We start from the raw sequence: 226,795 nt of genomic DNA, 5'->3' as shown, positions 1-226,795 counted from the left end.
CGACCGCCTCCGGGTCGAGCCCGAGGGAGGAACCGGCGAGGGCGCCGGAGCCGTACGGGGAGACCGCCGTCCGGGTGTCCCACTGCCGCAGCCGCTCGGCGTCCCGGGAGAGGGACTGGACGTGGGCCAGGACGTGGTGCGCGAACAGCACGGGCTGGGCGTGCTGGAGGTGCGTACGGCCGGGCATGGCGACGTCCGCGTGGGCCTCGGCGAGGCCGACCAGGGCGTCCTGGAGCTCGGCGACGAGGCCGCCGATGATCCGGGCGTGGTCGCGCAGGTACATCTTGAAGAGGGTGGCGACCTGGTCGTTGCGGGACCGGCCGGCGCGCAGCTTGCCGCCGAGGTCCGGGCCGAGGCGCTCCAGGAGGCCCCGCTCCAGGGCGGTGTGGACGTCCTCGTCGGCGATGGTGCCGACGAAGGAGCCGTCGGCGACGTCCGCCTCCAGCAGGTCGAGCCCGGCGAGCATCCGGGTCAGCTCGTCCTCGGTGAGCAGTCCGGCCTTGTGCAGCACGCGCGCGTGGGCGCGGGAGCCGGCGATGTCGTACGGCGCGAGGCGCCAGTCGAAGTGGACCGACGCGGACAGCTTCGCCAGCGCCTCGGCGGGACCGTCCGCGAACCGTCCACCCCAGAGCCGGACGTCACCGTTGTTGCTGCTCACAGCTACTGCTCCTCCACCTTGCGACCACGTCTCATGCATGAGTATGCAGTCCACCGCATGATTCGTCAATCTGCCCCACCGGCCGGTCGGACCACCGGTCGAGACGCGCCACCCGGCCGCACGGCGAGGGTGGAGAATCCGGATCATGGGAAAAACGTATGAACATATAGACGGGCGGCTCCGTGCCTTCATCGAGGCGCAGCCGGTCTTCTTCACCGCCACCGCGCCGCTCGACGGCGACGGTCACGTCAACCTCTCCCCCAAGGGTCGCCGCGGAACGCTCGTGGTGCTCGACGAGCTGACGCTCGCCTATGTCGACTTCGGCGGCAGCAGCGCGGAGACGGTCGCGCATCTGCGGGAGCCGGGCAACGGACGCATCACCCTCATGTGGACGGCCTTCTCCGGCCCGCCGACCGTGGTGCGGGTGCACGGGACCGGGGAGGCCGTGCTCCGGGACGATCCCCGCTGGCCCGAGCTCTTCGCACGGTTCCCGGCCGAGGCCGTCGAGGGGCAGGGCAGCGCGCGGGCGATCGTCGTGGTACGGGCGCGGCGGGTCAGCGACGCCTGCGGGTTCGCCGTCCCGCTGATGGAGTACCGGGAGGACCGGTCGATGCACGCCGAGTACTTCAACCGGAAGACGGACGAGGAGTTCAACGCGTACTGCGAGCGCAAGGACCACATCGGGACCAGCCTCGACGGCCTGCCCGCACTGCCGCTCCCCCTGCCGCCGCAGCCCGCCGGATAGGCCCGACGCGGGGCGGCCCGACGCGGACACCCGGCGCGGACACCCGGCGCCGAGGCCACGTCAGCAGGGCTCCGCGGCCCGGGAGACCTCCCGCTGTCAGACCCCGGTGCGAGCATGGTGTTCTGCTGTGAGGGGGGATGGGAATGGCAGGACACCGCACCGCTCTGTTGATCGCCGTGGCGAGCACACCGGACGCCGGACACCGCTTCGACGCCCTGGAGGAGGCCGCCGCCGCCGACCAACGGGAGCTCGGGGCCGCCCTGCGCGCCTCGGGGTACGACGTGGTGACCCTGTGGAACGCGACGCGCGCCGACATCGGCACCCGGATCCACGAGGTGTCCCGTGACGTTCCGCCGGACGGCACTCTTCTCATCCATTTCTCCGGGCACGGCGTCCGGATCGGCGACGCCGACTACCTGGTCCCCCACGACGCGCGGGCCCCGCACGACGACACCTGGCTCCGGCCCTATGTCGACACGCTCCTCCCCGCCGACATCAGCCCCTCCCTGGCCGCGTGCGCCGCGGGAACGGTCCTCTGGCTGATCGACGCCTGCCGAGGCGGTCCCGACACGTCGGGGCCGCTCTTCGGCAGCAGCATCCTCAAGGGGCAGCCCTCCGGCCGGTTCGTCCTGATGACCTCGTGCGCCGCGGGTCAGCGCGCCGGCTGCACCCCCGAGGGCAGCTTCTTCACCCTGGCGCTCGCCGAGGCGCTCGGCCCGCTGACCCCGGCCCGGACGGTGGAGGAGGTCTACGAGGCGACGAAGCGGCAGACCCTGCGCGGGGCCCACCGGCACCTCAGGGAACGCCAGGAGCCCCAGGTGCGCTACGGCTCCGAGCTGGAGGCCGAGGCCCGGACCGCGGTGGTCTGCGAGGGCCGCCCGCTCCTGGAGGCCTGGCGGGAGGCCGCCCGCGACACCGAGGTGTGGCAGCGGGTCGGCGCCGGCGACCCTGACCGGACCGGCAGGCTCCGGGAGCAGCTGGTCACCCTCGCCGAGTCCTGTGCGGCGGTGGTCCACCAGGCCTGGGAACGGATGCCCGACCCATGGGCCGACGACTCCTTCCCCGTACGTCTCCTCCTCCACCGACTGCCCGGTCTCCTGCCCGCCTCGGTGGAACTGTCCGAGGTCGAGGCCGCCGCGCTCGTCGCCGCGCCCTTCCTCCACGAGGCCGCCTGGGCGCGCCGGCTCAGCCAGGCGCACGACGTCTTCCCCCACCGGACGCACCATCCGGACGACGGTGACGGGCGGCGACGGCACTACGAGCAGGTCACCGAGCACCATCCCCCTCTCATGAGGAAGCTGTCCGCCTCCCGGCGGTCGGGGACGCCGCAGGACACCGACGACATCGTGCTCTGGCTGGTGCACCGGTGGATCGCGGAGCTCTTCGAGACCGACGAGGTGGCCGTCCCCGCCACCGAGGCCGGGCCGCTGGCCGCCGCGCTCCTGGGCGACGCCCCGGGCAACGGCCGGGTGGACGCCCTCGCGCGGGCCCTGTGCACGGTCGCTGCGGGCATCACCCTGGGCGCGCCCGAGGGCCCTGCGGCGGACAAGCCGGCCAGGATTCCGCTGCCGGGCGGCCACCAGACGCTCCGGGTGCGGGAGCTCGCGGCCCTGTCGCGGCTCGCCGCCGTCCTGTCCGTGGACGTGCGCACGCTGCCCGAGGTGATCGCCGAACACCTGGCCGTCTCGGACCCCGTGACCCCGGCGGACCTCGTCGACACCGCCCGCACGGCGGCCTGGGACCGGGACGCCCGCGGGCTGCACCTGGACCTCGCCTGTACGCACCCGGCGACGCACGCGGCGCTCACCGGCACGGTCGAGCAGGCCGACGAACTGGCCCGCGCGCTGCGGGAGTCCGCCCAGCACCTCCCCCAGGACCGGGCCGCGCTCCTCGACGGGGTGCCCGAGCGGGTGACGGACCGCTCGCTGCGGCCCGCGGCGAACGGCCGGGAGGCGGCCTACGACGTGCCCCTGCTGCGGTTCAGCCTGGCCCAGACCGAGGTCCGCGACCTCCTCATGGGGGAACGGCTCTACGACAACGAACCGGGCCTCGCCCTGCGCGAGCTGTACCAGAACGCCATGGACGCCTGCCGCTACCGGGCCATGCGCCGTCGGTACCTGAGCAGCCGGAACTGCGAGCCGGCGGCCTGGGAGGGCCGTATCTCCGTGGAGGCGGGCGAGGACGAGCGCGGCCCGTACGTGGAATGCCGTGACAACGGCGTGGGCATGGACGTGGAGCAGCTCACCCACACGTTCACCCGGGCCGGCCGCCGCTTCGGGCAGACACGCTCCTTCCGCCGCGAGCAGGCGGCCTGGCTGCGGCACGACCGGACCCTGCGCCTCTACCCCAACAGCCGTTTCGGCATCGGGGTCTTCAGCTACTTCATGCTGGCCGACGAGATGTCGATCGTCACCCGCGCGGTCACCCCGGAAGGCGGCCTGGCCCACCGGGCCCTGCGGGTCGACATCTCCAGCAGCGGCAGCCTCTTCCGCATCCAGGAGACCGGTCCCGCGGATTCCGGGCTGCCGGAGGGCGGTACGCGGGTGCGCCTGTACCTCCGGAACACGGCCCGGGCGACGACCCTGTCGTGCGTGGCGACCCTGCGGGGTCTCGTCCTCGTCAGCGAGTTCGACCTGCGTGTGCGCGACGCCTCGGGGTACAGCCACCACTGGCACCCGGGACGCCTCCAGCTCGACCCCGAGCCCGGCAGGACCGTCGAGGCCGTGCCCGGCGTGTTGTGGTGGGTGCCCGGCAAGGGCGCGGTGCTCTGCGACGGGATCGCCACCGACCAGCAGCCGTTCGGCTACGTGCTCAACCTGACCGGGAAGCACGCCGGGAAACTGAGCGTCAACCGCAAGCAGCTCACGTCCTACGACCGGCGCTGGGCCCGCTCCATGCACCGCGAAGGAGCGGAGGCACTCGCGGGCTGGCCGGAACTGACCTTCGACTGGCTCTGGTCGCTGGAAGCGCAGGAGCCGTCGGCGGCACGCCAGATCTGGGAGGTCTGGCAGGGCCGGAACCTGTGGGCTCGGCGGGAGGCCTGGACGTCCGATTCCTCCCTGGACGCCCTGGGCTGGTTCCGCTGGGACGCCCAGGTCCTGAAGAGGGCACCTGTCCACTACCGGGACAGGGACCGCTGGGCCTACACCCGCCCGTGGCGCGCCGTGGCCCTAGAACAGCCGTACCTCTGCCGGGACGAGGCGGTCCCGGCGTCGCTCACGGGCTATCCGGTGCCGGAACCCGGCTGGGCGGATGTCGTGGCGACGGTGACTCCTGACTGGCGCACCGCCGTCCAGGCCGCGTGCTCGCGCGGTGTCACGGTGGCGACGGTCCTGCGCGCCGCCCGGGCGATGCGGGTGGCCCACGCCCGGCTCGCCCCGCCCCCCGTCCTGGGCGGCGGGGATCTCGACTGGATCCCCAGCTGGGACGACTGGAAGATCGTCATCGGCCTGATGGGGAAGGACACCTCGCGCCAGTGGGGGAATCCGGCCAGGGACTCCTACCGGCACGCGCCCGAGGACTTCGGCGGTCTCGTGCGTGCCTCGGCCGAGCTGTGCCGGCCCCTCGGCGAGCTGAGGGACCGGTGCTCCCGGTACGCCCCGTTCCTCGACCGTCCGCTGCCGGTCGTTCCGCCGCACCACCGGGACCATGTGTGCGGCGAGAGCGATCTCCAGGCGCTGTACGTCGAGGAGGAGGGAACCTGGCGCCGCGCGCGATGGCCCTGGGACGTGGAACGCGCCGCACGGCGGCTCGGTACGGACCCGCTCGCGCTGCGGGCCCGGATGGCGGACTTCGCGTGGTTGGGTTGGACGGTTCCCTCCGCCCAGGAGGTCGCACGGTGGTGCGAGGTGCCCCACGACATCGCCGCCCTCCTGGAGGGTTACGTCAGGGAGGACGACGACGGCGTCCCCGAGCTCACCTGGGCCGCCACGATCGAGCACGCCGAGCGCTGCGACAGCACGCTGCGCGCTGCCGAGAAGGAACTGGCCCGCTGGGCAGCCCACCTGGGATGGCGACATCACCGCCGGTACCGCGGAAAGGCCTGGAAGGGGATCCACCTGGAGTCGGAGGCCTCTCGCGTGCTCGCCTTCGCCCGGAGTGCGGGCGTCCGCCCCGAACTCGGCCTGACTCTGAGGGACCTGGCGCTCCTGACCCCGAACGCCGTCGACCGGAAGGAGCTCGCGCACCTCGTCGAGGACCTGGCGACGGCGGGCTTCGAGGTGCCCCCGGCCGGTGATCTGCTGAGGGCCTGGGACGGCTTCTCGCTCACGGAACGGTGCCTCTTCTCGGGCCAGGACCCCTCCTGGGGAAACGAGTACCCGGTCCTCCCCACCGAGGAGGTCCTCTTCTCCGCGGGCATCGTGCTGAAGTCGCCGCTGGGCAGTACGTGGAAGAAGGCCCGCAGGGAGGCGAAGAAGGTGGGTCTGACCGTCCCGCCGCTCCCCGCCGGGCTCGAGGGGCTGCGGCCCGACTGGGAAGCCGGCCTGGCCCTGGTCGGCCATGGTGACGACGGGGACGAGTTCGACGGCGAGTGGTTCGAGCCGCCGCACTGGATCCCGCTGACCGGTGTCCGGCTCGCACGCTACGCGCGGTCCCTGGGGCTCGGACTCCGCGAGGCCTACCTCCGTCTCGCACCACTGCGCGCGCTCGGTGCGCTGGTCCCGGCGCTGACCGAGGCGCAGGTGGCCGCCCTCTCGACGGGCGTACCGACGGACGCGGACGTCGCCGCACTCGACCCGGAGCACCATGTCTCCCCCGAGGGGGAGCCGCTCGGCCCGCTCGACCTCGTGAGCGTCGCCGCCCGCCTCGGCGAGGACATCGGCACCGCGTGGCGGCGTCTCGGGCCCTGTCTCGCGCTGGGCGCGCCGTCGTGGGGGTCCCCGCCGCCCCGCCTGTCGGAGGTGTCCGGCGTGGTGCCCCTCTGGCAGGACCTGATCGTCCTGTCCGAGCGCGGCGACGGCATGCTGCCCGGCCTGCGCGGCCGGGTCGACGCGGAGCGGATCGCCTTCGCGGCGCGCGCCGCGGGCGAGAGCGAGGCGTGGACGGCGGAGCGCCTCCGGCTCTGGGCACCGCTCTTCACCCTCGAACCGGACGCGCCGGACGCACCGGACGCACCGGACGCACCGGACGCACCGGACGCACACAGCGATGCGACCGCATCGAGCACGCCGAACCTCCTGGAAGGAGTCGACGCAGGTGACTGAACTCCCCGCGGCCCCGCACGACGCCGAACTGCCGTACGCGGAGATCTCCCTCGGGGAGCTGCCGCTCGTCTTCACCCAGCGGGTGGCGCCCGACGGCCGCACCGTCTCGGTCGCCGGCGTCTGCCCGCGCTGCGCCGGGGGGACGGTGTCGGAGTACGCGTACGGGATGCCGGGGGCCGGCACGAAGGCGCCCTGGCCGTTCCGTTCCCGGGGGTCCGAGGGCGTCCCGGACGTGGTCGGCAGCGAGGTCCTGTTCTGCGAGTGCGGGCATCCCCATCCGTCGATGCCGCCGGACGCGGTGTTCGTCGGGTGCGGTGCCGACTGGCGGGTGCGGACCGCGCTCACGCACCCGGCCGACCCGGCACAGCGGGCAGGAGACGCGGCGTCATGACGGCACGTTCCGACCGGCGTTGGGCGGAGCTCGCCCGCGACCTGGAGTTCAGTCAGCTGCCCGAGCTGCGGCGCCAGGCCGAGGGCTGGCGTACGGGACTGGCCGGGCTGACCGCGCTCCTCGGCGTCCTCACCGTCGTGAAGGGGCAGGACCAGTTGTCCGGCCTCCCGGACGCCACCGCCCGGTGGGCGGCGGCCCTGGTGCTCTCGGCCTTCGTCGTCCTGGTCTGCGGGGCGCTCCTCGCCGTCAGGGCGTCCCACGGCCGTCCGGAACGGGAGATCGTCCTCGGCGGCCAAGCCCTGCGGCGCTGGACCTCCGAGGAGGTACGGCGGGTGAGACACCGGCTCCGCTGGGCGGCCGTCTGCGGTGTGGCGGGTCCGGCACTGGCCGTCGCCGCGACCTGTGTCGTCTGGTCGGCGACACCGGCGCCCGCCCCGTACACGGTCCGGCTCAGCACCCCGTACGAAGAGCTGTGCGGGGAGCTGGTGGGCGCCGACCCGCACGGCACGGCGATACGGACAGGGCGGGGTGCGGCGAAGACCCTGCGCGTGGTGCCGCACACGGCCCTGGTGTCCCTGGCTCCGGTCAGCGGCTGCTGACCCGGCCGACGCCGGGGAGCGCGGTGCCCGGTCCCGGGCGGCCGCTCCCCGGTGGGCCTCAGCGGTCCTTCTGGGCCAGGCGGAGCAGGTGGTCCGCCAGGGCCTGGCCGCCCGAGGGGTCGCGGCTGATGAGGAGCAGGGTGTCGTCGCCCGCGATCGTGCCGAGGATCGCGTGGAGTTCGGCCTGGTCGATGGCCGACGCCAGGAACTGGGCGGCGCCCGGCGGGGTCCGCAGGACCACCAGGTTGGCGGAGGCCTCGGCGGAGATCAGCAGTTCGCCGGAGAGGCGCCGCATGCGCTCCTCCTTGGCGGACTCGCCCAGCGGTGCCTGCGGGGTGCGGAAGCCGCCCTCGCTGGGCACCGCGTAGATCAGCTCGCCGCCGGTGTTGCGGATCTTCACCGCGCCCAGCTCGTCGAGGTCGCGGGAGAGCGTCGCCTGGGTGACGCTCAGCCCGTCGTCCGCGAGGAGCTTGGCGAGCTGGCTCTGCGAGCGCACCGGCTGCCGGTTGAGGATGTCGACGATCCTGCGGTGGCGGGCGGTGCGGGTCTGCGGAACGGACGGCCCTCCGTGCTCATTTTCCTGCGCGTCGGTCATCGTCGTCTCATTCTCCGGTTCGTCCTTGCCCGTTCGCCACGTCGAGGACTCCGGGCAGGACCCGGAGGAAGGCGTCCGCCTCGGCATCGGTGAGGACCAGCGGAGGCATGATCCGTACGACGTCGGGGGCGGGCGCGTTCACCAGGAGGCCGGCGTCCTGAGCCGCCTGCTGCACCTGCGGTGCGAGGGACTCCGTGAGCACGATACCCAGCAGCAGGCCCGCACCACGGACGTGGGAGACCAACGGGTGGCCCAGACCCTCGATTCCCTGGCGCAGCCGCTCCCCGACCGCCTTCACGTGGTCGAGGGCCGCGTCGGCGCCGAGGGTGTCCAGAACGGCGAGGCCGGCGGCGCAGGCGATGGGGTTCCCGCCGAAGGTGGTGCCGTGGTGGCCGGGCCCGAAGAGGTCCGCGGCCGGGCCGAAGGCGACGGTCGCGCCGAGCGGGAGGCCGCCGCCGAGGCCCTTGGCGAGGGTGACGACATCGGGCTCGACGCCCTCGTGGGCCTGGTGCTCGAACCAGTGGCCGCAGCGGCCGATGCCCGTCTGCACCTCGTCGAGGACGAGCAGGGTGCCGGTGGCGCGGGTGATCTCCCGGGCGGCCTTGAGGTAGCCGGGCGGCGGGACCACGACGCCGTTCTCGCCCTGGATGGGCTCGATGACGACGAAGGCGGTGTCCTCGGTGACCGCGGCCCGCAGCGCGTCGACGTCCCCGTAGGGGACGTGGGTGACGTCGCCGGGCAGCGGCAGAAACGGTGTCTGCTTGCCGGGCTGGCCGGTGAGCGCCAGGGAGCCCATGGTCCGGCCGTGGAAGCCGCCCTGGGTGGCGACCATGTGGGAGCGGCCGGTGAGCCGGCCGATCTTGAACGCGGCCTCGTTGGCCTCGGCGCCCGAGTTGCAGAAGAAGACCTTGCCGGGGCGGCCGAAGAGGCCGAGGAGCTTCTCGGCGAGGGCGACGGGCGGCTCGGCGACGAAGAGGTTGGAGACGTGGCCGAGGCTCTGGACCTGCCGGGTGACGGCCTCGACGATCGCCGGGTGGGCGTGGCCGAGGGCGTTCACCGCGATGCCGCCGACGAAGTCGAGGTACTCGTTGCCGTCGGCGTCCCAGACCCTGGCGCCCTCGCCGCGGACGAGGGGCAGTTGGGGGGTGCCGTAGTTGTTCATGAGGGAGCCCTGCCACCGCTGGGTCAGCCGCTCGTTCCCGGTGCCGCTCATCAGTCCCCCTGTCCGTCCGGCACGACCATCGTGCCGATGCCCTCGTCGGTGAAGATCTCCAGCAGGATGGAGTGCGGGACCCGGCCGTCGATGACGCGGGCCGTGGTGACCCCGTTCCGTACGGCGTGCAGGCAGCCCTCCATCTTGGGGACCATGCCGCTGGAGAGCTCGGGCAGCAGCTTCTCCAGCTGGCTCGCGGTGAGCCGGCTGATGACCTCGTCGCTGTTCGGCCAGTCCTCGTACAGGCCCTCGACGTCGGTCAGGACCATCAGGGTCTCGGCGCCCAGCGCCGCAGCGAGTGCCGCAGCCGCCGTATCAGCATTGACGTTGTAGACATGTCCGTCGTCCTGGGAGCGGGCGATGGAGGAGATGACCGGGATGCGGCCGTCCTCCAGGAGCGCCTGGATGGCACCGGTGTCGATGGCGGTGATCTCACCGACCCGGCCGATGTCGATCTGTTCGCCGCCGATCACCGGCCGGTGCCGGGTGGCGGTGATGGTGTGGGCGTCCTCGCCGGTGAGGCCGACGGCGAGCGGGCCGTGCTGGTTGAGCAGCCCGACGAGCTCGCGCTGCACCTGGCCGGCGAGGACCATCCGTACGACGTCCATGGCGTCCTCGGTGGTGACCCGCAGGCCGGCCTTGAACTCGCTGACGATGCCGTGCCGGTCGAGGGCGGCGCTGATCTGGGGGCCGCCGCCGTGCACGACGACGGGCTTGAGTCCGGCCTGCCGCAGGAAGACGACGTCCTGGGCGAAGGCGGCCTTGAGGTCCTCGTCGATCATGGCGTTGCCGCCGAACTTGATGACGACCGTCTTGCCGTTGTGCCGGGTCAGCCAGGGCAGCGCCTCGATGAGGATCTGGGCCTTGGGGAGCGCGGTGTGCTTCCGGGTCGTGCTCTCGGGGTTCTGGGGCGTCAGGGGATCGCTCATGACGAGTACGCGCTGTTCTCGTGGACGTAGTCGGCGGTGAGGTCGTTCGCCCAGATGACGGCGGACTCGGTGCCGGCGGCGAGGTCGGCGGTGATGGTGACCTCCCGGAAGCGCATGTCGACGAGGTCGCGGTCCTCACCGACGGAGCCGTTCCTGCAGACCCAGACGCCGTTGATGGCGACGTTGAGCGCGTCGGGCTCGAAGGCGGCCCGGGTGGTGCCGATGGCGGAGAGGACCCGGCCCCAGTTGGGGTCCTCGCCGTGGATGGCGCACTTGAGGAGGTTGTTGCGGGCGATGGAGCGGCCCACCTCGACGGCGTCGTCCTCGGTGGCCGCGTTGACCACCTCGATGCGGATGTCCTTGCTGGCGCCCTCGGCGTCGCCGATGAGCTGGCGGGCGAGGTCGTCGCAGACCTCCCGTACGGCCTCGGTGAAGGCGTCCTGGTCCGGGGTGATGCCGGAGGCGCCGGAGGCGAGGAGGAGGACGGTGTCGTTGGTGGACATGCAGCCGTCGGAGTCGACCCGGTCGAAGGTCACGCGGGTGGCGCCCCTCAGGGCGCTGTCGAGGCCCTTGGCGTCGACGTCGGCGTCGGTGGTGAGGACGACGAGCATGGTGGCGAGGCCGGGGGCGAGCATGCCCGCGCCCTTGGCCATGCCGCCGACGGTCCAGGAGCCGTCCGGGCCGTCCTTCGTGACCACGGAGGTCTTGTGGACGGTGTCGGTGGTCTTGATGGCGATGGCCGCCTTCTCGCCGCCGTGCTCGGAGAGTTCGTCCGCTGCCTTCTCGACGCCGGGGAGGAGCTTGTCCATGGGGAGCAGGACGCCGATGAGGCCGGTGGAGGCCACGGCGACCTCGCCGGCGCCGACGTCCGCGCCCCGGGCGCTGAGGATCTCGGCGACCTTCTCGGCGGTGGCGTGGGTGTCCTGGAAGCCCTGGGGGCCGGTGCAGGCGTTGGCGCCGCCGGAGTTGAGCACGACGGCGGTCAGCTCGCCGTCGGCGAGGACCTGCTGGGACCAGACGACGGGGGCGGCCTTGACGCGGTTGGAGGTGAAGACTCCCGCGGCGGCGCGGCGGGGCCCGGTGTTGACCACGAGGGCCAGGTCCGGGTTGCCGTTCGACTTGATCCCGGCGGCGATGCCCGCCGCCGTGAATCCCTTCGCTGCGGTGACACTCACGGCGCCACTCCAATCGTGGAAAGTCCGGTGCTCTCGGGGAGGCCGAGGGCGATGTTCATGCTCTGCACCGCGCCGCCGGCAGTGCCCTTGGTGAGGTTGTCGATGGCGCTGATCGCGATGATCCGGTTCGCCCCCGCGTCATACGTGACCTGCACCTGAACGGCGTTGGAACCGTAGACGGACGCCGTCGCCGGCCACTGTCCCTCGGGCAGCAGGTGGACGAAGGGCTCGTCCGCGAAGGCCTTCTCGTACGCGGCCCGTACGGCCTCGGCGGTGACGCCCGGCTTCGCGGCGGCGGTGCAGGTGGCGAGGATGCCGCGGGGCATCGGCGCCAGGGTCGGCGTGAAGGAGACGGTGACCCGCTCCCCTGCCGGACCGCTGAGGTTCTGGATCATCTCGGGGGTGTGCCGGTGGCCGCCGCCGACGCCGTAGGGCGACATGCTGCCCATGACCTCGCTGCCGAGCAGGTGCGGCTTGGCGGCCTTGCCCGCGCCGGAGGTGCCGGAGGCGGCGACGATCACGGCCTCGGGTTCGGCGAGCCCGTCGGCGTACGCGGGGAAGAGGGCGAGCGAGACGGCGGTGGGGTAGCAGCCGGGCACCGCGACGCGCTTGGACCCTTCGAGGGCGGCACGGGCACCGGGAAGTTCGGGGAGGCCGTAGGGCCAGGTGCCGGCGTGCGGGGAGCCGTAGTACGTCTCCCAGTCGGCCGGCTCCTTGAGCCGGAAGTCGGCGCCCATGTCGATGACGAGGACGTCCGGTCCGAGCTGCTCGGCGACGGCGGCGGACTGGCCGTGCGGCAGGGCGAGGAAGACCACGTCATGCGGACGGCCCTGCCCGGCGAGCTCGTCGGCGGTGGTGGGCACGAGGACGCGGTCGGCGAGCGGCAGCAGGTGGGGCTGGATCCCCCCGAGCCGCTGCCCGGCGTTGGAGTGGCCGGTCAGGGCACCGATCTCCACGTGGGGGTGAGCGAGAAGGAGACGCAGGAGCTCTCCGCCCGCGTATCCGCTCGCACCCGCCACTGCTACTCGTACCGTCATCGAAACCCTCCTCATGGATGGCATGACTATACGCAAGCACGCACTTTTATGCAACGACGGGCGGGGGCGTCGCGGGCGGCCGGCACGCCCGGCCCCCGTTCACCGCTCCCCCGGCTTCACGGTCTCAGCCCTTGACCGACTCCGCGATCCGCAGCGCGGCCCCGGCGGGCGTGAGGTGCGTGGTGTCGACGACCTCGGCCTCGCGGTGCAGCCAGGTGCGGGCGGCCTCGGCGTAGGGCTCGACGTAGTGGAGACGGAACGGGGAGTCGGGGCCGATGACGGTGTCGCCCGCGATGCGCCGGAGCAGGGTCTCCCGGTCGGCGTGGAGCACGAAGTGCCGTACCGGAACGGCATGGCGGGCGAGGCCCTCGTTGATCTCGCGCCAGTACTCCTCGACCAGGACCGTCATGGGCATCACCAGAGTGCCGCCGGTGTAGTCGAGCACGCGGCGGGCGGTCTCGACGACGAGCGGCCGCCACGGCGGCCAGTGCTGGAAGTTGTCCGTCGCGGGCAGTCCCGGCGTGATGTCCATGAGCGTCTCGCCGACCTTCTCGGCGTCGAACACCCGCGAGTCCGGGATGAACTCCCGCACGAGCGCGCTGGTCGTCGTCTTGCCCACACCGTGGGTGCCGTTGAGCCATACGATCATGGGCTCGACGTTAGCGCCGGCGCCCGGGGCGCGGGGCCGAACGCCCGAGCCGGGGGCGCTCGACGGGCGCGAGCCACGTATGTCACGGAGCATGGGAACCGCGAGAGGCACCGGCGGACCGGCGGCGGACGCGGCGACCCCGTCGTCACTCACGGCCGCCTCGGACCGGCAGCGGACGCGGCGATTCCGTCGTCACTCACCGCCGCCTCCGTCACCCCCTTTGCATGACCATGCGAGATGATGCATACTCTTCCTATGTCCAAGGTCCTCACCTCCCTGCCCGCCGGCGAGCGCGTCGGCATCGCCTTCTCCGGCGGCCTCGACACCTCCGTCGCCGTCGCATGGATGCGCGACAAGGGCGCCATCCCGTGCACCTACACCGCCGACATCGGCCAGTACGACGAGCCCGACATCGCCTCGGTGCCCGGCCGCGCCAAGACCTACGGCGCCGAGATCGCGCGCCTGGTCGACTGCCGCGCGGCGCTGGTCGAGGAGGGTCTTGCCGCACTCACCTGCGGGGCGTTCCACATCCGCTCCGGCGGCCGCGCCTACTTCAACACCACGCCCCTCGGCCGCGCCGTCACCGGCACGCTGCTGGTCCGGGCCATGCTCGAGGACAACGTCCAGATCTGGGGCGACGGCTCGACGTTCAAGGGCAACGACATCGAGCGGTTCTACCGCTACGGTCTCCTCGCCAACCCCCACCTGCGCATCTACAAGCCCTGGCTGGACACGGACTTCGTGACCGAGCTGGGCGGGCGCAAGGAGATGTCGGAGTGGCTCGTCGCCCACGACCTCCCGTACCGCGACAGCACCGAGAAGGCGTACTCCACCGACGCCAACATCTGGGGCGCCACCCACGAGGCGAAGACCCTGGAGCACCTCGACACGGGTGTGGAGACCGTCGAGCCGATCATGGGCGTCCGCTTCTGGGACCCGTCGGTCGAGATCGCCACCGAGGACGTCACCATCGGCTTCGACCAGGGCCGCCCGGTGTCCATCAACGGCAAGGAGTTCTCCTCCCCCGTCGACCTCGTCATGGAGGCCAACGCCATCGGCGGCCGCCACGGCATGGGCATGTCGGACCAGATCGAGAACCGGATCATCGAGGCCAAGAGCCGCGGCATCTACGAGGCCCCCGGCATGGCCCTGCTGCACGCGGCCTACGAGCGGCTCGTCAACGCGATCCACAACGAGGACACCCTCGCCCAGTACCACAACGAGGGACGGCGCCTCGGCCGGCTGATGTACGAGGGCCGGTGGCTGGACCCGCAGGCGCTCATGGTCCGCGAGTCCCTGCAGCGCTGGGTCGGCGCGGCCGTCACCGGCGAGGTGACGCTGCGGCTGCGGCGCGGCGAGGACTACTCGATCCTCGACACCACGGGCCCGGCGTTCAGCTACCACCCGGACAAGCTGTCCATGGAGCGCACCGAGGACTCGGCCTTCGGCCCGTCCGACCGGATCGGCCAGCTCACCATGCGCAACCTCGACATCGCCGACTCGCGCGCCAAGCTGGAGCAGTACGCGGGCCTCGGCCTGATCGGCAGCTCCAACCCGGCCATCGGCGCCGCCCAGGCCGCCGCGACCGGTCTCATCGGCACCATGACCGAGCTGCCCGAGGGCGGCGCGGAGGCCATCGCCTCCCGCGGCGAGGTCTCCGGCGACGACGAGATGCTGGACCGTGCCGCGATGGAGTTCGGCACCGACTGACCCACCCCCGTCGAGCACCCCGCTCGACCACCCCCGGAAGCCGGTTCGACGCCCCCCTCGTCGAGCCGGCTTCCGTGCGTCGAAACGCGGGCGCGCGGGAAGCCGGGGGCCCTGCATAATGCGCAGGCGCTCCGCTGGACGAGCGCGCGTGATCGGCACGGAACGGGGCGAGGCCGGGGGGCCTGCCCAGGGGGAGACAGCGGGATGACGGGTACGGCAGGGGTGGCGGGGGCTGCGGAGGTCGCCGGGGCTGGGGAGATCAGCGGGACTGGGGAGACCGGCGGGGTTGCGGGGCAGGCGACGGGGCGGATCTGTCCCGACTGCGGCGCGCGGGTGACGGACGGCGGGCGGTACGTCACCTGGTGCACCGCGTGCGACTGGAACGTGGACCCCGAGACGCGGGACGAGGAGACGCCGGGACGGGTCGAGCGGCTGCGGCGGCGCCTGGCCCGGCGCGACGGGGAACGGCTGCTCGCGGAACTCATGGAGGGCACGGGGGGCGGGGAGCGTAGCGGGGTCGTCGAGCATGCCGGGGCCGCGGAAGGCACGGGGGCCGCGGACCGCGCGGGGTCCGTGGACCGCGCCGGGTCCGCGGAGCGTACGGAGCCCTCCGGCCGCCCGGCGCGGCGCGGTGTCGCCGGTCGGATGGCCCTCGGGCTCGCGGTGCTCGTCCACGGCGTCACCCTCGCCCTGCTCCTCGGCGGACTGTGGCTGGTCGTCGCCTGCTGGGGCCGGGGTTTCCTGCCCGCGCTCGGAGGCGTCGCGATCGCTCTCGCCGTCCTGCTGCGCCCCCGGTTCCGCAGCCTCAGGAAGGCCGCGGAGGACGGGCTCGTCCTGCGTAGGCCGGACGCGCCCCGGCTGTTCGCCCTGCTCGACGAGATCGCGGAGAGCGTCGGTACGACGGGGGTCGTCGCGGTGGTGGTCGACGCCGACGCCAACGCGTCGGTCAGCACGTACGGCGTGCGGCAGCGACGCGTGCTCCGCCTCGGTCTGGGCCTGTGGGAGATCCTGTCCCCGCAGGAACGCGTCGCGCTCCTCGGCCACGAGTTCGGCCACTACGCCCAGGGCGACACCCGCCGCACCCTCCTCGTCGGCAACGCGTTCCGCTCCCTCGACACCTGGCGCTACACCCTCGCCCCCACCCCGGCCGAGAACCTGATGGACACCTTCGTCAACCTCGTGACCGCTCCCCCGAGGCTGCTCGTCGACGGCCTCCTCGTCGTACTGGAACACCTGACGCTGCGCGACGCGCAGCGCGCCGAGTACCTCGCCGACTCGGCCGCCGCCCGCGCGGCGGGCACCGAGGCGGCGGCCGGTCTGATGGACCGGCTCCTCATCTCCGACGGGGTCGCCGGCGAACTCCGCCGGGAGTCCGTGGCGGCGCGGACCCGGCTCGGCGGTGCGCGCCGCGAGGACCCGGCCGAGGGGCTGTGGGAGCGGCTCGCGGCCCACGCGGCGGCAGTGCCCGAGCGCGAGTACGACCGGCTGCGCCGGGTCGCGGAGCGGCGCGGGCACCAGGTGGACGCCACGCACCCGCCGACCCACCTCCGCCACCGCAGGCTGACGCGGGGCGAGCAGGTCGCCGCCCGTATCGTTCTCGCCCCGGCGAGGACCGCGGAGGTCGAGGCGGAGCTCGACGGGGCACGCCGGAGCATCGCCAGGGAGCTCGTACGGGGCTGAGCCGTCGCGGCCGTCGCTCCTCTGTCACATCGCCGGGTGCCCCCACGTCAACACGGTGACGGATCCGACGAGGAGTGGGGCGCCATGCACGACGACACCTTTCTGACCGCGCTGACGGGACGCTTCGACGCCCACGAGGAACACCTGCGGAGCGTGGCCCTGCGGATGACGGGCTCGACGGACGAGGCCGAGCGGGCGCTCGCGGCGGCGCGGGCGGGCCTCGGCCGGGAGGAGGGGGCGGCGGGGGTACGGGCCTGGCTGACGGCTCTCGTGGGGCGGGAGTGCGTACGGCGGATCCAGGGGCGCGGGGACGGCGCGGCGGGAACCCGTGGGACGGAGGATCCCACCCCTGCCGTGCCTCCGCGCAGCACCACCGCCGCTCCGGGACCGACCGGCCACCCCCCGCTCGGCGCCCGCGCCGCACCGGACGGGAGCGGGTCTCCCCTCGATTCCGTCTGGCTCGCGCTGTTCGTCGTACTGGAGTCACTCAAGGCCGAGGAACGGCTCGCCTACGTCCTGCACGACGTCTTCGGTCTGCCCCCGTACGAGACGGCCCGTGTCACCGGTGGATCACCGGACGAGGCGGCACACCTGGCCCGGCGGGTGCGGGCCAGGATCCGGGGCGGTGGGGCGGGAGGTGCGGAGGGGGACCCAGGGCGGCAGCGGGGCGTGGTGGACCGGTTCCTGGCGGCCGCACGCGCGCGTGATGCCCGTGTGCTGGCCGCCGTCCTGGACCCGGACGTCGTCGCGTACTCCGAGCGGAGCCCGGTGCACGGCGCGCCGTCGGTCTCCGAGGGTGCGGCGGCGTTCGCGCGGTTCGCGGACGTGTCCCGGCCCGCGCTGGTCGACGGCTCCCTGGGAGCGGTCGCGTTCGTCGACGGGCGGCCGGTGTCCGCGGTGGCTTTCACGCTCCGCGGGGACCGCATCGTGACCCTGACCATCACCACCGGGGAGAACCGGGTTCGGGCCCTGGACCTGGCCTTTCCCGAATGCTGACCCGTTCGGCCGAGGGGTTCGCCCCGATCCTCGTTTCAGGGTCGACTCCGTGGAAGGGGAGGGTGATCCCGGAGGGCGTGGCCTGCCGTCGGCGCCTAACTTTGAGGCATGATCATCGATGCGCAGACCCGGGTACGGGTCGCCCGCCCTTCGCGGGACCTGGCCGCCGCCGAGCGGTTCTATGTCGACGGGCTCGGACTTGAGGTGCAGTGGCGGAGCACCGCCGCGGAGCCGGGCAAGCACGACCTGCTCATGGTCGGTCCGCCGGACGGGAGTTGGCACTTCGAGCTGACCCGCGATCCCGGGCGTCCGCTGGAGCCCGCCCCGACCGTGGACGATCTGTTCGTCGTCTATCTGGGGGCTCCCGTCGAGGAGGAGCAGGTGCGGCGGCTGGTCGAGGCCGGCGGGACGCGGGTGGCCGCGCACAATCCGTACTGGGACGAGTGGGGCGTCACCGTCGCCGACCCCGACGGGTACCGACTCGTCCTGTGCTCCCGCACCTGGGGCATATGAGGGCGGGGCGCGGCGGGAGGTCCCGGCCGCGCCCCGCTCCCGCGGAACAGGACTACGCGTTCGCGGTCCGCACGGCGCGCAGGACGACGAACTTCGCGTCGCTGGCGACCAGTTCGCTGTTGCCGAAGATCCGGCGCAGGGTGACGTGGTAGCCGAGGTGCCGGTTGCCGATGACCCACAGTTCGCCGCCGGGCCGCAGTGCGCGCCGTGCGTCGCTGAACATGCGGCGGGCCGTGCGGTCGGTGGTGGCCTGGTGGGTGTGGAACGGCGGGTTGTTGAGCACGAGGTCCACCGAGCCCTCGGGCAGGTCGGCGAGTCCGTCACCGACGAGGAACCGGGCCTTGCGTCCCTCGCCCACGTGGGTGCGGAAGTTCTCCTCGGCGGAGGCGACCGCCTGGTAGGACTCGTCGGTGAAGATCAGCTCCGCGTCGGGCTCGTGGAGGGCGATGGCGAGGCCGACCACGCCGTTGCCGCAGCCCAGGTCCGCGACGCGGGCCCGGCCGAGGTGGCCGGGGAGGTTCGCGAGGAGGAAACGGGTGCCGATGTCGAGGCGGTCGGCGCAGAAGACGCCGGCCTGGTTGGTCACCGTCAGTCCGGGGAGACCGGGCGCGGGGGTGTCCGCCGGAAGGTCGTACCGGTGCGGCCAGGGGTTGGGGCGCGGCGTGAGGGCGAGGTCGGGCGTGGTGTGGATCAGCCGGGCCTTCTTCACCGCGAGGGAGGTGCGGGTGGGGCCGAGGATCCGCTCGAAGAGCCGGAGGGTGGAGGTGTGGATCTCCTTGACCATGCCGGTGCCGATGATCACGGTGTCCTCGTGCACGGCCGGTGCGAGCCGGTGCAGCTGGTCCTCCAGGAGAGCGAGGCTCTTGGGGACGCGGACGAGGAGGACGTCGATCCGCGGGGGCGGCGGGTCCTGGGTGGTGAGCAGCCGGACGGCGTCCGGGGCGGCTCCGGCGCGCGCGAGGTTGGTCCGCGTGGCCTGTACTCCGAGGTAGGAGTCGGAGATCTGGACGAGTTCGCCGGGGCCGGCGGCCTGGAGTGCGGTGACGAGGGCTCCCCAGCGGTCGCCGAGGACGGCGACGGTGCCGGACAGGTCGGTACCGGCCTCGGCCAGGTGGCTGAGGAGGTACTCGTCGGACGCGTCCCAGGCGCGCAGCTGGTCGCGCGGGTCCTCGGGGTGGCGGGTGAGCGCGAAGGCGCCCCATGACGTGGTCAAACGGTTCATCGTGCCCTCAGGCTAGCCGGTCGCGGCCGTCCGCTCTTCCTGTACGTGCCCGCCGGGGCGCGCGGAGGGCGGGCGGAGGGGCCGGCCGAGGGCGGGCGGGGCCCGGCGTTCCGGGGTCCGGCGCGGGGAGGCCGGGTGCGGAAAGAGGCAGAAGGAGGCGGAAGGAGGACGTGCGGGCCGTGGGTCAGTGGAGGGCCGCGTCGAGCTGGAGGTGCCAGAGACCGGGGCGGCCGGTGAGGGTGACGGTGGAGAGGGGGCGGACGTCGACGTTCCAGTACGTGGCGGGCGGCGCCTTCAGGGCGTACACGAGGGCGGCTCGTACGACGGAGGGTTCGGCGACGGCGACGATGGAGCCGTCCTCGGCGGGGCGGGTGTCGAGCCAGTTCCCTATCCGGGTGATGAAGGCGAGGAGGGGTTCGCCGCCGTGCGGGGCGGTGCGGGGGTCGGTGAGCCAGGCGTCGACGGCGGCCGGTTCGAGGGCGGCGACCTCGGCGAGGGTCAGGCCCCGCCAGCGGCCCATGTCGCAGTCGCGCAGCGCGGGCTGGGCGAGGGGCGCGTAGCCGAGGGCGGTGCCGGTGGCGCGGCTGCGCGGGGTCGGGGAGCAGTAGCGCAGTTCGGCCGCGCCAAGCGGGATGAGGGCGGGCGCGGCGAGCTGTACGTCGTACCAGCCGGCCTCGTCCAGTGGCCGGTCGTCGTCGAAGCGTTCGGCGAGCAGGGAGGAGCTGCGTGCCGCCGTGACGAGCGTCACCCGAAGACTCATGGCCGCGATCGTGAGGCCGGAGGCGCCGCAGGTCAAGGGGTCATTCCCCGGGGCCTGCGGGGCAGCCGCTCACTGCTGCCCGAGAGCCATCCACTTGTCCGGGTTCTGGAGTGGCGTGAAACCGACCTTCTCGTACACACCGTGCGCGTCGGCGGTGGCGAGCATGATGCGGCGCAGTCCGTAGGAGGTCAGGTGATCGCGGACGACGGTGACGAGGGCGGTGCCGACGCCGGTGCCGCGGGCCGGACGGTCGACGTAGACGTCGCAGAGCCAGGCGAAGGTGGCGTAGTCGGTGACGACCCGCGCGTAGGCGGCCATCTCTCCGGTCCCGCGGTGGTACGCGCCGAAGTTGAGCGAGCCCTCGATCGCCCGGTCCTGCTTCTCCCGAGGTCGGCCGACGGCCCAGTAGGCGTCGGTGGAGAGCCAGTGGTGGACGCGGGCGGCGTCGATCCGTTCGGGGTCGGCTGAGATCTCGTACGCGCCGTGCATGACGGGGGTGCCCGCGGCCGTGCTGTCGTTCATGACCGAAGGGTTGCAGGGGTGAGGGGACTTGTCAGGTGAATTTGCCGGGGCGGTGGACCGGCCGGGAGGGGGTGGGGCCTGGGGAGGCGGGGTCCGCCGGCCGGCCCCGGTGTTCAGGCGGTGAGCTCGTCGAGGGCCGTCCGCAGGCGGCGCACCCCTTCCGCGATCTCGGTGGGGCCCGCGACACCCGCGAAACTCAGCCGGATGTGGCCGGCGGGGGGCTCGGCGCAGAAGTAGGGGCGGCCGGGTGCGGCGGCGACCCCGGTCCGCAGGGCGGCGGCGAGCAGCGCGGCCTCGGGCACGGTGTCGGGGAGCCGGAGCCAGAGGTGGTAGCCGCCGTAGGGCACGTGGGGCAGGGCGAGCTCGGGCAGCCGGCGGGCTACCGCGCCGGTCAGGACGTCACGGCGGCTCTTGAGTTCCTGGCAGACGGCGCGCAGATGACGGTGCCAGGCGGGCGAGCCGACGAGTTCGAGCGCGGCCTCCTGGAGCGGCCGGGGCACGAAGAAGCTGTCGACGACCTGGATGGCGCGGAGCCGCTCCAGGACCGGGCCCCGGGCGGCCAGGGCGCCGACCCGGAGGTTGGGTGAGGTGATCTTCGTCAGCGAGCAGACGTGGACGACGACGCCGTCGGGGTCGTCGGCGGCGAGCGGCGCGGGGAGCGGCGGCGCGTCCTCGTGGACGAGGCGGCGGGCGAAGTCGTCCTCGACGACGAAGGCGCCGGCGGCGCGGGCGATGCGGACGACCTCGCGGCGCCGTTCCGGGGCGAGGACGGCCCCGGTCGGGTTCTGGAAGAGCGGCTGGCAGACGAAGACCCGGGCGCCGGTGGCGCGGAACGCGGCTTCGAGGAGTTCGGGGCGGACCCCGTCGGCGTCGGCGGGGACGGGGACGGGCCGGAGCCCGGCGGCGCGGGCGACGGCGAGCATGCCCGGGTAGGTGGGCGACTCCACGAGGACGGGGGTGCCGGGCGGCGCGAGGGCGCGCAGGGCGGTGGTGATGGCGGACTGGCCGCCCGCGGTGATCAGGATCTCGGCGGCCGTGACGCCGCCGCCGATCTCGCGGGCGAACCATTCGCGCAGTTCGGGCAGGCCGTCGGTCGGCGGCCTCCCCCAGGCGCCGGGGCGCCGCCCGGCGCGGGCGAGGGCGGCGGCGAGGGCCCGCTCCGGCTGGAGGGAGGGGTGGAGGTAGCCGCCGTTGAACTCGACCACGCCGGGCGGCGGCGCGGCGAGGGTGACGAGGACGCCGGAGGCGTCGACGGCCCGGGGCACGAGTTCGGTGGCGGTGTCGGCGCTGAGCGCGAGCTCCTGCCAGGAGGTGTCCCCGGTGGCGGGTGCGGAGGTCCGGGGCTCGGCCCGGAAGGCACCGGCGCCGGGGCGGGTGACGACGAGCCCCTCGGCGGCGAGCTGGGCGAGGGCGCGGGTAACGGTCACCGGAGAGACCCGATAGCGCTCGACGAGCGTCCGGCTGGACGGCAGCTTTCCACCAGGTGAGTAGCGGTTCAACTCCCCCCGCAGGGACTGCGCCAGCTCCGCGACACTGCTACGCTCATTCATGAGAACAAAGAATAGCGCTACTGCCACCTCGACGATAGCGGTCACCGCCACCGCCGAAAGCGCCACCACCGCCCCGCGCACGACCGGCGCCGCCGCCCCGAGCGCCGTCGACCCGCTGCGCCGCGGCACCCTGCTCGCCGTTCTCGGCGTGGTCTCCTTCTCGCTCACCTTCCCGTCGACCGTCTGGGGCCTGGAGAGCTTCGGCCCCTGGTCCCTGGTGACGGTTCGTTCCACGCTCGCCGCCCTCATCGCGGGCGCCTTCCTCCTCGTCGGCCGGGTGCCGCTGCCGGAGCGGCGCCACTGGGCGGGCCTCGCGGTGGTCGCCGGCGGTGTCGTCATCGGCTTCCCGCTCCTGACGACGCTGGCCCTGCAGACGTCCACCACCTCGCACGCCGCCGTCGTCGTCGGCCTGCTGCCGCTCACCACGGCCACCCTCGCCGCGCTGCGGACCGGCCGCCGCCCGTCCCGCACCTTCTGGGGCGCCGCCGTCGCCGGCGCGGTCGTGGTCATCGCCTTCACGCTCCAGCAGAGCGGCGGCGCCGTGTCGCAGGGCGACCTGTACCTGTTCGGCGCGCTGCTCGTGTGCGCCGCCGGCTACACCGAGGGCGGCCGTCTCGCCCGGCTCATGCCCGGCTGGCAGGTCATCGGCTGGGCCCTGATCCTCTGCCTGCCCCTGATGGTGGCCGGCTCGGCCGTGGCCCTCACCGTGGAACCGGTGCACCTGAACGCCCACGGCGTCATCGGCCTGATCTGGGTGGCCGCCGGCTCCACCTTCTTCGGCCTGTACGTCTGGTACCGGGGCATGGCGTCGATCGGCATCCCGAAGGCGAGCCAGCTCCAGCTGGCGCAGCCGCTCCTCACCCTGTTCTGGTCGGTCTTCCTGCTCGGCGAGACGCTGCCGCTCGCCGCCCCGCTCGCGGCGGTGGCCGTGCTGGTCTGCATCGCCGTCACGCAGCGGGCGAAGAGCTGACGCGACGAATCGGGGTGACCCGGGTCACAATGGCAGACGTAGACTCCGAGTAGGACAAGCCCGGTCGCGAGGAGGTCACCCCGATGCAGGCGAACGTGGGCGACAAACTGCTGGTGCACGGCCGGACCGTCGGTCACCACGACCGTACGGCCGAGGTCCTTCAGGTACTGGGGGAGAACGGCATGCCCCCGTACCGCGTGAAGTTCGACGACGACGGCCACGAGGCCCTGATGTCGCCGGGCCCCGACACCGTCGTACGCCACCATCCGGAGACGGGAATCGGCTGAGCCGACGGGCCCCGCCCCGAGGCGGCCGACGCGAAGGCCCCGGCGCCGGCGGAAGCCGACGCCGAAGCCGGGACGCCCGACGCCCCGCTACCCCCGACCTCCCCATCCCGGCGGACGGAAACCCTCCGGACGGAACCCGTCCGGACGGAACCTCGGCGCGCGGACCCTGGTCGGGTAGTGGTCCGCCACGACGGTGCTCATCGCCCCGATCGGGTCCACCGCGACCTCCTTCGCCGCGAAGAAGCAGTGGCCCGCCACCGAGGGGTGCTCGGCCGCGAGGTCCAGGTGCCGTGACAGTTCCTTCGGGTCCTGCCAGGCCGCGGGCTGCGCGGGGTCGCCGGCCTTGTAGAGCGCCTCGCCGATGTAGAGGCCGACGCCGGTGCCCCGTACGACCGCGTCCCACCAGGGAAGCAGCTTCGCGTAGTCGGCGGCGGGCAGGCCGATGTTCCAGTACAGCTGCGGCACGACGTAGTCCAGCCAGCCCTCCCGGATCCACGTCCGGGTGTCGGCGTACAGGTCGTCGTAGGTCTGCACGCCCGCGCGGGTGTCCGAGCCCTCCGGGTCGGTGGCGATGTTCCGCCAGACCCCGAAGGGGCTCACCCCGAAGGCCACGTGGCGTTTGATCTCCTTGATCCGCGCGGCCATGCCGGAGACCAGCAGGTCCGTGTTGTTCCGCCGCCAGGACGCCTTGTCGGGGAAGTCGCCGCCGTACCGCGCGAACGCCTCGTCGTCGGCGAAGAGCTGCCCGGCCACCGGGTACGGGTAGAAGTAGTCGTCCCAGTGCACGGCGTCGATGTCGTAGCGCCGCAGCGCGTCGAGCATCGCGTCCTGGACGAACGCCCGGACCTCGGGGAGCCCCGGGTTGTAGTAGAGCTTGCCGCCGTAGGGCAGCACCCACTCGGGGTGCAGCCGGGCCGGGTGGTCGGCGACGAGCCGGGTCGGATCCGTGTGGTTCGCCACCCGGTACGGGTTGAACCAGGCGTGCAGTTCGAGGCCGCGCGCGTGCGCCTCCTCGACCGCCGTGCCCAGCGGGTCCCAGCCGGGATCGCGGCCCTGCGTCCCGGTGAGGCACTGCGCCCACGGCTCGTACGGCGAGGGCCAGAGCGCGTCGGCGGTCGGCCGGACCTGGAGGACGACGGCGTTCAGCCGGCGCTCGACGGCGGTGTCCAGGTGGGCGAGGAGCTCGGCGCGCTGCGCCTCGGCGGTCAGACCCGCGCGGGAGGGCCAGTCACGGTTGGCGACCGTGGCGATCCACACACCCCGGAACTGCCGCCGCCGAGGCACTCCGCCACCGCCCGGACCGCGCCGCTCGGCCGGTACGGGCGGGACCGGCCCTTCCGGTCCGGACGCGGCGGAAGCCGCCGCGACCCCGAACCCCGCCGCCACCCCCGCTCCCGCGCCCGTCACGGCCATCGCCGCTCCCGCGGCACCCGTCACGAATCCTCTTCTGCCGAAAGGCCGCACTTGTACCCCTCCTGTGTCGGATACGTCACACGCACCCGGACAGCATGCCCGCCCCGGACGATCGATCATCGGTTAATGAGCGGTAACGTCGTGGGGTCGAGGCGGACACACCGGAATCACACGGGCCCCCGCCGCCAGAGAAGAGCGAAAGGCACGAGGTGACGGACTCCATGGCCGACATTGAGCGCGTCGGAGTGGTGGGCTGCGGCCAGATGGGCGCGGGCATCGCAGAGGTGTGTGCCCGGAGCGGCCTTGAGGTGAAGGTCGCCGAGACCACCGGCGAGGCGCTGGAGATCGGCCGCACACGGCTCTACAACTCGCTGGCCAAGGCCGCCGAACGCGGCAAGATCAGCGAGGAGGAGCGGGACGCGACGCTCGCGCGCCTCAGCTTCACCACCGACCTCGGCGAGTTCGCCGACCGTGACCTCGTCATCGAGGCGGTCGTGGAGAACGAGCAGGTCAAGACCGAGATCTTCCAGGTGCTCGACCAGGTGATGACCCGCCCGGACGCCATCCTGGCCTCGAACACCTCCTCCATCCCGCTGGTGAAGCTGGCCGTGGCGACCTCCCGCCCCGACATGGTCATCGGCATCCACTTCTTCAACCCGGCCCCGGTGCAGAAGCTCGTCGAGCTGATCCCGGCCCTCACCACCTCCGAGGGCACGATCAGCCGGGCGCAGGCCTTCGCCGAGAAGACGCTCGGGAAGCACGCCATCCGCGCGCAGGACCGTTCCGGTTTCGTGGTCAACGCGCTGCTGGTGCCGTACCTGCTCTCCGCGATCCGGATGTTCGAGTCGGGCATCGCCAGCCGCGACGACATCGACAACGGCATGGAGTTCGGCTGCGCCCACCCGATGGGCCCGCTGAAGCTCTCGGACCTGATCGGTCTGGACACGATCGCGTCGATCGCCGACTCGATGTACGCCGAGTTCAAGGAGCCGCTGTACGCCGCTCCCCCGCTGCTCCAGCGCATGGTGGACGCGGGCCGGCTCGGCCGGAAGTCGGGCTCGGGCTTCTACCCGTACCCCTGATCCCTCCCCCCGGCGCACTCCGCGCCCGTCCGGACGGCCCGTACACCCGCACAGGTACGGGCCGTCCGGCGTCTGCGGGACCCGGCCGGTCGGCCGGGCCGGCCGGTCAGCCGAGCCGCAGATGGTGGAGCATCAGCAGTCCGGCGGCCATGTTGGCGGCCGGGATCTCGCCCCGGGCGATCATGTCCGGGACCTGTTTGAGCGGGACCCAGGCCCGCCGCGAGGACTCGAAGTCGTCCTGCGGCGGTCCGGTGTACGTGGCCTCCTCGGACCAGTACAGGTGGTGCCGGGCGTCGGTGAGGCCGTTGGACGGTTCGACGGTGAGGAGATGGCGCAGCGGCCCCGGCCGCCAGCCGGTCTCCTCCTCCATCTCGCGGGCGGCCGCCTTCTCGACGTCCTCCCCGTCCTCGACGACACCGGCGGCCAGTTCCCAGCCCCAGCTGTCGGTGATGAAGCGGTGGCGCCAGAGCATCAGGACTTCGTCGGCTTCGTTGACCGCCGTGGCGACGGCGACCGGACGGAGCCGGATCAGATAGTGGTCGAGGTGGCGGCCGTCCGGGAGTTCGACGTCCGCGAGGTTCACTTGGAACCAGCGATTCTCATACACAGAGCGTTCGCTCAGTTTCGTCCACTGCACGTTCTTGCCACCTTCCGACTGGTCGGTGCTTGTTTGGTGGCAATATCGCAGCAGTTCGAGGCTCACAGGGGAACGCGCAACGTCCCGTCGATGAGAGCCGCCGCGTCCCGGGCCTCACCCCCGCCACTCGCGAGCAGCCGCGCCCGGACCTGCCGCAGCCGGTCCCGCAGCCGCCGCGACTCCATCCCCCGCGCCCGCTCCGTCATCTCGACCGCCGTGCGCGCCGCCGCGTCCGACTCCCCCTGGCTCAGCTGGATCTGGCACAGCATCGCGAGCCGGTGCACCCGGCCCCGGTCGTGCGAGGGGGTCCCCACCGCCGTCGACGCGTGCTCGTGGGCGGCCGAGAGATCACCCAGACCGAGGAGCGCCTCGGCGACCTGGACGTTGACGAACCCCGGCTGGACATAACCGGTCTCGGCCGGCTCCTCCCCCGGGCTGATCCGCTCCGCCGCCGTCTCGGCCCGCCGGATGCAGGCCAGCGCGGCGACGCCGTCGCCCAGATGCGCGTACGCCTTCGCCTGCATCGCCGTCAGATCGGCGGCGAGCGCCGGGGTGATCTGCCGCCCCGCCGCCCGGAGCGCCGCCTCCGCGAACGCCACCGCCTGCCGGTACTCCCCCATGAACAGCGACTGGTTGACCAGCAGCGCGATCACATAGGCGCCGAGCCCCCGGTCCCCGCTCGCCTTCGCGAGCCGCAGCGCCTGGTGGAAGTAGCGCTGGGCGAGGCCGTGGGCGTCCGCGTCGTAGGCGCAGATGCCCGCCACCGCCACGAGAGCACCGGTGGCACGGTGCAGCCTGCGGCCGAGCGCGTCGCTGTACGAGCCCCGCAGCAGCGGCGCGGTCTCGGAGGTGAGGAAGCCGACGATCCTGGCCCGCGTCGCGATGCCCCCGGCCTTGCGGTACATCTGCTCGTAGTGGGACCGGGCAGCGCTCAGCACGGCGATGTCGGTCTCCGAGACCGAGGTCCGCCCGACCCGGGAGACGTCCATGTCCTCCGGCGGGTTCTCCCACTCCCACACCGGCATCACCGCCGGGGTGCCGGTCACGGCGGGCGCTCCCACTATGTGCGGCCGCTGCTGCTCGTCGGAACGCCACAGCGCGGCCGCCCGCTCCACGAAACCGGAAAGCGGCGAGCCGACCGCCGGCAGCGGTCCGCCCGGCCCCCCGAAGCCGATGTCGTCCAGGGTCACCTGCCGGTGCAGCCGGGCGGCCAGCACCTCGCAGATCAGGTCGGGCACCTGGCCGCGCGGCCGCTGGCCCTTCAGCCAGCGCGCCACGGCGGTGTGTTCGTAACGCAGGGCAAGGCCCCTGGACCGGCCGACCCGGTTCACATGGGCGGCGAGTCCGGCGTTCGAGACGCCCGCTTCGTCGAGCAGGGCGTCGAGCAAGGTGTTGGGCTGCATGGCCGCTCCGGTCGCTCGGTGAACTCAGCGTAGCGGTGGCCGAATTCGTACGGGCCGAACCCGTACGAACCACACCCCTCGACCCGACACCGCTTCCGGCGGTTTCGCACGGGGTGTGAACCAAGTACTCGTTCTTCCGGTCCGCGTACTCTGCCGCGCTCGTCCCCGTACCGGTTGACTGTGCATCTCGCCGCAAGGCGACGACCGGGCCGCCGGCTCCCCCTCGTACAGTGCGGCCGCCCGGTCCGCGTCGCCCGCCCCGCTGATCTGCCCGACACTCCGTGGCGGGGCGGGCGGCGCCGGCCCCGGCCCCCTCCGCTCAGCAGTGGGAGGAGGGGGCGGGCCGGGGGCGGCGCAGCCCGGGTTCGGCGGGCTGCGCCGGAACCCGGACGCGGTCGTTCCGTACGACGAGCAGGGCGACGTCGTCGCCGAGCCGGCCGCCCGTGTGCCGCAGCAGGGCGGTGTGGACGCGGCGGACGAGGGCGGCGGGCGCCTCGCCGGGCGTCCCGGCCAGCGCGGTGTCGAGCGCGAAGAACCGGCCACGCTGGTCACGGGCCTCCTCCGCGCCGTCGGTGTGGAGGACGAGCGTCTCGCCGGGCAGCAGCCGGGCGCCGGTGTACGGGGTGAGCACGGCGGGCAGCGGCAGGACTCCGAGCGGGGGCAAGGGCTCGCCGACCGGAAGCCGTTCCGCCGTCCGCCCGACGCGGTACGGGCCGGGGTGACCGCAGTTGAGGACCGACAGGCGCCCGTCGGGCCCGACCTCCAGGAGCAGCAGCGTCACGAACTCCTCCGCCACGGGATGCTCCGGCGCCGTCCCGGACCGTGCCGGGTGCTCCTCTCCCGCACGCTCGCGGAGGTGCCGCTCCAGGGCCCGTTCCAGCCGGCGCAGCACTCCGCCGAGCTCGGGTTCGTCGTGCGCGGCCTCGCGGAAGCTCCCGAGCACGGCGACCACCGCGCCGAGTGCGGCGAGCCCGTGCCCCCGTACGTCCCCGATGACCATCCGCACCCCGTAGGGGGTGGCGACCGCCTCGTACAGGTCACCGCCGACGGAGGCGCCCCGGGAGGCGGACAACTGCCCGGCGGCCAGCGCGAGTCCGTCGATCCGGGCGGGCGGCGGACGCAGCAGGACCCGTTGCGTGGCGACCGCGACGGCCCGCACCCGGGCCAGCTCGCGGACGAGCCCCCACCGGAGTCCCAGGACCAGACCGATGCCGACGGTGAGGAAGACGACGCTGGTGGCGATCCGCATGGGCAGCCCCGGCTGCCGGGCCAGCGGACAGCCGAACTTCCATGCCACGGCCACCGCACCCCATGTGGCGGGAAGAACGAGCGGGGCCAGCCGGCGGAGCCGGGAGCCATCGGAGACCAACGACCTCGTACGGATCATGCACGGCCCTTCCCGAGCCCCGCCAGCGCCCGAAGGCCCTGCGGCCCACAGGTGTCCGCCCCTGCGGCCGCGTCGATTCTGCCGACCGCGCACCCCACCACGGAACACCCCCCGACGATCTCACCCGAAGGAGTGACCGCCCCCACCCCGCCGCCCTCCGCCAGGGCTCCGCCACGCGAACGGGCGTACCGGTCCCGTCCGTACGTTTGTCGACGGCAGGGTCCGGGAACGACGGAGGGCCGCCCCGGGGATTCCCGGGGCGGCCCTCCTTCCTGTCGTGCTCGCCGGTCAGGCGCCGCGCAGGGTGGCGCCCGTGCGTTCGGTCGCCAGGGCGACGGCCGCGTCTCGGGCCGCGCTGGCCTCGTCGACCGTGAGGGTGCGGTCCGGGGCGCGGAACTTCAGGGCGTACGCCAGGGACTTGGTGCCCTCGTCGAGCTGGTCGCCGGTGTAGACGTCGAACAGCCGGACGGACTCCAGGAGTTCGCCCGCGCCCTCGCGGAGGGCGGCCTCGACCTCGGCGGCCGGGACCTCGCCCGCGACGACCAGGGCGACGTCCTGGGTGGCCACCGGGAAGGAGGAGATACGGGGGGCCTTGAGCGGGCCCTCGTTCGCCTTCTCCAGGAGGTCCAGGTCGATCTCCATCGCGCAGGTGCGGGCCGGCAGACCGAAGGCCTTGACCACGCGCGGGTGGAGCTCGCCGGCGTGGCCGACGAGGACCTTCTCGCCGTCCACCTCGACGTGGAACGCGGCGCAGCGGCCCGGGTGCCACGGGGCGTGCAGGTCGGCGCTGATGATCAGCTCGACCCCGGCCTCGGCGGCCACGGTCCGGCCGGCCTCGATCGCGTCCGCCCAGTCGGACGGGCGGCCCTTGCCCCACCAGCCGGCCTGCTCGCGCGCACCGGCGAGGACGACGGCGGCGCGGCGCGGCTGCGCGGGCAGCGCGGCGTTGACCTCGGCGATCTCCTCGTCGGTCGGACGCCGGTCGACGCCGAGACGGACGGCGACGCCGGGCGCGCCCTCGGGCCGGAAGACCAGACCCGTCTCGAAGAGCGCCAGGTCGTGGCTGCCGCGGCTGTCGTTGCGGCGGAGCGCGCCGAGCAGGCCCGGGAGCAGCGTCGTACGGAGCGCGGGCTCCTCGTCCGAGAGCGGGTTGACCAGCTTCACGAGGCGGCGACGGGCGTCGTCCGCGTCGAGGCCGAGGTTGTCGAGGGCCTGCTCGCCGATGAACGGGTAGTTCAGGGCCTCGACGTATCCGGCGCCGGCCAGGGCGCGGCCCACCCGGCGGTGGTTGCGCTGGCGCTCGGTGAGCCCGCGGCCGGCCGGGGGCTTCGGCAGGGTGGAGGGCAGGTTCTCGTAGCCCTCCAGCCGGATGACCTCTTCGGCGAGGTCGTTGGGCTCGTTGAGGTCGGGGCGCCACGAGGGCACGGTGACGACGAGCTCGTCCTGGCCGTAGACGTCGCAGCCGACCTCCTGGAGGCGGCGGACGACGGTCTCGCGGCCGTAGTCGACGCCCGCGACCTTGTCCGGGTGGTTCGCCGGCAGGGTGATCGTGCGCGGCGCGGACGGGGCGCTGATCTCGGTGACGCCGGCCTCGGCCGTACCGCCCGCGAGCAGGACGAGCAGGTCGACGGTGCGCTGCGCGGCGGCGGCCCCGGCCTGCGGGTCGACGCCGCGCTCGAAGCGCTTGGACGCCTCCGAGGACAGCTTGTGGCGGCGGGCGGTGCGGGCGATCGAGATCGGGTCGAAGTGCGCGGCCTCGATGACGACCTCGGAGGTGCCGGTGATGTAGCCGGTCTCCGGGTCGGTCTCGGGGTCGGCGATCTCGGTGTTGGCGCCGCCCATGACGCCCGCGATGCCGATCGGGCCGCGGTTGTCGGTGATGACCAGGTCCGCGGCGTCCAGGACGCGCACGGTGCCGTCGAGCGTGGTGATCTTCTCGCCGGCCTCGGCGCGGCGGACCCCGATGGGGCCGTCGAGCCGGTTGCGGTCGTAGGCGTGCAGCGGCTGGCCGAGCTCCAGCATCACGTAGTTGGTGACGTCCACGGCCAGCGAGATCGGGCGCATGCCGGCCTTCTGGAGGCGGCGCTGCAGCCAGATCGGGGAGCGGGCCTCGGGCGCCAGGCCGACGACGGTGCGCGCGGTGAAGCGGTCGCAGCCGATCGGGTCGGTGACCTGGACCGGGTAGCCGTACGAGTTGGGCGCGGGCACGTCGAGGAGCGCCGGGTCGCGCAGCGGCAGCCCGTAGGCGGTGGCCGTCTCACGGGCGACGCCGCGCATCGAGAGGCAGTAGCCCCGGTCCGGGGTGACGGCGATGTCGAGGACCTCGTCGAACAGCTCCAGGAGGACCGTGGCGTCGGTGCCGACCTCGTGCTCCGGCGGCAGCACGATGATGCCGTGCGTGCCGTCGTCGCCCATGCCGAGCTCGTCGCCGGAGCAGATCATGCCCCGGGAGACGCGGCCGTACGTCTTGCGCTCGGCGATCCGGAAGTCACCGGGGAGCACGGCGCCGGGCAGCGCCACGACGACCTTGTCGCCGACGGCGAAGTTCCGGGCGCCGCAGATGATCTCCTGGGGCTCGCCGGTGCCGTTGGCCTGCCCGACGTCGACGGTGCAGAAGCGGATGGGCTTCTTGAAGTCCGTCAGCTCCTCGATGGTGAGGACCTTGCCGACCGCCAGCGGGCCGGTGAGGCCTGCGCCGAGCTTCTCGACGGTCTCGACCTCGAGGCCCGCGGAGACGAGTTTGGCCTGGACGTCGCGGCCGGTCTCCGTCGCCGGCAGGTCGACGTACTCCCGCAGCCAAGAAAGCGGGACCCGCATCAGATCTCCATCCCGAACGGCCGGGTGAACCGGACGTCACCCTCGACCATGTCTCGCATGTCGTCGACGTTGTGGCGGAACATCAGCATCCGTTCGATGCCGAACCCGAAGGCGAATCCGCTGTACTTCTCGGGGTCCACACCGCAGGCGACGAGCACCTTCGGGTTGACCATGCCGCAGCCGCCCAGCTCGATCCAGCCCTCGCTGCCGCAGGTGCGGCAGGGGCGGTCCGGGTTGCCGACGGACTCGCCGCGGCAGACGTAGCAGAGCATGTCCATCTCTGCCGACGGCTCGGTGAACGGGAAGAAGTTCGGGCGGAGCCGGGTCTTCATGTCCGGGCCGAAGAGCGCCTGGACCATGTGGTCCAGGGTGCCCTTGAGGTCGGCCATCGTCAGGCCCTCGTCGACGGCGAGCAGCTCGATCTGGTGGAAGACCGGGGTGTGCGTGGCGTCGAGCTCGTCGGTGCGGTAGACGCGGCCGGGGCACACGACGTAGACCGGGGGCTCCCGGTCGATGAGCGTGCGGGCCTGGACCGGCGACGTGTGGGTGCGCAGCACGACGCCGGACTCGTCGCCCGTGGTGCCTTCCGGCCCCTCGACGAAGAAGGTGTCCTGCATCTGGCGCGCCGGGTGGTCCGGGACGAAGTTGAGGGCGTCGAAGTTGAACCACTCCGCCTCGACCTCGGGGCCCTCGGCGACCTCGTACCCCATGGAGACGAAGACGTCGGAGACGCGCTCCATGAGCGTGGTCAGCGGGTGCCGGGCACCGGCCGGGACGCGGTCGTACGGCAGGGTGACGTCGACGGCCTCCTCGACCAGGACGCGCGCGTCGCGCTCGGCCTCCAGCTCGGTCTGCCGGGCGGCGAGCGCCTTGGAGACGGCACCGCGGGCCTGGCCCACGATCTTGCCGGCGGCGGCCTTGGCCTGCGGGGGCAGGGCGCCGATCTCCCGGTTGGCGAGCGCCAGCGGCGAGGTGCCACCGGTGTGCGCGGTCTTCGCCTGCGCGAGCGCGTCGAGGTCGCCCGCGGCGGCGAAGGCGGCGAGCGCCTCGTCCCGCATGCGCTCGATCTCTTCCGGTTTCAGTGCCTCGACCTCAACCGGGTCGTACGACTTATTGGGTGCGGACATCTCTTCCCGTGCTTCCGTTGGCTTGGCTGGGCGCGGCCCCGCTCGACGTCAAGGGCGCAAACGTGCCAAAGGACGAGTCTAACGGGGCGCGGGGACGCGAATGAGCCCGTGGGCGGGCCGGCGGCTCCTGATCTCGTACGGTCTCGCCTGCTGAGACGTCAGAGGAGGTGGGCCGGGGTGCCGACGGGCAGGATAAATCGGAACTCGGCCCCGCCTCGGGGGCCCCTGCCGACGGTGATGGTGCCGCCGTGGGCCTCGACGACGCCCTTGACGATGTAGAGGCCGAGTCCGGTGCCGCCGCGTTTGCTGCCCCGCCAGAAGCGGGTGAAGACGCGGTTCATCGACTCCTCGGGGATGCCGGGGCCTTCGTCGCTCACGGTGACCTCCGTCCCCTCTTCTCCGTCGTCGCACGTCGTGGCGGGTGCCACCTCGATGGTGACGGTTCCGTCGCCGTGGCGCACCGCGTTTTCCAGGAGGTTGCCGAGGATCTGGTCGATCTTGTCGGGATCGGCCCAGAGCGGGGGCAGTCCCGGCCTGATGCGGACGAAGAAGCGGTCGGGTGACTGGCCTGCCGTGGTGTGCACCTGGACGTGCCGGCCGACGGCGGCGGCGATGTCCACGGGCTGGCGGCGGACTTCGAGCCGTCCCGAGTCGATCCGGGAGATGTCGAGGAGTTCCGCGATGAGGCGCTTGATGCGGCCCGCGTCGGCGTCGACGGTCTCCAGCATCAGCCGCTTCTGCTCGTCGTTGAACCGCTCCCACTTGCCGAGGAGGGTGGCGGTGAAGCCCTTGACGGAGGTGAGCGGGGAGCGCAGTTCGTGGGCGACGGTGGCGATGAGTTCGGCGTGGCTGCGTTCGGTGCGGCGGCGGGCCTCGGTGCCGCGCAGGCAGACCACGACCCGGCGGACGGGTCCCGTGGGGTGTTCGCGGAGGTACGTGGCGGAGACGAGGACCTCGCGCCCGCCGGGCAGCAGCAGATTGCGCTCGGGCTGGCCGCGCCGGGTGGCGAGTCCCCCGTAGGGGTCGGTCAGGGCCCACCAGCGGCGTCCCTTGAGGTCTTCGAGGGGCAGTGCCTCGTCGAGGGGGAGGCCGAGGACCCGGTCGCCGGGGACGGCGGTGATGCGTCGGGCGGCGGCGTTGAAGCAGACGACGCGGCCGGTCTCGTCGGCGACGACGAGTCCGTCGGGGAGGTCGTCGGGGTGGACCCCGGCGAGTCCGGTGGTCTCGGCCGCGCCCGGCGGCGCCTGGGTGCCGGGCGGTTCGGGGGCGTCGCCGGACGGTTCACGGGTGCCCTGCGGTTCCGGTGTGCCCGGCGGTGCTTCGGCGCCCGGCGGGCCTGGGACGCCCGGTGGTTCCGGCGCGCCCGGCTGTTCCGGGGCGTGCGGCGCGGCGCTCCGTGCCTGTGCGGGACTGTCCGTGCCGACCGTCATCCCCGTACCCCACCCCTCCGTGTAGCGCAGTGGGCCCCCGAGTGCGTCACTCTACTGGGCGGGGGCGGCGGAATGGACCCCTCAGGCGGAGGTTCGGGGACGCTGGGCGCGGGCGGAGGCGTACAGGCAGACCGCGGCGGCGGTGGCGAGGTTGAGGCTCTCGGCCTTGCCGTGGATGGGGACGCGGACGACGGCGTCGGCGAGGGCGCGGGTCTCCTCGGGCAGCCCCCAGGCCTCGTTGCCGAAGATCCAGGCGGTGGGCCCGCCCATGGCGCCGGCGTCCAGCTCGGCGTCGAGGTCGTCCTCGCCCGCCCCGTCGGCGGCGAGGACGCGCACGCCCGCGCCCTTCAGTCCGGCGACGGCCTGCTCGACGGGGACGCCCACGGCCACCGGAAGGTGGAAGAGGGAGCCGACGGAGGCGCGCACGGACTTGGGGTTGTAGAGGTCGACGGAGGCGTCGGTGAGGACGACGGCGTCGGCGCCGGCCGCGTCGGCGCAGCGCAGCACCGTGCCGGCGTTCCCGGGGTCGCGTACGTGGGCGAGGACGGCGACCAGCTTGGGCCGGGCGGCGATGATGTCCTCGAACGGCGAGTCGAGGAACCGGCAGACGCCGACGAGCCCCTGCGGGGTGACGGTCTGCGAGACCTCGGCGAGGACGGTGTCCGCGGCGTAGTGGACGCGGGCTCCGGCGGCGCGGGCGGCGTCGACGATGGCGCCGTACCGCTCGGCGGCCTCGACGGTGGTGAAGAGCTCGACGAGGGTGGGCTCACCGGTGGAGCCGCGGTGCTCGACGGCCTCGCGGACGGCCTGTGGGCCCTCGGCGATGAAGAGGCGGTCCTTGCCCCGGAAGTTGCGCTTGGCGAGCCGCCGGGCGGCGACGACGCGCGGGGAACGCGGGGAGATCAGCTCGGGGGTGACCATGAGGTGCGGCGGTTCTCTCTTCGGGGCCGGGTGGCTTCGGGGTCCGGGGACGTCGCGGCCGTACGGGGCCGGGAACGTCGGGGTCCGGTGCGTGCGTCAGGGGGCGGACGCACCCGGACCCGCAGACGCGAGCGCGCCTGCGGGTCCGGGCAGAGGTACTGCGGCCTGGAAGATCAGGCGGCGACCTTCGGGGCGTTGACGTCGGCCGGGAGGGCCTTCTGCGCGACCTCGACCAGCGCGGCGAACGCGTTGATGTCGTTGACGGCCAGCTCGGCGAGGATCTTGCGGTCCACCTCGATGTTGGCGGCCTTCAGACCCTGGATGAGGCGGTTGTACGTCATGCCGTTCTGGCGGGCAGCGGCGTTGATGCGCTGGATCCACAGCTGACGGAAGTCGCCCTTGCGCTTCTTGCGGTCGTTGTAGTTGTAGACCAGCGAGTGGGTGACCTGCTCCTTGGCCTTGCGGTACAGGCGCGAACGCTGACCGCGGTAGCCGGAGGCCGCCTCGAGGATCGCCCGGCGCTTCTTGTGGGCGTTGACTGCCCGCTTGACGCGTGCCACTTGTTAACTCCTTGTAGCGGGGTCGTGGTTGGACTCACACGACCCGAAAAACGAATGGGTCCCGGACCTGGCCGGAAGCCCTCGTCGCCGAGGGCGGGTGATCAGATCAGATGCCCAGCATCTTCTTGATCTTGGCCGCGTCGCCCGGGGCCATCTCCGCGTTGCCGGTGAGGCGACGGGTCAGCTTGGACGACTTGTGCTCGAGCAGGTGGCGCTTGCCGGCGCGCTCGCGCAGGATCTTGCCGGAGCCGGTGACCTTGAAGCGCTTCTTGGCACCGGAGTGCGTCTTGTTCTTCGGCATCGCGCCGTATCTCCTCGTCAGTGGCGCTCCCCCCGGTGCGGGCACCGGACGTCCGGGAGCGTCAATTCTTCGTGTGGTGGTTCGGGGCGGGGCCCGGGGCTGCCTGGATGGCAGCCCGCAGGGTCACGCCTCGGGGGTCTCGGCCGGAGCCTCGACGGCCTCGGCCTCGACGACCTCGGTCGCCTCGACCTCGGTCTCGGCGGCCGGAGCCTCGGACGTCTCGTCGGAGGAGACGCCCTGACGCTCGGCCTTGCGCGCGGCCTGGGCCTCACGCGCCTCGGCCATGGCCTCGGTCTTCTTCTTGTGCGGGCCGAGAACCATGATCATGTTCCGGCCGTCCTGCTTCGGGTTGGACTCGATGAAGCCAAGCTCCTCGACGTCCGACGCCAGCCGCTGCAGCAGCCGGAATCCAAGCTCGGGGCGGGACTGCTCACGACCACGGAACATGATCGTGATCTTGACCTTGTCACCCTGCTTGAGGAACCGGACGACGTGACCCTTCTTGGTGTCGTAGTCGTGCGGGTCGATCTTCGGCCGGAGCTTCATCTCCTTGATGACCGTGTGCGCCTGGTTCTTGCGCGCCTCACGGGCCTTCATGGCCGACTCGTACTTGAACTTCCCGTAGTCCATGAGCTTGCACACGGGCGGACGGGCGTTCGCCGCGACCTCGACCAGGTCGAGGTCGTACTCCTGTGCGAGCTCCAGGGCCTTGGCAAGCGGAACAATCCCGACCTGCTCGCCGCTGGGTCCGACAAGTCGCACCTCGGGAACGCGAATCCTGTCGTTGATGCGGGGCTCGGCGCTGATGGATCCTCCTCGGTAGCACCACGCGACCGCCTGGCGGACGGACGCGCAACGTCTGTTTTCTGAGACCAACCGAGCCGGAGCATGAAAAAAGCCCCGGACGGGACACAGGCGGGGCTCCAAAGAAATACCGGAACACCACCACGGTCTACCGCGGGGCGCACATCGGGCGGCTCCAATCGTCCGTACGGAACGATGGGCGCCACCTGACCGGTGACCCGCCACCCGCGAGGGTGGTCAGGTGGGAGTACGGAGCCTCCACTTGTGGGCCGGGCACACACGTGTCCGGCCGGTCATTACACAAGGTTAGCAGGACCCGGCGGTCGGCGCTAACCGAGGACCGGCATATCGTATGAGGCATGAGCGAGACGCCCCAGAACGAGTCCCCGGACTCCCCCGACTCCGACTCCGCCGAGTCCCCCGATTTCGACGCCATGACCCGCGACATCGCGGAGGTCCCCGCCGTCGAGGTGATCGTGACCGTCGCCGTCAACCTGATGAGCGCCGCCGCGGTGAAGCTCGGGCTCACCGAGGAGGGCGACAAGTACAAGGACCTCGACGAGGCCCGCAAGCTGGTGCACGCCCTCGCGGGTCTGCTGGACGCCGGCGCGACGGAGGTCTCCTCCTTCCACGCCGCTCCCCTGCGGGACGGCCTGAAGTCCCTCCAGCTCGCCTTCCGCGAGGCCTCCCTGGTCCCGGACGAGCCGGGCCAGGGGCCGGGCGAGAAGTACACCGGACCGGTGTACGGCTAGAGGTTTCCTACCGCTTCACGTAGAAGGGCTCGCCCGGAGGGGTGGCCGAGGCCGGCAGCAGTGCCAGGTCGAGGCCCCGCACCAGGCGGGCCCTCAGTGTTTCGTCGGCCGCCAGGGCGCGGGCGACGCGCTGGGCGGCCTCCGCCGGGGAGGTGTCCCCGTCGAGGACCAGGGCGAGCGTTCCGTCGGCGGCGCCCGGACCCAGGTGGGCGCTGAGCACGGCGGGCTCGGCGGCTACGGCGGCCCGTACCGCTTCCCGTACGGCGGGGTCGTCGAGCGGGTCGGCGCTGGAGCGGCCCTCGGCGAGGGCGAGCAGCGCCGGTCCCGCCAGCTGGTACGGCACCGGGCCCGCGAGGTCCAGGACGAGCGTGTCCGCCTTCTCGTGCGCGAGGGCCTGGAGCGCCTGCGGCAGCGGTACGGCCACCGGCCGGGCCGCCGGGTCCCACAGGGCGAGCGAGGCGATCGAGGTGAAGGCGGGCAGGGCGCGCCGGTCGCCGGCCGTGAGGGTGGGGACCGCCATGTCGCTGGTCTTCTCGCGGCGCAGGCCGTTCTCGTCGGTCTCGACCTCGCCGAGGACGGCGACCACGGGGACGAGCAGCCGGGCGTCGCGCAGGGCTTCCAGGACGGGGCCGTGGGCGGTTCTGTCCTCCGCCCAGGCCGCGAGGGCCGCGGCGAGCCGCGGGTCGGCGGTGCCGTCGTCGTCGGAGAAACCGGGGTCCGGAATGTTCTTGAGCGCCACGCACCGAGCCTAACGGTCCCCCTGGAAGGTCCGGGCCGCCGGGTCCTCGGGAGGTCCGGTGGGGCCGCTTCGGTGGCCGGGAGGTGTGGTGGGGCCGCTTCGGTGGTCAGGAGGTCCGGTGGGCGCGGCGCAGGACGACGGCGGTCAGGAGCAGCAGGGCGCCGAGGCCGCCCGCGAGGGGGGCGAGCAGGCCGATGGGGCGGCTCTCCTCGGCGGGGGGCAGCGGTCCGGGGCCGAAGTACCGCCCCCGATAGCCGGAACTCGTGGCCTTGGGGTCGCCGCCCTTGATCTTCCCGCCGGCGGCGATCGCGGCGGCCGGGTCGATCGTCCCGTACCCCTTCGAGTCGCTGCGGCCCCCCTTCGGCCGGCTGCGGACGGTGTCGATGAGCAGCCGCTTGACCTGCGCCGGGGTGAGGTCGGGGTGCGCGGCGCGGACGAGGGCGACGGATCCGGAGACGAAGGCGGCGGCGGCGCTGGTGCCCCAGCCCTCGTAGTAGCGGCGGTCGGGGTCCGCGATGGCGATGTCGACGCCGGGGGCGCTGACGGTGGCGTACCAGCGGCGGGTGGAGAAGGAGGCGTGGGTGCCGTAGCGGTCGACGGCGGCGACGGCGATGACACCGGGGTAGGCGGCCGGGTAGGAGACGTGGTCGCCCTTCTCGCCGCCGTTGCCCGCGGAGGCGACGACCGAGACGCCCTTCCGCAGGGCGTACTGGACGGCCGCGTCCTCGCCCGCGTCGGGGTGGGCGGACTCGGAGTCGTCGCCGAGGGAGAGGTTGATGACGTCGGCGCCGTGGTCGGCGGCCCAGCGGATGCCCTCGGCGAGGGCCGTGCCGCGGGCCTTGCGGGCCTTGTCGCGGGCCTTGTCGGTGCTCTCCAGGATCACCCGCACGGGGAGGATCCGGGCGTCGGGGGCGATACCGAGGACACCGTCCTCGCCGCCGGGACCGTGGCCGTGACCGGCGATGATGCCGGCCATCGCGGTGCCGTGCCGGGCCCAGGAACGGTCGCCCCGGGAGGCACCGAAGCCGATGAGGTCGCGGCCGGGCAGCACCGAGCCCTCCAGGTCCGGGTGCTCGGTGTCGACCCCGGTGTCGAGGACGGCGACGGTGATGCCCTCGCCCTTGGTGGTGCGCCAGGCCTCCGTGGTGTGGAGGGCTTCGAGTCCCCACTGCCGGTCCCGGATGGCGTCGGCGTACGCGGGCGCGGTGACGGCGGGCAGGACGGAGAAGGCGGCGGCGAGCAGGACGGCGGCGGGGACGCGGAGGCGGGTGGTCCGGGTCACCTGGCGTTCTCCCGCTCGGTCATCGCGGCGACGGTCGCGCGCAGCTGCTGTTCGAGCCGGAGGGTGATGCCCTTGGCCTCGTGGCCGAGGCCGGACTGCGCGACCGCGTCGGTACGGCCCTTGGCCATGGCCGCCTCGGCGGGCTGCGGGCGGTCGACGGGCCGGCCGTCGGCGAAGCCGGAGACGGCGGTGACGACGACGGGGAGGTCGGCGGGGGCGGCCAGCCACCAGCTGGCGCGCTGCGGGGCGCCGAAGCGGGCCGCGACGGTGCCGGGCCCCGCGAGAGCCGGCGGGACGTCCGCGCCGAGGCGGGTGGTGAGACCGGGGCCGAGGGTGCGCTGGGCGGCGGCGTCGGCGCGGGTGAAGACCAGGCCGACGGTGATCACGCTGCTGGCGGTGGCGTCGGTGTACGTCGCGCGCAGGACGCGCTCGCAGCCGAGCGGCCGGAGGGTGGCGAGCAGGCCCTTGGCGAGGACGGCGGGCGAGCAGGCGGCGTCCGGGGCGACGACGATCCGGGTCCAGGTGCGTCCCGCTCCGCCGGGGCCGCCGGCGGAGCCGACGAGGGTGCGGGGGAAGAGGTTGTCGACGGGGGCGTTGTGCCACAGCTCCTTGGCCTCCGCGTACCCCGGGGGTTCGGCGGGCGCTCCGGGCTCGGCGGCGGCCAGCCACGTACCGGCGAGGGCGCCCCCGATGAGTCCGACGCCGAGCACGGCGCAGACGGCGACGGCGACGAGCCGCCCGACGCTCCGCTCCCGCACGGGCCGGAGCCGCGTGGTGGTCTCGACGGGGGCCTCGGGGGGCAGCGGGAAGGGGGTGCGGGCGGCGTGCGGGTGCGGGCCGGGGGCGGCATGAGCGCCGTGGATGTGGGCGGCGGTGGGCCGGGGGTGGCCGTACGGGGCGGCGGGGGGCCGGGAGGGACGGACGGGGGCCGGGAGCGGGGCGGTGGGGGCGCGGCCGGAACCGGCGGGCGTCGGATCGGATGCGCCCGGTGCCGGGGCGGTGGCCCGGGTGGCGCCCGTCGCGGGACCGCTCGGTCGTACGGGACCGGTGGCGGGCGGCAACGGGGCGGCGGCGGGGTGGGGGGCGGTGCCGGGGCTCGTGGCGGGCCGGGGTGGCACGGAGCGCGGCGGGGCGGGCGTCGCCGTACCCCCGGAAGCCGAGGCCGAGCGAGGCGGAAGGAACGGCGCGGCGCCGACCGGCGCGGACACCGGACGGGGCGGCACGGCGCCCGCGGGGTCGGACGCCCGACCGGGACGCGCAGCGCCCGCCGACGCGGGCATCGCCGGACCGCCGGAAGCCGACCCCGGCGTCGCCGGACCCTCGGAAGCCGACCCCGGCACCGTCGACCTCCCGGAAGCGGGCCCGGGTCTCGGCGTCGTCCCCGGTGCCGGTGCCGGTTCCGTCGGGCGGATCGCGCGGAGTCTCGTCGTCGTCTCCGCCTCCGTCGGTTCGGGGGCGGGCAGCAGGGCGTCCGTGATGCGGGAGGGCGTGGAGGGGTGCTCGCCGGTCATCCCCGTCCCCCGCTCGTGTCGACAATGCCCGTCACTCTACGGGCTGTTCCCCCCGGCTCGGGAACCCAGGGGCTACCCACTCGTAAACCTGTCTGGCAAGCTCGGGCCATGACTCCCCGTGCCGCCGACCGGGCCCGTTACGACCGGGCCACCGCTCACCTCGACGCGCCCGTGGCGATCGTCGACCTGGAGGCCTTCGACGCCAACGCGGCGGACCTCGTACGCCGGGCCGGCGGCAAGCCGGTCCGGGTGGCGAGCAAGTCCGTGCGGTGCCGGGCGCTCCTGGAGCGGGTGCTCGCGCGGGAGGGCTTCGCCGGCATCATGTCGTTCACGCTCGACGAGTCGCTGTGGCTTGCCCGGGCCGGTTTCGAGGACGTCCTGCTCGCGTATCCGTCGGCGGACCGCTCCGGTTTCGGGGAGCTGGCGCACGATCCGAAGCTGGCCGCCGCGGTGACCGTGATGGTCGACGACGTGGCGCAGCTGGACCTGATCGACGCCTCCCGCGCGGGCGGGACGGAGGAGGTCCGGGTCTGTCTGGAGCTGGACACCGCGCTGAGTCTGCTGGGCGGCCGGGTACGGATCGGTGCCCGGCGCTCCCCTCTGCGCGAGCCCGCGGAGCTGGCCGAGCTGGCCCGTTCGGTGGTGCGGCGTCCGGGGTTCCGGCTGGTCGGGATCATGGCGTACGAGGGGCATGTCGCGGGTGTCGGGGACTCCGTCGCCGGCCGGCCGCTGCGGTCGCGGGCGATCCGGCTGATGCAGGCGGCGGCCCGCCGGGAGCTGGCGGAGCGCAGGGCGGCCGTGGTGCGGGCGGTGCGGGCGGTGGCGCCGGAACTGGAGTTCGTGAACGGCGGCGGCACCGGAAGCGTGCAGCACACCGCCGCCGAGGACGCGGTGACGGAGATCGCGGCGGGTTCGGGGCTGTTCGTGCCGCGGCTCTTCGACAACTACACCTCCTTCTCCGGCCGGCCCGCCGCGCTCTTCGCGCAGCCCGTCGTCCGTCGTCCGGGCGTCGGGGTGGTGACCGTCCTGGGCGGTGGCTACCCGGCGTCCGGGGTGGCGGGGCCGGACCGGCTCCCCGTGCCGTATCTGCCGGAGGGTCTGCGGTACGACCCGCAGGAGGGTCCCGGCGAGGTGCAGACCCCGCTGCTCGGCTCGCCCGCCGACGACCTGCGGATCGGCGACAAGGTGTGGTTCCGGCACGCGAAGGCCGGCGAGCTGTGCGAGCGCTTCGAGAACCTGCGCCTGATCGAGGGCGACCGCGTGACGGCGACCGTGCCCACGTACCGCGGCGAGGGCATGACCTTCCTCTAGGGCCTGTCGTCACACTCCCGTCTGCCCCACGGGCGACGACGGGAGTGTGACGACAGGCCCTAGGGATCGGCCGGTACGCCGGACGGCCGGGCGTCCGAGGACGCCCGGCCGTCGGGTGGGGGGCCTGCGGGTGGACCTAGAGCGGTGTCACGTACGCGCCCGCGATGCCGCCGTCCACCAGGAAGTCGCTGGCGTTGACGAAGGACGAGTCGTCGCTCGCGAGGAAGGCGACGGCGGCGGCGATCTCCTCGGGCTCGGCGAAGCGGCCGACGGGGATGTGGACGAGGCGGCGCGCGGCCCGCTCGGGGTCCTTGGCGAACAGCTCCTGGAGGAGCGGGGTGTTGACCGGCCCGGGGCAGAGGGCGTTGACGCGGATGCCCTCGCGGGCGAACTGGACGCCCAGCTCGCGGGACATGGCGAGCACGCCGCCCTTGGAGGCGGTGTAGGAGATCTGGCTCGTGGCGGCGCCCATGACGGCGACGAACGAGGCGGTGTTGATGATGGAGCCCTTGCCCTGGCGGCGCATGTAGGGCAGGGCCGCCTTGCAGCAGAGGTAGACCGAGGTCAGGTTGACGTCCTGGACGCGCTTCCAGGCCTCCAGGCCGGTCTCCAGGATGGAGTCGTCCTCGGGGGGCGAGATGCCGGCGTTGTTGAAGGCGATGTCGACGGAGCCGTAGGTGTCGAAGGCGGTCCTGAACAGCGCCTCGACCTGCTCGGGGTCGGTGACGTCGACCTGGACGAAGGTGCCGCCGACTTCCTCGGCGGCGGCCTTGCCGGCCTTCTCGTCGATGTCGCCGCAGACGACGTTCGCGCCCTCGGAGGCGAGCCTGCGGGCGGTGGCGAGACCGATGCCGCTGCCGGCTCCGGTGATGACGGCGGTACGGCCGACAAGACGGCGGCAGATGTTCTCTTCGGTCGTGGTCATGGGTGCTCAGGCCTCCGTGCTGATGAAGACGTTCTTGGTTTCGGTGAAGGCGGTCAGGGCGTCGGGGCCGAGTTCGCGGCCGAGGCCGGACTGCCGGTAGCCGCCGAACGGGGTCCAGTAGCGGACGCTGGAGTGGGAGTTGACGGAGAGGTTGCCGGCCCGGACGGCGCGGGAGGCGCGCAGGGCGCGGCCGACGTCGCGGGTCCAGATGGAGCCGGACAGGCCGTACTCGGTGGCGTTGGCGAGGCGGATCGCGTCGGCCTCGTCGTCGAAGGGGAGGACGACGGCGACGGGGCCGAAGATCTCCTCGACGGCGCAGGGCGCGTCCTCGGGCACGTCGGTGAGGACGGTCGGCGGGAACCAGAAGCCGGGGCCCTCGGGGGCCTTGCCGCGGATGCCGGTGAGGTCCTCGGTCACGTAGGAGCGGACGCGGTCGAGCTGGGCGCGGGAGATGAGGGGGCCCATCTGGGTGCGCTCGTCGAGCGGGTCGCCGACGACGATCTCCTCGATCGCGGGCGTGAGGAGCTCCAGGAAGCGGTCGTACGCGCTCCGCTGCACGAGGATGCGGGTGCGGGCGCAGCAGTCCTGGCCGCTGTTGTCGAGGAAGGACATGGGCGCCGCGGCGGCGGCCGCCTCGATGTCCGCGTCGGCGAAGACGATGTTGGGGCTCTTGCCGCCGAGTTCCAGGGTGAGTCGCTTCACCTGGTCGGCACACTTGGCCATGATCGATTTGCCGACCCTGGTGGAGCCGGTGAAGACGATCTTCGCGATGCCGGGGTGCTCGACGAGGGCGTTGCCCGCGACCGGTCCCGTGCCCGGGAGGACCTGGAAGAGGCCTTCGGGAAGGCCGGCCTCCAGGGCGAGTTCGGCGAGCCGGAGCGCGGTGAGCGGGGTGGTCTCGGCGGGCTTGAGGAGGACGGCGTTGCCGGCGGCGAGGGCGGGTGCGGTGGCCCAGGCGGCGATCGGCATGGGGAAGTTCCAGGGGGCGATGACGCCGACGACCCCGAGCGGTTCGAGGATCGTGATGTCGAGGCCGCCGGCGACCGGGATCTGGCGGCCGTTGAGGCGCTCCACTCCCCCGGCGGCGAAGTCGAGCAGGTCGCGGACGTTGCCGGCCTCCCAGCGGGCGTTGCCGAGGGTGTGGCCGGCCTCGGTGACCTCCAGGCGGGCGAGTTCCTCGACGTGGTCGTCGACGACGGCGGCGAAGCGGCGGAGCAGCCGGGCCCGGTCGGCGGGCGCGGCGGCGGCCCAGCCGCGCTGGGCGGCGGCGGCCCGGGCGACGGCGGCGTCGACGTCGGCGGGGGTGGCGGCGGGGACGGTGGCGACGAGTTCCTCGGTCGCCGGGTTCAGTACCTGGAGCAACTCTCTTCTCTCTTCTGTCACAGGCGTTCGAAGGAGCGGCGCAGTTCCCAGTCGGTCACGGCGGCGTCGAAGGCGTCGAGTTCGACGCGGGCCATGTTGCGGTAGTGGGCGACGACCTCGTCACCGAAGGCGGCCTTGGCGATCTCGCTGGTCTCCCAGAGTTCGGCGGCCTCGCGCAGGGTGGTGGGGACGTGCGCGTACTCGGCGGTGTAGGCGTTCCCGGTGCAGGGCGGGGGGAGTTCGAGGCGCTGCTCGATGCCGTGCAGGCCGGCGGCGACCAGGCCGGCCACGGCGAGGTACGGGTTGACGTCGCCGCCGGGGAGGCGGTTCTCGAAGCGGGTGGAGCGGCCGTGGCCGACGACCCGGAGCGAGCAGGTGCGGTTGTCGTGGCCCCAGGCGACGGCGGTGGGCGCGAAGGAGCCGGGCTGGAACCGCTTGTAGGAGTTGATGTTGGGGGCGTAGAGGAGGGAGAAGTCGCGGAGGGCGGCGAGCTGTCCGGCGAGGAAGTGCCGCATGGTCGCGGACATCCCGTGCTCGTCGTCGCCGGCCATCACGTTCTCCCCGGCGGCGTTCTGGAGGGAGAGGTGGATGTGGCAGGAGTTGCCCTCGCGCTCGTTGTACTTCGCCATGAAGGTGAGCGAGTGGCCCTCCTGGGCGGCGATCTCCTTGGCGCCCGTCTTGTAGACGGCGTGCTGGTCGCAGGTGACGAGGGCCTCGTCGTACTTGAAGGCGATCTCGTGCTGGCCGGGGTTGCACTCGCCCTTGGCGGACTCGACGGTGAGTCCGGCGCCGGTCATCTCGTTGCGGATGCGGCGCAGGAGGGGTTCGATGCGTCCGGTACCGAGGACGGAGTAGTCGATGTTGTACTGGTTGGCGGGGGTGAGGCCGCGGTAGTTCGCGTCCCAGGCCTGCTCGTAGCTGTCCTTGAAGACGATGAACTCGAGTTCGGTGCCGACGTGGGCGGTGAGGCCGTGTTCCGCGAGGCGCTCCAGCTGGCGGCGGAGGATCTGCCGGGGCGCGGCGACGACGGGGGTGCCGTCGGCCCAGGCGAGGTCCGCGGTCACCATGGCGGTGGCCTCGTTCCAGGGGAGGCGGCGGAGGGTGGTGAGGTCGGCGTGCATGGCGAAGTCGCCGTAGCCGCGGTCCCAGGAGGACATGGCGTAGCCGTCGACGGTGTTCATCTCGGTGTCGACGGCCAGCAGGTAGTTGCAGCCCTCGGTGCCGTGGCCGAGTACCTCGTCCAGGAAGAACGGGGCGGCGAACCGCTTGCCCTGGAGCCGTCCCTGCATGTCGGGGAAGGCCAGGACGACGGTGTCGATCTCGCCGCTCGCGACGAGGGCGCGTAGCTCCTCGACGGCGAGCGTGGGTTTGCGGTCTGCCACGGGATTGCTCCTCCTTCGGCCTGCCGGAAGCCATAAGGTATTGCGGAAGACCTTTGCTTGGGAAGGTCCTCGGGAAGGGGAAACGAGAACGTGGCCAGTACGAGTGAATCGGCGGACCGGCTGACGCCCGTGCTGCGGCCGGTGCGGGCGGGCAACGGCTTCGAGGAGGCCCTGGAGCAGATCCTCCAGGTCGTACGGCTCGGACTGGTGCCCGGCGGGGAGCGACTGCCCGCCGAACGGGAGCTGGCCGACCGGATGGGGATCAGCCGGGTCACCCTGCGCGAGGCGCTGAAGGTCCTCCAGGAGCAGGGGCTCGTGGAGAGCCGGCGCGGCCGGTACGGCGGCACGTTCGTGCTGCCCCGCGTCCAGACGGCCGACGAGGCCGAGCTGCGCCGCCGGATCGCCTCGGTCGACATGGAGGACACCCTGCGCTTCCGTGAGGTCCTGGAGGTGGGCGCGGCGGGACTCTGCGCGGCCCACGGTCTCGACGGGGCGGGCGCCGAGCGGCTGCGGGCCGCCGTGGCGGCGACCCATGACGCCCCGCTGGCCGATTACCGCCGCCAGGACACCCTGCTCCACCTCACGCTCGCCGAGCTCTCCGGCTCGCCGACGCTGACCGCGCAGTACGCGGCCGTACGGGCGACCGTGAACGACCTGCTCGACTGCATCCCCCTCCTCGTACGCAATCTGGAGCACTCCCAGCACCAGCACACCGCCCTGGTCGACGCGGTGCTCGACGGGGACGCGGACGCGGCGCGCGAGGTGATGCGGGAGCACTGCTCGGGCACGGCGGCGCTGCTGCGGGGCTTCCTGACCTGAGGAACGCGCGCGGACCGGGATGCGGGCGCACGCGCGCGTGGAGCCGGGTTCCGGGCGTACGCGCGCGTGGAGCCGGATTCGGGCGCGTAACCCGAAAGTAACGCACGGGGGTTGCGCTCCCCCGTCGGCCACCGCAAAGGTATGGGACCAATCCATTGGGTCCACTGCGGGGAGCTGACGCTGCCATGACGCTGGAAGACACCACGCCGCCGAAGGACGACTACCTGGAGCGCCGGGCGCTGCGCCGCGGGAGCGCCGGATGGCTGCTGCTCACCGGGCTCGGCGTCGCCTACGTCGTCTCCGGGGACTTCTCCGGCTGGAACATCGGCCTGTCGAAGGGCGGCTTCGGCGGGCTCGCCGTCGCCACCGTCCTGATGGGCGCGATGTACGCCTGTCTGGTCTTCGCGCTCGCCGAACTCTCCGCCATCCTGCCCACCGCGGGCGGTGGATACGGCTTCGCCCGCCGGGCGCTCGGCACCTGGGGCGGGTTCCTCACCGGGACCGCGATCCTCATCGAGTACATCCTCGCCCCGGCCGCGATCTCGATCTTCATCGGCGACTACGTCGAGTCCCTGGGCCTCTTCGGGCTGGAGTCCGGCTGGCCCGTCTACCTGGTCTGCTTCGCGCTGTTCATCGGGATCCACCTCTGGGGCGTGGGAGAGGCCCTGCGCTTCAGTCTCGTCGTGACGGCCGTCGCGGTCGCGGCGCTCGTCGTCTTCGCGCTCGGCGCGCTCACCGACTTCCATGTGGACGGCCTGAACGACATCCCGGTCGACGGGGACGCCTTCGGGTCGAACTCCTGGCTGCCGTTCGGCCTGCTCGGCATCTGGGCGGCCTTCCCCTTCGGCATGTGGTTCTTCCTGGGCGTCGAGGGCGTGCCGCTCGCCGCCGAGGAGGCGAAGGACCCGGTCAGGTCGATGCCGAGGGCGCTCGCGATCTCCATGGGCGTCCTGGTGCTGCTCGCCGTGACGACCTTCTTCGCCGCGACCGGGGCGCGCGGCGCGGCCGCCGTCCAGGAGGCGGGCAACCCGCTCGTCGTGGCACTCCAGGGCGACGGGGAGCCGACCGCGCTCAGCCGCTTCGTGAACTACGCAGGCCTCGCCGGTCTGGTGGCCTCCTTCTTCTCCCTCATCTACGCGGGCTCGCGCCAGCTCTTCGCCCTCTCCCGGGCGGGCTACCTGCCGCGTTTCCTCTCCCTCACCAGCCGCCGGAAGTCGCCGTACCTGGGGCTCCTCATCCCGGGCGCGATCGGCTTCGCGCTGGCCGCCGGGACCGGCGACGGCGCCCGGATGCTCAACATCGCCGTGTTCGGCGCCACGATCTCGTACGCCCTGATGGCGCTCTCGCACATCGTGCTGCGGCGCCGCGAGCCGGGACTGCACCGGCCGTACCGCACCCCCGGCGGGGTCGTGACCTCCTCGGTGGCCTTCGTACTCGCCCTGTCGGCCCTGGTCGCGACGTTCCTGGTGGACCGGACGGCCGCGTTCATGGCGCTCGGGGTGTACGCCGTCGCGCTCGCCTACTTCGCGTTCTACAGTCGGCACCATCTGGTGGCCAGGGCGCCCGAGGAGGAGTTCGCGGCGCTCGCCGCGGCCGAGGCCGAACTCGCGCGCGACTGATCCCCCGACGCTCCGCACCCCTGGAGGAACTCCCGTGACCAAGCCGCTCATCGGCGTGACCACCTACCTGGACCAGGCCCGTTGGGGGGTGTGGGAGATGCGGGCCGCGCTGCTGCCCGCCCCGTATCCGCGGCTCGTGCAGGAGAGCGGGGGGATCGCGGTGATGCTGCCGCCGGACGGTCCGGAGGCCGCGGCGGCGACGGTGGCCCGGCTCGACGGGCTGGTCGTCGCGGGCGGGGCGGACGTCGAGCCCGTACGGTACGGGGCCGAGCCCGACCCCCGTACCGGCCCGCCTGCCAGGGAGCGGGACTCCTGGGAGCTGGCCCTGATCGAGGCGGCCCTCGCCTCGGGGACCCCGCTGCTCGGCATCTGCCGGGGGATGCAGCTCCTGAACGTGGCCCTGGGCGGGACGCTGGTCCAGCACCTGGAGGGGCACGTGGAGGCGGTCGGGGTGATCGGCCGGCACGCGGTGAAGCCGGTGCCGGGCACCCGGTACGCCTCCCTGGTCCCGGAACTCGCCGAGGTCCCGACCTATCACCACCAGGCGGTGGACCGGCTGGGCGCGGGACTCGCGCCCTCGGCGCACGCGGAGGACGGCACGGTGGAGGCGGTGGAACTGGCGGCCCCGGCCTGGGTCCTCGGCGTCCAGTGGCATCCCGAGATGGGCGAGGACCTGCGGGTGATGCGGGGCCTGGTCGAGGCGGCGGCGACCTCGTCGGTGACGTCGGGCGCGGTGGGGCGCGCCTGACGGCTGGTGCGTACGCGCGCGTGCGTACGCGGCTTCCGCCCGCTCAGACGGCCGCGCGGGCGGCGAGCACCGTGCGCTCGTCGCGCATCAGGAGGGCGTAGAGGACGGCGGAGACGCCCATGCCGACCGGGAGGGAGAGGTCGATGCCGCCGAGGGCGGCGGCGACCGGGCCGGTGTAGACGGTGTTGACGCAGAGCGCGGCGGAGGTGACGCCGACGACCAGGGCGGTCGCGCCGGCCAGGTTGACGCCGGCGGTGTACCAGAACGGGCCTCCGGGCGTCTCGTCCGAGAGCGCGACGCCGTCGTAACGGCAGCGCCGCAGCAGGACGTCGGTGGCGTAGATCGCCATCAGGGGGCCGATCAGGACGGTGATCACCTGCAGCGCGTTGCTCACGGTGTCCAGGAAGTTGGAGACCAGCAGCCCGTACAGGGTGAGGGCGATGGCGACGGCCCCGTCGAGGAGGACGCTGACGGAGCGTCGGACGCGCAGGCCGACGGCCTGGAGCGCGAGTCCGGCGCTGTACGCGGTCAGGGCGTTGATGGCGATCGTGCCGAGGACCAGCGCGAGCAGGAAGACCGGGACGAACCAGCCGGGCAGGATCTCCTGGAGCGCGGTCTGCGGGTCGGTCATGTCCACGGCGGTGGCCGCGAAGGCACCCAGCGAGCCGACGACGATGCTGGGCACGAAGGCGCCGAGCGCGGTCCAGCCGATGACCGCCTTCTTCGAGGCCGTGCGCGGCAGGTAGCGGGAGAAGTCCGCGCTCGTCGTGTACGAGAGCGGACCCGAGGCGATCATCGTGGTGCCCGCGAGCAGCAGGGCCCACAGGTCGACGCCGCTGACCCGCGCGGCGGGGGCGTACGAGAAGTCGGCGTGCCGCAGGACGGCGAACGCGACGACGGTGAACGCCCCGGCCAGGACCAGGGTGATCGGCAGGTAGAGCTTGATGATCAGGCCGTGCCCGTAGACGCTGATGACCAGTGTGAGGGCGGCGATGATCACGATGACCGCGACCTTCACCGGGGTGGTGGCGGTCATGCCCGCCCTCTCGACCAGCGCGAAGGCGGCGGTCGCCGCCGCGGCCAGGTTGAGGGCGAAGTAGCAGACGGAGACGAGCCAGCCGCCGACCGCGTTGTTCACGCGGTTGCCGATGACGCCGTAGACGGCCCGGGTGATCACCTCGCTGGGCGCGCCGGCCGCCGGCCCCGAGGTGGCGAGGAGCCCCGTGAGCAGCCAGAAGAGGTTGCCGACGACGGTCACCGCGAGGGCCTGCCAGAGGGTCAGGCCCATCAGGACGAGGGCGCCGCCGATGACGAGGCTGAGGTAGTTGACGTTCGCCGCGGCCCAGACCGAGAAGAGCTCACGGGGGTGTCCGTGGCGCTCGGAATCGGGGATGTGGTCGATGCCGTGGGCCTCGATGCGGCCGGGCCGGTCGGAGGCCGGCGGGTCGACCGCCGCTCCCTGGGAGCGTGGGAGCGGATCGGGGATCGTGGAAGCCATGCGGCCCTCCGGATGCGTGTGGTGCCCACCTGGTTGCTTATTGGTCGCACACTCAATAGCATCGCCGGTATGCCGTCAAGCGTCCAGCGCAAGAGAATTCGGAAAACCCCCGAAGCCCGGCGGGCCGAGATCGTGGAGACCGCCGCACGCGTCGCCCTCACCGAGGGGCTCGAGTGCGTCACCCTGCGGCGGATCGCCGACGAGCTCTCCGTCCGGCCCGGTCTGATCAGCCACTACTTCCCCTCGGCGGAGGATCTGGTGGGCGAGGCGTTCAGCGTCGCCGCCACCGGCGAGCTCGACTCCCTGCTCCCCGCCGACCGGCCGCACGGGACGCCCACGCAGTACCTCGCACGCTACTTCGCCCTCTCCGCCGGCGAGGCGTACGACGACATCAGCCGGCTCTGGATCAACGCCCGGCACCTCAGCCGGTACCGGCCCGTCCTGCGCGACCGGGTGGCCGAGCAGGAGCTCGCCTCCGACGACCGCCTGGAGCAGCTGATCCGCGAGGGCGTCGAGCGCGGCGAGTTCCGCACGGACGACCCGCGCGCCACGGCCATCCAGATCCTGGTGGTCCTCGACGGCCTCGGCGCCCACGCCAACACCGACCGGAGCAACCGCCCCGAGGCGGTGACACGGCTGCCGCTCACCACCGCGGAACGCGAACTCGGGCTGGCGCACGGGGCGCTGACGGGCGTGGCGCCGGCGTGAGCGGCGTGAGCGGCGTGAGCGGCGTGAGCGGCGTGAGCGGCGTGAGCGGCGTGAGCGGCGTGAGCGGCGTGAGCGGCGTGACAGCACCACCGGTCCAACGGGCCCAACCGCCCCGACCGGCCTGACACCGCCGCCGCCGGCCGGCGCCTCCCGCTCGGCATGACACCGACGGCCGAGCCCGCCCCTCCCCCGGTCCCCTGACCCTTCCCTCTTCGTCGAGGCCCGACGGCCTCTCTCCCCGTCCTCCCCCTGGAGCCACCGTGCGCACCCGACTCGTCCTGCTCTCCGCCCGTCTGCTCGACCCCGGCACGGGGACGTTCCTGCCGGAGACGGCCCTCGCCGTCTCCGACGACGGCCGGATCGCCGCCCTGGGTGACGACCGTGAGATCCGCGCGCTCGCCGGGCCCGCCACCACGGTCGTCGACCTCAAGGGCGCCGTGGTCACCCCCGGTCTGGTCGACGGACACCTCCACCCGGTGTCCGGCGCCGAACTGACCCACGGGCTCGACCTGTCGTACTGCGCCGACCTCGACGACGTACGGGAGGCCCTCGACCGGGAGGTGCGGACCCTCGGCCGGGGCGACTGGCTCTTCGCCTGGGGTCTGGACCCGAACGTCTTCGGCGGCCGGCCCGTCGGCATCGCCCCCTTCGACACCGTCCTCGACGGCGTCCCGGCCTTCCTGCTGCTCTTCGACGCCCACTCGGCGCTCGCCAGCCGCCGGGCGCTCGAACTCGCCGGGGTCGACGGCCCCCGCACCTTCGACCAGGCCTCCGCCGAGGTCGTCTGCGACGCCGACGGGCGCCCGACGGGACTCCTCCAGGAGGACGCCGCCTGCGAGCTGGTCGAGCGGGTCGCCCCCCGCCCCACCGCCGAGGAGAGCCGGGAGCGCCTGGCGGCGGCGCTGCGGTCCATGGCCGCGTCCGGTCTCACCGGCGGTCACGCCATGGACGCCAACGGCGAGAGCCTCGCGCTGTACGGCGAGCTCGACGCGGCCGGCGAGCTGGCGCTGCGGCTCCGGGTGGCGCCCTGGTGCCAGCCCGGCACGGACGCGGAGGGCGTACGGGACCTGATCGCGCAGCAGGGCACGGGCGGGGCGCTGTGGCGGGTCGCGGGCGTCAAGCTCTTCATGGACGGGACCATCGACAACGGCACCGCGTGGCTGGAGCGCCCCGACTGCCACGGCGAGTCCACGCACGCGTTCTGGCCGGACCCGGCGGCGTACACCCACATCATCGGGGAGCTGCACCGGGCGGGGGTCGCGACCGCGACGCACGCCATCGGGGACGCGGCCGTCCGGCACGTGCTCGACTCCGTCGAGAAGGCCGGGGCCACCGGCGGCAGCGAGGTCCGGCACCGGGTCGAGCACATCGAGACCGTGCCGGGCGACACCCTGCGCCGCTTCGCCGAGCTGGGCGTCCTCGCGTCCATGCAGCCCACCCACTGCTGCGACTTCACCCGCGCCGACCACAGCGACAACTGGTCGCGCCGGCTCGGCGAGGAGCGCGCCGGGCGGGCGTGGCGCTGCCGCGACCTGGCGGACTCGGGGGCGACCGTGGTCCTCGGTTCGGACTGGCCGATCGCGCCGTTCCCGCCGCTCGGCGTGATGGCCGGGGCCCGGCACCGGCGCCCGAGCCGGGACCTCGGCCGGGCGCCGCACGGCCCCGAGCAGGCGCTGACGGCGCTGGAGGCGCTGCGGGGCATGACGACGGCACCGGCGTACGCGGCGGGCGAGGAGCACGAGGCGGGGCGGATCGCCCCGGGGTTCCGCGCGGACCTCGCGGTCTTCGCGGGCGACCCGCTCACCACGGCGGCGACGGACCTGCCGGACCTCCCGGTCCTGCTCACGGTCCTGGACGGCCGGATCACCCACCGGGCGACGGGCGTCTGAACCTCCGGAGCGGCGGCCCCCCGCCGCTCCGTGACGCCCGACCGCCGCTCCGGTGTCGGTGCGGGCCCGCCGAGCGGCCCCTCAGCCCCTCACCCAGCCGGCCGTGCGCGGGTCAGGGAGAGGAGGTCGCGGGCCGGGCCCGTGGGACGGTGGCCGGTCGGCCAGACGGCCCGCAGGTCGCGGCGGAGCAGTACCCCTTCCACCGGGATGGCGACCAGCCGCCGCGAGGCCAGTTCCTCGGCGATGGCCAGTTCGCTGAGGACCGCCGGTCCGGCCCCGCTGACGGCGGCGGCCTTCACCGCCGTGGTGGAGGCGAGTTCGAGGAGCGGCTGCGCGAGACCGCCGTGGGCGGACAGCGCCGCGTCCAGGACCTGCCGGGTGCCCGAGCCGCGTTCCCGCAGGACCAGCGGGGTCGCGGCCAGCTCCGCCGGGTCCACCGGGCCCCGGCGACGGGCCCAGGGGTGCGAGGGGGCGGCGACGACCGCGAGCCGGTCGTGGGCGACGACCACGCCGTCGAGGCCCTCGGGCACGGCGAGGCCCTCCACGAAGCCGATGTCCGCCTCGTTCCCGAGGAGCCGTTCCGCGACCACCGCGGAGTTGCCCGCCTGGAGCGACACGGCCGTGTCGGGGCGCTCGGCGCGCAGCGCGATCAGCCACCCCGGCAACAGGTACTCGGCGATCGTCATGGACGCGGCCACCCGCAGCCGGGAGTCCCGCCGCCCGCGCAGGGCCTGGGCGCCCGCGTCGAAGGCCTCCGCGGCCTCGACGATCCGGCGCGCCCAGTCCGTGACGAGCGCGCCCGCGTCGGTCAGCCGTGAACCCCGGGGCGAACGGTCGACGAGGGCCACACCGAGCTGTCGTTCCATCGAGCGGATGCGGCTGCTGGCGGCGGGCTGGGTGATGCCGACCTCGCGGGCGGCGGCGCCGAGGCTGCCGTGCCGGGCCACGGCGAGGAGCAGTTCGAGGGCGCCGAGGTCGGGAACCCGGTGGTGGAGCTGCGCCCTGACCTCGCCGCCGTACGCCTCACCGGCCCGCGAGCCCCGGACGACCTGGGCGCCGGACCCGCCGCGACGCGGCTCGGCGGCCCCCTGGGCACCCTCGGCCGGTGCACCGCCGCCGAAGGCCCCAACGGTCGGCGCCCCGCCGCCGGGGGCCCCGCCGCCGTCCGCCGCGTCTCCGTGCTTCCCGTTGCCCCGCGTCTCCCAGCTCCTGCTCATAAAGCCAGCTTATGGCGTCATAGCCGCAAGATCCCTGGTGGGGGCCGTGGAAGAGGACGACGGTGGAGTCATGGCAAGCCCCGCACTTCCCCGTCCCGCCCTCCCCGCCCGAGCCCACCGGCCCCGGCCGGTCGCCTCACCCACCCGTTCCGTCCGTCACCTCGGGCCGAACTGGTACGCCTCCGTGATGGGCACGGCCATCGTGGCCAACGCCGGCGCCGGCCTCCCCTCCGCCGGTCCCGCTCTCCGTACCGCCTGCGCCGCCGTCTGGACGCTCTCCCTCGCGATGCTGCTCGCCCTGCTCGCCGCCCGTGCCACGCACTGGATCCGCCACCGCGACCAGGCCCGCGCCCACCTCCTCGACCCCGGGATGGCGCCGTTCTACGGCTGTCTGTCGATGGCGCTGCTCGCCGTCGGCGGCGGCGCGATGATCGTCGGCCGCGACTGGATCGGGCTGCCCGCGGCCGTGGCGCTCGACACCGTCCTGTTCACCGTCGGCACGGTGGTCGGCCTCGCCGCCGCGGTGGTCGTCCCGTACCTGATGGTGGTGCACCACCGGATCGAGGGCGCCTCCCCGGTGTGGCTGCTGCCGGTCGTCGCGCCCATGGTCTCCGCCGCCCTCGGCCCCCTGCTCGTGCCCCATCTGCCGGCCGGGCAGGCCCAGCAGACCCTGCTCATCGCCTGCTGGGCGATGTTCGGCGTCAGCCTGCTCGCGACCCTGGTCATGCTGCCCCTGGTGTTCGGACGGCTGGTGACCGCCGGTCCGCTGCCGCTCGCGCTCACCCCCACGCTCTTCCTGGTCCTCGGCCCGCTCGGCCAGTCGACGACCGCCGCGAACAAGTTCGCCGACGTGGCCCCGGGCGTGCTGCCCGCCCCGTACGCGCACGGCTTCGCCTCCTTCGCCGTCCTCTACGGCGTGCCCGTCATGGGCTTCGCGCTGCTGTGGCTGGCGCTCGCCGGGGCGATGGTGCTGCGGGCCCGCCGCCAGGGCATGGGCTTCGCGATGACCTTCTGGGCGTTCACCTTCCCCATCGGCACCTGTGTGACCGGCGCCGAGGGGCTCGCCCAGCACACCGGACTCGCCGTCTTCAGCTGGCTCGCGGTCTTCCTGTACGCCCTGCTCCTCACGGCCTGGCTGGTGGCCGGGGTCCACACGGTGCGCGGTCTCGTCAGCGGTGCGCTGCTCGCAGGGCCCGCGCCAGCGCCCGCGGAGCCTCGGCGAGCGACGGCCCGTACCACGTGAGCAGTCGCCCGTCGACGAGCGCGGCGGCGGTCCCGGGGAACGCCTCGGGGCCGTCCTCGCGCGTGAAGCGGTAGGGCTCGTCCGGCAGGACGACGAGGTCGGGCGCGGCGGCGCGCAGCTCGTCGAGCGGGAGGCTCGGATAGCGCTCGGGGTGATCGGCGTAGAGGTTCCGGACACCAAGCCGGGCCAGCAGGTCACCGGCGAAGGTGTCGCGGCCCAGCACCATCCAGGGGCGGCGCCAGATCGGCACGACGGCGGTGTACGGCCCCTCCGGGACGACCGCCGACCACGCCTCCTCGGCCTCGTCGAGCCAGCGCGGCCCGGCGGGCGCGCCGCACGCCACGAGGACCCGCCGCAGTTCCCTCAGCCCCTGGTCGAGGGTACGGATCCCGGTGACGAGGACCTCGGTCCCGGCGGCCCGCAGCGCGGCGAGGTCCGGGGCGCGGTTCTCCTCCTCGTTGGCGAGGACGAGGTCGGGACGGAGGGCGAGGACCGCGGGGACGTCGGGGTTCTTGGTGCCGCCGATCCGGACGACGTCGAGGCCTGCGGGCCGGACGCACCAGTCGGTGGCGCCGACGAGGACGCCGGGCGCGGTGACGGCGACGGCCTCCGTCAGCGAGGGCACGAGGGAGACGACACGGAGCGGGACGCCCCGCCCGGCCCTCATTCCTCCTCGGCCTCGACGTGCTCGGCGACGGCGACGACGAGCAGCCGGGTCCCCGGTTCGGTGGCGCGCCAGCGGTGGCGCACCCCGCCGGAGAGATAGAGGGTGTCGCCGCGGTCCAGCCGGTAGGCGCGGCCCTCGGCCTCGACCTCGGCGGCGCCGTCGGCCACGTAGAGCAGTTCGTCGTTCCGGTGCTGGAACTCGCGCCCGGCGTCCTGTTCGCCGGTGAACTCCAGGGCGTGCAGCTGGTGGCGGCCGCGGACGACCGCCCGTACGCCCGCGGGCAGCCCCGGGGAGCGCTCGGCGGCCCGTACGACGTCGACGGTGCGGGCGGCCTCGGCGGCGGCGAGGAGTTCGCCGGAGGTGGTCTCCAGCGCCTCGGCGACGAGTTCGAGGGAGCGGCTGCTGGGCCGGGCCCGGTCGTTCTCGACCTGACTGAGGAACGGCACCGAGAGTCCGCTGCGCGAGGAGACGACGGCCAGCGTGAGCTGGAGCGCTCTGCGCCGCCTCTTGACGGCCGCGCCCACGCGGGGTGATTCCTTCTCGTCCATGTCGGCTCCCTCCCTCGTGCCTCGTGCGTACCCGTACCGGGCGGTTACCTGAACCTTACGCAGCTTTGGGGCGGGGTTTCGCGTCGTGACGAAAAGGGGTGGTCGCCGAACACGTTCGGCGACCACCCCTTTTCGGACAGGAGTCGGCTGTCCTCCCCCGGTGCTACTGCGGCGCGAGCTTCTCCGCGAGGCCCGGGTTGGCGTCCAGCCAGGTGCGGACGGCCTCCTGCTCCTTGCCCTTGCCGGTCTTCTGGATGACGGCTTCGAGGTCCGTGAGCTGCTTCTCGGTCAGCTCGAAGTTCTTCAGCCAGGCGCCGACCTCGGGGTTCTCGGCGGCGAACCCCTTACGGGCGAGGGTGTGGACGCCGTCGCCCTTGCCCCAGGAACCCTTGGGGTCGGCGAGCTTCTTGAGGTCGTGGGCGGAGTAGGCCCAGTGCGGGGACCACAGGGTGACGACGACCGGTTCCTTGCGCTCGTAGGCGCGCTTCAGCTCGGCGAGCATGCCGGGCGTGGAACCGTCGACGACCTCGTACTCGCCCTCCAGGCCGTACTCCTTGAGGACCTTGTCCTTCAGGATGCCCATCATTCCGGCGCTCGGCTCGATGCCGATGATCCGGCCCTTGAACTGGCCCGACTTGCCCTTGAGGTCGGCGAGGGAGTCGACGCCCTTCACGTACGAGGGGACGGAGAGCTCCAGGGAGGTGGGGCCGTACCAGGAGCCGAGGTCCTCCAGCTTGTTCTGGTACTTCTTCCAGTACTGCTCGTGCGTGACGGGCAGCCAGGCGTCGGTCTGGAAGTCGAGCTGACCGCCGGCCAGGCCCGTGTAGAGCGCGCCGGCCTCCAGCTGCTTGGTGTCGACCTCGTAGCCCCGGCGTTCCAGGAGTTCCTTCCAGAGGTACGTGGACGCGATGCCCTCGTCCCAGGGGATGTAGCCGATGCTGATCTTCTTGCCGTGGCCGCTGTTCTTGCCGGCGGCGGCGGTGGACGTCGCGCCGCCGGAGCCGAGGAAGCCCATGCCGCCGGCCACCAGGGCGAGCACGACGACGCCGACGAGGGCGGCGACGGGCTGCGGGCGGTGGGCCCAGATCTTCGCCCCGGGACGCTTCGCGCCGAGCGCGGCGCGCGCCTTGGCGGCGGCGCGGCGGCCCAGCGGGGAGACCTGGCGGCCGAGGGCGCCGGTCATCCGGTCCAGGTACATGGCGAGGACGACGATGGAGACGCCGGCCTCGAAGCCGAGGCCGATGTCGACGTTGCCGATGGCGCGGTAGACGGCGCCGCCGAGGCCTCCGCCGCCGACCATGCCGGCGATGACGACCATCGAGAGGCCCAGCATGATGACCTGGTTGATGCCGGCCATGATCGTCGGCAGGGCGAGCGGCAGCTGCACGCGGAACAGCGTGTTGCGCGGGGTGGTGCCGAAGGCCTCGGCGGCCTCGACGAGTTCGCCGTCGACCTGCCGGATGCCCAGCTCGGTCATCCGCACGCCCGGGGGCAGCGCGAAGACGATGGTGGCGATGATGCCGGGGACCACGCCGACGCCGAAGAAGATGATGCCGGGGATCAGGTAGACCATCGCCGGCATGGTCTGCATGAAGTCGAGGACCGGCCGCAGCACGGCGCTGACGGTCTTCGAGCGGGCCGCCCAGATGCCGAGCGGTACGGCGATCACCAGGGTCACCAGGGTGGCGACGAGCACGAGCGACAGCGTCGCCATGGCCTCGTCCCACAGCTGGACCGAGTCGACGAGCGCGAACCCGGCGAAGGCGAGGACGCCCGCGGCGAGGCCGCGCAGCCACCAGGCGACGACGGCGAGGATGCCGGCGAAGAGCAGCGGCTGCGGCGCGGACAGGACGGCGTCGATGCCGTCGTAGAGACCGGTGACACCGGTGCTGACGGCGTCGAACAGCCAGGAGAACTGGGCCTGGAGCCAGTCGACGGAACTGTCGACCCAGTCACCGAGAGGGAGCCTAGGCACCGGCGGTCACCTCCTTGGTCAGGGACTTCGCGGCAGGCGTGGCGCCGATACCGCCCATGACGGCGAGGAGACGTTCGGTCGGTACGACTCCGAGGACGGTGCCCTCCGCGTCCTCGACGGTCACCGGGTGCGGGGCCAGGGCGGCCACGGCGCACAGGTCGGCGACGAGGGTGTCCGGCCCGACGGCGCGGCAGGCGCAGCCGTCGGGGCAGTCGGCCGGGGTGACGTCCTCGGCCATGACGGCGGAGGCGGTGAGCACCCGGGAACGGTCGACGTCCTGGATGAAGGAGGCCACGTAGTCGTCGGCGGGGCGGACGAGGATGTCCTCGGCGGTGCCGAGCTGCACGATCCGTCCGTCGCGCATGACGGCGATCCGGTCGCCGAGGCGCATGGCCTCGTTGAGGTCGTGGGTGATGAAGACGATGGTCTTCTTCAGCCGCTGCTGGAGCACGAGGAGCTGGTCCTGCATGTCGCGGCGGATGAGCGGGTCGAGCGCGCTGAAGGACTCGTCCATGAGGAGCAGGTCGGCGTCGGTGGCGAGGGCGCGGGCCAGCCCGACCCGCTGCTGCATGCCGCCGGACAGCTCGTCGGGCCAGGACTTCTCCCAGCCGGCGAGGCCGCACAGCTCCAGGGCCTCGGCGGCCCGGGTCTCGCGCTCGGCGCGCGGGACGCCCTGCACCTCCAGGCCGTAGCCGGCGTTCTCGAGAACGTTTCGGTGCGGGAAGAGCGCGAAGTGCTGGAAGACCATGCTGATCTTGGTGGAACGGACCGTGCGCAGGTCGCGGGGGGACAGCGCGGTGAGGTCACGTCCGTCGAAGAGCACCCGGCCCGCGGTGGGTTCGAGCAGGCCGTTGAGCATGCGCAGAAGGGTGGACTTGCCGGACCCGGAGAGCCCCATCACGACGAAGATCTGACCGGGCTCGACGGTGAAGCCGGCGTCCACGACGGCTGCTGTCGTCCCCTCGGCGCGCAGCTCCTCGCGGTCGGCACCGTCGACGAGCCTGCGGACGGCTTCGTCGGGTCGTCTGCCGAACACCTTGAACAGATGGTCGGCCTGGAGCCTGGACACATAAACCTCACGGGTAGCAACGAGAATGGCCCCACCACCCCCGCGTGGCTGGGCCGTGGAGCGGGCGGGATCGGCCCGCGGGCCCGTCGCGTACGGGGATTCCTTGGTTGAAATCCGTACCGGGTTCCGCTCCGGGCTCACGCCTGCCCGCCTTCACAGGGTGCAAACGCAAAGGTGACGGGGGTCACGTGGGGGTGTCGGGGGCGGATGTCGGGGGCGGGGTGGGACGGCCGGGGCGGCGGGCGGCGGGAGTGCCGGGGACGGGGGGCGGCGGGGGCCTGCCGTACGGAGGGGGCCTGCCGTACGGAGGGGGCCGTCGTACGGAGGGGCTGTCGTACGGAGGGGCTGTCGTACGGAGGGGCTGTCGGTGGGGTGCGGCATGATCGGGGTGTGACGCGACGCCTGATGCTCCTCGACACCGCCAGCCTCTACTTCCGCGCCTACTTCGGCGTGCCGGACTCCGTCAGGGCCCCCGACGGCACCCCGGTGAACGCCGTGCGCGGACTGCTCGACTTCATCACCCGGCTCGTCCAGGACCACCGCCCCGACGACCTGGTGGCCTGCTGGGACGACGACTGGCGGCCGCAGTGGCGGGTGGACCTGATCCCCTCGTACAAGGCGCACCGGGTCGCCGTCGAGACGGAGACGGGCCCGGACGAGGAGGAGATCCCGGACACCCTGTCCCCGCAGGTGCCGGTGATCGAGGAGGTCCTCGCGGCGCTCGGCATCGCACGGATCGGCGCGGCGGGGTACGAGGCGGACGACGTGATCGGCACGCTGACGGGCCGCGCCGAGGGTCCCGTCGACATCGTCACCGGCGACCGGGACCTCTTCCAGCTGGTGGACGACGCGCGGGGCGTGCGCGTGCTGTACCCGCGCAAGGGCGTCGGCGACTGCGACCTGGTGGACGCGGAGCTGATCCGTACGAAGTACGGGGTGCGCCCCGACCAGTACGCGGACTTCGCGGCCCTGCGCGGGGACGCCAGCGACGGCCTGCCCGGCGTGAAGGGCATCGGCGAGAAGACGGCGGCGCAGCTGATCACGGAGTACGGGGACCTGGCGGGTGTGCGGGCCGCCGCCGAGGACCGTACGTCGAAGCTGACGCCGGCCAAGCGGCGCGGGATCGTGGAGGCGGCCGCGTACCTGGACGTCGCACCGACCGTGGTCCGGGTCGCCGGGGACGCACCTCTGCCGGAGTTCGACCCGGCGCTGCCGACGGCTCCGCGCGACCCGGCGGCGCTGGAGGCGCTGGTGAAGCGCTGGGGTCTCGGCGGGGCGGTGGGCCGGCTGCTACCGGTGCTCGACCGCTGACGGGAACGACGGCGGGGCAGCGGGGCGCGGGGGCGGGCCGAGAGGGGCCGGTGACCGGAGGGATCACACGGGTTCCCCCTGGGCGGTACAGGCCGAAGATGCTAGCTTAGGCATACCTAACTACATCGATCCAGGAGAGCCCCTCGTGGCAGAGCAGCCCCGCAAGGCACCGAAGGCCACCGAAGCACGTGTGGTGCGCACCGAGCGGATCACCCCGCACATGGTGCGGGTGGTGCTGGGCGGCCCCGGACTCGACGGCTTCGAGGTCGGCGCGTACACCGACCACTACGTGAAGCTGCTGTTCGCCCCCGAGGGCGTCGCCTACCCGGAGCCGTTCGACATGGAACGGATCCGGGCGGAGTTCCCCCGGGAGCAGTGGCCGACGACGCGGACGTACACGGTACGGGCCTGGGACCCGGTCCACCGGGAGCTGACCATCGACTTCGTCGTCCACGGCGACGAGGGCCTCGCGGGGCCGTGGGCCGCGCGGGCCACGGAGGGCGAGACGGTGCGCTTCCTCGGCCCCGGCGGCGGCTACGCGCCGGACCCGGCGGCGGACTGGCACCTTCTCGCGGGCGACGAGAGCGCCCTTCCGGCCATCGCGGTCGCCCTGGAGGCGCTGCCCGCCGGGGCGCGGGTGCACGCGTTCCTGGAGATCGCGGACGCCACCGAGGAGCAGAAGTTCGCGACGGCGGACGGCATCCGCGTCACCTGGCTGCACCGGGGCGACCGGCCCGGGGGCGAGGCCCTCGTCGAGGCCGTGCGGAACCTGGACTTCCCGGTCGGCGACGTCCACGCGTTCGTCCACGGCGAGGCGGGCTCCGTGAAGGAACTCCGCCGCCACCTGCGCCTGGACCGCGAGATCCCGCGCGAGCGCCTCTCGATCTCGGGCTACTGGCGCGTCGGCAAGTCGGACGAGGCCTGGCGCGCGATCAAGCGCGAGTGGAACGACCAGGTGGAACGCGAACAGGAGAGCTGAGCGCCGAGGGAGAGGGCGACGTCCGCCCAGGCGACGTAACGCGAGGGCGGGCCACAACCGGGTAGCCGGGGGCCTCCCTCCCCCTCCCCCCCACCACCCCTCCCTCCCCGACCCCATCCCTCCGCCCCGCCCTCCCCTCCCCCGCCCTACGTCGCCTGCCCGAACGCCCGGTCCGAGGCGTCCGTCTGGGCCATGCGGCGCAGGGCCGAGAAGATCGCGTCGCCGATGACCGTGCCGACGACGACGCTCTCCACCAGTTCCTCGCGCGCCACGTGGTGCGCCACATAGTCCAGGTCCGCGCGCGCCACCCGCTCCGCGGCGCCCGCGTAGGCGTCCAGCACCTCGTCGAACCCGCCGTGACCGACCTCCTCCAGCGCGGCGAGGGCCGTCGCCAGCGCTTCCGAGGCAGGGCCGGCGGGGTGCACACGCCAGCCGCGTGCGCCGATCAGGTCCGCGACCTTCTTCCGCGCCTCCTCCATGCCGGCTCCCGGCTCCCGCTCGTAGCGCGGCACCATCCGGCTGGCCGCCTCACCGAGCAGCTTGTGCACCGATCTCTCGGGGTCGTCGACCGCGACGATCACCTCACGAATGCCCGCGACCGACAGGCCGCCCACATCGAGGAGCGCCCGGATCAGACGGAGGCGCTGAGCGTGCGCCTCCCCGTACGAGGCCTGGTTCGGACTCGTCAGCTCTCCGGGCGGCAGCAGGCCTTCCCGTACGTAGAACTTGATCGTCGGCACCGACACCCCGGTCCTGCGACTCAACTCTCCGATGCGCACCGTGCGTTCACCTTCCTGGTCGTGCTCCGGCCTTGCCGACCGACACCCCCATCATAGATAGTGGCGCTATCAGATAGCAGGAAGTGCCGCTATCCATACTTTCCCACGGGGGGATCCGTATGCCTTCAACCGGCTCACTCACACGGCTGCACCGGCCACTGGTCTGGTTCGCCGCCTCGATGGTCGTCCTGGCCGTCGTCTCCGCCGTCGGCATCGCCGTCGACGACCGCGTCCTGGTCGGCGTCCCGATCTGGACGAAGCCCTTCAAGTTCTCGGTCTCGTTCGTCGCCTACTCGCTCTCGCTCGCCTGGATGCTCTCCCTGCTCCCCCGGGGCCGACGGGTCGGCTGGTGGGCCGGGACGGTGGTCGTCGTCACAAGCGCGGGCGAGATGGTGCTCATCACCCTCCAGGTGATCCGGGGCACTCAGAGTCACTTCAACCACGCCACCCCCTTCGACAACGCCGTCTTCCAGCTCATGGGCGGCACCGTCGCCGTGCTGTGGCTGGGCGCCCTGGTCATCGCCGTTCTCCTCCTCCGGGCCCGGATCCTCGACCGCGCCATGGCCTGGTCCGTCCGCCTCTCCTCGCTGATCGCCCTGGCGGGCGCGGCCGTGGGCTTCCTGATGGTCCAACCGACCCCGGAACAGCTCGCGGACCCCGACTCCCCGATCCAGGGCGCCCACGCCGTCGGCGTCCCGGACGGCGGCCCGTCGATGCCGCTGACCGGCTGGGCCAGCACCGGCGGCGACCTCCGGGTGGCGCACTTCTTCGGCATGCACGCGCTCCAGCTGCTGCCGCTCCTGCTGATCGTCCTGGGGCTGCTCGCCCCGCGCTTCGCCCGTCTCGCCGACGAGCGCGTACGGCTCCGCCTCACGCTCACGGCCTCGGGGGCGTACGCGGCGACCTTCGTCCTGCTGACCTGGCAGGCGCTGCGCGGCCAGGCGCTGTTCTCACCGGACGGCGCGACGCTGGCCGGCGCGGCCGCGATCGTGCTGCTCGGCGGCGCGTCCGCCGCGCTCTCCCTCGGTACCGGCGCCCCTGCCGCCGCCCGCGCCGAGGAGGTCAGGGCGTGACCGGCTTCCTCTTCGAACTGGCCTTCCTCCTCGCGGCGCCGGTCTGGCTCCTGATGATCCTCGCCCCGTCCTGGCGGATCACCGAGCGCGTGGCGGCCTCCCCCTTCACCGTCCTGCCGCTCCTGGTCCTCTGGGCGGTCCTCGCCGCTCCCGTCCTGCCCGAGCTGTGGACGGCGGTCAGCAGCCCGGACATCGACACCTTCCGCGACCTGACGGCCCTCGCCAACGGAGCCGGTGCGATCTGGGCCCAGGTCATCGCCTGGGACCTGCTGCTCGGCCAGTGGATGTACCGAGAGGCCCGCCGCCTGTCCGTACCGCCCCTCCTGATGGCCCCACTGCTCCTCCTGACGATCCTCCTCTCCCCCGTCGGCCTGCCACTGTTCCTGGTCGTCCGCGCGGTGTGGGCGACCCGGAAAACCCGACAGCACCCACTCGAACCCGCCCTACGCTGACCGCATGCTCCCCCACCGAACCGACCGCGCCCAGGGCACCGTCCTCGGCTCAGCCACGGGCGACGCCTTGGGCGCCACCCTTGCGTGCGGTCAGCTGGAACAGTCGGGCCGTGTGCATGTAGGGCGGGCGGGCCGTGGTGGCCAGCTCCAGGCGTTCGAGGCGGGCGTAGTAGTCCGGGTCGTACTTGCGGGCGTCGTCGGTGATGTAGTCGCAGAAGCCGCGGATGCCGTAGTGCGCCACGTCGCGGCAGCCGAGTTCCTGGAGCGCCCCGGTCACCTCCTCCGCCGTGTGCAGGACCAGTTCGGTGTCGAACATCGTGTTCCGGAGCCGGTCGTCGTCCAGTGCGGCCAGCGCCGCGTCCGGGTCCATCTCCCGTACGGCGATGTTCAGAGGCGCTGAATGCCGGTTGAGAGCCATCACGGAGAACAGTCCTCCCGACTTCAGCGGTGCGAGCGCCGTGGCGAGCGTTCCCCGCATGTCGTCCACGTAGGCGAGGAGGTTGTGGCACAGCACCACGTCGAACTCGCCGGTGGCGATGCCGGACGGCAGCGCGGTCACGTCGGCCCGGACGCACGTCACCCGCTCCGAGAGGCCGGCCGCGGCGGCGCGCGTCTCGGCGGCGGCGAGCATGGCCGGGGCGTAGTCGACGACGGTGACGTGGTGCCCCCGCGCGGCGAGGCGAAGGGCGTCACCGCCGTCTCCACCCGCCAGGTCGAGCACCCGCAACTCCTCGGCTGCCGGGCCGTCCAGATGACGCATCAGATTCATCTCGGCGACCGCGTAGCGGATCCGCCCCCAGGGCGCCTCCTGCCATTCCCGCCAAGCGGTCATCGCGGTGTCGAACGTCTCGGAAGTTTCAGCCATGCCCGGACGATATCCGCCGCGCCACCGCGCCAACTGCCCTCCTGAAGGAACCTCAGACCCGTGCCCTGACCGTCGCCAGCACCTCGCGGTCCGGCTGCAGGGTGAGGCTCGGGACCGGGAGGACTTCGTCCGGGGTCAGGTCCAGGTGGTAGCGGCGGGACAGGACCGCGAGGACCAGGACGGCTTCGACCAGGGCGAAGCGGGTGCCCAGGCAGACGCGGGGGCCGCCGCCGAAGGGGAACCAGGCGTACTCGGGTATCTCCTCGGCCGGACTGTCGTCCGTCTCCAGCCAGCGCTCGGGGCGGAACGCCTCGGCGTCGCCGTACCAGCGGGGGTCCCGCTGGGTCGCCCACTGGCTGGACCAGACACGGGTGCCCACGGGTACCGGCATGCCGCCCAGGGTGGCGCCCTCCTTGGCCAGGCCGGTGATCAGCCAGATCGTGGGGTAGAGGCGGAGGGTCTCCTTGATGACCGCTTGGGTGTACGCCAGGGAGGCGTAGTCGTCGTAGCCGGGCTCGTGGTCGGCGAGGACCCGGTCGAGTTCCTCGGCGAGGGCGTCCCGGACCCGGGGGTTGCGGGAGAGCAGGTACCAGGCCCAGACGAGCGTGGAGCTGGTGGTCTCGTGGCCGCCGATGTAGAGCGTGACCGTCTCGTCGCGGATCTCCTGGTCGGACAGGGACACGCCGCTCTCGTCCCGCGCGGCCAGCAGCCGGCTGAGCAGGTCGGGGCGTTCGGTCTCTCCGTCGCGGTGCTGGGACACCACACGGGACACCTCGGCGTCGATGACGGCGGTCGCCCGCTTGATGCGCGCACGGCCGGGCGTCGGGACCCAGTCGGGGAGCACCGCCCCGAGGCCGCTGAACTCGGCCCCGATCTCCTTCTGCGCGACGTCCATCGCCTGCCCGATGGCTTCGGCGTCGGCGGCGGTGTCGACGCCGAAGATGGTGCGGACGGCGACGAGCTGGGTGAGGGCGGCCATCTCCTTCTTGACGTCGACCTGTTGCCCGTCGGTCCACCGGTCGGCGAGGGCGACGGCGCACTCGGTCATCGTCGCCGCGTACGACCGGACCTGCTTCGGGCGGACCGAGGGCTGCACCAGGGACCGCTTGCGCCGCCAGTCGGCGCCCTTGGAGACGATGACGCCGTTGCCGAGGAGCGTACGGAAGGCGATGCCCAGGTCGGGCTGGTCGAAGGTGCGCTCGACCTCGGTGAGCAGCTCGCCGACGTTGTCCGGGTGGGCGATGAAGAGGCAGGGCTTGCTGCCGAAACGCCAGCGGACGAAGTCGCCGCGTCCCCGGAGCTGTTCGAAGAAGGCGAGCGGGTTCTTGCCGAACTCCGGCAGGTTCCCCAACAGGGGTACCCCTCGCGGTCCTTCGACGACGTCCGGTGTCGGCTGCGCCGTCTCGCCGCGTGCCCCGGCGTCCGGACCGGCTTGCGTGGTCATCTGCGTCCCCTCCCCAACTGGCCTTCCCCGTGTGCGAGTCCATGCAAGCGGAAGGCTCCGCCCGTGCGCCACCCCTGTGGACAACGCCCTGTGGACAAACTCCGCGAGGGAGGCGGGAGGAGGGCCGGACGCCGAGTGCCCGTGGCGTGATCGCCACGGGCACTCGACCGGAAGGAACCCCTACGGGAGACGAACCGTCAGCCCACCGAGCTGTACGCCACGACACCCCGCAGCAGCGAGTCCACCGCCTTGCGGGCGTTCTTGGCCACGGTGCTGTTCTCCCTGGGCGCCGCCGCCGCGACCTGTCCGAGGACGTCGATGACCTGCTTGCACCAGCGGACGAAGTCGCCGGCCGGCATCTCGGCCTCGCGCAGCACCTCGTCGAGGCTCTTGTCGGAGGCCCACTGGTAGGCGGCCCAGGCGAAGCCGAGGTCGGGCTCGCGCTGGCCGACCCCTTCCGCCTGGTTGATCTTGAACTCCTCTTCGAGGGCGTCGAGCCGGCCCCAGATCCGCACCATCTCCCCCAGCGCCGCCTTGGCGTTCCCGGTCGGCAGCTTCGGTGCGACGGCGTCGTCGGACTGACGCGCCTCGAACACCAACGCGGAGACACAGGCGGCGAGTTCGGGCGGGGTGAGCCCCTCCCAGACGCCGTCACGAAGGCACTCGCTGGCCAGCAGGTCGAGCTCGCCGTAGAGCCGGGCGAGCCGCTTGCCGTTCTCGGTGACCTCGTTCCCGCGGAGGTAGTCGAGTTCCGTGAGGAGCGCGACGATCCGGTCGAAGGTGCGGGCGATGGTGTTGGTACGGCCCTCGATGCGCCGCTCCAGCTGCTCGGTGTCGCGCTGGAGCCGGTGGAACCGCTCGGCCCAGCGCGCGTGGTCCTCTCGCTCGTCGCAGCCATGGCAGGGGTGGGCCCTGATCTCGGTGCGCAGCCGGGCGATCTCACGGTCGTCGGCGGCGGCGGAGCGCTGCTTCTGGTGACGCTCGGGGTTGATGTGCCCGGCCTTGCTCCGCAGGGCGGAGGCCAGGTCGCGACGGGACTGCGGGGAGCGGGGGTTGAAGGACTTGGGGATCCTCATCCGCTCCAGTGCCTCGACCGGCACCGGGAAGTCGATCGAGGCGAGCCGCTTGACCTGCCGCTCGGCGGTGAGGACGAGCGGGCGCGGCCCGTCGTGGTGCTCGAAGCCCCGGTGGCCGTTGGTGCGGCCGGCCGGGATGCCGGGGTCGAGGACGAGCGCGAGGCCGGCGAACTTGCCGGTGGGGACGTGGATGACGTCGCCCGGCTTGAGCTTCTCCAGCGAACTGGCCGCCTGGGCGCGGCGCTGGGCTGCGCCCTGCCGGGCCAGTTCGGTCTCGCGGTCCTTGAGGTCTCGGCGGAGCCGCGCGTACTCCTCGAAGTCACCGAGGTGGCAGGTCATGCCCTCTCGGTAGCCTTCGAGTCCCTCTTCGTTCCGCTGCACCTGCCGGGAGATGCCGACGACGGAGCGGTCGGCCTGGAACTGGGCGAAGGAGGTTTCGAGAAGCTCGCGGGAGCGGTGCCGGCCGAAGCCCTCGACGAGGTTGACCGCCATGTTGTACGAGGGCTTGAAGCTGGAGCGCAGGGGGTACGTGCGCGTGCCGGCGAGTCCGGCGAGGTGCTCCGGGTCGAGTCCGCGCTGCCAGAGGACGACGGCGTGGCCCTCGACGTCGATGCCCCGGCGTCCTGCGCGACCGGTGAGCTGGGTGTACTCGCCGGGGGTGATGTCGGCGTGCTGCTCGCCGTTCCACTTGACGAGCTTCTCCAGGATGACGGTCCGCGCGGGCATGTTGATGCCCAGGGCGAGCGTCTCGGTGGCGAAGACGGCCTTCACCAGGCCGCGGACGAAGAGCTCCTCGACGACCTCCTTGAAGGTCGGGAGCATGCCGGCGTGGTGGGCCGCGATGCCCCGCTCCAGGGCTTCGAGCCACTCGTAGTAGCCGAGGACGTGCAGGTCCTCGCTGGGAATGGCGGCCGTGCGGGCCTCGACGATCTCGCGGACGCGCTGGCGTCCCTCGTCGTCGTTGAGGCGGAGCCCGGCGTAGAGGCACTGCTGTACGGCGGCCTCGCAGCCCGCCCGGCTGAAGATGAAGGTGATGGCGGGCAGGAGTCCCTCGGCGTCGAGGCGCTCGATGACCTCGGGGCGGCCGGGCGTCCAGATGCGGGAGCGCTGACGGCGCTCGCGCTCGCGGTCGGCCTCGCGGACCATCTTGCCGCGCCGCCGCTCGCGCGGGTTGTACGTGCGCGTGTTCTCGGTGCGGGCGAGCCGGAGGAGGTCGGGGTTGAGCTCGCGCCGGGAGGCGCCGCGGCCGCCGTGGTCGGTCTCCTCCTCGAAGAGGTCGTACATCCGGCGTCCGGCGAGGACGTGCTGCCAGAGCGGGACGGGCCGGCTCTCGGAGACGATGACCTCGGTGTCGCCGCGGACGGTGTCGAGCCAGTCGCCGAACTCCTCGGCGTTGGAGACGGTGGCGGAGAGCGACACGAGGGTGACGGACTCGGGGAGGTGGATGATCACTTCCTCCCAGACGGCGCCGCGGAAGCGGTCCGAGAGGTAGTGGACCTCGTCCATCACGACGTATCCGAGGCCGGAGAGGGCCTGCGACCCCGCGTACAGCATGTTGCGGAGGACTTCGGTGGTCATCACGACGATCGGGGCGTCGCCGTTGACGCTGTTGTCACCGGTGAGCAGGCCGACCTTGTCGTTGCCGTAGCGCCTGACGAGGTCGGCGTACTTCTGGTTCGACAGCGCCTTGATGGGGGTCGTGTAGAAGCACTTGCGGCCCTGGGTGAGGGCGAGGTGGACGGCGAACTCGCCGACGATGGTCTTGCCGGAGCCCGTGGGCGCGGCGACGAGTACGCCCTTGCCCGCTTCAAGAGCCTGGCACGCCTCGATCTGGAAGGGGTCCAGACCGAACTCGTACATCTCGCGGAAAGGGGCCAGCGCGGTGGCCTGCTCGGCGTTGCGGGCGAGGGCGGCCGCGTACGCCTCGGCGGGTGTGAGGTCCTCTGTCATCTTGTCATCGAGCCTACCCGCCGCCTCTGACAGTGACGCGATCTTTATCGAGGGGATGTGGCGGGGCCCCGGGCGGGGCGCTACGGGGCCAGCACGCGGAGGGCGCCGGACACGCAGGTCACCGTGAGGGGAAGCGGTCCGAGCGGCTCGCCGTCGGCGTAGCCCGTGGTGCCGGGGGCGTCGAGGATGAGGGAGCGGACCCGGTACGTGGTGACCTTGGGGTGGTCGAGGTGGGTGCCCTTGTAGACGCGGGGGAAGACCTTGATCAGGGTCCTGCGGTCGCAGTCGCCGACGACGGTGACGTCGAGGAGCCCGTCGTCGGTGCGGGCGTCGGCGCAGATCCGCATGCCGCCGCCGTAGGAGGTGCCGTTGCCGACGGCGACGAGGGTGGCGTCGGTCTCGACGACGCGCCCGCCGTCGAGGGTGAGGCGGTACGGGACGGGACGGAAGCCGGCCAGCTCGGCGAGGATCGCGAGGTCGTACTTGAAGCGGCCGGCCGGGATGCGCATGCGGTTGCCCCGGTCGTTGACGCGCGAGTCGAAGCCGGAGGCGAGAACGGTCCCGTACCAACGACCGGCGCCGACTCCGGTGCCGCTCCCGGCGGCATGCGCAGGGCCGTCCCCCGCCGCCCCGCCACCGGAGGCGCCCGGGGCACCCGCCCCGCCCTCGATCCGCCCGAGGTCGACGCTCCGTCCGCCCGTGGTCTTCAGGACCTCGGCGGCGACCCGCCCCGCCGCCGCGGGGTCGCCGACGGGCAGTCCCAGGGTGCGGGCGAAGTCGTTGCCGGTGCCCGCCGCGATGATCCCGAGCGGGGTGCGCGTACCGGCGACGGCCTGGAGCGCGAGGGAGATCATGCCGTCGCCGCCGACGGCGACGAGGGCGCCGGTGCCCGCGGCGACGGCCTCGCGGGCACGTCGCAGGGCGTCGGCGGCGTCGTGCCCGAGGACGGTGCGGACGGAGAATCCGGCGTCCCTGAGGGCCGCCGCGGCGGGCTGTGCGGCATGGGCACCGCGGCCACGGCCCGCGGTGGGGTTCACGAAGAGGGTGATGTCGCTGGTCATTGGGGGTCCCCCCGGACGGAGTCTGGGGGGACCCTACAAGATCAGGTGATGTCGTCGTAACCGTTCAGCCGCTGCGCGGTGGCTCCGCCGTGCTCCCCGGTGGCCTGCTCGGGCAGCGCCCGGGATACGCCGACCGGTTCGACGCTGCCGACGGCCTCGGGGGTGAGGTCGAGCGAGGAGGCCTCGTCGTCGTCGAGTTCGGCGTCGGGGTTGTTGCGCTTGCGCCGGCGGTCGTTCAGGAGCGAGAAGGCGACGGCCCCGAAGTAGAGGATCGTGATCGGTCCGGCGAGGGCGATCATGCCGACGGGGTCGGTGGTGGGGGTGATGACGGCGCCGAAGACGAAGACGCCCATGATCACGCCGCGCCACCAGCCGGCCATCCGGCGGCCGGTGAGGACACCGGTCAGGTTGAGCATCACCAGCACGAGCGGCAGCTCGAAGGCGAGACCGAAGACCAGCACCATGCGCAGGGTGAAGTCGAGGACGTCACCGAGCGAGAGGATGTTCGCGGAACCCTCGGGCGTGAGGCTGATGAGGACCTTCACGCTGATGGGAAGGATGAGGTACGCGAGGTAGGCGCCTGCGGAGAACAGCGGCACGGCCGCGCCCACGAAGGCGTACGTGTACTTCTTCTCCTTCTTGTGCAGTCCCGGTGCGACGAAGGCCCACAGCTGGTAGAGCCAGACCGGGCTCGCGACGACGAGGCCCGCCGTCAGCGACAGCTGGATCGTCGTGCTGAAGGGGGCCATCAAGGTGTTGAAGGAGACGATCGCGCAGTTGCCGCCGTTGCTGACGACGTCCGGTGCGCAGGTGGGCACCGATTTCGTCAGGAACTGCATGAGCTCCTCGCTGTACACGAGGGCCACGATCGTCACCGCTGCGACGGCGAGGAGACCCTTCGCCAGTCGGTTGCGGAGTTCACGCAGGTGCTCCACGAGGGGCATCCGGCCCTCGGGGTCCTTCTCCTGCTTGCGGGCAGACTTGGGCAACCCACGTCCTCATCTCGTGCGGCAGCCGCCGCGGGGTGCGGCGGCCGCGGCGGACCGGGTCAGCGCTTGGTGGTGTCCGAGGGCTCGGCCACGGGACGCGAGCTGGTCACGTCGCCGGGGGAGGCCTGGATGGTGCGCGGGGCAGCCTGCTCCTGGGCGGCGGCACCCGTACCGGCACCGGCCTGCGGCGGGTCGGCCGGGGCGCTCTGCTGGTCGTCCGACTTCATCGCCTTGGCCTCGCTCTTGAGGATGCGGGCCGACTTGCCGAGCGAGCGGGCCATGTCCGGGAGCTTCTTGGCACCGAACAGCAGGATGACGACGACGAGGATGAGAATGATCTCGGTGGGGCCGAGCCTACCCATAGCTGTTTACCTTCTTCACCGAGGCGACATGGAGTTGCGTTGCCCGGCCGGTCGGACATGCGTCCGGCCACCGCGCTGTCTGCGATCGTAACCCGCAGGAGTAAACGCAGGGCAATGCCTGTGCATACTCCCGATTGCCGCCCGCGAGCGCGGCCCGGGGCGGCTCACCGCAGCGTACGGCACGGGTTCAGCGCAGGGACTCACCGGTTCGGGCCAGACTCACCGCGGCCGTTTCGAGCTCTTCCACGGCCTGGTTGATCCGCCCTGTGGTGTGGGCCACTTGTCGGCCGAGGCGCTGGACCTCCAGGAAGACCTTGACGGCGAGGACGCCGAGGACGGCGGTGCCGAGGAAGCCGAGGGCGATGGCGAGCATGGGCCAGAGCATGTGCCGAGCCTAGACGTTGGGAAGAGCGGACCGGGCGGCGGGACGCGGGGGTCAGACGGTGGTGTGCAGGCGCAGGGTGCGGACGCCGCCGCCGGTGAGGAGTTCGACGATGCGTTCACCGGCGGGCTTGCGGACGGAGCTGCCGCACTCGGGGCAGGTGAACGAGTAGAAGGTGGTGCGGCGGCTCGCCCCGATGGCGAGCCGGAGCGCGCCCGCCGAGAGCTCGAAGCGGGCGCGGCAGTCCGGGCACCCGGCCTTGAAGAGGACCGGGGCCACCGTCGCCGTGAGGCCGGACATCACGGACACGCCCCTCACTCGCCCTCGTACGCGGCGAGCGCGGCGGCCGCCGCCGTCCTGGCGTTGTCCGCGAGCTCCTGCGGGGCGACGATCCGCCCGTCGCTGCCGAGCCGGAGCGCGAGCCGGCGCAGCGAGGCCGGGTCGGGGGTGCGCAGGGTGATCCGCAGTCCGCCGTCGGCCAGCTCGTCGGCCCGGTCGTGCGGGTAGTACTCGGCGACCCAGCGTCCGCCGGGGCCGACCTCCACGACGACCTCGGGGTCGTCGGCGGAGGGCTGGACGAGTCCTTCGGACAGGTCCCGCAGTTCCAGCTCCGGCGGCGCGGCCTGCTCGTCGAGGATGCGGATCTCGGCCACCCGGTCGAGCCGGAAGGTGCGGCGCGCCTCGGAGAGCCGGCACCACGCCTCCATGTACGTGTGGCCGACGGCGAACAGCCTGATCGGGTCGACCTCGCGCTCGGTGAGTTCGTCGCGCGCGGGCGAGTAGTACCGCACCCACAGGCGCCGGCGCTCCGAGATCGCCCGGTCGACCTCGGCGAAGACCCCGCCCTCGGACTCGAAGGTGACCGAGAGCCGGGCGCTGGCCCCGGCGGCCTCGCCGGCCGCGGTCTCCAGCTTCGCGGTCGCGCGCAGCAGCGCCTCCCGGTCGCTCTCACGGAGCCCCGGCAGGGTGGCGACGGCGCGGGCGGCGACCAGGAGCGCGGTCGCCTCGTCCGCGGCGAGCCGCAGCGGCGCGGCGACGTCGTCCGGGTTGTGCCACCAGATCCGGTCGCCGTCGGTGTCGATGTCGAGGAGGTCGCCGCCGCGGAAGCTGGTGCCGCACATGGGCAGCACGTCCAGGTCGGAGATCAGCTCGTCCTCGGTGATCCCGAAGGCGCGCGCGACGTCGGCGACGTGGGCGCCGGGGCGCTCGCGGAGATAGGTGACGAGCGAGAGCATCCGCCTCGTCTGGTCGATCGCGTTGGCAGCCATGCGGTACGTCTCCCCCTCAGCCCTTGGCCACGGCGCGCAGCCGGTCCACCACATCGGCCCGCAGATCGGCGGGTTCCAGTACGACGACATCGGGGCCGAACTCGACCAGCCAGGCGTCGAGCCCGTGCCCGTACGGGATCTCCAGTTCGTCCCAGCCGTCGGCGCCCTCGCGCACGGACTGGGCGCGGGCCCGCAGCGGGTAGCCGCAGCCGGTGCGCAGCCGGATCCGGGCCGAGCGGGTCGCGGTCTCCCCCGCCCAGCTCTCCACGGTCTCGCGGACGGTGACGACGTCGGGCACGGGCGCGGTGAAGGCGCCGGCCCGGGAGCGGACCTTGCCGGTGATGCGGGAGAGGCGGAAGACGCGCTCGGCGCGGCGCTCGCGGTCCCAGCCGGCCAGGTACCAGTGGCCGCGCCAGCATTCGAGGGTCCAGGGTTCGACCTGGCGGCTCTCGGGGCGGGCGGCGTTGGCCTTGCGGTAGTCGAAGATTACGGGCCGGCGGTCGCGGCAGGCCAGCATGAGCGGTTCGAAGGCGGCCTCGTGGACCGGGATGCGGGGTTCGAGGGCGCTGGGCTGGGTGTCGTACGAGTCCTCCGCCTCCGGCATCCCGGCGGCGCGGAGCTTCTGGAGCGCGCCGCTGGCGGCTCCGGCGAGGCGGGCCTGCTGCCAGACCTTGGCCGCGAGGCCGAGGGCGGCGGCCTCCTCGGCGTCGAGAGTGATGGCGGGCAGCCGGTTGGAGTCGCGGCGGGCGAGGTAGCCGGTCTCGCCCTCCAGGTTCTCGACGGTCTCGATGACGAGGCCGAGCTCGCGGAGGTCGTCCTTGTCGCGCTCGAACATGCGGTTGAAGGCGTCGTCCCCGCCGGCTTCGAGGTAGGCCTCGATGGAGCCGCGGAGCTCACGCTTGCTGAGGGGGCGGCGCGTGCCGAGCAGGCACAGCGCGAGATTCATCAGCCGCTCGGACTTGGCAATCGCCATCGAAGCCCTGCACCTCTTCCGCCCGATCCGGTTCTCGACGTCCGACCGTACCGCCCCGGGGTGTCGGCGCCAAAGCCGAGGACCCCCGCCGTGGAGGGCGGGGGTCCTCGGGTGCCCGATCCGGGCGGGCTCGGGTCCGCCCGGGCGCGGGGTCAGCGCTTCTTCACGGCCACGAGGTCGCAGACGAAGATCAGCGTCTCGCCCGGGGCGATGGCGCTGCCGGCGCCGCGGTCGCCGTAGCCGAGGTGGGCGGGGATGATCAGCTGGCGGCGGCCGCCGACCTTCATGCCCTGGACGCCCTGGTCCCAGCCCTGGATGACCTGACCGGCGCCGAGGTTGAAGTCGAGCGCGGTCCCGCGGTTCCAGGAGGCGTCGAACTCCTCACCGGTGGAGAACGCCACACCCACGTAGTGGACCTTGACGAAGTCACCGGCGGCGGCGACCTCGCCGTCGCCCTCCCAGATGTCCTTGATCTCCAGGCCCTTCGGCGGCTCGCCGCCCGGGAAGTCGATCTCGGGCTTCTCGATGCTCACTGAACTGCTCCTCATACTGATGCTGTGCGCGATGACGATCCGCGCAATCGGGACAGTCTTACATCTTCGTCAGGATGTCCACGGCGAAGACCAGCGTGGAACCCTTCGGGATGCCCTGCTGCTCCTTGTCGCCGAACGCCTCGGACGGCGGGGCGACGATCAGGACGCGGCTGCCGACCTTCTTGCCGACGAGACCGTCCTTGAGGCCCTTCAGCGTGAGCTGCGGCAGCGGGAAGTTCGCGGGCTTGCCCGTGGTGTACGTCGAGTCGAAGACCTTGCCGTCCTTCCACAGGGCGGCGACGTAGTTCACGACGACCGTGTCGGTGGCCTTGACGGCCTCGCCCTTGGCCTCGAGCACGTAGTTCGAGACGAGCTTGGTCGGCGGGGCGACCTTGGGCACCGTCAGCGTGGGGGCCTTGCCGTCGGTGTTCGTGCCGACCTTCGGGAGGTCCTTGTTGTCCTGGGCGACCGGGGTGCCGGTGGCGGACTTCGGGATCGTGACGGACTTCAGGATGTCCACGACGAAGACGAGGGTGGCGTTCGGCTTGATGTCGCCCTGACCCTGCGCGCCGTACCCGAGCGCCGGCGGGATGCCGACCTCGATGCGGCTGCCGACCTTCTGTCCTTCGAGGGCCTGCTCCCAGCCCTTGATGACCTGGCCCTCGCCCAGCGTCACGCTGAAGGGCTGGCCGCGGTCGAAGCTGTTGTCGAAGGGGGTGGTGGAGTCCCAGGCCTGGCCCAGGTAGTTCACCGAGAGCGCGTCGCCCTTCTTCGTCACCGCGCCCTTGCCCTCGCTGATGACGTTGACCTTGAGTTCCTTGGGCGGGTCGCCCACGCCCTTGGCGAGGGTCGGCTTCTCCCCGAACTTCTCACCCGCGGTGATGGCGGGCAGTCCGTTCTTCATCGAGGCGGAATCGGAGCCCTTGTCGTCGCTGCCGCACGCCGCTGTCGACAGCAGCAGCAGCGGGACGACGAGAAGGCCGGCAAGTCGGCGCACGTGTTCCTCAGATCTCAGACGGCACAGTAGTTGTGCCGACACTCTAGGGGACCCTCCTGTCACGTCGAGGGCCCCGCACGCCAAACGTGCGGGGCCCTCGGGCCGGTACGACCTGCTTACATTCCGGCGATCAGCTTTTCGACCCGGTCGTCGACGGAGCGGAACGGGTCCTTGCACAACACCGTGCGCTGCGCCTGGTCGTTCAGCTTCAGGTGGACCCAGTCGACGGTGAAGTCCCGGCGCTGCTCCTGGGCGCGGCGGATGAAGTCGCCGCGGAGCCTGGCCCGAGTGGTCTGCGGGGGCACCGACTTGCCCTCGAAGATCTTCAGGTCGTTGCAGATCCGGGCCGCCTGCCCGTTCTTCTGCAGCAGGTAGTACAGCCCACGACGGCGGTGGATGTCGTGGTAGGCGAGGTCTATCTGCGCGACCCTCGGGTTGGACATGGTCATGTTGTGCTTGGCCCGGTAGCGCTCGATGAGCCGGTGCTTCATGACCCAGTCGATCTCGGTCTCGATGCGGTCCAGCCGCTCGCTCTCGATCGCGTCGAGCGTACGGCCCCACAGCTCCAGGACCTGGGCCACGGTGCCGTTCCGGATGCCGCGGCGGTCGACGAAGTCGACGGCCTTCTCGTAGTACTCGCGCTGGACTTCGAGGGCCGAGGCCTCCCGGCCGCTGGCGAGCCTGACCTTGCGCTGCCCGGTGATGTCGTGGCTGACCTCGCGGATGGCCCGGATCGGGTTCTCCAGTGTCAGGTCGCGCATCACGGTGCCGGCCTCGATCATGCGCAGCACCAGGTCGGTGGCGCCGACCTTGAGCAGCATGGTCGTCTCGGACATGTTCGAGTCGCCGACGATGACATGGAGCCGGCGGTAGCGCTCGGCGTCCGCGTGCGGCTCGTCCCGGGTGTTGATGATGGGACGCGAGCGGGTGGTGGCGGAGCTGACGCCCTCCCAGATGTGCTCGGCACGCTGGGAGACGCAGAACACCGCGCCCCGGGGGGTCTGGAGGACCTTTCCCGCGCCGCAGATGAGCTGCCGGGTGACGAGGAAGGGAATCAGGATGTCCGCGAGCCGGGAGAACTCCCCGTGGCGGGCGACGAGATAGTTCTCGTGGCAGCCGTAGGAGTTTCCGGCCGAGTCGGTGTTGTTCTTGAAGAGGTAGACGTCGCCCGCGATTCCCTCCTCGTGCAGGCGGCGTTCGGCGTCGACGAGCAGGCCCTCGAGAATGCGCTCGCCGGCCTTGTCGTGGGTGACCAGTTCGGTCACGTTGTCGCATTCCGGTGTGGCGTATTCCGGATGCGATCCCACGTCCAGGTACAGGCGGGCGCCGTTCCGCAGGAAGACATTGCTGCTGCGGCCCCATGACACGACACGGCGGAAGAGGTAGCGCGCCACTTCGTCAGGAGACAGTCGGCGCTGTCCCCTGAACGTGCACGTGACGCCGTACTCGTTCTCCAGCCCGAAAATGCGGCGGTCCATGTCTGAACATTACGCCTGAGGGCGTGCGCTGAAACCGGGTTGGGCGTTCCCGTTTCGATCATTTTCCGATCAGTGCGTGTTCTTTTCCCCGTGTACGGCGGCGGGGGCGGCCGTACCCACGGCGTGTCGCGCGTCGGCCCCAGGCGTGTCGGAAGCGGTGGGAGCGCCCAGGACACGGCCGGTCGAGACGAGGACGAGGAGGGCGACCAGACCGCCCGCGCCGGCGACGGCGAACCCGGTCGCCGTTCCGGCCAGTTCGACGGCGGGCCCCGCGACGGCGGAGCCGAGGGCCGAGCCGACGCCGAAGGTGGTGACCAGCCAGGAGAAGGCCTCGGTGACGGTGCCGCGCGGCGCGTGCCGGTCGACGACGATGAAGGCGCAGGCGAGGACGGGGGCCAGGAAGACGCCGGAGAGCACCGAGAGGGCCGTCATGGCGACGGGGCCGGGGGTGAGCACCAGCGGCAGGTAGCAGACCGCCAGGAGCAGGACGAGGACACGGAGCCGCCGCTCGGGCGCGCCGGCCCACGGGCGGGCCCCGTAGACGACCCCGCCGAGGAGCGCGCCGAGGCCGAGGGCGGCCATCAGCCAGCCGTAGACGGAGGGGGTGCCCCGGTCGTCGGCGTAGGCGACGGCGGCGACGGTGATGGAGCCGAGGGCCAGGCCGACGAAGAAGAACGAGCCGAGCAGGGCGAGGAGCCCCGGGGAGCGCAGGGCGCCCAGCCAGTGGGCCTCGCGGGGCGCGGAGCGCCAGGTGCGGGAGGGCTCCGAGAGGACGACGGAGAGGGCGCCGAGGACGCCGAGGAGGTTGATGACGAGGAGGGCTGCGGCGGGTGACCACAGGGAGACGAGGAGGGTCAGCAGCAGCGGTCCCGCGGTGAACATGACCTCCTGCGCGACCGCGTCCAGGGCGTACGCCCGGTGGACCCGGTCCTCGCGGCCCAGGACGCTCGGCCACAGGGCGCGCAGCCCGCCCTCCAGGGGCGGCGTGAAGAGCCCCGCGAGGACGACGGCGGCGTAGGCGAGGGGGAGGGTGCCGATGCCGGTCAGCGCGAGCAGGGCCATGCCGAGGGCGGAGAGCACCGCGGCGGGCAGCTGGACCCGGGGCTGGCCCTTGAGGTCGACGGCGCGGCCGAGCAGGGGCTGGCCGAGGGCGGTGGCGACGCCGTAGGCGGCGATGAGGCCGCCGGCGAGGGTGTAGCTGCCGCCCTGGTCGCGGACGAAGAGGGTGATGGCGATGGGGCCGACGCCGTTGGGCAGACGCCCGAGGAGGGTTCCGGCGAGCAGCCGGGCCGCGTGGGGCGCCCGTAGGATGTCGCGATAGCCGCCGTGTGCCGGGGCCTCGGTGGCCATGTGGACTCCCCTCGCCCCGGACGCCGCCGAGGTTTTACGTATAACTTCAGGCGTCATACGTACCATGTCGGCTGTACGCGGGTCCACCCCGCGACCGGTCCCGGGGCCTCCCCCGGGACCGTCACCGTCCGACGCGGAGGCTTCAGTGCAGACCCCGGAGCCGCTCGGCGGCAACCGCCCCACCAGCCGGGACGTCGCACGCACGGCCGGCGTCTCGCAGGCCACCGTCTCCCTCGTGCTCGGGGACAAATGGCGCGGGCGGGTCTCCGAGCGCACCGCGGGGACCGTCCGCGAGGCCGCCAGGGAGCTGGGCTACCGGCCCAACCTCGCCGCTCGCAATCTGCGCCTCGGCCGCACCCGCACGGCCATGCTGGTCGTCCCGGCCCTCACCAACGAGTTCTTCGCCCACGTCTACACCGGCGCCGCCGCCGCGGCCGCCCGGCAGGGCTTCGGCGTCGTCCTCTACCCCTCCCCCGACGGCCTCGGCCCCGCGCGGGACCCCTTCGCCTCCGCGCAGGCCGCGCTCGACGGCGTGATCGCCTCCTCGATGGCGGCCGACGCGCTGGAGGCCTTCCGGGGCAGCGACCTCCCGCTCGTCATGCTCGACAGCGACCCGGCCGCCCCCGGCGCCGCCGCGCACGTGAACCTCGACGTCGCCGACGGGATGCGGCGGGTGACCGGCCACCTGCTCGGCCTCGGCCACCGCCGCTTCCTGCACCTGGCGTCCGCCGCGCCGTCCTGGACCTTCGAGGTGCGGGCCGCCGTCCTGGCCGACGCCCTGCGCGGGACGGAGGTGCGCACCGTACGGTCGCCGCTGAACGTCGCGGACGCCTGGGAGGCCGCGGCCCTCGCCCTCGCCGCCCCCGGGCCCCGGCCCACGGCGGTGGTCTGCGACGACGACATCCTCGCGGTCGGCGTCGTCAAGGCCGCCCGCCGGCTGGGGCTGCGGGTCCCCGAGGACCTCTCGGTCACCGGTTTCGACGACATGGCCCTGGCCACGGTGGTCGAGCCGGAGCTCACCACGGTCCGGCTGCCCGCCGAGGAGTTCGGCCGACGCGGCATGGAGGCGCTGCTCGCCGTCCTCGCGGGCGAACCGGCGCAGTCGGACGCCCTCCCCGTCACCCTCGTCACCCGGGGCTCCACGGGGCCCGCACCGGCACTCTGAGCCCCGCGGGGGGGGCTGGGGGACGCACGGAGGGGCCCGGACGCACACGGAGGCATCCCGACACGCACCGGCGGCGCACGGTACGCCGGAAGGGGCCGGGTCACGACGGACCCGGCCCCCTCCTTGCGGTGCCTCGCGGCTCCGGGAAGCGCTCGCGCTCCCCGGGAGCGGTGCTACTCCTCGGGAGCCTCGTCGGAGGGCTCGTCCGTCTTCGTCACCGCCGCGTTGTCCGCCTCCAGGAGGCGGGACAGCTGACGGCCGACGATCCGCTTGAACTTGCGCTGCTGCGGGCGCGTACGGTCCAGGACCGCCACCTCCAGGCGCTCCGCGGGGATCTCCCGCTCGGTGCCGTTGGTGTCCCGCGAGAGCGCCTGGACGGCCAGCTTCAGGGCCTCGGCGAGGGACATGCCGTCCCGGTGCCGCTGGTCCAGATAGGTGCTGATCTGCTCGGCGTTCCCGCCGACCGCGACCGAGCCGTGCTCGTCGACGATCGACCCGTCGTGCGGCAGCCGGTAGATCTGGTCGCCGGACGGCTCGGTGCCGACCTCGGCGACGACCAGCTCCACCTCGTACGGCTTCTCCCCCGCGCTGGAGAAGATGGTGCCGAGGGTCTGGGCGTAGACGTTGGCCAGGCCGCGCGCGGTGACGTCGTCCCGGTCGTAGGTGTAGCCCCGCAGATCGGCGTAGCGCACGCCACCGATGCGGAGGTTCTCGTACTCGTTGTACTTGCCGGCGGCCGCGAAGCCGATCCGGTCGTAGATCTCGCTGAACTTGTGCAGTGCGCGCGAGGGGTTCTCACCGACGAAGACGATGCCGTCGGTGTACTGGAGGACGACGAGGCTGCGGCCTCGGGCGATGCCCTTGCGGGCGTACTCCGCCCGGTCGGCCATGGCCTGCTGGGGTGAGACGTAGAACGGAGTGGACACCGGCGGTCCGTCCCTTTCTTCTGGGCTGCTGTCGGGCGACGAGTGGTCAGAGCAGGGCGGCGCGCGGCCCGTCGGGCTCCTCGAGTCGCCGCTCGGTGACCGACCGGGCCAGCGCGGAGGACTCGTCCTCCGTGAGCCTGCGGTAGCCCTCGTCCGTGATGACCGTGACGATCGGGAAGATCCGGCGCGCCATGTCCGGACCGCCGGTCGCCGAGTCGTCGTCCGCCGCGTCGTAGAGCGCCTGCACGACCAGCGTGGTGGCCTGCTGCTCGGTCAGGTCGGCGCGGTAGAGCTTCTTCATCGAGCCGCGCGCGAAGATCGAGCCGGAGCCGGTGGCGGCGTACCCGTGCTCCTCGGAGCGGCCGCCGGTCACGTCGTAGGAGAAGATCCGGCCCTTCTCCTTGCCCTCGTCCCAGCCCGCGAAGAGCGGCACGACGGCGAGCCCCTGCATGGCCATGCCCAGGTTGCCCCGGATCATGGTGGAGAGGCGGTTCGCCTTGCCCTCCAGGGAGAGCGTGACGCCCTCCACCTTCTCGAAGTGCTCCAGCTCCAGCTGGAACAGCTTGACCATCTCCACGGCGAGACCGGCGGTGCCGGCGATGCCGACGGCGGAGAACTCGTCCGCCGGGAACACCTTCTCGATGTCCCGCTGCGCGATCATGTTCCCCATGGTGGCCCGCCGGTCACCGGCGAGCACGACCCCGCCGGCGAAGGTGGCTGCGACGATCGTCGTCCCGTGCGGGGCCTCGACGATCCCCTCCGGCAGCTTCCGACCGCCCGGCAACAGCTCCGGCGAGTGGTCCGCCAGAAAGTCGAGGAACGACGACGAGCCCGGCGTCAGGAAGGCAGCTGGTAGACGCCCGGTGCTACGAGTGTTGGCTTCCACGCGTTTCCCTCCAGGTATGAGATGGCCCGACGAAGAGTGTCGGGATCGTCTCCCAACTTGCCGATGGCCGAATTGCAGTTGAAGCACAGTACGCCTCGGACCCTACCCGTCTCGTGGCAGTGATCCACATGTACGGCAGGGGCGGCGAGGCAGATGCAACAGACCCCCATCTGCGACGCGATCATCTCGTCACGCTCGCTCTCGGTGATGCCGTACGAGCGCTTGAGATGGCCGGCACGGCCCTGCGCCCTGCGGCACACCTTGCAGCGGGTAGAGAGGCCGTCCGAGGCGGTGGAGTTGCGGTGCCATTCACTATGCGGCTTCACCTCGCCACACTGCCGGCAGAGCTTCCACCCCTCCGGCACGTCCACCTTCTCCCGCACGACCTTGCCACTGGCCGCCTGTCGCCTTCGATAATGCTCGGCGCTGTACGCGGCTACGCACTCCCGGCACCGGGGCTGCAGTCCGTCCCTGCGATTCCTGTCCTTCGCGAAGGACGCGGATCCCAGATCCCGATCGCAGCCCCGGCAGCGCCTGAGCTGCTCCGGCACTCCCCCGCCCACAATTACCCTTCGATTCCGAGGTCAGAAGCCTCTACTGACCACCTTTTTGCACGAAGGAGCGCACGAAGTCCTCGGCATTCTCCTCGAGCACGTCGTCGATCTCGTCGAGGACGGAGTCCACGTCCTCGCTCAGCTTCTCCTGGCGTTCCTGGAGGTCGGAGCTCGCCTCCGTGGTGGTCTCCTCGACCTCCTCAGTGGAACGCGTCGCCTTCTGCTGTCCGCCGCCGGTTTCCTTGGTCGCCATATCCCTCACCCCGCTCGAATCGGCCCGCTCGGTCGAGTCCTTCAAGATCAGACCCTATAGGGCGGGTCCGACATCGGCCCCGCAGTTTCCACAACGTCCGGGCACTGCTTCCATGATTCCCAGTGCCGGGGCATTTCAGGCCCGGAACGGGCCCCCGATCAGCCGCCCGAAAGGACGCGCACCAGTTCCTCGGCGGTCCGGCAGCGGTCCAGCAGGGACTTCACGTGCGCCTTGGTGCCGCGCAGCGGCTCCAGGGTGGGCACCCGCTGGAGCGAGTCCCGGCCGGGCAGGTCGAAGATCACCGAGTCCCAGGAGGCCGCCGCGACGTCGTCGGCGTACTGCTCCAGGCACCGGCCCCGGAAATAGGCCCTGGTGTCCTCGGGAGGCGCCGTCTCCGCCCGCTGCACCTCGGTCTCGTCCAGGAGTCGCTTCATGCGCCTGCGGGCCGCCAGACGGTTGTAGAGGCCCTTCTCGGGGCGTACGTCCGCGTACTGGAGGTCGACCAGGTGCAGCCGGGCGGCGTCCCAGTCCAGGCCGTCCCGGCGCCGGTAGCCCTCCATGAGCTCCCGCTTGGCGATCCAGTCCAGCTCGCCGGAGAGGCTCATCGGGTCGTTCTCGAGCCGGTTGAGTGTGTCCTCCCAGCGGAACAGGACGTCCATGGTCTGTTCGTCGGCGTCCGAGCCGTACCGCTCCTCGACGTACTTCCTGGCCAGCTCGAAGTACTCCATCTGGAGCTGCACCGCGGTGAGCGTCCGGCCGCTGCGGAGCGTGACGAGGTACTGGAGGGTCGGGTCGTGCGAGACCTGGTGGAGGGTGCGCACGGGCTGGTCGACGGCGAGGTCCACGGTGATGAACCCGTCCTCGATCATCGACAGGACCAGCGCGGTGGTGCCCAGCTTCAGATAGGTCGAGATCTCCGACAGGTTCGCGTCGCCGATGATCACATGCAGCCGGCGGTACCGCTCGGCGTCGGCGTGCGGTTCGTCCCGGGTGTTGATGATGGGCCGTTTGAGGGTGGTCTCCAGCCCCACCTCGACCTCGAAGTAGTCCGCCCGCTGGCTGATCTGGAAGCCGTCCTCCCGGCCGTCCTGGCCGATGCCGACCCGTCCCGCGCCGGTCACGACCTGGCGGGAGACGAAGAAGGGGGTCAGGTGGCGCACGATGTCCGAGAAGGGGGTCTCCCGCTTCATCAGGTAGTTCTCGTGCGTGCCGTAGGAGGCGCCCTTGTTGTCGGTGTTGTTCTTGTAGAGGTGGATCGGCTGGGCGCCGGGGAGCTGGGCGGCCCGCCGGGCGGCCTCCGCCATGATCCGCTCGCCGGCCTTGTCCCAGAGCACGGCGTCGCGCGGGTTGGTGACCTCGGGCGAGCTGTACTCGGGGTGGGCGTGGTCCACGTAGAGGCGGGCGCCGTTGGTGAGGATCACGTTGGCCAGGCCGATGTCCTCGTCGGTGAGCTGACTGGAGTCGGCGACTTCGCGGGCGAGGTCGAAGCCGCGGGCGTCCCGCAGCGGGTTCTCCTCCTCGAAGTCCCAGCGGGCGCGGCGCGCCCGGTGCATCGCCGCCGCGTACGCGTTGACGATCTGGGACGAGGTGAGCATGGCATTGGCGTTCGGGTGTCCCGGGACGGAGATCCCGTACTCCGTCTCGATGCCCATTACTCGCCGTACGGTCATGCGGCCCTCCTTGCCCGGCGGCGCTCACAGTGCGCGACTCGGCGGTACCGAAGAGCCTAGAACGGCTCCGCGCTGGTGGGGAGATCACTCGCGGTATTTCCCTGTGCCGGTGGGAAATGCCGGATGGAATGCGTCGGCTGCGGATGCCCGGTTTCCGGACATCCGCAGCCGGTGGGCGTTTCTACAGGTACTGGCCGGTATTGGCCACCGTGTCGATGGAGCGTCCGGTGTCCGCGCCCTGCTTTCCGGTGACGAGCGTACGGATGAACACGATCCGCTCGCCCTTCTTTCCGGAGATACGGGCCCAGTCGTCGGGGTTGGTGGTGTTGGGCAGGTCCTCGTTCTCCTTGAACTCGTCCACGCACGCCTGGAGGAGGTGGGAGACCCGGATGCCCTTCTGGTTGTGGTCGAGGAAGGCCTTGATGGCCATCTTCTTGGCCCGGTCGACGATGTTCTGGATCATCGCGCCGGAGTTGAAGTCCTTGAAGTACAGGACTTCCTTGTCGCCGTTGGCGTACGTGACTTCGAGGAAGCGGTTCTCCTCGGATTCCGCGTACATCTGCTCGACGACCGACTGGATCATTCCGTGGGCGGCGGCGGCCTTGGAGCCGGCGTGCTCGGAGATGTCGTCCGTGTGGAGCGGCAGGGTGGCCGTGAGGTACTTCGCGAAGATGTCCTTCGCGGCCTCCGCGTCCGGACGCTCGATCTTGATCTTGACGTCGAGCCGGCCGGGCCGCAGGATCGCGGGGTCGATCATGTCCTCGCGGTTGGAGGCGCCGATGACGATGACGTTCTCCAGGCCCTCCACACCGTCGATCTCGGCGAGCAGCTGCGGGACGATGGTGTTCTCCACGTCCGAGCTGACACCGGAGCCGCGGGTGCGGAAGAGGGATTCCATCTCGTCGAAGAAGACGATGACGGGGGTGCCCTCGCTCGCCTTCTCCCGGGCACGCTGGAAGACGAGGCGGATGTGCCGCTCGGTCTCACCGACGTACTTGTTGAGGAGCTCGGGGCCCTTGATGTTGAGGAAGTAGGACTTCCCCGCGGGCTGTCCGGTCACCTCGGCGACCTTCTTGGCCAGGGAATTGGCCACGGCCTTCGCGATCAGCGTCTTGCCGCAGCCCGGGGGCCCGTAGAGCAGGATGCCCTTGGGCGGCCGCAGTTCGTGTTCCTTGAAGAGGTCCGGGTAGAGGTACGGGAGCTCGACCGCGTCGCGGATCAGTTCGATCTGGTTGCCCAGGCCGCCGATCTTCTCGTAGTCGACGTCCGGGACCTCTTCGAGGACGAGTTCTTCGACCTCGCTCTTGGGAACGACCTCGTAGACGTAGCCGGACCGGGAGTCGAGCAGCAGGGCGTCGCCGGGGCGGATGGTCACGTCCAGCAGAGGCTCGGCGAGCCTCACCACCCGCTCCTCGTCGGTGTGCCCGACCACCAGGGCCCGCTCGCCGTCCTCGAGGATCTCCTTGAGGGTGACGATGTCCCCGGCGCGCTCGAACTCCATGGCCTCGACCACGTTGAGCGCTTCGTTGAGCATGACTTCCTGGCCGCGCTTGAGCTCTTCGAGCTCGATGCTCGGGCTGACGTTCACCCGGAGCTTGCGGCCCCCGGTGAAGATGTCGCAGGTGCCGTCCTCATTGGCCTGCAGGAAGACACCGAAGCCGGCCGGCGGCTGCGCGAGCCGGTCGACCTCCTCCTTGAGGGCCACGATCTGGTCGCGGGCCTCACGGAGCGTGTTCGCCAGACGTTCGTTCTGCGCGGACACGCCGGCCAGGTTTGTCTGCAGCTCGACGATCCGCTCTTCGAGAATCCTCGTGTGACGCGGAGAGTCGGCGAGCTTGCGGCGCAGGACGGCGATTTCCTGCTCGAGATAGGCAACCTGACCGGCGGGGTCTTCAGACCCTCGCCCCGGCCGGATGCCGCGGTTGATGTCGTCGTCGTGGGCTGCCACGGTCCTCACCTCCTCCAAGGGGAGCTGGACGCTTCCTGACCCTACCTGCGTGGGTGGTGATTGAAACCCCTAGATCAAAAAGACTCCGAGGTGTGTCCGATCTTCACCCTTGCGCTTCCCCTCTCGCCAGGGGAATACCCACCCTTCACCAGTTGAAAGCGGGCGGTTGTATCGTCGTCGTGGGTCAACACCCGTCAGAGGGGGCCCGACTTACCCGCGAGAAGCGGAACGGGTCGCGGAATGCGTCACTCACCGGACGCGGAACAGATGCAGAACGAGATGCAGGAACGGCAGGAGATATGACCGTGCAGCACGAGGCTCCGTCCACGGGCGTCGAGGAGGCCCTTGAGGTCTGGATCGACCAGGACCTGTGCACCGGGGACGGGATCTGCGCGCAGTACGCTCCCGAGGTCTTCGAGCTGGACATCGACGGGCTCGCATACGTGAAGAGCGCCGACGACGAGCTCCTCCAGGACACGGGGGCGACCACCCCGGTGCCGCTGACGCTGCTCCAGGACGTGGTGGACTCCGCGAAGGAGTGCCCCGGCGACTGCATCCATGTGCGCCGGGTCCAGGACAAGGTCGAGGTGTACGGCCCCGACGCCGAGTGACGGGTCAGGCGCTCCGGGCGTCGGCCTGGCCGGCGCGGACGAAGGCGCCGCCCTGCCAACGCCAGCTGACCTGCTCCTTCTCGTCGGGGCAGCAGCTGGGTACGTCGAGGGACGAGTAGCCGAGCAGGGTGGCGTGGACGGCTCCGTCGCGTACGGCGAGCGCGCCGACGCTCTTGAGCTGCTCGGGCCCGACGAGGGTGGCCACCACGCGCGCGGGTGCGCCGGCCTCCTTGCCGCGGGTGAGGACGTAGACACCGCTGGGCGGGGTGCCCGAGCCGGCTTCGCAGTGCACGACCGCAACGGTCTCGGGGTTTCCGTCCCCGTCCAGGTCCCCCGACACCCGCTTCGCGACGGTGTGCGGGGCGCCTCGGCATTCCAGGGGGTAGTCGACTCCGGTGGCCTCGGGCGCGGGTGCCGGTCGCGGGGCGGCGGACGGGGCCGAGGAGGCTCCGGCGGGGCCCGGCTGGAGGAGTCCGGCGAGGGCGACGACGGCGGCGGTCGCCGTGGCGGTGGCCAGCCAGTGGGCCGGCCGGGCTCGGGCGTGTGCGAGGTCCACGAGGTCCGGGGCGGCGGAGGGCTGCACGCGAGACGTCTCCTGTGGGGTGGTGCGGCGGGTTTCCGGCATCGTGCCACACGTCACAGGGGGACGGAACAGGCGGGTCGGCCACGACGGGTCGCGGATGGCGCGCCTCCGTCGCACGGGGCTCGCGGAAGCGGGGCCGCAGGCGTACGGAAGTCCGGGCCGTGCGGTGCCGGCGCACGTACGGAGGCCCGGGCCCCGAGGTGCCCGCGCGTGTGCGGGAGCCCGGGCCGCGCGGTCGCGGGGCGCGTACGGGAAGCGCGGTGTGCCGAACATGAGGACGCCGCCGTCCAGTTCTCCGCCGTGGGGCGGGAACTCGACGGCGGCGTGCCGTGGATGTCGGGACGTCAGCCCTTGTTGGGGCCTTCGTAGTCCTCGCCGTAGGCGCCCTTGGCGGGGCGGCGGCGGCGCATCGGGGGCTCGACCCCGTCAGCGAGGCGACGGGCGGTGACGAGGAAGCCGGTGTGGCCGATCATGCGGTGATCGGGGCGGACGGCGAGGCCCTCGACGTGCCAGTTGCGGATCATGGATTCCCAGGGCTGCGGCTCTGCGTAGCAGCCGAACTCGCGGATGGACTCCACGGTGCGGGCGAGCTGGGTGGTGGTCGCCACGTAGCAGCAGAGGATGCCGCCGGGGACGAGCGCCTTGGAGACGGCCTCCAGGCACTCCCAGGGGGCGAGCATGTCCAGGATGACGCGGTCGACCTCGGTGTCGGACAGGTTGTCCTGGAGGTCGCCGACGGTCAGCTGCCACGCGGGGTGCGGGCCGCCGAAGTAGCGCTCGACGTTGCCCTTCGCGATCTCGGCGAAGTCCTCGCGGCGCTCGTAGGAGTGCAGCATGCCGCTGTCGCCGATGGCGCGGAGCAGGAAGCTGCTGAGGGAGCCGGAGCCCACGCCGGCCTCGACGACGCGCGCGCCGGGGAAGATGTCGGCGAAGGCGAGGATCTGGCCCGCGTCCTTCGGGTAGACCACGGCGGCACCGCGGGGCATGGACAGGACGTAGTCGGGGAGCAGGGGGCGCAGCGCGAGGTAGGCGACGTTTCCGGTGGTACGGACAACGCTGCCCTCGGGTGCGCCGATCAGCTCGTCGTGGGGGAAAGAACCCTTGTGGGTGTGGAAGTTCTTTCCCTCTTCGAGCGTGAACGTGTAGTGGCGGCCCTTGGGGTCGGTCAGCTGAACCTGGTCCCCGACCTTGAAGGGCCCGCGGCGGCGGGCGGCACCGGTCGGTTCGGACATACGACCAGAGTACCGGGGTCAGGAGGTGGGTCGTGCCATGGCCTTGACGAAGGCGCGCTCGACGTCGGTGGTGGCGAGGACGCCGTAGATCTCGCCGGTGTCCTCGACGACCAGGTACTCGGTGGCGGGGCTGGCGCGGAGGTGGTCGAGGAGGGGCTGGCCGGTGAGTTCGGCGGGGACGCGCATGCCGTCGGCGAGGTCCTGGGCGAGGGTGCTGACGGCGACCCAGGGGCGGCGGTGCTGGGGGACGGCGGCGATGGCGGCCTCGCGGACGATGCCGGTGGGGTCGCCGTTGCCGTCGACGACGACGAGGGCGCGGGCGCCGGCCTCGTTGGCGCGGCGGAGGGCCTCGGAGAGCGGGGTGGTGGGCTCGACGGGGATGGCGCGGCGGGTGAGGCTGCGGGCGCGGAGCTCGGGGAGGTGCTCGCGGAGGCGGGCCATGCGGAGGCTGTTGCCGGCGCCGGTCCAGATGATGGCGGCCAGGATGGCGGCGAGCAGGGCGTCGGTGACGGTGGTGAAGCCGTCGATGTCCTCGGTGGAGTTGCCGAGCCAGCCGGTGCGGGTGAGGAGGGGGAGGCCGATGAGGACGGTGACGGCGAGGAAGCGGCCGACCCAGGCGGCGGCGACGGTGCCGCTCATGGGCTTGCCGGTGATCTTCCAGACGACGGCGCGGAGCATCCGGCCGCCGTCGAGCGGGAGGCCGGGGAGCAGGTTGAAGATCGCGACGATGAGGTTGGAGATCATCAGGCCGGCGAGGAGGACGCCGGGGACGGTGCCGGGCTCGACGGCGTACAGGGAGAGGTAGAACACGCCGGCGAGGACGAGGGAGAAGAGGGGGCCGACGAAGGCGAGGACGAATTCGCGGCCGGGGGTCTCGGTCTCCTTCTCGATCTCGGAGACGCCGCCGAAGAACTGGAGCTGGATGCGGCGCACCGGGAGCTTGAAGCGGAGCGCGGCGATGGTGTGGGCCAGTTCGTGGACGAGCACGGAGGCGTAGAAGGCGACGGCGAAGAAGAGGGAGACCAGGTAGCGGGCGGCGCCGAGCTCGGGCAGGACGCGCTCGATCTGGTCGCCGAAGACCCAGGTGATGAGGGCGGCGACGAGGAACCAGCTGGGGGCGACGTAGACGGGCACGCCGAAGGGACGGCCCATGAGGATGCCTCCGCCGGGCTCCTCGGTCCGCTGCGGCTTGGGCTCGTCCTGGTTCACGGGTTCCTTTCGTCGCGGGGTGTGACCGCGTCGCTGCGTCACGGTTCGATCATGCAGTGCGACGGGGTCCCAGGTCGATGGTATTCCGCTCGCTGTCGGTGGCGGGTCGTAGGGTCTTCGACATGAGTACGAGCGAGCAGGTGCCTTCGGTGCCCCGGGCGCCCATGTCGTTGTCGCCTTCGCGGGCGAGCGATTTCATGCAGTGTCCGCTGCTGTACCGGTTCCGGGTGATCGACCGGCTGCCGGAGAAGCCGAGCGAGGCGGCGACCCGGGGCACGCTGGTGCACGCCGTGCTGGAGCGGCTCTTCGACGATCCGGCGGTGGACCGGACGGCTCCGCGGGCGCGGGCGATGGTTCCGGGGCAGTGGGACCGGCTGCTGGAGTCGAAGCCGGAGCTGGGTGAGCTGTTCGCGGAGGACCCGGACGGGGCGCGGCTCTCGGGCTGGCTGGGTGAGGCGGAGCGGCTGGTCGAGCGGTGGTTCACGCTGGAGGACCCGACACGTCTGGAGCCCGCGGAGCGGGAGCTGTTCGTGGAGACGGAGCTGGATTCGGGGCTGCGGCTGCGCGGGGTGATCGACCGGATCGATGTGACGCCCTCGGGTGATGTGCGGATCGTCGACTACAAGACGGGCAAGGCGCCGCGGCCGGAGTACCGGGACGGCGCGCTGTTCCAGATGACCTTCTACGCGCTGGTGGTGTGGCGGCTGAAGCGGGTGATCCCGAGGCGGTTGCAGCTGGTGTACCTGGGCAGCGGGGAGGTGCTGACGTACGACCCGGTGGAGGCGGATCTGCTGCGGGTGGAGCGGAAGCTGCTCGCGCTGTGGGACGCGATCCGGCTGGCGACTGAGTCGGGTGACTGGCGGCCGCGGCCGACGAAGCTGTGCGGTTGGTGCGATCATCAGGCGGTCTGTCCGGAGTTCGGGGGGACTCCCCCGGTCTACCCCTTGAAGATCGTTTCCGCGCGCCCGCCGGAGTCGGGCGAATCCGGGCAGGGCAGAATGGACCCGGCCCCGCCGGTGCCGTAGTGCCGGCGCACCTCGTGAGCTCAGCCCCGTGAAGGAGCCCTTGTGACGATCCGCGTCCTCTTGGTCGACGATCAGCCGCTGCTGCGCACCGGCTTCCGGATGATTCTGGAGGCGGAGCAGGACATCGCGGTGGTGGGTGAGGCCGGGGACGGTCTCCAGGCGCAGGAGCAGGTGCGGGCGCTCCAGCCGGACGTGGTGCTGATGGACATCCGGATGCCGCGGATGGACGGGGTGGAGGCGACCCGGCAGATCACGGGTCCGGGCCGGGACGGTCCGGCGAAGGTGCTGGTGCTGACCACCTTCGACCTCGACGAGTACGTGGTGGAGGCGCTGCGGGCGGGGGCGAGCGGCTTCCTGCTGAAGGACGCCCCGGCGAACGAGCTGGTGCAGGCGATCCGGGTGGTGGCGGCCGGTGAGGCGATGCTGGCGCCGTCGATCACGCGGCGGCTGCTCGACAAGTACTCGGCGCATCTGCCGACGGGCGAGGAGCGGGTGCCGGACACGCTGGGGACCCTGACCGACCGTGAGGTGGAGGTCCTGAAGCTGGTGGCGCGGGGCCTGTCGAACGCGGAGATCGCGGCGGATCTGTTCGTCAGCGAGACGACGGTGAAGACCCATGTGGGTCACGTGCTGACGAAGCTGGGTCTGCGGGACCGGGTGCAGGCCGCGGTGTACGCGTACGAGAGCGGGCTGGTGCGGCCGGGCGCGGCCGGTCAGTAGCCGGTTCGCGGCGGAGAACGACGGGAGGGGCCCGGTGCGCGTGTGGCGCGCCGGGCCCCTCCTGTCGCGTGGGGGCGGGTGTTTCGGGGCGGTCGGTCAGCCCTTGCGGATCTCCCAGAAGCGGAAGACGGTCGAGGCGTCGAGGGTCCATTCGAGGCCGGTGACGTCGTCGCGGGCGACGGCGTACTGCTTGCCCTGCCAGAGCGGCAGCAGGGGGAGGTCCTCGGCGACGAGGTCCTGGAGCTTGCCGTACTCGTCGGCGGTGGCGGCGCGGTCGGCCGCGGCGGCGGTCCTCGGGAGGAGGCCGGCGGTGATGGCGGCGTTCTCGTAGTGGTTGCCGAGGACGTTGCCCTCGCCGAAGAAGGGGGCGGTGAAGTTGTCGGCGTCGGGGTAGTCGGGGACCCAGCCCTTGACGTAGACGCCGTACTTGCCGGCGGCTATGTCCTTCTCGTACTGGTCGAAGGCGACGGACTTGACGTCGGCGTCGAAGAGGCCGCTCTCGTTGAGCTGGCCGGCGATGGCCTTGAGTTCCTGGTCGGTGGCCGGGCCGTAGCGGCTGGGCGTGGACCAGAGGGTGAGCTCGACCTTGTCGGTGATGCCGGCGGAGCGCAGGGCCTGCTTCGCCTTGGCCTTGTCGGGGGTGCCGTAGGTGTCGTAGAAGGCGGTGTTGTGTCCGGCGATGCCGGCCGGGACGATCGAGTAGAGCGGTGTGGCGGTCGACTTGTAGACGTTCTCGACGAGGGCCTCGCGGTCGACGAGGTGGGCGATGGCCTTGCGTACGCCGAGCTTGCCGAGGACGGGGTCCTTCATGTTGAAGACGAGGTGCTGGACCTCGGCGCTGCTGCCCTGGGTGACCTCGATGCCCTTGTCGTCGGTGGTGTCGGAGGTTTCGAGGGCGGCGATGTCGTCGGCGGAGAGGCCTCGGTAGGCGACGTCCACGTCGCCGTCGGCGAAGGCCTTGGAGAGGGCGGAGCGGTCGCCGCGGTAGAGCTTGAGGGTGACGGCGTCGTTCTTGGGCCGTGCGGTGCCCTTGTAGCCGGTGTTGGCGGAGAAGGTGGCCTGGGTGTCGCTGAAGGAGTCCAGCTTGTACGGGCCGGAGCCGGTGGCCCTGCCGTCGGTGCGCAGCGCGTCGGCGGGGTATTCGCGGTGGTCCACGATGGAGCCGGCGCCGGAGGCGATCTTGCTGGGGAAGGTGGCGTCCGGGACCTTCAGCCGGAAGACGACGGTCCGCTCGTCCGGGGTCTCGATGGTGTCGATGGTGGAGAGCAGCGGCGCGGGGCCGGAGGGATCGGCGATCCGCAGGGAGCGCTCGAAGGAGTACTTGACGTCCTCCGAGGTGAGCTTGTTGCCGTTGGAGAAGGTGAGGCCGTCCCGCAGGGTGCAGGTGTAGACCCGGCTGCCGGGGGCGAAGCCGCACTTCTCGGCGGCCTCGGGCTCGGGTTCGGAGCCGCCCTTGGGGAAGGCGAGCAGGGACTGGAAGACGTTGTTGAACAACAGCCAGGAGCCGGGGTCGTAGCCGGCGGCCGGGTCGGGGCTGAGGATCTCGTCGGACATGCCGACGCGAACGCCCCCGGAGCCGCCGGAGCCGCTCCCTTGTTCGGTGCCGCAGCCGCTGAGGAGGGCGGCGGACAGGCCGGCGGCGAGGGGCGCCGTCAGCCACTTGTTGGGTGCCTTCACAGAACGTGCCTCTTGATCTCTTGTCAGGCCGGCCGCGCGCCGTGCGCGGCCGGTGTAACCGATCCAGTCGACGGGTCAGGCGGTGCCGCGGCCCAGCTCCCAGAGCAGCAGGTCCGAGGAGGTGTTGAGGGCGTACTCGACTCCGTTGAGGTCGTCGCGGGCGGCGACGTACTGCTTGCCCTGCCACAGCGGCAGGACGGGCACGTCCTGGGCGACGATCTTCTGGATCTGGTTGTAGACGGGGCTCGCGGCGGTGCGGTCGGCCTGGCGGCGCGAGCGCGGGATGAGCTGGTCACGGACGACCTTGTTCACGTACGGGGTGTTGAGGAAGTTGTCGCTGTCGAGGAACGGCGCGATGTAGTTGTCCGGGTCCGGGTAGTCCGGGAACCAGCCGAGGCCGTAGACGGCGTAGTCGCCGCGCTTCTGGGCGGTGCGGAAGGTGGACCACTCGGCGCCCTTGACGGTGGCGTCGAAGAGTTCGCTGGCGACGAGCTGCTTCTTGAGCGCCTCGAACTCCTGGGCGGTCTCGGCGCCGTAGTGGTCGGTGGTGTAGTTCAGGGTCACCTTGACGGGGGTCTTCACGCCGGCGTTCTTGAGGATCTTGGCGGCGCGGTCGGTGTCGGGCTCGCCGTACTCGTCGAAGAAGGGGGTGGCGTGGCCGGTGATGCTGGAGGGGATCAGCGAGTAGAGCGGCTCGGCGGTGGGCCCGTAGACGAGGTTGACGAGGGCGCCCCGGTCGATGACGGCGGCCATGGCCTGGCGCACGGCCTTCTCCTGGACGGAGGGGGCCTTGGTGTTGAAGCCGAGGTAGCGGATCTCCAGGCCGGGGACCTCGACGACCTCGATGCCGTCCTGGGGGGTCTCGGTGAGGTTCTTGATCTGCTGCTGCGACAGGGAGCGGGCCACCATGTCGATGTCGTCGCCTTCGAGGGCCTTGCCCATGGCGCCGGCGTCGGCGAAGGAGCGCAGTTCGACCTTGTCGTTGCGCAGGGTGATGTCGCCCTTGTAGGCGGGGTTCCTGCTGAAGACGAAGCGGGTGGCCTTCTCGCCCTCGCGCTCGACCTTCATGGTGTACGGGCCCGAGCCGTCGACGTCGAAGCCGTCGCGGAGCTTGTCGGCGGCGTACTTGTCCTTGGGGAGGATGCCGGCGACGGGGGTGGAGAGCTTGTACGGGAAGGTGGCGTCGGGGGTCTTGAGGTGGAAGACGACCTCGTCGGCGCCCTGGGTCTCGACGGTGTCGACGTTCGCCAGGAGGGCCGCCGTGCCGTTGTCCGACTTGATCTTCAGGACGCGGTCGATGGAGAACTTGACGTCCTCGGCGGTGACGGGCGCGCCGTCGGCGAAGGTGAGTCCGGAGCGGAGCTTGCAGCGGTAGCTCTCGCTGGCCTTGTCGGAGAATCCGCAGCTCTGGGCGGCCTCGGGGACGGGCTCGCCGCCGCCGCGGGGCACGTGCAGCAGGGTCTGGACGGTCTGCCGGAGGACGTTCCAGGCGCCGGTGTCGTAGGCGTAGGCCGGGTCCAGCGGGGCGGGCGCGTCCGCGGTGGCGATGAACTGGTCCGTGGTGCCGACGACGATCGCTCCGCGGTCCTCGGCTCCGCCGCAGGCGGCGAGCAGGGGGGCGAGCAGTCCGGCCACGGCCGGGAGCACCAGGGTCTTGCGGTTCATCAGGGACGATCTCCTCATCCGGCACTGGGATACAGCGGTCAGTGGAACTCCGCCGCCGGCCGCCCGGTCGGGGCGGGAGCGATCGGGCCGGGTGTTGCGATCGGTCCTGTGTTCACGGCGACTTGGGTGTGCGCCGGTGCACGCGGTTATGCGGCGAAGTACTCGCGAAAGATTAGTGGGCGGCGCCGCTATTTCCGGACCACGGGCGGCTCCGGGGGTAATCGCACAGTGATCATGAATGCGGGGGCGTCGATAGTCATGCGCCGGAGGATGCGGACGGGGGCAGGCGAACCGGGACACAAGGGGGCGCCGAAACACTCCCTTTTCGGGCGCCGCACACGAAGAAGGCCACCCACCGGCGGGCACTCTGCGTGACCAAGGTCACGCGGGTGCCCTTTCGGTGAATGACCTGATCGATTTCCGGGAGAGAAAGCGCATTCCTCCGGTAAAGCTCAGAGAAACCTCAGATTCCCGTGATCAATGTGCGGAGGAAGGGCACATCGACCTCCTCCAGGGAACGCACGACGACCCGGCCGGGGGACGGCGCGATGGGCGCGACGGAGGGCACCGCCACGACCCGGCAGCCCGCTGCCTCGGCGGCCGCGACACCGGTCGCCGTGTCCTCGACGACGGCGCAGAGCGTGGGGTCGGCGCCGACCCCCAGGGCGGCCGTCAGATACGGCTCGGGGTGCGGCTTGGTCCGCTCGACCTCGTCCCCGGCGACGGTGAGCGTGAAGCGGTCGCGGCCGAGCGAGTGAAGGACCCGGTCGATGATCCGCCGGTGCGAGGCGGAGACCAGGGCGGTGGGGATGGAGTGCCGGGCCAGCTCGGCGAGCAGCCGCTCGGCGCCGGGCATGAGCGGCACGCCGCGCGCGATGCGCTGCTCGAACTTCTCGTTGAGCAGGACGGTCAGCTCGGCGAGGGTGATGTCGGCGCCGGTCGACTCGATCAGGTAGCCGGCGCTGCGGGTCATCGGCCCGCCCACGACGACGTCCCGCCAGGCCTCGTCCAGCTGGTGCCCGAGGTCGGCGAAGACCTCCACCTCCGCGTCCCACCAGAAGCCCTCCGTGTCGACGAGGGTCCCGTCCATGTCGAGGAAGACCGCCTGCAGGGCGGAGCTGCCGTTCGTACGGAACAGGGACGCGGGGACCGTACTGGTCATCCGGCACACCTCCATGGAGGGACGAGAAGGCCGGCCCCCTCCCCGGTACGGGGAGGAAGACCGGCCTGCACTGGACCGACAAGTGTACGTCCGGATCACCCGGGGCGCGCGGATTTGGCGCGGCCGGTCACCGGGCGTTGAAGTACTTCGCCTCCGGGTGATGGATGACGATGGCGTCGGTGGACTGCTCGGGGTGGAGCTGGAACTCCTCCGACAGGTGCACCCCGATCCGCTCCGGGCGCAGCAGCTCCGCGATCTTCGCGCGGTCCTCCAGGTCCGGGCAGGCCCCGTAGCCGAGGGAGAAGCGCGCTCCGCGGTACTTGAGGTCGAACATGTCCCGGACGTCGGACGGGTCCTCGCCGGCGAAGCCCAGCTCCGCGCGCACGCGTGCGTGCCAGTACTCGGCGAGGGCCTCGGCGAGCTGCACGGAGAGGCCGTGGAGCTCCAGGTAGTCGCGGTAGGAGTCGGAGGCGAAGAGCTCGGCGGTGGCCTCGCCGATCCGCGAGCCGACGGTGACGACCTGGAGGCCGACGACGTCGGTCTCGCCGGACTCCTCCGGGCGGAAGAAGTCCGCGAGGCAGAGGCGGCGGCCCCGGCGCTGGCGCGGGAAGGTGAAGCGGGTCCGCTCGTTGCCGGCCTCGTCGAGGATGATCAGGTCGTCACCCTTGGAGACACAGGGGAAGTAGCCGTGGACGACGGCCGCCTCCAGGAGGTTCTCCGTGTGGAGGCGCTCCAGCCAGCCGCGCAGCCGGGGGCGGCCCTCGGTCTCCACCAGCTCCTCGTACGAGGGGCCGTCGCCGGCCCGGTTCTGCTTGAGGCCCCACTGCCCCTTGAAGAGGGCGCCCTCGTCGAGCCAGGACGCGTAGTCCTTCAGCGGGATGCCCTTGACGACCCGGGTGCCCCAGAAGGGCGGGGTCGGCACCGGGTTGTCGACGGCGACGTCGGAACGGCCGCCGGGCTCCGGCTCGGCGACGTCGGCCGCCGGGACGGCGGCCGTCTTCGCGACCCGGCGCTGCTTGAGTTCGGGGAGTACGGCTCCGGGGACGCCGCGCTTGACGCCGATGAGCGCGTCCATGAGGCGCAGGCCCTCGAAGGCGTCGCGGGCGTAGCGGACCTCGCCCTGGTAGATCTCGTGCAGGTCCTGCTCGACGTAGGCCCGGGTGAGGGCGGCGCCGCCGAGGATCACGGGGTACTTGGCGGCCAGCTCGCGCTGGTTCAGCTCCTGGAGGTTCTCCTTCATGATCACGGTGGACTTCACGAGGAGACCGGACATGCCGATGACGTCGGCCCGGTGTTCCTCGGCCGCTTCCAGGATCGCGGAGACCGGCTGCTTGATGCCGATGTTGACGACGTTGTAGCCGTTGTTGGACAGGATGATGTCGACGAGGTTCTTGCCGATGTCGTGGACGTCGCCGCGGACGGTGGCGAGCACGATCGTGCCCTTCCCCTCGGCGTCGGACTTCTCCATGTGCGGTTCGAGGTAGGCCACGGCCGTCTTCATGACCTCGGCGGACTGGAGCACGAACGGCAGCTGCATCTGGCCGGAGCCGAAGAGCTCGCCGACGGTCTTCATGCCGTCGAGCAGGATCTCGTTGACGATCTCCAGGGCGGGGCGGACCGTCAGGGCCTCGTCGAGGTCGGCCTCCAGGCCGTTCTTCTCGCCGTCGACGATGCGGCGCTTCAGCCGCTCGTCCAGGGGCAGGGCGAGGAGTTCCTCGGTCTTGCCGGCCTTCATCGACTTGGTGTTGACGCCCTCGAAGAGGGCCATCAGCTTCTGGAGCGGGTCGTAGCCCTCGCTGCGGCGGTCGTAGATCAGGTCGAGCGCGGTGGTGACCTGCTCGTCGTCGAAGCGGGCGATCGGCAGGATCTTCGAGGCGTGCACGATCGCCGAGTCGAGACCGGCCTTGACGCACTCGTCGAGGAAGACCGAGTTGAGGAGGATGCGCGCGGCCGGGTTGAGGCCGAAGGAGATGTTGGAGAGGCCGAGCGTGGTCTGGACGTCCGGCCGGCGGCGCTTCAGCTCGCGGATGGCCTCGATGGTGGCGATGCCGTCCTTGCGCGACTCCTCCTGACCGGTGCAGATGGTGAAGGTCAGGGCGTCGATGAGGATGTCGGACTCGTGGATGCCCCAGTTGCCGGTGAGGTCCTCGATGAGCCGTTCGGCGATGGCGACCTTGTTCTCGACGGTGCGGGCCTGGCCCTCCTCGTCGATGGTGAGGGCGATCAGCGCGGCGCCGTGCTCCTGGGCCAGCCGGGTGACCTTGGCGAAGCGGGACTCGGGTCCGTCGCCGTCCTCGTAGTTCACCGAGTTGATGACGGCGCGGCCGCCGAGCTTCTCCAGACCGGCGCGCAGGACGTCGACCTCGGTGGAGTCGAGGACGATCGGCAGGGTGGAGGCGGTGGCGAAGCGGCCGGCCAGCTCCTGCATGTCGGCGACGCCGTCGCGGCCGACGTAGTCCACGCAGAGGTCGAGCATGTGCGCGCCCTCGCGGATCTGGTCGCGGGCCATCTCGACGCAGTCGTCCCAGCGGCCGTCGAGCATGGCCTCGCGGAACTTCTTGGAGCCGTTGGCGTTGGTGCGCTCGCCGATCGCCATGTAGGCGGTGTCCTGGCGGAACGGCACGGTCTGGTAGAGCGAGGCGGCGCCGGGCTCGGGGCTCGGGTCGCGCGGGGCGGGAGCGAGGCCCTGGAGGCGGTCGACGACCTGCCGCAGGTGCTCGGGGGTGGAGCCGCAGCAGCCGCCGACGAGGGAGAGGCCGTAGTCGCGGACGAAGTTCTCCTGCGCGTCGGCCATCTCCGGCGGCGTCAGGGGGAAGTACGCGCCGTCCTTGGTCAGCACGGGCAGGCCGGCGTTCGGCATGCACATCAGCGGCGTGCGGGAGTGGCGGGCGAGGTACCGCAGGTGCTCGTTCATCTCGGCAGGGCCGGTGGAACAGTTCAGACCGATCAGGTCGATGCCGAGCGGCTCCAGGGCGGTCAGCGCCGCGCCGATCTCCGAGCCGAGCAGCATGACGCCGGTGGTCTCGAAGGCGAGGGAGCAGATCAGCGGCACGTCCATGCCGAGGGCGTCCATCGCGCGGCGGGCGCCGATGAGGCTCGACTTGGTCTGCAGGAGGTCCTGGGTGGTCTCCACGATCAGCGCGTCCGCGCCGCCGGCCAGCAGGCCCTCGGCGTTCCGCTGGTAGCCGTCGCGCAGCACGTCGTACGCGATGTGGCCCAGCGAGGGCAGCTTGGTGCCCGGGCCGATGGAGCCGAGCACCCAGCGCTGGCGGCCGTCCTTGGCGCCGAACTCGTCGGCGACCTCGCGGGCGATCCGGGCGCCCGCCTCGGACAGCTCGAAGATCCGGTCGGCGATCTCGTACTCGCCGGCGGCCGAGTGGTTGGAGCCGAAGGTGTTCGTCTCGACGCAGTCGACGCCGACCTCGAAGTACGCCTCGTGGACCGAACGGACGATGTCGGGGCGGGTGACGTTCAGGATCTCGTTGCAGCCTTCGAGGTTCTGGAAGTCCTCGAGGGTGGGGTCCTGGGCCTGGAGCATGGTGCCCATGGCGCCGTCGGCGACGACCACCCGACTGGCGAGTGCCTCACGGAGGGCGGCGGCGCGGTTCCGGCTGTCGGCGGACGGGGTCGGCAACGAGGCCATGGATGAGCTCCCTGGGATGCGACGGCTGTCGGCTTTGCACCCTCGGTGGAGGATGCACGGGGCCAGCGTAACCGGCAGGGGCCGGGGTGGACACGGCGTCCCACGGGCCGGACGGCATCCTGTGTGCGGGGACTCCCGGTTCGGCCCGTTCTTGACTGACACTGTCATGTGTAACGCAAGGTCGGCATCGACCGATAGTGTTCAGCATTGTCGAACAGCGTGAGAAGGAGAAGGGCCGGGCGATGGCGAAGAACATCCAGTCGCTTGAACGGGCGGCGGCCATGCTGCGACTGCTCGCGGGCGGCGAGCGCCGGCTCGGTCTGTCCGACATCGCGTCCTCGCTCGGACTCGCCAAGGGCACGGCCCACGGCATCCTGCGCACCCTCCAGGCCGAGGGCTTCGTGGAGCAGGAGGCGGCCTCCGGCCGGTACCAGCTCGGCGCAGAGCTGCTGCGCCTCGGCAACAGCTATCTCGACGTGCACGAACTGCGGGCGCGGGCCCTGGTCTGGACGGACGACCTGGCCCGGTCCAGCGGCGAGAGCGTCCACCTGGGCGTGCTGCACCAGAAGGGCGTGCTGATCGTCCACCACGTCTTCCGGCCGGACGACAGCCGCCAGGTCCTGGAGGTGGGGGCCATGCAGCCGCTGCACTCCACGGCACTGGGCAAGGTCCTCTCGGCGTACGACCCGGTGGCGCACAGCGAGGTCGTCGAGGTGGAGCGGGAGGCGTTCACCCCGCGCACGACGACGGCCCTGGCGGACTTCGAGTCGGTGCTCGACCTGACGCGGGCCCGGGGCTGGGCGGCGGACCAGGAGGAGACCTGGGAGGGCGTGGCCTCGGTGGCGGCGCCGATCCACGACCGGCGCCGGATGCCGGTGGGCGCGGTGGCGGTCACGGGGGCCGTGGAGCGGCTCTGCCCGGCCGGGGAGCTGCGCCCCGAGCTGATCGCGGCGGTACGGGACTGCGCCCGCGCGGTGTCCAGGGACCTGGGGGCCGGGCGCTTCTAACCGAACCCGAGCAGCACCGAAGCAGCACCGAACCCGCCGGTAACGATCGCGTTATCGGCGGGTTTTTCACTTCCCGAGGCCTTGACGTGCTGTTAACCCGGGGGCAAAACTTCCGTTCATCGGTCGGCATTGCCGAACACCTAACGGCAATAAGCGCTAGAGTGTGGCAGTGCCAAGGGCCGGTAACGCCCTCACACGAGGGCGCGGACCACCGGAGGGACCCGGGGTTCGCCTTCCCCTGGACGAAGGACAAAGGAGTCGCGGGTGTCCAGCTCCGACATCTTCCTCGGCGAGACCATCGGTACCGCCGTTCTCATTCTGCTCGGCGGCGGTGTGTGCGCCGCCGTGACGCTCAAGGGCTCCAAGGCCCGCAACGCGGGCTGGCTCGCGATCACCTTCGGGTGGGGCTTCGCCGTCATGACGGCCGTCTACATGACGGCTTCCCTCTCGGGCGCCCATCTGAACCCCGCCGTCACGGTCGGAATCGCGATCAAGGACGGCGAGTGGGGCAACGTCCCCGTCTACCTCGCCGGCCAGCTCCTCGGCGCGATGATCGGCGCGGCCCTGGTCTGGGTGGCGTACTACGGCCAGTTCCTGGCCCACCTCACCGACCCCGAGGCCGCCGCCAAGACGCCCATCGAGGGCCCCGGCCCGGTGCTCGGCATCTTCTCCACCGGCCCCGAGATCCGGAACACCTGGCAGAACCTCGCCACCGAGATCATCGGCACCGTCGTGCTCGTCCTGGCCGTACTCACCCAGGGCCTCAACGACAGCGGCAAGGGCCTCGGCATCCTGGGCGGCCTGATCACCGCGTTCGTCGTGGTCTCCATCGGCCTCTCGCTCGGCGGCCCGACCGGCTACGCGATCAACCCGGCCCGTGACCTCGGCCCGCGCATCGTGCACGCCCTGCTGCCGCTCCCGAACAAGGGCGGCTCCGACTGGAGCTACGCCTGGATCCCGGTCGTCGGTCCGCTGATCGGTGGAGCCCTCGCAGCGGGTATCTACAACATCGCGTTCGCCTGAGCCGTCCTTCTTCCAGACCTCCCTTGGAGCACACCGTGACCGACGCACACACCTCCGGCCCCTTCATCGCGGCCATCGACCAGGGCACCACGTCCTCCCGCTGCATCGTCTTCGACAAGGACGGCCGGATCGTCTCGGTCGACCAGAAGGAGCACGAGCAGATCTTCCCGAAGCCGGGCTGGGTCGAGCACGACGCCGCCGAGATCTGGACCAACGTCCAGGAGGTCGTCGCCGGCGCCCTGACGAAGGGCGGCATCGCCGCCTCCGACGTCAAGGCCATCGGCATCACCAACCAGCGCGAGACCACGCTGCTCTGGGACAAGAACACCGGTGAGCCCGTCCACAACGCCCTCGTCTGGCAGGACACCCGCACCGACGCCCTCTGCAAGGAGCTCGGCCGCAACGTCGGCCAGGACCGCTTCCGCCGCGAGACCGGCCTGCCCCTGGCGAGCTACTTCGCCGGCCCGAAGATCCGCTGGATGCTCGACAACGTCGAGGGCCTGCGGGAGCGCGCCGAGGCCGGCGACATCCTCTTCGGCACCATGGACTCCTGGGTCATCTGGAACCTCACGGGCGGCACCGACGGCGGTGTGCACGTCACCGACGTCACCAACGCCTCGCGCACCATGCTGATGAACCTGCACACGCTGGCCTGGGACGAGAAGATCGCGGAGTCGATGGGGGTCCCCCTCAACGTCCTCCCCGAGATCCGCTCCTCCGCCGAGGTCTACGGCCACGTCAAGGACGGCGTCCTCGCCGGCGTCCCGGTCGCCTCCGCGCTCGGCGACCAGCAGGCCGCCCTGTTCGGCCAGACCTGTTTCGCCGAGGGCGAGGCGAAGTCCACGTACGGCACCGGCACCTTCATGCTGATGAACACCGGCGACAAGATCATCAACTCCTACAGCGGCCTGCTGACCACCGTCGGCTACCAGATCGGCGACAACAAGCCGGTCTACGCCCTGGAGGGCTCGATCGCCGTCACCGGTTCGCTGGTGCAGTGGATGCGCGACCAGATGGGCCTGATCAAGTCCGCCGCCGAGATCGAGACCCTGGCGTCCTCGGTCGAGGACAACGGCGGCGCCTACTTCGTGCCGGCCTTCTCCGGTCTCTTCGCCCCGTACTGGCGCTCCGACGCGCGCGGTGTGATCGCCGGCCTGACCCGGTACGTCACCAAGGCGCACATCGCCCGCGCCGTCCTGGAGGCCACCGCCTGGCAGACCCGCGAGATCACCGACGCCATGACCAAGGACTCCGGCGTCGAGCTGACCGCGCTCAAGGTCGACGGCGGCATGACCTCCAACAACCTGCTGATGCAGACCCTCTCGGACTTCCTGGACGCCCCCGTCGTGCGTCCGATGGTCGCCGAGACCACCTGCCTCGGCGCCGCCTACGCCGCCGGTCTGGCCGTCGGCTTCTGGCCGGACACCGACGCGCTGCGCGCCAACTGGCGCCGGGCGGCGGAATGGACCCCTCGCATGGACGCCGACAGGCGTGACAGCGAGTACAAGAGCTGGCTCAAGGCCGTGGAGCGGACCATGGGCTGGATCGAGGACGAGGAGTAAGACACATGACCACCCTGCAGAGCGTCCCTGCCCTGGGGACGCACCCGGCGTCCGGCTCCCTCCCGAGCCGCGCCGAGACCCGGGACCAGCTTTCCAAGGCGACGTACGACCTCCTGGTGATCGGCGGCGGCATCCTGGGCATCTCCACCGCCTGGCACGCCGCGCAGTCGGGCCTGCGGGTGGCCCTGGTGGACGCCGGCGACTTCGCCGGCGCCACCTCCTCCGCCTCCTCGAAGCTCCTCCACGGCGGTCTGCGCTACCTGCAGACCGGCGCGGTGAAGCTGGTCGCGGAGAACCACTTCGAGCGGCGTGCGGTCTCCCGTCAGGTGGCACCGCACCTCGCAAACCCCCTCACCTTCTACCTGCCCGTCTACAAGGGCGGCCCGCACGGCGCGGCCAAGCTCGGCGCCGGCGTCTTCGCCTACAGCGCCCTCTCGGCCTTCGGCGACGGCGTCGGACACCTGCTCTCCCCCGCCAAGGCCGCGCAGGACGTGCCGGAGCTGCGCACCGACAACCTGAAGGCCGTCGCGGTCTACGGCGACGACCAGATGAACGACGCCCGGATGGCGCTGATGACGGTCCGCGCGGCCGTCGACGCCGGCGCCACCGTGCTCAACCACGCCGAGGTCACCGGCCTTCGCTTCACCCGGGGCCGGGTCACCGGCGCCGAGCTGAAGGACCGCACCAGCGGCGACGAGTTCGGCGTCAGCGCCCGCCTCGTGCTCAACGCGACCGGCCCGTGGGTCGACCACCTGCGCAGGATGGAGGACCCGAACGCGGCCCCCTCCATCCGCCTCTCCAAGGGCGCGCACCTGGTCCTCAAGCGGACCTCGCCGTGGAAGGCCGCCCTGGCCACCCCGATCGACAAGTACCGCATCACCTTCGCCCTCCCCTGGGAGGACATGCTGCTGCTCGGCACCACCGACGAGGAGTACGAGGGCGACCCCGGCCAGGTCGAGGTCACCGAGAAGGACACCGCCCAGATCCTGGACGAGGCCGCCTTCTCCATCCGCGACCAGCAGCTCTCCCGCGATCTGATCACGTACTCCTTCGCCGGTCTGCGGGTGCTCCCGGGCGGTCCCGGCGACACCTCCAAGGCGAAGCGCGAGACGGTCGTCACCGAGGGCCGCGGCGGCATGCTGTCGGTGGCCGGCGGCAAGTGGACGACCTTCCGCCACATCGGCCGTACGGTCATGAAGAAGCTGGAGCAGCTGCCGGGCCACCCGCTCGGCGAGGACTACGAGCCGGTGTCGGCGCTGCCGAAGCGGCTGCCGCTGCCCGGCATAGCCAACCCGAACGCGGTCGCGCACCGGCTGCTGGTCGACGGTCCGGCGCCCGGCCCCCGGATGGCCGCCGACACCGCCAAGCACCTGGCGACGCACTACGGCTCGCTCTCCTTCGACATCGCCCGCATGGCGAACGAGAACCCGGAGCTGGCCCGCCGCATCCACCCGGACGCGCCGGAGATCTGGGCGCAGGTCGCCTACGCCCGCGACCACGAGTGGGCCGAGACGGCGGACGACGTGCTGCGCCGCCGTACGACGCTGACCGTCCGCGGCCTGGCGACGGACGAGATCCGCGCGGACGTCGAGAAGATGCTGGACAAGTAGCACCGGCTTGCCGGCGGGAGGCAACTCCCGTGCGCCCAGGGGTGGTTCCTCTCCGGAGGGCCGCCCCTGAGGTGTGCCACACGCCGTCCACACCGCCGCAACACTCGGCCCGCAGAGTGGACCGCATGAAGTTTCAGGTGCTCTCGATCGTCCACCACTCCCCGCACCCGCTCACCGGTGAACTGCTCTCCGCCGCCGACCGCCTGGAGCAGGTCGTCACGCTCGGCGAGACCGCCGAGCGGCTCGGGTTCGACGCGTACGCGGTCGGCGAGCGGCACGCGGGCCCGTTCCTCTCCTCCGCCCCGACCGTGCTGCTCGCCGCGCTCGCCGCCCGTACCTCCCGGATCAGGCTGCTCACCGGCGTCACCGTGGTCGCGGTCCTCGACCCGGTCCGGGTCGCCGAGGACTACGCCACCCTCGACCAGCTCTCCCGCGGCCGGCTCGAACTCGTCGTCGGCAAGGGCGCGGAGGCCGGGCACTTCGACCTCTTCGGCCTCGACGAGGAGCGGCAGTGGGACCTCCAGAAGGAGAAGTACGAACTCCTGCGCCGGCTCTGGACGGAGGAGGGCGTCGACTGGGAGGGCGAGTTCCGGCCGCCGTTGAAGAACGTCACCACGATCCCGCGGCCGTACGCCGGTCCGCCCCGGATCTGGCACGGCTCGGCCACGAGCCTCCGGTCCCCCGAACTCGCGGCGAAGCACGGCGATCCGCTCTTCACCGCCAACGCGATCCAGCCGCGCGAGGCGTACGCGAAGCTCATCGCCCACTACCGGGAGAAGTTCGAGGAGTACGGGCACGACCCGGCCCACGCGCGCGTGGCGGCCGGTTCCGGCGGGCTGCTCATCGCCGACACCCCCGCGCAGGCGGTCGCCCGGTACAAGGAGCTGTACGAGGCGAAGGTGCGGCAGAGCTTCAAGCCGCATCTGGAGGGGAAGGCGGGCTACAACACCCCGTTCCGCACGATCGAGGACGCCGTCGCGGACGGCCCGCAGCTGATCGGCTCGCCGCAGCAGATCATCGACAAGATCCTCGGCTACCACGCGCACTACGGGCACGACCTGCAGTCCGTCACCGTCGACACCTTCGGCCAGTCGACGGCGGAGCAGGCCGAGACGCTCCAGCGGTTCGCCGAGGAGATCGCGCCCGTGGTCCGGAGGGAGGCGCCGAGCTCGCTCTGGGAGGAGTGAGACCTCCGTGTGCGGAGGCGAGTTCCTGGGTAGTCGATCAAGGCCGCACGGGTTTTCGGGGGTGTCCGGGGGCTGCGGACGGACCTCCGGAAAGCCGTAAGGTTGGTCCGTACGACAGGAACTTCGAAAAGGAGGCGCTGGGTGATCGAGCTCGAGGGGGTACCCGAGCTGATCGACCCGGTCATGGTGGCCGCGTTCGAAGGCTGGAACGACGCCGGCGACGCCGCCTCCACCGCGGTCGCCCACCTGGACCGGGAATGGAAGGGCGAGGTGTTCGCGGCGCTCGACGCCGAGGACTACTACGACTTCCAGGTCAACCGGCCGACGGTCTTCCTGGAGAACGGCGTACGGAAGATCACCTGGCCGACGACCCGGCTCTCCGTGGTCCGGGTCGGCGGCGACAAACCGCGTGACCTGGTGCTCGTGCGCGGGATCGAGCCGTCGATGCGCTGGCGCTCCTTCTGCAACGAGCTGCTCGCCTTCGCGCACGAGCTGGGCGTGGAGATGGTCGTGATCCTGGGCGCGCTGCTCGGGGACACCCCGCACACCCGGCCGGTGCCGGTCAGCGGCGTCACCTCCGACCCGGATCTGGCGCGCACGATGGACCTGGAGGAGACCCGGTACGAGGGCCCGACGGGCATCGTCGGCATCCTCCAGGAGGCGTGCACGCACGCGGGCGTGCCGGCGGTGAGCCTGTGGGCGGCGGTGCCGCACTACGTGTCGCAGCCGCCGAACCCGAAGGCGACGCTGGCCCTCCTCAACCGCCTCGAGGACCTCATCGGCATGCGCATCCCGCTGGGCGAACTGCCCGAGGACGCGCGGGCCTGGCAGCTGGGCGTGGACCAGCTGGCGGCGGAGGACAGCGAGGTCGCGGAGTACGTGCAGACGCTGGAGGAGGCCCGGGACACCGCGGAGCTGCCGGAGGCCTCGGGCGAGGCCATCGCCCGGGAGTTCGAGCGGTATCTGCGGCGGCGCGAGCCGGGTTCGGGACCGGGTTCCGGTCCGGGCGTGGCGACGGAGGGCGGCGACTTCCTCCGGGACCCGGGGAGCGGGCGTACGCGCCCGCCGAAGCCGGAGCGTCCGGGTCCGGAGTCGGCACCGGGGACGGAGCCGGGGGCCGAGGCGGAGCCGGAGTCCGGGGCTTCGGGGCCGGAGCCGGAGCCGTCGGCGGCCGAGACCGGGGCTGAGGCCGAGTCCGGGCTTTCCGGGCCGGAGCCGGGACCGGAGACCGATTCCGGACCCGAGACCGGATCCGGGCCGGACGCGGACGACGCGGACGGCGATTCCGCGAAGTGACGCACGGGACGGGAGGGGTGCCCCCAGGGCGCCCCTCCCGTCCGTGTGTCAGGCGCGGTCCGGTGTCAGGCGCAGCCGAACCGGGCCGCCGCCCAGTCCGCGTGGTCGCCGCTCTTGGACCCGTTGGTGTCCGTGACCCGCAGCCGGACGTGCCGCGCGCCGGTCACGTCGACGTTCACGGGCAGGGTCGCGGAGGCGCCGGTGAGCCGCGGCGAGGTCCACAGGACCTTGCCGTCGGCCTCGACCGAGAAGGCCACCTCCCCGTAGCCGTTGATCTCGTCGTCGATGCCGACGTCGGCGGTGAGGGTGGTGCAGCGGCCGCCGAGGTAGACCTCGATGTCGGAGTCGGCATGGGCGCCGATGCCCTTCTCGTAGGTCTTTCCGGCCAGGGTGAGGGTCCGGCCGTCGGTGGCGCCGGACTCGCCGTTGGAGCGGTCGCGTTCGGGCGGCCCCCAGCCGTTGGTGGACCGGAGCCAGACCAGGTCGCTCGCCCAGGCGTCACCGGCCGGCGGCGGGGGCATCACGCCGACCGCGAACCGCTGGGTCGCGGTGCGGTCGGCGTCCCCTGCCCGGTGGCGGGCGGTCGCCGTGAGGGTCGCCTCGCCGGGGGTGGCGCCCGCGGCGGGGGTGACGGCGACCTCGACCCGGCGGGTGGTGCCGGCCGGGACGCGGTCGATCGGCGCGGCGGGGGTGACCCGCCAGCCCGCCGGGGCGTCCAGGGAGACCCGCACGTCGGTGGCGTCCCTGGTGCCCGCGGTGACGTCCACGGCGACGGTGCCGGAGACCCCGGCGCCGAGCTCCTGCCCGAGGGGCGCGGCGAGGGCGGCGGAGGCGCCCGGTACGGTGCCGCCGACCGCGCTGGTGTCGGTCAGCCGCAGCTCGAAGTCGCGGTCGGTGGACAGGGCGGCCGTCTTGACCCGGACCACTCCCCCGCGCTCGTCGCGGTCGTACCACCAGCCCTGGGAGGCGGCGTCGAAGGCGGCGCGGGAGCCGAGGGCGGGCAGTTTGCTTCCGTCGAGCCGGACGGTGCCGGGGGCGTCGCCGGTGTGGAGCGTGAAGGCGTACGGCCGGGCGGCCGCCTTGCCCGTGTACGTGCCCCGGCTCGCGCCGATGCGGACGGTCACGTCGCCGGGGCCGCCGTTCGGGGCCCGCACCTCGGCGCGCTGGGTGGCGTACCTCCCGGTGCGGTGGTCGCGGGTGACGCCGTCGTCCTCGTACAGCTCGAAGGAGGAGCTGCCCTTGGGGTAGATGTCCCAGGCGATCGGGTCGCCGGGGGCGCGGTCGGTGTACGAGCGGATGCCGCCGGGCCACATGGGGACGGTCGCCCCGGCCCGTACGAAGAGGGGCAGCGTGTCGAGCGGGGCGCTGTAGTCGTCGAGGGTGACGGGGCCCTCGTAGGTGCGCCCGTTCCAGTAGTCGATCCAGGTGCCCTTGGGCAGGTAGATGCCGTCGCGTTCCACCGCGTCCTGGTAGACGGGGGCGACGAGGAAGTCCTCGCCGCTGAGGAACTCGTACTTCGCGGCCTCGGTCGCGGCCTTCGGGTCGTCCGGGTACTCCAGGGCGAGCGGCCGGGCGAGGCCGACGCCGGTCTTCGTGGCCCGGTACGCGTGGCTGTAGATGTACGGGAGCAGTGCCTCGTGGAGTTTGAGGGAGGCGCGGTTGACCGTGGTGTAGGGCTCGCCGTAGCGGAAGGGCTGCTTGTCGTTGGCGGCCCAGCCGTCCATGGTCATGGTGACGGGCAGGAAGGTCTTCCACTGGAGGTCGCGGGTGTACGTCTTGGCGCTGCCGCCGAAGATGCCGTCGACGTCACCGGTGGTGTAGGCGAGCCCGGACATGGACGCACCCGCGTAGGTGGGGATCTGCCAGCGGATGTACTCCCAGCTGCCGGACTGGTCGCCGGACCACTGGACGCCGCAGCGCTGGGCGCCGGACCAGCTCTCGGGGGCCCAGGTGAAGCCGCGGGCGTCGCTGTGGGCCTCGATGCCCGCGTGGGCGTCCTTGCAGCCGTCGAGGGCGAACTTGTAGCCCTCGCCGACCCAGGCGACGTCGAGCTTGGCGACCCGCTGGCCGGCCTTGACCTGCTCCTCCAGCTTGTCGATGCCGTCCTCGGTCCAGAGGCCGAGCTTCATGCCCCGCTCCCCGAGGCCCGCGGAGGCCTCGGCGAGGTTCTCGTAGCCGCAGCCGTAGCCGTCGTTGACGAGCATCCAGCCGTTGGGCATGTCGTTGGCGACGTAGCCGTCGGCGACCTTCAGGGCGTCGAGGGTGCGGCGCTCGCCCCGGTTGGCGTTGTGGAGGTAGCAGTCGGCGTCGCCGATCTCCAGGCCGTACACGGGTGGCAGGAAGGGCTTGCCGGTGAGCCGGGTGTACTGGCCGATGACGTCCTTGACGGCGTCGCGGCCGGTGCCGGCGAAGTAGTAGGCGTCGAAGCGCTGTTCCTTCGCGCTGGTGGTGACGGGCTCGGTGAAGGCGTAGGTGTTGGGGGCGTAGGTGTTGCGGTAGACGCCGTATCCGGCGGAGGAGAGGTAGAAGGGGACCGAGTTGGGGTGGCCGCCGTCGTTCCAGTTGTAGTCGACGCCGACCTCGACGGTCTTGTCGCGGTGGGAGGTGTTGCCGCGCCCGTTCTGCATGCCGGCGCCGTAGAACTGCTCGGTGGCGCCGCGGTCGAGGGTCTGGGTGGTGCGGTCGGCGGTCCAGCTGAGGCCGCGGGTCTCGCTCCACAGCGGGGTGCCGTCGGCGCGGACGGCGGCGAAGCGGAGCGGGGACTTGTACGCCCGCAGGGTCACCTTGGCGGTGCTCAGCTCGTAGCGGTCGCCCCGGTCGCGCCAGCGGGTGGCCGGGGGCGGGCCCTGGGGCAGGGTGATGTCGGTGCCGGTGGGATCGGTGAACGTGCCGTCGGGGGCGAGTTCGATGCGGAAGGTGTCGGCGGTGACGAAGCTGACCCGGGCCTGGGCCCGGCCGGCGGTCAGCCGGTAGACGGCTCCGTCGGCGGCGAAGGCGGTGACCTCGCCGACGGTGGTGCCGGGGGCCGGTGCGGTGGTGTCGGACGGTTCGGCCGTGGCGGTGGCGCCGGGGCCCGCGAAGGCCGTGAGCAGCCCGAGCAGTGCACCGGCGACCGCAGCTCTCATGCGCATTGATGATTGCATGGGGCTTATTTAGCGCAGATTCGAGCATCGCGACAGGGCAAAAAGGAACCGCCCCCGGACTTCGTCAGGAAGTCCAAGGGCGGTTGCACAAACGGGAGTTGCGCGGGAGGGGTGTTACAGGGCGACGCCCAGGAGCGCGTCGACGGCGCGGGAGACGAGTCCGGGGGCGGAGTCGTCGTCGCCGCCCTCGGCAGTCTGGAGCGCGGCCCAGCGGTCCACCGCGGCGAGCGCGGTGGGGGTGTCGAGGTCGTCGGAGAGCGCCTCGCGGAGCTCCTCGACGAGCGCGTCGGCGGGGACGCCGTCGGGGCGGGACACGGCGGCGCGCCAGCGGCCGAGGCGTTCCACGGCGTCCTGGAGGACCTGGTCGGTCCACTCCCAGTCGTCGCGGTAGCGGTGGGAGAGGAGCGCGAGCCGGATGGCGGCCGGGTCGACGCCGTCGCGGCGGAGCTTCGAGACGAAGACCAGGTTGCCGCGCGACTTGGACATCTTCTCGCCGTCGAGGCCGACCATGCCGGCGTGGACGTACGCCTTGGCCATGGGGAACTCGCCGGTGAGGGCCTGGGCGTGGGAGGCGCCCATCTCGTGGTGCGGGAAGATCAGGTCGGACCCGCCGCCCTGCACGTCGAAGCCCATGCCGAGGTGGTCGAGGGCGATGGCGACGCACTCGATGTGCCAGCCGGGACGGCCGGCGCCGAGGCTGGCGCCGTCCCAGCTCGGCTCGCCCTCGCGGGCGGCCATCCAGAGCATCGGGTCCAGCGGGTTCTTCTTGCCGGGGCGCTCCGGGTCCCCGCCGCGCTCGGCGGAGAGGTGGCGCATCAGCTCGTTGGTGTAGTTCGAGACCTGTCCGAAGTGCGGGTCGGCGTCGACGGAGAAGTAGACGTCGCCTTCCAGCTCGTAGGCGGCACCGGAGTCACGCAGGCGCTCGACCAGCGGGACGATGCCGGGTATGGCCTCGACCGCGCCGATGTAGTGCTGCGGGGGCAGCATCCGCAGGGCGGTCATGTCCTCGCGGAAGAGGGCGGTCTCGCGCTCGGCGAGGCCGACCCAGTCGACGCCGTCGCGGATCGCGCGCTCCAGGAGCGGGTCGTCCACGTCCGTGACGTTCTGGACGTAGTGCACCTGCCGCTTGGTGTCGAGCCACACGCGCTGAACGAGGTCGAACGCGTTGTAGGTCGCCGCGTGACCCATGTGGGTCGCGTCGTACGGCGTGATGCCGCAGACGTAGATACGGGCGACGGGGCCGGGGGCGAGGGTGACTCGTCCGCCGGTCGCGGTGTCGTGGATCCGGAGGTCGCGGCCCTTGCCGGGAAGGGCGGGGACCTCAGAAGCGGGCCAGGCATGCATGACCCGAGCGTAACCGGACAGGTGTTCCGGATACGAACCGGATCCGGGATCTTGACCGATTAGGCGGTCTTGCGGGCCGGAGGCGCGGGTGCATACCCCCCAGGGGTGCACGCTCCTCCGGGCGCCTTGGCCGAAACTTTTCGGTGCGGCCTCAGACCGGGGGCCAGGGGATCGCCGGCCACTGTCCCGAGGGCTCCGGGTGCCGTCCGGTGGCCCGCAGCGCCCCCACGCGGGCGCGCACCGCCGCCACCTCGGCGCCGGTCAGCAGTTCCCCCAGACGGGTGGCGAGCGGCGCTCCGGGCGCCAGGGAGCGTTCGAGCCCGTCGAGCACGCCGGCCGCCTCGGCGGGCAGCTCCTCGCCCGCCCAGCCCCACAGCAGGGTGCGCAGCTTGTCGTCGACGTGGAACGTGACCCCGTGGTCGATGCCGTAGAGCCGGCCGCCGGGGGCCGGGAGCAGATGACCGCCCTTGCGGTCGCCGTTGTTGATGACGGCGTCCAGGACGGCGAGCCGCCGCAGCCCGGGGGTGTCCGCGTGGACGAGGAGCGCGGTGCGGTCCTCGTCGATCTGCGCGGGCCCGACCGCCTTCCAGCCCTCTCCGGGCGCGTCGTCCTCGGTGAGGGCGAGCAGCCGGGCCTCCGGGTCGGCCTCGATCCACAGCTGGACCATGCCCTCGCCGTACGGTCCGTCGCGGAGCACCGTCGGCGGCACCAGGCCCCAGCCGGTCGCCTCGGAGATCTCGTACGCGGCGACCTCGCGCTGGGCGAGGGTGCCGTCGGGGAAGTCCCACAGCGGCTGCTCCCCCGCGACCGGCTTGTAGACGCAGGCCGCCTCGCGTCCCTCGTACGCGACGGAGCAGTACAGGACGGCGTTGGAGGCCTCGCGGACCTGGCCGCGGACGGTCAGCTCACCGTGGGCGAGCAGTTCGGCGTCCCCGGGCGTCGAAGGGCTGCTCATGCGCCGCGGCGGTATCCGTTCTGACGCGGGCAGACGTGGCCCTCGGGGTCGAGCGGCAGGCTGCAGAGCGGGCACGGCGGGCGGCCGGCGTTGACCACGTCCAGGGCCCGCTTGGCGAAGGCCCGCGCCTGGGCGCCGCTGAGGCGGACCCGGAGCATCGGCGGGCCGTTCTCCTCGTCCTGGAGCAGTCGCTCCTCGGCCTCGGCGAGGTCCTCCTCGGAGTCCACGTCGAGCTCGACGAGCGCCTGCGCCTCCACGATCATGCGCTGCTCCTCGCCGTCCCAGGCGAGGGCCATGGTGCCGACCCGGAACTCCTCCTCGACCGGTACGTCGAGGGGCGCGGTGTCCGAGACCTCGGCGGGGGCGACGGCGGGGACGGGAGCGTTGCCCCCGGTGCGGCGGACGACCTCGTCGAGGAGTTCGTCCATGCGCTCGGCGAGTGCGGCGACCTGCGTCTTCTCCAGGGCGACGCTGGTGACCCGGCCGGCCGCGGACGCCTGGAGGAAGAACGTACGGCGGCCAGGCAGCCCGACCGTGCCGGCCACGAAACGCTCCGGTGGGTCGTAGAGGAACACCTGACGGGACACGTTTCCCGGCTCCCTTGCGTCTTGACGGTCGTACTACAGCGGCGCGTCCACCCTACTGCGCGAAGGGATCACGGTGCGCCCGCACCGCCCCCGACGGCGGCGGTCCCACTGCTGTCGGGGTGTTCGCGGGGGCCGAACCCGGCGAAGTCGCCGGTGTCGCCGAGGCGGAGGAGGAAGGGGCGCGTGCGCGTCCAGCGGATCACGGTGACCGAGCAGGGGTCGACGTGGATGCGCTGGAAGAGGTCGAGGTGGAGGCCGAGGGCGTGCGCCACGAGCGACTTGACGATGTCGCCGTGCGAGCACATGACGTAGCAGGCGTCCTCGCCGTACTCGGCGTCGATCCGCGCGTTCCAGTCGTGGACGGCGTCGACGGCGCGGGCCTGCATCGCGCGCATGGACTCGCCGCCGGGGAAGGCGGCGGCGGAGGGGTGCGCCTGGACGATCTCCATCAGGGGTTCGTCGTTCAGCTCGGCCAGCTTGCGGCCGGACCAGTCGCCGTAGTCGCACTCGTTGACGCGGTCCTCGATGTGCAGCGGAACGTCCGGCCGGGCGTCGAGGAGGGGCCGTACGGTCTCCCGGCAGCGCTGGAGCGGGCTGGAGACGACGGCGGCGACCGGGACGTCCGCGAGGCGCCCTGGGAGCGCGGCGGCCTGCGCGGCCCCGCGCTCGTCGAGTGCGATCCCGGACGTGCGCCCGGCGAGGACCCCGGAGGTGTTGGCGGTGGAGCGTCCGTGCCGGACGAGGATCAGCGTGGCCATGGCTGCCAGCCTAGGCGGTGTCCGGCGGTGTCCGGCGATGCTCCCGGCGGGCCCGGGGAGGCCGGGGCGGCTCCACGCGTGCGTACCGGGGCCGTTCGAGGGAGAATGCTGCGCGTGATCGTGGACTCTGCCATCTACCGGGACGGGCGCCGAACGGCCGGGCCCTCCGACCTCTCCGATGCCCTGGAGGAGGCGCGGGCCACCGGGGACGCCTTCCTCTGGGTGGGGCTCCACGAGCCCACGGAGGCCGAGTTCGACCATGTGGCCTCCGAGTTCGCCCTGCACCCGCTGGCCGTCGAGGACGCCCTGAAGGCCCACCAGCGGCCGAAGCTGGAGGTCTACGACGACTCGCTCTTCGCGGTGCTCAAGCCCGTCGTGTACGAGCCGGAGAGCGACCGGGTCTCCTCGGGCGAGCTGATGCTGTTCATGGGCGACTCGTTCGTGGTGACGGTGCGGCACGGCGAGGGCGCGCCGCTCGCGGAGGTGCGGCGGCGCCTGGAGGCCGACCCGGAGGTCCTGAAGCACGGGCCGACGGCGGTGCTGTACGCGGTGAGCGACGCGATCGTGGACCACTACCTCGATGTGACGGGCGAGCTCCAGGTGGACCTGGAGGAACTGGAGGCGGACGTCTTCGCGCCCTCCGGGGGCAATCCGACGAACACCGCGGCGCGGATCTACACGGCGAAGCGGCAGGTCCTGGAGTTCCGGCGGGCCAGCGGTCCGCTGGCCGGGCCGATGGCCCGGCTCACGGCCGGCTCGGTGCCGTTCGTGAACGAGCACTCGCAGCCCTTCTTCCGGGACGTCAACGACCATCTGCTGCGCTCCAACGAGCAGGTGGAGGGGCTCGACCGGCTGCTGTCGGACGTGCTGTCGGCGCATCTGGCGCAGATGGGCGTGCGGCAGAACGACGACATGCGCAAGATCTCGGCGTGGGCGGCCATGGCTGCGGTCCCCACGATGGTCGCGGGGATCTACGGAATGAACTTCGAGCACATGCCGGAGCTGCACTGGGGGTGGTCGTACCCGCTGGTGATCGTCCTGATGAGCGGCATCGTCGCCACGCTGTACCGGATGTTCAAGCGGCGCGGCTGGATGTGAGGCCCCGCCCCGGGTCTCCCCGGGGCGCGGGGCCTCTCAGAAGGCGGGGGCGGGGGTCGCGGGGCCGCCGAGGGCGTCGAGGCGCTCGGGCATCCGCAGGTCGACCATCCGGTGCCAGCCGGCGGCCCGCTCGTACGCGTACACGGCGTGGATCCCGGCGGCGAGGACGGCCGCCTTGGGCGCGGGCCAGCCGAGGATGCGGCCCATGTGGCGCATCACGGCGAGGCTGACGTCGCGGTAGACCCGGATCTCGGCGAGGGCGGAGTCGCGCAGGGTCCGCTGGATGAGCCGGCCGTGGCCCGCGCGCGCGAGGCGGAGGAGTTCCTCGTGGCAGTAGGCGAGGTGGTTGGCCTCGTCGTTGTCGATCATGCGGATGGCCCGGCCCAGCTCGGGGTGGTCCCCGAAGTACGTGACGAGCATGCGCATCTGGTCGGCGGCCCGCTGCTCGGTGACCCTGCTGTGGGCGAGGTAGACGATCACGTCCTCCTCGGTCAGCCGCTGGTCCCGGCGGAGCTTGTCGTGCGCGAGACCGATGCCGCGCTGTTCGAGCAGCATCGTGTAGTCGGTGTCCGGCGGTACGGGGACGGGTTCGAGGCCGCGCTTCTTCATCAACGCGTTGAAGATCCGCCCGTGCTTGTCCTCGTCGGCGCCGTGCCGGGTGATCTTGGGCGTGAGTTCCTTCATGGCGGGGGCGACGAGGGTCGCGATGCGGCCGTTCTCCCAGCCGCCCTGGGACTCGCCGCTCGCCGCGATCGAACAGAAGAGCCGGAAGGACTCGTCGTTCTCGATGATTTCCTGGAACAGGCTCTTCGCCGTGAGCATCGCCGCCACCTCCGTGCGGACGTCCGCGTTCCGTACGTCCCGGGAGAACGAGTCAAATGCGGTCGGCGCCGAGGGGCAACAGGAGGGCTCCCGGGGCTCGGCCGAAAGAGTGAGCCCGAAAGGCGTAACCGGGGGCCCTGTGGAGCGTTGTGCTGCATGACGGCCGTGGCGGGGAAGACCCCCGAGCCCCCACCACGGCCGCGGGAACTTCTTTCGACGGCGGTGTTACGCCAGGCCCGCGTGCTCCATCGCCTCGATGCCCGCCCGCAGGGCCGCGAGCCGCTCGTCCAGGGTGAAGCCGGCCGGGGCGAGGGTGAGGGTGGTGACCCCGGCCTCGGCGTACGCCGTCATCCGCTCGGCGATCCGCTCCACGGAGCCGAGCAGGGTGGTCTGGTCGATCAGGCTCTGCGGCACGGCCGCCGCCGCACCCGTCTTGTCGCCGGCCAGGTACTTGTCCTGGATCTCGGCGGCCTCCTTCTCGTAGCCCATGCGCTGCGCGAGCTGGTTGTAGAAGTTCTGCTTGCGGCTGCCCATGCCGCCGACGTACAGCGCGGTGTACGGGCGGAACACGTCCGCGAGGGCGTCGACGTCCTCGCCGAGGGCCAGCGGCAGGGTCGGACAGACGTCGAAGCCGTCCATCGTGAGACCGGCCTTCTCGCGGCCCGCGCGCAGGTGGCGCAGCGCGGTCTCCTCCAGGTGGGCGGCGGAGGGGAAGATCAGCAGGGCGCCGTCGGCGATCTCGCCGGTCTGCTCCAGGTTCTTGGGGCCGATCGCGGCGATGTAGAGCGGGATGTGCTCGCGCTCCGGGTGCACCGTGAGCTTGATGGGCTTGCCGGGGCCGCCGGGCAGCGGCAGGGTCCAGTGCTCGCCGTCGTGGGTGAGGCGCTCGCGGGACATGGCCTTGCGGACGATCTCGACGTACTCGCGGGTCCTGGACAGCGGCTTGTCGAACTTCACCCCGTACCAGCCCTCGGAGACCTGGGGTCCGGAGACGCCGAGGCCGAGCCGGAACCGGCCGCCGGTGAGCGAGTCCAGGGTGGCGGCGGTCATCGCCGTCATGGCGGGCTGACGGGCCGGGATCTGCATGATCGCCGAGCCGACGTCGATCCGCTCGGTCTTCGCCGCGACCCAGGCGAGGACGGTGGGGGCGTCGGAGCCGTAGGCCTCGGCGGCCCAGCACACGTCGTAGCCGAGCCGGTCCGCCTCCTGGGCGACGGCGAGGTTGTCGCCGTCCATGCCCGCGCCCCAGTAGCCGAGGTTGATGCCGAGCCGCATGTCCACGCACCCCTTACCCATCAGTAACGTCCCTTTGGGCCGGACTCTAGCGCGCGGGCGGGACATCCGTCAGGACGTGGTTGTCCACAGGCTCTCTCCGCGTGGTGCCCTGGCCAGTAATCTCGCGCCCATGGAGCAGAGGCATCTCGGACGTACCGGCCTGCGTGTGTCGCGCATCGGACTCGGCACCCTCACCTGGGGCCGGGACACCGACGAGCACGACGCCGCCGAGCAGTTGAAGGCGTTCTGGGACGCGGGCGGCACGCTCGTGGACACCGCCGACGTGTACGGCGGGGGCGAGGCCGAGTACCTGCTCGGGCGTCTGATGGAGCGGCTCGTCTCCCGGCAGGACCTCGTCCTGTCGACCAAGGCGGGCAGCGTGCCGGACCCCGACCGGCGCACGGACGGCTCGCGGGGGCATCTGCTCGCCGCGCTCGACGCCTCCCTCGCCCGGCTCGGCACCGACCACGTCGACCTGTGGCAGCTGCACGCCTTCGACCCGTACACACCCCTGGAGGAGTCCCTCCAGGCCCTCGACATCGCCGTGCGCAGCGGGCGGGCGCGGTACGCGGGCGTGTCGAACTTCTGCGGCTGGCAGCTCGCCAAGGCGGGCACCTGGCAGCTCGCCGGGGACCGGACCCGGCTGGCCGGGGCGCAGCTGGAGTACTCGCTGCTCCAGCGGGGCGTGGAGCGCGAGGTGCTGCCCGCCGCCCGGGACCTCGGGATAGGCCTGCTGCCCTCGTCACCGCTCGGACGCGGGGTCCTGACGGGCAAGTACCGCAGCGGGACCCCGACGGACTCGCGGGGCGCCTCAGAGACCATGGCGCCCTTCGTGGAGCCGTACCTGGACGAGGCGGCGAGCCGGATCGTGGACGCCGTCGCGACCGCCGCCGAGGGCCTCTCGACGACCCCGCTGCACGTGGCGCTCGCCTGGGTCCGCGACCGGCCCGGAGTGACCGCCCCGATCGTCGGCGCGCGCACGGCACGCCAGCTCACGGCCGCGTTGTCGGTGGAGACCCTTAGTCTTCCTGACGAGATCTGTCGGGCGCTGGACGATGTGTCGGCGCCCGTGCACCGCTATCCGGATCACGACTGGAGCACCTTGTGACCGAGCCTTCCGGGGAGACCGCGCCCGAGGCACCCGAGGACGTGGAGCCGACCGAGGACGCGCAGGGGGCCGCCGCCTCCGACGGGCAAGCCGACGCCACGGCACCGGTCGCGGTCGGGGACCCCGCCGAGGAGCCCGCCGCGCCGGACGGGACGAGCGACGGGACGGCCGAGGGGACGGGCGACGAGCCCGCCGACGACACCGGGGACGAGGAGGAGCCCGAGGCAGCCGGTGGCGACGACACCGGGGCCGAGGGTGCCGAGGCCGCTGCCGAGGGCACCGCCGCCGCCGAGACCCCCGCCACGCCCGAGTTGAGTGACGCTCAGGCCGAGCTCGCCGCGCAGCGGGAGCTGCGGGCCAGGATCGAGGCGCGGAAGGCCGAGAAGGAGGGGACGGTCGCGAGCGGCGCCAAGCTGAGCGGCACGGCGGCCGACCTCCTCGCCGCCGTGCGGGCCGTCGAGGGCGGGTCCGCGCCGGGCACCGCGTTCTACGAGGCCCCCGAGCCCGCCCCCCGGCGCCCTTCGCCCGAGGCGTCCCCGGCCGCGACCGTACGGCCCCCCGCGCCCCCGCGTGCCCCGGTACCGGCTCCCGGCACCACCGAGGCCGTACGGGAGGTCCTGGCCAAGGGCGGTGCGCCCGAGGCGCTCGCCGGGCAGGTCGCCGGCACCCTCGGCGAAGGCGCGGCCGCGGCCCTGCTCGACGACCCCTGGCAGCTGCTCGCGGTGCCCGGGGTGCGCCCTGAGCAGGCCGACGGCTTCGCGCGGGCGCTGCTCGGTGCCGCGTGCGGCCCCGACGACCCGCGCCGCACCGTCGCCCTGACCGTGTGGCTGCTGGAGCGGGCCGCGCTCCAGGGACACACCGCCCTGGAGATCGGGGCCGTGCGCGCCGAACTCACCGGGCACCGGGTGCCCGACCCCGAGGCGGCCGTCGAGGAGGCGATCTCCGCGGGCGCCGTCCTCGTCTTCCAGGAGGAGGAACCCCCGGCGGAGGAGCCGGAGGAGGACGAGGAGGATCTGGAGCCCGCGGCGCCGGTCGCCGAGGAGCCCGCCCCGCCCGTGCTGCTCGGGCTCGACCGGTACGCGCTCGCGGAGGAGAGCCTCGCGGACGGTCTCGCCCGGCTGGTCAGGACGGCGACGGCCGACGACTGGGACGGCTCCGAGCTGGAGCGCGCCGCCGGTGCGCACGGCCTCGTGCTGCACACGGGCGGCGAGGCCTCCCGCGCCGAGCCGGTGGCCCTCGCGGCGGCGGCCCGCGCGCGCGGGCTGCGCACCCTGGTCGCCGTCCACGCCGACGGCGGACGCCGCGCCCTCGGGGCCGCGGGGGCGGACGCCCTGACGGTCGCCGGGCTGCTCTCCGGTACGGCGGGTCCCGGCCGCGACGAGGACGGCGCCTTCGCGCTGGACCTCCTGGTGGTGCTCGACGCGCCGCAGCTGGACGTCGAGACGGCCGCGATGCTCGTGGAGTCCCTTCCTGACGGCTGCCGTCTGGTGCTGAGCGGCGACCCGGAGGTGCTCGGCGCGCCCGGTGCGGGGCGGGTCTTCTCCGATGTGCTCGCCGCCCGGGTGTGCCCCCGGATCGCCTCCCGGCTGCCCGACCCGGGGCCGCTCGGCGAGCTGGTCTCGGGCATCGGCGCCGGGGAGCTGAACCAGGTCGAGGCCCCCGGCAAGGAGATCGTGATCGTCCCCGTGCGGGACGCCGGCGAGGCCGTGCACCGTACGGTCCAGCTGGTGGCCGACTCGGTGCCGAGGGCGATCGGGGTGCCCGCGGAGCAGACGCAGGTCCTCACGGTCGGCCACGGCGGCTCGGCCGGTACGCGCGCGCTGAACGCGGCGCTCAAGCAGCGCCTCAACCCCGGCCCCGGCCGCTTCGGCGGCTACGACCCGGGCGACCGGGTGGCGTACGCGCCGGTGCCGGGGCGGACGGTGACGGGCACGGTCCTGTCGGCCGAGGCCGAGGGCCTGCGGCTGCGGTGCGCGGACGAGGAGGTCCTCGTCCCCCGGGACCGGGTGGAGTCGGCGCTGCGGCACGGCTGGGCGCTCACCGCCCACCAGGCGGCCGGGACGCGCTGGCCCGCCGTGGTCGTGGTGCTGCCCGGCGATGCTGCCGGGGGCCTGAGCAGGCCGTGGGTGTACACGGCCTTCGGCCGGGCGGAGCGCCATCTGTCGGTCGTGCACGGCGTGGACCAGGCGCTGCCGCGTGCGGTGGCCGAGGGGGTGGCCCCGGAGCGTACGACGCGGCTGAGGCCGCTCCTGGAGGCGCTGCTCGCCGTGCCCGAGGAGTAGGACGGGGACGGACCGGCGGAGGGCCGGGACACCGATCGTGGTGTCCCGGCCCTCCGCCGTCTCCCCCGGCTCTCCGTCCCGTCAGGAGCCGGAGCCGCCGGCCCGTTCCTTCCCGCCGCCGTCGCCCGCCCCGTCGCCGTCCTCGTCCTCGTCGAAGACGGAGCTGACGTCGAAGCGGCAGACGATCCGTTCCGGATCGGCGTGGTCGAAGGGGGCGTTGAGCCACTCCCCCGGTTCCGGGAGTTCCTCGGCGGCGGTGACCCAGAGCGTGGAGTCGCCCTCCTCCAGGCCGAATTCCTTGTGCCGGGAGGCGATCTCGTCCGGTTCGTACTCGCCGAAGAGCACGCCGAGCGCGGCGAGCGGCGAGACACCGGCCCTGGCGGCCGGTCCCGTGGTGTCGGCCGGGCCGTCGATCTCGGTGAGACGGCGGGCCTGGGCGAGCAGTCGTTGGGGCTCCGCCACGGCGTAGTCGCGGCGGATCAGCAGGCTGAGGGCATGGGGTTCGTCAGGTCCGGCATAGGGCGGCAGGGCGCCGTCCGCTCCGGGGATCTCGAAGGGGGTGACCTCGTCGTAGCGGTCGTAGAGGAGTTCGTCGTACGCCTCGGCCGCCGTGGCGAGGGCGTTGAAGGCTTCGTAGACGGCCGTGTCGTCGTCCCCCGTGCGGCGTTCGACCGCCGCGAGGTGACGGTCCAGTGCGGCTTTGACCGCCTCGGCGGCGGCGCGTACCTCGGCAGCGGTGGGCTGCGCAGCATCAGACATGGGACAGACGCTATCCGTACCGGGCCGGTGCCCGCACAATAGATGCGATGCCGGAATACGAATTTGTCGACGTGTACGTGCCGCGCGGCGTCTCCCGCAAGGAGGCGGCGCGGCTGCTGACCGACCATGCCGAGTACGGACACTGGGAGTTGGACCGTCTGAGCCTGCACCGGGACGGGAGCCGCAGGGTGCGGCTGAAGCGTCGGATCATCCGCCAGGTCCGGGCGACCTGGTAGCGGAAGCGGACATCGAGAAGGGGCCCCGCGGTGCGCGGGGCCCCTTGTGCGTGGTGCGTGACCTCAGGCGGCGCTGCGGGCGCGGCGGTAGATCAGCGAACCGGCCAGCAGCAGACCGGCCCCGGCGGGGACGATCACGCCGAGCGGGCCGGAACCGGTCTCGGCGAGCTCCTCCACGGCCTTCGGCGGGGTGACGACGTGCGTACCGGGCGTGTTCGGCCCGACCTCGCCGCCGGGGGTGCCGGGCGTACCCGGGTGACCGGGGGTGCCGGGAGTTCCGGGGGTTCCCGGCGTGCCGGGAGTACCGGGGGTTCCCGGCGTGCCGGGGGTGCCGGGAGTGCCCGGGGTCTCCTCCCCGTAGCCCGTGTCCCCGCCGTCGTCCCCGTAGCCGCCGTCGTCGTCCCCGTAGCCGCCGTCGTCGTCCCCGTAGCCGCCGTCCGCGCCGTTCGCGCAGTCGTTGCCCGCGACGGCGTTGCCCAGGCCGATGCCCGTGACGCTGTTGCCGCACACGTTCACCGGGACGTCGACCGGCACCTCGACGGTGTTGCCGGAGCCGACCCCGGGAGAGTCGCTGGTGTGCCCACCGGCGGACGAGCCGCCCCCCGGCCCGCCGGGCTTCGAGGTGTTGGCACAGGTGTTTCCCATCGCCGGATTCAGCAGTCCGACGACGTTGACGGTGTTTCCGCAGGCGTTCACCGGTACGTGCACCGGGACCTGGACGGAATTGCCGGACGCGACGCCCGGGGAATTCGTGGCCGTACCGTACGCACCCGAATCGGCGTGCGCGTATCCGCCACCGACGGCGGCGAAGACGCCGCCGGCTGCCGCAACGGTGACCAGACCCTTGCGCGTGACCTGTCGCATAGCTTGTTCCCTGCCTGCTCGGCTTCGAAAGAGTGCCACCGGGCCCGAGGACCCGGGGCGGAAATGGCCACCGGCCCCGGAGTGCATGGCACGCACTCCGGGGCCGGACCGGCTCACACCCTCACGGGCGAGGCACAGCGTCAGGCGTTGACGCAGGTGTTGCCGAAGGCGGGGTTCAGCAGGCCGATCACGGAGACCGTGTTGCCGCACAGGTTCACGGGGACGTGAACCGGAACCTGGACGACGTTGCCCGAGAGGACACCGGGGGAACCGATGGCGGCACCCTGGGCACCCGCGTCGGCAACGGCCATGCCCGCACCCGCGAGAACGAGACCGCCAGTGGCAGCCGCAGCAGCGACGACCTTCTTGATCATTATTCCTCCTAGTTGGAAAGCGCGGTCCCAGCCGCGGACCGCAACACCTGTAACGAGGGGGAATGGTGGGGGCTACGAGCCCCCGTGTTCATTCACTCTTTCCGGTCACATGCAAACGCGCGGACGAATTCGGCGGTCGGCTTCAGCAGGCGTCGATGAACCGGTCCAGCACCCGCGCGCCGAACTTCAGGCCGTCCACGGGCACCCGCTCGTCCACGCCGTGGAACATGCCCGCGAAGTCGAGCTCCGGGGGCAGCTGGAGCGGCGCGAAGCCGAAGCAGCGGATGCCGAGGTCGTCGAAGGACTTCGCGTCGGTGCCGCCGGAGAGCATGTACGGCACGGCGCGGGCGATCGGGTCCTCCGCACGGAGCGCCAGCTGCATGGCGTCCACCAGGGCGCCGTCGAAGCTGGTCTCCAGGGCCTTGTCGCCGTGCACGTCCTCGCGCTTCACGTTCGGTCCGAGGATCCGGTCGAGGTCGGCCAGGAACTCCTGCTCGTAGCCGGGCAGGAAGCGGCCGTCGACGTGCGCGGTGGCCTGGCCGGGGATCACGTTCACCTTGTAGCCGGCGCCGAGCATGGTCGGGGCGGCCGAGTTCCGCAGGGTGGCGCCGACCATCTTGGCGATGCCGCCGAGCTTGGCGAGGGTGCCGTCCATGTCCTCGGGGTCGAGCGGGGTGCCCAGCGCGTCCGACAGCTCGTCCAGGAAGGAGCGGACGGTCTTGGTGACCCTGACCGGCCACTGGTGGCGGCCGAGGCGGCCGACGGCCTCGCACAGCTCGGTGATCGCGTTGTCGTCATTGGTCATCGAGCCGTGTCCGGCCGTGCCCTCGACGGTCAGCCGCATCCAGTGCATGCCCTTCTGGGCCGTCTCGACCAGGTAGAGCCGCAGGTTCTCGTTGACCGTGAAGGAGAAGCCGCCGACCTCGCCGATCGCCTCGGTGACCCCGTCGAAGAGGTCCCGGTGCTTGTCGACCAGGTGCCGGGCGCCGTAGGTGCCGCCGGCCTCCTCGTCGGCGAGGAAGGCGAGGACGATGTCGCGCGGGGGCTTGCGGCCGCTGCGCAGCCGGTCCCGTACGACCGCGAGGGTCATCGCGTCCATGTCCTTCATGTCGACGGCGCCGCGGCCCCAGACGCAGCCGTCCGCGATCTCCCCCGAGAAGGGGTGGTGGGTCCAGTCCTCGGCGTTGGCGGGGACGACGTCGGTGTGGCCGTGGATGAGCAGGGCCGGCCGGGACGGGTCCTCGCCCTCGATGCGGGCGACCGTGGAGGCCCGCCCCTGGTGCGACTCGATGACCTTCGGTTCGAGTCCGACCTCCGCGAGCTTCTCGGCGATGTACTCCGCGGCCGCCCGCTCGCCGGGACCGGAGTGGTCCCCGTAGTTGCTGGTGTCGATGCGGATGAGGTCGCGACAGAGGTCCACGACCTCGTTCTCCGCGGTGACGGTCCGGCCGGTGTTCGACTCGCTCACGCTGCTTCCTCCCACTACGTGCCCCACGTGATTGCTTCGGTGCCCGCCCATCCTCCCGCGTGCCCCCGCCCGCGCCCAAGGGCGGCCCTCGGCCGACATCCGCCCGTCACACGACGGGGCCGTGACGGGGGCCCACCGGGGTGGTGATCGACCACCCCAGATGTTTGCTATTGTTTTCCACGTCGGAAGGGCCGAGCGGCCAGGAAGACAGACACCTTGTCCGGGTGGCGGAATGGCAGACGCGCTAGCTTGAGGTGCTAGTGCCCTTTATCGGGCGTGGGGGTTCAAGTCCCCCCTCGGACACTCCGCTTTTGTACGTGCGGGCACGAGGCGGAGCGGTGAGACGGAGAGCGAAGGCGCCGGCCGCGCCACTGCCCCAGCGGGACGGGATCGACGCCGTCCGCGTGCGGCTTCCCGACGATCCGGACGGGACGTGGGCGACCGTACGGGACCATCTGCTCGACCGGTACGCGACGGCCGTCGGGGCCGGGCGGGTCGAGGAGATGCTGCGCGAGGGCCGGTTCGTCGGGGTCGACGGGCCCGTGGCCGGGGACGATCCGTACACCGTGGGCCGGTATCTCTGGTTCCACCGGGACTTCCCGGTGGAGGAGCCCGTGCCGTTCCCGGTCGGGGTCGTGCACCGCGACGAGCGGATCGTGGTCGCCGACAAGCCGCACTTCCTCGCCACGATGCCCCGGGGCCGGCATGTGACCGAGACCGCGCTCGCGCGGCTGCGGCGGGAGCTGGGGCTGCCGTTCCTCCAGCCCGCGCACCGGCTCGACCGGCTGACGGCGGGGCTGGTGCTCTGTGTCGTGCGTCCGGAGGACCGGGGGGCGTACCAGACGCTGTTCCGGGACCGGCGGGTGCGCAAGGAGTACGAGGCGGTGGCGCCGTACGACCCGGCGGTGGCGCTGCCGGTGACCCTGCGGAGCCGGATCGAGAAGGAGCGCGGGGTGATGGCCGCCCGGGAGGTGCCGGGCGGCGAGCCGAACGCGGAGAGCCGGATCGAGCTGCTCGGGCACGCCGGCGGGCTCGGGCGGTACCGGCTGGTGCCGGAGACCGGGCGGACGCATCAGCTGCGGGTGCACATGAACGCGCTGGGGCTGCCGATCCTGCACGATCCGGTCTATCCGGTGGTCCGCGCGGACGGGCCGGAGGACTTCGCGCGTCCGCTGCGACTGCTCGCGCGGACGCTGGAGTTCACCGACCCGTTCACGGGTGACGAGCTGCGTTTCGAGAGCCGGCTGACTCTCAGTGGCCCCGGCTGATCCACTCCTGGAGGTGCGGGGCCTCGGCGCCGATGGTGGTGGTGTCGCCGTGCCCCGTCCGTACCACCGTCTCCGGGGGCAGGGTGAGGAGCTTCGCTCGGATCGAGCCGACGATCGTCGGGAAGTCCGAGAAGGAGCGGCCGGTGGCGCCGGGGCCGCCCTGGAAGAGGGTGTCGCCGGTGAAGACGGTGCCCAGCTCCGGGGCGTGGAGGGAGACCGCGCCGGGGGCGTGGCCGGGGGTGTGCAGCACGGTGAGGTCGGTGCCGGCGATGGTGAGGACCTGGCCGTCGGCGAGTTCGCCGTCGGGGCTGTGGTCGGGGTGGGTCTGCTTCCAGAGCGGCTGGTCGGCGGGGTGGAGCAAAATGCGGGCGCCGGTGGCGGCCGCGAGCGCCGGGGCCGCGTCGACGTGGTCGTTGTGGGCGTGGGTGCACACGATGGCGCGCAGGGCGCGGCCGTCGAGGGCGGCGAGGATGGCGTCGGCGTCGTGGGCGGCGTCGATGACGATGGCCTCGGTGTCGTCGCCGACGATCCAGACGTTGTTGTCGACCTCCCAGGTGCCGCCGTCGAGGCTGAAGGTGCCGGAGGTGACGAGGTGGTCGATGCGGGCGCCCATCACAGCACCACCACCGAGCGGAGGACGTCGCCCTCGTGCATGCGGGCGAAGGCCTTCTCGACCTCGCCGAGGCCGATGGTCTCGGTGACGAAGGCGGCGAGGTCGATGCGGCCCTGCTGGTGCAGGTCGATCAGCATCGGGAAGTCGCGGGAGGGCAGGCAGTCGCCGTACCAGGAGGACTTGAGCGCGCCGCCGCGGCCGAAGACGTCGAGGAGGGGCAGTTCGAGCTGCATCTCGGGGGTGGGGACGCCGACGAGGACGACGGTGCCGGCGAGGTCGCGGGCGTAGAAGGCCTGCTTGTACGTCTCGGGGCGGCCGACGGCCTCGATGACGACGTCGGCGCCGAAGCCGCCGGTGAGCTCGCGGACGGCCTCGACGGGGTCGGTGGAGCGGGAGTTGACGGTGTGGGTGGCGCCCATCGCCTTCGCCGTCTCCAGCTTGCGGTCGTCGATGTCGACGGCGATGATCTTCGCCGCTCCGGCGAGGCGGGAGCCGACGATCGCGGCGTCGCCGACGCCTCCGCAGCCGATGACGGCGACGGTGTCGCCGCGGCCCACGTCGCCTGTGTTGATGGCGGCGCCGATGCCGGCCATGACGCCGCAGCCGAGGAGGCCCGCGACCTCGGGGGCGACGGCGGGGTCGACCTTGGTGCACTGTCCCGAGGCGACCAGGGTCTTCTCGGCGAAGGCGCCGATGCCGAGGGCCGGGGAGAGTTCGGTGCCGTCGAGCAGGGTCATCCGCTGCTTGGCGTTGTGGGTGCCGAAGCAGTACCAGGGGCGGCCCCGGCGGCAGGCGCGGCACTGGCCGCACACCGCGCGCCAGTTGAGGATCACGTAGTCGCCGGGCTCGACGTCGGTGACGCCCTCGCCGACCGACTCGACGATTCCGGCGGCCTCGTGGCCGAGCAGGAAGGGGAACTCGTCGTTGATGGCACCCTGTTTGTAGTGCAGGTCCGTGTGGCAGACGCCGCAGGCCTGGATCTTCACGACGGCTTCACCGGGGCCGGGGTCGGGGATGACGATCGTCTCGACCCGTACCGGTTCGTTCCTGCCGGGGGCGATGACCCCCTGGACGTGCTGCGGCATGGCGAACTTTCCTTCCTCCGAACGGATCTTGTAAGGCTCTTGCGTACCACTATCTCCTGACAAAAGGCGAGACCCCCGCAGGACGAGCCTGCGGGGGTCCCTCCGGTTCCCGTGGGGGGGCTCAGTCGCGGTGTGCCGCGGCGGTCGCGCGGACCCGGCCGCGGACCAGGAACCAGCCGCCGACGAGGGCCGCCGCGACGAGCGGCAGACAGGCGACGGTGGTGCGGCCGACGCCGCCGTCCATCCACATGAGGACGAGGACGGAGGCGAGGAAGCCGAGGGTCACGATCTGGGTGTACGGGGCCCAGGGCAGGTTGTAGCCGGGGCGGGTGACCTTGCCCTCCTGGGCGCGGCGCCAGAAGAGCAGCGAGCAGACCATGATCATGGCCCAGGTGCCGATGATGCCGATGGAGGCGAAGTTCAGCACGAGTTCGAAGGCCTCGCCGGGCATGACGTAGTTGAGGGCCACGCCGAGGACGCCGAAGCCGGCGGTGAGCAGGATGCCGCCGTAGGGGACGCCGCCCTTGTTCATGACGCCGGTGAACTTCGGCGCGGAGCCGGCCAGCGACATGGAGCGCAGGATGCGGCCGGTGGAGTACAGGCCCGAGTTGAGGCTGGAGAGGGCGGCGGTGAGGACGACGAGGTTCATCACGCCGGCCGCGCCGGGGATGCCGAGCTTGTCGAAGACGGTGACGAAGGGGCTCTGGTCGCCGGAGTACGCCGTGTAGGGCAGCAGCAGGGCGAGCAGGACCACGGAGCCGACGTAGAAGAGGCCGACGCGCCACATGATCGAGTTGATCGCCTTCGGCATGATCTTCTCGGGGTGCTCGGTCTCACCGGCGGCGACGCCGCAGAGTTCCACGGAGGCGTAGGCGAAGACGACGCCCTGGATGAGCAGCAGCATCGGCATGACGCCGCTGGGGAAGATGCCGCCGTTGTCGCTGATGGTGGACAGGCCGGGGGTGTGGCCGCCGATGTCGTGCGAGGTCACGACGAGGAAGATGCCGATGAGCATGAAGGCGACGAGGGCGCCGACCTTGATGATGGCGAACCAGAACTCCATCTCGCCGAAGTACCGCACCGAGATGAGGTTGGCGGCGAGGACGACCGCGAGGGCGATCAGGGCGAGGATCCACTGGGGGACGTCGCTGAACATCGCCCAGAAGTGGGCGTAGGTCGCGGCGGCGGTGATGTCGGCGACGGCGGTGGTCGACCAGTTGAGGAAGTACAGCCAGCCGGCCGTGTAGGCGCCCTTCTCGCCCATGAACTCGCGGGCGTAGGAGACGAAGGCGCCGGAGGAGGGGCGGTAGAGCACCAGCTCGCCGAGGGCCCGCACCACGAAGAAGGCGAAGACTCCGCAGACGGCGTAGGCGATGAAGAGGGAGGGGCCGGCCTGGGACATGCGGCCGCCGGCGCCCAGGAAGAGGCCGGTGCCGATGGCGCCACCGATGGCGATCATGTTGATGTGCCGGGACTTGAGGTCCTTGCGGTAGCCGGCGTCGCCTGCGTCGATGTGGGGGGCGGCGGCCGTGGGGCTGCCGGGCGCGGCCGGTGCGGCGGACAGCGGCTCGGCCGCGGTGACGCGGTCAGTCATGGAGTTGTTCGCCTTCGTGAGGGGGCAGTGCGGTACCCGGCCGTACCCGTGTGGGGGTCTCCCGGGTACGGCCAGCGCACATCCTCACGGCAGGAAGCGGTGACTGACTGTGACCGATGTCACTGAACGCCCATTTTTGAGCTAGTTCAGAGCTTACGCAACGGCATATCGGGCGCTTGCGCGGCGATGCGCCGGGGCCTCACGGAGCCAGCACGTCCAGTTCCTGGAGGGCGCCGACCGCGATCTGCCGGGTGAGTTCCTCGGCGCGGGCCGCGTCCCGCTCCCGTACCGCCTCGGCGACCTGGACGTGCAGGGTGACGGCGGACGGGTCGGGGTCCTCGAACATCACGTGGTGGTGGGTGCGGCCGGTGAGGACCTCGGCGACGACGTCGCCGAGGCGGGCGAACATCTCGTTCCCCGAGGCGTTGAGCACGATCCGGTGGAAGGCGACGTCGTGGACGAGGTACTCCTCCAGGCGCCGGCCGCGCGAGGTGGCGACCATGCCGAGGGCCTGCTCGGTGAGCTCGCGGCACTGCTCGGGGGTGGCGTTCACCGCGGCCAGACCGGCGGCGACGGGCTCCACGGCGGAGCGGAGCACGGTCAGCGAGCGGAGCTGGCGGGGCCGGTCGGCGCCGGCGAGGCGCCAGCGGATGACCTGGGGGTCGTACACGTTCCAGCTGGCGGTGGGCAGGACGGTCACGCCGACGCGGCGGCGGGACTCGACGAGGTGCATGGACTCCAGGACGCGGACGACCTCGCGGACCACCGTCCGGGAGACGTCGAAGCGCTGGGCCAGCTCGTCGGTGCGCAGCACCGTGCCGGGCGGGTACTCCCCCGCGGTGATCGCGAGACCCAGGGTGGCGAGGACGTGGGAGTGGAGCCCCTGGGCCGGTGTCGTCATGGTGGCAAGCCTATGCGTGCCCGCCGGGATGATCACATCGGGAATTAAAAGTACTACTTTTATGTCACAGCCTCTTGAATACGTCGTACCCAATGGGTTTCATGGGCGCGACGGATCGATGTCGAAGAAGACAGCGAGGCACCAACCATGAGCACCACCCCCCAGTCCGAGGCGAAGACGGTCGTCGTCGTGATGGGCGTCGCCGGAACCGGCAAGACCACGATCGGCCCGCTGGTCGCGGAAGCCCTCGGCCTCCCCTACGCGGAGGGCGACGACTTCCACCCGGCGGCGAACGTGGCCAAGATGACGGCCGGCATCCCCCTGGACGACACCGACCGCGAGCCCTGGCTCGACGCCATCGGGGAGTGGGCGCACCGCCGGGCCGGGCTCGGCGGGGTGGTGAGCAGTTCCGCGCTGAAGCGGAGCTACCGGGACCGGCTGCGTGCCGCCGCGCCCGGTGTCGTCTTCCTCCATCTGACCGGTGACCGGAAGCTCATCGAGGAACGCATGGCCGGGCGCAAGGGCCACTTCATGCCGACGGCGCTCCTCGACTCCCAGTTCGCCACCCTGCAGCCGCTGCAGGACGACGAGGCCGGCGTCGCCGTCGACGTCTCCGGCACCCCCGAAGAGATCACCGCCAGGGCCGCCGCCGCGCTGCGCCGGCTCACCCACTGACCCCGAGGACCCACCGTGACCAGTCTCAGCGTCGAGATCCTGGCAGCGGACGCCGCCGAACCCATCACCTCGGCAGGCAACGCCCAGCTCGGCATCGCCGTACTCGCCGGCATCGCCGTCATCGTCCTGCTCATCACCAAGTTCAAGCTGCACGCCTTCCTGGCCCTGACCATCGGGTCGCTCGCCCTCGGCGCGTTCGCGGGCGCCCCGCTCGCGGACACCATCAAGTCCTTCACCACCGGCCTCGGCGCCACCGTCGCCGGCGTGGGCGTGCTGATCGCCCTCGGCGCGATCCTCGGCAAGCTGCTCGCCGACTCGGGCGGCGCCGACCAGATCGTCGACACGATCCTCGCCAGGGCGAGCGGCCGGGCCATGCCGTGGGCGATGGTCCTCATCGCCTCCGTGATCGGTCTGCCGCTCTTCTTCGAGGTCGGCATCGTGCTGCTGATCCCGGTGGTGCTGCTCGTCGCCAAGCGCGGCAACTACTCCCTGATGCGGATCGGCATCCCGGCCCTCGCCGGTCTCTCCGTGATGCACGGGCTCATCCCGCCGCACCCCGGCCCGCTCGTCGCGATCGACGCGGTCGGCGCCAACCTGGGCGTCACGCTCGCCCTCGGTCTCGTCGTCGCCGTCCCGACCGTGATCATCGCCGGACCGGTCTTCTCCCGGTACGCCGCCCGTTGGGTGGACATCCCGGCGCCCGAGCGGATGATCCCGACCCGTCCTTCCGAGGACCTGGAGAAGCGCCCCGGCTTCGGCGTCACCGTCGCGACCATCCTGCTGCCCGTCGTCCTGATGCTGGTCAAGGCGCTCGTCGACATCGTCGTCGACGACCCCGAGAACGGCGTCCAGAAGGTCACCGACGTCATCGGCTCTCCGCTGATCGCGCTGCTCGCCGCCGTCATAGTGGGCATGTTCACCCTGGGCCGGGCGGCCGGCTTCACCAAGGACCGGCTGTCCTCGACCGTCGAGAAGTCCCTCGCTCCCATCGCCGGCATCCTGCTGATCGTCGGCGCGGGCGGCGGCTTCAAGCAGACCCTGATCGACATCGGCGTCGGCCAGATGATCCTGGACTTCTCCGAGAGCTGGTCCATCCCGGCCCTGCTGCTCGCCTGGCTGATCGCCGTCGCGATCCGGCTGGCGACCGGCTCCGCGACCGTCGCGACGATCTCGGCGGCGGGCCTCGTGGCGCCGCTCGCGGAGGGCATGTCGACCAGCCACACGGCGCTGCTCGTCCTCGCGATCGGCGCGGGCTCGCTCTTCTTCAGCCACGTCAACGACGCCGGGTTCTGGCTGGTGAAGGAGTACTTCGGGATGAGCGTCGGCCAGACGATCAAGACCTGGTCGGTGATGGAGACGATCATCTCGGTCGTCGGCATCGTGTTCGTCCTGCTGCTGTCGCTGGTGCTGTAGCGCCCGCGCGGACCGCCGGTGAGGGCCGGTCGTGGCTGACAGAATGTCGGCCATGACCGGCCCTCACGCGCTCAAGCCCTTCCTCCTCGCCTTCCCCGGCCCGCTCAGGGACCGGCTCGTCGCCGCCGTCCTCGCCGGCGAGAAGACCGCCACGACGGGACTCCTCGTCGAGTGGGAGGTCGAGAACGAGGAACTGCCCGAGGTGGGCGAGCGCTCGGCGGTCATCGACTCGGACGGCCGCGAGGTCGCGGTCGTGGAGGTCACGGAGGTCCGGCTGCTGCCGCTCGGCGAGGTGGACCTCCGGCTCGCCCTCGACGAGGGCGAGGGCTTCCGGTCGGTCGCGGAGTGGCGGGCCGCCCATGAGCGCTTCTGGCACAGCGAGGAGATGCGGGAGGGGCTGGGCGACCCGGACTTCGTGGTGGACGACGGGACGATCGCCGTGGTGGAGCGGTTCAGGGTGGTGGAGCTGATCCAGGAGGGCTGAGGGCGGGCCGCCCGGTGGGGCGGTGTCACGGGGACGCGCCGACCCGGGAGTGGTCGGCCCACCGCCTTCGCCGCCCTCGCCCTCGCCCTCGCCCTCGCCCTGAGACTGCCCCGTCAGCCCACCGCCTTCGCCGCCGCGCGACCCGCCGCCCTTCCCGAGAAGATGCAGCCGCCGAGGAAGGTGCCTTCGAGGGAGCGGTAGCCGTGGACCCCGCCGCCGCCGAAGCCGGCCGCCTCGCCCGCCGCGTACACGCCTTCGAGCGGTTCCCCGTTCGCCGCGAGGACCCGGGAGTCGAGATCCGTCTCCAGGCCGCCGAGCGACTTGCGGGTGAGGATGTTGAGGCGTACGGCGATCAGCGGGCCCGCCTTCGGGTCCAGGATCCGGTGCGGGGAGGCCGTACGGATGAGCTTGTCGCCCAGGTACTTACGGGCCCCCCGGATCGCCGTGACCTGGAGGTCCTTGGTGAAGGGGTTGGCGATCTCGCGGTCCCGCGCGGTGATCTCGTGGCGCAGCACGGTCTCGTCGATCAGGTCCTCGCCGGTGATCCGGTTCATGCCCCGGACCAGGGCGGAGAGGTCGTCCTCGACGACGAAGTCGGCACCCTTGTCCATGAACGCCTGGACGGGGCCGGGGACGTCGGCGCGGGCGCGGCCGATGACGTCGCGGATCGACTTGCCGGTGAGGTCGGGGTTCTGTTCGGAGCCGGAGAGGGCGAACTCCTTGCCGATGATCCGCTTGTCGAGGACGAACCAGGTGTGGTCGTGGCCGGTCCGCATGATGTGCTCGAGGGTGCCGAGGGTGTCGAAGCCGGGGAAGAGCGGTACGGGCAGCCGCTTGCCGGTGGCGTCCAGCCAGAGCGAGGACGGTCCGGGGAGGATCCGGATGCCGTGCTTCGCCCAGATCGGGTTCCAGTTCTCGATGCCCTCGGTGTAGTGCCACATCCGGTCGCGGTTGATGTGGTGGGCACCGGCCTTCTCGGCGACGCCGAGCATCAGTCCGTCGACGTGCGCGGGCACGCCGGAGAGCATCCGGGCGGGCGGGGTGCCGAGCCGCTCGGGCCACTGGGCGCGGACGAGGTCGTGGTTGCCGCCGATGCCGCCGGAGGTGACGATCACGGCCTGGGCGCGCAGTTCGAAGGTGCCGGTGGGCGTGCGGGTGCTGGCGGTGCCGCGCTCGGCGTCGGAGGGTTCCAGGATCTCGCCGCTGACGGTGTCGACGGCTCCCGCCGTACGGCCGAGGGCGGTGACCCGGTGGCGGAAGCGGAAGCGGACGAGGCCGCGGGCGACGCCCTCGCGGACCTTCCGCTCGAAGGGGGCGACGAGCCCGGGACCCGTACCCCAGGTGATGTGGAAGCGGGGGACGGAGTTGCCGTGGCCGTTGGCGTCGTAGCCGCCGCGCTCGGCCCAGCCGACCACGGGGAAGAACCGCACCCCGCGCGCGTGGAGCCAGGCGCGCTTCTCGCCGGCGGCGAAGTCGACGTACGCCTCGGCCCACTTCCGGGGCCAGTGGTCCTCGGTGCGGTCGAAGCCGGCGGTGCCGTGCCAGTCCTGGAGGGCGAGGGCGTGGCTGTCCTTGACGCGCATCCGGCGCTGCTCGGGCGAGTCGACCAGGAAGAGGCCGCCGAAGGACCAGTGGGCCTGGCCGCCGAGGGACTGCTCGGGTTCCTGGTCGAGGAGGATCACGGTGCGGCCGGCGTCGACCAGCTCGGCGGTGGCGACGAGACCGGCGAGGCCGGCCCCGATCACGATCACATCAGCGTCGTAGGACATGGACCGCATCTTGGATACACGGATGTATCGAGTCAACCGTCCTGACCGCCCCCGGCCCTCCCGTTTTCTAATGTCGAGCATTAATATGGATGCATGGCAAGGACATCGGGGCCCGAGACCCGGGACAGACTGATCCGCGCGGCGGAGGAGATCTTCGCCGCCCAGGGCGTCGACGGCGCACAGCTGCGGGACGTGGTCGCACGGGCGGGGCAGGCCAATCCCTCCGCCGTGCAGTACCACTTCGGCTCGCGCGCCGGGCTCCTCGACGCCGTGATGGCAGGCCGCCAGGCCCGTACGGAGAGCGTGCTCGCCCCGCTCCTCGCGGCCGCCGACGACGAACCGCGCGCCCTCGTCGAGGCCCTCGTCACCGCCGAGGCCAGCGAGCTGCGCACCGACCGGGGCCGGCGCTGTCTGCGGATATCCGCGCAGCTCAGCCACGAGAGCGGCGTGCGCGCCCGCACCCCCCATCCGACGCTCGCGGGCACCGACTACTGGCGGCTCATCGAGCGGATCGCGGACCGGCTGGCCGCCGACGGGCTGCCCGAGCCGCTGCTCCTGGAACGCCTCGACCTGGCGCTGACCGTGGTCGGCGCGGCGATGGCGGACCGGGCCCGGCAGTACCTGGCCGGCACCGAACCCCTCACCGGTGAGGCGCTCTTCCTCGCCGACCTGGTCGAGACCACCACCGCCCTGCTGCGAGCCGCACAGCCGGAGCAGGCGCACCACCGAAAGGACCTCTCATGAACGACCTCACCGGCAGGACCGTGATCATCACCGGCGGCGCCCGGGGGCTGGGCGCCGAGGCCGCCCGGCAGGCGGTCGCGGCCGGCGCGAGCGTCGTCCTCACCGACGTGCTCGACGAGGAGGGCCGGGCGACCGCCGAGGCGCTCGGCGAGAAGGCGCGCTTCTTCCACCACGACGTGACCTCCGAGGAGGAGTGGGCGGCGGCCGTCGCGTTCGCGGTGGCGGAGTTCGGCGGGCTGCACGGTCTGGTGAACAACGCGGGCATCTCCACCGGCGCCCTGCTGGAGACCGAGTCCGTCGAGCACTTCCGCAAGGTCCTCGACATCAACCTGACCGGTGTCTTCATCGGCATGAAGGCCGCGATCCCGGCGATGAAGGAGGCCGGCGGCGGCTCGATCGTCAACATCTCCTCGGCCGCGGGCCTGATGGGCCTGGCCCTGACCGCCGGGTACGGCGCCTCCAAGTGGGGCGTGCGCGGTCTGACGAAGATCGGCGCGGTGGAGCTGGGCACGGCGAAGATCCGCGTCAACTCCGTCCACCCGGGCATGACGTACACCCCGATGACCGCCTCCGTCGGCATCCGACGCGGCGAGGGCAACTACCCGAACACGCCGATGGGCCGGGTCGGAGAGGCTGACGAGATCGCGGGCGCGGTCGTCTTCCTGCTGTCGGACGCCGCCTCGTACGTGACGGGCGCGGAGCTGGCGGTGGACGGCGGCTGGACCACCGGTCCGACGGTCAAGTACGTCATGGGGCAGTGAGCCCGGCGGCGCTGGTGGTGACCCGGGCGGCCCCGGCGGCGGCCCCGGCGGCCGTTTTGCTTGGATGGCGGCATGAGCGCCGCTGAAGAGATTCTCGATGTCGTCGACGAGCACGACCGGGTGACCGGGCAGGCCCCGCGCGGTGAGGTGTACGCGCGGGGCCTGATCCATCGCTGTGTCTTCATCCGGGTCCGGGACGCCGAGGGCCGGGTCTTCGTGCACCGCAGGACGCCGGACAAGCTGGTCTTCCCCTCGCGGTACGACATGTTCGTCGGCGGGGTCGTCGGCGCCGGCGAGTCCTACGACGACGCCGCGCTGCGGGAGGCCGAGGAGGAGCTGGGGGTGTCCGGGCTCCCCCGCCCCGAGCCGGTCACGCGGTTCCTGTACGACTCCGGGGGCGTCGCCGGGAAGTGGTGGTCGGCGGTCTACGAGGTCCGCTGCACCCTGCCCGTCCACCCGCAGGTGGAGGAGGTCGCCTGGCACGCGTTCCTGACGGACGAGGAACTGGCCGCGCGGCTCGACACCTGGGAGTGGGTGCCGGACGGCCTCGCGGCGTACGAGCTGCTGCGGGCGCGGGCGGCCGGGGAGGCGTGACGGGCGGCCGATCATCCGGCCGTTAGGGTGCACGGGTGAGCGATTTCGTGCAGAGCCTGCGGCTGTGGTTCGCGCCGCAGCGGATCCGGGACGAGGGAGAGACCCCCGACTACCGTTTCTCCCTCGCCAACGAGCGGACCTTCCTCGCCTGGATCCGGACCGCGCTCGCCCTCGTCGGCGGCGGTTTCGCCGTCGACCAGTTCCTGCCGGACCTGCGGTGGGGCGTGCGGGTCGGGCTGGCGCTCGCGCTGCTCGCGGCCGGTGTGCTGTGCGCGCTGCGGGCGGTGAACCACTGGGTGCGCTGCGAGCGGGCGATGCGGCACGGTGAGGACCTGCCGGTGTCCCGCTTCCCCGCGGTGCTGAGCTTCGTGGTGGCGGTGGTGGCGCTCACCATGGTGGTGGTCGTGATCTTCGGCTGGGCGGGGCGTTGACGGCGCGGGACTCCGCGCCCGAGGCCCGGGACCCCGGGCTCCAGCCGGAGCGGACCCGGCTCGCCTGGCGGCGTACGACGCTGTCCTGCACGGTGGTCGCGGTGCTCGCCGTGAAGCTGGCCGTCCACGACGAGATCACGGCGGTGGGTGTGACCGGGCTCGCGCTGTCGGCGCTCGTGTGGATCGGTTTCCTGGCCGTCGCCCACCGCCGCATCCGGTCCCTGAGCGCGGCCCGGCCGGGTCCGCTCTCGTACCGGGGCGCGTGGCTGGCGACCGGGTGCACGATCGCGCTGGCCGCCTGTGGGGCCGCGCTGATCTGGTGACGCGGGCCGGGAGCGGGACGGCCCGGGGTCCGGGGCTCGGGGGCGGTCTCAGGGGACCGTGACCACGACCTTGCCGTTGAGGCCGCCGGCGGCGTTCGCGCGCTGGGCGTCCGCCGCCTGTTCCAGTGGGAACGTCCTGGCCACCCGCACGGTGAGCACGCCCGCGTCGACCAGGTCCGCGAGGGCCGCGAGGTCGACGGGGTCCGGCCGCACCCAGAAGTAGCGGCCGCCGAGGGCGAGGACCTCCCCGTCGGCGATCGAGGCGAGCCGGCCGCCGGGGGCGAGCAGTCCCGCGGAGATCCGCAGGAACGGGCCCCCGATGGTGTCGAGGACGGCGTCCACGCCCAGCGGCGCGATGGCCCTGACCTGGGCGGCGAAGGTCCCCTCGTCGTAGCGGACGGGTTCGGCGCCGAGCTCGGCGACCCGTTCCAGGCCGGCGTCCCTGGTCGCGCCGATCACCCGGCAGCCCAGGTCGCGGGCGATCTGCACGGCCATCGAGCCGACGCCGCCGGCCGCCGCGTGGACGAGGACGGTGTCGCGCGGGCGGACCGCGAGGGCCTGGCGGAGCGCCTGGTAGGCGGTGAGGCCGACGAGCGGCAGGGCCGCGGACTCCTCGAAGCCGAGGGTGCGCGGCTTGCGGGCCAGGGTGCGGACGGGGGCGGCGACGTACTCGGCGAAGGTGCCGCGGGAGAGGAAGTCCTCACGGACGTACCCCATGACCTCGTCGCCCTCGGCGAACTCGGTGACGGAGACCCCGGGCCGTACGACGACTCCCGAGACGTCCCAGCCGGGGACGACGGGGAAGACCGCGTCGAGCATCCCGTCGAGGTATCCGGCCTGGCACTTCCAGTCGACAGGGTTGACGGACGCCGCCCGCACCCTGACCAGGACGCCGTCGGGCCCGACCTTGGGGTCGGGCAGCTCGCCGTACTCCAGGACGTCGGGGCCGCCGTACCGGCTGTAGCTGATCGCCTTCATACCCACGACCCTCGGTGCGCCGGGGCGCGCACGCAAGCGGGGACGGTACGGGCGGGGCCCGGCCCCGGGCGCGACTTTCCCCCCGACCTCGGCAACTGGCACTCTTCCCCTGTCCAGTTGGGCTCTCACCCGGGGGAATCCCTTTGTCTGCCACCGATCCCTATGTGGTCGCGCTCGCGCCGCGCGTCCACGCCTTCGTCCAGCCCGACGGCGGCTGGTGCCTGAACAACGCCGGTTTCCTCGGCGACGCGCGCGAGTCTCTGCTCGTGGACACCGCCGCCACCGAGCGCCGGGCCCGGCTGCTGCGCGACGCGGTCCTCGCCGAGGGCCTCGCGCCGCCCGGCACGGTCGTCTCCACCCACCACCACGGCGACCACACCTACGGCAACAAGGTGTTCCTGCCCGAGGCGCGGATCGTCGGGCACGAGAACTGCCGCACCGAGCAGCTCGCGGCCGGGCACCAGCTCCATCTGCTGTGGCCCGCGACCGACTTCGGGGACGTCGACATCCTGCCGCCGTCCGTCACCTACCGGGAGCACCTGACGCTGCACGTCGGGGACATCGAGGTGCGGCTGATCCACCCGGGTCCCGCGCACACGACGGGCGACTCGATCGTGCACCTGCCCGAGCAGGGCGTGGTCTTCACCGGCGACCTGGTCTTCCAGGGCGGGACGCCGTTCCTGCCGATGGGTTCGCTGGCCGGGTCGCTGCGGGCGCTCGCCCTGCTGCGCTCCCTGGACGCTCCGACGGTGGTGCCGGGGCACGGCCGGGTGACCGATCCCTCGGCGTACGACGCGACGGAGCGGTACCTGCTCTGGGTGCGGGAGCTGGGGGCGGAGGGGTACGCGCGCGGGGACACGCCGCTGGAGACGGCGCGGCGGACGGAGCCGGGCGAGTTCGCCGCGTGGCGGGAGAGCGAGCGCCTGGTGGCGAACCTGCACCGGGCGTACGCGGAGCTGGAGGGCCTGCCGGAGGGGTCGCCGCTCGACCCGGCGGCGGTCTTCGGGGACATGGCGGCGATGAACGGCGGGGTGCCGGTGGCCTGCCACGCCTGACCGACGGTGACGCGACGCGCGCCCCGGACCGGTCCGCCGGCCCGGGGCGCGCGTGCCCGCGCCCGGCCCGGCGGCGCCCCTGCCCCGGGGGCACGGGAGTCTCGTTCCCCACACCCCTCTGGACGACATACCGACTGGTCGGTCATCATGAACGCCGACCGAAGCCGATCCGGAGGTACGCACGTATGAGTTCCGCCCCGCCGCCAGGTCTCGACCCCGAGCAGCTGCGCCGCTTCCTCGACCGCGAGCGCCCCGGCCTGGTGTCCGGCCCCCTCGAAGCCCGGCTGATCGAAGGCGGCAGGTCGAACCTGACGTACGTCGTCACCGACGGCACCGGCCGCTGGGTGGTCCGCAGGCCGCCCCTCGGCCACGTGCTGGCCACCGCCCACGACATGCGGCGCGAGCACCGCGTCATCAGCGCCCTGCACACGACGGCCGTCCCCGTGCCGGAGACGCTGCTGCTCTGTGAGGACGACTCCGTGCTCGGGGCGCCCTTCTACGTCATGGAGTTCGTCGACGGCACCCCGTACCGCTCGGCCGCCGAACTCGCCCCGCTCGGCCCCGAGCGCACCCGCGCCGCCGTCCTCGGTCTCGTCGACACCCTCGTCGACCTGCACGCCGTCGACCCGGAGGCGGTGGGTCTCGGCGACTTCGGCCGCCCCGAGGGCTTCCTCGACCGGCAGCTGCGCCGCTGGGGCAAGCAGCTCGACGCCTCGCGCGGCCGGGAGCTGCCCGGGATCGACGAGCTGCACGCCGCGCTGGGCCGCGCGCTCCCCGTCTCTCCCCCGCCGACCGTGATCCACGGCGACTACCGGCTCGACAACGTCCTCATCGGCGAGGACGACCGCATCCGGGCCGTCCTCGACTGGGAGATGTCCACCCTCGGCGACCCGCTCACCGACCTCGGCCTGCTCGTCATGTACAGCACGCCGCTCGACCTGCCGGACTCCCCCATCTCCACCACGGCCACGGCCCCCGGGCACCCGAGCGCCGCCGAACTGGCCGAGCGCTACGCCGCCCGCTCGGGCCGCGACACCTCCGCCCTCGCCTGGTACACCGCCTTCGCCTGGTTCAAGCTCGCCGTGATCCTGGAGGGCATCCACTACCGCTGGACGCTCGGGCAGACGGTCGGCGCGGGCTTCGACCGCATCGGGGAACTCGTCCCCGTCTTCATCGAGCACGGCCTGACCACCCTTCAGGAAGGCTGAACCGCCATGGACTTCGCGTACGACGCACACACCGAGGAACTGCGGACGAAGCTCCTCGCCTTCATGGACGAGCACGTGTACCCGGCCGAGGCCGTGGCCGAGGAGCAGCGCGCCCTGCTCGCCTCCCCCTGGGACACCCCGCAGGTCGTCGAGGACCTCAAGGCGGAGGCCAAGCGGCAGGGCCTGTGGAATCTCTTCCTGCCGGACGCCGCGTACGGGGCCGGGCTGACCAACCTCCAGTACGCGCCGCTCGCCGAGATCACCGGCCGCAGCCCGCACCTCGCCCCGACCGCCCTGAACTGCGCCGCCCCCGACACCGGGAACATGGAGCTGCTCGCCCAGTTCGGCGACGAGGCGCAGAAGAAGCAGTGGCTGGAGCCGCTCCTCGCCGGCGAGATCCGCTCGGCCTTCGCGATGACCGAGCCGGAGGTCGCCTCCTCCGACGCGACGAACATCGAGACGCGGATCCGGCGGGACGGCGACTCGTACGTCGTGGACGGCCGCAAGTGGTACATCTCCGGGGCGATGAACCCCGACTGCAGGATCTTCATCGTCATGGGCAAGACCGACCCCGACGGGGCCGACCCCCGCCGTCAGCAGTCGATGATCCTCGTCCCCCGCGACACCCCCGGCGTCGAGGTGCGGCGCGCGATGCGGGTGTACGGGTACGAGGACCACTACCACGGCGGCCACGCCGAGGTGCTCTTCGACGGGGTCCGGGTCCCGGCGGCGAACCTGATCGGCGAGGAGGGCGGCGGCTTCGCCATCGCCCAGGCCCGGCTCGGGCCCGGCCGCATCCACCACTGCATGCGGCTGATCGGCATGGCCGAGCGGGCCGTGGAGCTGATGTGCCGGCGGGCGGTCACCCGTACCGCCTTCGGCAAGCCGCTCGCCCAGCAGGGCGTCGTGCAGAACTGGATCGCGGACGCCCGGGTGACGATCGAGCAGCTGCGGCTCCTCGTCCTCAAGACGGCCTGGCTCATGGACACCGTCGGCAACCGGGGCGCGCACACCGAGATCCAGGCCATCAAGATCGCGACCCCGCGCGCGGTCGTCGACATCATCGACAGGGCGGTCCAGGCGCACGGCGCGGGCGGGGTGTCGCAGGACTTCCCGCTGGCCGAGCTGTGGGCGGCGGCGCGGACGCTGAAGCTCGCGGACGGCCCGGACGAGGTGCACCAGCGGTCGCTGGCGCGCCGGGAGCTGAAGAAGTACCTGTAGGTCGTGTCCGGAAAGTCCCGCCGTCACGACGGGGCCCGGCCGCGGATCAGGGGCGGAGCGCCCTCAGCAGCAGATCGGCGAGATGGCCCGCCACCTCTTCGGGGGTGAGCGGGCCGTCCGGGCGGTACCAGGTGGAGAGGTGGTGGACCGAGCCGAAGTGGTAGTCCACGACCAGGTCGGCGGGGGTCGCCGAGGAGAACACCCCGGCCCGCTGGCCCTCCTCGACCAGGGCCCGGAAGCGCTCGTGGTAGCGGCGCCGCTCCGACCTGACCTGCTTGTTCTTCTCCGGGCTGAGGTGGTGCATGGAGCGGAAGAAGATGGCGGCGTCGTCGAGGTTCTCGATGGTGGTGACGACGACGTCGGCGGCGGCGGCGCGCAGCCGGTCCTCGATGGGCTCGTCGGCGTCCGCGTAGGCGTCGAGGCGTTCCTGCTGGAGGCGCAGGACCCGGGCGTAGACCTCCTGGAGGAGGTCCTCCTTGGAGCCGAAGTAGTGGTAGAGGGCGCCCTTGGTGACCCCGGCGGCCTCGACGATCTCCTGGACGGAGGTGCGGTCGTACCCCTGCTCGGCGAAGAGCCGGGTGGCGGCGGCGAGGAGCCTCTGGGGGACGGGAGTGCCGTTCCCGTCCGTCGTCCTGGCCATGCTTCCGCCGCCTTCCCTGGTGATCGTTTTCGGTCAGCGGAACGTGTTCCCGCCCGTAGATCTTCCCATCCGCCGGGGCTCCTGTTACCGGGCGCCCGTCTCCCAGGTCCGCTGGACGTGGTTCATGGTGCCGAGCCAGCGCTCGGGGTCGGTGGCCCGGTTGCGGTAGTAGCCCGCGACCTCGGGGTGGGGCAGGACCAGGAAGCGGTCGGCGGCGATGGCCTCCATGAGGGCGTCGGAGACGTCCTCGGGCTCGATCGCGGTGGGGGCGAGGACGAGGTCACCGGCCGATCCGGCGGCGGTGAGCATGTCCGTACGGACGCCCTGCGGGCAGATCGCGTGGACCTTGAGGCCGCGGTGCCGGTAGGTGAGGGAGAGCCATTCGGCGAAGGCGTACGCGCCGTGCTTGGAGACGCTGTACGGCGCCGCGCCGATCATGGTGAGCAGACCGGCGGCGGAGACGGTGGACACGAAGCGGCCACTGCCGCGTTCCAGCCATTCCGGGAGGAGGGCGCGGGCCGCGCGGACGTGGGCCATGACGTTGACGTCCCAGGCCGCGGCCCAGACGTCCTCGTCTGCGAAGGCGTCGCCGGGCGAGGAGAGTCCGGCGTTGGCGCACCAGACGTCGATGGCGCCGGTGCCGCCGAGGGCCTCGCGGGCCTCGTCGACGACGGCGGAGGCGTCGCCGGGGACGGCGAGGGCGCCGATCTCCTCGGCGACGGCCTTGGTGCGGTCCGGGTCGAGGTCGTTGACGACGACCCGGGCCCCTTCGGCGGCGAACCGGCGGGCGAGGGCGGCTCCGATGCCGCCGCCCGCTCCGGTGACGACGACGCCGGCGCCCCGGATTCCGTTCGTGTCCTCGGTCATGGACCCACCTCTCGGCTCTGACGACCGGGACAGACTAACCAGTCGGTATGGAGTCGCGGAAGACCCGGCCCGCACGCCTCGTTCCCCGGGGCGGTCAGGAGCGCTAGCGTGCGTGCCCATGTCACTCCTGGGAGGTCCCGCATGAGCCTGTCGCGTCGGAGTCTGCTGGCCGCCGGAGGCGCCCTCGGGGCGGTGACCGCCGCCGCGCCCACCGCCTCGGCTGCGGGACGGCCGCCGGGGCCCGGCCGGGTGCGGACCGGTTTCGAGCGGCTCGCCGCCGACGGGTACGCCCTCCTGGCCGGCGAGCGGGTCGGCATCGTCACCAACCCGACCGGGATCACCCCGGACGCGCGGCACGTGGTGGACGAGATGCACGGCGACGAGCGGGTGGACCTGACCGCCGTCTTCGGCCCCGAGCACGGCTTCCGGGGCACCGCGCAGGCGGGCGGTTCGGAGGGCCGGTACGACGACCCCGCGACCGGACTGCCCGTCTACGACACGTATCTGAAGAGCGGGCAGCAGCTCGCGGACGTCTTCACCGCCTCCGGCGTCGACACGGTCGTCTTCGACATCCAGGACGTCGGCGCCCGCTTCTACACGTACATCTGGACGCTGTACGACTGCATGGTGGCCGCCGCGCTGGCCGGGAAGCGGTTCGTGGTCCTGGACCGGCCGAACCCGGTGACCGGGCGGGCGGCGCTCGGGCCCGTCCTGGACCGGGCCTTCGCCACGTTCGTCGGGCGCGAGCCGATCGCGCAGGCGCACGGCATGACGGTGGCGGAGCTGGCCCTGCTCTTCAACGGGGAGTTCCTGGCCACCCCGGTCGCCCTGGAGACCGTACGGATGACGGGCTGGCGGCGGACGGAGTTCTTCGACGCCACCGGGCTGCCCTGGGTGCCGCCCAGCCCGAACATGCCGACGGCCGACACCGCGCTCGTCTACGCGGGCACCTGTCTCTTCGAGGGCACGAACCTCTCCGAGGGCCGGGGCACCACCCGCCCGTTCGAACTCCTCGGCGCCGAGGGGATCGACCGGCGGTGGGCGGAGGCGGCGAACGCCCTCGGGCTCCCCGGGGTCCGCTTCCGGGAGGCGTACTTCGCGCCGACCTTCTCCAAGTTCCAGGGGAAGACGGTGGGCGGGGTACAGCTGCACGTCGACGACCGCGCGTCCTTCGACCCGGTACGGACCGGCATCGGTCTCCTCGTCACCGCCAGGAGCTCGTGGTCCGGCTTCGCCTGGCGCGCGGACAACTGGATCGACAAGCTGACCGGGTCGACCCGGGTGCGGACGCTGATCGACGCGGGGGCGGGGGTGGACGAGGTCGTCGGGGCGTGGGAGACGGACCTGGCGGCCTTCCGGGCGGTACGGAGGGGGTATCTGCTCTATCGGTGAGGGCGGGCGGCCAGGGCGGGCGGCGACTCCCGTCCCCGGGTGCCGGGGCGTCACCGCTCCACCCCCGACAGGGGGTTGTCCCCCCTTCCGACCGGGGGGTGCACGGTATGTCCCCGAGGGCGTCCCGCCGACCACGCTGGCCCCATGGCCTTCTCCCGCACTTCCTTACGCCGCCGCCCGCTCCTCGCCGGACTGCTGGCCGCCGCTCTTCTCGGCGGCCTCGCGCCCGCCGCCGGCGCGGCCGGCGCCCCGCCCGCCTCCGATCCCGCACGCGAACTCGCCCGCACCGCAGAGCCCTTCACCGACCTGCGTCCGCTCGACCGGATGGTCGGCTCGGCCAAGGTCGTCGGCATCGGCGAGGCCACCCACAGCTCGGCCGAGTTCTTCGAGGCCAAGCACCGGATCTTCGAACACCTCGTGGAACGCCGGGGCTTCACCACCTTCGCCCTGGAGGCCAACTGGTCCACCGGTCTGCTCGTCGACGCATGGGTGCGCACCGGCGCCGGCGACATCCGGGAGATCATGCGGGACGAGTTCCAGGAGTCGTACCGGCTCTGGAACACCGAGGAGTACCTCGACCTGTTCCGGTGGATGCGACGCCACAACCAGCTCCACCCCGAGCACCAGGTCCGTTTCATGGGCAACGACCTCGGTTACGCGGGCCCGAACCTCTTCGACACCGTCACCTCCTACGTGGCCCGCACCCACCCGGCGCTCCTCCCCCGCTTCCGGGAGCTGTACCGGGCCTCGCGCCCGTCCGGCGACGTCGAGACGTGGATGAAGGGGTACATGGCCCGGCCGCTCCCCGAGCGACGGCGGATGGCCGCCGAGGTGAACCGGGCCCTCGCCCTCCTCGGGGAGCAGCGCCCCGCCCGGGACCCCCGGGCGCGGGAGGCCGCCGCGTGGGCGGTCCAGCACGCGCGGGCCATCGCCCAGGTCGGCACCGAGTACGCCCACGACATGGCGACGGACGCGGGGATCGCCGAGGCGATGCTCTACCGCGACCGGGTCATGGCCGAGAACACGGTGTGGTGGCAGCGGCGGACCGGCGACCGGATCGTGCTCTCCGCGCACAACGGCCACGTCGGCTACGAGACCCCCCGCCCCGACCAGTACCCCCGGCTCCAGGGCGCCTTCCTGCGGGACGCCCTCGGCCGGGACTACGTGAGCGTCGGCGCGTCCTTCGGCCGGGGCTCCTTCAACGCCCACGACACGGAGGCCCCGGGCGAACCGCTGCGGGCCTTCACCGTGGGCCCGCTCGGCCCCGACAGCACCTCCCACACCCTGGACCGGGTGTCGCCCGGCGCCTTCTACCTGGACCTCCGGCGGACGACGCCCGCGGCACGCGACTGGCTCTCCGTGCCCCGGCCGACCCGGAGCATCGGAACCGCGTACCCCTGGGCGGGCGACCTGGCGCAGGTGCGCCTCTCCGCCTCGTACGACCTGCTGCTCCACTTCCCCCGGATCACGGCGGCGCGGCTGCGCTGACCGCCCGGGCGCGGCGTCGACAGGGGTCCCGGCCGAGGTCTGACCGGGGCCCCGCGCGGGCATCCTGGCCATGGAGCCGCCGCCCGCGCACCGCGCGCCCCGGGCGCGACGGCCACCTCGACGCGGAGGGACGGTCGGGCCGTGACCGGGATGAGTGTGGAGCCGTACCGCGAGATCAGCTTCGACAAGGACGGCGACGGGCCCGCCGGGCAGGCCGGGCGCCTCGCCGCACTGGCCCGGCAGGGGGTCACCGACCTGGTGGTGTTCGCCCACGGGTGGAACAACTCCCCGTCCGGTGCCACCCGGCTCTGCTCCGACTTCTTCGCCCCCTTCCCCGGGCTGCTGGCCCCCGGCGTCGAGGCCGGCTACGCGGGCGTGATCTGGCCCTCGATGATGTTCTCCGGCGAGCCGGTGCCCGACTACCGGGCCCTCGTGACGGTCCTCCCCGAGAAGGAACCGGTCCTCGACCGGATCACGGAACTCCTCGTGACGGCGCCGCCGGACGAGGCCGCGTTCGCCGAGTTCGGGGCGCTGCTGCGGGAGCTGGCCGAGGTGGGCCCCGAGGGCGACCGGGAGGGCATGGCGGCCGGGCCCGGGGAGAGTGTGCCGGAGTTCCTGGTCGGGGACCCGGTGGAGGTGTGCGCCCTGTTCACGGCGGCGCTGGAGGCGGGGGCGCCCGGGCCTGCGGGGGCCGGCGGGGGCACGGCGGCGGAGGATTCGGGTGCGGTGCCCCCCGAGGGCTTCGGGGAGGGGCTGAAGCGGTACTGGAAGGGCGCCCGCGAGGCGCTTCGGCAGACCACGTACTACGTCATGAAGAAGCGGGCGGGGCGGGTCGGCGAGACCGGTCTCGGGCCGCTGCTCGGCGAGGTCGCCCGCGCCGCGCCCGGTCTCCGCGTCCACCTCGTCGGGCACAGCATGGGCGCCCGGCTCGTCGCGTACGCCCTGCGGGGGCTGCCGCCGGGGGCAGGGTCCGTCGCCTCCGTCACCCTGCTCCAGGGCGCGTTCTCGCACTACGCCTTCGCGGCCCGGCTCCCGCACGACCCCGGGCGTTCCGGTTCGCTGGGGAACGCGCAGCTGCGGGTGCGGGGGCCGGTGGTGGCCTGCTACTCGCGGCACGACACGGCGCTCGGGGTGATGTACCCGCTGGCCTCCCGGCTCGCGGGCGACTCCGAGTCCTTCGGCGCGGCGGCGGCGCTGGGTGCGGCGGCCGGGCTGCTGGGCGCGGACGACCCGCGCTGGGGGGCGATCGGGCACGACGGCGTCCTCGCCGTACCGGGAGCGGCGGTACGGACCCTGGCGGCGGTGCTGCGCGAGGGGGTGCCGGGCTCGGGCTGTGTGAGCGTGGACGCGGCGGACGTGGTCCGCGAGCACAGCGACATCTGCCACGAGGAGCTGGCCCGGGTGGTGGTGTCGGCGGCGGGGGCGGGGCGGTAGGGCGGTGACGTGGGAGTACGGCGGTGGGGCGCGGGCTCGGAGGCCTCCCGGACGCCCACGTTCCACACCGTCACAACCACCCCTCCCGTCCCACTGATGGTTGCCATCCGAATTTCGATGGAACACGCGGGGCCTCCCGTTCGTCCCTCTGATATCGCGGAAGGACCAGCGGCGGAGGTGGCGAGAGATGGCCGGTTTCCGGAGTCTCGCGAGACAGGTGCGCGACCCGGGGTGCGACACGGCGCTGCGCAGGTACTCGCTGCGCAAGTGTCTGGAACGGTTCGCGCCGTACGGACACCGGGCCACGTGGGACCACCTGTGCCGGAGGCACAGTTTCGGTCCCGAGGACCGGGAGCTCGACCCGGGGCGGCTGATGGCCGCGCTCGACGAGCTGGAGGAGGCGCGGGCCGTGTGGCTCGCGTACGAGGAGGAGTTCGCCGCCCGACGGCGGCGCGAGAAGCAGGAAGGGCTGCGCGGGCTCGGCGCGGTCGACGACTGGCACCGGCGCGTCTGGGGCGGCAACGGCGTGGTCCGGTGCGGCGATCCGGCGGTGCACCCGTCGGATCCGCTGCCCGAGGTGCTGCGGCGGCTGATAACGGCGCTGGAGAGCGGACCGGGCGAGGGGTGCCCGGTGTGCGCGGGGCCGCGCATCGGGTGGGCAGGCCCCGGCGACCCCTACGAGCCGTGGCTCGGCCCGGTGTGCGGGGACTGCGGTGTGGGCCTGCCCCGGACGGTACTCACCTCGGGGGCGCTGGCGCGGGCCCGGGGACAGCGGAGCCGGTCGCTGGCCTCGGCGGCGTGAGCCCCGGGGGCGCGGGGGTCAGGACGTGTCGTCCTCCGTGGACCTGCGGACCGGGAGCAGGCGGGAGCCCGCCATGCGTTCACCGAAGGCGTCGTCGGGGTTGGACAGGACGCAGGTCTCCAGGGACAGACAGCCGCAGCCGATGCAGTCCGTCAGGTGGTCGCGGAGCCGGCCGAGTTGCTTGATGCGCTCGTCGAGTTCGGTGCGCCAGGCGCCCGAGAGCCGTGCCCAGTCCTCGTTGGTGGGGGTGCGCTCCTCCGGGAGCTGGGCGAGCGCCTCGCGGATCGTGGCCAGAGGGATGCCGACCCGCTGCGCGGCGCGGACGAAGGCGACCCGGCGCAGGGTGTCACGGCCGTAGCGGCGCTGGTTGCCGGTGGTGCGGCGGCTGCTGATGAGCCCCTTCGCCTCGTAGAAGTGGAGGGCGGAGACGGCGGCCCCGCTACGGGCGGAGAGCTGGCCGACGGTGAGCTCGTGGATCTTCTCTGGAATCTGCGGCACCCGGCGAACCCTACTGGTCCGTTGACAGCGCACCCTCCACCCCCACATGCTGAGCAAGCGCTTAGACAGCGCGACCGGAGGCCTGTACCGGGGCGCCCGGGAGAGCGTGACGAGAGGAAGCAGGGACATGGCCGAGCCGAGGATCTTCACCTCCGCCGAGGAGCTGCGCGCGGGGGTCGGCGAGCAGCTGGGACACAGCGACTGGCTGGAGATCGACCAGAAGCGCATCGACCTCTTCGCCGAGGCCACCGGTGATCACCAGTGGATCCACGTCGACCCGGAGCGCGCCGCCGCCGGGCCGTTCGGCGCGACCATCGCGCACGGCTATCTGACGCTCTCGCTGCTGCCGACCTTCGTCCCGCAGGTCCTCTCGGTCCAGGGCATGAAGATGGGCATCAACTACGGCACGGAGAAGGTGCGTTTCCCCGCCCCGGTCCCGGTCGGCTCGCGGCTGCGCGCCACCGCCGTCCTGACGAAGGTCGAGGAGGCGGGCGGCGGCGTGCAGGTGACGGCGGCGGTGACCGTGGAGCGCGAGGGCTCGGAGAAGCCGGTCTGCGTCGCCGAGTCGGTCTCCCGCTACTACTTCTGAGCGCCGACCATCCTGAGGACGAGGTCGGCGTAGAGCGCGCCGACCTCGTCCGCCGTGTGACGGCCCTGCGTGTTGAACCAGCGCGAGACGTCGATGCAGAGCGAGAGCACGGCGACCGTGGTGCCGGGCACGTCGGGCACGTCGAACTCGCCCGCCGCCACACCCTCGTTGATGATGCGGCGCACGGTCGCGTCGGACTCGCGGCGCAGCTCCACGATCTCGGTGCGGTGCTCGGGGCCGAGGGCGTCCAGCTCGTACTGGACGACCCGCGCGGTGGTGTGCCGCTCGGCGTGCCAGCGGACGAAGGAGCGCACGGCGTCGGCGAGGCGCTCGGCGGCGGTGCCGTCGCCGTCGGCGGCGGCCCGGAGGATCTGCAGGGCCTTGTCGTGGCCGATCCGGCTGATCCGGTGGAGCAGCTCTTCCTTGGTCTTGTAGTGGATGTAGAGCGCGGCCGGGCTCATTCCGGCACGGCCGGCGATGTCCCGGGTGGTGGTCGCGTGATAGCCGCGCTCGGCGAAGGCCTCCACGGCCGCCACGAGCAGCCGCCGGGCCGCCTCGGGCGTGACCTCGCCCCAGGACATGTCCTCGCCCCCGGGCGTCTCCTCCGCCGCGCTCATCCCACACTCCTTCTCGGACCCCGTCAGGACGAACACCATACAACGTGGGTGAGCAAGCGCTTAGCGGGCGAGCGGGCGGGGGACGGGCCCACCGGGCGGGTTCAGAGCTTCTGGAAGGGGTCGTGTTCGGCGAGGAGCTTCTCCAGGCGGGCCTGGTCGACGCGGCTGACGATCTGGCCGGCCTCCTGGCGGTCCCGGACGACCTTGGCGAGCGTGAAGGCCGAGGTCGTGAGGTAGAGGACCGCGATGGCGAGGAAGGCGCGCACCCAGGCGCTGGCGTCGAGCTGGAAGATGCCGACGGCCACGGCCGTGATCGCGATCCCGAAGGAGATGACGGCCTGCATGTAGTAGGCGGCGGTGTTCTGCTGCTTGACCGGTGTGTCGCTCATGCCGGACAGCATCGGACGGATGTGGCAGGGACCACATCCGTCCGGGTACTCAGACGTGTGCCGCGGGCTACTCAGAAGGCCGAGACCCCGGTCAGGGCCCGTCCGATGATGAGCTTCTGGATCTGGCTGGTGCCCTCGTACAGGGTCATGACGCGTGCGTCGCGGAGGAGCTTCCCGACCGGGTACTCGTCGATGTAGCCGTAGCCGCCGAAGACCTGGAGGGCGTTGTTCGCGGCGCGGACGGCGGCCTCGGAGGCGTACAGCTTGGCCTTGGAGGCGGCGGTGGCGAAGTCCTGGCCCCGGTCGATCAGGTCGGCGACCCGCCAGGTCAGCAGCCGGGCCGCGTCCACGTCGACGGCGATGTCGCTGATGAGCTCCTGCACCAGCTGGTAGGAGGCGATCGGCTTCCCGAACTGCTCCCGCTCCCCCGCGTACCGCACGGCCGCGTCGAGGGCGGCCTGCGCGATGCCGACGCAGCCGGCGGCGACCGACATCCGACCCTTGGCGAGGGCGGACATGGCGACGGTGAAGCCCTTGCCCTCGGGGCCGAGCATCGCGGAGGCGGGGACGCGGACGTCCTCCAGGACCAGTTCGGCGGTGGCCTGGCCGCGCAGCCCGAGCTTGCCGTGCACGGCGCGGCGGGTGAGGCCGGGGGTGTCCGCGGGGACGAGGAAGGCGGAGACGCCCTTGTGGCCGGGGGTGTCGTTGGTGCGGGCGAAGAGCAGCACGACATCGGCCCAGGTGCCGTTGGTGATGAACATCTTGCTGCCGTTGACGACGAAGTCCTCGCCGTCGCGCACGGCCCGGGTGGCGAGGTTCCCGGCGTCGGAGCCGGTGCCGGGCTCGGTGAGGCCGAAGCAGCCGAGCGCCTCGCCGGAGGCGAGCCGGGGCAGCCACTCCCGCTTCTGCGCCTCGTCGCCCCAGGCGGCGACGGTCTTGGCGACCAGGCCGAGGGAGACGGAGACGATGCCGCGCACGGAGGAGTCGCCGCGTCCGAGCTCCTCGGTGACCAGGCAGTAGGCGAGGTGGTCGCCGCCGGAGCCGCCGTACTCCTCCGGGATCGTGAGCCCGAGGAAGCCGACGGCGCCGAGCTTCTTCACGATCGCCCGGTCCACCTCCTCGGCGCGGTCCCACGCGACGGCGTGCGGGGTGACCTCGCGTGCGACGAAGTCCTCGGCCAGCCGCCGTACGGCTTCCTGCTCCTCGCTCAGCGCCAGATCCACCCTGCCCACCTCACCCGTCCCGTTAATTACCACTGCTAGTTTTTCGTCCGCGGGCCTACTATGTGCGCCATGGCCCGACCGCGCAAGCCCCTGCTCAGCCGAGACCGCATCGTCGAGACGGCGGGCGCGCTCGTGGACGCGGAAGGGCTCGCCGCGCTCTCCACCCGGCGGCTCGCGGCCGAGCTCGGGGTGAGCGGGCCCTCGCTCTACAACCACTTCCGCACCAAGGACGAGATCCTCGACGCCGTCGCCGACGCGGTGAGCGCGAAAGTCGACCTGTCGATGTTCGCGGAGGCCGACGGCCGCGACTGGCTGACGGCGCTGCACGACTGGGCGGTGTCCTACCGCGCCGCCCTCGCCGACCACCCGCAGATCGTCCCGGTCCTCGCCCAGGGGCCCGGCCGCCGCCCGGCGGGGCTGCGGGTCGCGGACGCCGTCTTCGGCGCGATGGTCCGCGCGGGGTGGCCCCCGGCCCAGGCGACCTCCATCGGCGCGCTGATGCGGTACTTCGTCACCGGCTCCGCCCTCGGCTCCTTCGCCCGCGGCTTCGTCGACGACGAGACCGCCTACGATCCGGCCGCGTACCCCCACCTCGGACAGGCCCACCTGCTCGCGGAGCACCGCCAGAAGGTCGACGAGGGCGCCTTCGACACGGGCCTGCGGGCCCTGCTCGACGGACTGCGGATGCAGTACGAGGGGCTGGGGCGACGGACGGGGGCGCCCGGCGGCTCGGTCTCGGGGGACCCGGCCCGGTCGGCCGCCCCGCAGCACACTTCGGCCGCCGCCGAAGCGTGAGTGCGGGAGGCTCGGCACATGGCAGCCAGTGACCTCGCCGCGCTCGCGGCGCTCTTCGCGGACGAGACCCGTGCCGCGTTCCTCCTCGCCCTGCTCGACGGGCGTGCCTGGACGGCCGGCGAACTCGCCCGGCACGCGGGCGTGGCGCCCTCCACCACCAGCGAGCACCTCGGCAAGCTCGTCACCGGCGGGGTGCTCGCCGAGGAGAGGCAGGGCCGCCACCGGTACGTCCGCCTCGCCGACCCGGGGATCGCGCACCTCGTGGAGGACCTCGCCGCCCGGTCCGAGCCGCCCGTGGCCGTGCCGCCCCGCTCCCTGCGGGCCGCGAACGCCGGGCGGGCGATGGCCAGGGGCCGGACCTGCTACGACCATCTCGCCGGGCGGCTCGGCATCACGATCACCGAGGCGATGACCGGCCGCGGGCTGCTCCGCCAGGACACCGGTTTCGCCCTCACGGACCGGGGCCTCGCCTGGTTCGACGGGCTCGGCATCCCGCTGGTGCGCCGGGGGCGGCGGCCCGTCGCGCGCGGCTGCCTCGACTGGACCGAGCGCCGGCCGCACCTCGCCGGGCTCGCGGGCGCCGCGCTCTGCGCGCACGCGCTGGACACCGGATGGTGCGTACGGATCGGGTCCGAGCGGGCCGTGCGGGTGACCGAGGAGGGCGAGCGGGCGCTGCACGCGTCCCTGGGCATCGCGGCGGCGGACCTGCGGTAGCTCCCGGGCCCGCGGACCACCCGGCCCCGCAATATTGCGGTGAGCGCCGAACCGTCCGCGCCCTACCGTCGGGGCATGCAGAAGCCACCCTCCTCCCGGCTCGCCTTCGTCGCCGCCGGGGTCACCGTCGTCCTGTGGGCCTCGGCCTTCGTCTCCATCCGCAGCGCCGGGGCCGCCTACTCCCCCGGCGCGCTGGCCCTCGGGCGCCTGCTCGCCGGGTCGCTGGTCCTGGGGGCCGTCCTCCTCGTCCGGCGGGAGGGGCTGCCGCCCCGGGCCGCCCTGCCGGGGATCCTGGTCTCGGGCCTGCTCTGGTTCGGGGTCTACATGGTGGTGCTCAACTGGGGCGAGCAGGAGGTCGACGCCGGGACGGCGGCGATGGTGGTGAACATCGGGCCGATCCTGATCGCACTGCTCGGCGCGCGGTTCCTGAGGGAGTCGCTGCCGCCCCGGCTGCTCGCGGGCATGGCGGTGTCCTTCGCGGGCGCGGTGACCGTGGGCCTCTCGATGTCCCGCGCGTCCTCCGGCGGTCACGCCTCCGTGCTCGGGGTGCTGCTCTGCCTCCTCGCGGCGGTGGCGTACGCGGGCGGGGTCGTGGCGCAGAAGCCCGCGCTGGCGCACGCCGGCGCGCTCCAGGTGACGACCTTCGGGTGCCTGGTGGGGGCGGTGGCGTGTCTGCCGTTCGCCGGGCAGCTGGTCGAGCAGCTGGGTTCGGCACCGCTGTCGGCGACCCTGAACATGGTCTATCTGGGGGTCTTCCCGACCGCGCTGGCGTTCACCACCTGGGCCTACGCGCTGGCCCGCACGACGGCGGGACGGATGGGCGCGACGACCTATGCCGTACCCGCCCTGGTCGTCCTGCTGGCCTGGGCGTTCCTGGGCGAGCTGCCGGGGCCGCTCACCCTCGCCGGGGGCGCGCTGTGCCTGGCCGGTGTGGCCGTTTCCCGCTCCCGGGCGCGGGCATCCACGGACGCCGGAACGGCTGAATCCACCTGACAGGGCATACCCACGGTTCCGGACACTTCACGGCCGGGCCGTGGCGGGGAATCGCCCCCGACCAGGAGCGGAAACCCCTGTCAAGCCCGAGTTTCGGCCCGTCGGCCGAGGGGACACGTTTCGTGGCCGCCCGGCCGGATAGTTTCGAGTCGGTCACACGCGCAGGCCGGAACATAACGCTCCGGCAGTTCTCGTAAGCCGACGGGGGAGCTCATGGCGATTCAGCAGAGGGCGGAGCGGACAAGACGGGAAATCCTGTCGGCGGCCGCACGGGTCTTCGACGGAGTGGGGTACGAGCGGGCCTCGCTGGCCCGGATCGCGGGCGAGGCACGGGTGACCACCGGCGCCCTCGTCTTCCACTTCGCGACCAAGGCGGACCTGGCGACGGAGGTGCGGGTGCGAGCGCGCGCGGTCACCCGCATCACGGTGGAGTCGGCGTGTCTGTCGACGGAGGGCGTGGGCGGCACGGCGATCGACAAGCTGGTGATCGCGACGCACGCGCTCATCCGGCTCTTCGAGACGGACCCGACGGCGCGGGCCGGCGAACGCCTGGCGCGCGAGCTCCAGTTACCCGGCCCCGGCCTCTCCCGGGACTGCCCCTGGCGGCGCGAGGTGGCCCGCCTGGCGCGCTTCGCGGCGGCGGAGAACGCCCTGCGGCCCGGTGTGGACGCGACGGCGGTCGCGGCGCTCATCGGGTACGTGATCACCGGGGTCGAGCTGGAGATGCGCGTCCCCAACCCGCCGGCCGACGAGAGCTGGCCGGCCGAGGAGCCCCGGGGGCCCCGGCCGACGGCCGAGAGCGGCGCGCTGCACGGACCGGCCGAGCAACGGCTCGGCCGCATCTGGGAGTTGATCCTGCCGGGCCTGGTGCACCCGACCACACGGCACCACGGCACCTGACACCGGCACCACGGGCCCGGACACCCGCCCCACACCCCCGGGCCCACCTCCCGTACCCGAGCCGGCCCACGACCGTACCCGAGCCGGCCCACGACCGTACCCGAGTCGGCCCGCGACAGCGCGAGCCGGCCGCGTACCCGCCCGTACCCGAGCCGGCCGCGTACCCACCCGGGCCCGGACGCCCCCCGAGCCCCCGTCTCACGCCCCCGAGCGCAGCAACTGCCGGGCGAAGTCCGCGAGCGAGCGGCCGATGCGTTCGGTCGACAGGCCGAGTTCGTGGCGCTGGAACTGGAACAGCTCGGGTGACAGGGGGCTGAGCGCGATGTCGATCAGCGGGTCCGGGTCCTGGATCCCGTGGTCGACGAGCAGCGTGCGGACATGCACGCGCCAGAAGCCGTAGGCGCCCGTCCGGAAGCGCGCGGGGCCGGTCTCCGCCCCCAGCGCCAGCGGCAGATGGCGTTCGAGCAGATCGAGCATCGCGAGGTAGAACGCGGCCAGGCGCTCTCCGGCGGGCGCGCCGGGACCCAGCGGCGGCGGGCCGTAGATGAGCTGCCCCTGGAGCCGGCGCTCGTGCTCGTCGAGCAGCGCCACGGCGACCGAGGACGGATCGGGGAAGCTCCGGTAGAGCGTGGCGCGGCCCACCCCGGCGGCCTTGGCGATCCGGTCCATGGTGACGGAGCGCGGATCCTGCTCCGCGAAGAGCTGCTCCGCCGCGGCCAGGATCAGGGCGCGGTTGCGCTCCGCGTCCGCCCGCCGTCGCGGGGCGACCGGCTGTTCGTCCGCCGCCTGGAGGTCACCGAGGAGCCCGCCGACCCGGTGCACGGAGGCGGCTCCACGTCCGCGCTGCTCGTCGTCGCTCATGGACCAGACCTTACTTCCCTCGGGGCTAAGTGGACACCTTGTCCGTTTGCCATCTCCCGTGGCATGCTAAACGGACTCAGTGTCCACTTATCCGCTCGCCATCCCCGCCCCAGGGAGATCAAGATGCACACCGCGCTACTCGCCGCGGCCCTGCTGGTCGGCTGCCTCCTGGCCGTCCAGGCCTCGGTGAACCTCCAGCTCAACTCGGCCGTCGGCACCCCGTACGGCGCCTCGACCATCCAGCTCGGCGTCGCGACCGGTCTGCTGACCGTGCTCGCCATCGCGGCCGGAGCCCTCGGCGCGCTCGGCAAACTGCCCGACGTCGAGGCCTGGCAGCTGCTGGGCGGACTGGCAAGTCCGCTCTACATCACCAGCGGCATCCTGCTCTTCCCGCGGCTCGGCGCCCTCGCCGCCGTGGGGCTCTTCGTCACCGGCCAGATGTTCGCCTCGCTCGCGCTCGACCTCTTCGGTCTCCTCGGCCTGGAGCGGAAGGACCTGAGCGTCGGCATCGTCGTGGGTGCCGTGGCCGTCCTCGCCGGCATCGTCGTGATCATCCGGGGCATGAAGGCCGCCGCCCCTCCCGGCGCCCCCAAGATGTCGGGCGCCGGCCGCGCCGGCTGGCTCGCGCTCGGCATCATCGCCGGTGGCGTGCTCCCCGTGCAGGGCGCGGTCAACGCCCAGCTCCGCGCCCAGCTCAAGCAGCCCATCACCGTCGCCGTGATCAGCTTCGCCGTGGCGACCTTCACCATCGCCGTCGTCCTGCTCGTGCTCTACGCGACCCGGAAGACCCCGAAGCCCAAGATCGCCCCGCTGAAGAAGATGCCCTGGTGGGGCTGGCTCGGAGGCGCCTGCGCCGCCGCGTACGTCACCGGCACCTTCCTCCTCATCCCCACCATCGGCGCGGCCGTGACCATCGCCCTGACCGTGACGGGGCAGCAGCTGACCTCGGCGCTGATCGACCACAAGGGCCTGTTCAAGCTCCCGCAGCGCTCGCTCACCAAGGAGCGCGCCCTCGGCCTCGCCCTGCTGATCGCCGGCTCCCTCACCATCCAGCTCGTCTGACCCGGGCCGCGTCCGCCCCCGGGCCCCCGCCCGGGGGCGGCGGCCCGCTCGGTGCGTCACCGTGCCGCCCGTCACGAAAGGTCTGTCATGAAAGCGTCCTACACCGCCGGGCCGGACCTCCACGTCCTCCCCTCGGCCCTGCCCATCCCGGGCCTCGGCGACCAGCCGGTGAACGCCTTCCTGCTCCGCTCCGGCGAACCGATGCTCGTGGACACGGGCATGCCCGTCGACCGCGAGGGCTTCCTCGACTCCCTCTGGTCGCTCGTCGAGCCGGCCGATCTGCGCTGGGTCGTCGTCACCCACGACGACCGCGACCACACCGGCGCCCTCGCACGGATCCTGGCGGCCGCGCCGAACGCGAAGGTGCTCGCGAACGCGATATCACTGACGCGAATATCGGAGGAGTTCAGCATTCCGCAGGAACGGGTGGTGACCGCGAACCCGGGAAGCCGCGTGAAAGTCGGCGATCGTGAGCTGAGTTTTCACCGGCCGCCCACTTTCGATTCACCCGGCACCCTCGCCGTGTTCGACCATTCCGATGGAACGCTCTACAGCTCCGACAGTTTCGGTACCGTGGTCGAGGAAATTCACCAGGAGTTCGACGAGCTGTCCGAGGAGGAATTCTTTCACGGCTTCGAGGTCCTGAACCGTGCGATAGCCCCCTGGACCGCACTGGCCGACGAGGCGAAATTCCTCCGGCCGGTGCACGAGCTCGCCGCCCTGCGCCCCGCGAAGCTGCTCAGCGCCCACGGACCCACCGTCCGCGAGGGTGCCGTGCCGCGGCTCTTCGAGGCCATGGCCCGCATCCCCTCCCTGCCCGCCTGGCTGCCCGACGCCGACCTCGACCTCGAGGCGGCCCTGGACGCCGTCGAATCCCCCGCCGGCTGAGCCTTCGCTCCGCCCGCGCACGAACGCCGGCCGGGCCTCCGCCCCGCCGGCCGCACGAACCGAGGAGAACCATGTCCGACCCGACCACCGCCGACCTGACCCCGCCGCGCGGAGTCGTCACCGTCTTCTCCGACATCTGGTGTTCCTTCGCGCACATCGCCGTCCACCGGCTGCACGCCACCCGGGCCCGCCTCGGCCTGGAGGAGCAGGTCGCCTTCGACCTGCGCGCCTTCCCGCTGGAACTGCTGAACGACGCCCCGAGCCCGCGCCCCGGCACGGACAGCGAGGTCGCCCGGATGGCCAGCCTGGAGCCGGCCGCCGGCTGGCAGCTGTGGCAGGCCAAGGACTGGCTCTACCCCTCGACGACGCTGCCCGCCCTGGAGGCGGTGCTCGCCGCCAAGGAACAGAGCCTGAACGCCTCCGAGCAGCTGGACCTCGGACTGCGCCGCGCCTTCTGGGCCGAGTCCCGCTGCATCAGCCACCGCAAGGTGATCCTGGACGTGGCCGCCGAGACGGGCGCCGTCGACGTCGACGCGCTCACCGAGGCCCTGGACGACGGCCGGGCCCGCCGTACCCTCGCCGACCAGGCGGCCCTGTCCAAGAGCGACCGGGTGAACTGCAGCCCGCACCTGTTCCTGCCCGACGGCTCCGACCACGCCAACCCCGGCATCGACGTCGGCTGGGAGGGTGCGTACGGCATCGGCTGGCCGGTGATCGCCTCGGACGACCCGAAGGTGTACGAGGACATCCTGCTGGCGGCCGCCACCGAATAGCCGGACAGGCCGCCGAGGGCGGCCGGACGACGGGAACGACGGTCAGGCATTCCTATTCGAGGAATGCCTGGCCGTCGTTCCTTTTTTTCGCCGGCAGAACATCGCGGTGATTATTAATTGCGTGACCCGGCCGTTATTCGCAAGGGCACTCGAAGCTCCTACAGTCATTCACGCCGCCGGAATTCCGGACGGAGATTCGTATCGACAGCGGGAGTTCTTCATGTCGTTGACCGACAAGGCAGACGTCAGCACGTTCGTCGACCTCACCCAGCACGAGATCGAAGCCCTGAAGACCCGGTTCAACCTGGCCGACGCGCACACCCACCAGCGTCAGTCCGCGTCCCAGGAGCGGATCGTCTCGCGGCTTCCCGAGCTGTGGCACGAGTCCGAGTCGAAGCAGCAGGCGCACTTCGAGCGCCAGTTCATCGACGCCTTCTTCCGTCTGCACCAGCAGCCCACCGCCCGTGCGATGGACCGCACGCTCCTTTCCTACTCCGCCAGCGTGTCGACGATGGTCGCCGGCATGTTCCTCAAGCAGCGCGGGATGTCGGTGCAGCTCGTCGAGCCCTGCTTCGACAACCTGGTCGACCTGCTCCGCAACATGCAGGTGCCGATCTCCCCGCTCGCCGAGTCGGCGCTGCACGAGAAGGACGCCATCTACGAGCGGCTCGTGGACCAGGTCGACGCCGACGCCATCTACCTCGTCGACCCCAACAACCCCACCGGGTTCACCCTGCTCGCCGAGAAGCTGGAGGGCTTCCGCGAGGTCGTCCGCTACTGCGTGGACCACGACAAGGTCCTGGTGATGGACTTCTGCTTCGCGTCCTTCGCGCTCTGCGACGAGGGCGTCGGCCGGGTGGACATCTACCAGCTCCTGGAGGAGTCCGGCGTCACGTACATGGTGATGGAGGACACCGGCAAGACCTGGCCGATCCAGGACGCCAAGTGCGCCATGATCACGGCCAGCCGGAACATCCAGGAGGAGGTCTACAACCTCCACACCAGCGTGCTGCTGAACGTCTCGCCGTTCGTCCTCAACATGGTCACGCAGTACATCGAGGACTCGATCACCGACGGCTTCGCCTCGGTGCGCGACATCATCAAGACCAACGGCGACGCCGCCCGCGCCGCGCTGCACGGCACCATCCTGGAGTTCCAGGAGCCGGTCGTCGGCACCAGCGTCGCCTGGTTCCGGATCAAGCCGGAGCACCTGACCGCCACCCAGCTGCAGGCCGTCCTCTTCGACGAGGAGGTGTACGTCCTGCCGGGCACCTTCTTCTACTGGAACACCAAGGAGAAGGGCGAGCGCTTCGTGCGCCTGGCCCTGGCCCGCGAGCCCGAGGTCTTCGCCGGCGCCATGGAGCGGATGCGGAAGGTGCTCGAGCGCTATGCGGCCTGAAGCGAACCCGACGGTGACCGGCCACGGCCCCGAGGCGACTGACCACGCCCCCACGGTGTTCATCGACGCCACGCTCTTCATGGGCATGCACAGCGAGGACGACGCCGTCCGCGTCGGCGCCAAGGCCTTCTTCGCCGGCCGGCTGGCCGCCGGGGACGCGGGCCGGGTCGTCATGAGCTGGGAGCAGGTGGGCCGCTGCGACGACCTGGTCTGGGCGTACGAGCGCGGCGTGCAGGACGAGTACTACCCGTTCATGGACGTCCTCCACACCGACCTGGCGATCGACCGGGTCCCGTACGAGGAGGACGACGTCCGCCGGGCGTTCGGCACGCCCGCGCTGGAGGGCCTGCCCGCGCACGAGCGGCTGCTGCTCGCCCAGGTCATCGGCCGCGGGGGCGTCCTGCACACGGCGAGCCCCCGGCTCCTCAAGGCGGCGGACGGGCTGCCCGTCGTGCCGGTCGGGACCGGCGCGGAGCCCTCGTTCCCCGCGTATCTGGAGGACCTCTACCAGCGCTCGCTGGTGCTGAAGGTCGACTCCGCCAACCTCTGAAGACCTTCCGAAGGGCGCCCCACTCATGCCTGGCATCTACTCCGGGACCGTCGTCCCGCTCATCACCCCCCTCGACGAGCACGGCACCGTCGACGAGCAGAGCGTGGTCCGTCTCCTGGACCACATCCGCGCCGACGTCAACGGCCTCATGCCGGCCCTGACCTCGGGCGAGGGCTGGAAGCTCGACGCGACGCAGTGGCGGGACGTCGTCACGTACACCGTGCGGCACGCGGCCGGACTGCCCGTGCTGGCCGGCATCCAGCTGCCCGACACCGCGGCCGTGATCGACCGGGCGCGTGAGGCGGCCGAGATAGGCGCCGACGCGATCGTCGTCACCACCCCGTTCGGCGCCGAGGTGACGCAGGACCAGATCGTCGAGCACTACAAGGCGATCCGCGCGGCCCTCGACATCCCGATCTTCCTCTACAACGAGGAAGCCCTCTCGGGCAATCGCATCGAGTTCGACACCCTCCTCCGGATCTGCGAGGAGATCCCCGGGATCGTCGGCATCAAGGAGTCCAGCGGCGACGCCGCCTTCACCCGGAAGATGGCCGAGGCCGGCACCGGCATCCCGGTCTTCGAGGGCTGGGAGAACCTGCTCGTCGACGCCCGCGGCATCGACGGCTTCATCGGCCCGCTGGCCAACCTCGAACCCGGTCTGTGCAACGCGATGCTGGTCGACCCCACCCCGGACCGCCAGGCGGAGATCAACACCGTCTGCGAGCGGTACGGCGTGTTCCTCGACGACTGGTACCGCTGGGTCAAGCAGGAGCTGCACCGGCGCGGCGTGATCAGCTCCCCGACCGTGCACGAGGAGGCGAAGGCGGCATGAGCACCACCCCCGCCCCAGCCACGACCCCGTCCCCGGCCGTCACCGACCCCGCCGTCCCGGTCGTCGCCCACTCGATCACGGCCCCGGCCGCGACCGCCCAGCGCGAGCTGCACGGCCTCTACCGGCGCGTCCCCAACCTCGGCGACTACGGGTCGATGACCGCGATCGAGGAGCGGTGGATCCTGCCCAGGGCGAAGGCGTACGAGGCCTCGGCGCCCCGCTTCGGCTCGGCCGGCGAACTGCTCCAGGGGCTCAAGGAGTTCCTCTCCGAGGAGGAGGCCGCGATCCCCGAGAGCGCCACCTTCCTGGCCGAGCACGCGACGCTCGAACAGTTCAAGGTCGTGGTGCGGCAGTTCGCCCTCGACGGCCTCACCGAGTCCGAGTCGCTGCTCCCGGTCGTCCCCCGGCTGCCGTACCGCTCGGCGATGGCGGTCTTCCGGGTCCTCATCGACGAGCTCGGCTGCGGCAACGAGGAGAAGGCGCACTCCCAGCTCTACCGCGACCTGCTCACCGAGCTCGGCATGAGCCTGGACCTCGACGACTACCTCGACGAGACCACCCCGGAGTGCTTCGCCTACGTCAACATGTTCCACTGGCTGGCGAGCCGGGCGTCCTCCCCCCAGTACTTCCTGGGCGCGTACGCCTACTTCGAGACCAGCGTCCTGTACGCCTTCCAGAGCTTCGCCCGTGCGGCGCGGCGCCTCGGGATCGTCCACGACGCCTACTACACCGAGCACCTGTACATCGACTCGTACCACAGCAGTCACATGCGTACGGCGATCCGCGCCCTCGACGAACCCGACCTGGCCAAGATCTGGGCGGGGGTGCGGCTGGCCTCCGACATCGTCGGCACGGCCACCGAGACGGCGATCGCGCGGGCCCGGGAGACCGTCGCATGACGGCCGTGCCCGCCGGGCGGCGGCGGGAGTCCGGGGAACCCGCCGTCCGCCAGGTGACCGAGGAACTGATCCTGGTCGAGGTCGCCGGCCGCAAGGTCCTCGCGGCCGCCGTCTGCCCGCACCGCGGGGGCAGGCTCAAGTACGCCCGGGTCGACGGGGACAAGCTGCGCATCACCTGCCCCCTGCACCACACGACCTTCGACCTGACCAGCGGGGAGCGCACCTCGGGCGCGCGCTGCGCGGCCCTCCGGGTCGTCGACGTGCTGCCCGGCGAGGACGCTCCCGGGGCGGCCCCCTCCGGGGGCGCCTCATGACCACCACACCGACCGGGGCGGCGTCCACCGCGACGCCGCCCCGTGCGGCGGTCGACCACGACGGCATCGCTCCGGTGCCCGAGGCCGAACGCACCTCGACACCCGGCGACTTCGGCTGGATCTGGCCCTCCGCCCAGTTCTCCTTCGGCACCGTCGTCCTCGGCGCGCTGCCCGTCGTCTTCGGCCTGGGCTGGTGGGCGTCGGCGAGCGCCATCGCGGTGGGCGTCGCCGTCGGCACGGCGCTGCTCGCGCCGCTCGCCCGCTTCGGCGTCCGGACCGGCACCAACGACCCGGTGGCGAGCGGGGCGCACTTCGGCGTGCGGGGCAGGGTCGTCGGCAACCTCCTCACGGTGGTGACCGCGCTCGGCTTCTTCGCCATCGCCGTCTGGACGGGCGGCACGGCCGTCATGGTCGCCGGGCACCGGCTGTTCTCCACCCCCACCGGCCCCGGTGCGCTGACCGCCGCGATGTTCGTGACGGCGGCGGCGGTCGCGCTGGTCGCCGTACGCGGCCACCAGACCCTCGTCCGCACGTACAAGGTCACGGCCGTCACCGGCGGCGCGGTCCTGCTCGGCACCGCGCTCGTCCTCGCTCCCGACTTCGACCCGGGGTACGCCGGCGGGCTGCTCGCGCTGGACAGCGCCCTGCACACCTGGCTGCTCGCGGCGACCGCGTCCGCGACCGTGCCCCTCTCGTACGCCACCTTCCAGGGCGACTACACCCGCTTCATGCCGGCCTCGACGCCCACCGGCCGGGTGGTGCGGGCGAGCGGGCTCTCGATGTTCCTCAGCAGTCTCGCGGCGCTGCTCACCGGCGCGTACGTGACGACGCTGTTCCCGGTCCCCGACGATCCGTGGCTCCAGGGCCTGACGGACGCGGTGCCCGGCTGGTTCGCGGTGGCGGTCGTCGTGTTCGGCTTCGCGGGCACCCTGCCGCAGGCCGGGCTCTGTCTGTACGCGGCCGGGCTCTCCGCCAACTCGGTGTTCTGGCGCTCCTCCCGGGCCGCCGTCACCACGGTCGTCGCGCTGCTCGCCGCGGCCGTGCTGTACCTCGGGGCGGTGATGTACGACGCCATGGACGCGATGTCGGCGTTCGTGACGCTGCTGCTGACGGTCGTCGCCCCCTGGGCGGCGGTGCTCTCCGTGGGCTACGTGCTGCACCGGGGCCGGTACGACGCCGAGGCGCTGCGCACCTTCACCACCGGCGGCGGCGGTCGGTACTGGTACACCGGCGGGGTCAACCCGCGGGCCGTCACCGCCTTCGTCCTGGGCTCGGCCGTGGGGATCCTGTGGGTCAACAACCCGCTGTACACCGGGCCGTTGACCGATCTCACCGGCGGGGTCGACCTGAGCCTGCCGGCCTCCTTCACGGTCGCCGCCGTGCTGTACGGGGTGCTCTGCCGGGTGTGGCCGGAACCGCTGCTGCCGCCGTCCCGAGTTTCGAGGTGATGCCATGTCCATGGTCCGACTGACGGTCCGCTCGGTGGTCCGGGAGGCCGAGGGCGTCCTCGGGCTGCTGCTCTCCGACCCGACGGGCGCCGTGCTGGCCCCGTGGGAGCCGGGTGCCCATCTGGAGGTGACCCTGCCGTCCGGGGCGGTCCGGCACTACTCGCTCTGCGGCGACCCGGCGGACCGGAGCACGTACCGGCTCGGGGTGCTGCGCGAACCGGCGGGCCGGGGCGGTTCCGAGGAGATCCACACCTCGGTCGGTGAGGGCACGGTCCTCGGGGTGCGGGGCCCGTTCAACCGCTTCCCGCTCGTGCCCGCCGAGCGGTATCTGTTCGTCGCGGGCGGCATCGGCATCACCCCGCTGCTGCCGATGGTCCGCTCGCTGCCGCCGGGGTCCTGGTCCCTGCTGTACGGCGGGCGGAGCCTCGCCTCCATGGCGTACCGCGAGGAACTCGCCGGGCTCCCGGGGGTCTCGCTCGTCCCGCGGGACACGGAGGGGCTGCCCGATCTGGACGGCGTGCTGGGCGGGCTGCCCGCCGGGACGGCCGTGTACTGCTGCGGCCCGGAGGGGCTGCTGCGGGCGGTGGAGGAGCGGTGGGGCGGGCCGCTGCACACGGAGCGGTTCGGGGCGGCGCCGCCGGTCGCGGAGGCGTCCGGCGCGGGCGCTTTCGAGGTCGAGCTGCGGCGGAGCGGGCGGATCCTGCGCGTGGAGCCCGGGCGGACCCTGCTCGACACCGTGCGTGAGGTGGTGCCGGGTGTCGCGTACTCCTGCGAGGAGGGGTGGTGCGGCACCTGCGAGACGAAGGTGATCGCCGGAACGCCGGAGCACCACGACTCCGTCCTCGGGGACGACGAGAAGGCCTCGGGGACGACGATGATGATCTGTGTGGGGCGCTCGCGCGGCGACCGCCTGGTGCTCGACATCTGATCGACGTGCGGGATCCCGTACCGGCGGTTTCGGCCGGTACGGGCTCCCGCACGTCGTCAGCTGTCAGGTGCCGGGCATCAGGGGAAGACGACCAGCGCCCGGCCGCCCTTGCCAGCGAGCATGTTGTCGAAGGCGCCGGGGATGCCGTCCAGGGTGATCCGCTCGGTGACCAGGGCGCCGAGGTCGAAGCGGCCGGCCCTGATGTGCTCGGCGAGCACGGGCAGGTCGGCGGCCGGGTCGGAGTTGCCGTAGACGCAACCGGCGAGGGTGCGGCCCCAGTGGAAGATCTCCAGGGCGTTGAAGGTGACCTGCTGGTCCTTGCCGCCGATGCCGACGACCGTGGTCCGGCCGCCGCGCCGGGTGGACTCCCAGGCGGTACGGATGGTGACGGCGCGGCCGACGCACTCGACGGCCACGTCGACGCCGTGGCCCCCCGTCAGCTTCCGGATGTCCTTGGCGGTGGTCGCGGAGGCGACGACGTACTCGGTGGCCCCCGCCGCCCGGGCGAGCTCCTCCTTCTCCGGGGAGACGTCCACGGCGACGATCGTCGCGGCGCCGGCGATCCGGGCGGCCTGGAGGGTGGCGAGGCCCACGCCGCCGACGCCGAACACCGCGACGGTCTCGCCGGCGCGGACCCGGGCGGAGTGGTGGACGGCGCCCCAGCCGGTGAGGACGGCGCAGCCGAGCAGCGCCGCGTCGGTGAGCGGCACTCCGTCGGGCGCGGGGAGGACGCAGCGCGCGGCGACGACGGTCTCCTCGGCGAAGGCGGCGACGTTGAGGCCGGGGTGGAGCGGGGTGCCGTCCGCGGTGTGCGCGTGGACGTTCGCCGTGCCGGTGAGGGCGTCGGCGCAGAGCCAGACCTCACCGAGCGAGCAGGGGTGGCAGACGCCGCAGGACGGCGCCCAGTTGAGGACGACCCCGTCGCCGGGGGCGACATGGGTGACGCCCTCGCCGACGGAGAGGACGGTGCCGGCGCCCTCGTGGCCGAGGACGGCCGGGACCGGCACGCGCATGGTGCCGTCGGAGAGGGACAGGTCGGAGTGGCAGACGCCGGCGGCGGCGAGCCGGACCCGGACCTGGCCGGGGCCGGGCTCGGGAAGCTCGATGTCGGTGATCTCCAGCGGCGAGCCGACGGCGGGCAGGACGGCGGCGCGGATCGTGCTCACGGGGAGGCTCCTCGGGGCTCAGAACTGGAGGGACTTGGTCTGGAGGTACTCGGCGAGGCCGTGCGCGCCGAGTTCGCGGCCGACGCCCGACTGCTTGTAGCCGCCGAAGGGGGCGAGCGGGTTGAACCGGCCGCCGTTGATGTCGACCTGGCCGGTCTCCATGCGGCGGGCGAAGGCGACGGCCGCCTCGGGCTCGCCCCAGACGGCCCCGGCGAGGCCGTACACGGTGCCGTTGGCGAGGGCGAGGGCCTCGTCCTCGTCCTCGTACCGGAGGAGGGAGACGACCGGGCCGAAGATCTCCTCCTGGGCGATGGTCATCTCGGGGGTGACGTCGGCGAAGACGGTCGGGGAGACGTAGTAGCCGGTCTCGCGCGGGGCCTCGGGGCCGCCGGCGACGAGCCGGGCACCCTCCTCGATCCCCTTCTCGATGTAGCCGCGGACGCGCTGCTGCTGCTTGGCGTTGACCAGCGGGCCGACGCGCTCGCCGGGGACGTACTTGGCGACGGCCTCGACGGCCAGCGCCACCGCCTCCTCGTACCGGTCGGCGGGGATCAGCATCCGGGTCCAGGCGCTGCAGGTCTGCCCGGAGTTGGACATGACGTTGGCGACGCCGACGGCGACGGCCTTGGCGAGGTCGGCGCTCGGCAGGATCACGTTGGCGGACTTCCCGCCGAGTTCGAGGGCGACCCGCTTGACGGCACCGCCCGCGAGGGCGCCGATGCGGCGGCCGACGGCGGTGGAGCCGGTGAAGGAGACGAGGTCGACGTCCGGGTGCTCGGCGAGCGCCTGGCCGGCGACCGGGCCGAGGCCGGTGACCAGGTTGAACACTCCGGCGGGCAGCCCGGCCTCGTGGACGGCCTCGGCGAAGAGCTGGGCGGTGAGCGGGGTGTCCTCGGCGGGCTTGAGGACGGTGGCGCAGCCGGCGGCGAGGGCCGGGGCGACCTTGGCGACGATCTGGTGGAGCGGGTAGTTCCAGGGGGTGATGGCCCCGACGACGCCGACCGGCTCGGCGTAGACGGTGGAGTTGCCGACCTTCTCCTCGAAGGGGTGGGCGGCGGCCAGTTCCGCGTACGAGCCGGCCACGGCGATCGGCAGTCCGGCGTGCACGGCGGCGGCGAGCTGCGGCGGGGCGCCGAGTTCGGCGGTGACGGTGGCGGCGATCTCCTCCGCGCGGGCGGCGAGCGCGTCGCGCAGGGCGGCGATACGGGCTCCGCGCTCGGCGGGCGGGGTCGCGGCCCAGCCGGGCAGGGCGGCGCGGGCGGCGCGTACGGCGGCGTCGACGTCCTCGGCGGTGCCGGCCGGCACATGGCCGATGACCTGCTCGTCCGCCGGGTTGATCACGGCGATCGTGTCGGAGCCGGCGGCGGGGCGCCACTCCCCGCCGATGTACATCGCGTCGTGCGCCTTCATCCGCTGTCTCCTCACGCTGCCGACGGGTGCGTCGGCGACCGGTTCACCGTCCGCACCAAACTAGCGCTGTTAGTTTTCGGGCGCCAGGGCGTCGGAACGTGGGCCAGGTCTCCGTGTCGAGCCGGATCCGGCGCGGGGCGGCCGGACACGGAGCCGCGCCCGGGGCGCGCACCGGGTGGTGCGGGCCGCCGGACGCGGCGGGGCGGGGCCGACGGAGCGGCTGGTGTCCGTCGGAACCGGTGCGGGTCCTCGTCGTCGAGCGACCCGCTTCTTCGGGGTGCTCGCGGGTCAGATCTTCCGGGCGATGTCGGTGAGGTGGGCGAAGACGACGATGTTCGCCTCGTAGCCCTTCGTGCGGTCGAAGGCACCTCCGCAGGTCAGCAGCCGCAGTTCGGGCCGCCCGGTGGCGCCGTACACCTCCTTGTCGGGGAAGTCGGCCTTGGCGTACGTACGGACGCGGTCGACGGTGAAGACGGCGACCCTGCCGTCCGCGCGGGCGACCCGGACCGTGTTGCCGGGGCTGAGCGAGTCGAGGTTGAGGAAGACGGCCGGCCCGGTACGGGTGTCGCGGTGGCCGACGACCACGGCGGTCCCGCGCTCCCCCGGACTGACCCCCTTCGCGTACCAGCCGACGACCCGGGGGTTGTCGACGGGCGGCGTCCCGAGCCGGCCCGCCGCGTCCAGAGCGAGTTCCGTCACCGGCGCCTCGATGGTGATGGCCGGGACGGCGACGGCGGTGGGACGCGAACGGGCCAGCGGCGAGGGCGGGGGTACGGGCCTCGGCGCGGCCTTCGGCCGGGCGGGCGCCGGGGCATGGCCCGGCGCACCCTCCCGGGGCTTCGCCTTGTGGTCCAGCGCGGCCGGCGCCCCGGCCACCGCCTGCGCCCCGGTCCCGCCGGGCGCGGCCGGGCCGGCGGCGAGCTGTCCGGCGGCCGGATCCTCGCCCCCGGCCCACCAGACGCCCCCGGTCACCAGGACCACGGTCACCGTCACGGTCCTGGCGAGCCGGAACAGGCGCCGACGCCTGCGCGCGACGCGCGACGGCCTACGCGGCACCGATGCCCTACGCGGCGCCATCGTCGCGGCGGCGCGAGCGGCGGATCAGGACCAGTCCGGCCGTACCGGCGAGACCGGCCGCGACGGCGGCCCCGATGCCGAAGGCGGAGGAGTCCTCGGCGGCGATCACCGCGCTGCCGCCGCCGCCCGCGCCGACCGGGCCGTGCGGGGGCTTGCCGTGGCCGTGTCCGCCGGGACCGCCGGTGCCGTTGCCGCCGGTCGTCGGCGGGTTGGTGATGACGTCACCGGGGCACTCGACCTTGAAGACCTTCTGCTTGCCGGCTCCGTTCTCGCCCGCGAAGGTCCAGACGAGCTTGTACTGGCCGCTGGGCAGCGACAGCGGGCCGGTGTGCCCCTTGCCGGTGCCGCCGAGGGTGATGTGGCCGCTGAGCTGCGGGTCGTCGGCCTTGGGTGGCTGGGGGCTGATCTCCCAGTCGACCTCTTCCAGCGAGTCGAAGTTGAACGCCGCCAGGTAGAACTTGCAGACCTTCGGCTCGTTGGCCTGGGAGTCGAAGGGCGTGCCCACCTTGTGGATCTTCACGTCGCCGTTGTCGCCGGGGGCGGCGAAGGCGGCCGGGGCGCCGGCGAGCGAGAGGCCACCGAGGGCGAGCACGGCGGCGGTGGCGGTCACGGCGAGGGGACGGGTGGTACGAGCGGTCATGCGGGGGCCTCCGGAGGGGCATCGTCAGTGATGAGCCGATAATCGGACTATCCGTGACGAAGCTGCGACAGAGGGTGGCGACATGCCCTCGCCACCCTCCCAAGTCGCCCGTCCGGCTCAGCCCCTGCGCGGGGCGGGACCCCGACCGGTTCAGACCCCGTGCGGGGCGGGCCGGTCCGGCTCCGTGCGGCCGGTCCGGCTTCCGCGCGGGCCGGTCCGGCTTCCGCGCGGGCCGGTCCGGCTTCCGCGCGGGCCGGTCCGGCTTCCGCGTCAGATGATTCCGAAGAGGATTCCCGCCGCGAGCACGACCAGCGAGGTCAGCGCGGCCCACTTGACCGTGAACTTGGTGTGGTCGCCGAACTCGACCTTCGCCATGCCGACGAGGACGTACACGGCGGGCACCAGCGGGCTCGACATGTGCAGCGCCTGGCCGACCAGCGACGCCCGCGCGATCTCCAGCGGCGAGACGCCGTGCGCCGCACCCGCCTCGGCGAGGACCGGCAGCACACCGAAATAGAAGCCGTCGTTCGACATGAAGTACGTGAGCGGGAGGCTCAGCACACCGGTGACCAGCGCCATGTGCGGGCCCATGCCGGCGGGGATGGCGCCGACCAGCCAGTCGGCCATGTGCTTGACCATGCCCGTACCGGTGAGGACACCGGTGAAGACGGCGGCGGCGAACACCATGCCGGAGACGTTGAGGACGTTGTCGGCGTGAGCGGCGATCCGCGCCTTCTGCTCGGTCATGTTCGGGTAGTTCACGGTCAGCGCGAGGGCCGCGCCGAGGAGGAACAGCACCGGGATCGGCATCAGTTCGAGGATCATCGCGGCGAGCAGCGCGACCGTCAGACCGGCGTTGAACCAGTACAGATTGGGTCGCAGCGTCGCCCGCTCGGGGTCGAGCCCCTGGAAGCCCTCGTCGGCCTGCGCGTCCTCGCCCCCACCGGCACCGGCGGCGGCACCCGTACCGGCGCCCGGCTTCTTCGCCGGCGTGTCCGTGCTACCGCCGCCGCCGCCCGTGCCGACCAGCACGGTCTCGGTCTCCGGCACCAGGGCCTCGTCCAGCGTGAGGTAGCCGATGCGCTTGCGCTCACGGCGGCCGAGGACGTACGCGAGGACGAAGACGAAGAGCAGGCCGACACCGAGCGCGGGGATCATCGGGACGAAGATGTCGGCGGCGTCCAGCTTCAGGGCGGTCGCGGCACGGGCCGTCGGGCCACCCCAGGGCAGGGTGTTCATGACGCCGTTGGCGGTCGCGGCGACACCCGTCATGACCACCAGGCTCATCCCGAGCCGCTTGTACAGCGGATACATCGCCGAGACGGTGATCATGAAGGTGGTGGAACCGTCGCCGTCGAGCGAGACGATCGCGGCCAGCACCGCCGTACCCACGACGACCCGCACCGGATCGGCCTTGCAGAAGCGCAGGATGCCCCGGACGATCGGGTCGAAGAGACCGACGTCGATCATCACACCGAAGTAGACGATCGCGAACATCAGCATCGCGGCCGTCGGCGCCAGCTTGCCGACTCCTTCGATGACGTAGTCGCCGAGCTGGGCCCCCTGTCCGACCGCGACGCAGAAGAGCGCGGGAATGAGTACGAGCGCCGCGATCGGCGACATCTTTTTCATCATGATCAGGACCAGGAAGGTCGCGATCATGGCGAAGCCGAGGACGGTCAGCATGGAGGACACCTCACGTTCACCGTTGAACTGCCGCCGAGCGGCGGTCCGCATGACGGTAGGTGCCCTCTTCTGCCGTTAACAAGATGTTGACGCGTGAGCAATACGAGCAAAACCCCAGGTCAAGGCGGTGGTGATCAGAACAGCACCTCGGGCGGGGACGGCTGCGGGCCGAAGACGGGGCCGGCTGCCGGGTCGTCCGGAGCTCCGGTCGAGGGGTCGGTCAGACCTCCGGCCGGAGGGGCGAGACCTGTACCGGGAAGCCGTTCAGCACGGCGGTGCCCGACAGGGGGTCGAGCCGGGAGCCGTCCAGCAACTGGTTGACGTTGACGCCGGGGCGCGTGGACGCCACCGAGAGCCGGGAGCCGGTCCGGTCGTGGCCCCAGCCGTGCGGGATGCTCACCACACCCGGCCGCACGGCGTCGCTCACCTCGACCGGCACCTCCAGCTCACCGCCCTCGCCCTTCACCCGGGCGAGGCCGCCGTCGGTCAGCCTCAGCCGGGCCGCGTCCTCGGGGTGCACCAGGAGGGTGCACCGGTTCGACCCCCCGCCGAGCACCGGGGTGTTGTGCAGCCAGCTGTTGTTGGAGCGCAGGTGGCGGCGCCCGACGAGCCGGAGGGTTCCCGGGTCGGGTACGGCGTGCAGCGCGGCCCCCAGCCGGGGCAGGTCGGCGGCCAGGGGCGCGGGGAACAGCTCGATCCGGCCGCTGCGGGTCTTGAGCAGCTGGGGCACGCGCGGCTCCAACGGGCCGAGGTCCAGGCCGTGCGGGTGCGCCCGCAGCTCGTCGAGGGTGAGCCCGTACGGGCCGAGGCGGAGCATGAGGTCGAGCCGGCGCTCGGGTCCGGTGTCCCCGGTCAGCCGGGCCGCGAACTCCCGGGGGTCCGCGCCGTGGGCGGGCGAGTGCTCCTGGGTCACGGCCTTGGCCAGGGTGGTGTCGATCGCGAGCTGGTCGACGGCGGACGGCGGGGCGCCGTGCATCCCCGACACGGCCAGGACCAGCCGCGCGTGGATCTCGCACTCGTCCATGCGGTCCGCTTCGAGAGGCAGGGCGGCGGGGGTGTAGCGGACCTGGTTGCGTACGGCGAAGTTGTTGAAGGCGTAGTCGAAGTGGGCGCTGCGGGACGGCGGGGGCGGCGGCAGCAGGACGTCGGCGTGGCGGGTGGTCTCGTTGAGGTAGGGGTCGACGGCGATCATGAGGTCGAGGGAGGCGAGGGCCGCGTCCAGGCGGTCGCCGTCGGGGGCGGACAGGACGGGGTTGGCGGCGATGGTGATCAGCGCCCGGACGCGCCCCTCCCCCGGCGTCTCGATCTCCTCTGCGAGTGCGACGAGGGGCAACTCCCCCTTGACCTCGGGGTGGTGGGAGACCCTGCTGTGCCGGCGGCCGAGGGCGAACCCCTTCCCGGGCGCGGCGGGGCGCGGGGCGGGCGCGGTGGCGGACAGGGGGAAGAGTGCGCCGCCGGGCCGGTCGAGGTTGCCGGTGAGGATGTTGAGGACGTCGACGAGCCAGTTGGCGAGGGTGCCGTGTTCGACGGTGGAGCTGCCCATCCGCCCGTAGACGGCGGCGGTGGGCGCGGCGGCCAGCTCCCGGGCGAGGGCGCGGATGGTGTCCGCGTCCACGTCGCAGGCCTCGGCGACGGCCTCGGGGGTGAACTCCGCCATCGCCGCCCGTACCTCCTCGGCCCCCTCCACATGGGCGGCGAGCGGGCCGAGGTCGGTGAGTCCCTCCTCGAAGAGGGTGTTCGCGAGGGCGGCGAGGAGGAGCGCGTCGGTGCCGGGGCGGATCGCGACGTGGCGGTCGGCGAGCCGGGCGGTGCGGGTGCGCCGGGGGTCGACGACGGTGAGGGTGCCGCCGCGCCGCCGGAGCGCCTTGAGCCGGCCGGGGAAGTCGGGCGCCGTGCACAGGCTGCCGTTGGAGTCCAGCGGGTTGGCTCCGAGGATCAGCAGGTGATCGGTGCGGTCCAGGTCCGGCACGGGGACGGCGAACGGGTCTCCGAACAGCAGGCCGCTGGAGACGTGCTTGGGCATCTGGTCGAGCGTGGACGCCGTGAAGAGGTTCCGGGTGCGCACCGCGCCGATCAGCAGGGGTGGGTAGAGGGCGCCGGCGATCGTGTGCACATTGGGGTTGCCCAGGACGATACCCACGGCATCGGGGCCGTACTCCTCCATCAGCGGGCGAATTCTGGCGGCGATCGTGTCGAAGGCTTCTTCCCAGGTGGCCTCGCGGAGCCGGCCGTCCTTGCGGACCAGGGGGCCGCGCAGCCGGTCCGGATCGGCGTCGATCTCGGGGAAGGCGGCGCCCTTGGGGCAGATGAAGCCCCGGCTGAAGACGTCGTCGCGGTCGCCGCGCGCCCCGGTGACGCGGGTCCCCTCGATCGTCAGGGTGAGTCCGCAGGTCGCTTCGCAGAGGGGACAGATGCGCAGGGCGGTGGACATGGAGTCTCCCTGGGGCGGCGTCGGGTGGCGCCGAGCATACCGACCGGTAGGCACGTACGGGAGGGGTGCGCGGGAGGTTACCCGAGCGAGGGCGCCAGGTAGGCGTAGAGCAGTTGGCGGGTCTCGTCGACGAGCGCCGGATCGCCGGCCGGGTCGGTGCGGAAGGCGAGCCGGACGAGGGCGTCGGCGGTCTCGACGCCGACCAGGACCTTCCGCCGCAGGTCGTCGTCGGCGGGGCGGCTGAGATGGGTGGCGAGCAGGGCGCAGATCCGCTCGGCGACCAGCCGGTTGGGGTCCTCGAGGTCGCTTCCTGCCGGGCTTCCGCCACTCCCCTCGGTGGCGTCCCCGGCGCGGCCCTCGCGGCCGCCGGCAGGCTCCTCGGCGTCGCGGCCGGCGGAGTTCTCGCCGGGGGCGGCGGCGGGCACGCCGAAGTCGACGAGCGCGAAGCCGGGGACGGTCCGCTTCATCGCGATGAACTCGTCCAGGACACCGTCGATGGCCCCGTGCGCGTCGAGGAAGGGCGCCTCGGCGAAGCGGTCCGAGATCCGCCGGGCGTACTCGTCGAGGTTGCGGTGGGCGAGGGCGGCGACCATCGCCCGCTTGTTGCCGAAGAAGCGGTAGACGGAGCCGATGGGGACTCCGGCGCGGCCGGCGACGGCGCGGGTGCTCAGCTGCTCGTACCCGGTCTCGTCGAGCAGGACGGCGCAGGCGTCGAGGATGCGGGCGAGCCGCTCGGCGCTCCGCTGCTGGACAGGGGCGCGTCGGAGGACGGGCGGGGTCTGGGGTCGCGTCTGGGGCACGGGGACCATGATGCCGCTCCCGTCGGGCGGTCGGACGGTCGGGCGACGGATGTCGGCTTCAGGCGATGAGCAGGCCGATGCCGCCGAGGGTGTACGCGATCATCAGCACGAACAGCGGGAGCTGCCCGGCGACGGCGCGGTCGGGCGGGAACAGGCGCACCGAGCGGTCGTGGGCGGCGATCACGCCGAGGACGTGACCGGTGACGATCGCCGAGACCTGGAGGGTCGCGAGACCCCCGGGGCCCAGTGGTGGGGCGGGTGCGAGGGCGTTGTCAGTGCCGCCTGCCAAGATGACTGTGCGTGGCCCTTCGGTGACGAAGAGCGAGAAGTAGTGGGCGACGAGATAGCCGAGGGCGATGGGCAGGAGCGAGTGGGCGAAGGAGGTGAGCGGGGTGGTGACGGTGCGGTTCATGAGGCGGAGGGCGCCCGCGCAGAGTCCGTAGCAGGCGGCGGCGAGGGCGACGGCCGCGAGGAGGCCGAGGGTGGCCGTGGGGGTGGGTCCGAGGGGTGAGGTCTGGAGGGTGGTGATCCAGCGGGGGTTGTCGGAGAGGCCGTCGTAGGCGGTGGAGCCGAGGAGGACACAGACGGTGGCGACGAGGCCGGGGGTCTGCGGGGTGGCGTCGAGGCCGTGGAAGGGGGAGCGGAGGACGAGCCGGCCGTCGGCGCGACGGCCCAGTGGGGAGAGCCGGGCGAGGAGGGAGGAGTAGACCTCGAAGGGGTCGGCGTGGGCGAACCAGGTGGCGCCGTAGCGGGCGGCGCCGAGCAGTTGGACGGAGGTGTGGACGGCGAGGGCGACGAGGAGGGTGGCCGTGGCGGTGTTGTCGGGGACGACGAGTTCGAGCCATGTGAAGAGGAGCAGCCCGAGGGCGGCGGGGCGGATGCCGACGGCGGCGGGAAGGGGGCGGGGAGTCCGCGGCGGGTGAAGGGAGTGGAGGGCGCGCAGGGGGTTGAGGAGGCGCCAGACGGGGCCGAGGAGGAGGGAGGCGGGGACGAGTCCGACCCAGAGCAGGACGTAGAGGGCGCCGGGGGCGGGGTTGCGGTCCGGGTCGTCCGGGCCGAGGAGGAGGTGGAGGAGGACGACGAGGGCGCCGGCGGCGCCGAGGAGGCGGAGGGCGGTACGGGTGGCCGGCGCGTCGGCCACCCGCTGGAGGGCGGCGGGGAGCGGGCGTCCCGACCGGTCCCCGCGGAAGCGGGAGGTGGACCAGAGCAGGCCGAGGGCGAGGAAGGAGATGAGGAGCGCGGCGAAGGCACCGGCGTAGGCGTAGAACGGCGAGAGGGGGAGGTCGTGCTGTGAGCCCACGCCGTGGGCGAGCGGTGTTCCGAGTGTGGGGGCGGGGGTCTGGGCGACCTCGGCCCCGGCGCCCCAGGCGGCCTGGGCGGCCGCCTGGGTGGGAGTGCCGGTCATCGGACGACGAGTTGGGTCAGCACGAGTCCGGACTCGTGGGTCTCCACCTCGAAGAGACCGGTGCGGTCGACGGTGAGGCTGAGGGTCGCGGGCGTGCCCGGGACGAGGGGCAGTTCACGGTCGTAGCCGTGGACGTGGACGGTGTCGGCGCGGTCGCCGGTGACGCGGAGGGTGAGGCGTTCGCCCTTCTTCAGCTCGATGCGGGAAGGGGGTGGTGCGACGGTCTTGCCGGTGATGGTGATGGTGACGGTGCGGCCGGGGTCGGGCGCGGGGGAAGAGGTCGGGCGCGGGCTCGGGGAGGTGACGGGAGGGGAGGTGGTCGGAGGAGAGGTGGCCGTGCGGCCGGGGCCGGAGGTGGTGGGGCCGGTGCCCAGGCGGAGGGTGGCCTGGACGGGGGCGCCGGCGACGGCCCAGACCGTGTGGTCGTCGGCGTGGAGCCGGACGGTCAGGGTGTGGGCGCCGGGCGGGACGTACCCCCAGGGGCCGTAGAGGCGGGCGGTCTCCCGGCCGTCGACGAGGAGGCGCGCGTGGCCGCGGCCCGGGAGGGCCGCGCCGCCGGTGCTCTCGGGGGTGAAGCGGAACCTCTCCACGACGAGGTGGACGTTCCAGCCGCCCTCGCTGTCGGGGAGGGCTTCGGCCCGGACGGTGGGCGCGTCCGCCGCGGGCAGTTCCCTGAGCCGGTGCCCGGCCTCGTCCCGGCCCGGGAGCAGGGTGCCGCTGCTCCCGGTGTCCTCCTGGTGGCTGGTTCCGGGCTTGTGGTGGGTGGTGGCCCGGCCGCCGCAGCCCGCGAGGGCCAGGGCGGCGGCCAGGACGAGCGCCAGGGGCGCGAGGGGGAGGCGGGGCGCGGCCCGCCGCGTGCGGGTCACGCCGTCCCCTCCTCGCCCGGTCGGCCCTCGGCGCGCGCGGAACCGGGGGCGGGGGCGCGCCCGGAGCCGGACGTGGGGGCGGAGCCAGGCCCGGAGCCGGAGCCGGACAGCTGCTCGGCTGCCGGTTGGGCTTCGGCTGCCGAGTCGGCGTCGCCTGCCGCGTCGGCTTCGGGGGTGGACGGGGGTTCGGGGGTCGGGTTCTGGGTGCGGGCGCCGGCGGCGACGACGGCCCAGAGGACCCAGACCACGCCGAGGAGGAGGCGGAGCCAGGCCGGGCTGACGGGGATGCCCGGGACCATCAGGACCGCCTTGTCGAAGGCGTCGAGGAGGGTGAGGGCCCCGAGGGCCACGGTGGTCCAGGCGAGGACCGGGCGGGTGGGACGGAGGGCGAGGCCCAGGAGGGTCCACCACAGGCCGGTGAGGAGCAGCGCGAGGGCCGGGACGGCGGTCGGGGTGAGGGCCAGGGTCGAGCCGGTCACGTCGAGGGCCAGGCCGGCCAGGCCGAGGAGGGAGGCGACGGCGGCGAGCCGGCTGCCGCGGAGGCGGCGCCGCCAGAGGGCGAAGCCCGCCAGGGCGAGGACGAGGGCGCTGCCGAGGGCGAGCTGGGTCTCGACGCGCTGGATGCCGCGGGAGCCGTACCAGTCGCAGCCGGCCGGGAGGCGGCGGGCCTGGACGTTGTAGTCGGCGCAGACGAGGAGCTGGGCGAGCTTGACGGGTTCGCCGACGAGGCGGTCGGTGTTGCCGGAGACGTCGCCGCGGCGGGCGCCGCAGCCGGGCAGGGCGCCGGGGCTGGCGGCTCCGGCGTCGGTCTGCCAGCAGTTGCCGCCGCCCTGGCCGTCCCACCAGACGTCGCTGCGGTTGGGGCGGGAGTTGCCGGCCTTGTCGACGCCGAGGTGGTTGTCCGCGTAGCGGTTGTGGTGGGAGGTGTCGGTCTGCTTGCCCCAGGCGGACTCGCCGCGGATGAAGGCGGGGACGGCGCTGAGGAAGAAGGCGGCGCGCTGGTGACCGTAGACCCAGTTGTTCTCGTAGAGGTTCCAGTTGCCGCCGGCGGTGATGATGCCGGTGCCGGGGGGCATGGAGATCTGGGGGCAGACGACGCCCTGTTCGTAGCCGCGGTCGACGGGCGGTTTGGCGCAGGTGCCGTCGGCGACGTAGGGGTAGTAGTTCGCGTTGTTGTCGTGGATCAGGTTGCGCTCGAAGTGGGCGTGGTTCTGGGGCAGCCCGGGGTGGCCGGGGAAGGCGGAGTCCATGGAGGCGCCGCCCATGTTGTGGTCGAACTCGTTGTCGTGGACCCAGACGGAGTCTCCGGCGGTGCCGGAGTAGCCGACCATGTTGTGGTGGCTGCGGCAGCCGGTGATCTCGATGGAGTAGCGGGGGACGTCGTAGCCGCGGTCGTTGTTGATGTTGGAGGCCGAGCCGGGGTAGATGCCGGAGTCGCCGTTGCCGTAGGACTCGCAGTTCTTGTAGAGGCCGTGGTCGGAGGCGAAGGTGAGGAAGCCGTACTCGTCGTTCCAGCGGGTGAGGACGTCGTCGATGACGAAGCCGTCGGCGGCGAGGACGTAGAGCGAGTTGAACGTGGTGCGCTGGGCGGTGAAGTTGCGGAAGTAGACGCCGTCGGTGCCGTCGGCGCGCACGGCGTTGAGCTTCCGGTACTTGGCGTCGATGACGACGTCGAGCCGGGAGGCCCCGGTGCCCTCGATCTGGAGGTTCTTCTTGCCGAGGATGGCGACGAGGTTCTGGTTGTGCGGGCACTGCCGCTGCTGCTCGTAGCTGAGGATCTGGTAGCCGAGGGCGGACTTGGGTGCCTTGAGGGTGGCGCAGGCTCCGGCCGGCGGCGGCAGGGAGGGCTCCTCCTCGTAGAGGCCGGGGAGGATCGCGATGGTGAGGCCGGGCCGGTCGACGGCGTCGACGGCCTGCTGGAGGTGGCGGTAGCCGCTGCGGGCGCAGCGTTCGAAGAGGGCGAGGTTGCGGGCCTTGAGGGTGGCGGGGAAGCCGGAGACGCGGCGGGCGAAGTCGGTCCGGTCGGTCTTGCAGACGAGGAGGTCGGGTTCCCCGGTGCGGAGCTTCGGCACGCTGCCGGAGCCGTCGGGGAAGGTGACGGGCCGCTCCTCGTGGGCCTGGGCCCCGGGTGCGGTGAGCAGGGTCGCGGCGAGTGCCGCGAGCACGGCCGTGAGCGCGAGAACGAACCTTCGGGTCCAGGACATGCGCGTGAGAGTAGAGCATTGTTCATCTTTTTTGACCCCCTCGTGCGGCACCTGATTTCCGCGCACCCGACAACTGCCCGCCCGTCGCCCCGTTGACGGAAGGCGCGCGGAATCCTACGGTCATGCATAGGATTCCCTTGCGGGCTCAGGACAGGAGCGGGCGATGACCACGGAGCAGGCCAGGAAGACGGCCGAGACGCTCGGATACAGCACCGGTTTCGGCAACGAGCACAGCTCGGAGGCGATCCCCGGCGCGCTGCCGCACGGCCGCAACTCGCCGCAGCGCGCACCGCTCGGGCTCTACGCCGAGCAGCTCAGCGGCAGCGCCTTCACCGAGCCGCGGGCCCACAACCGGCGCTCCTGGCTCTACCGGATCCGCCCCTCGGCCGCGCACCCGCCGTTCACCCGGATCGACAACGGGACGCTGCGCGGCACGCCGTTCACCGAGACCGTGCCCGACCCGAACCGGCTCCGCTGGGACCCGCTGCCCGAGCCGGCGCCCGGCACCGACTGGCTGGCCGGTCTGTGGACCCTCGGCGGCAACGGCGACGCGACCCAGCGCACCGGCATGGCCGTGCATCTCTACCACGCCAACGCCGACATGGAGCGGGTCTTCGGCGACGCGGACGGTGAGCTGCTGATCGTCCCGGAGCGCGGCGGTCTGCTCCTGCGTACCGAACTCGGCCTGCTCGCCGCCCACCCCGGCGAGGTCGCGCTGATCCCGCGCGGGGTCCGCTTCCGCGTCGAGCTGCTCGACGAGACCGCCCGCGGCTATGTCTGCGAGAACTTCGGGGCGCCGTTCCAGCTCCCCGACCTCGGCCCGATCGGCGCCAACGGACTGGCCAACGCCCGCGACTTCCGGGCCCCGGTCGCCGCGTACGAGGACGTCGAGGGTCCGGTGGAGGTGGTCAACAAGTACTGCGGCAACCTCTGGTCGGCGACGTACGGCCACTCCCCGCTCGATGTCGTCGCCTGGCACGGCAACCACACCCCGTACGTCTACGACCTGCACCGTTTCAATGTCATCGGGACGATCTCGTACGACCACCCCGACCCGTCGATCTTCACCGTCCTCACCTCCCCCTCCGACACCCCGGGGCTCGCGGGAGTGGACTTCGTGGTCTTCGCGCCGCGCTGGCTGGTCGGTGAGGACACGTTCCGTCCGCCGTACTTCCACCGGAACGTGATGAGCGAGTACATGGGCCTGATCGAGGGCGCGTACGACGCGAAGACGGCCGGGAAGGGGGGTTTCGTGCCCGGCGGCGGTTCGCTGCACAACATGATGTCGGCGCACGGCCCCGACCGGGAGACCTTCGACCGGGCCAGCGCCGCCGAGCTCCGGCCGCAGAAGATCGACGACGGTCTGGCCTTCATGTTCGAGACCCGCTGGCCGGTGACCGTGACCCCGCAGGCGGCCGAGGCCGACCATCTGCAGCAGGGGTACGACGACGTATGGCAGGGTCTTGAGCGCCACTTTCGGCCGTAGTGTCTCGGCCGTAAGCCCGTAGCCTTCGTACGGAGAACCCGTGACCGCCTTCGCACCCGACTCGCTGGTCCTGAACCGCAAGCTGCCGCTCTGGTACCAGGTATCGCAGTCGCTGCGCGCCTCGATACTGGGCCGCACGCCCGACGCCTCGCTGCGGCTGCCCACCGAGGAGCAGCTCGCCGCCCACTACGGCGTGAGCGTGCTGACCATGCGCCAGGCCCTCAAGGAGCTGGAGGAGGAGGGCCTGATCAGCCGGCACCGGCGGCGCGGGACCTTCATCGAGCCGGGTGCCCGGCGTTCCACCCCGCGCCGGCTGCTCGGCTCGATCGACGCGATCGTGGCCCAGCAGTCGGGCGAGCTGACGACGGTTCTCGGCCACGGCGCCGCCCCGGTGCCGGGTGAGCTCGCGGAGCACTTCCCCGACCTGACGGAGATCGTGGCGTACCGGCGGCTGCGGCGCGACGGCGAGACCGGGGAGCCGACCAACTGGGCGGAGAACGCCGTGCGTCCCGAGCTCGCCGCCGCGATCGACCCGGCCGATCTGGAGCGGTGGCCGATGACGAAGGTGCTGCGGGACGTCGTCGGGGTGCGGATCAGCCGCATCACCGACACGGTCGAGGCGCGGCTCGCCGATCCGGAGACCGCCGCCCTGCTCCAGGTACCGCTGCTGTCGCCGATCCTCCACTACACCGGTGTGACCTACGACGAGGACGGCAGGGTCGTCGACGTGGCCCGCATCCGCTACCGGGGCGACCGCTTCTCCTTCACGGTGACGGTGGAGGCGCACTGACGGGCGGGAGCGCCGCATCCCGCGGGAGAGGCGCGCCGCACCACGGCCGGCGCCGGAATCGCGTCGGCGCCGGAATCCCGCCGACGCTGGATGCCCACGGAGCGCCCTCGTTAGCATGCGGGGCGTGACGGAAGCTCCCGGAGCGCACGACGCCGACCCGCCCCTCCTCGACGACCTCATGCCGTGGTCCGTGGCGCCGTTGCGCTTCGGCCGTCCGTGGATCGCGGCGCCGGACGTGCGGACCCTGCGGGCCCGCTGGGACCGGCTCGTCGCCGCCGAGGGGGCCGAGCGGGAGGCCCTGTTCCGGCCCAGCCGGGCGCGGACCCCGGCGAGTACGGTCGCCGCGCTGCCCGGACAGCGCACCGGGACCGCCCGGTGGTCGCGCGACCCGGGCCGCTGCCCGGACCCCGTACGGATCGCGCGCGGGCCGTACGACGAGCAGTGGCTGCTGCCCGACCACCGGCTGATCGACACCGCCCGCCCCGAGCTGTGGCGGGTCGCCGGCGCACCGCAGCTCTTCGCGGTCGAGCAGGGGTACGCGCCGGGGGCCGCCGGCCCCGCGCTCCTCGTGACGGCCGCACTGCCGGAGGGCCGCTCCCCCGCCGGCCGGCCGGGCCGCATCCGGCCACTGTTCCGGCGCCCCGGGGGCCGGGAGCCCAATCTCGCGCCGGGTCTCCTCGCGTTCCTCGGGGAACGGTACGGGCGCGCGGTCGACGCCCACGAGTGGCTCGCGTGGACCGTGGCGGCGGCCCGCCCCTCCCCCGCCGGGTGCCGGGTGCCGCTCCCCGGGGACCCGCGGGTCTGGGCGGCGGGCGTGGCGCTCGGCCGGGAGCTGGTCGACGTCCAGGCGCGGGGCGCCCTGAGCGGGACGAAACCGAGGCTGCCGGGCGGACGCCGCCCCTATGTGCGGGCGGCGGTCCCGGCGTGCCCCGCGGAGATGACGTACGACGAGGGGGACGAGACCCTCTGCCTCGACGAGGGCCGGATCTCCCCCGTGCCGGCGGCGGCCTGGGAGTTCCGGGTCGGCGGGGTACGGGTCCTCGAGCAGTGGTTCGCGCACCGGACCGCCGTACCGGAACCCGGTTCGCTGGAGGCGATCGGTCCTGCGGCCTGGCCGCAGGAGTGGACCTCGGAGCTCCTGGAGCTGATCACGGTGCTCGCGCTGCTCGGCTCGCGGGAGCCGGAGCGCGCCGTGTTCGCGGCGGAAGCGCCGCAGAGCGTGGGAGCCGAGGAGCTGCGGGCGGCCGGAATCCTGCCGCCGCCCGCCCGGGCCCGCCGCCCCGCGTCCGTGCTGGACCATCAGGAGGAGGGCCCGGAGGGGCAGTTCATGCTCCTGTGACGGGACCCGCCGATTCGCCCGCCGAAGGCTCCCCGGGCGCGAACGAGTCCAGAAGCCGGGCGATGGTCAGCGCGAAGACCGCGTCCGCGTCGATCGGGGCGGCGGGCGCCTCGGCGAACAGCTCCGCGAGGTGCGGATACCGCCCGCTCGCCAGCCGGCTTCCCAGATAGGCGGCGCGCACCGCCTGCTCCTCCGCCTCGGACCAGGGCAGTCCCCGGGCCCGCTCGGCGATGGCGTGCTCGTTGGCGACGGTCGCCATGACCGTGCCGTTGATCATGGCGATCAGCTGCATCTTCAGCCCGGCGGGGATGTCCAGCGGGGACAGGCTGGCCATGCACCACTCCAGGAAGGCCAGGGCGTTCGGGCTGAACCCGTAGGCGGTGGTCATGGTCCGGGGGAGCCAGGGGTGCCGGTACATGATCGCGCGGCTCTGGTGGGCGATGCCGGTCATGTCGGCGCGCCAGTCGCCGCTGGGCTCCTCGGGCAGCTCGTACTCGCCGCTGACGGCGTCGACCATCAGCTCGTACAGGTCCTCCTTGCGGGGGACGTAGTTGTAGAGCGACATGGTGCCGCAGCCGAGTTCGGCGGCGATGCGGCGCATGGAGACCGCGTCGATGCCGTCGGCGTCGGCGATGCGGACGGCCACGTCCACGACGTCCCGCCGGCTGTACGCCGGTTTGGGGCCTCGGCCCGCGCGCTCGGGCCGCGCCCAGATCACTTCCGGTTCGGCCGCTCGGCCCGCCATGGATCATCACCTCGCCTCCATCGTAGTTACGTACACCGTACGTAGTGGGGTAGGGTCACGGCCATGACGACTACGTACGCTGTACTTAGTGAGGGTCTGCAGAAGCGGTACGGCGAGGTCCACGCCCTCCGCGGGCTCGACCTCGCCGTCCCCGAGGGCTCGGTCTGCGGCGTCCTCGGGCCGAACGGCGCCGGCAAGACCACCGCCGTCCGCGTCCTCACCACCCTCACCCGGCCCGACGCGGGGAGCGCGCGGGTCGCAGGCCACGACGTGGTGCGCGACCCGGCAGGGGTACGGAAGCGGATCGCGGTCACCGGGCAGTACGCCTCGGTCGACGGGGACCTGACGGGCGCCGAGAACCTGCGGCTCTTCGCCCGCCTCCTGCGCGCGCCGCGCTCCCGCGCCGACGAGCTCCTGGAACGGTTCGGCCTCACCGCGGCCGCCGGGCGGCCCGCCCGCACGTACTCCGGCGGCATGCGGCGCAGGCTCGACCTGGCGGCGAGTCTGCTCGTACCGCCCCGGGTCCTCTTCCTCGACGAGCCCACGACCGGACTCGACCCGCACAGCCGCAACGAGATCTGGGACGCCGTACGGGAGTTGGCCTCCGACGGGACGACCGTGCTGCTGACCACGCAGTACCTGGAGGAGGCCGACCAGCTCGCCGACGACATCGTCCTGATCGACGAGGGGCGGGTCGCCCAGCGCGGCACCCCCGCCGCGCTCAAGGCCCTCGTCGGCAGCTACGCCCAGGTCGTCGTCGCCCCCGCCTCGCCGCTCGAAGCCGCCGCGGCCGTCCTCGACCAGCTGACCGGTTCGGCGCCGGACCTGGACCCCGAGCGCCGCACGGTCGGCGCGGTGACCACGGACACCACGCTCACCCTCCCCCGCATCGTCCGCGAGATCGACGCGGCCGGGGTGCTCATCGTCGACGCGTCCCTGCGTCCACCCACCCTCGACGAGGTGTTCCTGCGCCTCACCGACCGGAAGGAGCTCGCCGCGTGAGCACCGCCCTCGTCCACGACGGCACCGCCGTCCTCGGCCGCCATCTCCGCCGCGTCCTGCACGCGCCCGCGATCACCGTGATGACGCAGACGATGCCGATCGTGTTCCTGCTCTTCTTCGGATACGTGTTCGGCAGCGCGCTCGCCCTGCCCGGCGCCGAGTACCGCTCCCAGCTGGTGCCCGGCCTGTTGGTGGCGACGGCGGCGGGCGGGCTCATGACCGGCATGTTCCAGTCCGCACAGGACGCGCACCGGGGCGTCATGGACCGCTTCCGGACCATGCCGGTGAGCAGGGCCGCCGTCCCCCTCGGGCAGGCGCTGGCCGATCTGGTGGCGAGCGCGGTCGGCACGGTCCCGCTCGTCCTGGTCGGGCTCGCCATGGGCTGGCGGATCGAGGGGACGGCGGCGGAGGCCCTGGCCGCCCTCGGCCTGCTGCTGCTCTTCCGGTTCGCGACGACCTGGGTGGGCATCCTGCTCGGCCTGGCGTCGAAGAGCGAGGAGGCGGCCGGGCAGCTCGGCAGCGCCACGTTCATGCTGCCGCTGCTGTCGAACGCGTACATCCCGACGGACAACCTGCCGGGCTGGCTGCGGACGGTCGCCGAGTGGAACCCGATCTCGGCGGTCACGACGGCGGTCCGCGCCCTCTTCGGCAACGCGCCGGTCCCCGTCGAAGGAGCCTGGCCGGTGACCCATCCGGTCGCCGGGGCGCTCCTCTGGTCGCTGGGCCTGATCGCCGTCTTCGCCCCGCTCGCGGTACGCCGCTACGCGCGGGGCTGACGACCCGTACGGCACCGGGGCCCGCCACGACACCGGGGGCGTACGGACACGTCAGGCCGTACGCGCCGCATGCCCGGCGCGCCCCGGCGTGATCCATCCCCTGATGACAACCCCCGCCCCCGCAGGGTAGGCAGGGCTTTCATGAGCACTCAGCCACTCCCCCTCGAAGGCATCACGGTCGTCGCCGTCGAGCAGGCCGTCGCCGCCCCCTTCGCCACCCGGCAGCTCGCCGACCTCGGCGCCCGCGTCGTGAAGGTCGAGCGGCCCGACGGCGGGGACTTCGCCCGGGGGTACGACACCGCCGCCCGGGGTCTCGCCTCGCACTTCGTGTGGTGCAACCGCGGCAAGGAGTCCGTGGCGGTCGACCTCAAGGACCCCCGGGGCCTGGCGCTCGTCCGGCGGCTGGTGGCCGGCGCGGACGTCTTCGTGCAGAACCTCGCCCAGGGCGCGGCGGCCCGGCTCGGCCTCGACGCGACCACCCTGTGCGCCGCTCACCCGCGGCTGATCGCGGTGGACGTCTCCGGGTACGGGGCGGACGGACCGTACGCGCTCAAGCGGGCGTACGACATGCTCGTCCAGTGCGAGGCGGGCCTCGTGTCGGTGACCGGGACACCGGAGCGACCGGTCAAGTCCGGGATTCCCGCGGCCGACATCGCGGCCGGCATGTACGCCTTCTCGGGCGTCCTCGCCGCACTCGTACGGCGCGGCACGACCGGGCGGGGCGGTCCGGTGGAGATCTCGCTGCTCGACTCGCTCGCGGAGTGGATGGGGCATCCGTTGCATCACGGGATGCACGGGGGTACGCCCCCGGCGCGTACGGGGCTCGCGCACGCGGTGATCGCCCCGTACGACGCCTACCCGACGGCCGACGGCGGTCTTGTGCTGCTCTCCGTGCAGAACGACCGGGAGTGGCGGCGGCTGGCCGGGCAGGTCCTCGGCCGGCCGGAGCTGGCGGAGGACCCGGAGTTCGCGACGAACACGGCACGGGTGGCCGGGCGCGCGGCGACGGACGCGGTGGTCGCGGAGGCCCTGGCCCCGCTGACGGCGCCCGAGGCGCTGGCCCGCCTGGACGCGGCGGGCATCGCCTGCGCCCGGCTCAACTCGGTCGCGGAGCTGGCGGACCACCCCCAGCTGACGGCCCGTGACCGCTGGCGGGAGGTGGAGTCACCGGCCGGTCCGCTGCGCGCGCTCCTCCCGCCGATCATCTTCCCGGACGCCCCGGAACCCCGGATGGACCGGATCCCGGCACTCGGACAGGACACGGACGGGGTGCTCGCGGAGTTGGGCGTGCCGGAGGCGGAGGTGAAGGAGCTGAGGAGCGCGGGGGTGATCGCCTGAGGCCCGGGGGGACGGGGCGCGGCGGCGGGTGCGACGGGCCCGGTCGGGCGGGCGCGGGCCGGACGGGTCGACGGGTGAGCCGGGACCGGCCGTCGGGCGCGCCGGTCCGGTCAGCGGGTGCGAGCAGGCTTCCGGCAGGTACCGGCCGGCCCGTCAGCGGGCACGAAGGAGCGCCGGACGGGCGGGGACACGTCCGGCGCTTCTGTTTGCGCCGTGCTGTCACTCGGACGGGCAAGGTCGCCCGGCTGAGCTGTCGCTGTCGAGTCGTACGGGAGTACGGGCGGCCGGGCAGGGGCGGGCGGGAACCTCGGGGGTACGCGGCGGCCCGGTGCGCCCGACCGTCAGCGGCGCGTTCCGAAGAGGGAGCGGCGGAGTCTGCGGAGCGGGGCGAAGAGCGAGACCCGCGCGCTGCGGCTGCGGTGGCTGTGCACCGGCGCCTCGTGCGTACGCGTCGTCAGTTCCCGCATCAGCAGCGTCGCCTCGGCCGCCTCGCGCTGGGGCACGGCGGGACCGCCGAGCACCGCGAGATGACGGTCGAGCCGCGAACTCGTCGCGCTGCTCCCGCAGGTGATGGCAGGCACTCGCGGCCTGCTGCGCATTGCTATCTGTTCCATGTCACTCCCCACCCGTACAAGGGCACCCGACCCAGGGCAGGTTAACCCTATCGCCCCGTCGTGACACCCGTGTATCCCGGCGGCAGGATTCGTCGCACTCGTACGGGGGTTGACGGTCACTGTCCGAATCCATCTGATTCCAGGGCGAGTTGGACAGGAATCGAACACCTGCCGAACCGTCACGAACCATCCTGCCCTCCGGGTGGCCACCGGCGGTCACCCGGGTCGGTGTGATCTCCGCCACCAAGATCGTCCGAGCGGATTCGAGTCGACGGACCCGCGCCGGGAGGAACCCCCTCGGCTACCGTGGATCCATGACGGTGATCGCGGGTCGGTACCGGCTTCTGGACGTCCTCGCCGAAGGGGCGACCGGCACCGTCTGGCGCGCCCTGGACGAGACGAACGGCCACGAGGTGGCGGTCAAGGAGTTCCGGGCCCCGGACGGGCTCCCCGCCGACGAGGCTCCCCTGCTGTACGCCCGGCGGGAGCGGGCGGCGCGGGCCGCCGCCCGGATCTCGCACCCCTCCGTCGTACGGACGCTCGGCGTGGCCACCGACGACGGCCGGCCGTGGGTCGTGACGGAGCTGGTGCGGGGGCTCTCGCTCGCCGAGACGCTGGAGGCGGCCGGTCCGCTCTCCCCGCGCGAGGCGGCGCGCGTCGGCGCCGAGGTGCTCTGCGCGCTGCGGGCGGCGCGCGAGGCGGGCGTCCCGCACCGGGGCGCGGCGCCGGGAGACGTCCTGCTCGCCAACGACGGGCGGGTCGTGGTGACCGGCTTCGACGCGGCCCCCGAGGACGACCGGGGGCCGGAGACGGACCTGCGCTCGCTGGGGGAACTCCTCGACGCGGCGGTCGCGGCGCCGTCGTCGGGCGGTGCGGCCCGCCCGGCCCCGGCGGGCGACGAGCGCGGCGCGCTCCGCGCCCTGGTGGAAGGACTGCTGCACCCCGACCCCGAACACCCGTTGACGGCGGACCGGGCCGAGCGGGAGCTGCGAAGGATCGCGTCGGGCGGTGCGCCGGTCACGCGGGCGGAGCCGCACGCGGCGACGGGCGGCACGGCCCGGGCCGCGGCCGGCGGCACGGGAGGGAACGGGCGCCGGACGGCGGGCGGCGATCAGGAGGACGGAGGCCGGGCCGGCGGGGGTGGCGGGCGCGGTCCGGCAGCGGAGGGGGGTGCGGGGGCGTCCCGGAGGGCCGGGGCGCCCCGTCGTGCGGCCGTGCTCCTCGCCGGGCTGATCGGCGCGCTGCTGATCGCGGGAGCCCTGACGTACCACCTGGTGCGGGACGACGAAGGCCCCGGCACCGGGCCCGGTCCGGGCGGTGCGACGAGCACCGCTCCGGCCGGTCCCGGCGCCACGGACGGCGGTTTCGCTACACCGCGTTCCTGAAGCTGGGCAGGTAGCCGCCGGACTGTCCGGCGGCGGTCGGGTGGTAGGACTCCCCGATGTTGAGCCAGTTGACGCTGTGCAGCCACGAGGAGCTGGAGCAGATCTCGTGGCCGGTGAAGGCCGGGACCACGCTGGAGTAGGTGTAGCCGTGGTCGGCGGCGCGCTTGGCGACGGCGGCGTTGAGGTAGTCGGAGGCGCCGTTGATGGCGGTGCGCTCGTTCTCGCTCAGGCCGGCGATGCAGCTGCCGCCCAGCTGGTAGAAGCGCGGGTAGCCGAGGACGACGACATGGGCCGAGGGCGCCTTGTTGCGGATCGCCGTGTAGACGGCGTCGAGCTTCCCGGGGAGCGTGGTGTCCACGTAACTCTTGGCCTGATTCACACGGTTGATACAGGTGGCTTCGGACTGCAGCACACAGGTGGTCATCACGTCGGCGAAACCGGCGTCATTTCCCCCGATCGTGAGGGAGACCAGGTCAGTGGCGGCCGAGAGGGGGCCGAGCTGATTCGCGGTCACATCACCCGTTCGGGCGCCCGAGCAGGCGGTGAAGGCGAACGAGGAGGGGGCGTTCGCGTTCTTCCACAGCACCGGGTACGCCTTCGTGGAGCGCTTGCAGTCACCACTGGCGCTGTCGTAACTCCCCGAGCCGACACCCGAGGAGTACGAGTCCCCCAGGGCCACGTAGTCGAGTGCGGCGTTCTCGGCGGCCTGAGCGGCACCCGCCCCGGTGAGGGCGAGAACGGCTCCGAGCAGGAGCGAGGACGAAAGGGCGGTAAAACGGGACAGTCTCATGGAACCTCCCTGTAGCAGGATCTCTGCGTTACCAGGTAGTAGCATCGGATCCGCCCCACCGGAAGTGTTCATGTCAAAACTGGGGGTGAACGGCTTCCGATCCTCCGTCAGGGACCGTCGAGATCAGGCCACCTGAGGAACCGGAGCCTCCGCTCCCGCGAATCGGTCGAACGAGAACGCGACACATTCGCACAACAATGCACAGCGATGCGATCTCGCATCACTGCTCCCTGCATGCCATCGGATTGATCGAATCCGACCGCGAAGCTTGCACTTCCGACCGTCGAACCTTCGCCAAACTGCCGAAAACCGGGCCACAGTTGAGGGACTTGCCATACAGTCCCCTTCATCAATACCGTCGTAGATCTCACTCGCACCGGTCCGTCACGCAAAGCGGCTCAGGGGAGGGCTCTAGCGTCGCTGGTGGTCCCGGGGCGGGGCGCGGTAGGGGGGTGCCGTGCTCGGTGTTCGAACGTGCGCCGAGTCGCGGGTGCCGCGCGGCCAGACATGCCAACTCGCCGATCCCGCAAGGAGACCGCTTCCGCGCGGGGCGAGAACCCCCCTTTCGAACCGGACACACCATCGGACCGCCCAAGGGGTGGGCGGCCCACCGGACGAGAGGGAAACCGGACCCATGAGCTCGTTCCTGCGCCCGACCGCCACGGGCCAAGAATTGACCGAGCCGAGTCGAATAGCCGCCCAGTACCGCGCGATCACCTCGCATTTGGCGATCACTCCGCCGGTGAGCGTCGTCATTCCCGCGATGAACGAGGCCGAAAATCTTCCGTACGTCTTCAAGACGCTGCCGGAATGGATTCACGAAGTCGTCCTCGTCGACGGAAATTCCACGGACGCCACGGTCGACGTCGCACGTGAACTCCGGCCCGACGTCAAGGTCGTCAAGCAGGTCGGCAAAGGCAAGGGCGACGCGCTGATCAGCGGATTCGCCGCCTGCACCGGCGACATCATCGTCATGGTCGACGCGGACGGCTCGGCCGACGGCCAGGAGATCGTCTCCTATGTCTCCGCCCTCGTCGGCGGCGCCGACTTCGCCAAGGGCTCCCGGTTCGCCAACGGCGGCGGCACGGACGACATGACGACCATCCGCCGGCTGGGCAACTGGGCCCTCTGCACCCTCGTCAACCGGAAGTTCGGCGCCCGGTACACCGACCTCTGCTACGGCTACAACGCCTTCTGGCGCCACTGCCTCGACAAGATCACCCTCGACTGCACCGGGTTCGAGATCGAGACCCTGATCAACATCCGGGTCGTCACCGCCGGCCTGAAGGTGCAGGAGGTGCCCAGCCACGAGTACAACCGCATCCACGGCGTCAGCAACCTCAACGCCGTCCGCGACGGCATCCGGGTCCTCAAGGTCATCCTCAAGGAGAAGGCCGTCAGCAAGGCGGCCCGCCGCCGGCCCGCGCCGTTCTCGGTGAACGTCCCCCGGGGAGAGGCGTCTTGAGCGACGGCACGTCCCCGTACGGCTTCTCGGTGGTGATCTGCGTCTACACGGAGGAACGCTGGGAGGACATCCTCGCCGCCGTCGACTCCGTACGGAAGCAGTCCCTGCCGGCCCGCGAGACGCTGCTCGTCGTCGACCACAACGAGCGGCTCCTCTCCCGGCTCACCGAGGAGTACGCGGAACGGCCGTCCCCCGCGTCCGGTGCGGAGGTGCGGGTGCTCGCCAACGCGGGCCCCCGCGGCCTCTCCGCCGGCCGCAACACCGGGATCGCCGCCGCCCGCGGCGCGTTCGTGGCCTTCCTCGACGACGACGCCGTCGCCGAGGAGGACTGGCTCCACCACTTCGCCGCCGCGTACGACGACCCGCGCGTCATGGCGGTCGGCGGCCGGACCCTGCCCACCTGGGCCTCCGGCCGCCGCCCGGCCTGGTTCCCGGAGGAGTTCGACTGGGTTGTCGGCTGCACCTACCGGGGCCTGCCCCCGGGCCGGGTCCCGGTGCGCAACGTCCTCGGCGGCAACGCCTCCTTCCGCCGTACGGCCTTCGACGCGGCGGGCGGCTTCGCCACCGGCATCGGGCGGGACGGCAGCCGGCGGCCCCTCGGCGGCGAGGAGACCGAACTGTGCATCCGCCTCTCCAAGGCGCTGCCCGAGGCGATCCTCCTCATCGACGACCGGGCGGTCATCCACCACAAGGTGCCCACCGCCCGCGAGCGCTTCGCCTACTTCCGCACCCGGGTCTACGCCGAGGGCCTGTCCAAGGCACTGGTGGCGCGGAGCGTCGGCGCGCAGAAGGGCCTGGAGTCCGAACGGCGCTACACCACGAGGGTGCTGCCCGCCGGGGTCCTGCGCGGAGTGCGCGACGCCCTGCGCGGCCGCGACGGCGGCGCGGGCCGGGCCGGGGCGATCGTCACGGGCGTGACCCTGGCAGCGGGCGGCTACGCACTGGGCACGCTGCGGACGAGACACGGCGGCACGAGGCTCTCGTGGGGGCCGATCGAGGGGACGGGGGCCGGGCCGGCGAAGGCCGGGACCGGAGCCGAACCCCCGGCCGGGGCCGACACCGGTACCGAAGCCCCGGCCGGTCCCGACGTCGGCGCCGAAGCCGCGGGCCGTCCCGCCGGGGTCCGCCCGTGACCGACTGCCCCGGCGTCCGACCCGCCGTTCCCGTTCTCATGTACCACGCCGTCTCCCCCGATCCCGCGCCCGCCACCCTCGGGCTCTCCGTCACCCCCGAGGCCTTCGCCGCGCAGATGGCGGTCGTCGCCGAGCGCGGGTTCACCCCGCTGACCACCGCCCGGCTCGCCGCCGCCTGGCGCACCGGCGCGGCGCTGCCCGCGCGGCCGCTCCTCGTCACCTTCGACGACGGGTACGAGGGCGTGCACCGGTACGCCCTGCCGGTGCTCGCCGCGCACTCCTTCACGAGCACCGTCTTCGTCTCCACCGGCTGGCTGCCCGGGAGACACGAGACCGGCGGCGCACTCGACACCATGCTCGACTGGGCGCAGGTGCGCGAACTCGCCGACGCGGGGGCCGAGATCGGCGGGCACAGCCACACCCACCCGCAGCTCGACCAGCTCGACGCGCGCCGGCTCCGGTTCGAGACCCTGCGCTGCCGGGAGATCGTGGCCGAGGAGCTCGGCACCGCCCCCGTCTCGTTCGCGTACCCGTACGGCTACTCCAGCCGCCGGGTCCGCCGTACCGTCCGGGAGGCCGGTTTCACCCAGGCGCTCGCCGTCGGCAACGCTCTGGCCGGCCGCTGCCAGGGCCCGTACGCCCTGGAGCGGTTGACGGTGCGCCGGTCGACCGGCCTCGCGGAGTTCGTCCGGCTCGTCGAGGGCCGGTCGATCGCCCGGAACTTCGCCGCCGACCGGGCCATGACGAAGGGGTACGCGCTCGTCCGACGCGCCCGGGGCGCGGTCCGGGGCCACTGGATCTGAAGCCCCGGTCGGAGGGGCGGGGCGCGCCCGGCCGGAGCGGCGTCCCGGCCAAAACCCGGTGCGCGTCCTGTCCCGTTGACGGATCATGGGCGCCATGGCTGACACCGCACCGGAACCGTCCGAGCCGCAGCGCTCGCTGCCGATCCGGCTCAACCTCGACGACAGCGACTCGCCCTCGGACGTCGTCGACGCGCTGTTCCTCGGCCGCTTCGCGACCGGGGAGCAGCCCCACTCGCACAGCACCACCCTGGACCGGGTCAAGCCCGACGCGACGCTGCTCCCGGCGGGGGCCACGGTGCTGCGGGCCGCGAAGGACGACGACCGCAGCGCCCAGCTCGCCGAGGGCGAGGGCTGGACGCTGCTGATCTCCCGCTGGAACCGGGGCGCGGACGTCACCGTGACCGCCACCGACGCGGACCTCGCCCGGCGGGTCCTGGAGGAGGCCACCGAGGGGGCGAAGGACGAGCCGGAGCCCCAGCCGGAGAACGTCACGATGGGGTTCTGGTACGTGTCGCCCCGGCGCGGCCCGCACCGGACGACCCGGCAGATCAGTGCCGGGACGTGGGACGAGGTCCGGCCCAACTACTCCGCCCCGGTGGCCGAGTCCATGGACCGGCTGATGAAGGTGACGCCCGAGTCGATCGCCGGCCGGCTCCTGCTGCTGCACGGCCCGCCGGGCACCGGCAAGACCTCCGCGCTGCGCACCCTGGCCCGGTCCTGGCGGGACTGGTGCCAGGTGGACTGCGTGCTCGATCCGGAGCGGCTCTTCAACGACGTCGGCTATCTGATGGACATCGCCATCGGCGAGGACGAGGGCACGGCCAAGGGACGCTGGCGGCTGCTGCTCCTGGAGGACTGCGACGAGCTGATCCGGGGCGAGGCGAAGCACACGGCGGGGCAGGCCCTGTCCCGGCTGCTGAACCTGACGGACGGTCTGCTCGGGCAGGGGCGCAACGTCCTGGTCGGGGTCACCACCAACGAGGACCTGGAGCGGCTCCACCCGGCCGTGGTCAGGCCGGGCCGCTGTCTGGCCAGGATCGAGGTCGGGCCGCTGACCCGGGCCGAGTCGGTGGAGTGGCTGGGGCGTGCGGAGGACGTGCCGCGCGAGGGCGCGACGCTGGCGGAGCTGTTCGCCCTGCGCCGCGGCACGCCCTCGACGGAACTCCCGGAGCCCCGCACGGCGGGGGCGGGCCTGTACCTGTAAGGGCTTCGTTCAGTTGTCGTAGGCCGCGCGCAGCGCCTCGTTCAGTGCCGCCTCGGCCGCCTCTCGGCTGAGGCCGAGGCGGCGGGCCTCCTCGGCGTACTGGGCGGCGGCGGTGGCGGCGCGGCGGGTCGCCGCGTCCCCCGCGGCGGCGACGAAGGTGCCGTGCCGCCCGCGCGTCTCGATCACCCCGTCCGCCTCCAGTGCCTTGTACGCCTTGGCGACCGTGTTCGCGGCGAGGCCCAGTTGTTCCGCGAGCCCTCGTACCGTCGGCAGCTTGTATCCGACCGGCAGTCTGCCCGACCGGGCCCGCTCCGAGATCTGGGCCCGCAGTTGTTCGTACGGAGCGGTGGTGGATTCGTGGTCCACGGCGATGGTGAGTGTCACCCCGCCGATTCTGCCCCCACCCCACCGGAAAATGGGAGGCGGCGGAGCGAGCCCGGCCCGTAGCGTGCGACCACATGACAGTGATCGTCCGTGATGTACGGGCCGAGGACGCCGCGGATTTCGCCCGGGTCCGCCGAGCGGCCATCCCCTTCATGCTCGCGAGCGCCGAGCAGTGCGCCTTCGACTGGGCGCACGCCCATCCGCAGGGCCACGAACGTCCGCTGATCGCTGTCACGGAGGACGGCGAGGCCATCGGTACGGTGCAGCAGCGGATCGCCCATGACGCCCCGGAGCCCGGGATCGGCTCGGTGAACGTGTACGTGGACCCGGCGCACCTCGGCCGCGGTGCCGGGACGCTGCTGCTGCGCGCCGCCGAGGAGCACCTCGCCGAGCGGGGTGCTCGGACCCTGTACAGCTGGGTCCTGGACGCCCCCGAGAACCTGGCCTGGGCCGGCCGGCGAGGGTACTCCCCCAGCCGTTCCGCGTACTTCCTCCGGCTCGACCTGGCCTCGGCCGGGCTGCCGCCGCTCCAGCCGCCGCCCGCCGGTGTGGAGCTGCGCACGGCCGAGGACTTCGCGGCCGATCCGCGGCCGCTGTTCGAGCTGGACGCGGTGACGACCGCCGATGAGCCGGGTGACGTGGGCGCGGAGCTCGACGACTACGAGCACTGGCTGGCGACGACCTGGAGCCACCCGCTGTTCGACCGGGCGCTGACGACGGTCGCGGTCGTGGACGGCGTACCGGCGGCGTTCAGCGCGGCGCAGACGGACGGTCTGGGCCGGTACAACTCGGGGATGACGGGCACGGCCCCGGCGTTCCGGGGGCGGGGGCTCGCGAAGCTCGCGAAGAACACGTCGCTGCACCGGGCGCGCGCCGCGGGCTGCACGGAGGCGTTCACCGGGAACGACACCGGGAACGAGCCGATGCTCGCGATCAACAAGTGGTTCGGTTACGAGGTCTGCGCGCGGGAGGTGCGGCATGTCCGGACGATCGGTTGAGGTCACGCTGACGAAGGCGGGCCGGACGAAGATCCGCTACCCGGCGGAGGTGCTCGTGGAGGACGGCGCCCGGCTCTCGGTGCGTGCCCCGTGGGCGGCCGAGGGGGTACGGGACTTCGGCTTCGTGCGGTTCGAGCCGGGCGACGTGTTCGTGGAGCACTACTGGAGCGACCGCTGGTACACGGTCAAGGAGGTGTGGTCCGCCGAAGGCTCGCTCAAGGGCTGGTACTGCGACATCACCCGGCCCGCCGTGATCGGCGGTTCCGGGGTGGTGGTCGAGGACCTGGACCTGGACCTGTGGGTGTCGGCGGACGGCAGTGAGGTGCTGCGGCTCGACGAGGACGAGTTCGCGGCGAGCGGGCTCGCCGCCTCCGATCCGGAGGCGGCGGAGCGTGCCGTGGTCGCCCTGGACGAGCTGGAGGTCCTGGGCCGCGAGGGCCTGGTGGAGCTGTTGCGCTAGCTGTATTGACCTGCAGGGTTGTTGACACGGCTGATGGGTGGGTGTCCGTCGAGTGCGGTGTGGCAGCGGTGGTGGTTGTAGGTGTGGAGGAAGTCTGCCAGGGCACCTGCAGGGTTGTTGACACGGCTGATGGGYGGGTGTCCGTCGAGTGCGGTGTGGCAGCGGTGGTGGTTGTAGGTGTGGAGGAAGTCTGCCAGGGCTTCGGTTCGTTCGGTGTTCGAGGTGTAGGGCCGTAGGTAGGCCCAYTCGTCGAGGAGGGTGCGGTTGAAGCGTTCGACCTTGCCGTTGGTCTGGGGCCGGTAGGGCCGGGTGAGTTTCCCGGTGGCGCCGAGGTCGGCCAGGACGTTCTTCCNTCGTCGAGGAGGGTGCGGTTGAAGCGTTCGACCTTGCCGTTGGTCTGGGGCCGGTAGGGCCGGGTGAGTTTCCCGGTGGCGCCGAGGTCGGCCAGGACGTTCTTCCAGGCCAGGCCCTTGCGGTAGGCCCAGGCGTTGTCGGTGAGGACGCGTTCGATGCGGGTGATGCCCTGGCTGTGGAAGAACGCGGCCGCGCGGGCCAGGAAGCCCGCGCAGGTCGCGACCTTCTCATCGGGGTGGATCTCGCTGTAGGCNTCGATGCGGGTGATGCCCTGGCTGTGGAAGAACGCGGCCGCGCGGGCCAGGAAGCCCGCGCAGGTCGCGACCTTCTCATCGGGGTGGATCTCGCTGTAGGCCAGGCGGGAGTGGTCGTCGACGGCGGAGTGGACGTAGTCGAAGCCCATGCTGTTGCGGGTGGTCCGGCCGGCCTGGCGGCCCAGGACCTTGTGGCYGCCGCCGTCGGGGATGCGGCCGAGCTTCTTCACGTCGACATGGAYCAGYTCKCCGGGWCGSTCGCGYTCGTAACGGCGGATCACCTGACCGGTCGGGCGGTCGAGCCAGGCCAGCCGGTTCAGCCGGTGRCGGGTCAGGATCCGGTGGACGGTCGAGGCGGGCAGACCCGCGATCGGGCCGATCCGGGCCGGGCCGAGCTTGCGGCTCTGCCGCAGGTCGCAGACCCGTTCCTCCATGCCGGCCGGGGTCCGGTGCGGAGTCGTGAGAGGCCGGCTCGACCGATCATGCAGGCCGGTGTCGCCCTCGGCCCGCCACCGGCGGATCCATTTGTGGGCCGTGGCCCGGGAGATCCCCATCTCCGCGGCCACATGAGCGACCGGACGGCCTGAGCAGACGCGTTCGACCAGCAGTCTCCTACCGAAGACGGNGCGGATCCATTTGTGGGCCGTGGCCCGGGAGATCCCCATCTCCGCGGCCACATGAGCGACCGGACGGCCTGAGCAGACGCGTTCGACCAGCAGTCTCCTACCGAAGACGGTCAGCCGGGCATTACGGTGGGGCACGAAGACCTCCGCGCGGTGAGTTCCTAGACAGCTCCCACCACACCGGAGGTCTTCGCCATGTTCAAGACCAGACCAGTGTCAACAACGCTCGTGATCAATACANACCTCCGCGCGGTGAGTTCCTAGACAGCTCCCACCACACCGGAGGTCTTCGCCATGTTCAAGACCAGACCAGTGTCAACAACGCTCGTGATCAATACACCTAGGGCGGTGGCGTCGGCCGGTCGGGCTCAGGCGCCGACCGGGGCCTCGCGCTCCGCGTCGTAGCTCTCCCGGGCCGCCTCGACCTGCGGCATGCGCCCTTCCAGCAGCTCGATCAGGCCGATCAGCCGGTCCGCGATCTCGCGGCCGAGCGGGGTGAGCCGGTAGTCGACCCGCGGCGGGTTCGTCGGCTGTGCCTCGCGGTGGACGAGACCGTCGCGCTCCAGGGCGTGCAGGGTCTGCGACAGCATCTTCTCGCTCACGCCGTCGACGCGGCGGCGCAGCTCGTTGAATCGGAACGTCCCGTCGTGCAGGGCGCCCAGGGTGAGGCTGCCCCAGCGGCCCGTCACGTGTTCGAGGGCGCCGCGCGAGGGGCAGGCCCGTGCGAACACGTCGTAGGCGAGGTCGTCAGTCATGGGGACCACCGTACTCTCGCGCAGCGCTTACCGCCATGAGTGCGCTAACCCATGGCTTGCGCTATCTAAAAGTTAGTGCTCTACTTCTGGTCATCGCCCCACCGAACCTCCCGAGGAGTCCCCTGTGACCAGCCCCGTCGTCTCCGTCGCCTACCACTCCGGCTACGGCCACACCGCCGTCCTGGCCGAGGCCGTCCGCGCCGGCGCCGCCGGCACGGGCGCCACCGTCCACCTGATCAAGGTCGACGGGATCACCGACGCCGAGTGGGAGCTGCTCGACTCCTCCGACGCGATCGTGTTCGGCTCCCCGACCTACATGGGCACCGCCTCCGGCGCCTTCCACCGCTTCGCCGAGGACTCCTCGAAGCGCTGGTTCACCGGCGCCTGGCAGGACAAGCTCGCCGCCGGCTTCACCAACTCCGGCTCCAAGAGCGGCGACAAGCTGCACACCCTGCAGTTCTTCCAGATCCTCGCCGGCCAGCACGGCATGACCTGGGTCAACCTCGGCCTGAAGCCCGGCTGGAACACCACCGACGCCTCCGAGAACGACCTCAACCGCCTCGGCTTCTTCACCGGCGCCGCCGCCCAGACCGCCAACGACCTCGGCCCGGACGGCGTCCACAAGGCGGACATCGCCACCGCCGAACACCTCGGCCGCCGCGTCGCCCTGACCGCGGGCACCTTCGCTGCCGGCAAGGCCGCCGCCTGACCCTCGGGCACACGAAAGGGCCCCGTCACCGGAAGGCGACGGGGCCCTTTCACGCGTTCGCTCCGGAGCGGCTCCGAGCCGCATGGAGTCACGCCGGTCCGGCGTACCGGCTCAGTAGCCGAAGTCCTGCGTCCACCAGGGGCCGCCGTCGCCGAAGTGGACGCCGACGCCCAGCGTCTTGAAGTCGCAGTTCAGGATGTTCGCGCGGTGGCCGTCGCTGTTCATCCAGGACTCCATCACGGCCGCCGCGTCCGCCTGGCCGCGCGCGATGTTCTCGCCGCCCATGCCCGTCACGCCTGCCTGCTCCGCGCGCGCCCACGGGGTGTCCCCGTCGGGGTCCGTGTGGTCGAAGAAGCCGCGCGCCGCCATGTCCGCGCTGAACGCCCCGGCCAGCGACGCCAGCTGGGCGCTCGGGTTCACCGGCGAGCAGCCCACCTTGGCGCGCTCCAGATTGACCAGCCGGAGGACCTCCGCCTCGGCGGCCGTGCCGCGGTCGGCGGTCGAGGGGGCCGAGGTCTTCTCGGCCGGCGCCTCGGTCGTCGGGTCCGGCTTCGGCGCGGGGGCCTTCGTGGACGGCGCGGCCGTGGGCTTCGGCGGCGCCGGCTTCGTGGTCGGAGCCTTGGACGGGGTCGCCTTCGGGCTGGGCGTGGCGGACGGGGTCGTCGCCGACGGCGAGGCCGTCTTCCCGCCGCTGGTGCCCGTGCTCGCTCCGGTGCGCGTGCCCGTGCCGCCGCCCGTCGACCCGGCGCCGTCGGCCGGGGTCTCGGTCGCCCCGCCCTGCGTCGTCAGCTCGGGGGCCTGCCGGGACTGGCTCGGGCGCTCGCTGGTGCCCACACTGCCGACGGTGAAGGTGTCCCCGCCGGGCAGCAGGCCGGAGGCCATGGCGACGGCGCCCACCGCGACCGCCGCGGAGGCGCCGAGCAGGCCGGTGCGCACGGGGGCGCGCCGCTTGCGGCGGGTACCCCGGTGCGGGCGGTCCGAACCTGCCGCGTAATCTTCTGCGGCGGGTGCGGCTCCGGCGCGACGGTGGCGTCCCATCTGCTCTGCCTTCCTGCTGGTCCTGTGGGGCTTTGCTGATCTTTGCTGTCGGTATCGTTCGCGTACCGCCAGTCGAACAGCGCGCGCCCGAACGGGTGAGGCATGTTCGGTCGGGACTGTAGTCCATGCACGCCCGGGGCGATGTGCTCATCTGGCAATCCGCCCGTTAGCGTGCAGTCATGAGCGACGACGTACGGATGACCGCCTGGGTGCGCGGCCGGGTACAGGGAGTGGGCTTCCGCTGGTTCACCAGGGCAAACGCGCTGGAGATCGGAAGCCTGGTGGGCTTCGCCCTGAACCTCGACGACGGCCGGGTGCAGGTGGTGGCCGAGGGGCCGCGTGAGAATTGCCACCGTCTGCTCGCCTGGCTCCACTCCGCCGACACACCCGGGCGCGTGGACGGCGTCACTGAGATCTGGGCCACCCCGCGCGGCGGATACGACGGCTTCGCCATCCGCTGAGCCACCCCCTCGACAGCTCCTCCGGTGACCCGGCGGGGTGTCGAACACACACGCGGTAACACCCGTGCGAGGGGGGAAACCCCCTGGTGGTTGCCAAGAAGCGCCCGTCGTGGAAGGCTGCCCGGTAAGGATGATCGCGACGCCCTGAGGCACCGAGTCCGCGAGGCCCCGCCGCCCACTGAGCGGCTGAGGACTCCTCGGTCGCCCCTTCGTACGGGGCGTGATCGTGTTGACCGTCAAACTTTTTGGTGAGACGCTGGAATCCCCGCGCACCTTAGCTGTTTGGCAGTGGAACCGGCACGACAAGCAGTACTGCCGAGCACCGCGGGTGCGAATCCCTCACGACCCACACCGCTTCGGTCGGTCACTCATTGTGGAGGACCATCCATCATGGCAAAGGCGCTTCTCGGTTACGTCGGCGGCTCCGACCCGCGACTCCTCGCCGAGATGCGACGGCTTCAGCAGCGCGTCCAGGATCTCGAATCCGAGCTGGTACGGATTCAGTCCGAGAACGACTCGCTCGCCGCTGCCGCCGCTCAGCACCAGGGAGAGTCGCTGCTGAACAGCATCGATCTCGACGTACCCCAGGCGGAGCCTGCGCTCACCTGACAACCCCAGCCCCCGAGGGGCCAGGTGGGAAACACTCACACCGGCACAGCCGACGGAGGCGTCCACGGACACCTGCGCCGGTGAAGCCGGGCACGCAAGGGGCGCTTCGGCGTCCCTTCCTTCTTTCCCTCCCCGCTTCACCCACTGTTTCCCCCTCGTCCCACCCCACCTCACCCGAGGATCTGCCCTGCCCGTTCGCGGGTGAAACGCACGGGCCCCGGTAGAGTCCCCGGGGTGCACCTCAAGGCCCTGACCCTCCGCGGATTCAAGTCGTTCGCATCGGCCACCACCCTGCGGTTCGAACCGGGCATCACCTGTGTCGTGGGCCCCAACGGATCGGGCAAGTCCAACGTCGTGGACGCCCTGTCCTGGGTGATGGGAGAGCAGGGCGCCAAGTCGCTGCGCGGCGGCAAGATGGAGGACGTCATCTTCGCCGGCACGACCGGGCGCCCCCCGCTGGGCCGCGCCGAGGTCTCCCTCACCATCGACAACTCCGACGGCGCGCTGCCCATCGACTACGCCGAGGTCACCCTCACCCGCATCATGTTCCGCGGCGGCAGCAGCGAGTACCAGATCAACGGCGACACCTGCCGGCTGCTCGACTTCCAGGACCTGCTCTCCGACTCCGGCATCGGACGCGAGATGCACGTCATCGTCGGACAGGGACAGCTCGACTCCGTCCTGCACGCCGACCCGATGGGCCGCCGCGCCTTCATCGAGGAGGCCGCGGGAGTCCTCAAGCACCGCAAGCGCAAAGAGAAGGCGCTGCGGAAGCTCGACGCGATGCAGGCCAACCTCGCCCGCGTCCAGGACCTCACCGACGAACTCCGCCGCCAGCTCAAGCCCCTGGGCCGGCAGGCCGCCGTCGCCCGCAGGGCCGTCGTCATCCAGGCCGACCTGCGCGACGCCCGCCTCCGCCTCCTCGCCGACGACCTCGTCCACCTCCAGCGGGCCCTGACGGCCGAGGTCGCCGACGAGGCGGCCCTCCTCGCCCGCAAGGAGGCCACCGAGCGGGAACTGCGCGCCGCGCTCACCCAAGAGGCCGAACTCGAGGCCGAGGCCCGCACCCTCGTACCCCGCCTGGAACGCGCCCAGCAGAACTGGTACGCCCTCTCCCAGCTCGCCGAACGCGTCCGCGGCACGGTCTCGCTCGCCGACGCGCGCGTGAAGAGCGCCACCACCGCCCCCGCCGAGGAACGCCGCGGCCGCGACCCCGAGGACCTGGAACGCGAGGCGGCCCGCGTCCGCGAGCAGGAGGCGGAGCTGGAAGCCGCCCTGGAGGCCGCCGAACGCGCCCTGGAGGACACCGTCGCCCACCGCTCCGAACTGGAACGGGCGCTCGCCGACGAGGAACGACGCCTCAAGGACCTGGCCCGCGCCCTCGCCGACCGCCGCGAGGGCCTCGCCCGCCTCCACGGCCAGGTCAACGCCGCCCGCTCGCGCGCCGCCTCCGCCCAGGCCGAGATCGACCGCCTCGCCGCCGCCCGCGACGAGGCGGGGGAGCGGGCCGCCACCGCCCAGGAGGAGTACGAACAGCTCAAGGCCGAGGTCGAGGGACTCGACGCCGCCGACACCGCGCACGGCGAGCGGTACGAGGCCGCCCGCCGCGAACTCGCCGAGGCGGAAACCGCCCTGAGCGCCGCCCGCGAGGCCGTGGGCGACGCCGAACGCCGGCGCGCCGCCACCCGGGCCCGGCACGACACCCTCGCCCTCGGGCTGCGCCGCAAGGACGGCACCGGCGCCCTGCTCGCCGCCGGACTCAGCGGCCTTCTCGGCCCCGCCGCCGAACTCCTCACCGTCACCCCGGGATACGAGATCCCCGTCGCCGCCGCCCTCGGCGCCGCCGCCGACGCGGTCGCCGCCACCGGCCCCGCCACCGCCGCCGAGGCCCTCCGCCTCCTGCGCAAACAGGACGCCGGCCGCGCCTCCCTCCTCCTGGCCGGCGGCCCGGAACCCGACCCCGCCCCGGCCGCACCCGCGGCGCACCCGTACGCCGCCGACCTCGTCCGGGGACCCGAGGAACTCATGGCCGCCGTGCGCCGGCTGCTCGCCGGGGTCGTGGTCGTCGCCGACCTCGACGAGGCCGCCGAACTGGTCAGGACCCGGCCCGCGCTGACCGCCGTCACCGCCGAGGGCGACCTGCTCGGACCGCACTTCGCGCAGGGCGGCTCCGCGGGCGCGCCCAGCCTCCTCGAAGTCCAGGCCTCGGTCGCCGAGGCCGCCGCCGAACTCGACGAACTGGCCGTACGGTGCGAGGAGTCGGCCGCCGCCCGGCACGAGGCCGACGAACGCCGGCGTACCGCCGCCGCGCTCGTCGAGGAGCTCGACGCCCTCCGTCGTACCGCCGAGCGCGAGAAGTCCGCCGTGGCCCAGCGGCTCGGACGGCTCGCCGGCCAGGCCAGGGGAGCGGCGGGGGAGGCCGAGCGGGCCGCCGCTGCCGCCGCCCGCGCCCAGGAGGCCCTGGAGCGGGCGACCGCCGAGGCCGAGGAGCTGGCCGAACGCCTCCTCGTCGCCCAGGAGGCCGCCGAGTTCGGGGACGGCGACGAGGAACCGGACACCGGCACCCGCGACCGGCTCGCGATCGACGGTTCCAACGCCCGCCAGACGGAGATGGAGGCGCGGCTCCAGGTCCGTACCCACGAGGAACGCGTCAAGGGCCTCGCGGGGCGGGCGGACTCGCTCGACCGCGCCGCCCGCGCCGAACGGGAGGCACGCGCGCGTGCCGAGCAGCGGCGGGCACGGCTGCGCCACGAGGAGCGGGTCGCCGGAGCGGTCGCCGCGGGCGCCCGGACACTCCTCGCCCACATCGAGGTCTCGCTCGTCCGCGCCGAGCGGGAGCGGGTGGTGGCCCAGGCGGCGCGCGCCGACCGCGAGGAGGGGCTGACGGCGGCCCGGAACCGGGGCCGGGACCTCAAGGCCGAGCTGGACAAGCTGACCGACTCCGTCCACCGCGGGGAGGTGCTGGGCGCCGAGAAGCGGTTGCGGATCGAGCAGCTGGAGGCGAAGGCCCTGGAGGAGTTCGGGGTCGAGGCCGCGGCCCTGACCGCCGAGTACGGCCCCGACCAGCCGGTGCCCCCGTCGCCCGCGGAAGGAGCGGAGGCGGCGGAGGGCGGGGAGTCCGCCGGGGTCGACGAGCCGCGCCCCTTCATCCGTTCGGAGCAGGAGAAGCGGCTCAAGGCCGCCGAACGGGCGTACCACCAGCTCGGCAAGGTCAATCCGCTGGCCCTGGAGGAGTTCGCGGCGCTGGAGGAGCGGCACCGCTTCCTCTCCGAGCAGCTGGAGGACCTGAAGAAGACCCGTACCGACCTGCTTCAGGTCGTGAAGGAGGTCGACCTGCGGGTCGAGCAGGTCTTCACCGAGGCGTACCGGGACACCGCCCGCGAGTTCGAGGGCGTCTTCTCCCGGCTCTTCCCGGGCGGCGAGGGCCGGCTGATCCTCACCGACCCCGACAACATGCTGACCACCGGCGTCGAGGTGGAGGCCCGGCCGCCGGGCAAGAAGGTCAAGCGGCTCTCGCTGCTCTCCGGCGGCGAGCGCTCGCTGACGGCCGTGGCGCTGCTCGTCTCCATCTTCAAGGCGCGGCCCAGCCCGTTCTATGTGATGGACGAGGTCGAGGCGGCGCTCGACGACACCAACCTCCAGCGGCTGATCCGGATCATGCGGGAGCTCCAGGAGTCCTCGCAGCTGATCGTGATCACCCATCAGAAGCGGACGATGGAGGTCGCGGACGCGCTGTACGGGGTGTCCATGCAGGGCGACGGCGTGTCGAAGGTGATCAGCCAGCGGTTGCGCTGACGCCATATCGTTCAAGTTCTGAACTCAAGTGGCTTCGGTGTGCTTGTTAAGTCATACGACATCGCCTCTTGACTTCGAAACTTGAAGGCATAGTCTCTGCAACGTTGCTTTTACCTTCACGTGGTGGGCGGCGTGAAGTTGTGCGCCACTGGAAGGGCTCTCCCCCCACCGATGGAGTCCATGTGACCAGCACTGCGCAGGCGCCCACGCCGCCGCCTTCCGAAGGCCGAGCCGCTCACCCGGATCACCTCGGCCACGTCATCTTCATCACGGCCTCCGCCGCGATGGGCGGTTTCCTCTTCGGATACGACAGCTCCGTCATCAACGGCGCCGTCGAGGCGATCCGCAGCCGCTACGACATCGGCTCCGGCACCCTCGCGCAGGTCATCGCCATCGCCCTGATCGGCTGTGCCATCGGCGCCGCCACCGCCGGCCGCATCGCCGACCGCATCGGCCGCATCCGCTGCATGCAGATCTCCGCGGTGCTCTTCGCCGTCAGCGCCATCGGCTCCGCGCTGCCCTTCGCCCTCTGGGACCTCGCCCTCTGGCGGATCGTCGGCGGCTTCGCCATCGGCATGGCCTCCGTCATCGGCCCCGCGTACATCGCCGAGGTCGCCCCCGCCGCCTACCGCGGTCGCCTCGGCTCCTTCCAGCAGGCCGCGATCGTCATCGGCATCGCCATCTCCCAGCTGGTCAACTACGGCATCCTCCAGCTCGCCGACGGCGACCAGCGCGGCGAGATCGGCGGCCTGGAGGCCTGGCAGTGGATGCTCGGCGTGATGGTCGTGCCCGCACTCCTCTACGGCCTGCTCTCCCTCGCCATCCCCGAGTCCCCCCGCTTCCTCATCTCCGTCGGCAGGACCGCGCGCGCCAAGGAGGTCCTCGCCGAGGTCGAGGGCGAGGGCGTCGACCTCGACCGGCGCGTCGCCGAGATCGACCGCGCCATGCGCAGCGAGCACAAGTCCACCTTCCGGGACCTGCTCGTGGCCGGCAGCCGCTTCCGGCTGCTGCCCATCGTCTGGGTCGGCATCGGACTCTCCGTCTTCCAGCAGCTCGTCGGCATCAACGTCGCCTTCTACTACTCCGCGACCCTCTGGCAGTCCGTCGGCATCGACCCGTCCAGCTCGTTCTTCTACTCGTTCACCACGTCGATCATCAACATCATCGGCACCGTGATCGCGATGGTCCTGGTCGACCGGGTCGGCCGCAAGCCGCTCGCCCTCGTCGGCTCCGTCGGCATGGCCATCGCCCTCGCCTTCGAGGCCTGGGCCTTCTCCGCCGACCTCGTCGACGGCAAGCTCCCCGAGACCCAGGGCGTCGTGGCGCTCGTCGCCGCCCATGTCTTCGTGCTCTTCTTCGCCCTCTCGTGGGGCGTCGTGGTCTGGGTCTTCCTCGGCGAGATGTTCCCGAACAAGATCCGCGCCGCCGCCCTCGGCGTCGCCGCCTCCGCCCAGTGGATCGCCAACTGGGCCATCACCGCCAGCTTCCCGTCCCTCGCGGACTGGAACCTCTCCGGCACCTACATCATCTACACGGTCTTCGCCGTGCTCTCGATCCCCTTCGTGCTCAGGTACGTCAAGGAGACCAAGGGCAAGGCGTTGGAGGAGATGGGCTGATCCCCGCTGCCCCGCTCCTCACCCACGGACTGCCCCGGCCGAGGCCCGATGCCTCGCGCCGGGGCAGTGCACCGTCGTACGGGCGCCATGCCTGGCGCCGGGGCAAGTGCACCGTCGTACGGGCGCCGTGCCGCTCAGGCCGGGAGCCGCGGCACCACCTCGTCGCAGAACAGCCGCAGGCTCCGCCACCCCTCCTCCACCGGCATCCCCCCGCACAGCGGATGCAGCACGAGGCTCTCCAGCCCGAGCCCCACGCACTCCTGCGGGGTGACCACCCGGTAGACCCCCTCCGCACGCAGCCCGTCCACCGTCGTCGCCGCCGACCGGACCGCCGAACGGATGTCCTTCGACTGCCAGGAGGCGTACGTCCGCGCCTCGTGCAGGAAGTGCTCCCCGTACTCCGCCCAGGTCCGGTCCGGATCCTCCGACACGTGCAGCAGCGGGGTCTCCTCCGCCGGCATCATCGTCCAGCCCTCCGTGCCGTACTCCGCGCACCGCTCCCGGTAGTACGCCTCCAGCTCCGGCAGGTGTGCGCTCGGGAAGAACGGCAGCCCCAGCCGGGCCGCCCGCCGCGCCGCCGCCCGCGACGAACCCCCGACCAGCAGCATCGGATGCGGCTGGGTGAAGGGCCGCGGGGTGACCCGTACCGTACGGCCCTGATAGGTGAACGGCTCCCCGGTCCACGCCGTGAGCAGGGTCTCGAGGAGCAGGTCCTGGAGCTTGCCGCGCCGCCCCCAGTCGACCCCGCGCTCCTCGTACTCCTCCGGCCGGTAGCCGATCCCCGCCACCGTCACCAGACGGCCCCCGCTCAGCAGGTCCAGCACCGCGATGTCCTCGGCCAGCCGCAGCGGATCGTGCAGCGGCCCGATGATCGCCGAGACGGTCACCGCGATCCGCTCCGTGGCGCCGAAGACCGCGCCGGCGAAGGCGAAGGGGGAGGGCAGCCAGTTGTTCTCGACCCCGTGGTGCTCCTCGGTCTGCACGGTGTCGACCCCGTGCCCGTCCGCGTACGCGGCCATCTCGACGGCGGCCCGGTAGCGGGCGGAGAGGGATTCGGGGGTCGCGCGGGGATCGACGAGGTTGAACCGTACGACGCTGAACGGCATGGGAAGTCCCCCTCCGCGGGTGGGATAGCGGCGAAGGGGGACGTTATCTGACGCAGCGTCAGATGGAAACGGTCTCGCGCACCTCGGCGGGCTCCACCGCATGCGCGGGCGTGGGCGGCAGCACGGCGTACAGCACGCCCGCCACCACGATCGTCGCCGCCCAGCCCAGCCCGTTCTCGCCGATCCAGGACGAGGCCAGCGGACCCGCGAACCAGTCGACCTTCGTGAACAGCAGACCCGCGAGCAGCGCCACCGCCCACGCCGTCATCGCCTGCCAGGCGAAACCGCCCCGGTACCAGTACGCGCTGGTCCGCGTGGTGTCCATCAGCGCCGCCGCGTCGTACGACCTCCGCCGCAGCATGTCCACGCCGAAGACCCCGATCCAGGCCGAGAACGCCACCGCGAGCAGCGTCAGGAAGGAGATGAACGAACCGATGAAGCTGGTCGCCACCACCATCAGCAGGAAGCCGAAGACCAGGCTGATCACCGCGTTCACACTCACCGCCGCCGCCCGCGGCACCCTGATGCCCAGGGTCTGCGCGGTGAACCCGGCCGAGTACATCGACATCGAGTTGATCAGCAGCATCCCGAGCAGGGCGATCACCAGGTACGGCACCGAGATCCACATCGGCAGCAGCTCACCGATGAACGAGACCGGGTCCTGCGCCGAGGCCAGGTCCGGCGTCGACACCGCCATCACCGCGCCCATCAGCACCATCGGCAGGACCACGATCCCGGCGCCGCCCACCGTCGTGCCGACCATCGCCCGCGACGAGGCCGTACGGGGCAGATAGCGGGTGAAGTCCGGGCCCGAGGGCACCCAGCTGATGCCGCCGGCGGCGATCGTGCCGATGCCCGCGACCATCATCGCCGTCGAACCGGCCGGCCTGGCGAAGACCGCCGACCAGTCCGTGTTCGCCACCAGATGGACCAGCACCAGCACCGAGAAGGCGCCGAAGAGGTAGGTGGACCACTTGCTGCACACCCGCAGCGCGTTGATCCCCAGCCCCGACACCAGGAAGGTGCAGGTCACGAAGAGCAGCAGGGTCACCACGATGAGGAGCGTGTTCGACCTCACGCCGAAGAGCAGGTCCAGCACGGTCAGCACCGCATAGGCGCCCGTCACCGCGTTGATGGTCTCCCAGCCCCAGCGGGCCACCCAGATCAAAGCCCCCGGAAAAAGGTTTCCCCGCTGACCGAACACGGCCCGCGACAGGGCCATCCCGGGCGCCCCGCCCCGCTTCCCCGCGATCGAGATCAGACCGACGATCCCGTACGACAGGACCGGCGCGGCGACCGCCACGGCCAGCACCTGCCAGAAGTTCAGGCCGTTGAAGACGATGAGCCCGGCACCCATCGTGAGCAGCAGCACACTGATGTTCGCGGCGACCCAGGTCGGGAACAGCTCACGGACCCGGCCGGTCCGCTCGGCGTCGGGGACGGGTTCGAGACCGCGGGTCTCCATGGCGCCGTCGAGCGTCGCGCCTTCGGCTTCGGAGGCGTGGGGCATGGGGGTACTCCGTACAGATGTGGGGGGACCCACCCAGCGTACGTGCTCCGTCTCCGGTCGCTTCTTGGCCGATACTGGTCAGGTTATGGAACTCATCCTTGCTGTAGTCATCGCACTGGTCGTCGCGGTCGCCGTGACGAGCGGGCTCGTGATCAGCGGCCGCAAGAAGAAGCAGCTGCCGCCCGCCGAGCCGCCGTCCACCACGCCGACCATCACCGCTCCGCCCGCCGAACCGCACGTCGGCGAGGAGGCGGAGACGCCGCGGGAGGAACCACGCCGCACGGTCGAGGAGGTCCAGCTCCCCGCCGAGGAGGCCGCCGAGACGCCGGCCGCCGTCGAGGACCCCGTCGTCGCCGAGCCGGCGGCACCCGAGATCGAGGTGCCCGAGCCCACCGCCGGCCGTCTCGTACGGCTCCGGGCCCGCCTCGCCCGCTCCCAGAACTCGCTCGGCAAGGGGCTCCTGACGCTCCTGTCCCGCGAGCACCTCGACGAGGACACCTGGGAGGAGATCGAGGAGACCCTCCTCACCGCCGACGTCGGCGTCGCCCCCACCCAGGAGCTCGTCGAGCGGCTGCGCGAGCGGGTCCGCGTGCTCGGCACCCGCACCCCGGAGGAGCTGCGCGCTCTGCTCCGCGAGGAGCTGGTCGCCCTGCTCGGCCCCGACCTCGACCGCACCGTGCACACCGAGAGCCCCACGGACGTGCCGGGCGTGGTCATGGTCGTCGGTGTCAACGGCACCGGCAAGACCACCACCACCGGCAAGCTCGCCCGCGTCCTCGTCGCCGACGGCAAGTCCGTCGTCCTCGGCGCGGCCGACACCTTCCGTGCCGCCGCCGCCGACCAGCTCCAGACCTGGGGCGAGCGCGTCGGCGCCCGGACCGTGCGCGGCCCGGAGGGCGGCGACCCGGCGTCCATCGCCTACGACGCCGTCAAGGAGGGCATCGCGGAGGGCGCCGACGTCGTCCTCATCGACACCGCGGGCCGGCTCCACACCAAGACCGGCCTCATGGACGAGCTCGGCAAGGTCAAGCGCGTCGTCGAGAAGCACGGCCCGCTCGACGAGATCCTCCTCGTCCTCGACGCCACCACCGGCCAGAACGGGCTGATCCAGGCCCGGGTCTTCGCCGAGGTCGTCGACATCACCGGCATCGTTCTGACCAAGCTCGACGGCACCGCCAAGGGAGGCATCGTCGTCGCCGTCCAGCGCGAGCTGGGCGTCCCGGTCAAGCTGGTCGGCCTGGGCGAGGGCCCCGACGACCTGGCCCCCTTCGAGCCCGGCGCCTTCGTCGACGCCCTGATCGGCGACTGACCGCCGCACCCGCCGCGACGCGCGAGGGCCCCCGCCGATCCCGGCGGGGGCCCTCACGCGTCCGACGCGCTCAGAAACGCGTCCGATGACAGATGTACGCCAGCGTGCCGAGCAGCAGCCGCGCCTGCGGCGGCGCCCCCGCCGTGTCCAGCGTCGGCGGCCGCAGCCAGCGCACCGGCCCGAGACCACCGAGGTCCGACGGGGGAGCGGTGATGTGACGGCCCGGCCCCAGACCGTGCAGGTCCAGATCCGCGTCGTCCCAGCCCATCCGGTACAGCAGCCGCGGCAGTTCGGCCGCCGCCCCCGGCGCCACGAAGAACCGCGCCCGGCCCGTCGGCGTCGCGCACACCGGCCCGAGCGGCAGCCCCATCCGCTCCAGCCGCACGAGCGCCCGGCGCCCCGCCGCCTCGGCGACCTCGATCACGTCGAACGACCTGCCCACCGGCAGCATCAGCGCCGCGCCCGGATACTCCGACCAGGCCTTGGCCGCGTCGTCCAGACCGGCGCCGGCCGGGACCGGTTCCGCGAAGGGGAGCGGGTGCGCCCCCGGAGCCGTACACGCCGCGTCGCCGCAGGAGCACCGGCCGGCGACGGCCCGCGTCCCGGGCACCACGTCCCAGCCCCACAGCCCCGTGTACTCGGCCACCGCAGTGCACTCCGTGGTGCGTACGCGGCGGCGTGCGCCGGACCGCATCTCACGAATGCCGATCGTGAAACCCATGTCCCCTCCAACGGGTCGAGCGCGCCGGTGGTTACGACCCGGAGCACCGTCGTCACCTTTCGTCACGGACCGTCGCCGCCACTTGGCGCGCGGTCGCGCACGGGGTGGTGCGGGCCGCCGCACGCGCCTCTCCGCGCATCCGTCCGCCGACTCCGGTTCGTCGCATGTCAAGTGAATCGCGTTCCACGGGCGGCGAGTTCATTCGAAGGGGTGGCGAATGGTGGCGTTTCTTGAAAGCCCCTCGTGGAGGGGTGATCGTGGGGTTACTTTCGGTACTCGAACCCGGGGGCCGCTTGCGCGCGCGGGTATGCCGGAGGCAACCCGGTTTCCAGTTCGAAGGAGCGCGAACGCCGGACGGGTGCCGCAGGACACGGCATTCTGATAGGGGTTCGCACGACAGGTAATCAGGTGGATGGGGGCGTTCCAGTGGGCGACAACGGCGCAGACGGTACGACTGCCGGCAAGCGCCCGAACGAGCAGCTGGGCTCGTGGTTCGTGCGCAGCGGGTGGTCCAAGGGCGAACTCGCGCGCCAGGTGAACCGCCGGGCACGCCAGATGGGCGCGCACCACATCTCCACGGACACCTCCCGCGTACGCCGCTGGCTCGACGGCGAACAGCCCCGCGAGCCCATCCCGCGGATCCTCTCCGAGCTGTTCTCCGAACGCTTCGGCTCCGTCGTCGCCATCGAGGACCTCGGCCTGCGCACCGCCCACCAGTCGCCCTCCGTCTCCGGCGTCGACCTGCCCTGGGCCGGCCCCCAGACCGTCGCCCTGCTCAGCGAGTTCTCCCGCAGCGACCTCATGCTCGCCCGCCGCGGCTTCCTCGGCTCCTCGCTCTCGCTCGCCGCCGGACCCGCCCTCATCGAACCGATGCAGCGCTGGCTCGTCCCCACCCCCGCCGGCGACATCGAGCGCCCCGACACCCTCGCCGACGCCCGCCGCCCCAACCGGCTCTCCGAGATCGAACTCGACCTCCTGGAGTCCACCACCGCCATGTTCCGCAAATGGGACGCCCAGTGCGGCGGCGGCCTCCGGCGCAAGGCCGTCGTCGGCCAGCTCCACGAGGTCACCGACCTCCTCCAGGAACCCCAGCCCGCCGCCACCGCCAAGCGCCTCTTCACCTGCGCCGCCGAACTCGCCGAACTCGCCGGCTGGATGAGCTACGACGTGGGCCTCCAGCCCACCGCCCAGAAGTACTTCGTGCTCGCCCTGCACGCCGCCAAGGAAGCCGGAGACAAACCCCTCGGCTCGTACATCCTGTCCTCGATGAGCCGCCAGATGATCCACCTCGGCCGCCCCGACGACGCCCTCGAACTCATCCACCTCGCCCAGTACGGCAGTCGGGACTGCGCCACCGCCCGCACCCAGGCCATGCTGTATGCGATGGAGGCCCGCGCCTACGCCAACATGGGCCAGCCCTCCAAGTGCAAGCGGGCCGTCCGGATGGCCGAGGACACCTTCGCCGACGTCGGACTCGACGGCGAACCCGAACCCGACTGGATCGGCTTCTTCTCCGAGGCCGAACTCAACGGCGAGAACTCCCACTCCTACCGCGACCTCGCCTACGTCGCCGGACGCTCCCCGACCTACGCCTCCCTCGCCGAACCCGTCATGGAACGCGCCGTCGAGCTCTTCGAGAAGGACCCCGACCACCAGCGGTCCTACGCCCTCAACCTCATCGGCATGGCCACCGTCCACCTCCTCAAGCGCGAACCGGAACAGTCCGTCGTCCTCGCCGAGAAGGCCCTCGGAGTCGCCCGCAGCATCCGCTCCGAGCGGGTCAACACCCGACTCCGCAAGACCGTCGACCACGCCGCCCGCAACTTCGGCGACGTCGCCGACGTCCGCCAGCTCACCGACCGCCTCACCCAGCTGCTCCCCGAGGCCGCCGAAGCGGTCTGACCCGCCCCGGCCCCCGCACCCCGGCCGCGCCGCACGTCCCGTACTGCCCGACTCGGCTCCCCCGCCGCAAGGTCACACGGACGCCCGGCGCGGCCGGTCCCCCTTTTGCGCCTAAACCGGCGCCGCTCTCGCGGATGTGGCTGATCGCCGTCGTGGCTCGCCAATCGATGGTTGCGGTGGTCATGTGCGAAGAGTCGCGAGGGTGCGGAAGCCACCCGGCCGTGACACGGCCGTTCACGGTCGCGTAACACGCCCCACCCCTTCGTCACCCCTCGGAAACATCGAGCGGCATCGGCGGAAACCGCGCTGCGCGAATCTCTGGCCCATAACCGGCCACCCTCATGGCCGAGCCGCTCCCCGGCCCCGCCCCGCACAGGCCGCATCCGACGACGAGGAGACGCCGATGGCACCAGCCATCACGACCCTGGCAGCAGACGCCCCCGAGCTGTCCGCCGCCAACACCGGGTTCATGCTCATCTGCTCCGCCCTGGTCATGCTGATGACCCCGGCACTCGCCTTCTTCTACGGAGGCATGGTCCGCGTCAAGTCCACCCTCAACATGCTGATGATGAGCTTCATCAGCCTCGGGATCGTCACGATCCTCTGGGTCCTCTTCGGCTTCAGCGTCGCCTTCGGCACCGACATCGGCTCGATCGTCGGCTGGTCCTCCGACTACGTCGGCCTCAGCGGCATCGGCATCACCGAACTCTGGGACGGCTACACCATCCCCGTGTACGTCTTCGCCGTCTTCCAGCTGATGTTCGCGATCATCACCCCCGCCCTCATCAGCGGCGCCCTCGCCGACCGCGTCAAGTTCACCGCCTGGGCCCTCTTCATCACCCTCTGGGTCACGATCGTCTACTTCCCCGTCGCCCACTGGGTCTGGGGCGCCGGCGGCTGGCTCTTCGACATGGGCGTCATCGACTTCGCCGGCGGCACCGCCGTCCACATCAACGCCGGCGCCGCCGCCCTCGGCGTCATCCTCGTCATCGGCAAGCGCGTCGGCTTCAAGAAGGACCCGATGCGCCCCCACAGCCTCCCGCTCGTCATGCTCGGCGCCGGCCTCCTCTGGTTCGGCTGGTTCGGCTTCAACGCCGGCTCCTGGCTCGGCAACGACGACGGCGTCGGCGCCGTCATGTTCGTCAACACCCAGGTCGCCACCGCCGCCGCCATGCTCGCCTGGCTCGCCTACGAGAAGATCCGCCACGGCGCCTTCACCACCCTCGGCGCCGCCTCCGGCGCCGTCGCCGGACTCGTCGCCATCACCCCGTCCGGCGGCGCCGTCAGCCCCCTCGGCGCCATCGCCGTCGGCGCCGTCGCCGGCCTCCTCTGCGCCATGGCCGTCGGCCTCAAGTACAAGTTCGGCTACGACGACTCCCTCGACGTCGTCGGCGTCCACCTCGTCGGCGGCGTCATCGGCTCCCTCCTCGTCGGCCTCTTCGCCACCGGCGGAGTCCAGTCCGACGCCAAGGGCCTCTTCTACGGCGGCGGCCTCGACCAGCTCGGCAAGCAGGCCATCGGCGTCTTCGCCGTCCTCGCCTACTCTCTGATCGCCTCCGCGATCCTCGCCCTGATCATCGACAAGACCATGGGCATGCGGGTCACGGAGGACGACGAGGTCTCCGGCATCGACCAGGTCGAGCACGCCGAGACCGCGTACGACTTCAGCGGAGCCGGCGGCGGCAGCACGGGACGCAGCACCTCCGTGGCCACGCCCGTCCTGAGCGAGAACAAGAAGGTGGACGCATGAAGCTCATCACCGCGGTCGTGAAGCCGCACCGGCTCGACGAGATCAAGGAGGCCCTCCAGGCCTTCGGCGTCCACGGCCTCACCGTCACCGAAGCCAGCGGCTACGGCCGCCAGCGCGGCCACACCGAGGTCTACCGCGGCGCCGAGTACACCGTCGACCTGGTCCCCAAGATCCGCATCGAGGTCCTCGTCGAGGACGAGGACGCCGAACAGCTCATCGACGTCGTCGTCAAGGCCGCCCGAACCGGCAAGATCGGAGACGGCAAGGTGTGGAGCGTGCCGGTCGAGACCGCCGTACGGGTCCGCACCGGCGAACGCGGTCCGGACGCACTGTAAGCGCACACGAAGGAGCCGCCGGGTGACGAGCCTCGAAGCCAGCGAAGAGACCGAAGAATCGGGACCCGGCGGTTACGCGGCGGCCCGGCTGCTCCTCCTCCAAGAGAAGGAGCGGCCCGGGCCGCCGCGCCGTGCCGCCCTCGCCCGGCTCACCGACACCTGGCTGGCCGGCCTCTTCGCCGCCGCCGCACCACCCCGCGGCACCGCCCTCGTCGCCGTCGGCGGCTACGGCCGCGCCGAACTCTCCCCCCGCAGCGACCTCGACCTCCTCCTGCTCCACGACGGCACCGCCGACAAAGCCGCCGTCGCCGCCCTCGCCGACCGGCTCTGGTACCCCGTCTGGGACCTCGGGCTCGCCCTCGACCACTCCGTCCGCACCCCCGCCGAGGCCCGTGCCACCGCCGCCACCGACCTCAAGGTCCACCTCGGACTCCTCGACGCCCGACCCGTCGCCGGAGACCACGGACTCGTCGCCGCACTCCGCACCACCGTCCTCGCCGACTGGCGCAACCAGGCCCCCGCGCGCCTCCCCGAACTCGACGAACTCTGCCGCGAACGCGCCGAACGCATGGGCGAGCTCCCGTACCTCCTCGAACCCGACCTCAAAGAGGCCCGCGGCGGCCTCCGCGACGCCCAGGCCCTCCGCGCCGTCGCCGCCTCCTGGCTCGCCGACGCCCCCCGCGAAGGCCTCGACGCCGCCCGTCGCCGCCTCCTCGACGCCCGCGACGCCCTCCACCTCACCACCGGCCGCGCCACCGACCGGCTCGCCCTCCAGGAACAGGACGCCGTCGCCGCCGAACTCGGCCTCCTCGACGCCGACACCCTGCTCCGCGAGGTCTACGAAGCCGCCCGGACCATCGCGTACGCCACCGACGTCACCTGGCGCGAGGTCCACCGCGTCCTCAAGGCCCGCTCCGCCCGGCCCCGGCTGCGCGCCCTCCTCAGCGGCCGGTCCGGCGCCGGGAAGTTCCCCGTCGAACGCACCCCGCTCGCCGAGGGCGTCGTCGAGATGGACGGCGAGGCCGTCCTCGCCCGCGCCGCCCGCCCCGAACGCGACCCCGTCCTCCCCCTGCGCGCCGCCGCCGCGGCCGCCCAGTCGGCCCTGCCGCTCTCCCCGCACGCCGTACGCCGCCTCGCCGCCACCGCCAAACCCCTGCCCGTGCCCTGGCCCGCCGAGGCCCGCGAGGAACTCGTCACCCTCCTCGGCGCCGGCGAGGCCACCGTCCCCGTCTGGGAGGCCCTCGAAGCCGAAGGCCTCGTCACCCGCCTCCTCCCCGACTGGGAACGCGTCCGCTGCCGCCCCCAGCGCAACCCCGTCCACACCTGGACCGTCGACCGCCACCTCGTCGAGACCGCCGTCCGCGCCGCCGCCCTCACCCGCCGCGTCGGCCGCCCCGACCTCCTCCTCGTCGCCGCCCTCCTCCACGACATCGGCAAGGGCTGGCCCGGCGACCACTCCGTCGCCGGCGAGACCATCACCCGCGACCTCGCCACCCGCATCGGCTTCGACCGCACCGACGTCGCCACCCTCGCCACCGTCGTCCGCCACCACCTCCTCCTCGTCGAGACCGCCACCCGACGCGACCTCGACGACCCCGCCACCGTCCACGCTGTCGCCACCGCCGTCGGCACCGTCGGCACCCTGGAACTCCTGCACGCCCTCACCGAGGCCGACGCACTCGCCACCGGACCCGCCGCCTGGTCCGGCTGGCGCGCCCTGCTCGTCGACGACCTCGTCAAACGCGTCGCGGGCGTCCTCGCGGGGGAGGAGCCGCCCGACCCCGAGGCCGCCGCCCCCAGCGCCGAACAGGAACGCCTCGCCATCGAGGCCCTCCGCACCGGAGAACCCGTCCTCGCCCTCCACGCCCGCACCGAACCGCCCGTCGAACCCGGCCCCGCCGACCCGGACGGCACCGAACCCGTCGGCGTCGAACTCGTCATCGCCCTCCCCGAACGGCCCGGCGTCCTGCCCGCCGTCGCGGGCGTCCTCGCCCTCCACCGGCTCACCGTCCGCGCCGCCGACCTCCGCGCCGTCGACCTGCCCACCGCGCTCGGCACCGGCCCCGTCCTCGTCCTCGACTGGCGCGTCGCCGCCGAATACGGCTCCCTGCCCGAGGCCGCCCGGCTCCGCACCGACCTCGTCCGCGCCCTCGACGGCACCCTCGACATCCCCGCCCGCCTCGCCGAACGCGAAGCCGCCTACCCGCGCCGCCGGGGTCTCACCGCCCCACCGCCCCGCGTCACCGTCGCCCCCGCCGCCTCCCACCGCGCCTCGGTCATCGAGGTCCGCGCCCAGGACGCCCCCGGCCTCCTCCACCGCATCGGCCGCGCGCTGGAAGGAGCGGCCGTACGGGTACGCAGCGCCCACGTGTCCACCCTCGGGGCGAACGCCGTCGACACCCTGTACGTGACCCGCCCGGACGGCTCCCCCCTCCCGGACGAGGAGGCGGTCGACCTGGCACGGACCCTGGAGAGGGCGCTGGGGTGAGCCACTGAAGCCCCGAACCCCGGGACCCGTACGGCCCCAACCCCGGGACCCGTACCCCCGAACCCCTGAATCCGCGACCCCCGAACCCTCGATCCGGCCACCCCCGCGCGCCCGGATTCGGCGGGCGGGGGCACACACTTCGAGCGGCCCGATACCCTGGAGGGCAATCCGACCGCCCCCGACACCGAGGATCCGCGACCGCCGTGTTCGATACCCTCTCCGACCGCCTTGCAGCGACCTTCAAGAACCTCCGCGGCAAGGGCCGTCTGTCCGAGGCGGACATCGACGCCACCGCGCGCGAGATCCGTATCGCGCTGCTCGAAGCGGATGTCGCCCTGCCGGTCGTCCGGTCCTTCATCAAGCAGGTCAAGGAACGCGCCCTCGGCATCGAGGTCTCGCAGGCCCTGAACCCGGCCCAGCAGGTCATCAAGATCGTCAACGAGGAGCTCATCGGCATCCTCGGTGGCGAGACCCGCCGCCTGCGCTTCGCCAAGACCGCGCCGACCGTGATCATGCTCGCCGGCCTCCAGGGTGCCGGTAAGACCACCCTCGCCGGAAAGCTCGGCCTCTGGCTCAAGGGCCAGGGCCACTCCCCGCTGCTCGTCGCCTGCGACCTCCAGCGCCCCAACGCCGTCACCCAGCTCGGCGTCGTCGCCGAGCGCGCGGGCGTGGCCTTCTACGGACCCCAGCCGGGCAACGGCGTCGGCGACCCGGTCCAGGTCGCCAAGGACTCCATCGAGTACGCGCGGACCAAGATGTACGACGTGGTCATCGTCGACACCGCCGGCCGCCTCGGCATCGACCAGGAGCTGATGCAGCAGGCCGCGGACATCCGCGACGCCGTCAGCCCCGATGAGGTCCTCTTCGTCGTCGACGCCATGATCGGCCAGGACGCGGTCAACACCGCCGAGGCCTTCCGCGACGGCGTCGGCTTCGACGGCGTCGTGCTCTCCAAGCTCGACGGCGACGCCCGAGGCGGTGCCGCGCTCTCCATCGCGCACGTCACCGGCAAGCAGATCATGTTCGCCTCCAACGGCGAGAAGCTGGACGAGTTCGACGCGTTCCACCCGGACCGCATGGCGTCCCGCATCCTCGGCATGGGCGACATGCTCTCCCTCATCGAGAAGGCGCAGCAGACCTTCGACGAGGAAGAGGCCGCCAAGATGGCCTCGAAGCTCGCGTCGAAGAAGGGCCAGGAGTTCACGCTCGACGACTTCCTGGCGCAGATGGAGCAGGTCCGCAAGATGGGCTCCATCAGCAAGCTGCTCGGCATGCTCCCCGGCATGGGCCAGATGAAGGAGCAGATCGCCAACATCGACGAGCGGGACGTCGACCGCACGGCCGCCGTCATCAAGTCGATGACCCCGGCCGAGCGCCAGGACCCGACCATCATCAACGGCTCCCGCCGCGCCCGTATCGCCAAGGGTTCGGGCGTCGAGGTCAGCGCCGTCAAGAGCCTGGTCGAGCGGTTCTTCGAGGCGCGCAAGATGATGTCGCGCATGGCCCAGGGCGGCGGCCTCCCCGGCATGCCGGGCATGCCCGGCATGGGCGGCGGCCCCGGCCGGCAGAAGAAGCAGGTCAAGCAGGCCAAGGGCAAGCGCAAGAGCGGCAACCCGATGAAGCGGAAGGCCGAGGAGCAGGCCGCCGCCGAGCGCCGCGACCAGGCGCAGCAGGGCGGCGCCTTCGGCCTCCCGGCGCCGGGACAGACGCCGAAGGACTTCGAGCTCCCCGAGGAGTTCAAGAAGTTCATGGGCTGACAGCCCGTACGAGAAGGGGCCCGGGGCGGCGCGAAACCGCCCCGGGCCCCTTCTCACCCCTCCGCACCGCCCGCGATGCCGGGTTCGTCCCGCTCTTCGATACTGGGGCCACAGCCGCCCCGAGGAGAGCCACGTGGCCAACCCCGTACCCCCGCGCGACCGGACCGACCAGCCCTGGCGCTCGGAAGGGGCCCCGCCGCCCCCCTCGCCGAAGAAGCGGATGCCGGGAGGCTGGGGCAGCCTCATCCTCACCGCGCTCGTCGTCTATCTGATCGCCAACATCGTCCTGTCCTTCCTCAACAAGGGTGACGAGCCGACGATCGCGTACACCGAGTTCGACAAGCAGGTCGCGGCCGGGAACGTCACCAAGATCTACTCCAAGGGCGACGCGATCCAGGGGCAGCTGAAGAACAAGCAGCCCGCCCCCGACGGAGACGGCGACTACACCAAGTTCAAGACCCAGCGGCCGGCCTTCGCCGACGACGAGCTGTGGGCGCAGCTCACCAAGCAGAACGTCACCGTCACCGCCGAACCCGTCGTCCAGGAACGCAGCTTCCTCGCCAACCTCCTCATCTCGCTCGCCCCGATGCTGCTGCTCGTCGTCCTGTGGGTGTTCATCGCCCGCCGGATGAGCGCGGGCATGGGCGGCGGCGCGGGCGGCATGCTCGGCCGCAAGACCCCGCCCAAACCCGTGGAACTGGAAGGCGGGCAGCGCACCACCTTCGCCGACGTCGCCGGCATCGACGAGGTCGAGGGCGAGCTCAACGACGTCGTCGACTTCCTCAAGAACCCGCAGGCCTACCGCGAGATGGGCGCCAAGATGCCCCGCGGCGTCCTGCTCGCCGGCCCGCCCGGCACCGGGAAGACCCTGCTCGCCCGCGCCGTCGCGGGCGAGGCCGGGGTGCCGTTCTTCTCCGCCTCCGCGTCCGAGTTCATCGAGATGATCGTGGGCGTCGGCGCCTCCCGGGTGCGCGAGCTGTTCGCCGAGGCCCGCAAGGTCGCCCCGGCGATCATCTTCATCGACGAGATCGACACCATCGGCCGGGCCCGGGGCGGCGGCTCGGGCATGGGCGGCCACGACGAGCGCGAACAGACCCTCAACCAGATCCTCACCGAGATGGACGGCTTCACCGGCTCCGAGGGCGTCATCGTCCTCGCCGCCACCAACCGCGCCGACGTCCTGGACCCCGCCCTCACCCGGCCCGGCCGCTTCGACCGGATCGTCCACGTCAACCCGCCCGACCGGGGCGGCCGCGAGGCCATCCTGAGGATCCACACCCGGGAGATCCCGCTCGCCAAGGACGTCGACCTGGAGCACGTGGCCCGGACGACCCCCGGCATGACCGGCGCCGAACTCGCCAACCTCGCCAACGAGGCCGCCCTCCTCGCCGTCAAGCGCGAGCAGAAGGCCGTCACCCGCTCCGACCTGTCCGACGCCCTGGAGAAGGTCCAGCTCGGCGCGGAACGCCCGCTCGTCATGCCCGCCGAGGAACGCCGCCGCACCGCGTACCACGAGAGCGGTCACGCCCTGCTCGGCATGCTCCAGCCCGGCGCCGACCCGGTCCGCAAGATCACCATCGTGCCGCGCGGCCGGGCCCTCGGCGTCACCCTCTCCACCCCCGACTCCGACAAGTACGCCTACACCGAGGACTACCTGCGCGGCCGGATCATCGGCGCCCTCGGCGGCATGGCGGCCGAACAGGTCGTGTTCGGAGTCATCACCACCGGCGCCGAGAGCGACCTGGAACAGGTCACCAACATCGCCCGGGGCATGGCCGGACGCTGGGGCATGAGCGAGCGCGTCGGCCGGCTCACCGCCATCCCCAGCGACGCGCAGCAGGCGTACGGCCTGTCGGCGGCGCCCTCGACCCTCGACACCGTCGACGCCGAGATGCGCCGGATCGTGGACGAGTGCTACGAGAACGCCGTACGGCTGCTCCGCGAGCACCGCGGCCAGCTGGACGCGCTGGCGGCCGCGCTCCTGGAGAACGAGACCCTGGAGGAGGCGGACGCGTACCGCGCGGCGGGGATCACGCGCGCGGAAAGGGAGGACTGAGGGGGCCGGGGGAGACGAGGACCGAGGGGCCGGGGGAGGGGTCCGCCGCGAGGCTCGCGGTCTCCCGCCCGCCGGCCGGACGGCGGGCGCCCGCGCGGGCTACGGCACCCGGGCGACGACGTACCGGAATTCGTTCGGCATCCACACCGTGCCGTCCGCGCGCAGGTGCGGGGCGAGCGCCTCCTCGATCTCCTTCTCCACCTGGGCGAGCTCCGTCGCCCGGACCGCCTCGTCGAACGCGCCGGTCGACAGCAGCCCCCGCACCGCGCTGCCCCCGCTCGCGTACCCGAAGGGACAGGCCACCCGTCCCGAACCCGCCGGGTGCAGCCCCGCGGCCGCCACCAGCCCGTCCAGGTCGGCCCGGAACCCCCGCCGGGCGCCGCCGTCCGCGAGCCGTTCCGCGACCCGCAGCACCGGCTCCGTGGCACACCGCTCGGGCGGCCCCCAGCCCGCCAGCACGACCGCCGCACCGGACTGCGCCGAACGGGTGACGGCCAGCAGCTCAGGAAGGAGCCCGTCCGTCGCGTGGAAGGCCGTGATCACGTCGTACGGACCGGCCCCGGGCGGTTCCCCGCCGACCGCGACGCCCTCCGGGAGCCGCTCCCTGGCCAGCTCCACGCGCGCGTGGTCCCGGTCCGCGCCGGTGACCCGGGCGCCCCGTCCGGCCGCCATCAGGAGCGCGAGGCCCGAGCCGCAGCCGAGGCCCAGGACCCGGGAGCCGGCGCCCACGCCGAGGCGCTCGTACACCGCCTCGTAGAGCGGGACGAGCATCCGTTCCTGGATCTCGGCCCAGTCGCGCGCGGGGTGGTGCGGGACGAGCGTAGGTGTCATGGAAAAGCGCCCCAATCCGGGCTCGGACGACAGCCCCCCGTAGTCAGGGAACTGCGCATCCCGGGCCGCGTCCAGTGCTCGCGCCGCACCGATTCGCCCGGGGGAGCGGCCGGGGCGGGGGCGGTGCGCGCACCGCTCGCGCGGACCGGGTAATGTCCGTGCAAAGCTTCCCGGCCGGGCCCGGGAGCCGTACCCCCCGGGGCGCGCGCACCACGGCTGCACGCCGGAGCGTATGCGCCGGGTACGTACCAGCTTGACGTCCCCTGCGTGGCTTCTCCGCAGATCGACGCACTGGCCCTCGTCCCGACACATCAAGGGCAACTGACGGGTACGTGCAAAATATTTGGGATGCCCCGGAATGGAACCCGGGGGCACATCGGCTCGTTGTACGCGACGTGAGCACGACACCACCTGTTCTCGCCGCAGAGCTGGCACAGGCGTGGGCCGACATTCAGCGGCACCACCCCGAGCTGCCCGATCTTGCCGCGCCCGAGTCCCTGATCGGAGAGTCCTCGTCCGCCTGCGGCGCCGAGCTCTCCTTCGAACGACTGCTCCACGAGGCAGTCCACGGCATCGCCGCCGCCCGGGGTGTCCGCGACACCTCCCGCGCCGGCCGCTACCACAACCGCAGATTCCTCGCGATCGCCGAGGAGATGGGCCTCGACCACCCCGAGGAGCCACACGCCAGCAGCGGCTTCTCCCTGGTCACGCTCAACCCCGAGGCGAGGCGCCGCTACCGGCCCACCATCGAGCGGCTCCAGCGCGCCCTCAAGGCGCACACGGTCGCGACGGCGGCCGACACCAAGCGCTCCTTCCGGGGCCCGGCGGCCCGGCACGGATCCTCCGGCGGCGGCGTGCGCGTCAAGGCCGTCTGCGACTGCGGACGGAACGTGCGCGTGGTCCCGTCGGTGCTCGCCCAGGCCCCGATCGTCTGCGGCGGCTGCGGCAAGCCCTTCCGCATCCCGGAGACCGTGGGCGCCGCGAGCTGACCTCGCGGTGTGTGGCACAATGGCTAGCTGTACTCGACAGTCGCACAGGACCCCTCTCTCCTCCGGCTGACGCGTCCATCGGGCATCCGAGTACCGCAACCCCACGTGGCATCTCAAAGTGCCCAACCACGTCAAGACCAGGAGACACCACTCCAGTGGCAGTCAAGATCAAGCTCAAGCGCCTCGGCAAGATCCGCCAGCCGCACTACCGCATCGTCGTCGCCGACTCGCGCACCCGTCGTGACGGTCGCGCGATCGAGGAGATCGGCCTCTACCACCCGACGTACAACCCGTCGCGTATCGAGGTCGACTCCGAGCGTGCGCAGTACTGGCTGTCCGTCGGCGCCCAGCCGACCGAGCCGGTTCTCGCCATCCTGAAGCTCACGGGCGACTGGCAGAAGGCCAAGGGCCTCCCGGCCCCCGAGAAGGCCCTGCTCGTCCCCGCGACGAAGGAAGCCAAGCGCGCCTCGTTCGACGAGTTCGCGAAGGCCCTCGAGGGCGGCGACGACAAGGGTGAGGCCATCACCCCGAAGGCCAAGAAGGCCGACAAGAAGGCGGACGAGGCCGAGGCCACGTCCACCGAGTCGACCGAGGCCTGATCATGCTCGAGGAGGCTCTCGAGCACCTCGTGAAGGGCATCGTCGAAAACCCCGACGACGTGCAGGTCGCCTCGCGCAACCTGCGCCGTGGCCGCGTCCTGGAAGTCCGGGTCCACCCGGACGACCTCGGCAAGGTGATCGGCCGCAACGGCCGCACCGCGCGCGCGCTGCGTACCGTCGTGGGCGCCATCGGCGGACGTGGCATCCGAGTCGACCTCGTCGACGTGGACCAGGTCCGCTGAGCAGGCCGGCAGCATCACCTCAGTAGTGCCGGCACGGGCCGGGGAGGGCTTACGAGCCCACCCCGGCCCGTTGTCGTTTCGCGTCGTACGAGCTGTGTGACAGGAGAGTGTGGAGCAGTGCAGTTGGTAGTCGCGCGGATCGGCCGCGCCCACGGAATCAAGGGCGAGGTCACCGTCGAGGTGCGCACGGACGAGCCCGAACTCAGGCTCGGCCCCGGAGCCGTGCTGCGCACCGACCCGGCCTCCGCCGGGCCGCTGACCATCGAGTCCGGCAAGGTCCACAGCGGAAAGCTGTTGCTGCGCTTCGAGGGCGTCCGCGACCGCAATGCCGCCGAGGCGCTGCGCAACACCCTCCTCATCGCCGAGATCGACCCCACGGAGCTGCCCGAGGAGGAGGACGAGTACTACGACCACCAGCTGATGGACCTCGACGTCGTCCTCGCCGACGGCACCGAGATCGGCCGGATCACCGAGATCTCCCACCTGCCGTCCCAGGACCTCTTCATCGTCGAGCGCCCCGACGGCACCGAGCTGATGATCCCGTTCGTCGAGTCGATCGTCACCGAGATCGACCTGGAGGAGCAGCGGGCCGTCATCGACCCGCCGCCCGGCCTGATCGACGACCGCGCCGAGATCGTCTCCACGCGCGACGCCGAGCAGGGTGACGACGCATGAGGCTCGACGTCGTCACGATCTTCCCCGAGTACCTCGAACCGCTGAACGTCTCCCTCGTCGGCAAGGCACGCGCGCGCGGACAGCTCGACGTCCACGTCCACGACCTGCGCGACTGGACGTACGACCGGCACAACACCGTCGACGACACCCCGTACGGCGGCGGCCCCGGCATGGTCATGAAGACCGACCCCTGGGGCGACGCGCTCGACCAGACCCTCGCCGACGGCTACGAGAACGGCGCCCACGGACCCGTCCTCGTCGTTCCCACCCCCAGCGGCCGCCCCTTCACCCAGGAGCTGGCCGTCGAGCTGTCCGAGCGGCCCTGGCTGATCTTCACCCCGGCCCGCTACGAGGGCATCGACCGCCGGGTCATGGACGAGTACGCGACCCGGATGCCGGTCTACGAGGTCTCCATCGGCGACTACGTCCTGGCCGGCGGCGAGGCCGCCGTCCTCGTCGTCACCGAGGCCGTCGCCCGCCTCCTGCCCGGTGTCCTCGGCAACGCCGAGTCCCACCGCGACGACTCCTTCGCCCCCGGGGCCATGGCCAACCTCCTGGAAGGCCCCGTCTACACCAAGCCCCCCGAGTGGCGCGGCCGGGGCATCCCCGACGTCCTCCTCAGCGGACACCACGGCAAGATCGCCCGCTGGCGGCGCGACGAGGCCTTCCGCCGCACGGCGGCCCACCGGCCCGACCTCATCGAGCGCTGCAACCCCGCGGCCTTCGACAAGAAGGACCGCGAGATCCTCTCCATGATGGGCTGGGCACCCGACCCGAGCGGCCGATTTTGGCGCAGGGTCCACGCCGTGGAAGAATAGGCCGCTGTCGTCCGTCCGGCGCGCGCCCCTGCCACAGGGGGAACGACGCCGCCAGGAACGGACGAACATCCGAATCACTTCGAACGTACCGCTGATGACCTGTGGCATCAGCGAGGAAAGAGACCTCCATGGCCTCCCTGCTCGACCAGGTCAACGCGGCCGCGCTCCGCTCCGACCTCCCCTCCTTCCGCCCCGGCGACACCGTGAACGTCCACGTGCGCGTCATCGAAGGCAACCGCTCCCGCATCCAGCAGTTCAAGGGTGTCGTCATCCGCCGCCAGGGCTCGGGCGTCAGCGAGACCTTCACGGTCCGCAAGGTCTCGTTCTCCGTCGGCGTCGAGCGCACCTTCCCGGTGAACAGCCCGATCTTCGAGAAGATCGAGCTCGTCACCCGCGGTGACGTCCGTCGCGCGAAGCTCTACTACCTCCGCGAGCTGCGCGGCAAGGCCGCCAAGATCAAGGAGAAGCGCGACCGCTGAGCCTCGGCTCCCGGCACGCTCGACGCTTCCGAGCCCTCGCACAGGCAGGCCGGATAGGCTCTGCCACCGATGGACACCGAAGCACAGCACACGGAGCGCGACCCCTCTTCCGGCACGGATTCGTCCGGCACGGAGGAAGGGTCGCGCTCCGCGCGCGTTCCCGAGGATTCCAGGACCCCGGTGTCCTGGCGGCGCACGGCCTTCGTCGGCGGCGCCTGCGTGGCCTTCCTGCTCCTCCTGAGCCACTTCGTACTGCAGCCCTTCCTGATCCCCAGCGGATCCATGGAACCGACCCTCCAGGTCGGCGACCGCATCCTGGTCAACAAGCTGGCGTACCGTTTCGGCAATGAGCCCCGGCGAGGCGACGTCGTCGTCTTCGACGGCACCGCCTCCTTCGTACGGGAACAGTCCCCGGGCAACCCCGTCACCGGCCTCCTCCACGACGGCGCCGCCGCCCTCGGTCTCGCCGAACCCGACGAGACCGACTTCGTGAAGCGGGTCGTCGGCACCGGCGGCGACCGGGTGGTCTGCTGCGACAAGGACAGCCGCCTCACCGTCAACGGCGTCCCCGTCCAGGAGCGCTACCTCATGCCCGGCGACCAGCCGTCCAGCGTCGCCTTCGACATCGTCGTCCCGCAGGACAGG

Annotated in this window: 207 protein-coding genes, 1 tRNA gene and 3 pseudogenes (2 of these 211 cut by a window edge); 101 read left to right on the top strand and 110 right to left on the bottom strand. The window is 72.4% G+C overall.

The features are described from left to right. Window positions 1–658, bottom strand: the beginning of a protein-coding gene (gene argH / locus ASD33_RS28185; RefSeq protein ID WP_056566556.1) for an argininosuccinate lyase. It extends 770 nt beyond the left edge of the window; the window shows 658 of its 1,428 coding nt (coding positions 1–658); it begins with the start codon at window positions 656–658; its stop codon lies off the left edge, out of view. 145 nt (window positions 659–803) lie between these two features. On the opposite strand from argH, the gene ASD33_RS28180 reads away from it, so the two are divergent. From ASD33_RS28180 to ASD33_RS28165, 4 genes are all read left to right on the top strand, one after another. Beyond that, window positions 804–1,403 (top strand): pyridoxamine 5'-phosphate oxidase family protein, encoded by a 600-nt coding sequence (locus ASD33_RS28180; RefSeq protein WP_056566552.1) that lies wholly within the window; start codon window positions 804–806, stop codon window positions 1,401–1,403. A 143-nt stretch (window positions 1,404–1,546) separates the two neighbouring features. Beyond that, window positions 1,547–6,607, top strand: a complete 5,061-nt coding sequence (locus ASD33_RS28175) for a caspase family protein (RefSeq protein ID WP_079045068.1) — start codon at window positions 1,547–1,549, stop codon at window positions 6,605–6,607. Continuing rightward, window positions 6,600–6,998, top strand: coding sequence for a hypothetical protein (locus ASD33_RS28170; protein WP_063991996.1), 399 nt, complete (start codon window positions 6,600–6,602; stop codon window positions 6,996–6,998). Before ASD33_RS28175 ends, ASD33_RS28170 begins: the two co-directional genes overlap by 8 nt. After that, on the top strand, window positions 6,995–7,597 hold the full coding sequence (locus ASD33_RS28165; RefSeq protein ID WP_056566549.1) for a hypothetical protein: 603 nt from the start codon (window positions 6,995–6,997) through the stop codon (window positions 7,595–7,597). The genes ASD33_RS28170 and ASD33_RS28165 overlap by 4 nt, the downstream gene beginning before the upstream one ends. Window positions 7,598–7,655: 58 nt before the next feature. On the opposite strand, the gene ASD33_RS28160 is transcribed toward ASD33_RS28165, so the two are convergent. From ASD33_RS28160 to ASD33_RS28135, 6 genes are all read right to left on the bottom strand, one after another. Then, entirely contained in the window at window positions 7,656–8,192 is a 537-nt protein-coding gene (locus ASD33_RS28160) for an arginine repressor (protein WP_056566545.1), read from the bottom strand. Window positions 8,193–8,199: 7 nt separating this feature from the next. Beyond that, on the bottom strand, window positions 8,200–9,405 hold the full coding sequence (locus tag ASD33_RS28155) for an acetylornithine transaminase (protein ID WP_056566540.1): 1,206 nt from the start codon (window positions 9,403–9,405) through the stop codon (window positions 8,200–8,202). Next, window positions 9,405–10,334 (bottom strand): acetylglutamate kinase, encoded by a 930-nt coding sequence (argB, locus tag ASD33_RS28150; protein WP_056566537.1) that lies wholly within the window; start codon window positions 10,332–10,334, stop codon window positions 9,405–9,407. The genes ASD33_RS28155 and argB overlap by 1 nt, the downstream gene beginning before the upstream one ends. Continuing rightward, on the bottom strand, window positions 10,331–11,509 hold the full coding sequence (gene argJ, locus ASD33_RS28145; RefSeq protein WP_056566534.1) for a bifunctional glutamate N-acetyltransferase/amino-acid acetyltransferase ArgJ: 1,179 nt from the start codon (window positions 11,507–11,509) through the stop codon (window positions 10,331–10,333). The genes argB and argJ overlap by 4 nt, the downstream gene beginning before the upstream one ends. Beyond that, a complete protein-coding gene (argC, locus tag ASD33_RS28140; RefSeq protein ID WP_056566532.1) occupies window positions 11,506–12,546 on the bottom strand; it encodes an N-acetyl-gamma-glutamyl-phosphate reductase in 1,041 nt (346 codons plus the stop codon). Before argC ends, argJ begins: the two co-directional genes overlap by 4 nt. Window positions 12,547–12,670: 124 nt before the next feature. Then, on the bottom strand, window positions 12,671–13,195 hold the full coding sequence (locus ASD33_RS28135) for a hypothetical protein (protein ID WP_056566528.1): 525 nt from the start codon (window positions 13,193–13,195) through the stop codon (window positions 12,671–12,673). A 255-nt stretch (window positions 13,196–13,450) separates the two neighbouring features. Between ASD33_RS28135 and argG the strand changes: the two genes are divergently transcribed. The 4 genes from argG to ASD33_RS28115 all read left to right on the top strand — a co-directional run bounded on the left by argG (window position 13,451) and on the right by ASD33_RS28115 (window position 18,094). Beyond that, window positions 13,451–14,905 carry an argininosuccinate synthase gene (argG, locus tag ASD33_RS28130; protein ID WP_056566526.1) on the top strand — a complete coding sequence of 485 codons (1,455 nt, stop codon included), beginning with the start codon at window positions 13,451–13,453 and terminating at the stop codon, window positions 14,903–14,905. A gap of 204 nt (window positions 14,906–15,109) precedes the next feature. Then, a complete protein-coding gene (locus ASD33_RS28125) occupies window positions 15,110–16,585 on the top strand; it encodes a M48 family metallopeptidase (RefSeq protein ID WP_079045067.1) in 1,476 nt (491 codons plus the stop codon). Between the two features lie 84 nt (window positions 16,586–16,669). Continuing rightward, window positions 16,670–17,581, top strand: a complete 912-nt coding sequence (locus ASD33_RS28120) for an RNA polymerase subunit sigma-70 (protein WP_056566523.1) — start codon at window positions 16,670–16,672, stop codon at window positions 17,579–17,581. A gap of 108 nt (window positions 17,582–17,689) precedes the next feature. Beyond that, window positions 17,690–18,094: a VOC family protein gene (locus ASD33_RS28115; protein WP_056566521.1), complete on the top strand. Its 405-nt coding sequence runs from the start codon at window positions 17,690–17,692 to the stop codon at window positions 18,092–18,094. Between the two features lie 52 nt (window positions 18,095–18,146). On the opposite strand, the gene ASD33_RS28110 is transcribed toward ASD33_RS28115, so the two are convergent. From ASD33_RS28110 to ASD33_RS28095, 4 genes are all read right to left on the bottom strand, one after another. Continuing rightward, window positions 18,147–19,316: a methyltransferase gene (locus ASD33_RS28110; protein ID WP_079045066.1), complete on the bottom strand. Its 1,170-nt coding sequence runs from the start codon at window positions 19,314–19,316 to the stop codon at window positions 18,147–18,149. 184 nt (window positions 19,317–19,500) lie between these two features. Continuing rightward, a complete protein-coding gene (locus ASD33_RS28105; protein ID WP_056567151.1) occupies window positions 19,501–20,076 on the bottom strand; it encodes a histidine phosphatase family protein in 576 nt (191 codons plus the stop codon). A 69-nt stretch (window positions 20,077–20,145) separates the two neighbouring features. After that, on the bottom strand, window positions 20,146–20,598 hold the full coding sequence (locus ASD33_RS28100) for a GNAT family N-acetyltransferase (protein WP_056566515.1): 453 nt from the start codon (window positions 20,596–20,598) through the stop codon (window positions 20,146–20,148). A gap of 113 nt (window positions 20,599–20,711) precedes the next feature. Further along, a complete protein-coding gene (locus tag ASD33_RS28095; protein WP_063991995.1) occupies window positions 20,712–22,148 on the bottom strand; it encodes a PLP-dependent aminotransferase family protein in 1,437 nt (478 codons plus the stop codon). Between ASD33_RS28095 and ASD33_RS28090 the strand changes: the two genes are divergently transcribed. Next, the gene (locus ASD33_RS28090) at window positions 22,147–23,118 is read left to right on the top strand and encodes a DMT family transporter (RefSeq protein ID WP_079045065.1); all 972 of its coding nucleotides are present in this window, start codon (window positions 22,147–22,149) and stop codon (window positions 23,116–23,118) included. The genes ASD33_RS28095 and ASD33_RS28090 overlap by 2 nt on opposite strands. Before the next feature lie 83 nt (window positions 23,119–23,201). After that, window positions 23,202–23,405: a DUF1918 domain-containing protein gene (locus ASD33_RS28085; RefSeq protein WP_056566510.1), complete on the top strand. Its 204-nt coding sequence runs from the start codon at window positions 23,202–23,204 to the stop codon at window positions 23,403–23,405. A gap of 87 nt (window positions 23,406–23,492) precedes the next feature. Here the strand turns inward: ASD33_RS28085 and ASD33_RS28080 are convergent, their stop codons facing one another. Next, a complete protein-coding gene (locus tag ASD33_RS28080; protein ID WP_242427177.1) occupies window positions 23,493–24,842 on the bottom strand; it encodes a family 10 glycosylhydrolase in 1,350 nt (449 codons plus the stop codon). 197 nt (window positions 24,843–25,039) lie between these two features. On the opposite strand from ASD33_RS28080, the gene ASD33_RS28075 reads away from it, so the two are divergent. Further along, the gene (locus ASD33_RS28075; protein WP_056566507.1) at window positions 25,040–25,900 is read left to right on the top strand and encodes a 3-hydroxybutyryl-CoA dehydrogenase; all 861 of its coding nucleotides are present in this window, start codon (window positions 25,040–25,042) and stop codon (window positions 25,898–25,900) included. A gap of 106 nt (window positions 25,901–26,006) precedes the next feature. Here ASD33_RS28075 and ASD33_RS28070 read toward each other — a convergent pair whose 3' ends face one another. The 10 genes from ASD33_RS28070 to infC form a co-directional block, all read right to left on the bottom strand. Continuing rightward, window positions 26,007–26,537, bottom strand: coding sequence for an NUDIX hydrolase (locus ASD33_RS28070; protein WP_199863601.1), 531 nt, complete (start codon window positions 26,535–26,537; stop codon window positions 26,007–26,009). 62 nt (window positions 26,538–26,599) lie between these two features. Further along, window positions 26,600–27,940 carry a hypothetical protein gene (locus ASD33_RS28065; protein ID WP_056566502.1) on the bottom strand — a complete coding sequence of 447 codons (1,341 nt, stop codon included), beginning with the start codon at window positions 27,938–27,940 and terminating at the stop codon, window positions 26,600–26,602. Between the two features lie 319 nt (window positions 27,941–28,259). Then, a complete protein-coding gene (locus ASD33_RS28060) occupies window positions 28,260–29,327 on the bottom strand; it encodes a PP2C family protein-serine/threonine phosphatase (protein WP_056566499.1) in 1,068 nt (355 codons plus the stop codon). A 288-nt stretch (window positions 29,328–29,615) separates the two neighbouring features. Then, window positions 29,616–32,144, bottom strand: coding sequence for a phenylalanine--tRNA ligase subunit beta (pheT, locus tag ASD33_RS28055; protein ID WP_056566496.1), 2,529 nt, complete (start codon window positions 32,142–32,144; stop codon window positions 29,616–29,618). After that, window positions 32,144–33,271, bottom strand: coding sequence for a phenylalanine--tRNA ligase subunit alpha (gene pheS / locus ASD33_RS28050; RefSeq protein ID WP_056566493.1), 1,128 nt, complete (start codon window positions 33,269–33,271; stop codon window positions 32,144–32,146). The genes pheT and pheS overlap by 1 nt, the downstream gene beginning before the upstream one ends. A gap of 158 nt (window positions 33,272–33,429) precedes the next feature. Then, window positions 33,430–34,701, bottom strand: a complete 1,272-nt coding sequence (locus tag ASD33_RS28045; RefSeq protein WP_056566490.1) for an ATP-binding protein — start codon at window positions 34,699–34,701, stop codon at window positions 33,430–33,432. An 81-nt stretch (window positions 34,702–34,782) separates the two neighbouring features. Continuing rightward, window positions 34,783–35,622, bottom strand: a complete 840-nt coding sequence (locus ASD33_RS28040) for an RNA methyltransferase (RefSeq protein ID WP_056566488.1) — start codon at window positions 35,620–35,622, stop codon at window positions 34,783–34,785. Between the two features lie 173 nt (window positions 35,623–35,795). Continuing rightward, window positions 35,796–36,182, bottom strand: a complete 387-nt coding sequence (gene rplT, locus ASD33_RS28035) for a 50S ribosomal protein L20 (RefSeq protein WP_056566486.1) — start codon at window positions 36,180–36,182, stop codon at window positions 35,796–35,798. A gap of 106 nt (window positions 36,183–36,288) precedes the next feature. After that, complete coding sequence (gene rpmI, locus ASD33_RS28030) at window positions 36,289–36,483, bottom strand: 50S ribosomal protein L35 (protein WP_015032399.1); 195 nt, start codon at window positions 36,481–36,483, stop codon at window positions 36,289–36,291. A gap of 123 nt (window positions 36,484–36,606) precedes the next feature. Next, the gene (gene infC, locus ASD33_RS28025; RefSeq protein ID WP_079045063.1) at window positions 36,607–37,359 is read right to left on the bottom strand and encodes a translation initiation factor IF-3; all 753 of its coding nucleotides are present in this window, start codon (window positions 37,357–37,359) and stop codon (window positions 36,607–36,609) included. 287 nt (window positions 37,360–37,646) lie between these two features. Here infC and ASD33_RS28020 point away from each other — a divergent pair, with 287 nt between their 5' ends. Continuing rightward, entirely contained in the window at window positions 37,647–38,039 is a 393-nt protein-coding gene (locus ASD33_RS28020) for a DUF1844 domain-containing protein (protein ID WP_056566478.1), read from the top strand. 7 nt (window positions 38,040–38,046) lie between these two features. On the opposite strand, the gene ASD33_RS28015 is transcribed toward ASD33_RS28020, so the two are convergent. From ASD33_RS28015 to ASD33_RS28005, 3 genes are all read right to left on the bottom strand, one after another. Continuing rightward, the gene (locus ASD33_RS28015; protein ID WP_056566473.1) at window positions 38,047–38,778 is read right to left on the bottom strand and encodes an SseB family protein; all 732 of its coding nucleotides are present in this window, start codon (window positions 38,776–38,778) and stop codon (window positions 38,047–38,049) included. A gap of 106 nt (window positions 38,779–38,884) precedes the next feature. After that, window positions 38,885–40,060 (bottom strand): type VII secretion-associated serine protease mycosin, encoded by a 1,176-nt coding sequence (mycP, locus tag ASD33_RS28010; RefSeq protein WP_056566469.1) that lies wholly within the window; start codon window positions 40,058–40,060, stop codon window positions 38,885–38,887. Continuing rightward, window positions 40,057–41,178, bottom strand: coding sequence for a hypothetical protein (locus tag ASD33_RS28005; RefSeq protein WP_277922102.1), 1,122 nt, complete (start codon window positions 41,176–41,178; stop codon window positions 40,057–40,059). Before ASD33_RS28005 ends, mycP begins: the two co-directional genes overlap by 4 nt. 501 nt (window positions 41,179–41,679) lie before the next feature. On the opposite strand from ASD33_RS28005, the gene ASD33_RS28000 reads away from it, so the two are divergent. After that, entirely contained in the window at window positions 41,680–42,882 is a 1,203-nt protein-coding gene (locus ASD33_RS28000) for an amino acid deaminase/aldolase (RefSeq protein WP_056566464.1), read from the top strand. 136 nt (window positions 42,883–43,018) lie between these two features. Here ASD33_RS28000 and ASD33_RS27995 read toward each other — a convergent pair whose 3' ends face one another. From ASD33_RS27995 to ASD33_RS27985, 3 genes are read right to left on the bottom strand one after another with little or no spacing between them, the layout of a single operon-like run. Beyond that, complete coding sequence (locus ASD33_RS27995) at window positions 43,019–43,807, bottom strand: 3-oxoacyl-ACP reductase (RefSeq protein WP_056566462.1); 789 nt, start codon at window positions 43,805–43,807, stop codon at window positions 43,019–43,021. A gap of 6 nt (window positions 43,808–43,813) precedes the next feature. Continuing rightward, window positions 43,814–45,169, bottom strand: a complete 1,356-nt coding sequence (locus tag ASD33_RS27990; protein WP_199863600.1) for an aldehyde dehydrogenase family protein — start codon at window positions 45,167–45,169, stop codon at window positions 43,814–43,816. Window positions 45,170–45,186: 17 nt separating this feature from the next. Further along, a complete protein-coding gene (locus tag ASD33_RS27985) occupies window positions 45,187–46,551 on the bottom strand; it encodes a glutamine synthetase family protein (RefSeq protein ID WP_056566455.1) in 1,365 nt (454 codons plus the stop codon). 90 nt (window positions 46,552–46,641) lie between these two features. Here ASD33_RS27985 and ASD33_RS27980 point away from each other — a divergent pair, with 90 nt between their 5' ends. The 3 genes from ASD33_RS27980 (at window position 46,642) to ASD33_RS27970 (ending at window position 49,737) form a co-directional block, all read left to right on the top strand. Then, the gene (locus ASD33_RS27980; protein ID WP_056566453.1) at window positions 46,642–47,370 is read left to right on the top strand and encodes an FCD domain-containing protein; all 729 of its coding nucleotides are present in this window, start codon (window positions 46,642–46,644) and stop codon (window positions 47,368–47,370) included. Window positions 47,371–47,555: 185 nt separating this feature from the next. Then, window positions 47,556–48,989, top strand: coding sequence for an ethanolamine permease (gene eat, locus ASD33_RS27975; RefSeq protein ID WP_056566451.1), 1,434 nt, complete (start codon window positions 47,556–47,558; stop codon window positions 48,987–48,989). A gap of 34 nt (window positions 48,990–49,023) precedes the next feature. Continuing rightward, window positions 49,024–49,737, top strand: coding sequence for a gamma-glutamyl-gamma-aminobutyrate hydrolase family protein (locus tag ASD33_RS27970; RefSeq protein ID WP_056566448.1), 714 nt, complete (start codon window positions 49,024–49,026; stop codon window positions 49,735–49,737). 43 nt (window positions 49,738–49,780) lie between these two features. Here ASD33_RS27970 and ASD33_RS27965 read toward each other — a convergent pair whose 3' ends face one another. Then, window positions 49,781–51,235 (bottom strand): cytosine permease, encoded by a 1,455-nt coding sequence (locus ASD33_RS27965; RefSeq protein WP_056566445.1) that lies wholly within the window; start codon window positions 51,233–51,235, stop codon window positions 49,781–49,783. A gap of 69 nt (window positions 51,236–51,304) precedes the next feature. On the opposite strand from ASD33_RS27965, the gene ASD33_RS27960 reads away from it, so the two are divergent. Both ASD33_RS27960 and ASD33_RS27955 read left to right on the top strand, forming a co-directional pair. After that, a complete protein-coding gene (locus ASD33_RS27960) occupies window positions 51,305–51,943 on the top strand; it encodes a TetR family transcriptional regulator C-terminal domain-containing protein (RefSeq protein ID WP_056566442.1) in 639 nt (212 codons plus the stop codon). Window positions 51,944–52,203: 260 nt separating this feature from the next. Next, window positions 52,204–53,832: an amidohydrolase gene (locus ASD33_RS27955; protein ID WP_056566439.1), complete on the top strand. Its 1,629-nt coding sequence runs from the start codon at window positions 52,204–52,206 to the stop codon at window positions 53,830–53,832. A gap of 89 nt (window positions 53,833–53,921) precedes the next feature. On the opposite strand, the gene ASD33_RS27950 is transcribed toward ASD33_RS27955, so the two are convergent. After that, complete coding sequence (locus ASD33_RS27950) at window positions 53,922–55,049, bottom strand: LysR family transcriptional regulator (RefSeq protein WP_242427176.1); 1,128 nt, start codon at window positions 55,047–55,049, stop codon at window positions 53,922–53,924. 70 nt (window positions 55,050–55,119) lie between these two features. On the opposite strand from ASD33_RS27950, the gene ASD33_RS27945 reads away from it, so the two are divergent. Further along, a complete protein-coding gene (locus ASD33_RS27945) occupies window positions 55,120–56,292 on the top strand; it encodes a TDT family transporter (protein ID WP_056566436.1) in 1,173 nt (390 codons plus the stop codon). On the opposite strand, the gene ASD33_RS27940 is transcribed toward ASD33_RS27945, so the two are convergent. From ASD33_RS27940 to ASD33_RS27925, 4 genes are all read right to left on the bottom strand, one after another. Then, window positions 56,219–56,959, bottom strand: coding sequence for a helical backbone metal receptor (locus ASD33_RS27940; RefSeq protein WP_056566432.1), 741 nt, complete (start codon window positions 56,957–56,959; stop codon window positions 56,219–56,221). The genes ASD33_RS27945 and ASD33_RS27940 overlap by 74 nt on opposite strands. Further along, entirely contained in the window at window positions 56,956–57,507 is a 552-nt protein-coding gene (locus tag ASD33_RS27935; protein WP_056566429.1) for an XRE family transcriptional regulator, read from the bottom strand. The genes ASD33_RS27940 and ASD33_RS27935 overlap by 4 nt, the downstream gene beginning before the upstream one ends. A gap of 163 nt (window positions 57,508–57,670) precedes the next feature. Further along, entirely contained in the window at window positions 57,671–59,482 is a 1,812-nt protein-coding gene (locus ASD33_RS27930; RefSeq protein ID WP_056566426.1) for an ABC transporter permease/substrate binding protein, read from the bottom strand. Further along, window positions 59,475–60,551 carry a glycine betaine/L-proline ABC transporter ATP-binding protein gene (locus ASD33_RS27925; protein ID WP_056566424.1) on the bottom strand — a complete coding sequence of 359 codons (1,077 nt, stop codon included), beginning with the start codon at window positions 60,549–60,551 and terminating at the stop codon, window positions 59,475–59,477. Before ASD33_RS27925 ends, ASD33_RS27930 begins: the two co-directional genes overlap by 8 nt. Window positions 60,552–60,956: 405 nt before the next feature. Here ASD33_RS27925 and ASD33_RS27920 point away from each other — a divergent pair, with 405 nt between their 5' ends. Continuing rightward, complete coding sequence (locus ASD33_RS27920) at window positions 60,957–61,862, top strand: 5'-3' exonuclease (RefSeq protein WP_056566420.1); 906 nt, start codon at window positions 60,957–60,959, stop codon at window positions 61,860–61,862. A 145-nt stretch (window positions 61,863–62,007) separates the two neighbouring features. Next, window positions 62,008–62,841 (top strand): siderophore-interacting protein, encoded by an 834-nt coding sequence (locus ASD33_RS27915; protein ID WP_199863599.1) that lies wholly within the window; start codon window positions 62,008–62,010, stop codon window positions 62,839–62,841. A gap of 146 nt (window positions 62,842–62,987) precedes the next feature. On the opposite strand, the gene ASD33_RS27910 is transcribed toward ASD33_RS27915, so the two are convergent. After that, window positions 62,988–63,620, bottom strand: coding sequence for a MerR family transcriptional regulator (locus ASD33_RS27910; RefSeq protein WP_056566417.1), 633 nt, complete (start codon window positions 63,618–63,620; stop codon window positions 62,988–62,990). 119 nt (window positions 63,621–63,739) lie between these two features. Between ASD33_RS27910 and ASD33_RS27905 the strand changes: the two genes are divergently transcribed. Together ASD33_RS27905 and ASD33_RS27900 are read left to right on the top strand one after the other, a co-directional pair. Further along, a complete protein-coding gene (locus tag ASD33_RS27905) occupies window positions 63,740–64,693 on the top strand; it encodes a hypothetical protein (protein ID WP_056566414.1) in 954 nt (317 codons plus the stop codon). Further along, complete coding sequence (locus ASD33_RS27900; RefSeq protein ID WP_056566412.1) at window positions 64,690–65,145, top strand: ABA4-like family protein; 456 nt, start codon at window positions 64,690–64,692, stop codon at window positions 65,143–65,145. Before ASD33_RS27905 ends, ASD33_RS27900 begins: the two co-directional genes overlap by 4 nt. A gap of 49 nt (window positions 65,146–65,194) precedes the next feature. Here the strand turns inward: ASD33_RS27900 and ASD33_RS27895 are convergent, their stop codons facing one another. The 14 genes from ASD33_RS27895 to ASD33_RS27830 all read right to left on the bottom strand — a co-directional run bounded on the left by ASD33_RS27895 (window position 65,195) and on the right by ASD33_RS27830 (window position 79,873). Next, window positions 65,195–66,010: a methyltransferase domain-containing protein gene (locus ASD33_RS27895; RefSeq protein ID WP_056566409.1), complete on the bottom strand. Its 816-nt coding sequence runs from the start codon at window positions 66,008–66,010 to the stop codon at window positions 65,195–65,197. A gap of 52 nt (window positions 66,011–66,062) precedes the next feature. After that, on the bottom strand, window positions 66,063–67,454 hold the full coding sequence (locus ASD33_RS27890) for a cytochrome P450 (RefSeq protein ID WP_056566406.1): 1,392 nt from the start codon (window positions 67,452–67,454) through the stop codon (window positions 66,063–66,065). Window positions 67,455–67,651: 197 nt separating this feature from the next. After that, on the bottom strand, window positions 67,652–70,480 hold the full coding sequence (locus ASD33_RS27885; RefSeq protein ID WP_056566404.1) for a DEAD/DEAH box helicase: 2,829 nt from the start codon (window positions 70,478–70,480) through the stop codon (window positions 67,652–67,654). Between the two features lie 80 nt (window positions 70,481–70,560). Further along, window positions 70,561–71,541 (bottom strand): diacylglycerol kinase family protein, encoded by a 981-nt coding sequence (locus ASD33_RS27880; protein ID WP_056566401.1) that lies wholly within the window; start codon window positions 71,539–71,541, stop codon window positions 70,561–70,563. 41 nt (window positions 71,542–71,582) lie between these two features. Then, window positions 71,583–72,485, bottom strand: a complete 903-nt coding sequence (gene tatC / locus ASD33_RS27875; protein WP_199863610.1) for a twin-arginine translocase subunit TatC — start codon at window positions 72,483–72,485, stop codon at window positions 71,583–71,585. 104 nt (window positions 72,486–72,589) lie between these two features. After that, entirely contained in the window at window positions 72,590–72,892 is a 303-nt protein-coding gene (gene tatA / locus ASD33_RS27870; RefSeq protein ID WP_056566394.1) for a Sec-independent protein translocase subunit TatA, read from the bottom strand. A 187-nt stretch (window positions 72,893–73,079) separates the two neighbouring features. Beyond that, on the bottom strand, window positions 73,080–73,277 hold the full coding sequence (locus ASD33_RS27865) for a hypothetical protein (protein WP_056566391.1): 198 nt from the start codon (window positions 73,275–73,277) through the stop codon (window positions 73,080–73,082). A gap of 51 nt (window positions 73,278–73,328) precedes the next feature. Then, window positions 73,329–73,574 carry a hypothetical protein gene (locus tag ASD33_RS27860; RefSeq protein WP_199863598.1) on the bottom strand — a complete coding sequence of 82 codons (246 nt, stop codon included), beginning with the start codon at window positions 73,572–73,574 and terminating at the stop codon, window positions 73,329–73,331. 14 nt (window positions 73,575–73,588) lie between these two features. Next, window positions 73,589–74,542 carry a WYL domain-containing protein gene (locus ASD33_RS27855; RefSeq protein ID WP_056566385.1) on the bottom strand — a complete coding sequence of 318 codons (954 nt, stop codon included), beginning with the start codon at window positions 74,540–74,542 and terminating at the stop codon, window positions 73,589–73,591. A 16-nt stretch (window positions 74,543–74,558) separates the two neighbouring features. Then, complete coding sequence (locus tag ASD33_RS27850; RefSeq protein WP_056566382.1) at window positions 74,559–75,515, bottom strand: WYL domain-containing protein; 957 nt, start codon at window positions 75,513–75,515, stop codon at window positions 74,559–74,561. A gap of 152 nt (window positions 75,516–75,667) precedes the next feature. Next, window positions 75,668–76,048, bottom strand: a complete 381-nt coding sequence (locus ASD33_RS27845) for an FKBP-type peptidyl-prolyl cis-trans isomerase (RefSeq protein WP_056566379.1) — start codon at window positions 76,046–76,048, stop codon at window positions 75,668–75,670. A 58-nt stretch (window positions 76,049–76,106) separates the two neighbouring features. After that, window positions 76,107–77,045, bottom strand: coding sequence for an FKBP-type peptidyl-prolyl cis-trans isomerase (locus ASD33_RS27840; protein WP_056566376.1), 939 nt, complete (start codon window positions 77,043–77,045; stop codon window positions 76,107–76,109). 116 nt (window positions 77,046–77,161) lie between these two features. Beyond that, window positions 77,162–78,523, bottom strand: a complete 1,362-nt coding sequence (pafA, locus tag ASD33_RS27835) for a Pup--protein ligase (protein WP_056566373.1) — start codon at window positions 78,521–78,523, stop codon at window positions 77,162–77,164. Between the two features lie 69 nt (window positions 78,524–78,592). Next, window positions 78,593–79,873, bottom strand: a complete 1,281-nt coding sequence (locus tag ASD33_RS27830; RefSeq protein WP_056566369.1) for an MFS transporter — start codon at window positions 79,871–79,873, stop codon at window positions 78,593–78,595. Between the two features lie 145 nt (window positions 79,874–80,018). On the opposite strand from ASD33_RS27830, the gene ASD33_RS27825 reads away from it, so the two are divergent. Beyond that, the gene (locus ASD33_RS27825) at window positions 80,019–81,038 is read left to right on the top strand and encodes a LacI family DNA-binding transcriptional regulator (protein WP_056566366.1); all 1,020 of its coding nucleotides are present in this window, start codon (window positions 80,019–80,021) and stop codon (window positions 81,036–81,038) included. A 173-nt stretch (window positions 81,039–81,211) separates the two neighbouring features. Here the strand turns inward: ASD33_RS27825 and prcA are convergent, their stop codons facing one another. The 6 genes from prcA to arc all read right to left on the bottom strand — a co-directional run bounded on the left by prcA (window position 81,212) and on the right by arc (window position 87,275). Continuing rightward, complete coding sequence (gene prcA / locus ASD33_RS27820) at window positions 81,212–81,964, bottom strand: proteasome subunit alpha (RefSeq protein ID WP_056566363.1); 753 nt, start codon at window positions 81,962–81,964, stop codon at window positions 81,212–81,214. A 46-nt stretch (window positions 81,965–82,010) separates the two neighbouring features. Beyond that, on the bottom strand, window positions 82,011–82,850 hold the full coding sequence (prcB, locus tag ASD33_RS27815) for a proteasome subunit beta (protein WP_056566360.1): 840 nt from the start codon (window positions 82,848–82,850) through the stop codon (window positions 82,011–82,013). Continuing rightward, a complete protein-coding gene (locus ASD33_RS34600) occupies window positions 82,802–83,401 on the bottom strand; it encodes an endonuclease VII domain-containing protein (protein WP_107103789.1) in 600 nt (199 codons plus the stop codon). Before ASD33_RS34600 ends, prcB begins: the two co-directional genes overlap by 49 nt. Window positions 83,402–83,444: 43 nt before the next feature. Next, window positions 83,445–83,657 (bottom strand): ubiquitin-like protein Pup, encoded by a 213-nt coding sequence (locus ASD33_RS27810; RefSeq protein ID WP_199863609.1) that lies wholly within the window; start codon window positions 83,655–83,657, stop codon window positions 83,445–83,447. A gap of 158 nt (window positions 83,658–83,815) precedes the next feature. After that, window positions 83,816–85,327 carry a depupylase/deamidase Dop gene (dop, locus tag ASD33_RS27805; RefSeq protein ID WP_056566354.1) on the bottom strand — a complete coding sequence of 504 codons (1,512 nt, stop codon included), beginning with the start codon at window positions 85,325–85,327 and terminating at the stop codon, window positions 83,816–83,818. A gap of 181 nt (window positions 85,328–85,508) precedes the next feature. Beyond that, window positions 85,509–87,275 carry a proteasome ATPase gene (arc, locus tag ASD33_RS27800; RefSeq protein ID WP_056567138.1) on the bottom strand — a complete coding sequence of 589 codons (1,767 nt, stop codon included), beginning with the start codon at window positions 87,273–87,275 and terminating at the stop codon, window positions 85,509–85,511. Window positions 87,276–87,574: 299 nt separating this feature from the next. On the opposite strand from arc, the gene ASD33_RS27795 reads away from it, so the two are divergent. Then, entirely contained in the window at window positions 87,575–87,886 is a 312-nt protein-coding gene (locus ASD33_RS27795) for a ferredoxin (RefSeq protein ID WP_056566350.1), read from the top strand. A 4-nt stretch (window positions 87,887–87,890) separates the two neighbouring features. On the opposite strand, the gene ASD33_RS27790 is transcribed toward ASD33_RS27795, so the two are convergent. From ASD33_RS27790 to ASD33_RS27780, 3 genes are all read right to left on the bottom strand, one after another. Then, window positions 87,891–88,469, bottom strand: coding sequence for a hypothetical protein (locus ASD33_RS27790; protein WP_056566347.1), 579 nt, complete (start codon window positions 88,467–88,469; stop codon window positions 87,891–87,893). A 344-nt stretch (window positions 88,470–88,813) separates the two neighbouring features. Continuing rightward, on the bottom strand, window positions 88,814–89,701 hold the full coding sequence (locus ASD33_RS27785; protein ID WP_056566344.1) for a tRNA (adenine-N1)-methyltransferase: 888 nt from the start codon (window positions 89,699–89,701) through the stop codon (window positions 88,814–88,816). 18 nt (window positions 89,702–89,719) lie between these two features. After that, a complete protein-coding gene (locus ASD33_RS27780) occupies window positions 89,720–90,910 on the bottom strand; it encodes a site-2 protease family protein (protein ID WP_056566341.1) in 1,191 nt (396 codons plus the stop codon). 122 nt (window positions 90,911–91,032) lie between these two features. Between ASD33_RS27780 and ASD33_RS27775 the strand changes: the two genes are divergently transcribed. Both ASD33_RS27775 and ASD33_RS27770 read left to right on the top strand, forming a co-directional pair. Then, entirely contained in the window at window positions 91,033–91,935 is a 903-nt protein-coding gene (locus ASD33_RS27775; protein WP_242427175.1) for a PD-(D/E)XK nuclease family protein, read from the top strand. 42 nt (window positions 91,936–91,977) lie between these two features. Beyond that, complete coding sequence (locus ASD33_RS27770) at window positions 91,978–92,655, top strand: response regulator transcription factor (RefSeq protein ID WP_056566334.1); 678 nt, start codon at window positions 91,978–91,980, stop codon at window positions 92,653–92,655. A gap of 96 nt (window positions 92,656–92,751) precedes the next feature. Here the strand turns inward: ASD33_RS27770 and ASD33_RS27765 are convergent, their stop codons facing one another. The 4 genes from ASD33_RS27765 to metH all read right to left on the bottom strand — a co-directional run bounded on the left by ASD33_RS27765 (window position 92,752) and on the right by metH (window position 100,802). Beyond that, complete coding sequence (locus ASD33_RS27765) at window positions 92,752–94,332, bottom strand: ABC transporter substrate-binding protein (RefSeq protein ID WP_056566331.1); 1,581 nt, start codon at window positions 94,330–94,332, stop codon at window positions 92,752–92,754. Window positions 94,333–94,407: 75 nt separating this feature from the next. Further along, a complete protein-coding gene (locus ASD33_RS27760) occupies window positions 94,408–95,997 on the bottom strand; it encodes an ABC transporter substrate-binding protein (RefSeq protein ID WP_056566329.1) in 1,590 nt (529 codons plus the stop codon). Window positions 95,998–96,460: 463 nt separating this feature from the next. Further along, on the bottom strand, window positions 96,461–97,159 hold the full coding sequence (locus tag ASD33_RS27755; RefSeq protein ID WP_056566326.1) for an HAD family phosphatase: 699 nt from the start codon (window positions 97,157–97,159) through the stop codon (window positions 96,461–96,463). Window positions 97,160–97,286: 127 nt separating this feature from the next. After that, window positions 97,287–100,802 carry a methionine synthase gene (gene metH / locus ASD33_RS27750; protein ID WP_056566323.1) on the bottom strand — a complete coding sequence of 1,172 codons (3,516 nt, stop codon included), beginning with the start codon at window positions 100,800–100,802 and terminating at the stop codon, window positions 97,287–97,289. A 242-nt stretch (window positions 100,803–101,044) separates the two neighbouring features. Here metH and ASD33_RS27745 point away from each other — a divergent pair, with 242 nt between their 5' ends. The 6 genes from ASD33_RS27745 to ASD33_RS27720 all read left to right on the top strand — a co-directional run bounded on the left by ASD33_RS27745 (window position 101,045) and on the right by ASD33_RS27720 (window position 108,487). Then, window positions 101,045–101,809 (top strand): IclR family transcriptional regulator, encoded by a 765-nt coding sequence (locus ASD33_RS27745; RefSeq protein WP_056566322.1) that lies wholly within the window; start codon window positions 101,045–101,047, stop codon window positions 101,807–101,809. A gap of 264 nt (window positions 101,810–102,073) precedes the next feature. Then, complete coding sequence (locus tag ASD33_RS27740) at window positions 102,074–102,832, top strand: MIP/aquaporin family protein (protein WP_056566318.1); 759 nt, start codon at window positions 102,074–102,076, stop codon at window positions 102,830–102,832. Window positions 102,833–102,867: 35 nt separating this feature from the next. After that, window positions 102,868–104,394: a glycerol kinase GlpK gene (glpK, locus tag ASD33_RS27735; protein ID WP_056567135.1), complete on the top strand. Its 1,527-nt coding sequence runs from the start codon at window positions 102,868–102,870 to the stop codon at window positions 104,392–104,394. A 5-nt stretch (window positions 104,395–104,399) separates the two neighbouring features. Further along, a complete protein-coding gene (locus ASD33_RS27730; RefSeq protein ID WP_056566315.1) occupies window positions 104,400–106,004 on the top strand; it encodes a glycerol-3-phosphate dehydrogenase/oxidase in 1,605 nt (534 codons plus the stop codon). Window positions 106,005–106,129: 125 nt separating this feature from the next. After that, on the top strand, window positions 106,130–107,191 hold the full coding sequence (locus ASD33_RS27725) for an LLM class flavin-dependent oxidoreductase (RefSeq protein ID WP_056566313.1): 1,062 nt from the start codon (window positions 106,130–106,132) through the stop codon (window positions 107,189–107,191). 141 nt (window positions 107,192–107,332) lie between these two features. After that, window positions 107,333–108,487: a PAC2 family protein gene (locus ASD33_RS27720; RefSeq protein ID WP_079045061.1), complete on the top strand. Its 1,155-nt coding sequence runs from the start codon at window positions 107,333–107,335 to the stop codon at window positions 108,485–108,487. A gap of 65 nt (window positions 108,488–108,552) precedes the next feature. Here ASD33_RS27720 and ASD33_RS27715 read toward each other — a convergent pair whose 3' ends face one another. From ASD33_RS27715 to ASD33_RS27695, 5 genes are all read right to left on the bottom strand, one after another. After that, the gene (locus ASD33_RS27715; protein ID WP_056566309.1) at window positions 108,553–111,630 is read right to left on the bottom strand and encodes an NPCBM/NEW2 domain-containing protein; all 3,078 of its coding nucleotides are present in this window, start codon (window positions 111,628–111,630) and stop codon (window positions 108,553–108,555) included. 114 nt (window positions 111,631–111,744) lie between these two features. After that, window positions 111,745–112,974, bottom strand: coding sequence for a cysteine--1-D-myo-inosityl 2-amino-2-deoxy-alpha-D-glucopyranoside ligase (mshC, locus tag ASD33_RS27710; protein ID WP_056566306.1), 1,230 nt, complete (start codon window positions 112,972–112,974; stop codon window positions 111,745–111,747). A 151-nt stretch (window positions 112,975–113,125) separates the two neighbouring features. Continuing rightward, complete coding sequence (locus tag ASD33_RS27705; RefSeq protein WP_056566302.1) at window positions 113,126–113,929, bottom strand: SCO1664 family protein; 804 nt, start codon at window positions 113,927–113,929, stop codon at window positions 113,126–113,128. Beyond that, on the bottom strand, window positions 113,926–114,516 hold the full coding sequence (locus tag ASD33_RS27700; RefSeq protein WP_079045060.1) for a DUF3090 domain-containing protein: 591 nt from the start codon (window positions 114,514–114,516) through the stop codon (window positions 113,926–113,928). The genes ASD33_RS27705 and ASD33_RS27700 overlap by 4 nt, the downstream gene beginning before the upstream one ends. Window positions 114,517–114,584: 68 nt before the next feature. Beyond that, entirely contained in the window at window positions 114,585–115,274 is a 690-nt protein-coding gene (locus ASD33_RS27695; protein ID WP_056566297.1) for a histidine phosphatase family protein, read from the bottom strand. 105 nt (window positions 115,275–115,379) lie between these two features. Here ASD33_RS27695 and ASD33_RS27690 point away from each other — a divergent pair, with 105 nt between their 5' ends. Further along, window positions 115,380–116,372, top strand: coding sequence for a magnesium and cobalt transport protein CorA (locus tag ASD33_RS27690; protein WP_056566295.1), 993 nt, complete (start codon window positions 115,380–115,382; stop codon window positions 116,370–116,372). A gap of 36 nt (window positions 116,373–116,408) precedes the next feature. On the opposite strand, the gene ASD33_RS27685 is transcribed toward ASD33_RS27690, so the two are convergent. Together ASD33_RS27685 and ASD33_RS27680 are read right to left on the bottom strand one after the other, a co-directional pair. Beyond that, on the bottom strand, window positions 116,409–117,194 hold the full coding sequence (locus ASD33_RS27685) for a hypothetical protein (RefSeq protein ID WP_056566293.1): 786 nt from the start codon (window positions 117,192–117,194) through the stop codon (window positions 116,409–116,411). Between the two features lie 225 nt (window positions 117,195–117,419). Continuing rightward, window positions 117,420–118,469 (bottom strand): LLM class F420-dependent oxidoreductase, encoded by a 1,050-nt coding sequence (locus ASD33_RS27680; RefSeq protein WP_056566290.1) that lies wholly within the window; start codon window positions 118,467–118,469, stop codon window positions 117,420–117,422. A 130-nt stretch (window positions 118,470–118,599) separates the two neighbouring features. On the opposite strand from ASD33_RS27680, the gene ASD33_RS27675 reads away from it, so the two are divergent. Continuing rightward, a complete protein-coding gene (locus ASD33_RS27675; RefSeq protein ID WP_056566288.1) occupies window positions 118,600–119,577 on the top strand; it encodes an aldo/keto reductase in 978 nt (325 codons plus the stop codon). Then, entirely contained in the window at window positions 119,574–121,859 is a 2,286-nt protein-coding gene (locus tag ASD33_RS27670; protein ID WP_056566285.1) for a helix-hairpin-helix domain-containing protein, read from the top strand. Before ASD33_RS27675 ends, ASD33_RS27670 begins: the two co-directional genes overlap by 4 nt. 81 nt (window positions 121,860–121,940) lie before the next feature. On the opposite strand, the gene ASD33_RS27665 is transcribed toward ASD33_RS27670, so the two are convergent. After that, window positions 121,941–122,618: a hypothetical protein gene (locus ASD33_RS27665; RefSeq protein WP_056566284.1), complete on the bottom strand. Its 678-nt coding sequence runs from the start codon at window positions 122,616–122,618 to the stop codon at window positions 121,941–121,943. A 47-nt stretch (window positions 122,619–122,665) separates the two neighbouring features. On the opposite strand from ASD33_RS27665, the gene ASD33_RS27660 reads away from it, so the two are divergent. Next, window positions 122,666–122,854 carry a DUF5703 family protein gene (locus tag ASD33_RS27660; protein ID WP_030692832.1) on the top strand — a complete coding sequence of 63 codons (189 nt, stop codon included), beginning with the start codon at window positions 122,666–122,668 and terminating at the stop codon, window positions 122,852–122,854. A gap of 63 nt (window positions 122,855–122,917) precedes the next feature. Here ASD33_RS27660 and ASD33_RS27655 read toward each other — a convergent pair whose 3' ends face one another. From ASD33_RS27655 to ASD33_RS27645, 3 genes are all read right to left on the bottom strand, one after another. Then, a complete protein-coding gene (locus ASD33_RS27655) occupies window positions 122,918–123,718 on the bottom strand; it encodes a chaplin (protein WP_056566278.1) in 801 nt (266 codons plus the stop codon). Between the two features lie 140 nt (window positions 123,719–123,858). Further along, window positions 123,859–124,092, bottom strand: coding sequence for a chaplin ChpH (chpH, locus tag ASD33_RS27650; RefSeq protein ID WP_030218232.1), 234 nt, complete (start codon window positions 124,090–124,092; stop codon window positions 123,859–123,861). 142 nt (window positions 124,093–124,234) lie between these two features. Beyond that, window positions 124,235–125,560, bottom strand: coding sequence for a M20/M25/M40 family metallo-hydrolase (locus tag ASD33_RS27645; protein WP_056566276.1), 1,326 nt, complete (start codon window positions 125,558–125,560; stop codon window positions 124,235–124,237). Between the two features lie 218 nt (window positions 125,561–125,778). Between ASD33_RS27645 and ASD33_RS27640 the strand changes: the two genes are divergently transcribed. Continuing rightward, window positions 125,779–125,863 (top strand) — tRNA-Leu (locus ASD33_RS27640). 35 nt (window positions 125,864–125,898) lie between these two features. Continuing rightward, window positions 125,899–126,828 carry a pseudouridine synthase gene (locus tag ASD33_RS27635; protein ID WP_056566273.1) on the top strand — a complete coding sequence of 310 codons (930 nt, stop codon included), beginning with the start codon at window positions 125,899–125,901 and terminating at the stop codon, window positions 126,826–126,828. On the opposite strand, the gene ASD33_RS27630 is transcribed toward ASD33_RS27635, so the two are convergent. The 4 genes from ASD33_RS27630 to ASD33_RS27615 all read right to left on the bottom strand — a co-directional run bounded on the left by ASD33_RS27630 (window position 126,812) and on the right by ASD33_RS27615 (window position 131,021). Further along, window positions 126,812–127,441: an MBL fold metallo-hydrolase gene (locus tag ASD33_RS27630; protein ID WP_056566270.1), complete on the bottom strand. Its 630-nt coding sequence runs from the start codon at window positions 127,439–127,441 to the stop codon at window positions 126,812–126,814. The two genes, ASD33_RS27635 and ASD33_RS27630, sit on opposite strands and share 17 nt — an antisense overlap. Then, window positions 127,441–128,526: an S-(hydroxymethyl)mycothiol dehydrogenase gene (locus ASD33_RS27625; RefSeq protein WP_056566268.1), complete on the bottom strand. Its 1,086-nt coding sequence runs from the start codon at window positions 128,524–128,526 to the stop codon at window positions 127,441–127,443. The genes ASD33_RS27630 and ASD33_RS27625 overlap by 1 nt, the downstream gene beginning before the upstream one ends. A 121-nt stretch (window positions 128,527–128,647) precedes the next feature. Further along, window positions 128,648–130,120 carry an amino acid permease gene (locus ASD33_RS27620; protein ID WP_056566265.1) on the bottom strand — a complete coding sequence of 491 codons (1,473 nt, stop codon included), beginning with the start codon at window positions 130,118–130,120 and terminating at the stop codon, window positions 128,648–128,650. Between the two features lie 199 nt (window positions 130,121–130,319). Beyond that, complete coding sequence (locus ASD33_RS27615; protein WP_056566262.1) at window positions 130,320–131,021, bottom strand: FCD domain-containing protein; 702 nt, start codon at window positions 131,019–131,021, stop codon at window positions 130,320–130,322. A 147-nt stretch (window positions 131,022–131,168) separates the two neighbouring features. On the opposite strand from ASD33_RS27615, the gene ASD33_RS27610 reads away from it, so the two are divergent. Genes ASD33_RS27610 through ASD33_RS27600 form a run of 3 tightly spaced genes read left to right on the top strand, consistent with a single transcriptional unit; the run spans window position 131,169 to window position 133,593 of the window. Further along, a complete protein-coding gene (locus ASD33_RS27610) occupies window positions 131,169–131,696 on the top strand; it encodes a gluconokinase (RefSeq protein ID WP_056566259.1) in 528 nt (175 codons plus the stop codon). Window positions 131,697–131,711: 15 nt separating this feature from the next. Next, window positions 131,712–133,109 (top strand): gluconate:H+ symporter, encoded by a 1,398-nt coding sequence (locus tag ASD33_RS27605; RefSeq protein ID WP_056566255.1) that lies wholly within the window; start codon window positions 131,712–131,714, stop codon window positions 133,107–133,109. Between the two features lie 52 nt (window positions 133,110–133,161). Further along, complete coding sequence (locus ASD33_RS27600) at window positions 133,162–133,593, top strand: ASCH domain-containing protein (RefSeq protein WP_056567131.1); 432 nt, start codon at window positions 133,162–133,164, stop codon at window positions 133,591–133,593. A 113-nt stretch (window positions 133,594–133,706) separates the two neighbouring features. On the opposite strand, the gene ASD33_RS27595 is transcribed toward ASD33_RS27600, so the two are convergent. Next, the gene (locus ASD33_RS27595) at window positions 133,707–135,362 is read right to left on the bottom strand and encodes an FAD-binding dehydrogenase (protein WP_056567129.1); all 1,656 of its coding nucleotides are present in this window, start codon (window positions 135,360–135,362) and stop codon (window positions 133,707–133,709) included. A 93-nt stretch (window positions 135,363–135,455) separates the two neighbouring features. On the opposite strand from ASD33_RS27595, the gene ASD33_RS27590 reads away from it, so the two are divergent. The 5 genes from ASD33_RS27590 (at window position 135,456) to ASD33_RS27570 (ending at window position 138,215) form a co-directional block, all read left to right on the top strand. Further along, window positions 135,456–136,106 carry a TetR family transcriptional regulator gene (locus ASD33_RS27590; RefSeq protein ID WP_056566252.1) on the top strand — a complete coding sequence of 217 codons (651 nt, stop codon included), beginning with the start codon at window positions 135,456–135,458 and terminating at the stop codon, window positions 136,104–136,106. Next, window positions 136,103–136,867, top strand: coding sequence for a glucose 1-dehydrogenase (locus ASD33_RS27585; RefSeq protein ID WP_056566249.1), 765 nt, complete (start codon window positions 136,103–136,105; stop codon window positions 136,865–136,867). The genes ASD33_RS27590 and ASD33_RS27585 overlap by 4 nt, the downstream gene beginning before the upstream one ends. 72 nt (window positions 136,868–136,939) lie before the next feature. Continuing rightward, window positions 136,940–137,461, top strand: a complete 522-nt coding sequence (locus ASD33_RS27580; RefSeq protein WP_056566246.1) for an NUDIX domain-containing protein — start codon at window positions 136,940–136,942, stop codon at window positions 137,459–137,461. A gap of 35 nt (window positions 137,462–137,496) precedes the next feature. Next, window positions 137,497–137,892 carry a DUF202 domain-containing protein gene (locus tag ASD33_RS27575; RefSeq protein WP_056566243.1) on the top strand — a complete coding sequence of 132 codons (396 nt, stop codon included), beginning with the start codon at window positions 137,497–137,499 and terminating at the stop codon, window positions 137,890–137,892. Continuing rightward, window positions 137,889–138,215, top strand: a complete 327-nt coding sequence (locus tag ASD33_RS27570) for a DUF202 domain-containing protein (RefSeq protein ID WP_056566240.1) — start codon at window positions 137,889–137,891, stop codon at window positions 138,213–138,215. Before ASD33_RS27575 ends, ASD33_RS27570 begins: the two co-directional genes overlap by 4 nt. Before the next feature lie 48 nt (window positions 138,216–138,263). On the opposite strand, the gene ASD33_RS27565 is transcribed toward ASD33_RS27570, so the two are convergent. Further along, complete coding sequence (locus tag ASD33_RS27565) at window positions 138,264–139,193, bottom strand: NADP-dependent oxidoreductase (protein ID WP_056566237.1); 930 nt, start codon at window positions 139,191–139,193, stop codon at window positions 138,264–138,266. Between the two features lie 143 nt (window positions 139,194–139,336). On the opposite strand from ASD33_RS27565, the gene ASD33_RS27560 reads away from it, so the two are divergent. The 3 genes from ASD33_RS27560 (at window position 139,337) to ASD33_RS27550 (ending at window position 142,677) form a co-directional block, all read left to right on the top strand. Further along, window positions 139,337–140,248, top strand: coding sequence for an MBL fold metallo-hydrolase (locus tag ASD33_RS27560; protein WP_056566235.1), 912 nt, complete (start codon window positions 139,337–139,339; stop codon window positions 140,246–140,248). 185 nt (window positions 140,249–140,433) lie between these two features. Further along, a complete protein-coding gene (locus ASD33_RS27555; RefSeq protein ID WP_056566232.1) occupies window positions 140,434–141,456 on the top strand; it encodes a phosphotransferase in 1,023 nt (340 codons plus the stop codon). Window positions 141,457–141,462: 6 nt separating this feature from the next. Next, window positions 141,463–142,677 carry an acyl-CoA dehydrogenase family protein gene (locus ASD33_RS27550; protein WP_056566230.1) on the top strand — a complete coding sequence of 405 codons (1,215 nt, stop codon included), beginning with the start codon at window positions 141,463–141,465 and terminating at the stop codon, window positions 142,675–142,677. Between the two features lie 46 nt (window positions 142,678–142,723). Here the strand turns inward: ASD33_RS27550 and ASD33_RS27545 are convergent, their stop codons facing one another. Together ASD33_RS27545 and ASD33_RS27540 are read right to left on the bottom strand one after the other, a co-directional pair. Beyond that, the gene (locus ASD33_RS27545) at window positions 142,724–143,317 is read right to left on the bottom strand and encodes a TetR/AcrR family transcriptional regulator (RefSeq protein WP_056566227.1); all 594 of its coding nucleotides are present in this window, start codon (window positions 143,315–143,317) and stop codon (window positions 142,724–142,726) included. Window positions 143,318–143,401: 84 nt separating this feature from the next. After that, entirely contained in the window at window positions 143,402–144,184 is a 783-nt protein-coding gene (locus tag ASD33_RS27540; protein ID WP_056566224.1) for an SDR family oxidoreductase, read from the bottom strand. 141 nt (window positions 144,185–144,325) lie between these two features. Between ASD33_RS27540 and ASD33_RS27535 the strand changes: the two genes are divergently transcribed. The 4 genes from ASD33_RS27535 (at window position 144,326) to ASD33_RS27520 (ending at window position 149,300) form a co-directional block, all read left to right on the top strand. Next, on the top strand, window positions 144,326–145,576 hold the full coding sequence (locus ASD33_RS27535; RefSeq protein ID WP_056566221.1) for a DUF1343 domain-containing protein: 1,251 nt from the start codon (window positions 144,326–144,328) through the stop codon (window positions 145,574–145,576). A gap of 144 nt (window positions 145,577–145,720) precedes the next feature. Beyond that, the gene (locus tag ASD33_RS27530) at window positions 145,721–147,064 is read left to right on the top strand and encodes an erythromycin esterase family protein (RefSeq protein ID WP_056566216.1); all 1,344 of its coding nucleotides are present in this window, start codon (window positions 145,721–145,723) and stop codon (window positions 147,062–147,064) included. 150 nt (window positions 147,065–147,214) lie between these two features. Beyond that, entirely contained in the window at window positions 147,215–148,498 is a 1,284-nt protein-coding gene (locus ASD33_RS27525; RefSeq protein WP_056567128.1) for a hypothetical protein, read from the top strand. A 187-nt stretch (window positions 148,499–148,685) separates the two neighbouring features. Then, complete coding sequence (locus ASD33_RS27520) at window positions 148,686–149,300, top strand: hypothetical protein (protein ID WP_056566213.1); 615 nt, start codon at window positions 148,686–148,688, stop codon at window positions 149,298–149,300. An 18-nt stretch (window positions 149,301–149,318) separates the two neighbouring features. On the opposite strand, the gene soxR is transcribed toward ASD33_RS27520, so the two are convergent. Continuing rightward, window positions 149,319–149,798, bottom strand: a complete 480-nt coding sequence (gene soxR, locus ASD33_RS27515) for a redox-sensitive transcriptional activator SoxR (protein ID WP_056566210.1) — start codon at window positions 149,796–149,798, stop codon at window positions 149,319–149,321. Between the two features lie 127 nt (window positions 149,799–149,925). Here soxR and ASD33_RS27510 point away from each other — a divergent pair, with 127 nt between their 5' ends. Continuing rightward, on the top strand, window positions 149,926–150,387 hold the full coding sequence (locus ASD33_RS27510; RefSeq protein WP_056566207.1) for a MaoC family dehydratase: 462 nt from the start codon (window positions 149,926–149,928) through the stop codon (window positions 150,385–150,387). On the opposite strand, the gene ASD33_RS27505 is transcribed toward ASD33_RS27510, so the two are convergent. The 3 genes from ASD33_RS27505 to ASD33_RS27495 all read right to left on the bottom strand — a co-directional run bounded on the left by ASD33_RS27505 (window position 150,378) and on the right by ASD33_RS27495 (window position 152,616). Next, window positions 150,378–151,004, bottom strand: coding sequence for a TetR/AcrR family transcriptional regulator (locus ASD33_RS27505; RefSeq protein WP_056566204.1), 627 nt, complete (start codon window positions 151,002–151,004; stop codon window positions 150,378–150,380). The genes ASD33_RS27510 and ASD33_RS27505 overlap by 10 nt on opposite strands. A gap of 101 nt (window positions 151,005–151,105) precedes the next feature. Next, the gene (locus tag ASD33_RS27500; protein WP_056567126.1) at window positions 151,106–151,393 is read right to left on the bottom strand and encodes a YiaA/YiaB family inner membrane protein; all 288 of its coding nucleotides are present in this window, start codon (window positions 151,391–151,393) and stop codon (window positions 151,106–151,108) included. A gap of 71 nt (window positions 151,394–151,464) precedes the next feature. Further along, window positions 151,465–152,616 carry an acyl-CoA dehydrogenase family protein gene (locus ASD33_RS27495; RefSeq protein WP_056566201.1) on the bottom strand — a complete coding sequence of 384 codons (1,152 nt, stop codon included), beginning with the start codon at window positions 152,614–152,616 and terminating at the stop codon, window positions 151,465–151,467. Window positions 152,617–152,685: 69 nt separating this feature from the next. Between ASD33_RS27495 and ASD33_RS27490 the strand changes: the two genes are divergently transcribed. The 4 genes from ASD33_RS27490 to ASD33_RS27475 all read left to right on the top strand — a co-directional run bounded on the left by ASD33_RS27490 (window position 152,686) and on the right by ASD33_RS27475 (window position 156,018). Continuing rightward, on the top strand, window positions 152,686–153,411 hold the full coding sequence (locus ASD33_RS27490; protein ID WP_056566198.1) for a TetR/AcrR family transcriptional regulator C-terminal domain-containing protein: 726 nt from the start codon (window positions 152,686–152,688) through the stop codon (window positions 153,409–153,411). 18 nt (window positions 153,412–153,429) lie between these two features. Then, the gene (locus tag ASD33_RS27485; protein ID WP_056566195.1) at window positions 153,430–154,125 is read left to right on the top strand and encodes a winged helix-turn-helix domain-containing protein; all 696 of its coding nucleotides are present in this window, start codon (window positions 153,430–153,432) and stop codon (window positions 154,123–154,125) included. A gap of 75 nt (window positions 154,126–154,200) precedes the next feature. Continuing rightward, window positions 154,201–155,118, top strand: a complete 918-nt coding sequence (locus ASD33_RS27480) for a DMT family transporter (RefSeq protein WP_056566192.1) — start codon at window positions 154,201–154,203, stop codon at window positions 155,116–155,118. A gap of 213 nt (window positions 155,119–155,331) precedes the next feature. Beyond that, window positions 155,332–156,018, top strand: coding sequence for a TetR family transcriptional regulator (locus ASD33_RS27475; protein WP_056566189.1), 687 nt, complete (start codon window positions 155,332–155,334; stop codon window positions 156,016–156,018). A gap of 198 nt (window positions 156,019–156,216) precedes the next feature. On the opposite strand, the gene ASD33_RS27470 is transcribed toward ASD33_RS27475, so the two are convergent. Further along, the gene (locus tag ASD33_RS27470; RefSeq protein WP_056566185.1) at window positions 156,217–156,879 is read right to left on the bottom strand and encodes a TetR/AcrR family transcriptional regulator; all 663 of its coding nucleotides are present in this window, start codon (window positions 156,877–156,879) and stop codon (window positions 156,217–156,219) included. Between the two features lie 123 nt (window positions 156,880–157,002). Here ASD33_RS27470 and ASD33_RS27465 point away from each other — a divergent pair, with 123 nt between their 5' ends. The 10 genes from ASD33_RS27465 to ASD33_RS27420 all read left to right on the top strand — a co-directional run bounded on the left by ASD33_RS27465 (window position 157,003) and on the right by ASD33_RS27420 (window position 165,972). Next, window positions 157,003–157,941, top strand: a complete 939-nt coding sequence (locus tag ASD33_RS27465; protein ID WP_056566182.1) for a DMT family transporter — start codon at window positions 157,003–157,005, stop codon at window positions 157,939–157,941. An 87-nt stretch (window positions 157,942–158,028) separates the two neighbouring features. Further along, window positions 158,029–158,829, top strand: a complete 801-nt coding sequence (locus ASD33_RS27460; protein WP_056566179.1) for an MBL fold metallo-hydrolase — start codon at window positions 158,029–158,031, stop codon at window positions 158,827–158,829. Window positions 158,830–158,900: 71 nt separating this feature from the next. After that, window positions 158,901–159,602: a DsbA family protein gene (locus ASD33_RS27455; RefSeq protein WP_056566176.1), complete on the top strand. Its 702-nt coding sequence runs from the start codon at window positions 158,901–158,903 to the stop codon at window positions 159,600–159,602. A gap of 220 nt (window positions 159,603–159,822) precedes the next feature. After that, on the top strand, window positions 159,823–161,001 hold the full coding sequence (locus tag ASD33_RS27450; protein ID WP_056566173.1) for an aminotransferase class I/II-fold pyridoxal phosphate-dependent enzyme: 1,179 nt from the start codon (window positions 159,823–159,825) through the stop codon (window positions 160,999–161,001). Further along, window positions 160,991–161,551 carry a DUF6190 family protein gene (locus ASD33_RS27445; protein WP_242427174.1) on the top strand — a complete coding sequence of 187 codons (561 nt, stop codon included), beginning with the start codon at window positions 160,991–160,993 and terminating at the stop codon, window positions 161,549–161,551. The genes ASD33_RS27450 and ASD33_RS27445 overlap by 11 nt, the downstream gene beginning before the upstream one ends. A 25-nt stretch (window positions 161,552–161,576) precedes the next feature. Continuing rightward, a complete protein-coding gene (locus tag ASD33_RS27440; protein ID WP_056566171.1) occupies window positions 161,577–162,383 on the top strand; it encodes a dihydrodipicolinate synthase family protein in 807 nt (268 codons plus the stop codon). Beyond that, window positions 162,380–163,282 (top strand): iron-containing redox enzyme family protein, encoded by a 903-nt coding sequence (locus tag ASD33_RS27435; RefSeq protein WP_079045058.1) that lies wholly within the window; start codon window positions 162,380–162,382, stop codon window positions 163,280–163,282. Before ASD33_RS27440 ends, ASD33_RS27435 begins: the two co-directional genes overlap by 4 nt. Beyond that, complete coding sequence (locus ASD33_RS27430) at window positions 163,279–163,596, top strand: Rieske 2Fe-2S domain-containing protein (RefSeq protein ID WP_056566168.1); 318 nt, start codon at window positions 163,279–163,281, stop codon at window positions 163,594–163,596. The genes ASD33_RS27435 and ASD33_RS27430 overlap by 4 nt, the downstream gene beginning before the upstream one ends. After that, entirely contained in the window at window positions 163,593–165,044 is a 1,452-nt protein-coding gene (locus tag ASD33_RS27425) for a cytosine permease (protein ID WP_056566166.1), read from the top strand. Before ASD33_RS27430 ends, ASD33_RS27425 begins: the two co-directional genes overlap by 4 nt. A 4-nt stretch (window positions 165,045–165,048) precedes the next feature. Continuing rightward, window positions 165,049–165,972, top strand: coding sequence for a PDR/VanB family oxidoreductase (locus ASD33_RS27420; RefSeq protein WP_199863597.1), 924 nt, complete (start codon window positions 165,049–165,051; stop codon window positions 165,970–165,972). 77 nt (window positions 165,973–166,049) lie between these two features. On the opposite strand, the gene ASD33_RS27415 is transcribed toward ASD33_RS27420, so the two are convergent. The 10 genes from ASD33_RS27415 to ASD33_RS27370 form a co-directional block, all read right to left on the bottom strand. After that, window positions 166,050–167,138, bottom strand: coding sequence for a Zn-dependent alcohol dehydrogenase (locus ASD33_RS27415; RefSeq protein WP_107103780.1), 1,089 nt, complete (start codon window positions 167,136–167,138; stop codon window positions 166,050–166,052). A gap of 18 nt (window positions 167,139–167,156) precedes the next feature. Next, window positions 167,157–168,548, bottom strand: coding sequence for an aldehyde dehydrogenase family protein (locus ASD33_RS27410; protein WP_056566163.1), 1,392 nt, complete (start codon window positions 168,546–168,548; stop codon window positions 167,157–167,159). A gap of 288 nt (window positions 168,549–168,836) precedes the next feature. Further along, window positions 168,837–169,625 (bottom strand): class F sortase, encoded by a 789-nt coding sequence (locus tag ASD33_RS27405; protein WP_079045056.1) that lies wholly within the window; start codon window positions 169,623–169,625, stop codon window positions 168,837–168,839. Continuing rightward, a complete protein-coding gene (locus ASD33_RS35210; RefSeq protein ID WP_056566158.1) occupies window positions 169,612–170,265 on the bottom strand; it encodes a hypothetical protein in 654 nt (217 codons plus the stop codon). Before ASD33_RS35210 ends, ASD33_RS27405 begins: the two co-directional genes overlap by 14 nt. 270 nt (window positions 170,266–170,535) lie before the next feature. Further along, window positions 170,536–171,951, bottom strand: coding sequence for a citrate:proton symporter (locus ASD33_RS27395; protein ID WP_056567112.1), 1,416 nt, complete (start codon window positions 171,949–171,951; stop codon window positions 170,536–170,538). A gap of 220 nt (window positions 171,952–172,171) precedes the next feature. After that, a complete protein-coding gene (locus ASD33_RS27390; RefSeq protein ID WP_056566154.1) occupies window positions 172,172–174,382 on the bottom strand; it encodes a molybdopterin-dependent oxidoreductase in 2,211 nt (736 codons plus the stop codon). Window positions 174,383–174,459: 77 nt separating this feature from the next. After that, window positions 174,460–175,191 (bottom strand): TetR family transcriptional regulator, encoded by a 732-nt coding sequence (locus tag ASD33_RS27385; protein WP_056566151.1) that lies wholly within the window; start codon window positions 175,189–175,191, stop codon window positions 174,460–174,462. Window positions 175,192–175,240: 49 nt separating this feature from the next. Continuing rightward, window positions 175,241–176,587: a hypothetical protein gene (locus ASD33_RS27380; RefSeq protein WP_242427173.1), complete on the bottom strand. Its 1,347-nt coding sequence runs from the start codon at window positions 176,585–176,587 to the stop codon at window positions 175,241–175,243. Next, complete coding sequence (locus ASD33_RS27375; protein WP_107103788.1) at window positions 176,584–177,408, bottom strand: hypothetical protein; 825 nt, start codon at window positions 177,406–177,408, stop codon at window positions 176,584–176,586. Before ASD33_RS27375 ends, ASD33_RS27380 begins: the two co-directional genes overlap by 4 nt. 41 nt (window positions 177,409–177,449) lie before the next feature. Next, on the bottom strand, window positions 177,450–179,657 hold the full coding sequence (locus tag ASD33_RS27370; RefSeq protein ID WP_056566147.1) for a right-handed parallel beta-helix repeat-containing protein: 2,208 nt from the start codon (window positions 179,655–179,657) through the stop codon (window positions 177,450–177,452). 163 nt (window positions 179,658–179,820) lie between these two features. On the opposite strand from ASD33_RS27370, the gene hmgA reads away from it, so the two are divergent. The 3 genes from hmgA to ASD33_RS27355 all read left to right on the top strand — a co-directional run bounded on the left by hmgA (window position 179,821) and on the right by ASD33_RS27355 (window position 183,272). Next, complete coding sequence (gene hmgA / locus ASD33_RS27365; RefSeq protein WP_056566144.1) at window positions 179,821–181,143, top strand: homogentisate 1,2-dioxygenase; 1,323 nt, start codon at window positions 179,821–179,823, stop codon at window positions 181,141–181,143. 40 nt (window positions 181,144–181,183) lie between these two features. Next, window positions 181,184–181,933 (top strand): GntR family transcriptional regulator, encoded by a 750-nt coding sequence (locus ASD33_RS27360; protein ID WP_056566142.1) that lies wholly within the window; start codon window positions 181,184–181,186, stop codon window positions 181,931–181,933. Between the two features lie 115 nt (window positions 181,934–182,048). Next, entirely contained in the window at window positions 182,049–183,272 is a 1,224-nt protein-coding gene (locus tag ASD33_RS27355; RefSeq protein WP_056566139.1) for a type ISP restriction/modification enzyme, read from the top strand. On the opposite strand, the gene ASD33_RS27350 is transcribed toward ASD33_RS27355, so the two are convergent. Next, on the bottom strand, window positions 183,259–184,017 hold the full coding sequence (locus tag ASD33_RS27350) for a TetR/AcrR family transcriptional regulator (RefSeq protein WP_056566136.1): 759 nt from the start codon (window positions 184,015–184,017) through the stop codon (window positions 183,259–183,261). The two genes, ASD33_RS27355 and ASD33_RS27350, sit on opposite strands and share 14 nt — an antisense overlap. A 63-nt stretch (window positions 184,018–184,080) precedes the next feature. On the opposite strand from ASD33_RS27350, the gene ASD33_RS27345 reads away from it, so the two are divergent. The 3 genes from ASD33_RS27345 to ASD33_RS27335 all read left to right on the top strand — a co-directional run bounded on the left by ASD33_RS27345 (window position 184,081) and on the right by ASD33_RS27335 (window position 187,133). Continuing rightward, on the top strand, window positions 184,081–185,019 hold the full coding sequence (locus tag ASD33_RS27345; protein WP_056566133.1) for an ATP-binding cassette domain-containing protein: 939 nt from the start codon (window positions 184,081–184,083) through the stop codon (window positions 185,017–185,019). Continuing rightward, window positions 185,016–185,795 carry an ABC transporter permease gene (locus tag ASD33_RS27340; RefSeq protein WP_056566130.1) on the top strand — a complete coding sequence of 260 codons (780 nt, stop codon included), beginning with the start codon at window positions 185,016–185,018 and terminating at the stop codon, window positions 185,793–185,795. The genes ASD33_RS27345 and ASD33_RS27340 overlap by 4 nt, the downstream gene beginning before the upstream one ends. A gap of 141 nt (window positions 185,796–185,936) precedes the next feature. Then, window positions 185,937–187,133, top strand: coding sequence for a CaiB/BaiF CoA-transferase family protein (locus ASD33_RS27335; RefSeq protein WP_056566127.1), 1,197 nt, complete (start codon window positions 185,937–185,939; stop codon window positions 187,131–187,133). A gap of 341 nt (window positions 187,134–187,474) precedes the next feature. On the opposite strand, the gene ASD33_RS27330 is transcribed toward ASD33_RS27335, so the two are convergent. Then, window positions 187,475–187,747 carry a hypothetical protein gene (locus tag ASD33_RS27330; RefSeq protein ID WP_199863596.1) on the bottom strand — a complete coding sequence of 91 codons (273 nt, stop codon included), beginning with the start codon at window positions 187,745–187,747 and terminating at the stop codon, window positions 187,475–187,477. Window positions 187,748–188,061: 314 nt separating this feature from the next. Between ASD33_RS27330 and ASD33_RS36850 the strand changes: the two genes are divergently transcribed. Next, the gene (locus ASD33_RS36850; protein WP_056566120.1) at window positions 188,062–189,132 is read left to right on the top strand and encodes a protein kinase; all 1,071 of its coding nucleotides are present in this window, start codon (window positions 188,062–188,064) and stop codon (window positions 189,130–189,132) included. Here ASD33_RS36850 and ASD33_RS27320 read toward each other — a convergent pair. Next, window positions 189,116–189,922 carry an SGNH/GDSL hydrolase family protein gene (locus ASD33_RS27320; RefSeq protein ID WP_056566117.1) on the bottom strand — a complete coding sequence of 269 codons (807 nt, stop codon included), beginning with the start codon at window positions 189,920–189,922 and terminating at the stop codon, window positions 189,116–189,118. The genes ASD33_RS36850 and ASD33_RS27320 overlap by 17 nt on opposite strands. A gap of 634 nt (window positions 189,923–190,556) precedes the next feature. On the opposite strand from ASD33_RS27320, the gene ASD33_RS27315 reads away from it, so the two are divergent. The 4 genes from ASD33_RS27315 (at window position 190,557) to ASD33_RS27300 (ending at window position 194,527) form a co-directional block, all read left to right on the top strand. Further along, entirely contained in the window at window positions 190,557–191,387 is an 831-nt protein-coding gene (locus ASD33_RS27315; protein ID WP_056566115.1) for a glycosyltransferase family 2 protein, read from the top strand. Further along, window positions 191,384–192,520 carry a glycosyltransferase family 2 protein gene (locus ASD33_RS27310; RefSeq protein ID WP_079045054.1) on the top strand — a complete coding sequence of 379 codons (1,137 nt, stop codon included), beginning with the start codon at window positions 191,384–191,386 and terminating at the stop codon, window positions 192,518–192,520. Before ASD33_RS27315 ends, ASD33_RS27310 begins: the two co-directional genes overlap by 4 nt. Window positions 192,521–192,558: 38 nt before the next feature. Further along, on the top strand, window positions 192,559–193,323 hold the full coding sequence (locus ASD33_RS27305; RefSeq protein ID WP_056566112.1) for a polysaccharide deacetylase family protein: 765 nt from the start codon (window positions 192,559–192,561) through the stop codon (window positions 193,321–193,323). Between the two features lie 85 nt (window positions 193,324–193,408). Further along, window positions 193,409–194,527, top strand: a complete 1,119-nt coding sequence (locus ASD33_RS27300; protein WP_056566110.1) for a DUF5925 domain-containing protein — start codon at window positions 193,409–193,411, stop codon at window positions 194,525–194,527. A gap of 9 nt (window positions 194,528–194,536) precedes the next feature. On the opposite strand, the gene ASD33_RS27295 is transcribed toward ASD33_RS27300, so the two are convergent. After that, on the bottom strand, window positions 194,537–194,911 hold the full coding sequence (locus ASD33_RS27295) for a GntR family transcriptional regulator (RefSeq protein WP_056566107.1): 375 nt from the start codon (window positions 194,909–194,911) through the stop codon (window positions 194,537–194,539). 74 nt (window positions 194,912–194,985) lie between these two features. Here ASD33_RS27295 and ASD33_RS27290 point away from each other — a divergent pair, with 74 nt between their 5' ends. Next, a complete protein-coding gene (locus ASD33_RS27290) occupies window positions 194,986–195,909 on the top strand; it encodes a GNAT family N-acetyltransferase (protein WP_056566105.1) in 924 nt (307 codons plus the stop codon). Then, window positions 195,890–196,369 (top strand): DUF402 domain-containing protein, encoded by a 480-nt coding sequence (locus ASD33_RS27285; protein WP_056566101.1) that lies wholly within the window; start codon window positions 195,890–195,892, stop codon window positions 196,367–196,369. Before ASD33_RS27290 ends, ASD33_RS27285 begins: the two co-directional genes overlap by 20 nt. Window positions 196,370–196,473: 104 nt before the next feature. Here ASD33_RS27285 and ASD33_RS35205 read toward each other — a convergent pair. The 5 genes and pseudogenes from ASD33_RS35205 to ASD33_RS27280 form a co-directional block, all read right to left on the bottom strand. Continuing rightward, window positions 196,474–196,721 (bottom strand): annotated as a pseudogene (locus ASD33_RS35205) (integrase core domain-containing protein); the annotation flags it as partial. Window position 196,722: 1 nt separating this feature from the next. Beyond that, window positions 196,723–196,976, bottom strand: a pseudogene (locus tag ASD33_RS36570) (IS481 family transposase); the annotation flags it as partial. Window position 196,977: 1 nt separating this feature from the next. Further along, window positions 196,978–197,602 (bottom strand): annotated as a pseudogene (locus ASD33_RS34585) (leucine zipper domain-containing protein); the annotation flags it as partial. Window position 197,603: 1 nt separating this feature from the next. Beyond that, a partial coding sequence (locus ASD33_RS35950; protein WP_277922104.1) for a leucine zipper domain-containing protein occupies window positions 197,604–197,738 on the bottom strand: 135 nt, incomplete at its 3' end. A gap of 230 nt (window positions 197,739–197,968) precedes the next feature. Continuing rightward, window positions 197,969–198,355, bottom strand: a complete 387-nt coding sequence (locus tag ASD33_RS27280) for a helix-turn-helix domain-containing protein (RefSeq protein WP_056566097.1) — start codon at window positions 198,353–198,355, stop codon at window positions 197,969–197,971. 124 nt (window positions 198,356–198,479) lie between these two features. Between ASD33_RS27280 and ASD33_RS27275 the strand changes: the two genes are divergently transcribed. After that, window positions 198,480–199,064, top strand: a complete 585-nt coding sequence (locus ASD33_RS27275; protein ID WP_056566095.1) for a flavodoxin family protein — start codon at window positions 198,480–198,482, stop codon at window positions 199,062–199,064. Between the two features lie 111 nt (window positions 199,065–199,175). Here the strand turns inward: ASD33_RS27275 and ASD33_RS27270 are convergent, their stop codons facing one another. Beyond that, complete coding sequence (locus tag ASD33_RS27270; protein ID WP_056566092.1) at window positions 199,176–200,102, bottom strand: CAP domain-containing protein; 927 nt, start codon at window positions 200,100–200,102, stop codon at window positions 199,176–199,178. Window positions 200,103–200,281: 179 nt separating this feature from the next. Here ASD33_RS27270 and ASD33_RS27265 point away from each other — a divergent pair, with 179 nt between their 5' ends. The 4 genes from ASD33_RS27265 (at window position 200,282) to ASD33_RS27250 (ending at window position 206,583) form a co-directional block, all read left to right on the top strand. Beyond that, window positions 200,282–200,563 (top strand): acylphosphatase, encoded by a 282-nt coding sequence (locus ASD33_RS27265; RefSeq protein WP_056566088.1) that lies wholly within the window; start codon window positions 200,282–200,284, stop codon window positions 200,561–200,563. Window positions 200,564–200,953: 390 nt separating this feature from the next. Then, window positions 200,954–201,172: a hypothetical protein gene (locus tag ASD33_RS27260; RefSeq protein WP_015036455.1), complete on the top strand. Its 219-nt coding sequence runs from the start codon at window positions 200,954–200,956 to the stop codon at window positions 201,170–201,172. A 234-nt stretch (window positions 201,173–201,406) separates the two neighbouring features. After that, a complete protein-coding gene (smc, locus tag ASD33_RS27255) occupies window positions 201,407–204,967 on the top strand; it encodes a chromosome segregation protein SMC (protein WP_056566085.1) in 3,561 nt (1,186 codons plus the stop codon). Between the two features lie 182 nt (window positions 204,968–205,149). Next, a complete protein-coding gene (locus ASD33_RS27250; RefSeq protein ID WP_056566082.1) occupies window positions 205,150–206,583 on the top strand; it encodes a sugar porter family MFS transporter in 1,434 nt (477 codons plus the stop codon). 134 nt (window positions 206,584–206,717) lie between these two features. Here ASD33_RS27250 and ASD33_RS27245 read toward each other — a convergent pair whose 3' ends face one another. Together ASD33_RS27245 and ASD33_RS27240 are read right to left on the bottom strand one after the other, a co-directional pair. After that, window positions 206,718–207,689: an LLM class flavin-dependent oxidoreductase gene (locus ASD33_RS27245; RefSeq protein ID WP_056566079.1), complete on the bottom strand. Its 972-nt coding sequence runs from the start codon at window positions 207,687–207,689 to the stop codon at window positions 206,718–206,720. A gap of 58 nt (window positions 207,690–207,747) precedes the next feature. After that, window positions 207,748–209,199: a cytosine permease gene (locus ASD33_RS27240; RefSeq protein WP_056566076.1), complete on the bottom strand. Its 1,452-nt coding sequence runs from the start codon at window positions 209,197–209,199 to the stop codon at window positions 207,748–207,750. Between the two features lie 85 nt (window positions 209,200–209,284). Here ASD33_RS27240 and ftsY point away from each other — a divergent pair, with 85 nt between their 5' ends. Beyond that, window positions 209,285–210,508 carry a signal recognition particle-docking protein FtsY gene (gene ftsY, locus ASD33_RS27235; protein WP_056566074.1) on the top strand — a complete coding sequence of 408 codons (1,224 nt, stop codon included), beginning with the start codon at window positions 209,285–209,287 and terminating at the stop codon, window positions 210,506–210,508. A 70-nt stretch (window positions 210,509–210,578) separates the two neighbouring features. On the opposite strand, the gene ASD33_RS27230 is transcribed toward ftsY, so the two are convergent. Next, window positions 210,579–211,229 (bottom strand): bifunctional DNA primase/polymerase, encoded by a 651-nt coding sequence (locus tag ASD33_RS27230; protein ID WP_056566071.1) that lies wholly within the window; start codon window positions 211,227–211,229, stop codon window positions 210,579–210,581. A gap of 426 nt (window positions 211,230–211,655) precedes the next feature. Here ASD33_RS27230 and ASD33_RS27225 point away from each other — a divergent pair, with 426 nt between their 5' ends. From ASD33_RS27225 to ftsH, 6 genes are all read left to right on the top strand, one after another. Further along, window positions 211,656–213,131, top strand: coding sequence for a hypothetical protein (locus tag ASD33_RS27225; protein ID WP_107103678.1), 1,476 nt, complete (start codon window positions 211,656–211,658; stop codon window positions 213,129–213,131). Window positions 213,132–213,534: 403 nt separating this feature from the next. Continuing rightward, the gene (locus ASD33_RS27220; protein WP_056566067.1) at window positions 213,535–214,881 is read left to right on the top strand and encodes an ammonium transporter; all 1,347 of its coding nucleotides are present in this window, start codon (window positions 213,535–213,537) and stop codon (window positions 214,879–214,881) included. Next, window positions 214,878–215,216, top strand: coding sequence for a P-II family nitrogen regulator (locus ASD33_RS27215; protein WP_015036464.1), 339 nt, complete (start codon window positions 214,878–214,880; stop codon window positions 215,214–215,216). Before ASD33_RS27220 ends, ASD33_RS27215 begins: the two co-directional genes overlap by 4 nt. A gap of 22 nt (window positions 215,217–215,238) precedes the next feature. Beyond that, on the top strand, window positions 215,239–217,704 hold the full coding sequence (locus ASD33_RS27210) for a [protein-PII] uridylyltransferase (protein ID WP_056566064.1): 2,466 nt from the start codon (window positions 215,239–215,241) through the stop codon (window positions 217,702–217,704). Window positions 217,705–217,907: 203 nt separating this feature from the next. After that, window positions 217,908–219,461, top strand: coding sequence for a signal recognition particle protein (ffh, locus tag ASD33_RS27205; RefSeq protein ID WP_056566061.1), 1,554 nt, complete (start codon window positions 217,908–217,910; stop codon window positions 219,459–219,461). Window positions 219,462–219,594: 133 nt separating this feature from the next. Then, a complete protein-coding gene (gene ftsH, locus ASD33_RS27200; RefSeq protein WP_056566058.1) occupies window positions 219,595–221,517 on the top strand; it encodes an ATP-dependent zinc metalloprotease FtsH in 1,923 nt (640 codons plus the stop codon). A gap of 99 nt (window positions 221,518–221,616) precedes the next feature. On the opposite strand, the gene ASD33_RS27195 is transcribed toward ftsH, so the two are convergent. After that, window positions 221,617–222,348, bottom strand: a complete 732-nt coding sequence (locus ASD33_RS27195; RefSeq protein WP_056566055.1) for a methyltransferase domain-containing protein — start codon at window positions 222,346–222,348, stop codon at window positions 221,617–221,619. Window positions 222,349–222,743: 395 nt separating this feature from the next. Between ASD33_RS27195 and ASD33_RS27190 the strand changes: the two genes are divergently transcribed. From ASD33_RS27190 to lepB, 7 genes are all read left to right on the top strand, one after another. After that, window positions 222,744–223,337, top strand: coding sequence for a hypothetical protein (locus ASD33_RS27190; RefSeq protein ID WP_024755886.1), 594 nt, complete (start codon window positions 222,744–222,746; stop codon window positions 223,335–223,337). A 155-nt stretch (window positions 223,338–223,492) separates the two neighbouring features. Then, window positions 223,493–223,936 (top strand): 30S ribosomal protein S16, encoded by a 444-nt coding sequence (gene rpsP / locus ASD33_RS27185; protein WP_056566052.1) that lies wholly within the window; start codon window positions 223,493–223,495, stop codon window positions 223,934–223,936. 2 nt (window positions 223,937–223,938) lie between these two features. Further along, window positions 223,939–224,178: an RNA-binding protein gene (locus ASD33_RS27180; protein WP_056566048.1), complete on the top strand. Its 240-nt coding sequence runs from the start codon at window positions 223,939–223,941 to the stop codon at window positions 224,176–224,178. Between the two features lie 117 nt (window positions 224,179–224,295). Next, window positions 224,296–224,853 carry a ribosome maturation factor RimM gene (gene rimM / locus ASD33_RS27175; protein ID WP_056566044.1) on the top strand — a complete coding sequence of 186 codons (558 nt, stop codon included), beginning with the start codon at window positions 224,296–224,298 and terminating at the stop codon, window positions 224,851–224,853. Beyond that, on the top strand, window positions 224,850–225,671 hold the full coding sequence (gene trmD / locus ASD33_RS27170; protein WP_056566041.1) for a tRNA (guanosine(37)-N1)-methyltransferase TrmD: 822 nt from the start codon (window positions 224,850–224,852) through the stop codon (window positions 225,669–225,671). Before rimM ends, trmD begins: the two co-directional genes overlap by 4 nt. 128 nt (window positions 225,672–225,799) lie before the next feature. After that, entirely contained in the window at window positions 225,800–226,150 is a 351-nt protein-coding gene (gene rplS / locus ASD33_RS27165) for a 50S ribosomal protein L19 (protein WP_056566038.1), read from the top strand. Window positions 226,151–226,219: 69 nt separating this feature from the next. Further along, window positions 226,220–226,795 carry the 5' portion of a signal peptidase I gene (gene lepB, locus ASD33_RS27160; RefSeq protein ID WP_056566035.1) on the top strand. It continues 216 nt past the right edge of the window, so only the first 576 of its 792 coding nucleotides appear in the window; it begins with the start codon at window positions 226,220–226,222; its stop codon lies beyond the right edge, outside the window.

This window comes from Streptomyces sp. Root1304 (genome assembly GCF_001426405.1).
In the GTDB taxonomy this organism is placed as follows: domain Bacteria; phylum Actinomycetota; class Actinomycetes; order Streptomycetales; family Streptomycetaceae; genus Streptomyces.
Note: the sequence above shows the minus strand (reverse complement) of the source record. Positions and strands in the feature narration are given on the sequence as shown.

Bases quoted from the DNA above. Each gene is read 5' to 3' on its own strand.
- ASD33_RS27300 (WP_056566110.1), top strand. From the start codon at position 193,409: ATGGGCGCCATGGCTGACACCGCACCGGAACCGTCCGAGCCGCAGCGC.
- argC (WP_056566532.1), bottom strand. From the start codon at position 12,546: ATGACGGTACGAGTAGCAGTGGCGGGTGCGAGCGGATACGCGGGCGGA.
- ASD33_RS28125 (WP_079045067.1), top strand. From the start codon at position 15,110: ATGACGGGTACGGCAGGGGTGGCGGGGGCTGCGGAGGTCGCCGGGGCT.
- eat (WP_056566451.1), top strand. From the start codon at position 47,556: ATGACGCTGGAAGACACCACGCCGCCGAAGGACGACTACCTGGAGCGC.
- ASD33_RS27655 (WP_056566278.1), bottom strand. From the start codon at position 123,718: ATGCGACAGGTCACGCGCAAGGGTCTGGTCACCGTTGCGGCAGCCGGC.
- ASD33_RS28180 (WP_056566552.1), top strand. From the start codon at position 804: ATGGGAAAAACGTATGAACATATAGACGGGCGGCTCCGTGCCTTCATC.
- ASD33_RS27370 (WP_056566147.1), bottom strand. From the start codon at position 179,657: ATGTCCTGGACCCGAAGGTTCGTTCTCGCGCTCACGGCCGTGCTCGCG.
- mshC (WP_056566306.1), bottom strand. From the start codon at position 112,974: ATGCATGCCTGGCCCGCTTCTGAGGTCCCCGCCCTTCCCGGCAAGGGC.
- ASD33_RS27260 (WP_015036455.1), top strand. From the start codon at position 200,954: ATGGCAAAGGCGCTTCTCGGTTACGTCGGCGGCTCCGACCCGCGACTC.
- ASD33_RS28135 (WP_056566528.1), bottom strand. From the start codon at position 13,195: ATGATCGTATGGCTCAACGGCACCCACGGTGTGGGCAAGACGACGACC.
- ASD33_RS27475 (WP_056566189.1), top strand. From the start codon at position 155,332: ATGGCGATTCAGCAGAGGGCGGAGCGGACAAGACGGGAAATCCTGTCG.
- ASD33_RS27865 (WP_056566391.1), bottom strand. From the start codon at position 73,277: ATGCTCTGGCCCATGCTCGCCATCGCCCTCGGCTTCCTCGGCACCGCC.
- ASD33_RS27610 (WP_056566259.1), top strand. From the start codon at position 131,169: ATGAGCACCACCCCCCAGTCCGAGGCGAAGACGGTCGTCGTCGTGATG.
- ASD33_RS27550 (WP_056566230.1), top strand. From the start codon at position 141,463: ATGGACTTCGCGTACGACGCACACACCGAGGAACTGCGGACGAAGCTC.
- ASD33_RS28175 (WP_079045068.1), top strand. From the start codon at position 1,547: ATGGCAGGACACCGCACCGCTCTGTTGATCGCCGTGGCGAGCACACCG.
- ASD33_RS27180 (WP_056566048.1), top strand. From the start codon at position 223,939: ATGCTCGAGGAGGCTCTCGAGCACCTCGTGAAGGGCATCGTCGAAAAC.
- ASD33_RS27830 (WP_056566369.1), bottom strand. From the start codon at position 79,873: ATGGCCACCGAGGCCCCGGCACACGGCGGCTATCGCGACATCCTACGG.
- ASD33_RS27525 (WP_056567128.1), top strand. From the start codon at position 147,215: ATGAGTGTGGAGCCGTACCGCGAGATCAGCTTCGACAAGGACGGCGAC.
- ASD33_RS27590 (WP_056566252.1), top strand. From the start codon at position 135,456: ATGGCAAGGACATCGGGGCCCGAGACCCGGGACAGACTGATCCGCGCG.
- ASD33_RS27580 (WP_056566246.1), top strand. From the start codon at position 136,940: ATGAGCGCCGCTGAAGAGATTCTCGATGTCGTCGACGAGCACGACCGG.
- ASD33_RS27795 (WP_056566350.1), top strand. From the start codon at position 87,575: ATGACCGTGCAGCACGAGGCTCCGTCCACGGGCGTCGAGGAGGCCCTT.
- ASD33_RS27705 (WP_056566302.1), bottom strand. From the start codon at position 113,929: ATGAGCAGCCCTTCGACGCCCGGGGACGCCGAACTGCTCGCCCACGGT.
- ASD33_RS27680 (WP_056566290.1), bottom strand. From the start codon at position 118,469: ATGCGGCTCGGCATCAACCTCGGCTACTGGGGCGCGGGCATGGACGGC.
- ASD33_RS27445 (WP_242427174.1), top strand. From the start codon at position 160,991: ATGCGGCCTGAAGCGAACCCGACGGTGACCGGCCACGGCCCCGAGGCG.
- ASD33_RS36850 (WP_056566120.1), top strand. From the start codon at position 188,062: ATGACGGTGATCGCGGGTCGGTACCGGCTTCTGGACGTCCTCGCCGAA.
- ASD33_RS28075 (WP_056566507.1), top strand. From the start codon at position 25,040: ATGGCCGACATTGAGCGCGTCGGAGTGGTGGGCTGCGGCCAGATGGGC.
- tatC (WP_199863610.1), bottom strand. From the start codon at position 72,485: ATGCCCCTCGTGGAGCACCTGCGTGAACTCCGCAACCGACTGGCGAAG.
- rpmI (WP_015032399.1), bottom strand. From the start codon at position 36,483: ATGCCGAAGAACAAGACGCACTCCGGTGCCAAGAAGCGCTTCAAGGTC.
- ASD33_RS27950 (WP_242427176.1), bottom strand. From the start codon at position 55,049: ATGAGCAGGAGCTGGGAGACGCGGGGCAACGGGAAGCACGGAGACGCG.
- ASD33_RS27695 (WP_056566297.1), bottom strand. From the start codon at position 115,274: ATGGCCACGCTGATCCTCGTCCGGCACGGACGCTCCACCGCCAACACC.
- ASD33_RS27290 (WP_056566105.1), top strand. From the start codon at position 194,986: ATGACAGTGATCGTCCGTGATGTACGGGCCGAGGACGCCGCGGATTTC.
- ASD33_RS27760 (WP_056566329.1), bottom strand. From the start codon at position 95,997: ATGAACCGCAAGACCCTGGTGCTCCCGGCCGTGGCCGGACTGCTCGCC.
- ASD33_RS27945 (WP_056566436.1), top strand. From the start codon at position 55,120: ATGGCAAGCCCCGCACTTCCCCGTCCCGCCCTCCCCGCCCGAGCCCAC.
- ASD33_RS28085 (WP_056566510.1), top strand. From the start codon at position 23,202: ATGCAGGCGAACGTGGGCGACAAACTGCTGGTGCACGGCCGGACCGTC.
- ASD33_RS27410 (WP_056566163.1), bottom strand. From the start codon at position 168,548: ATGAAGGCGCACGACGCGATGTACATCGGCGGGGAGTGGCGCCCCGCC.
- ASD33_RS27585 (WP_056566249.1), top strand. From the start codon at position 136,103: ATGAACGACCTCACCGGCAGGACCGTGATCATCACCGGCGGCGCCCGG.
- ASD33_RS28065 (WP_056566502.1), bottom strand. From the start codon at position 27,940: ATGCAGCCCAACACCTTGCTCGACGCCCTGCTCGACGAAGCGGGCGTC.
- ASD33_RS27730 (WP_056566315.1), top strand. From the start codon at position 104,400: ATGACCACCCTGCAGAGCGTCCCTGCCCTGGGGACGCACCCGGCGTCC.
- ftsY (WP_056566074.1), top strand. From the start codon at position 209,285: ATGGAACTCATCCTTGCTGTAGTCATCGCACTGGTCGTCGCGGTCGCC.
- ASD33_RS27675 (WP_056566288.1), top strand. From the start codon at position 118,600: ATGGAGCAGAGGCATCTCGGACGTACCGGCCTGCGTGTGTCGCGCATC.
- ASD33_RS27390 (WP_056566154.1), bottom strand. From the start codon at position 174,382: ATGTCCACCGCCCTGCGCATCTGTCCCCTCTGCGAAGCGACCTGCGGA.
- ASD33_RS27965 (WP_056566445.1), bottom strand. From the start codon at position 51,235: ATGGCTTCCACGATCCCCGATCCGCTCCCACGCTCCCAGGGAGCGGCG.
- ASD33_RS28165 (WP_056566549.1), top strand. From the start codon at position 6,995: ATGACGGCACGTTCCGACCGGCGTTGGGCGGAGCTCGCCCGCGACCTG.
- ASD33_RS27305 (WP_056566112.1), top strand. From the start codon at position 192,559: ATGTACCACGCCGTCTCCCCCGATCCCGCGCCCGCCACCCTCGGGCTC.
- ASD33_RS28000 (WP_056566464.1), top strand. From the start codon at position 41,680: ATGACTCCCCGTGCCGCCGACCGGGCCCGTTACGACCGGGCCACCGCT.
- dop (WP_056566354.1), bottom strand. From the start codon at position 85,327: ATGACCGTACGGCGAGTAATGGGCATCGAGACGGAGTACGGGATCTCC.
- ASD33_RS27960 (WP_056566442.1), top strand. From the start codon at position 51,305: ATGCCGTCAAGCGTCCAGCGCAAGAGAATTCGGAAAACCCCCGAAGCC.
- ASD33_RS28045 (WP_056566490.1), bottom strand. From the start codon at position 34,701: ATGACGGTCGGCACGGACAGTCCCGCACAGGCACGGAGCGCCGCGCCG.
- ASD33_RS27425 (WP_056566166.1), top strand. From the start codon at position 163,593: ATGACCACCACACCGACCGGGGCGGCGTCCACCGCGACGCCGCCCCGT.
- ASD33_RS27905 (WP_056566414.1), top strand. From the start codon at position 63,740: ATGCCTTCAACCGGCTCACTCACACGGCTGCACCGGCCACTGGTCTGG.
- ASD33_RS27505 (WP_056566204.1), bottom strand. From the start codon at position 151,004: ATGAGCGCGGCGGAGGAGACGCCCGGGGGCGAGGACATGTCCTGGGGC.
- ASD33_RS27660 (WP_030692832.1), top strand. From the start codon at position 122,666: ATGCCGGAATACGAATTTGTCGACGTGTACGTGCCGCGCGGCGTCTCC.
- ASD33_RS27615 (WP_056566262.1), bottom strand. From the start codon at position 131,021: ATGACGACACCGGCCCAGGGGCTCCACTCCCACGTCCTCGCCACCCTG.
- tatA (WP_056566394.1), bottom strand. From the start codon at position 72,892: ATGGGTAGGCTCGGCCCCACCGAGATCATTCTCATCCTCGTCGTCGTC.
- ASD33_RS27270 (WP_056566092.1), bottom strand. From the start codon at position 200,102: ATGGGACGCCACCGTCGCGCCGGAGCCGCACCCGCCGCAGAAGATTAC.
- ASD33_RS27455 (WP_056566176.1), top strand. From the start codon at position 158,901: ATGTCCGACCCGACCACCGCCGACCTGACCCCGCCGCGCGGAGTCGTC.
- ASD33_RS28160 (WP_056566545.1), bottom strand. From the start codon at position 8,192: ATGACCGACGCGCAGGAAAATGAGCACGGAGGGCCGTCCGTTCCGCAG.
- ASD33_RS27435 (WP_079045058.1), top strand. From the start codon at position 162,380: ATGAGCACCACCCCCGCCCCAGCCACGACCCCGTCCCCGGCCGTCACC.
- ASD33_RS27220 (WP_056566067.1), top strand. From the start codon at position 213,535: ATGGCACCAGCCATCACGACCCTGGCAGCAGACGCCCCCGAGCTGTCC.
- ASD33_RS27395 (WP_056567112.1), bottom strand. From the start codon at position 171,951: ATGCTGACCGTCCTCGGCTTCGCCATGATCGCGACCTTCCTGGTCCTG.
- ASD33_RS27530 (WP_056566216.1), top strand. From the start codon at position 145,721: ATGGCCTTCTCCCGCACTTCCTTACGCCGCCGCCCGCTCCTCGCCGGA.
- ASD33_RS28155 (WP_056566540.1), bottom strand. From the start codon at position 9,405: ATGAGCGGCACCGGGAACGAGCGGCTGACCCAGCGGTGGCAGGGCTCC.
- ASD33_RS28095 (WP_063991995.1), bottom strand. From the start codon at position 22,148: ATGAATGAGCGTAGCAGTGTCGCGGAGCTGGCGCAGTCCCTGCGGGGG.
- ASD33_RS27775 (WP_242427175.1), top strand. From the start codon at position 91,033: ATGAGTACGAGCGAGCAGGTGCCTTCGGTGCCCCGGGCGCCCATGTCG.
- ASD33_RS27895 (WP_056566409.1), bottom strand. From the start codon at position 66,010: ATGGCTGAAACTTCCGAGACGTTCGACACCGCGATGACCGCTTGGCGG.
- ASD33_RS27685 (WP_056566293.1), bottom strand. From the start codon at position 117,194: ATGCTCACGGCGAAGAGCCTGTTCCAGGAAATCATCGAGAACGACGAG.
- ASD33_RS27215 (WP_015036464.1), top strand. From the start codon at position 214,878: ATGAAGCTCATCACCGCGGTCGTGAAGCCGCACCGGCTCGACGAGATC.
- ASD33_RS27995 (WP_056566462.1), bottom strand. From the start codon at position 43,807: ATGACCACGACCGAAGAGAACATCTGCCGCCGTCTTGTCGGCCGTACC.
- ASD33_RS27540 (WP_056566224.1), bottom strand. From the start codon at position 144,184: ATGACCGAGGACACGAACGGAATCCGGGGCGCCGGCGTCGTCGTCACC.
- ASD33_RS27595 (WP_056567129.1), bottom strand. From the start codon at position 135,362: ATGTCCTACGACGCTGATGTGATCGTGATCGGGGCCGGCCTCGCCGGT.
- ASD33_RS27350 (WP_056566136.1), bottom strand. From the start codon at position 184,017: ATGGCGGGCCGAGCGGCCGAACCGGAAGTGATCTGGGCGCGGCCCGAG.
- ASD33_RS27335 (WP_056566127.1), top strand. From the start codon at position 185,937: ATGAGCACTCAGCCACTCCCCCTCGAAGGCATCACGGTCGTCGCCGTC.
- metH (WP_056566323.1), bottom strand. From the start codon at position 100,802: ATGGCCTCGTTGCCGACCCCGTCCGCCGACAGCCGGAACCGCGCCGCC.
- ASD33_RS27535 (WP_056566221.1), top strand. From the start codon at position 144,326: ATGAGCCTGTCGCGTCGGAGTCTGCTGGCCGCCGGAGGCGCCCTCGGG.
- ASD33_RS27565 (WP_056566237.1), bottom strand. From the start codon at position 139,193: ATGAAGGCGATCAGCTACAGCCGGTACGGCGGCCCCGACGTCCTGGAG.
- hmgA (WP_056566144.1), top strand. From the start codon at position 179,821: ATGACCACGGAGCAGGCCAGGAAGACGGCCGAGACGCTCGGATACAGC.
- ASD33_RS28040 (WP_056566488.1), bottom strand. From the start codon at position 35,622: ATGGTCACCCCCGAGCTGATCTCCCCGCGTTCCCCGCGCGTCGTCGCC.
- ASD33_RS27630 (WP_056566270.1), bottom strand. From the start codon at position 127,441: ATGGGCGCCCGCATCGACCACCTCGTCACCTCCGGCACCTTCAGCCTC.
- ASD33_RS27880 (WP_056566401.1), bottom strand. From the start codon at position 71,541: ATGACCAGCGACATCACCCTCTTCGTGAACCCCACCGCGGGCCGTGGC.
- ASD33_RS28110 (WP_079045066.1), bottom strand. From the start codon at position 19,316: ATGAACCGTTTGACCACGTCATGGGGCGCCTTCGCGCTCACCCGCCAC.
- ASD33_RS27385 (WP_056566151.1), bottom strand. From the start codon at position 175,191: ATGGTCCCCGTGCCCCAGACGCGACCCCAGACCCCGCCCGTCCTCCGA.
- ASD33_RS27355 (WP_056566139.1), top strand. From the start codon at position 182,049: ATGCGGGGCGTGACGGAAGCTCCCGGAGCGCACGACGCCGACCCGCCC.
- ASD33_RS27230 (WP_056566071.1), bottom strand. From the start codon at position 211,229: ATGGGTTTCACGATCGGCATTCGTGAGATGCGGTCCGGCGCACGCCGC.
- rplS (WP_056566038.1), top strand. From the start codon at position 225,800: ATGGCCTCCCTGCTCGACCAGGTCAACGCGGCCGCGCTCCGCTCCGAC.
- ASD33_RS27665 (WP_056566284.1), bottom strand. From the start codon at position 122,618: ATGTCTGATGCTGCGCAGCCCACCGCTGCCGAGGTACGCGCCGCCGCC.
- ASD33_RS27940 (WP_056566432.1), bottom strand. From the start codon at position 56,959: ATGAGGGCCGGGCGGGGCGTCCCGCTCCGTGTCGTCTCCCTCGTGCCC.
- ASD33_RS27245 (WP_056566079.1), bottom strand. From the start codon at position 207,689: ATGCCGTTCAGCGTCGTACGGTTCAACCTCGTCGATCCCCGCGCGACC.
- ASD33_RS27715 (WP_056566309.1), bottom strand. From the start codon at position 111,630: ATGCAATCATCAATGCGCATGAGAGCTGCGGTCGCCGGTGCACTGCTC.
- ASD33_RS27600 (WP_056567131.1), top strand. From the start codon at position 133,162: ATGACCGGCCCTCACGCGCTCAAGCCCTTCCTCCTCGCCTTCCCCGGC.
- ASD33_RS27285 (WP_056566101.1), top strand. From the start codon at position 195,890: ATGTCCGGACGATCGGTTGAGGTCACGCTGACGAAGGCGGGCCGGACG.
- ASD33_RS27440 (WP_056566171.1), top strand. From the start codon at position 161,577: ATGCCTGGCATCTACTCCGGGACCGTCGTCCCGCTCATCACCCCCCTC.
- ASD33_RS27240 (WP_056566076.1), bottom strand. From the start codon at position 209,199: ATGCCCCACGCCTCCGAAGCCGAAGGCGCGACGCTCGACGGCGCCATG.
- ASD33_RS27690 (WP_056566295.1), top strand. From the start codon at position 115,380: ATGCTGCGCGTGATCGTGGACTCTGCCATCTACCGGGACGGGCGCCGA.
- ASD33_RS27420 (WP_199863597.1), top strand. From the start codon at position 165,049: ATGTCCATGGTCCGACTGACGGTCCGCTCGGTGGTCCGGGAGGCCGAG.
- ASD33_RS28090 (WP_079045065.1), top strand. From the start codon at position 22,147: ATGAGAACAAAGAATAGCGCTACTGCCACCTCGACGATAGCGGTCACC.
- ASD33_RS27920 (WP_056566420.1), top strand. From the start codon at position 60,957: ATGCTCCTCGACACCGCCAGCCTCTACTTCCGCGCCTACTTCGGCGTG.
- ASD33_RS27460 (WP_056566179.1), top strand. From the start codon at position 158,029: ATGAAAGCGTCCTACACCGCCGGGCCGGACCTCCACGTCCTCCCCTCG.
- ASD33_RS27935 (WP_056566429.1), bottom strand. From the start codon at position 57,507: ATGGACGAGAAGGAATCACCCCGCGTGGGCGCGGCCGTCAAGAGGCGG.
- ASD33_RS27890 (WP_056566406.1), bottom strand. From the start codon at position 67,454: ATGACCACGCAAGCCGGTCCGGACGCCGGGGCACGCGGCGAGACGGCG.
- trmD (WP_056566041.1), top strand. From the start codon at position 224,850: ATGAGGCTCGACGTCGTCACGATCTTCCCCGAGTACCTCGAACCGCTG.
- pafA (WP_056566373.1), bottom strand. From the start codon at position 78,523: ATGGACCGCCGCATTTTCGGGCTGGAGAACGAGTACGGCGTCACGTGC.
- ASD33_RS27280 (WP_056566097.1), bottom strand. From the start codon at position 198,355: ATGACTGACGACCTCGCCTACGACGTGTTCGCACGGGCCTGCCCCTCG.
- ASD33_RS27315 (WP_056566115.1), top strand. From the start codon at position 190,557: ATGAGCTCGTTCCTGCGCCCGACCGCCACGGGCCAAGAATTGACCGAG.
- ASD33_RS27755 (WP_056566326.1), bottom strand. From the start codon at position 97,159: ATGACCAGTACGGTCCCCGCGTCCCTGTTCCGTACGAACGGCAGCTCC.
- ASD33_RS27450 (WP_056566173.1), top strand. From the start codon at position 159,823: ATGTCGTTGACCGACAAGGCAGACGTCAGCACGTTCGTCGACCTCACC.
- chpH (WP_030218232.1), bottom strand. From the start codon at position 124,092: ATGATCAAGAAGGTCGTCGCTGCTGCGGCTGCCACTGGCGGTCTCGTT.
- ASD33_RS28105 (WP_056567151.1), bottom strand. From the start codon at position 20,076: ATGAGTCTTCGGGTGACGCTCGTCACGGCGGCACGCAGCTCCTCCCTG.
- ASD33_RS27320 (WP_056566117.1), bottom strand. From the start codon at position 189,922: ATGAGACTGTCCCGTTTTACCGCCCTTTCGTCCTCGCTCCTGCTCGGA.
- ASD33_RS27430 (WP_056566168.1), top strand. From the start codon at position 163,279: ATGACGGCCGTGCCCGCCGGGCGGCGGCGGGAGTCCGGGGAACCCGCC.
- ASD33_RS27345 (WP_056566133.1), top strand. From the start codon at position 184,081: ATGACGACTACGTACGCTGTACTTAGTGAGGGTCTGCAGAAGCGGTAC.
- ASD33_RS27850 (WP_056566382.1), bottom strand. From the start codon at position 75,515: ATGGCGATTGCCAAGTCCGAGCGGCTGATGAATCTCGCGCTGTGCCTG.
- ASD33_RS28115 (WP_056566521.1), top strand. From the start codon at position 17,690: ATGATCATCGATGCGCAGACCCGGGTACGGGTCGCCCGCCCTTCGCGG.
- ASD33_RS27330 (WP_199863596.1), bottom strand. From the start codon at position 187,747: ATGGAACAGATAGCAATGCGCAGCAGGCCGCGAGTGCCTGCCATCACC.
- ASD33_RS28120 (WP_056566523.1), top strand. From the start codon at position 16,670: ATGCACGACGACACCTTTCTGACCGCGCTGACGGGACGCTTCGACGCC.
- ASD33_RS27265 (WP_056566088.1), top strand. From the start codon at position 200,282: ATGAGCGACGACGTACGGATGACCGCCTGGGTGCGCGGCCGGGTACAG.
- ASD33_RS27860 (WP_199863598.1), bottom strand. From the start codon at position 73,574: ATGTCCGGCCTCACGGCGACGGTGGCCCCGGTCCTCTTCAAGGCCGGG.
- ASD33_RS27785 (WP_056566344.1), bottom strand. From the start codon at position 89,701: ATGTCCGAACCGACCGGTGCCGCCCGCCGCCGCGGGCCCTTCAAGGTC.
- ASD33_RS27480 (WP_056566192.1), top strand. From the start codon at position 154,201: ATGCAGAAGCCACCCTCCTCCCGGCTCGCCTTCGTCGCCGCCGGGGTC.
- ASD33_RS27195 (WP_056566055.1), bottom strand. From the start codon at position 222,348: ATGACACCTACGCTCGTCCCGCACCACCCCGCGCGCGACTGGGCCGAG.
- pheS (WP_056566493.1), bottom strand. From the start codon at position 33,271: ATGTCCGCACCCAATAAGTCGTACGACCCGGTTGAGGTCGAGGCACTG.
- pheT (WP_056566496.1), bottom strand. From the start codon at position 32,144: ATGCGGGTCCCGCTTTCTTGGCTGCGGGAGTACGTCGACCTGCCGGCG.
- ASD33_RS27620 (WP_056566265.1), bottom strand. From the start codon at position 130,120: ATGACTGACCGCGTCACCGCGGCCGAGCCGCTGTCCGCCGCACCGGCC.
- ASD33_RS27745 (WP_056566322.1), top strand. From the start codon at position 101,045: ATGGCGAAGAACATCCAGTCGCTTGAACGGGCGGCGGCCATGCTGCGA.
- ASD33_RS27470 (WP_056566185.1), bottom strand. From the start codon at position 156,879: ATGAGCGACGACGAGCAGCGCGGACGTGGAGCCGCCTCCGTGCACCGG.
- ASD33_RS27810 (WP_199863609.1), bottom strand. From the start codon at position 83,657: ATGGCGACCAAGGAAACCGGCGGCGGACAGCAGAAGGCGACGCGTTCC.
- ASD33_RS27510 (WP_056566207.1), top strand. From the start codon at position 149,926: ATGGCCGAGCCGAGGATCTTCACCTCCGCCGAGGAGCTGCGCGCGGGG.
- ASD33_RS27855 (WP_056566385.1), bottom strand. From the start codon at position 74,542: ATGGCTGCCAACGCGATCGACCAGACGAGGCGGATGCTCTCGCTCGTC.
- ASD33_RS27465 (WP_056566182.1), top strand. From the start codon at position 157,003: ATGCACACCGCGCTACTCGCCGCGGCCCTGCTGGTCGGCTGCCTCCTG.
- argG (WP_056566526.1), top strand. From the start codon at position 13,451: ATGTCCAAGGTCCTCACCTCCCTGCCCGCCGGCGAGCGCGTCGGCATC.
- ASD33_RS27520 (WP_056566213.1), top strand. From the start codon at position 148,686: ATGGCCGGTTTCCGGAGTCTCGCGAGACAGGTGCGCGACCCGGGGTGC.
- ASD33_RS27490 (WP_056566198.1), top strand. From the start codon at position 152,686: ATGGCCCGACCGCGCAAGCCCCTGCTCAGCCGAGACCGCATCGTCGAG.
- ASD33_RS27545 (WP_056566227.1), bottom strand. From the start codon at position 143,317: ATGGCCAGGACGACGGACGGGAACGGCACTCCCGTCCCCCAGAGGCTC.
- ASD33_RS27885 (WP_056566404.1), bottom strand. From the start codon at position 70,480: ATGACAGAGGACCTCACACCCGCCGAGGCGTACGCGGCCGCCCTCGCC.
- ASD33_RS28060 (WP_056566499.1), bottom strand. From the start codon at position 29,327: ATGATCCGTACGAGGTCGTTGGTCTCCGATGGCTCCCGGCTCCGCCGG.
- ASD33_RS28100 (WP_056566515.1), bottom strand. From the start codon at position 20,598: ATGAACGACAGCACGGCCGCGGGCACCCCCGTCATGCACGGCGCGTAC.
- ASD33_RS27725 (WP_056566313.1), top strand. From the start codon at position 106,130: ATGAAGTTTCAGGTGCTCTCGATCGTCCACCACTCCCCGCACCCGCTC.
- ASD33_RS27555 (WP_056566232.1), top strand. From the start codon at position 140,434: ATGAGTTCCGCCCCGCCGCCAGGTCTCGACCCCGAGCAGCTGCGCCGC.
- ASD33_RS27500 (WP_056567126.1), bottom strand. From the start codon at position 151,393: ATGAGCGACACACCGGTCAAGCAGCAGAACACCGCCGCCTACTACATG.
- ASD33_RS27625 (WP_056566268.1), bottom strand. From the start codon at position 128,526: ATGCCGCAGCACGTCCAGGGGGTCATCGCCCCCGGCAGGAACGAACCG.
- ASD33_RS27380 (WP_242427173.1), bottom strand. From the start codon at position 176,587: ATGACCGGCACTCCCACCCAGGCGGCCGCCCAGGCCGCCTGGGGCGCC.
- ASD33_RS27405 (WP_079045056.1), bottom strand. From the start codon at position 169,625: ATGGCGCCGCGTAGGGCATCGGTGCCGCGTAGGCCGTCGCGCGTCGCG.
- ASD33_RS27485 (WP_056566195.1), top strand. From the start codon at position 153,430: ATGGCAGCCAGTGACCTCGCCGCGCTCGCGGCGCTCTTCGCGGACGAG.
- argB (WP_056566537.1), bottom strand. From the start codon at position 10,334: ATGAGCGATCCCCTGACGCCCCAGAACCCCGAGAGCACGACCCGGAAG.
- ASD33_RS28020 (WP_056566478.1), top strand. From the start codon at position 37,647: ATGAGCGAGACGCCCCAGAACGAGTCCCCGGACTCCCCCGACTCCGAC.
- ASD33_RS35210 (WP_056566158.1), bottom strand. From the start codon at position 170,265: ATGACCGCTCGTACCACCCGTCCCCTCGCCGTGACCGCCACCGCCGCC.